Genomic DNA, 211,274 nt, shown 5'->3' with positions numbered 1-211,274 from the left:
CAAAAGCCCCTCTGCTCTCGGTGGACCTCATGCCCGCGAGAGTGGGCCTCATTTCCCGTGAAGGTGGACTTCTTTCCCCGTGCAGATGGACTTGTGGCTACGAAATTTACATCAAACCAGAAAGTGTGTTTTGGATGGTCGGGCGGCAGCGGTGCGTGCTTCAGATACGGGTCGGGATTGGAGAAGAAATATCCCTCCGGCTCGTCATGCTCCTGCTGCTCCCATTCCTCGATCTCTGCCAAAAGCTCCGGGGCGATTTCATGCTCAAATGGTTTCTTTTTGCTCATAAGTGCCTCCTAAAAATGTGTAAAGATTAGTGTTCGATTTCCTGCTTTTTCTGCCGTGTAACGGTGTTCTGTCGTTCCTGCTCATGGATGACCTGCTCCACCTTGTATTTGATCTGCCAGAGCTTTTTCACCTCCGCATGGATGGGAGAAAGCTCCGCTTGCCCGGTCTTGTATTCCTGTTCCAGACGGTCACGATCCCTGCGCCATGCGGAGATGGGCAGTTTGCCCTCCTTGAAATGCGGCTTCAATTTGCGCTCTGCCATGTGATACAGGCGGAGTGCGTTTTCATTTTCAGACATGAGCTGCTCCCGCTTGCCTTTCCATTTGATAGTCGCTAACTTGTCGGCAACGGGCTTGCCATCGGTGTAAAACTGCACCATGCGGAGAAGCTCGTCCAACTCTTTCATGCGGTCAGATTTGCCACGCATGGAGTTTTTCAAAGTGTCGATGCGGTCACTCAGCACAGACACACGCTCCTGCAATTCTTCGGGCGTTGTCAGCTTGTTCTGCATGAGATAATTGACGATCTCATTGAACTCCTTGAGATTGCCGATCTTCGCTTTCTGGCTCCAAGCTCCTGCGTTGCGGTTGGTGTAATACTCGCTGAGAAGCTGCGCCAGATTGGGAGATTGCGGATTGCTCAATTCCTCATGGGCTTCTTTCAGCCAGTCAAGCAGCGCAGAGATTTTCTTTTTCAGATTGCGGATCAGATCGTTGGTCGCCTTGATCCAGCGGTTGAGATCGCCCTTGTTGGTGCGGATGCCCTTTGATTCCATTGTCCGGACAGTCACGCCCTCATGGACGGTGGGGAGTTGGTCGATGCCCTGTCGCTCATAGCTGCGGTGGTCGATCCGGCATTCCAATTCCTTTTCCGCAAACTTCTGATTGCAAAGGTCAGCCCACGCTTGCCGCCAATGCTCCAAGGTGTCGGGACTGCCCCAGTCGGTGGTCGGCACAGCGTTAAACACATAGTTTCCTGCTTCGTCCCGGATGCGCTCACCATGCTCGTCCAACAGATATTCCCGCCGCTGCTTGTTGCCCCATCTGCCGTGTTCATCCAGAGGACGGATAGGACACATGACATGGAAGTGGGGATTGGAAATGCCGCCGTCCTCCTTGTCGGGAGAGTGAACGGCGAAGTCCACCACCATGCCCCGGCTCACAAACTGCTCCAATAAAAATTGCCTTGCAAGCTCGATGTTCTCCTGCACGGAAAACTCGTTCTGCAAAGCAATGTCGAAGCTGTACGCAAGCTGCGCTTTCTTTCCCCGTTCCGCTTTCTCCACCTCGTTCCAGAGCGTTTCCCGGTCAGAGAAAGAGTGTGGGGCATTAGGCGGCAGCAGAATTTCCGAACAGATCACGCCGCCCTTTTTGGTGTAGTCGCTGTCCTCGCCGTAGTATTCGCTGTGCAGCTTTTCGCCGGAGCGATAGGCGGCAGATGCAATAGCGGATTGTCCTGCGCTGCGTTTGATTTGTGTCACATGGAAATGATATAGTGCGATACTCAACACCTCCCTTTCTGTTTAGCCCGGTTGTGTTCGTTGACTGCTTCCATAAGCAAGCCCTTGACCTCCGGGATGACAAGCGCTTTTTCCGCAAAGGTGTAAAACTCGGTTTCGGTCAAAACTTTTGTCAGCGGTGCGACGCTTTCAATGGCTGCGCCACGGGTGATAAGGTGGTGCGCCCGCTTGCGCCGATCTCCTTTTTCGTAGTAGGTGATACGGTTTTCAAGCTGCTGCTTTTTGTGTTGGAGCTGCGAGAGTTTGCGTTCATTTTCCGCTTTCTCTGCTTCCAGTTCGGGGATGGTTTTCTGTTTTGCCATAGTGCATGACCTCCTTTTGATGGGATGGATAGGATAGAAAAAGACCGCCTACCGAAAATCGGTAAACGGTCATGGGTACATATTCAAAACTTTGTGAGTGGTGCTGTTTGCGTCAGCAAATTGCGCCAATCGCAAAGTCCGCAGGGATAGCCGCAAAGCGGCGCAAGGGGTGCAGCCCCTTGTACGGAACGGAGTGACGCAAAACAGCCCGGACTTTCAAGTGCCCGGGCTGTCTGCCTCGCAGAGCGCACATACATGGCTTTCCCCTGTATAGAAGTGCGCCCTTTGTTCCAAAGGGATTTTTAGCTTTCTTTATACCAACCGAGCTTATCAAGCAATTGAGTCAATTCTTTGAGATATCTTTTTGCTGTAGCATCATCTAAACTTGGATTTGGCTCGTACTTTTCAATGTCAGATGTACGACATAAATACTCTGGGTGCCAAAATGCCTTACAGAGTTCCTAGATTCTTTCTTCATCTTGATTACTGGTCTTGGTACAAATCAAATGATATTTTTCCTTGTTTTCTTTTGCATATATGCGTCGAAGAACATCGCGAAAAGCAGTGATGGTATCTTTTTGCATACCGATTTTTCATCTACTTCCAATCACTTTCTGCTTTTCATAATCTGATCGTACTCTTCTTGTGTAAGGATGCCATCTCGCAACTGCTCATCATAGATTGAGGTTTGTTTTTCTGCCTGTGCCTGTATTTTTGCCGCCTCGCTATTTGTATCCTTAGTATCAAAAACGCTACCACCACTTGATTTCTGAGAATAAACAAATGCAGCAATTAAAATTGCCAGATTTAGATTTGTTAATGCGCTTGCGCTAAAACCATATTGCATGGAGGTAATAATATTTACGGTTACATAACCAATGTAAACAATGCCAAGACCATTCAGCACCTTGCCACGTTTTTTCTGTCGTAAGGCAAAAACGCCCATGATAGTCAGAACTATGGCAATACCGCACAGAAAAGATGCGGAATAAAGGCAAGCGTGGTAAAATATAGGCATGGATAAGCAAGTAAGTCTGTCTGGCCTGAGGGATGAATTGGCGCAGGTACGGACAAAGAAAAAAGAATTTCTATCGCAGATAGAACGCATCGTCCCGTGGGGAGAGTGGCTCACACTCATCAGGCCGTACTACTACAAGGGGGAACGCGGCAATAAGCCCTACGATCTGGAGCGGATGCTGAGGATCTATCTGCTGCAAAACCTGTATGATCTGGCGGACGAAGCAACAGTGGCTGAGGTCATAGACAGCCGAGCCTTTTCGGAGTTCTGCGGAGTGGACTCCAGCAACCAGGTGCCGGACGGAGATACACTGGGGCGTTTTCGGAATCTGCTGATACGCAATGGGCTGCAGGAGAAGCTGTTCCGCCAGGTAGTGGAGCTTTTGCAGCAAAGAGGACTTATCCTCAAAAAAGGGACCATTGTGGACTCCACGATCATTGCAGCGCCATCCTCCACAAAAAATCAGGGAAAGCAGCGGGACCCGGACGCGCATCAGGTGAAGAAGGGAAACACATGGCACTTCGGCTACAAGGCGCACGTTGGAGTGGACAAGGATACCGGTCTGGTCCACACCGTTGAGGTGACTGGGGCCAATACCCATGATGTCGTTATGACCTCCAAGCTGCTGACCGGTGACGAAGAAAGTGTCTATGGAGACAGCGGGTATCTTGGTGCGGACAAACGGGAGGATAGCATCCGAAGGAATCGCCAGGGAAGGCGCATCCGCTACAGGATTAACCGCCGCCCTTCTCAAATCAGGAAGAAACCAACCAGGGCACAGGGCCAACTCAAGCGCAGAGAGCACGAAAAGTCATCTATTCGCGCTAAAGTGGAACACGTATTTGCGGTCGTCAAGGGTCGGTTCCGATACCGAAAGACACGGTACCGGGGCCTGCGGAAGCAGACCGCTAAATTGAATATGCTGTTCGCTTTGGCGAACCTGATCTTAGCTGACAGGCCCTGCCTGGCAGTCTGAGTTGGTGCGCCCTGCCAGGCGAACTGAGGGGATAATACTGGCTGCCATACAGACGAGCTTACTATGGCTCTCCCTATACGCTATTTGTGCGGTGTTGCCCTATAATTCCGTAAAGGTTCATCACCAAATAAATGGGATTGATGTAAAACAAATAGCCTCCCACGGCCTGAGAAATAATGCTCCAGACTCCATTGAAAGCTCGCCAAAGGAAGATAATTCCTGCTGCAATATTTATTATTTTGTTATTTGCCTTCATGATTATTTCTCCATGGCCCACAGATTTTTAGCAGTAAATTTAGCAGTATAGTTCTTTCCGGGTTTACAGCAGTCAATGCAAATGCCATTCAAAGGAATATCCTGACCTAAGCCATACATCGGAAGAACCAATTGGGCTGTTCCGCACAATTGATCACCATCATAAATTTTTGCAATAATAGTTCCGTCAACAACAGCAGGAACATCATCGAAAATTTTGAATTTGGGATCAAGCGTTGCAGATGTACAGACCATGGCTGCGCCTGTTTCAGAGACCAAAACATCTGTATTGCTAAAAGAAATCTTTTTCATCAGTTCGGCAGCAGGCTCATCAGATACCAGTTTCAGCTTGAAGCTCTCGATTTCTTTCATTATTTCATCCGCATTTCTGCGGTTCCCTTGCGCAGAATTTGTCATAAACATATAACCAGGGAGCGCAGCTTGACGGCGTTTCTCGTTTTCTGCTCTAATCTGTATATTCTGCATTTGAATATCAACCGCCGTTGAAACACCTGCACCAAACCCTGCAATACCATCGGCAATACCGCCCCATGTTGCCCAGTCTCGCTCTTTTTGTTGTCCACTACGCATGAGCATCTCTGCGTATTGGTCTTGGCTTTTAGCTTCTTTTCTCAATTCGGCGGCTCGATCTGTAAGCATTGCAATTCTTTTGGCTTTGCCTGTAAGGTCAGAGTATTTATTGAGGCGCTCGAACTCTTTCCGCTCTTCTGCACGCTTTTCCTCAAGACGATTAAGCACGAACCGTTGGCTGACCACTTTATGTCCATTCAGTCCCTGTTTGTATAATTCTTCAATTCCATTCGGGTATTTCAAGTTGTATTTGTCAGCCAAAAGCTGCGCCCTTTGTTTGTTCTTGGGCTTTGAAAAATCATCTGCTTCCGAAAGCACACATTCAACAAAAAAGCGGTCTAACATGGTAGCTCCAATAACTTCTGCTTGTTTCTGAGCAGCTTCCTTCTTCGTCGCAGCATTCTTTTTGTTGTCAAGCACAAACATCAAAATTACAGCTGCGATACCCAAGAAACCTAAAGCTACCATGCCAGGCGAGCCGTTAGGCATATCACGTGCAGGATTTCCTCCAATTCCAATGCACGCACCGGCCACAATCAGAATTGCGCCCTGTCCCATAAGTTTGCCTTTTACACCGGATTGCCAGCCAACGACGAGCATAAAGCAACCAACAAGTAAGGCACCCATACCAATATACGTCATCATATCAGATACCTCCTCGCTATTATCTGTATTTGGTCAGCATTTCGCTTATCCAAGCGTTTTGTTGTTTTACTCGTTCCTTTTTTGCAGAAGCTGCTTGCATACGATTTTGACAGGCACTTCTTGCTGCACCGGCTAAGGCACCGCCAGTAACAGTAGACATGGCAAACGCTTCAGCACTAATATCTGCCTCTAACTTTTTAATTTCTTCCTGAGCTATTTCGTTTTGCTGACGAAGTTCAGAAAGCAATTGCTCTTTTAAAGTCATTCTCTTTCCCTCCAAATATTTTTCAAATGTGTACTTTTGCAAATTAGAGCATCAAATTATAATTTATATTATTTTACCACAAAATGTATGATTTCTCAAGGTGTTGAGTCGAACATTTTCGACGATAATTGTAATTTTTCTGTGTTTTGCAAACGTACACCTTTACAAATTCAGGGCATGATTTGTTTAAGCCACATTTTCAAATTTTCTTACCTTTCCGTAGAATGTACCAATCGGCATATTGCAGGCTTACGCTGCTTGTTTCAGGGTTATTTTCTTACTGCGCCATGCTTTGTGTACTTCATAGAAATTGTCCAGCAAGGGTAGGGGCGGTCTACCGAATTTAATGCCTTGTGCTTTGGCAACAGCAATTCCCTCGGCTTGGCGCTGTTTGATGTTTGTACGCTCGTTTTTTGCCACAAAGGACAGCACTTGCAGCACAATATCGGAAAGGAATGTTCCCATTAGGTCTTTTCCCCGGCGGGTGTCCAACAGCGGCATATCCAACACCACAATGTCAACGCCTTTTTCTTTCGTGAGAATCCGCCATTGCTGTAAAATTTCCTCATAGTTTCGTCCAAGACGGTCGATGATCTTGATATAGGGCAGATCGTCTTTTTTCAATTTCCGCAACATTTTCTTGTACTGCGGACGGTTGAAATCTTTGCCTGACTGCTTATCTACATAGATGTTTTGTAGATTAACACCAACCTCTTTCAAGGCAATCTGCTGTCGATCCTCTTTCTGATCCTTGCTGCTCACACGGATATATCCATATACACTCAAATTGAAATCCTCCTGTTCGTTAATTCTTCAATAGGCGTTCACCCCTTCATTGTCTTATATTTTACAGCGTTCCAATGCCGTTTTTCTTCGCCCACTCACTCGCCGCCTGTCTCCGTTCCTCGCTATACGGCGCAGTCAGACGGAAGCTCAATCTGCCTTTCTCAATCTCAAAGGTCAGACCGCCTTGTTCGTTATCGTCAATCTGGCGACAACATTGCGGATGTTCTTTTGCAAATGCTGTCAGTCGCTTTTTCAGATCGGTGTTGTGGGTCTGCACCTCGATCATGCTGCCGTACTCGTCAAAATAGATAGCTGTGGTCTTTTCTTTCTTGGTAAGCCCTGTTCTCATAAAACCTCCTGTTTTTCGCAAATTTTTCTCGGCTCTTGAATTGGGAAAGTAATGCGATTTTTTGATAGAAACACTCCAAACGATGCGGAGTATGTTTCGGTTCTCGCTATTGGCTGATTTGCCACTTTCTCGGCTCTTGACCGTGTTTTCATGCTTTTCGATTTGTGTGGCTTTTCAGCCATTCTACAAGCTCATTTTTCATCACCAGCTTGCGTCCGCCAATCCGCAAAGTCGGAAAATCCGGGTCATTCAAAAGGTTGTATGCGCCCGCTTTGGAAATCTGCAACGCCTGTGCAAGCTGCTTTGCATCCATCACATCGGGCATAGTTTCAAACGGCTCTTTGCTCATAAAAATCTCCTTTCCTGCACGAAAAAGCAGCAGTCACCATTTCGGTAACTGCTGCTCATCAATTTATAGCTTAAGAGTAGTGTTTTCTTCTCTGCTCATCACAGTAGGACAGAAACTTTTCTATTTTTTCCTCGTTTCTAACTGTCATGTTACAAAGTTTTGCTAAATGCTTTTTCTTATCAAATTCTTCACGGGTATATACGCCGCAAAGCTCCACACTGGTGTTTTCTGGCCAAATATCATTGATAATCCTGTTCTGAGGAAATCACTCATAATGTGTTGACCTTCAAAACGCTCATCCATGACCACATGAATATCATAGGAACCCATTCGATATATCCCGCCGACTTTGATCCCCCTTTTGACAAGGACGATTAGCTCCTCCTGTTCGTAAGTAATTCCGCCGTTAGCATTTCTTCTGAACTTCTTATTGAACAAATAGGCATTACCGGGAATGAGTTCTTCGCCATCTCGTATGTTACAACGGCGAATCAAATCAAGAATATCATCATTTGTCATTTAATGCCCTCGCTTCCCGGAAAAATTGTCCAAGTATTTCCCATATTCGGCGGTCACATACTCCTCATAATCGTTTGCGATCTTGGCGATCCGCTTATGGACTGCGCTGGCGGTCTTGTAGCCAACCTTGTCTGCGATCTCCTGCTCGGTGTAACCCTCCATTCGCAGCTTCAATATCTCCCGATCTTTCTCCGTGATAGTACTTTCTGCAAAGGAAGCAATCTGCATTTCGGATATGACAGAGTTTTCAAATTCACTGCGAGGATCTGCCACATCGAAAATGTCCCCGTCCTCGCTCTCCATCATTTCGTCCAGAGAGATCGGCTTGCCGGAACGGTTGTGATGCCACTTTCGCATGAAGTCGGTCTTGACGGTGCTGCGTGTAGTTTCGTAGTCCTCTACGGTGCGGTTTTCCCAGATTGCATCAATAACAGGCTGCCATTCCTGTTCTGCAACCACCATATCGGTGACATTGCCGATCAGATTGCTGAACTGCTGATAGGTCAGCCACGGCACTTCCACGCCCTGCGGGATGCTGTAAAGGTTTTGGAAGCCAAGCCCGTTCTGCTCAAACTTCATTCGGATGTAGGGGATAATGCTGTACGACAAACGCCACAAAGGGAAATATCCTGCGTACTGCGTCCAGTTGCCGGGGATGTCACGATAATTGCCCTTGCGGTCTTTCACTTGGAAAAACTGCCATGCGCTCCATGCGTAGCAGTCCCACACAAGCAGCTTGAACATATCGTCACATACGATGTGGTCATACTTGTCCGTCCGTAGCACCTCATAGGGGCAGCGGGGCAGATCGTATGCGGGTTTCCACTTTTCTGCAAGCTCTCTCGGCAAGCTGTAAAACAGGGTCAGCCATGATTTATCGCTGTCCTGCGGTATCTCGATGATCTCACCAGGCAATACCACAATGAAACCTTTCGGGCTTTTCCGCTTTTCCATAAGCGTCACCTCCAATCGTTTTGAAATAGCCCTCTACTATATATGGCATGAGAAAGGCTGAATTGTTCCAATGTTTCCAAAATTTTTTGAGATTTTTTGAAAAAATCTCGGAATGGAAAGGGTAGAAAAGATATGAGTAAATTATACACGAAAAATGTGAATAAATCTATTGCTTCCACGCATAGGCAAAAAAATAACGGGTACTCGGCTTTCACCGAATACCCGTTATCTCGTTTACCAACCCCGTCTGACAGATGCCATAATCGTAATTTCTGGAATTACTTTCTTATGAGCACCCGTGTAAAGCCCCGGGCCGTTTTTCTTCAGATGTCCGGATCAGATCTCAGCCGGATCGGAAGTCTCCTCCATCTCAATGGAGAGGATCTCGTCCTCCGCCGCTCCCATGTCCTCCGCATCGGCCTCCCGGCCCTCCGCATCCTGGCCATGGCTATGATCGTGGTCACAGCAGCAGCATTCATCCTCGATCTTGTCATACTTCCGGTAGGCGGCCAGGCCGGAACCGGCGGGGATGAGCTTGCCGATGATGACGTTCTCCTTCAGTCCCACCAGGTGGTCCACCTTGCCCTTGATGGCGGCCTCGGTCAGGACCTTGGTGGTCTCCTGGAAGGAGGCGGCGGACAGGAAGGACTCGGTAGCCAGGCTGGCCTTGGTAATGCCCATCAGCAGGCGGGTGGCGGTGGGGAGCCGCAGCTCCAGACCGTCGTTGGTCTCGCCGGCGTCGATGCGGGCCTGAACGGCGGCCTTGGCGTCCTCGAACTCGATGAGCTCGATGGTGGAGCCGGTAAGCAGGTTGGAATCGCCGGCGTCCTCCACCCGGACCTTGCGCATCATCTGGCGGCAGATGACCTCGATATGCTTGTCGTTGATGTCAACGCCCTGCTGGCGGTAGGGCTTCTGGACCTCGCGGATCAGATAGTCGTACACCGCGTGCACGCCCCGGATGCGGATGACGTCCTGGGGATAGAGGGCGCCGTCGGTGAGGGCAAAGCCCTTCTCCACCGTGTCGCCGTCCTTGACCCGAATGCCGGCGCTGTAAGGCAGGGAGTAGGTGACGGTCTCGCCGTCGTCGGCGGTGATGGTCACGTTGGCCAGGGCATTGCGCTTGGTCTCCTCAATGGTCACGCGGCCGCCCACCTCGGCCAGCTGGGCCATCTTCTTGGGACGGCGGGACTCGAAGAGCTCCTCAACACGGGGAAGACCCTGGGTGATATCGCCGCCGGCCACGCCGCCGGTGTGGAAGGTACGCATGGTGAGCTGGGTGCCGGGCTCGCCGATGGACTGGGCGGCGATGATGCCCACGGCCTCGCCGGGGCCCACTTCCTCGCCGATGGCCAGGTTGATGCCGTAGCACTTGGAGCACACGCCGCTGCGGGAGCGGCAGGTGAGGACGGAGCGGATCTTGACGGCGTGGATGCCGTGCTCCTCCAGCATCTTGGCGTCGTCGGGCACCATCATGCGGTCCTTGGAGATAAGCACCTCGCCGGTGGCGGGATCGCAGACGTCCTCCACGGGATAGCGGCCCTTCAGGCGCTCGCCGAAGGTCTCGATGACCTGGCCGTTCTCGCTGATCTCGCTGACCATAATACCGTCATCGGTGCCGCAGTCGTGCTCCCGGATGATGACCTCCTGGGACACGTCCACCAGACGGCGGGTCAGGTAGCCCGAGTCGGCGGTACGCAGGGCGGTATCGGCCATGCCCTTACGGGCGCCCCGGCTGGAGATGAAGTACTCCAGGACGGACAGGCCTTCACGGAAGTTGGACTTGATGGGGATCTCGATGGTGCGGCCGGAGGTATCGGCCATCAGGCCGCGCATGCCGGCCAGCTGACGGATCTGGGCGGAGGAGCCGCGGGCGCCGGAGTCGGCCATCATCCAGATGGGGTTGTACCGGTCCAGACCCTCCATCAGGGCGTTGGACACGTCGCCGGTGGTCTTTTCCCAGGCGGACACCACCAAACGGTAGCGCTCGTCGTTGGTCAGGAAGCCCCGGCGGTACTGCCGCTCGATCTTCACGACCTCCTTCTCGGTATCGGCGATCATGCCGTACTTCTTCTCGGGGATGGTCATGTCGTAGATGGAGACGGTGAGGGAGCCGCGGGTAGAGAACTTGTAGCCCTTGGCCTTGATCACGTCCAGCACCCGGGCGGACTCGGTGAAGCCGTGCTTGGTGATGCACTTGTCGATGATCTTGCCCAGCTGCTTCTTGCCGGTGATGAAGTTGATCTCGGGCTCGAACATGGTCTCGGGATCGCTGCGGTCCACGAAGCCCAGGTCCTGAGGGATGCCCTCGTTGAAGATCAGGCGGCCCACGGTGGTGCGCACCAGCTTGTGGCGCATCTCGCCGTTCACCTCGCAGTAGCGGCGGACCATGATGGGCACATGGAGCTCCAGCTCGCCCTCGTCATAGGCCAGGCGGGCCTCGGTATCGCTGCCGTAGGAGGGCAGGCACTCCCGGGGCAGCTCGCCCTCGGGGGTGTGGGCCGCGATATCGGCCATGGTGGGGATATCGTCCAGGCTGCCGGGGTTCTTAACCCACACCAGCTGGTCGGGGGCCACCTCGCCGGCCTCCAGAGCGGCCCTGACGGCGGCACAGTCGTCATAGGTCTCGCCGGGGGTGTGGGCGGGGTAGCGCTCGAAGGTCAGGTAGTAGGAACCCAGCACCATATCCTGGGTGGGCACGGTGACGGGGCCGCCGTCCTGGGGCCGCAGCAGGTTGTTGGCCGAGAGCATGAGCACCCGGGCCTCGGTCTGGGCCTCGGCGGACAGGGGGACGTGGACGGCCATCTGGTCGCCGTCGAAGTCGGCGTTGAAGGCGGTACACACCAGAGGATGGAGCTTGATGGCCCGGCCCTCCACCAGCACCGGCTCAAAGGCCTGGATGCCCAGGCGGTGCAGGGTGGGCGCGCGGTTGAGCATGACGGGGTGCTCCTTGATGACGAACTCCAGGGCGTCCCACACCTCGGCCTTGCCCTTGTCCACCATCTTCTTGGCGGACTTGATGTTGTTGGCGGCGCCGTCCTCCACCAGCTTCTTCATGACGAAGGGACGGAAGAGCTCGATGGCCATCTCCTTAGGCAGGCCGCACTGGTAGATCTTCAGCTCGGGGCCCACCACAATGACGGAGCGGCCGGAGTAGTCCACGCGCTTGCCCAGCAGGTTCTGGCGGAAGCGGCCCTGCTTGCCCTTCAGGAAATCGGACAGGGACTTGAGGGCCCGGTTGTTGGCGCCGGTGACGGCGCGGCCCCGGCGGCCGTTGTCGATAAGGGCGTCCACCGCCTCCTGGAGCATGCGCTTCTCGTTGCACACGATGATGTTGGGCGCGCCCATCTCCTGGAGCTTCTTCAGGCGGTTGTTGCGGTTGATGACCCGGCGGTACAGGTCGTTCAGGTCGGAGGTGGCGAAGCGGCCGCCGTCCAGCTGCACCATGGGGCGCAGCTCGGGGGGCAGCACGGGCAGCACGTCGATGACCATCCACTCAGGCTTGTTGCCCGAGAGGCGGAAAGCGTCCACCACCTCAAGGCGCTTGACGATACGGGCCTTCTTCTGGCCGGAGGCGTCCTTCAGCTCGGCGTGGAGCTGCTCGGACAGGGTATCCAGCCCGTGGAAGGTGTCCAGCTCGGCCTTGACAGACTCCAGCTCAGTGCGCTCACTCTCCTGCAGGGCGCCCCGGCGCTCCTTGCGCTCCAGCTCGTCGCAGCGGTCCATCAGGGCGATCTTGCGGCTGCTGTCCTCAGGGGAGAGGCCCACGGTAGCCAGCAGCTGCTTCACGGCCTCGGCGCCCATGCCGGCCTGGAAGTCGTCCTCGTACTTCTCCCGCATGTCGCGGTACTCCTTGTCGGAGAGGATCTGGTTCTTGGCCAGGGGGGTAAAGCCGGGGTCGGTGACGATATAGCTGGCGAAGTAGAGCACCTTCTCCAGGATACGGGGGCTGATGTCCAGCAGCAGGCCCATCCGGGAGGGGATACCCTTGAAATACCAGATGTGGGACACGGGGGCGGCCAGCTCGATGTGGCCCATGCGCTCCCGGCGGACCTTGGCCCGGGTGACCTCCACGCCGCAGCGGTCGCAGATCTTGCCCTTGTAGCGGATCTTCTTATATTTGCCGCAGTGGCACTCCCAGTCCTTGGTGGGGCCAAAGATACGCTCGCAGTAGAGGCCGTCCTTCTCCGGCTTCAGGGTGCGGTAGTTGATGGTCTCAGGCTTGGTGACCTCGCCATAGGACCACTCGCGGATCTTCTCCGGGGAGGCGATGCCAATCTGGATGGCTTCAAATTCAGCGTAACTCATAGTTTGATCGTTCCTCCCTCTGTCTTAAATGTCCTGGTCGTCCAGGAACGCGTCGTCCTCGTCCTCGGCGGCGTCGTCGGACACGGCCAGATCGTCATCGTCGCTCTCGGCCTTCAGGGTAAAGCCGGCGGCGCTGAAGTCAGACTCGCTGTCGTTGTCGCGGTAGCTGTAAAAATCGTCGTCGTCGCGGATGCGGTCGGGCTGGTAATCGTCCTCGTCGTCCTTGAGCTCGATCTCGTTGCCATCGCCGTCCAGCACCTTCATGTCCAGGCACAGGGACTGGAGCTCCTTGATGAGCACCTTGAAGGACTCGGGCACGCCGGGCTTGGGCACGTTGTGGCCCTTGACGATGGCCTCGTAGGTCTTGACGCGGCCGGTGACGTCGTCAGACTTGACGGTAAGGATCTCCTGCAGGGTGTAGGCCGCGCCGTAGGCCTCCAGGGCCCACACCTCCATCTCGCCGAAGCGCTGGCCGCCGAACTGGGCCTTGCCGCCCAGAGGCTGCTGGGTGACCAGGGAGTAGGGGCCGGTGGAACGGGCGTGGATCTTATCGTCCACCAGGTGGTGGAGCTTGAGGAAGTAGACGTAGCCCACGGTGACACGGTTGTCGAACCGCTCGCCGGTGCGGCCGTCATAGAGCCAGCTCTTGCCGTCGGGGGACAGGCCGGCCAGCTGCAGGGTCTCGGCGATGTCCTTCTCATCGGCGCCGTTGAAGATGGGGGTGGCCACCTTCCAGCCCAGGGTCTTGGCGGCGTAGCCCAGATGGACCTCCAGCACCTGGCCGATGTTCATACGGGAAGGCACGCCCAGGGGGTTCAGTACGATATCCAGGGGGGTGCCGTCGGGCAGGAAGGGCATATCCTCCTGGGGCAGGATGCGGGACACGACGCCCTTGTTGCCGTGGCGGCCGGCCATCTTGTCGCCCACGCTGATCTTGCGCTTCTGGGCGATATAGACCCGGACCACCTCGTTGACGCCGGGAGAGAGCTCGTCGCCGTTCTCCCGGGTAAAGACCTTCACGTCCACGATGATGCCGCTCTCGCCGTGGGGCACCTTCAGGGAGGTGTCACGGACCTCGCGGGCCTTCTCACCGAAAATGGCGCGCAGCAGCCGCTCCTCGGCGGTGAGGTCGGTCTCGCCCTTGGGGGTGACCTTGCCCACCAGGATGTCGCCGGAGCGCACCTCGGCGCCGATGCGGATGATGCCCCGCTCGTCCAGGTCCTTCAGGGCGTCCTCGCCCACGTTGGGGATATCACGGGTGATCTCCTCGGGGCCCAGCTTGGTGTCCCGGGACTCGGTCTCGTACTCCTCGATGTGGATGGAGGTGAACACGTCCTCCTTCACCATGCGCTCGTTGAGGAGGATGGCGTCCTCGTAGTTGTAGCCCTCCCAGGTCATGAAGCCCATGAGGATGTTCTTGCCCAGGGCGATCTCGCCGTTGGCGGTGGAGGGGCCGTCCACGATGACCTCGCCCTTGCTCACCTTCTGGTTGACCGACACGATGGGCCGCTGGTTGATGCAGGTGCCGTGGTTGGAGCGGAGGAACTTGGTCAGCTTATACTCCTTGGTGCCGATGTTGTCGTACCGGACGGTGACGTACTGGGCCGACACCTTGGTCACCACGCCGTCCTCCTCGGCCAGGATGGCCACCTCGGAGTCCACGCAGTTCTTGTGCTCCTGGCCGGTGGCCACGATGGGGGCCTGAGTGGTCAGCAGGGGCACGGCCTGGCGCTGCATGTTGGCGCCCATCAGGGCGCGGTTGGCGTCGTCGTTCTGCAGGAAGGGGATCATGGCGGTGGCGATGGAGACCATCATCTTGGGGGACACGTCGATATAGTCCACCTGATCCCGGGCCACCGACACGATCTCGTTGCGGTGGCGGCAGGTGATGCGCTCGTTGATAAAGCAGCCGTTCTCGTCCACCGGCTCGGTGGCCTGGGCGATGGTGTAATTGTCCTCCACGTCGGCGGTCATATACTCGATCTCATCGGTCACCTGGCCCGTCGCCTTGTCCACCCGGCGGTAGGGCGCCTCGATGAAGCCGAAGCGGTTGACCCGGGCGTAGGAAGCCAGGTAGGAGATCAGGCCGATGTTGGGACCTTCGGGGGTCTCGATGGGGCACAGGCGGCCGTAGTGGGAGTAGTGGATATCGCGCACGTCGAAGGAGGCGCGGTCACGGCTCAGGCCGCCGGGGCCCAGGGCGGACAGGCGGCGCTTGTGGGTCAGCTCGGCCAGAGGGTTGGTCTGGTCCATGAACTGACTCAGGGGGGAGGAGCCGAAGAACTCCTTGATGGCGGCGGTGACGGGCCGGATGTTGATCAGGCTCTGGGGGGTGACGATATCCAGGTCCTGGATGGTCATCCGCTCCCGGATGACCCGCTCCATGCGGGAGAAGCCGATGCGGAACTGGTTCTGCAGCAGCTCGCCCACGCAGCGCAGGCGGCGGTTGCCCAGGTGGTCGATGTCGTCGGCAGTACCCACGCCGAAGGCCAGGGCGTTGAGGTAGTTGATGGAGGCCATAATGTCATCCACGATGATGTGCTTGGGCACCAGGTCGTCCATGCGCTCGGCGATGGCTTCCTTCAGCTCGTCGCCGCTGTACTGGTCCAGCAGCTCCATGAGCACGGTGTAGCGCACCCGCTCATTGACGCCGCACTCCTCGGGGTCGAAGTCCACAAAGTGCTTCATCTCCACCATGTGGTTGCCAAAAACCCGGACCTGGACGCCGTCCGCATCCACCACGGCCTCGTTGACGCCCCGGGCCTCCAGCTCGTAGGCCCGTTCCCGGGTCAGCACCTCGCCGGCCTCGGCGATGATCTCGCCGGTGCGGGGATCGGCCACGGGAAGGGCCAGCTTCTGGCCGCTGAGGCGGGGACCCATGGCCAACTTCTTGTTGAACTTATAGCGGCCCACGGCGGACACGTCGTAGCGCCGGGGATCGAAGAAGAGGGCGTTGAGCAGGCTCTCGGCGGAGTCCACCGTGGGGGGCTCGCCGGGACGCAGCTTGCGGTAGATCTCCAGCAGCGCCTCCTCGTAGGTCTTACAGGTGTCCTTCTCCATGGTGGCCAGGATACGGGGATCCTCGCCGAACATCTCGATGATCTCGGCGTCGGTCCGGGGACCCACGGCACGAATCAGGCAGGTGATGGGAAGCTTGCGGTTCTTGTCGATGCGGACATAGAAAATGTCGGACAGGTCGGTCTCATACTCCAGCCAGGCGCCCCGGTAGGGGATGACGGTGGTGGCGTAGGTAACGTTGCCCGCCTTGTCCTCGGTGCGGCCGTAGTAGATGCCGGGGGAACGGACGATCTGGGAGACGATGACGCGCTCGGCGCCGTTGATGACAAAGGTGCCCGCCTCGGTCATCAGGGGGAAGTCGCCCATGAAGATCTCCTGCTCCTTGATCTCCTCGGTCTCCTTGTTGCGCAGGCGCACCCGGACCTTGATGGGGGCGGCATACGTGGCGTCCCGGGCCTTGCACTCCTCCACGTTGTACTTGGGAGGCTCATCCATGGAGTAATCAATAAAGGAGAGCTCCAGATTGCCGGCGTAGTCAGTGATGCAGGAGACATCCTTGAATACCTCCCGCAGGCCCTTATCCAGGAACCACTGGTAGGACTTCTTCTGGACCTCCAGAAGATTGGGCATCTGCAGGATCTCCTCATGGCGGGCAAAGCTCTTGCGGAGGGTCTTGCCGTAGTAGACGTCTTTGATTCTGTCCGTGACCATGCTGAACGACCATTCCTTTCCCTATGATTTCGTGCCTGGGCCGCGGCGGGCGCGGCTATGGTACGGTAACACGCGCATCCAAATTTTTCTTCCGTTTTTTCACCGCCGCAGGGCGGCGGAGCATGGAAACCCGCGTATTTTTGGTCATCTTGCTTCCTTTTTCCCGTCATTTCTCCCAAACCGGCCGGTTTATCCGGCCTTGATACGCCCGGCCAGGTTGACCGATTGTTCCTCATTTTATCTTGCGGGCTATGGGAAAACATGCTATACTGGCGGTAGCGTGGGGGGGTATGGAAGCTTTTTGCTCTGTCTATGAGAGCGTTTAAGTATACCATATATTTTCTTCCACGTCAAGTTATGCGTCGGTAAAGTTCGGAGAAATTCCGGACTTTTTTCATATCCGGAGGTAGCATCATGCCCGATTCCTTTCCCCCTCTCTCCCGTACCGTGTCCGTGCTCTGCACCGCCGTAGGCTGCGCCCTGCTGGCGGGGGCCTGCGCCTGTGCATTTCTGCTCCGGCTGGGAGGCCTGGCCCAGCATGTTTCAGTGGCCGTCCTGCTCCTGCTGTACGCCGCCCTTGCCCTTTTCCTGCTGGGCCGGGCAAAGCTCCCCGCTTCCTGGCTGGGCGCCGCCCTGCTGCCCATCGGTCTGGCCATTGTGCTGCGGGTGCTGTGTCTGGACCACGTCACTTATGACTACCGGGACTTTCTCTCCCAGTGGGCCGCCTTTTTCCGGGACAACGGGGGCTTTGCCGCTATTAAGCAGCCCATCGGCGATTACAACGTTCCCTACCTCTATTTTATGGCGGCCATCTCCTATCTGCCGGTGCCCGACCTCTACGCCATCAAGCTTTTTTCCATTCTCTTCGACGTAATTCTGGCCTGGGGCGGGCTCCGCCTGACCCAGGCCCTTACGGGCCGTCGGGACGGCCCGGCGGGACCGCTGGTTTTCCTGGCCCTTTTCCTTCTGCCCACCGTGGTGCTCAACGGCTCCTTCTGGGGACAGTGTGATTCCCTGTACGGCGCTCTGGTCCTCCACGCCCTGGCCTGCGTGCCGGACGGACGCCCCAAGACCTCGGTAGCCCTGTTGGCCGTGGCCTTCTCTTTCAAGCTCCAGACCATTTTCCTTATCCCCCTGTGGGGCGCCCTGTGGCTGGCCGGGCGGGTCAAATTCACCCATCTTCTGGTGTTTCCCGCCGCCTATGGCGCCACCATTCTCCCCGCCCTGCTGCTGGGAAAGCCCCTGGGCGATATCCTCAGCGTCTATTTCAACCAGGCCGGGCAGTACACTACCGCGCTGGCCTTCAACGCCCCCTCGGTGTTTGCCTTCCTGCCCTACGGCATGGAGGTGGATCAGGCTTTCTGGTCCCGGGCGGGCATCCTGACCGCCTTTGTCCTTTGCCTGTTTGTACTGGCATGGGCCCGGCGCCGCCGGGATACCCTGGATCGGGACGATATGATGGCGGCCGCCGCCGTGCTTGCACTGGGGGTCCCTTTTTTCCTGCCCTACATGCACGAGCGCTATTTCTTTCTGGCCGACGTCATCACGCTGGTCTGGGCTTTTCGGGACAAGCGGCGCATCCCCATTGCAGCGCTGACAGAGCTCTCCTCCCTCAGCTCCTACTGCGTCTACCTCCGGCTGCGGTACACCCTGCCTCTCCACTTTGCCGGCCATATCTGGACCATGGCTCTGGAGGCCATGTTTATTCTGGCCGCCCTGGTCCTGTCCCTGCGGGTTCTGATCAAGCCCGGCAAAAAACACGCGTGATATGGTGCTCCCCCGCCCAGGGGGAGCGTTTTTTGTCCCGTCGGGGGCAAAAGCAGCAACACTTGCAGCTTTTCGTCCCCGGTACTATAATAATGTCTGCTGAATAAACCGCTTTGCGGTTTATTCGTGCGGCAGCAGCCGCACAATTCGATCAAAAGGGCCATTCTCAGCCCTTTTGATCGAATTCAGACATTGTTACAATGCGTATTTCCGATGAAGCGCCGCAGCGCTTCATCGGAACGCATTATAATGGAGTATATATGCAGCGAAAGGAGATCACCATGCATCCGGAAGTAACGCTTTATATTGTCCGCCATGGCCAGACCATGCTCAATCTGCTCAGCCGGGCCCAGGGATGGGCCGACTCTCCCCTCACCCCCGCCGGCCGGGCCGGGGCCGCCGCCCTGGGCGAGGGACTGAGCCGGGAGGGCGTCCGTTTCGTCCTGGCCGCCTCCAGCGACAGCGGACGGGCTGTGGAGACCGCCCGCATCCTGCTCTCCCACAGCGGCCAACCCGATCTTACCGTCCGTCCCGATCCCCGGCTGCGGGAGTGGTGCCTGGGCCGCATGGAGGGCGGTCCCAACAAAGAGTTCCAAACCGCGATCCGCAATCCTGACGGCACCCCCTTTGCACTGGACGACCTCACCCTCCGTCTGCCCGAGGCCATTGATTATATTCACAACCATTTGGATCCCACGGGCATGAGTCAGTCCTTCCAGGAGATCAGTGACCGGCTCTCCGGCGCCCTTCACGACCTGGCCCAAGAGGCCGCTGCCGCCGGAGGAGGAAATGTTCTGGTGGTCTCCCATGCCCTGTCCATCAAGACCATGGTGTGGCTCCTCTGCCGGGAACGTTTGGAGGAGGTCATAATGATTCACAACACCAGTGTGTGTCGCTTCACTTATCGTGATGAACAATTCCACCCTCTGGAACTCAACGACACCCATTATCTGGACGGCGCCGCCGTCCCTGCCCGGTAGGTCCGTGGTGGCGCTGGTCACCGGGGGCAGCGCCAGCGGTAAGTCAGCCTGGGCCGAGGAGCTGATCTGCACCCTCTGTCCCGGCCCCAAGCTCTATCTGGCCACCATGCCCCCCTCCGGACCCGGGGCGGAGGCGCGCATCGCCCGGCACCGCTCCATGCGGGCCTCCAAAGGGTTTTCCACCCTGGAGTGTCCCGGTCCTCTGCCCATATCCCACATTCCCCCTGGCTCCGCCGTGCTGCTGGAGGACCTGTCCAACCTGCTGGCCAACCTGCGCTTCTCCCCCGCCCCTCCCACCGACTACGTCCAGGTCCTGTGGGAACAGCTCTCCGCCCTGGCCTGCCGCTGCGGCCATCTTGTGGTGGTCAGCAACGAGATCTTCTCCGACGGGGTGATCTACGACCCCGACACTACGGACTACATCGCCCTGTTGGGGAGCCTGAACCGGCTTCTGGCCCAGCGGGCCGACCTGGCGGCCGAGGTAGTCTGCGGCATCCCGCTGGTACTGAAAGGAGCCCTTCCATGCCCGCTTCCCTTGTGATCGCCTTCTCCACCTACTCCCGCATCCCCATGCCCCAGGTGGAGTGGAGCGAGAAAAACATGAAATACGCCATCTGCTTTTTCCCCCTGGTGGGGGCGGCCATCGGCGGAGTATTCCTGGGCTGGGCCCTCCTGTGCCGGGCGCTGGGGCTCAACGCCCTCCTCCGCGCCGCCGGGCTCACCGCCATCCCCCTGCTGCTCTCCGGGGGCATCCATATGGACGGCTTCTGCGACACGGTGGACGCCCTCTCCTCCCACCAGAGCCGGGAACGGAAGCTGGAGATCCTGAAGGACCCCCACGCCGGGGCCTTTGCCGCGGTGTTCTGCGGGGTGTGGCTGCTGCTGTGTTTCGCCGCCCTCACCCAGCCGGAGGACCTCCGCAGCTTTCTGGTGCTGGCCCCGGGCTTCGTGCTCTCCCGGGCCATGAGCGGCCTGGCCCTGGCCAACCTGAGGGGGGCCCGTTCCTCCGGCATGCTCCAGGCTTTCGCGGATTCCGCCCATAAGAGCGCCGTCACCTGGACCATGCTCTTCTACATCGCCCTGTCCGCCCTGGGGATGCTCCTGCTCTCCCCCCTCTCCGGAGGGGCCGCCCTGCTGGCGGCGGTGGCCTGCCTTCTTTACTACCGTGTGATGTCCTACCGCCAGTTCGGCGGCATCACCGGCGACCTGGCCGGGTATTTTCTCCAGCTCTGCGAGCTGGCCATGGCCCTGGCCGTCGCCCTGACCTGGAGGTACGTATGAAGCTGTATATCGGCGGCTGCCATCAGGGCAAGACCGCCTATGTCCTCGCCCAGACCGGTCTGCGGCCCGTCCCCTGCTCGCCGGAAGAGGCCCTCTCCGCCCCGGCAATCAACTCTTTTCACCTGCTCTGCCGCTCCATTCTGGAGCAGGGCGGCGACCTGAACGCCTATGTGGACGCCCTTCTGACGCGCAATCCTGAGGCGGTGGTGGTATCCGATGAAATTGGGCTGGGGGTGGTGCCCCTGGACCCCTTTGAGCGCCGCTGGCGGGAGGAGACCGGCCGGGCCCTGTGCCGCCTGGCCGCCGCCTCGGAGCGGGTGGAGCGCATCGTCTGCGGGATCGGGGTGCGGCTGAAATGACGGAATTTCTCTTCCTCCGCCATGGAAGAACAGCGGGAAACCTCACCGGGAACTACGTGGGCGGCCGTACCAACCAACCCCTGTGTCCCGCGGGTGAGGAGGCTCTCCGGGCCCAGTCCCGGGATCAGAGAGAATTGCTCAAGGCCGACCGGCTCTATGTCAGCCCCATGCTCCGCTGTGTCCAGACCGCCGCCATCCTCTTCCCCACCCTTGTTCCCACCCCGGTGGAGGGCTTCCGGGAGTGCGACTTCGGCGCCTTTGAGAACAGGAATTTTCAGGAGCTGGGCGGCGATCCCCGCTACCAGGCCTGGGTAGACGGCAACTGCGCCGGCCCCATCCCGGACGGGGAACATCCCGACGCCTTTATAGCCCGGTGCCGGGCCGCCTTTGCCCCTCTTCTGGCGCAGGACGGTGGAGGCCGCACCGCCCTGGTGGTCCACGGCGGCACCATCATGGCCATCCTCTCCGGCTTTGCCCGGCCGGAGAAGCCCTACTTCCACTATCAGGTCAAAAACGGCGGCGGCTATCTCTGCCGGGCCGAAAACGGCTTTCTTACTATTCTTTGCTCCTTTTGATCCATTAAAAACAACGAACGCCCGCTGCCATGGCAGCGGGCGTTTTATCTGTTTTGGGGCCTATTGGCAGCGGCCCCTACGGGGCGAGCCGCCGGGCGCTCAGATCCCGTCAGGCCGCGGGCTCCACGGTATAGCCCAGGGCCCGCAGGCCGGAGACGATGCCGCCGGGGTCCGTCATGTGACCGGCGCCCACCGCCATGAAATAGGTCTTGCCGTCGTTCCGGGCCAGGTAGGAGGCCGCGCAGTCGATCATCCCCGGGTCACGGTCGGTGAAGAGGCGGCGGTTGAGCTCGTCCTCGCTCTCCAGGATGGCCTTTTTGTCATAGGCCGCGGCGAAGGCCTCCAGGTCGCCCCGCTTCCAGGCGTCCATCATGGCGGACATGAGCTTCTCCTGCTCCTCCAGCGCCGCCTGGGTCTGCGGGTCGGTCCCGGTCTCCTCTCCGCTCATGGCGGCCTCCAGCAGCCCGAGGCTGCCCTCCAGCATCTGCAGCTGATAGTCCTCCGACAGGGTGTCGAAGATCTGCCCCTGGAAGGCGTAGTTCTCGGCGGCGCCGATGGTCTTCCCGGCGTTGACCGCCCGGGCGTTCACATAGAGATCCATGGCCATGGCGTTGCTGCCGGTGGACTCATCCTGCATGGTCACATTGTTGAGTGAAAGGGCCAGCACCCAGGGCTTCAGCGAGGCCACGGTGGCCTCGTCCATCCCCAGCGCTGCAAAATCCGCCACCGTGCGGGTATAGAGCTCCTCCGGGATATGGTCCTTCAGGGTGGTGCCGTCGGAGTAGACCTGCATGGCGGCGTAGGCCTGCAGGTCCTCCGGGTTGTTGAAATTCACCTCAAAGATCACCTCGGAGGAGGCGTCCACCGCCTCCCGCACCCGGCGGTGCATGGGGTACAGGTTGTCCCGGTCCACATGGACGGTGCCCAGCAGATAGAGGGTGGTATCCCCGTTGACCGCCTTCCACAGCAGGCCCCTGGCCCCGGCGTCATTGGCGTCATAGACCGCCAGGACGAGCCGGTCGGCCAGCACCATGGCCTCCTGATAGGTGCAAAGGCGGTCCAGACGGCTGCCCGTCCCGTCGCCGCAGAGCACGCCCAGTCCGGTCAGGAAGGCCTCGGGTCCCTGCTCCACGCCGTCGATCTCCCAGTCGGCGGCAGCCTGGTAGAGGGCGTTGACCACGCCGCCCCGGGTCCGGTCCACCACCAGTCCTTCCCCGTCCGGGGCGCTCTCCCGCTTCTCCAGTCCCAGCAGGGCCAGCTTGGCGGACACCGTCTCTGTCATGGCGGCAAGCTGCTCCTCCGTGACGGTCTCTTGGATGTAGGAGGGATAGTCATCGTCTATCAGTCCCAGCGCGTAGCTGTCGGCCAGATAGGGATAGGCCCAGGGATCGGGCCCCTGTCCTTCTCCCTCCGTTGCCAGAACGGGCGCGGTCATCAGCGCCGCCGAGAGCGCGCATGCCAGCAGCCGTTTTTTCCATTGCATGATCGTTTCCTCCTTACTGTTTTACTCTCCGAACAGTTCCAGCGCCTTCCGGGCCATCCGCTCTCCGTAGACCCGGAAGGTGGGCTCATACTTCTCCAGCTCGCCGCTGATGGCCACCGGCCCCAGGTGGATGAAGGGACGGCCCTTGCTGCCGCCGCCGGAATAGACCAGCATCCCCCGCACCATGAAGTGGGTCAGGATGCCCTGGATCGCCATATCGCCGCCGCCGTGGACATAGTCCGCCGTGGCGAAAGCCCCGCCCAGCTTGCCCGCCAGGCCGTATTTGCCGCTCTCGCTGTCCAGCCAGGTCTTGACGGCGGCGGCCATGCTGGCCACATAGGCGGGCGTTCCCAGTACGACGCAGCCGCTTTCCTTCACGAAATCGGCGTCGATGCCGTCCAGGGGGAAGGTGCGGACCTCCGTCCCCTCCACCGACGCCATGCCCTCGGCGATGGCCTGCGCCATCCGCGCGGTGTTGCCGGTCTTGGAAAAGTACAAAACAGAGAGTTTCATTTGATATTGCCTCCCGGGTATTTTCTTCTGATCCTGATTATATTCCCGGCCCGGCGGAAACACAAGCCCTTGCGCCAACGGCAAAATCGTTTTATGATAAAGATAAGAAAAATGTAAGAAAATCGCCGGAAAGCGAGGATGTCCTATGTTGATCGCCGATCTGCACATCCACTCCAAATACTCCCGGGCCACCAGCTCGGACTGCGTGCCCGCCGCCCTGGACTTCTGGGCCCGGCGGAAGGGCATCTCCATCGTGGGCACCGGCGACTTCACCCATCCCGCCTGGCGGGCCGAACTGTCTGAGGCCCTGGTCCCGGCGGAGGAGGGACTCTACACCCTGCGTGAGGACGCGGTGCGCCCCGGCGCGCCGGTGGGCGGAGCGGCTCCCCGCTTCGTAGTCAGCGGCGAAATCAGCTCCATCTATAAGAAAAACGGCAAGGTGCGGAAGGTCCACAACCTGATCCTCCTGCCCGACCTGGAGACCGCAGAGGTCCTCTCCCACCGGCTGGAGGCCATCGGCAACATCCACTCCGACGGCCGCCCCATCCTGGGTCTGGACTGCCGGGACCTGCTGGAGATCACGCTGGAGGCCGCACCCAACGCCATCTTCATCCCCGCCCACATCTGGACGCCCCACTTCTCCCTGTTCGGGGCTTTTTCTGGTTTTGACACCATCGAGGAGTGCTTTGAGGACCTGACGCCCCACATCCACGCCCTGGAGACCGGCCTCTCCTCTGATCCTCCCATGAACTGGCGCTGCTCCGCCCTGGACCGGTTCCATCTGGTGTCCAATTCCGACGCCCACTCCCCCGCCAAGCTGGGGAGGGAGGCCAACCTGCTGGACATTTCCCTCTCCTACCCCGCACTGGAAAAGGCCCTGCGCACCGGCCGGGGGCTGAAGGGCACTCTGGAATTCTTCCCCGAGGAGGGCAAGTATCACTACGACGGCCACCGCAACTGCCATCAGTGTCTCTCCCCCGCCGAGGCCGAGGCCGCAGGCGGCAAGTGCCCCGTGTGCGGCAAGCGGCTGACCACCGGCGTGCTCCACCGGGTGGAGCAGCTTGCCGACCGGCCGGAGGGCTACGTCCGCCCCCGCGCCCCGAAATTCGAGCGGCTCGCCCCTCTGCCCGAGATCCTCTCCGCCACTTTGGGCGGCGGACCGGACACTAAACGGAATCAGCGCCGCTATGAGGAGATGCTGTCCAAGCTGGGTCCGGAGTTCTATATCCTGCGCCAGGCCCCCCTGGAGGACATCGCCCGGGTGGCCGGTCCCTGCGTCACCGAGGGCATCCGCCGCCTGCGGGCGGGAAAGGCCCAGTGGGCCCCGGGCTACGACGGGGAATTCGGCGCCATGACGCTTCTGTCTGAGAGCGAGAAGGAGGCCTTCAGCGGCCAGGTCAGCCTGTTCGGCTGCGACGCGCCTCAGGCCGGGAGCCGGAAAAAGGCCGCCCCCGCCTCTCAGGCGGAGCAGGAAGCCCCGCAGGAAGAGGAACTCCCCTCCCCCGCCGGCGGTCTGGACCCGGACCAGAGCGCCGCCGCCCGCTGTCCCCACCGGGCCGTTGCGGTAGTGGCCGGACCGGGGGCCGGCAAGACCCGCACCCTGGTCTCCCGCATTCTCTGGCTGCTGGAGGAGCAGGGGGAGCGGCCCTCGGAGATTGCGGCGGTGACCTTTACCAACAAGGCGGCCGCCGAGCTGCGGGAGCGGCTGGAGGCACGGTTCGGGGACAAGCGGGCCCTGCGGGGCATGACCATCGGTACCTTCCACTCCATCTGCCTGGACCTGCTGGCCAAGGACGGGGACCCGGAGCGGCTGGTGGGGACCTATGAATCTCTGGAGCTGGCCGGCCAGGTCCTGCGGGCACTGGGGGTGAAGGCCGGTCCCGCCCAACTCCTGCAGGCCGTGTCCCGGCAGAAAAACGGCCTTCCGCCGGAGAGCGGCGACCTGGCCGCCGCCTGCGACTTCTACATCCGCCGCCTGCAGGAGCGGGGTCTGATGGATTTTGACGACCTGCTGCTGCGCACCCTGGAACGGTGGGAAGGCAAAAGCCGCTCCGACGCCCGCAAGTTCCGCCACCTGCTGGTGGACGAATTTCAGGACTGCAACGCCGTTCAATACCGGCTGGTCAAGGCGTGGAACCGGCTGGGCCGGAGCCTCTTTGTCATCGGTGACCCGGACCAGTCCATCTACGCCTTCCGCGGGTCCGACCCCGCCTGCTTCTCCCGGCTGGAGGAGGACTTCCCCGGCCTGCGCACCATCCCCCTGCGGTACAACTACCGCTCCACACCTGAGATCCTGGGCTGCGCCCTGGCGGCCATCGGCCCCAACGGCGGAGCTCCCCGGGACCTCCACGCCGTCCGCCGCTCCGGGCGGAAGGTCCGGCTGCTCCGCGCCGAGAGCGAGAAGGGGGAGGCCGTCTTTGCGGCCAGAGAGGTGAGCCGCCTGGTGGGCGGCGTGGACATGCTGCAGGCCCAGGCCCTGCGGGGGGCGGAAAAGCCCCGGAGCTTTTCCGATATCGCGGTGTGCTGCCGTACCCGCCGGCAACTGGAGCTTCTGGAGCAGTGCTTCCGCCGGGAGGGCATCCCCTGCGTGGTGGCCGGCCGGGAGGATTTCCTCAACGACGACATAGTCCGGGGGGCGCTGTGCTTTTTTCAGCTCCTGCTGGATCCGGAGGACGCCCTGGCTCTGGAGACCTGTCTCCGGCTGGTGTGGAGCGTCCCCGCCGACCTGACCCGGGCCGTGGCCGGCACCTGGGCCCGGGCGGAAGGCAGCGCCGCCCAGCGGGTCCGGGCGGTGGACGAGGCCTACGCCCAGGTTTCCATTCTGCGCCCCTGGCTGGACCTGACCGCCTTTTTCGGCCAGCAGGCCGACTGGGAACGGCCCTGGAGGCTGCTGGAACGGTGGGCCGCCCAGGCCGGCTGTACCGGCTCCGAGCCGCTGGAGCGCCTGCGCAACACGGCGGTCTTTTACCGCACCATGCCTGAGCTGCTCCAGGGCCTCACCCTGGGGAGCGAGGGAGACCTGCGCCGCCAGTCGGGCAGCTACGAGTCCGGCGCCGTCACCCTGATGACCCTCCACGCCGCCAAGGGGCTGGAGTTCCCGGTGGTCTTTCTCTGCGGCGTGCGCAAGGGGCTGCTCCCGCTGGAGTCGGAGCGCCGCCCCACCGACCTGGCGGAGGAGCGCCGTCTCTTCTATGTGGGCGTCACCCGGGCGGAAGAGGAGCTCATCCTTCTCACCTCCGGCGAGCCCTCCCCTTTCCTGGCCGGCCTGCCCTCCCTCCTGCTGGAGGAAGGAGAGGCCGCCCCCCGGCACAAAAAGCCGGACGACGGCCAGCTCAGCCTGTTCTGACCTCATATAAAAAACTCCGCCCGTCTGGGCGGAGTTTTTTATATGAGGCTTGTTCTCCTTATGCCGCCCGGACAGCGCTGTGGGTCCGGACGCAGTCCCGCAGGATGCCGGGGAAGGTGCGCAGGAACAGCACCGTGGTCACCGCGGCGGCCACCAGGTCGGCGATGGGTTCGGAGAAGAAGGTGGCCTCCGCAGCAAAGGAGATACCCTGTCCCTCCAGTCGCTCCAAGTGGCCGAAAAGTTCCTCCAGTGCCCAGGGAATACTCAGGACCGCAGACGTTGATTCTCTTTTCACCGAACCGGAGTTCCTCACTCCGGGTACGGTCGGGGCTGGTCTCCCCGGGGAGCAGGCAGTCCAGCCAGACCACGTGGTCCCGCACGGCGTTGAAGGTGACGGTGTAAACCATACTAGGCCTCCTTGATCCGGGTGCAGGAGAGATATTTTTCGCCTGCAGGCAGGTTGTGATAATCCCGGCAGCCTCCAGAGGGAACATGATTGTCCCGGAGACTTTGCAGAATTTGCTCTTGTCGGCCAGCACCCAGACGCGCCGGGCGGTTAGTTTCTTGACGGCGGCCTTCTCCGGATAGGTGGGGCGAAACCCCGGCTGACGGCGATACCATTGGTTCCGAGGAAGGCCAGGGTGAAGTTATACTTCCCCCTGGGGACTCAGGGCCTCCGCACCAATGGTGACAGCGGCGGTGCCGGGCTTGAGCCTGCCCCCCAGCTCGTGGATCTTCAAAATACTCTAAGCCAATTAAAGCAGGACAGACAAAGGGGACTTTTCCCGCTGAGGCAGGCGGCATAAGGGGAGAGTGGGGCGGAGGAGCAGCGCGTGGGGCGAGAAATTTGATTGCCGATCGATAATTGATATATGAGCGCAGATATGCTATACTATTGTATATTTGTCCAAAACAGTGGTTGGAGCGGCTGCTTGCGGGATTCCCGCTGGGGGGCCGGATCCGGCGGCGGGAGGCCGCTTTCCTGCCGCGGCGTACAGGTATATGGCTTGGGGAAGCTTTAATACACGGTATAAAGCCGTCACAATGAGAGGAACCATTGTATGGATAACACAAAGCTGCAGTGTGACCTGGAACGCTACTGTGCGTTGGCCATTTCATTGGGAATGACCGATGCAAAAGTGATTCCGGCCGCAGATATCATTATTGATCCGCGCGTGCGGATGAAGTGCCGGTATCCCCGTTGTGGGTACTACGCGAGCAACGGGAACTGTCCGCCCTATGCCTGCGATCTGGATGAAATGCGAGCGTGTACGGCGCGGTACGAATACGCCGTGTTCGTTATGAAGCGCTTTGCCCCGGAGGAACTGTTGGGGAAGGGCTGTGCAGACGCCGGCAGAGGCCAGGCGGGAGACACCCAGCGCCTGATGTATGAGACGGTGTCCCGGGTGGAGGCGGCGGCTTTCCAGGACGGACATGTGCTCTCCATGGGCTTTGCCAATGGACCGTGCAAGAAGCTTTTCTGCCCTAACGTTAAATGCAGCGCTATTGAGCCGGGAGGCGTATGCCGTTTTCCGCTGAAGAGCCGCAGCTCTATGGAGGGGGCGGGGATGGACGTCTATCGCATGGCGGAGCGCGTGGGCTGGAATGTGATTCCCGCCGGACACAGCACAACGCCGGAAGAGGTCCCGTATCTGACCGGTCTCGGACTGGTGATGGTGGGGTGACACTCCGTGGTTGATGTGACGCCTGCTGTGCTGATGATGCTCACGGTGTGCGCGGGGTCCTTTTTACAGGTGCATATCGGGCTCGGCCTGGGCATTTTGTGCATGACCCTCTTCCCAATACTTTTCCCACTCTCCACCGCCGTCGGACTCAACGTGGCTATCGCCAGCGTATCGGCCCTTTATATCATGTTCTCCCGTTGGAGGGAGATTCAGTGGAGTACTATCCTGCCGGTGACGGTGATTTCGCTCACCGTCAGTACGATGACAACGCTCTGCTCACTGCGGGTGGAGCAGAAAGTACTTAAAATCATCCTAGGCAGCATCCTGATCCTGCTGGCACTCTATTTTGCGTGGTTTGCCGACCGGATTCATATCCGTGCCTCGCGCCGGAACGGAGTGATTATGGGGCTGCTGGCCGGTGTGGGAAACGGTCTGTTCGGCCTAGGCGGGCCGCCCGTGGCGCTTTATTTTATGGCCTCTGTGGATGACACACAGCAGTATGTGGCGTCAATCCAGACGTACTTTTTCTTTTCCAACGTGGTGACCGCTGTTGTCCGTGCGGCCTCCGGCGCTTTTGAGCCGGCGCACATTCCGCTGATTGTGATCGGATGGGTGTGTACTGCGCTGGGGACTTGGGTTGGCCTGCGGACAAGCGGGCTGCTGCCCAAACGCATACTCCGGCGTTTGGCCTATATCTTTATTGCCCTGTCAGGCCTGACGCTGGTGATTAACTCTCTCTGAACGCGAGAACGAAAAACCGGAAACGGATAAAAGGTGAATTATGGATCAAAACGATATGGATCGAGAGATGGATAACGAGGAGGAGCAGCGCGAGAAAACAGAACAGATGGTCAGTCGGGATAATAGCCACCTCAATGTGCGGCGAATCCGCCAGATGAAGGGAATGACTCTGCGCCAGTTGGCCAAGGAGGCAAACATCTCCTTGTCCTATCTCAGCAATTATGAAAACGGCAAAGTGAATATCACCATCAGCTCTCTGCGGAAAATTGCGGAGGCTGTCGGTGTACCGGTGTCTGATCTGCTCACGGACAACCTGGAAAATGACGTGGTGATTGTCCCACGGGAGGAGCGCTATACCCGCATACTCTACGAGGCGGAGAGCGGAAAGGCTTATCAGGAGTACCTGATGTACAGCGGACGGGCGGTGATGCACGCCTCCTTCAACAGTCTGCCGCCTTACTCCGACTCCGGGGAGCCCACCTCACACTACGGGGAGGAGTTCATTCTCTCCACAAAGGGAACGGTGTCTGTCATCCTGGACGGAAAGGTCTACCGGATCCCGGAGGGGACGATGATCTACTACCGCTCCACATTCTTTCACAAGGTGGCTAATGAGACAGACAAGGAGGTCCGGTTTTTCCAGGTGAACACGCCGCCGACATACTAAAACCCATAAAATGGGTAAAATTGAGAAAGCGTTCTCTGATAAATAACAGGCATTCCACTAAAGCGCACGAAATATGACGCAAAGTGCCAGACACCAACCCGTTCCCGGCTTGGTGTCTGGCACTTTTTTATATCCGCTTTGATTCGGAACATCCAGAAAAGCGGTGCGGGCTGGCGTGAATTGTGTCGAAATTAAGTAGCAAATAATTTGTATTATACAATATTACATTTTAGTGAAAACAGCAAAATAGTTCTTTACAAAAAACAAATGTTGCTCTATAATAAAACAAAGCTTCCCCAGCAGAGATAAATGTACGCAAGACAAGTATATGTGAGAGCAGGACGAATGGGGTTGAAACCGAATTCCGGGCAGTCCCAAATATCAAAAAACGGAGGAATGGAACTATGAGCAAGACCGAACAGTGGAAGACCAGAATTCTGACCAAGAACGAGCTCGAGCAGGTGTGTGACATGAAGATGGCCCTCTCCGCCGTGGAGGACGCCCTCCGCTTCATCGGCACCGGCGATCTTGTCCAGACCGTCTGCGATGTGCTCAATCCCTCTGAGGGCAACTACTGCTTCCTGCTGCCCCACCCCGCCTACATCCGCCCCTGGAAGGTGGTCGGCGATAAGTGGCTGGGCTGCTGCGCGGGTAACCTGAACAAGGACCTGCCCTACACCGTGGGTGTAACCACCATCAACGACGCCGACACCATGATGCCCATTGCCTTCATGGACGCCACCTATCTCACCGGTATGCGCACTGCTGCCATGGCCGCTATCGGCACTAAGTATCTGGCCCGTAAGAACTCCGAGACTCTGGCCATCGTCGGCTGCGGCGTGCAGGGCAAGACCCACCTGGAGGCCATGTGCGAACTGGGGACCTTCCCTCTGAAGAAGATTCAGGTCTTCGATCTCAACAAGGGCGCCATGAACAACCTCAAGTCCTATGGCGAGAAGAAGTACGGCGTGGAGATCATTCCCTGCGACAGCGTAGCCGACGCTGTCAGGGGCGCAGACATCATCTGTATGCTGACTACCTGCCGTACTCCTCTTATTACGCTGGACATGATCGCTCCCGGCGCTCACCTTTGTCCTACCTGTCTGTGGGACATCGACATCCCCGGCATTCTGGGCGGCGTGGACAAGTGGATCCTCGGCAACGAGCAGGCCGATGTGTTCAACTTTGTCAACGACTTTGAGAAGAAGTACGGTCTGGGGATGAGTAAGGTATCCACCAACCTCAGTGAGATTGTCTGCGGCCGTGCCGCGGGCCGTACCTCTGACACCGAGCGCACCACCATGACCCACCTGGGCATGGGTGCCAACGATGTCGCCATTGCTTACAAGGCCTACGAGAAGGCGCTGGAAATGAACCTTGGCACCGATGTATGCCTGTTCAAGTAAACGCGCCGGGCCCCTGACACCACGAAAGGAGAGGTAAATCCAGTTATGTTCAGCAAGACGGGAATTCCTCTGTTTGAGGAGATGACCTGGAAAGAAGTGGCAGATGCGCTTCAGCAGACGGATATATGCATCATTCCGGTGGGTGCCATTGAACAGCACGGCTACCACCTCCCACTGGGAACGGACACTTATATCGCCCAGGAGATTGCCTGCCGGGCATGCTCTGTTCTAGACAAGCGTGGGTGTAAGGCCCTGGTGGGTCCCACGATTCCCTATGGCGTACACCCCGAGGCCATGCACTACCCCGGCAGCCTTCAGGTGATGCCTTCCACGCTGGTGCTGCTGCTCAAGGAAATGTGCGTGGGCCTGCAGAAGATGGGCTTCAATCACATTATTCTCCTCATGGGTCACGATGGAAATGTACCCGCCATGCAGGTGGCGGTGCAGGAGCTGGAAATTGAAAATAATCTGGACGTCATGTGCGTCAACTGGCTGCTGCCCCACTTGGGGGACCAGAAGCGCCTGGTGCCGCTGGACTTCGCCGATGGGCATGGCGGCGCGAGAGAGACGTCCCGCGCCCTGTCCTCCTTCCCGGATCTGGTGAAGATGGAGCTGGCCGAGCCCTACATTCCCTCCTTCCCCAAGAAAGATGTCCCCTGTTCGGCCGAACCCGTTCTGGGCGGCGCGGTCTACCGGCCCATCAAGGTCCCCTCCATGGCGTACTACCCGGACAACTGCCCCGGCCAGGACGGCGATGCCTCCTATGCCACGGCGGAAGCTGGTGACGCCCTCTATGACGCGCTGGGCGTCTGGTTGGCGGATCTGATGGTGCAGGAGTATGAACTCAAGTCGAAGGAGGATATGTAGCATGGCAATCGACGCAAAGGACATAAGAATCCTGGTGATTAACGGCAGCCCCAGGAAAAACAGCAACACCGCCCAGCTGGCCGAAAAGGCGGCCGAGGGTGCACGCTCCCTGGGAGCAGAGACTGTGATCTATGACATCGCCGGCAAGTGCTATGAGCACTGCAGGGAGAGCTGCAAGGCCTACCACACACGCACAGGAAACTGCATCCTAGACGATGACCTGCACGATCTCGCCAATGAGTGGATCCGCGCCGACGGCATCATCTACGCCGTGCCCCTATTTCATATGGGCATGCCCAGCGCCATGAACGCCATTATTACCCGGCTGGGCGCCATCGTCTTCGGCCATACCGAGGGCAAAGTGCCACGCCTGCTGAAGGTGGGCGGCTGCATCGTTCAGGGCAACACCCACTATGGCGGGCAGGAGGTTGTAATGGAGTACCTCAATGCCCACCTTCTGCTCATGAACTGCCTCCCCGTGACCTCCGACATGCCAGAAGCCTATATTGGTACCGGTGCGCAGGCGGACAACAACGGAAAAATCGATCGGGAGGACGTCGTCTTTGAGAACTCATTCATGCTGGGCGTGCGGGTGGCTGAGACGGCGAAGATCATCGCCTGCGGCCGCGAGGCCCTGGCCGACAGCCTGCCCGATGAGTACTACTACGACAGAAACCGCATTTTCCAGCCCCCGCGCAAGTAATTCTTACCCTAGCCGAGCGAAGCCCAGCGGATCGTTGGAACAACAATCGGGATCCTATATACCTATATACAACATACTATACGGAGGAGGAAAACCATGAAAAAGCTGATTTCTGCAATACTCGTGTCCGCGATGCTTCTTGCGCTCCTCGCCGGGTGCGGCGGTGGAGGCGACAAAGCGGCGGAAACCCAGGCCCCTGGAGAGGAGAAGGGAGAGACGCTGCAGGTCGCCCTGGTTGTGGCCGACAGCGTGGAGAGCATTTACAACCGCTGCATGTTGCTGGCCCTCCAGCGCCTGCAAGAGAGCGGCGAACCCTTTGAGTTCAAGTATATTGAGAACGTGACCTCTGACAACGCCGAGTCGGTCATGCGCACCTATGCCGAGGCCGGGTATGATGTAATCATCGCCCACGCCGGTGTCTGCCGTGACGCGGCGGGCAAGATCCACGGTGACTATCCCGACGTTGTCTTCCTGGGCGGCGGCAACGACTGGGAGACTCCAGAGCCCAACGTGGGCGCCTATGACCAGGCTATCCACGAGGGTTGTTATGTCCAGGGCGTTATTGCCGGGCTGATGACTAAGAGCAATGTGGTGGGCTACGTCGCCGCCATGCCCACGGCCAACATTACCAGTGAGGCCAATGCCTATACGCGCGGTGTCAAGTCCGTCAACCCCGATTGCCAGGTCCTGGTGTCCTACATGGAGACCTGGTACGACCCTGTCAAGGCCAAGGAGTGCACCAACTCTCAGATTTCCATGGGCGCGGACATCATCTTCGGCGAGCGTGACGGCGTGATTCAGGCCTGTCAGGAGGCCGGGATCTACGCCATGGCCGAGAAGATGGACCAAAGTGACATCGCCCCCGAGACCGTGATCGCCCAGTCGATCGTCCGTTGGGATAACACCCTGAAGGAGGTCTTTGATCTTATCCGTGAGGGCAAGTTTGAAAACCGCTACTATACCAACTATGAGGGCTCGATGGCTGCCGGCGTGTGCGAGGTACTCATCAACGAGGACGTTGTGCCCAAGGAGATTGTGGAGACGGCCCGTCAGGTCGAGGAGCAGATCATCAGCGGCGAACTCGTCGTTCCCTTTGAGCCTTAACCCGGGCAGCGAAAGTACAAACAGTACGCCGGAGGTCCGCTTCCGGGCCTCTGGCGGAATAAATGAGGAGTTTGGGAATGGAACATGAACCGACCAATATGCAGCAGAGCAGCGTACCCATTCTCCGCCTGGAGGGGCTGACTAAGAAGTTTGGTATGCTTACAGCCTGCGACAATGTCTCGTTGTCTATCCAGAAGGGTGAGGTACATGTCTTCTTTGGAGAAAACGGAGCCGGAAAAAGTACGCTTTCAAACATGATTTACGGATATCTCCGGCCGACATCCGGAAATATTTACATCAACGGCAAGTTGACTCGCCTTCGCTCCCCCAAGGATGCCGCGGCGCACAACATCGGCATGGTTCACCAGCACTTCATGCTCGTGCCCACACTCTCCGGTATGAAAAACCTTCTGCTGGGCCTGGACTATGGAAAGGGCCCGCTGCTGGATATGCGCCGGGCCCGGGAGCGTGCTGAGGAGCTGTGCAAGCGCTACGGTGTGGATATCGACCTTGACAAGGAAATCTGGCGCCTGTCTGTGGGTGAGCAGCAGTGGATTGAGATCCTCAAGGCGTTGTTTCTGGGCAGCGACATTCTCATTCTGGATGAACCGACCGCTGTTCTGACGGTGCAGGAAGTAGAAACGCTCATGGGCCACATTCTGGATATGAAGCGGGAGGGCATTACCGTCATCATGGTCTCCCACAAGCTCAAGGAGATTGACCAGGTGGCCGACCGGATTTCGGTACTGCGCCGTGGAAAGCTCATCGGCACGGTAAACGCCGGAGAGGTGACCCATGAACAGCTTATCAAAATGATGATCGGCCGCAGTTATGACATGGGTGTAAAGAAGCCCCCGTTGCGCGCCGGCTCTCCGGTTCTTCAGCTGCGGGATGTCAGCACGACGAGCGCGGAGAAGGCCTGCACTCTGGACGGGGTGACCCTGGATGTGCGGGCGGGAGAGATTTTCGGCATTGCCGGCGTGTCGGGCAACGGCCAGAACCACCTCTACAGGACGGTGACGGCGCTGCAGGCGGCCAGCCAGGGAGAGATCCTGCTCAACGGCAAGCCGATCTCCACGCGGGTCAAGTTTGAGGACTGGTACGGCGAGCGCGTGGCGGAGATCCCGGAGGACCGCATCGAACACGGCAGCATCGGCCAGATGACTCTGGAGGAAAACCTCATCTTCGGTGCGCACCGGGAAAAGGAGTACCACAGACATGGAATGCTCAACTGGGGCGCCGTGAGCAGGATGTCCAAGCGGCGGGTGGAGGAGTTTGACGTGCGCCCGGCGGACATCAAGTACCCCGCCCGCTCCCTCAGCGGCGGAAATCTGCAAAAGCTGGTACTCTCCCGGGAACTCACCAAGGGACCCAGGCTGATTGTGGCGGCGCAGCCTACCCGCGGCCTGGACGTCATCGCTGTGGAGTTTATCTGGAAAAAGCTTCTGGAGGCGCGGGAGCAGGGGGTGGCCTGCCTGCTGATCAGCGAGGATCTGGATGAGCTCGTGGCCCTGTCCGACCGCATCGGCGTACTCTACAAAGGAAAACTCGTCAAAATCTTCGACGGTGAATTCTCTCTCAGTGAGATTGGCGACCGGATGATAAACGGCGGTGATCAGAAATGAGTAAAACAAAGAAATTTCCTTGGCGCATAGAGGAGGAGCAGAGCTGCTCCCTGCTCAAGCGGATGCTGATCCTGCTGGGAATGCTGGCGCTGTGTCTGACGTTGCACTCTCTCATCATGCTGACCATGACCGATGACCCGCTCCAGGCGTACATCACCATCTTCAAAAGCGCCTTTTCATCCAATTACCAGGTCTCGCAGACCCTGCTCAACTCTCTCCCCATTGTATGGATCGGTCTGGGGTTGTCCGTCTGTCTGCGAGCCGGTGTGCTAAACCTGGGCGGAAACGGGTCTCTCCTGGCTGGCGGCCTTGGGGCGGCAATTGTGGGGCTCTATATGCCCGGTCTGCCGCCGGTGCTGGCCATTCTGGTTACCGTTGTGCTGAGCATGCTCTTCGGTGCGCTGTGGAGCGGCCTGGCGGGCATTCTGCGCTCCCGGCTGGGCATCAGCGAGATCTACGTGACGGTTATGCTCAACTACGTCATGCTCTATTTTGCGACTTTTATGCTGGAAGTGGTCTGGCAGGATCCACTCAAGCTCAACTGGACGGAGATTATCTCCGAAAACAGCAAGTGGCCTATTCTCATCAACGGGACCTCCATTCATCTGGGTTTTCTGCTGCTGGGCCTGACTTTGATTGGGATTCTCTATCTCAACCGCACCCCGTTGGGGTATGAGATCCGCTGCTTCGGACTCAACCAGCAGGCGACGCTTTTTAAACTCAAGGCTTGGGACAACGAGAAGATTATCCTCTTTGTCATGCTCTTTTCCGGCGCGATTGCCGGCCTGGCCGGCGCATCTCAGGTGGCGGGGTATCAGTACCGTTTCAGCCTGGCCATCAACAATGACTTCGGCTTTACCGGTATTGTGGCGGCAAAACTGGGCGGCCTCAACCCCTTCGGCATTCTGGCTGCGGGACTGCTGCTGGGTGTGCTGTCTTCGGGCTCGACGGCAATGCAGGTAATGACGGGTGTGCCCAACTCCATTATTGATGTGCTCCAGGGTATGCTTCTGGTTGCGGCCATCTGTGCGGATCGGTTGGCCATGTATAAGATTGTGCGCGTGGAAGGAGGCGGGCAGAAGTGAGCTGTGCGGTTATTATCAGCCTGTTCGCCATGGCTGTGCGCATGACGATACCGTATCTCTATGCCAGCCTGGGTGAGATGTACGCGCAGAAATCGGGCGTTATGAACCTAGGCCTGGAAGGCATGATGACGGTGGGGGCATTTATGGCCTTCATGGTCAATTATTACACTGGTAACTACTGGCTGGGCTTCCTCGCCGCTGTAGGCGGGTGCCTTATGGTCGGGCTTATTTACGGCGCGCTGGTGATCTGGTTCGGCGTGGACCAGGCCATTACGGGTATCGCCTTCAACTTGTTGATTCTGGGCAGTTCCAGCTTTTTCTTCCGGCTGGTATTCGGCATTCCCAAGGTAATGCCCTTGGCCGAGAACACCTTCCCCATTGTCAAAATCCCGCTGCTCTGTGACATTCCCTGGCTGGGTCCCGTCCTCTTCCAGCAGTACGGCCTGACCTATCTGGCACTGCTTCTGGTCGTGTTTTCGGTGTTCTTTTTTCAGCGCACCAAGGCCGGCATCGTGATCATCGCCTGCGGCGAGAGCCCCAAGGCGGCAGAAACCCGCGGTGTTCACGTCAACCGGACGCGGCTTTTGTGCGTGCTGGTCAGCACTCTTTTTGCGGCGGCAGCGGGCACTTACCTCTCCACGGCGGCCTTCAACCAGTATACCGCCGGCATGGTGTCCGGGCGCGGCTATATCGCCTATGCGCTGGTCATTTTTGGAAGATGGAACCCGGCGTACATTCTGCTGGGCGCGTTGCTCTTCGGTTTTTTGGAGGCACTGGCGCTGCTGATGCAGGTAACGAGTCTCATCCCGCACCAGTTCCTGCTTATGGCACCCTATTTGCTGACGGTTCTGGCCCTGGTCGTGACCTCGCTCAAGAGCAGAAGTGCCCGACCGGCCTGCCTGGGTGTACGCTATAAGACGAGCAAGTAAGCATTTTCATATCAGAACGGAGGAATTCACATGCTCAACTTCACATACCATATTCCCACGAAGGCCTTCTTCGGCGAGGGCCAAATCGCGTCCCTAGTGGATGCAGTTAAGGAGTACGGTACTCGGGTGCTTGTTGTGACCTACAAGCGCCGCAGTGACTCCGAGATGAAGATCTGTGAGGAGGCTCTGTCCCGGATGAAGGACGCGGGGATTACCTGCACCCTCTTCAATCAGGTAGATCCCAACCCCGTGATTACTACGGTCGCTGAGGGCGGCAAGCTGTGTCGTAAGGACGGCATTGAGGTGGTGCTGGCCATTGGCGGCGGCAGCGCCATTGATTGTGCCAAGGGCATCGCCGCGGCGGCCCGCTATGACGGCGACCCTTGGGATCTGGTACTACACAACGACTGGGTGAAGAGTGCCCTTCCTGTGGGCTGCATCCTGACTATCGCGGCCGCCGGGTCTGAGATGGATCACACCGCCGTAATCAGCAACCTGGTCACCAAAGAGAAGCTTCACCTCTTCAACGACCTGCTCACTCCCAGCTTTGCCATTCTGGACCCGACCTATACCTACTCTGTGCCCCGCTTCCAGACGGCTGCCGGCTGTGCGGACATCATTAGCCACGCCATGGAGGTCTACTTCGCCAACACCCCGGATACCTATGTGCAGAACCGTATGGCCGAAGGTATGATGAAGACGGTGATCCACTACACCGACACGGTTCTTTCCGACCCGTGCAACTATGAGGCCCGGGCAAACATCATGTGGGCTTCCACCCTGACCATCAACAGCATGCTGGCCCACGGCAAGCTCATCCAGTGGAGCACCCACTACATCGAGCACACCGTCAGTGCTTTCTACAATGTACCCCACGGGGCCGGCATCGCGGTGATTTTGCCCCACTGGATGGAGTACGTACTGGACGAGACGACGGTTGACAACTTCGTCGACTTCGCTGTGAACGTCTGGGGCATTCCCTGCAGCGATGATCCTTTTGCCATGGCCCGAGCTGGCATTACCGCTCTGCGGGAATATCTCTTCAAGAAGCTGGAGCTGCCCTCCACCTTACGTGAACTAGGCGTTGAGGAGGACAAGCTCAACGAACTGGCCGCCAGCGCCGTGGGCGAGGGCCCCATTAAAGGCACGAAGCTCCTGCTGCAGGAGGACGTATATAAAATTCTCCGCAGCGCCTTTTAAAACGCTCCCCTCGGAAAAATCTCTTGTTTCTCTGCATGCGCAGCGCCCCCTCCAGCCTCAAGGCGGAGGGGGCGCTGCCCACTTTTTATTAAGGGAAAACACACTGTGTAAAAAGGCGCAATCCCGTCTGGCAGATGCTTATTTCATGTTATTTGGCTACCACTGTTTTACAAACACCTGCCCCGAGGGGCGGAGTGTTTTGTATGCGACCCGTTCTTCTTACACCGTCCGGCCGGCACTGTGGGTCCGGACGCAGTCCCGCAGGATGCCGGGGAAGGTGCGCAGGAACAGCACCGTGGTCACCGCGGCGGCCACCAGGTCGGCGATGGGTTCGGAGAAGAAGGTGGCCTCCGCCCCAAAGAAGCGGGGCAGGAGCAGCAGGCAGGCCAGAAACACGCTCTTGCGGAACATGGAGCAGAAGAGGGCCTGCCGCACCCGTCCCAGAGCGGTGGTCTCGTCCACCAGGGGGTACTGGACCGCCAGGGGCAATATCATGGCGGTGAAGATCTTGATATAATGGACCGACCGGGCGGCCACGTCAGCATCAGAGGTAAAAAGGCCCACGAAGAGGGGCGAGAGGGTGTGGGTCACCACCATCATGGCGGCGCAGAAGGCCAGGCACAGGCCCACGATGGCCCTCATGGCCTCTCTGATACGCCCAGGCTGCCCGGCACCGTAGTTGAAGCTGACCACCGGCTGGGTGCCCAGGGTCATGCCTCCCATGGGCATGGTGATGAGGAGCAGGTAGCTCTGCACGATGGTGGCGCAGGTCACCAGGGTATCCCCCAGTCCCGGCCCGCCGTACCGCTGGAGCACAGTGTTTAAGACGATGAGGAGCACGCTGTCGGTGGCGATGATCAGGAAGGGGGACAGCCCGAAGGAGAGCACCCGCCGCACCACCCGCAGGTCAAAGCCGCCCCACCCCAGGGGCACCGGCATGCTCCGCCGCAGCAGGGCCCACAGCACAAAGGCACAGGAAGCCGCCTGGGAGAGCACGGTGGCCACGGCGGCCCCCGCCACTCCCATGTCCAGCGCAAAGATAAACACCGGGTCCAGGGCGATATTGAGCCCCGCCCCCAGCACCACCGTAGCCATTCCCATTCCCGAGAAGCCCTGGCAGATGAGAAAGCTGTTCATGCCCGCGGCCATCAGCGCGAAGAAGGTCCCCGCCGTGTAGATGGTCAGATAGGGATCGGCATAGGCGAATGTGGCCTCACTGGCGCCGAACCACATGAGGAGTTTGTCCTTCACCAGCAGAAAGGAGACGGTCAGCGCTGCCGAGAGGACCAGGAGCATGAGGAAGCAGTTGTTCAGGACACGCCGCGCCTCCTCCTTCCGCCCCTCCCCCATCCGCATGGCCATGATGGGGCTGCCCCCCAGGCCCACCAGGCTGGCAAAGGAGGAGAGCAGGGTCACGATGGGGCCGCACACCCCCACCCCGGCCAGGGCCAGTCCGCCCGCCGCCGGGATATTGCCGATATAGATGCGGTCCACGATGCTGTAGAGCACGCTGACCAGCTGGGCCAGCATGGTGGGCACCGCCAGATGCAGCACCAGCGGAAAGACCGGGTCGTTTCCCAGGTCGTTGGTCCGTCTCATGGGTGATAAGCGCCTCTCTTTCTCTCCATCTCCGCGCCCGGCAGGCGCGCGCAGGCCCCAGTATAGCGCAAGTTTTACTTCCCGTAAAGGGTATCTTCGCTTTCCGCTCGTTTTAGCACTCGTATTGCAAGAGTGCTAATGTTTACAATTCAGACATATTCTTTTGTATATTTGTTCATAATCCGGCCCTATACTGGAGACAACAAAGAGAGATGAGGGCGGCAAGTCAAGGCGCTGTTCCTCCTCTGAATGAGGACGAAAGGATGAATATTTCCCTATGAATAGCACACTTCGCGTCAGACTGCTAACCCCGTCCCAATCATCATCCGCAATGGATAAAGGAGAGATCACTATGTTTGGTATGCTTCCGTTCGAGCGCGGCAACGACAATTTCTTTGACACCTTTGATAACTTCCAGCGTAAATTCTTTGGCGAGAACAACACCAGTCTCCCCGCCTTCCGCACCGATATCCGGGACGCCGGCGACCAGTATGTGCTGGAGGCCGAGCTCCCCGGCTTTGAGAAGGAGGACATCCGCCTGGACCTGAAGGAGGGCATCCTCACCATCTCCGCCGAGCACCGCGAGACCAGCGAGGAGAAGGACTCCAAGGGCCAGTATATCCGCCGGGAGCGCCGGTACGGCTCCTTCTCCCGCAGCTTCGACGTCTCCGGTATTGATGAGAGCGGCATCACCGCCGCCTACAAAAACGGCATTCTGGAGCTGACTCTTCCCAAGGTCAAGCCCGCGGTGCCCGAGGCCAAGCGGATCGCCATCGACTGACGGTCAGCAGGAGCCGGCCAGCTCTCGCTGGCCGGCTCCTCTTTCGTTTGCGCCCCCTTGCTTTTACGCCCCGCCGGGGGTATTCTTTTCTGGGGCGGAGCTTCGGCCCACCCCTGCATTCCCCATTTGAAAGGATGTGAACGCGTCTATGAACGCTCAGAAATATACCCAGAAATCCCTGGAGGCCATCCAGGCCTCCCAGTCCATCGCCACAGAGTACGGCAACCAGCAGATCGAGCAGGTCCATATCCTGCTGGCCCTGCTGCAGGCCGAGAACGGCCTGGTGCCCCAGCTGCTGGGGAACATGGGCATCACCGTCCCCTCCTTTGCCGCCGCCGTCAAGGCCGAGGTGGAGAAGCTGCCCCGGGTCTCCGGCTCCGGCCGGGAGCAGGGCAAGGTGTACGTGGCCCAGGATGTGGATCAGGCCCTCAATGCCGCCGAGTCCATCGCCGCGGGCATGAAGGACGAGTATGTGTCGGTGGAGCATCTGCTCCTGGCCCTGGTGGATACCGCGGGCCGGTCCCTGAAGGAGCTCTTCCGCACCTATAACATCACCCATGAGGGCATCCTCCTGGCGCTCTCCGGCGTCCGGGGCAACCAGCGGGTGACCAGCGACAACCCGGAGGAGACCTATGACGCCCTGAAAAAGTACGGCTCCGACCTGGTGGAGCGGGCCCGGCAGAACAAGCTGGACCCGGTCATCGGCCGGGATGACGAGATTCGCAACGTCATCCGCATCCTGAGCCGCAAGGCCAAGAATAACCCGGTTTTGATCGGCGAGCCCGGCGTGGGCAAAACCGCCATCGCCGAGGGGCTGGCCCAGCGCATCGTGAAGGGGGATGTGCCCGCCTCTCTGAAGGACAAGACCATCTTCGCCCTGGACATGGGCAGCCTGATCGCCGGCGCCAAGTACCGGGGCGAGTTTGAGGAACGGCTGAAGGCCGTCCTCAACGAGGTCAAAAAGTCCGAGGGCCGCATCATCCTCTTCATCGACGAGCTGCACACCATCGTGGGCGCCGGCAAAACCGAGGGCGCCATGGACGCGGGCAACCTCTTAAAGCCCATGCTGGCCCGGGGCGAGCTCCACTGCATCGGCGCCACCACCCTCAACGAGTACCGGCAGTATATTGAGAAGGACGCCGCTCTGGAGCGCCGCTTCCAGCCCGTCACTGTCAATGAGCCCACGGTGGAGGACACCATCGCCATCCTCCGCGGCCTGAAGGAGCGGTACGAGGTCTTTCACGGCGTCAAGATCCAGGACGGCGCCATCATCGCCGCCGCCACCCTCTCCAACCGCTATATCACCGACCGTTTCCTCCCTGACAAGGCCATCGACCTCATCGACGAGGCCTGCGCCATGATCCGTACCGAGATCGACTCCATGCCCACCGAGCTGGACGTGATCCAGCGCAAGATCATCCAGCACGAGATCGAGGAGGCTGCCCTCAAGAAGGAGGACGACGCCCTCTCCAGGGAGCACCTGGCCGAAATCCAGAAGGAGCTGGCCGAGATGCGGGACGAGTTCAACGCCAAGAAGGCCCAGTGGGAGAACGAGAAGAACGCCATCGGCAAGGTCCAGCAGCTCCGTGCCGAGCTGGAGGAGGCCAACGCCGCTCTGGAAAAGGCCCAGCGGGAGTATGACCTGAACCGCGCGGCCGAGCTCCAGTACGGCAGGATCCCCGAGCTGAAAAAGCAGCTTGAGATCGAGGAGGGCTACGCCCAGCAGGGCAAGGAGTCCTCCCTGCTGCGGGACAAGGTCACCGAGGAGGAGATCGCCCGCATCATTGAGCGGTGGACCGGCATCCCCGTGTCCAAGCTGATGGAGGGCGAGCGGGAAAAGCTCCTCCACCTGGAGGACATCCTCCACCAGCGGGTAGTGGGCCAGGACGAGGCGGTGCGCCTTGTCTCCGAGTCCATCCTCCGCAGCCGGGCCGGCATCGCCAGCCCCGACCGGCCCATCGGCTCCTTCCTCTTCCTGGGCCCCACCGGCGTGGGCAAGACGGAGCTTGCCAAGGCCCTGGCCGAGGCCCTGTTCGACTCCGAGAAGAATCTGGTGCGCATCGACATGAGCGAGTATATGGAGAAGTTCAGCGTCTCCCGGCTCATCGGCGCCCCTCCCGGATATGTGGGCTACGAGGAGGGCGGCCAGCTCACCGAGGCGGTGCGGCGCAAGCCCTACTCCGTCATCCTCTTCGATGAGGTGGAAAAGGCCCATCCCGACGTGTTTAATGTATTACTTCAGGTATTGGATGACGGCCGTATTACGGATAGTCAAGGCCGCACCGTGGATTTCAAGAACACCATCATCATCCTGACCTCCAATCTGGGCTCCCAGTTCCTGCTGGACGGCATCGGAGCCGACGGCGAGATCGCGGAAGAGGCCAGGGATCAGGTCAACGAGCTGCTCAAGCGCTCCTTCCGGCCTGAGTTCCTGAACCGTCTGGACGAGATCGTGTTCTATAAGCCCCTGACCCGGGACAACATCACCCACATCATCGACCTGATGGTGGGCGAGATCAACCAGCGCCTGGGCGACAAGCAGCTCTCCTGCGCCCTCACCCCGGCGGCCAAGCAGTTCATCATCGACGCCGCCTACGACCCCATCTACGGCGCCCGTCCCCTGCGCCGCTACCTGCAGCACACGGTGGAGACCCTCATCAGCCGGCGCATCATCGCCGACCAGGTCCAGCCCGGCGACACCATCACGGTGGACGTCCGGGACGGCCAGCTCACCGTGGACAGCAGGACCGTCCTCACCGGCGAGATCGTCTCCTGACAGGTCTTGGCCCCGGCGGGGCGAGGGCGCCCTGCCCTACGCCCCCACAGGGCGCCGCATCTCACCCCGTTTAAAAACTTCAGGCCCCCGCGGACTTTGTCCGCGGGGGCCTGTTTGCTGTTTTTCAGATGCCGTCCCAGCGGCGGATGGTGTCGTCGTGGAGGCCCATCTGGTCCAGTACACGGGCGGCAAAGAAATCGGCCAGCTCCTCCAGCGAGGCGGGCTTGTTGTAGAAAGAGGGGCATGCGGGCATGATGACCGCGCCGCACTGGGAGAGGGTGAGCATGTTTTGCAGATGGATGGTGTTGAAGGGAGTTTCCCGTGCCACCAGCACCAGCCTTCCCCGCTCCTTGAGCACCACGTCGGCCGCCCGCTCCAGCAGATTGTGGGAGGCGCCGTTGGCGATGGCGGACAAGGTGCCCATGGAGCAGGGCACCACCACCATGCCGTCGGTGCGGAAGGAACCGCTGGCGATACGGGCGCCGATGGCGTGAAGGTCATAGTATCGCAGGGCGGTGCTGCCATAGTACTCCTGAAGGGCAGCCTCGATCTCCGCCGGAGCGGCCCCGTCCTCCCAGGCCCAGTCCAGCTCGCTGCGGGCCACCAGCTGTCCGGCCGAGGTGATGCACAGGTGGACCTCATGGCCCATGTTCAGCAGCTTCCGGATGACCCGGTCGGCATAGAGGGAACCGGTGGCGCCGGTGATGCCCACGATGTATTTTCCCATGTTCTCCTCCTCCGGAGCTGGGCCGTCCGCCTGGCTCCGCTCTGTTTACTGGTAGTCCTTCAGGTTGACCTTGGGGTAGCGCACCCGCTCCAGGCAGCGGCTCTCGTCGCTGAGGGTGGCGTCGATGATCATCTTGGTCTGCACGCCCCGCTCGTCGGAGCAGGGATCCAGCTCATGACCCTGGGCGTTGTGGATGAAGGAGATGTCCTTCTCGGGCACCACCCGGTTGGACAGGGCCCACATCACGTCGGAGGGCTCGTAGATATCCACGTCCTCGTCCACCACGATGACGTTCTTGATGTTCACGTAGGACATCAGGGCGGCCAGAGCCACGTTCTTGGGCTCGCCGGGGTTCTTCTTCTTCAGCCGGACCAGGGCCAGGAAGCCGGAGCCGTAGGGTGGGATATGCACGTTGATGACGCCCTTGCTCACATAGGTGGTAAAGTTCTTGATCAGCGGCTCACGGGGCAGCACGTTGCCCAGGTTGATATGCTCGAAGGAGGCGCCGTTGATGGTCTGATAGATGGCGTTGTTCCGGTGAGTGATGGCGGTGACGTGGATGATGGGGGAGTTCCAGGGGGCGGAGTAGTGGCCGGTGAACTCGCCCAGGGGGCCCTCCAGCTCACGCTGGTTGGGCAGGATCTCGCCCTCGATGATGAACTGGGCCTCAGCGGGCACATAGATGTCGTTGGTGATACACTTCACCACGTCCATGGGGCGGCCGCGGATGGCGCCGGCGATCTCCATCTCGTCTCCGTCATAGCGCAGTCCGGCGCCCACGTAGACCACCGGGTCGGCGCCGATGGCCACGGCGATGGGCAGGGCCTTGCCCTGGGCCTCAGCCTCGTCGTAGAACTCCTTCAGGTGCCGCCACTCGTTGATCATAATGCTGATCTTGTCCTTGCCCTTGACATGCATCCGCTGGAAGGACAGGTTCTGGCGGGTGCCGTTGAGCTCCTTGGAGACGATGACGCCGCCGGTAATGATGGGGCCGCCGTCCTTGGGGGCGTGGATGGGCACAGGCAGGCGGTTCATGTCGATGGCGTCACCGGTGAGCACGTTCTCCTGGCAGGGGGCCTTGTCCACCACACGGGGCTTGATGGGATGCTCCAGCTTATCGGCCAGGAAGTCGGTAATCTCCTCCTTGGCGCAGCCCAGGGCCACGGCGATGGAGTCCATGGACCCCAGCATGTTGCCGCAGATGCCAAACTCCTTGTCCTTGACCTGGGGGAAGTAGGCCGCCCGGCCGCTGGGCTCCAGGGTGGCGATGACCGAACCCACCTCGTGGTTCCAGTCCACTTCCTTCCTGGCGGTGAAGAGCAGGTTGTGCTCCTCCAGCGCCTTCATATAGCTGTTCAGATCGTAAATCTCATTCATCGGTCACAAAGCTCCTTTTTACGCATTGAAAATCATATCAGGAAATGCAGCGGGCCAGATCCTCCGCCATATCCCGGGCCCGGGCCAGAATACCCGCCTCGTCGGCCTGGGTAAAGACACCGCCGGAGAGAAGGGTACGGCCGTTGACCACCACCGTGTCCACCCCCTGGCAGTCGCCGGAGTAGACCAGGGTGGCGGTGATATCGCCGCACACCGGGCAGGACTTGACGCTGCGCATGGGATCGTACAGGAAGAAGTCGGCCCGCTTTCCCACCTCGATGGAGCCCACCAGGTGGTCAATGCGCAGGCTGCGGGCGGCCTCGATGGTGGCCATGCGCAGTGCCTCGGGGGCAGTCAGGCTCCGGGGATCCCGGGAGAAGGCCTTCTGCAGCAGGGCGCCCGACTTCATGGCCTCGATCATGTCGTTGCTGTTGTTGGAACCGGCGCCGTCGGTACCCAGGCCCACGGTGAGCCCCATGTCCAGCAGACGCCGGATGGGGGCCACGCCGGAGGCAAGGTACATATTGGACACCGGGTTGTAGGATACCATGATACCATATTCCCGGTATTTGGCAAGCTCTTCCTCGCCCAGGGCCACCGAGTGGACGGCCAGCAGGTCGCTGCCCAGCAGTCCGGCCTCCTCAAACCACTCAATGGCGGGCTTGCCGAAGCGCTCCCGGCTGCCCGCATCGTCGCTGCCGGTCTCGAAGAGGTGCATCATGATGGGCATATGGTTGGCGTCGGCATACTGCCGGGTAGCCCGCATGAGGCCGTCACTCAGGCCCCAGCTGGCCGCGGGGGCCAGCCAGACCGTGATCATACCGTCGCCGGACTCATAGCGGCCGCGCAGGTCATCCACGTCGGCAAAGATCTTCTCCGGCGTCTCGATGACCTCAGGCCGGCCGATGTCCCGGTAGCCCCGGCCGTAGACCATGCGCACGCCCAGCTTCTGGGCTGCATCCAGCTCCACGATGCCCAGGCCGGGGATGGGCTGGTGCTGCATGTAGTCGGCCACCGTGGTGGTGCCGCTGCGGACAGCCTCCAGCAGGCCCAGCTCCACGCCGGCCTCCATATGCCGCTCCCGCAGAGCGGCGCCCACCGGGGCCATGGCCTTGGGGAACCAGTCCTCCAGGCTCAGGTCGCTGCCCCGGCCCTTGGTCAGCTCCTGGTAGAGGTGGGTGTGGGTGTTGATGAGGCCGGGGAAGAGGTATTTGCCCGCCCCATCTCTGATCTCAGCGCCCTGCTCCAGGGCCAGGCGCTCGATCTCAGCACTCTCCCCTACGGCGCGGATGACACCGTCCTCATAGAGGATACCGCCGTCGGGAAAGACCCGGTCCTCCCGGTCCACCGTGACGATATGTACATGGACCCATGCCTGCTTCATGCCCATCATCCCTTTTCCGCCGCAAGGGCTTCCTTGCCCTTGGCGTAGATGACGCACACCTCGGCCAGCTTCTTGGCCAGGTCGGTGGCGGTCTTCATGCCGATGGTGTCGGCGGCAGCGCCCTCGGCACCCTGATCCTGGGACCAGACCTTACCGCCGGTGTAGCCGCCGGACTCGTTGGTCACGATGTTGATGGCACGGGTGCCGAAGAGCTGGATGATGTCGTTGATGGTGGTCTCCTGTCCGCCGTTGCGGGTGCCGCCCACAGCCACCGCCGCGGCGAATTTGTTGCGCAGCATGCCGGGATAGCAGTGCATGGCGGGGCGCATCCGGGAACAGATGGCGTGGAGCTGGGGGGTGGCGGTCATCACGTAGACCGGAGACACCACCAGGATGCCGTCTGCCTCGATGATCTTCTCAAAGAGCGGCTGCATGTCGTCCTTGATGCAGCACCAGGTCTTTTCCCGCTTGCAGTAGCCGCAGTCGGTGCAGGCGGCGATCTTCTTGCCCCGGACCGAGACCAGCTCGGTCTCCACGTCGGGGAAGGCCTCCCGGATGGCGGCCAGGCACTGCTCGGTCACATATTCACTCGCGCTCTTCCGGGGGCTGGCGCAGAGTCCAACGATCTTAACCATAGATCCACTTTCCTTTCTCTCTTGGATGAGCGGGGCGCGTCACATGTTGTCGTAGAGGAGCTTCTGCCGGGTATAGAGGAACCCCTTATGCCAGCCCACGCTGAGCAGGGCCGCGTGGGGATGGCTGGCCACGGTCTGTCCCGCCCAGGTGCCCAGAGCGGTATTCCCGCCGGCCATGACGCCGGAGTAGTTGAGCATGTACTCATCCAGGAACCCCTCCCGGATGAGCTGCCAGATGTAGCCCGGCGCCTCCACTGACACGTAGTTCACGCCGCACGCCCGCAGCAGCTTCAGAAGGGCCGCCGTGTCGGGCTGGTCCTCTCCCGCCGCCAGCACCTGGATGACGCTCTGGTCGGCGGTCAGGTCCCGGGGGCTGTCCACCAGGCGCACCGGCTGGGGCATGTGCTCCTCCAGATAGCGCCAGCCGGGCAGGGAGGTCATGATAAGGGGCTTTTCCTCCAGGGAGAAGGTGGCGTGCTCCATGGGCACGTCACGCCCGTCGATGGAGGCCACGATGTTCAGGGGCTGGCCGGTGCGCTTGCCCAGGCCGGGCCGGGCCTCCACCAGGTCGGGATCGGAGACCTCGGCATACCACACCTTGTGCATCCGGGCCTTCAGGGTGCCGGTACCCAGGATCACCGCGTCGGCGTAGGCCCGGCAGACGTTCATGATCCAGAAGTCGGTCTTGCCGCCCACGGGGTCAAACCGGTTTTCCTTGGAAATGAGCGTGCCCTCGGGATCGTCGGGAAAGCCCATCTTTCCGTCAAAGGAGAGCACCATGCAGCCGTACAGATAGGGCCGCTCCTCCGGGGGCTGGGGGAACACCAGCTCACCCATCACCCGGCGCACTTTGTCCGGAGTCCGGAGAGAGCTCCCCGCCGTCAGGGCGGCGAGGAGCTCCGGATTCGGGCAGACGGTGGGAAATTTCATATCGTCTGCGGAAAAGGCCATATCAGCGCTCTCCCTTCACGAAGGGCTTGCCCATGGCCTTGGGGCCGACGGTCTTGCCCACCACACCGGCCAGCACGATCATGGTCAGCAGGTAGGGCAGCATCTGGGTGAACTGGTGGGGGATCTCGATGCCGATGGCCTGCAGGCGCAGCTGCACCGCCTCGGCGCCGCCGAAGAGCAGGGACGCGCCCATGATGCCGAAGGGGTTCCACTTGCCCACGGTAACGGCGGACCAGGCCACGTAGCCACGGCCGGAGGTCATGTTCTCCATGAACACGGAGACCTGGCCAAGGGAAAGGGCCGCGCCGCCCAGGCCGCCCAGCAGGCCGGAAATCACGATGGCGATATAGCGCATTCTGTCCACGTTGATGCCCAGGGAGTCAGCGGCGTGGGGCTGCTCGCCCACGGAGCGCAGGCACAGGCCGAAGGTGGTCCGGTTGAGGATGTACCACAGCACAGGCACCATCAGATAGGCCAGATAGGTCAGCAGGTTCTGGCGAAAAATGCCGCCGATGCCGGGAATGGCGGAGAGCACGGGGATCTCCAGGGAGGGGAAGCCGGTGACGGAGGAGGGCTGGCCGTTGGGATACATGACGGTGAAGAGGTAGCTGGTCAGGCCCAGGAAGAGCACATTGATGCCGGTGCCCGCCACCACCTGGTCCACCTTGACCGAGATGCTCATGACGCCCAGGACCATTGCCGCGGCCAGACCGCCCAGCATGCCGAGCACGGCGCCCACCCAGGGGTTGCCCGTCATATAGGAGCCATACACGCCGAAGAAGGCGCCCATGATCATGATGCCTTCCATGGCGAAGTTGATGATGCCGCTGCGGGCGGTAAAGACCGCGCCCAGGCTGGCCAGCATAATGGGGCAGGCCATACGGACCATGGCCTCCAGGAATCCGCTGAGAATATCCATCTGCTTATGCCTCCTTCACTTTGCTCTTGCCGCGGGTGAAGATCTTCAGGGTGAAGTTGCGCAGGATCGCCTGCATCAGCACGAAGAGGATCACCAGGCCCTGGATGATGTTGACCAGAGAGACCGGCACCTGCAGGGTACGCTGCATGGTGTTGGCGCCGGTGCGCAGCGCGCCGAAGAAGAGGGCCGCCACGGTGACGCCGGCGGGATGCAGGCCGCCCAGCAGAGCCACGGCCATGGCGTCAAAGCCATAGCTGGAGCTAAAGCCGTTCATCAGGCGGTGATGGATGCCGGTGATCTCGATGGCGCCGGCCAGACCGGCGAACACGCCGGAGAGCACCATGGCCATGACCATGTTCTTGGCCACCTTGATGCCGTTGGTGCGGGCAGCGATGGGGTTGTTGCCCACGGCCCGCATCTGGTAGCCCAGAGGCAGCTTCCACAGCAGGAAATAGACCACCACGGCGCCCACCAGGGCCACAACGATACCGATATTCAGCCGGGTGCCCTGGAGAATGCTGGGCAGCCAGGCGTTCTGGCTCAGCAGGTCGGACTGGGGATAGAAGCCGGTCTCCTCCTGCAGGGGACCGTCGATGAGGTAGCCCACCAGGTAGGTGGCGACGTAGTTGAGCATGATGGTGTTGATGATCTCGCTGACTCCCAGCCTGGCCTTGAGGACGCCGGCGATGGCGGCCCACAGTCCGCCGCCGATCATGCCGGCGATGAAGCACAGGGGGATGAGCACGGGGCTGGGCAGGCCGCCCATATATACGCCCACGATGGTGGCCATCAGGCCGCCCATGATGATCTGGCCCTCAGACCCCAGGGAGGTCAGGCCGGTGCGGTAGCAGATGGTCAGGCCCAGACCGGCCAGCAGCAGGGGAACGGTCTTGATGAGGGTCTCAGCCACGCTGTTTTTGGTGCCGAAGGCGCCCTTGATCATGCACTGGAACGCGGCCAGCGGGGACTTGCCCGACGTGGCGATGATAATGGAAGTGACCGCCAGCACCAGCAGCAGCGCCAGACCCAGGCCCAGAAGCTGCTGCAGGAAGGGGCTGTCCGCAGCCTTTTTCCGCTGGATGTGCACTTCCTTGTTTCCTACATTGAAGCTCATGCGGGATCTCCCTCCTTCTTGGTTTCCAGCCTGGTACCGCCCATCATCAGTCCGATCTCGCCGTAGCTGATGGTGCCGGGGACGAACTCGCCCATGATCTCGCCCTCGTTGATGACCAGCACCCGGTCGGACACGGCCAGTACCTCATCCAGGTCGGCCGAGATGACCAGCACACCGGCGCCCTTCTCCTTGCTCTCCAGCAGCTTGGTGTGCACGAACTGGCTGGCGCCGATGTCCAGGCCGCGGGTAGGCTGGACGGCCACCACCAGCTTGGGGTTCTGGGAGATCTCCCGGGCGATAATGATCTTCTGCTGGTTGCCGCCCGAGAAGGAGCGGGCCAGCGCCTCGGGATTGCGGGGACGCACGTCGTACTCTTCCACCAGCTTTTTGCCGTTTTCCTTCACGGCCCTGCTGTCGAAGATATGGTTTTTGGTAAAGGGCGGGCGGTCATAGCAGTTGATGACCATGTTCTCGCTGGCCGAGAAGTTCATCACCAGGCCCTGGGTCATGCGCTCCTCGGGGATATGGGCAAAGCCCTTCTCGATGCGGTGGCGCGTGGGCATATGGGTGATCTCTTCGCCATCGAAGAATACCTGGCCGGACTGCACGTTCCGCAGGCCCATAACGGTCTCGGACAGCTCCAGCTGGCCGTTGCCGTCCACGCCGGCGATGCCCACGATCTCGCCCTTGTGGATGCACATGGATATGTTTTTCAGCGAGGACGCCCGGTGTCCGGTGTCCACACTGACATTCTTCATCTCAAAAATCAGTTCCTGGGACTTGACGGGAGTCTTGTCATACTCCAGAGTCACCTTGCGGCCCACCATCATGTCGGCCAGGTCGGACTCTTCCACGTCCGCGGTGTTTACAGTGGCCACCGCCGCGCCGCTGCGCAGAACGGTGACACGGTTGGAGATGCGCTTGACCTCCCACAGCTTGTGGGAGATGATGATGATGGATTTGCCCTGGGCCACGAACTGGCTCAGGCTGTCAAAGAGGCCTTCCACCTCGTTGGGGGTCAGCACGGCGGTGGGTTCGTCCAGGATCAGGATGTCGGCGCCCCGGTAGAGGGCCTTCACCAGCTCCACGCGCTGCTGCGCGCCCACCGACAGGTCGGCCACCTTGCTGTCCAGCTCCAGCTGGAAGTTGTACTTGCGGCACAGCTCCTCCACGTCCTTCCGGGCCTGGTCCAGCTTCATGGGTGTGATCTTGCACTCCTGGCCCAGAACGATGTTCTGCAGCACGGTCAGAGGCGGGACCAGCATGAAGTGCTGGTGCACCATGCCGATGTTGTGGGCGATGGCGTCCCTGGGTCCGCTGAGATGGAGGGGCTGACCGTTCAGCAGGATCTCGCCCTCCTCCTGGCTGTAGATGCCGTACAGGCAGTTCATCAGAGTGGTCTTGCCCGCGCCGTTCTCACCCAGCAGAGCGTGTACCTCTCCCTTTTCCAGGTCGAAATTGACCTTGTTATTGGCGACGAGGGTCCCAAAACGCTTGGTGACGTTTCTCATCTCCAGAATCTTTTCTCCCATGGTTTCTCATTCCTCCTGATCGTTTGCGGTTTGAGGACAATGTCCGCGGACGGGCTGCTCCGGCGGGTGCTGTGGGTAACAGGGGGGCGTACGGCCCGAGAAAACGCTCTCAGACCGTACGCCCGGCATTTGTCTTAAAAAGGCAATGGGTCTGCCGCCTGGGTTCAGATCAGTTCCTTTCCTTACTTCTCGAAGGAGGACTTGGGTACCACGCCGGCGGACTTCAGGGAGCCGTCCTTGATGCCGTTGATGATCTCATCCAGCTTGGCCAGCTGGTCGGCAGTCAGCTTGGAGTCATTGCCGTGGAAGTCGCTCAGATACAGGGCGCCCTCCTTCATGCCGAACAGGTTCAGCTTGGGCTCGAAGGTGCCGTTCACGCCGGCCTCAACGATGGAGCGGATCATGAAGGGGTTGCTCTGGATCAGGGAGACCATGACGGTCTCGGGGGCCACGTCGTACTGGTCGCTGATGTAGCCGATGTGCTTGATGCCCTTCTCCTTGGCAGCGTCGATGACGCCCAGGGAGGCGGAGTTGGCGTTGGCGCACAGGACGTCGGCGCCCTGCTCAATGAAGGCCATGCCCATCTCCTTGCCCTTGGCGATATCGGTCATGGTCTCGGTGTAGCCGATGAGGACATTGATGTCGGGGTTGATGTACTTGGCGCCCACGCCGAAGGCCTCGGCAGCGTCCTTAATGTGGGGGGAGGTGGAGCCGGCCACCACGCCCACGGTGCCGCTCTCAGAGTACATGGCGGCCAGAGCGCCGGCCACGAAGCCGGACTCGGGGGTGTTGAAGCGGTAGGCGCCCACGTTGGGCTCAGCGGCGCTGTTGCCGTTCATGACGGCGAACTTCACGTCGGGGAAGGAGGGGGCCACGGCCAGAGCGGCATCGGAGAACTCGTTGCCCACGCAGATGACCATGTCATAGCCCTGATCGGCGTAGTCGCGCATCACAGCCTCGAAATCGGGCTGGGGAATGGCCTCGGTGTAGGCAGGCTCGATGCCGAATTCCTCCTCAGCCAGCTTCAGTCCCTCATAGGCGGACTGGCACCAGCCGGCGTCGTTGATGTAGCCGGTCAGCAGCATGGCGACCTTGTAGGCCTCGCCGGAGGGAGCCTGGGACTCCGCGGTGGGAGCCTGAGAGGCGTCGGGCGCCTTGGAGGGGGTGGGGGTGGAAGAGGATCCGCCGCCGCAGGCGGCCAGCATGGTGATGAGCATGGCGCTGGTAAGCAGGCCGGTGACCAGTTTCTTGAATTTCATGTGTTTGTTCCTCCTTAATAATCGTTGTCTTCGGTTTTGATTGCCCTTTTCGGTCTGATACGCTCAGCCAAACAGTTTGGCCAACTCCTGCACATTCCTCCTTTTTTATATAAAGCAAAGGCGCCTGCCGCGGTATGACCACAGCAAGTGCCTTCGCTCACTATGGCATAGTCTGCTGTACGGTTTCTAAACTGTCAAGCATGAACTGCCTTAGCTCTGCTCCTCCTCAGGGTCGTAGACCTCGATGCGGAAAATGGTGGGCTTCCCCGGATCGGGGCAGGCCACCCGGGTCACGCCGGGCGTGGCGTCCCAGGGATGCCGGCCACCCAGCTCCAGCACCCGGAGCTGGGGCCAGAGATTGTGGAAGGCCGCCGCGCAGAAGTTGGCCGGGCATCGCTCAAAATCGAACTCAAACACCTGGCCCTCTGTGTGGCAGTGGCAGGGCTTTCCCGTCTCGTCCACCGGACAATGCTCCACAACGATCCGTGCTTTCTTGGGCGTATTATAGCGTTTTCTTGTCATATCCATAAAAAATCTCACCCTTCACGTTCCACCCATCCGGGCTTCTAATTTAAAGAATGGATAGCGAATTTGATGTTATTAATTATAACGTCCTTGTTTATAAAGTCAATCATTCTGTTGCTTTCATGTTCTATTTTGGAGGCTTCGTCAGTTTTATTGTAAAAATCCGCCGCAAAAACTGCGTTTCTTTGAATTAAAGAAAATTTAAAGAGATATCGGCAGCTTTTGTGCGCAAATGCTCTTGCCAAAAACGGAAAGCAGCGCTAAAATAAGGAAAAGCGCGTCCGAGTGAATTATCAGGAAGGAATGTATGCTCGTGGAGCCGTATAGAATCGCTGTCATCGCCACCAATCTGATCCAGTCAAATATTGAAAACGCCTTTTCTAAATTTTCTTTAAATTGCACTCCTTCTTTTTATGCCTATGATCCGCTCAAGGGTATGGAGTCGGTATACCGCCAGCTGGGCAGCAACGTGGACGGTATCCTGGTCTCCGGCATCCGCTTCGCCGACGCGCTCAAGGACCTGGCCGCCCGGGATCAGCGTCCGGTGGTGCCCATCCTGATGGATGACGCCGCCGTTCACCGCCTGCTGTGGCGGCTCCATCTGGAGCGGGGCGTGCAGGATTTTTCCCGTGTCTACTGTGACTTTCTGGATCACCTGCATCTGAAAATTGAAGATTTTCTCACTGCGGATCAGGGTATTTCCATTTCCGACTATATGGCCCAGCCCCCCACTCAGCAGGGACTTGACAACTTTCAGTATGCTGAGGACCTCCACTATCAACGTCTCCTCTCCATCTGGAAGACCGGCAATTTTGACTGTATCATCACCAGGTACAGCGGGCTCATCCCGCTGCTGCGGAAGGAGGGGGTCCAGGTCTACTACCCCTACCACAGCCACGCCGCCGTCCGGGACGCCTGTGAAAGTCTGCTGCGCGAGATCGAGATCCGCCGGCTCCAGGAGAACCAGCCCGCCGAGATCCATTTTAATCTGGAGCCTTCCGTCATCTCGAGTAATGACCTGTTCGAGCAGCGCTGTGTCCTGCTGGAGAATACCCTGCGGGAATTCTTCTCCGACTCGGCTCTGAACGTCATGCCCCGGCGCAGCCATTTCGGCGTATGCCTCCTTACCGACCGGAAGTCGGTGGACTGGTGCACCCAGAACTATACCAAATGCATCATCAGCGACTATCTGTCCAAGCGGCTGGACTTCAAGGTATCCATCGGCTACGGCATTGGAGACAACATCTACCACGCCAAGCTCAACGCCCTCAATGCCGTCCGGGAGGGAGAACTGCTGGGGGGCAGCTATCTGGTCAATGAAAAACAGGAACTGATCGGGCCCCTGGGCCACAGCTCCATGCTCACCGTCCCCACCTCCTCGAGCATGTTGTCGGATAACTACAACGACTCCGGCCTCTCCTCCCTCACAGTGATGAAGGTGCTCTCCGCCATTCAGAATATGCCGGAGGGACGGATCACCGCCCGGGAGTTGGCCGATAAGCTGTCAGTCACTCACCGCAGCGCCAACCATTTCCTCAGCGCCATGGAAAAGGCCGGCATCCTGGCCGTGGTGGCCACCCGGCGTCTCACCACCCGGGGCCGTCCGGAGCGTGTCTATGGCCAGGTCAAGCGGAGCGCTGCCTCATGACCGCCCATTTCTGACCTTTGGAGGGATTCCCATGCACACTGAAGACCAGCTGATCCTGGTGGACCTGGATGACGTTCCCATTGGCTCCGCCGGCAAGGCCGAGGTCCACCGCCGCGGCCTGCTCCACCGGGCGTTCTCCGTCTTTCTCACCGACGGAGAGCGGATGCTGCTCCAGCGCCGCAGCCGGGGGAAATACCATTCCGGCGGCCTGTGGGCAAACGCCTGCTGCTCCCATCCCAGGGCGGGGGAATCTCTGGAACAGGCCGTCCCACGGCGGCTGAAGGAGGAACTGGGTATCTCCTGCCCGGTGGAGGAACTGTTTTCCTTTCACTACTTCAGTCAGTATGGCCCCCAGCTCTTTGAATACGAATTGGATCACGTGTTTCTGGGCCGATGGTCCGGTCCGGTCTGTCCCGACCCGGAGGAGATCGAGGAGACCCGCTGGGTCCCCTTCTCCCAGCTCCGGCAGGAGCTGGTGGAATGTCCTGCCCGGTTTTCCACCTGGTTTCTCATCGCCGCTCCCAGGGTGCTGGAACACTTAGCAGCCACGCACAATTGATCGCCAGATGCGTACATTTTCTTTCTGTATCTGTCCATTCGGTGCTCGCTTCTTCTGAAAAATACCCTCTTCTCCGCTTGACACCTGCATTCGATGGTGATATAGTGTTTTCGTAAAAGAGGCAATGAAGGGGATCCTGTCCGTCTTCGCCGCACAGAGAGGCCGCGTCACTGGCTGAAAACGCGGCTGCACCGCGAAACGGATGTTTAACCACCCCTGAGCCGCCCGCTGAACGAAGTAGGCCGGGCCGGGTCCTCCCGTTACAGAGGTCACGAGCGACGGCATATGCCGTAAGCAGGGTGGAACCGTGGAGCTGACCGCTTCACCCCTGAACACACATCAGGGGTGAAGCGTTTTTTGTTTTGCCCCGTTATCCGTGCAGAAAGGATGGATCGCACATGTCTGACGAGAACAAGTACACCTTTGAAAACCCCGAATACCGCAAGACCTACTGGCACACCTGCTCCCACATCCTGGCCCAGGCGGTCAAGCGCCTGTACCCCGAGGTGAAGCTGGCCATCGGCCCCTCCATTGACGAGGGCTTCTATTACGATCTGGACTCCCCCTTCCCCTTCACCCCCGAGATCCTGGAGAGCATCGAGGCCGAGATGCGCAAGATCTGCAAGGAGAAGCTGCCTCTGGAGCGCTTCGAGCTGCCCCGGGAGGAGGCCATCAAGTTCATGGAGGAGAAGGACGAACCCTTCAAGGTGGAGCTCATCAACGACCTGCCTGAGGACGCCCACATCTCCTTCTACAAGCAGGGCGAGTTCACCGACCTGTGCGCCGGCCCCCACGTGGACTCCACCGGCCGCATCAAGGGCAACGCCATCAAGCTCACCGCCTGCAACGCCGCCTACTGGAGGGGCGACTCCAGCCGCAAGCAGCTTCAGCGCATTTATGGCATCGCCTTCCCCAAGAAGGACGAGCTGGACGCCTACCTGAAAGAGCGGGAGGAAGCGCTCAAGCGGGATCACAACAAGCTGGGCCGGGAGCTGGAGTATTTCACCACCGTAGACTGCATCGGTCAGGGCCTGCCCATCCTGCTGCCCAAGGGCGCCCGGGTGATCCAGACCCTTCAGCGCTGGGTGGAGGACGAGGAGCAGAAGCGGGGCTACCTGCTGACCAAGACCCCTTACATGGCCAAGCGGGAGCTGTATAAGATCTCCGGCCACTGGGATCACTATCTGGACGGCATGTTCGTGCTGGGCGACCCCGACGACTACTCCAAGGAGTGCTTCGCCCTGCGTCCCATGACCTGCCCCTTCCAGTACCAGGTGTTTTTGAACCGGGGCCGCAGCTACCGTGACCTGCCCATGCGCCTGGGCGAGACCAGCACCCTGTTCCGCAATGAGGATTCCGGCGAGATGCACGGCCTCATCCGCGTCCGCCAGTTCACCATCTCCGAGGGCCATCTGATCCTGCGCCCCGAGCAGCTGGAGGAGGAGTTCAAGGGCTGCCTGGATCTGGCCAAGTACTGCCTGGGCACCGTGGGACTGCTGGACAAGTGTACCTTCCGCTTCTCCCAGTGGGACCCCACCAACCCCAACAACAAGTACGAGGGCACTCCGGAGCAGTGGGATGAGGCCCAGCGGGTCATGGGCCAGATCCTGGACGACCTGGGTGTCAAGTACACCATCGGCATCGACGAGGCCGCCTTCTACGGCCCCAAGCTGGACATCCAGTACAAGAACGTGTTCGGTAAGGAGGACACCCTGGTCACCATCCAAATCGACATGCTGCTGGCCAAGCAGTTCGGCATGGAGTATGTGGACGTGGACGGTCAGAAAAAGACCCCCTATATCATCCACCGCACTTCTCTGGGCTGCTATGAGCGGACCCTGGCCTATCTCATCGAGGAGTACGCCGGCGCCCTGCCCACCTGGATGGCCCCCGAGCAGGTCCGTTTCCTCCCCGTTACCGACCGTGCCGCCGACTACTGCGCGGAGAAGGCCAAAGCGCTGGAGGCTCTGGGCTACCGCGTGACCGTGGACTACCGCAACGAGAAGATCGGCAAGAAGATCCGCGAGGCTCAGATAGAAAAGGTCCCCTATATGCTGGTGGTGGGCGACCGCGACATGGAGAACGGCACCGTCTCTCCCCGCCACCGTGCCGACGGCGACCTGGGCGCCATGAGTATGGAAGCGTTCACCGCCCTGCTCAAGGACGTGGTAGATTCCAAGGCCAAAAAGTAAGCGCTTGGGGCTGGAATTCATACAAACAAATGAACTGGTGCGTCTGAAAATTTGCGATTTCTGCCCATTGCCGCCTGCTTCCGTCCATGATATACTATGCTGACCAAAACGAATCTGAAAAGGAGCGAGTATTGATGAAGCTGACTAATGTCAAGGACGTCCAGAAGTTTATCGAGGTCGTCAATTCCTGCACCAACGGCGTTTTCCTCAAGTCTCTGGAGGGCGATGTGTTCAATCTGAAGTCCTCCATGTCCCAGTATATTGCCATCGGCCGCCTGCTGGAGGAGTCCGGCGATTCTCTGGAGCTCTTTGCCGAGAGCAAGGAGGATGAGTCCCGCCTGCTCCAGTTCCTGCATGAGCTCAACAGCAAGAACTGATCTCATTTATAAGAAAGCGCCGCACCGGAAAACCCGGTGCGGCGCTTTTTCTTCCGTATCAAATGCGGCCTGCCCCATGGGAGACGGACACATGTGAACCCATCCTCAGCCCCCGGCCAGCACGATCACTCCCACCGCGATCACGATCACGAAAAAGATAAGGACCACATAGGGATTGGCGTTGGAGATCCCGGCCAGGAAGCCCTTGGGCTTTTCGATCTGCTCCTTGGGCACCTTGCGGTACAGCAGCGAGGCGTATCCCGACACGGCGGCGCCCACCGCGCCCCCCAGCGTCAGGAACACTCCGATATACTGCTCCAGGTAACCGCCCAGCAGGACGCCCGCGATACACAGCAGTCCCACCACATAATTCATGGCGTTGGCAGCCCGGTCATAACGGGCCCTGATTTCGCTCTTTTCTTTCATACAGAACCTTCCTTCATCCTCTGCGTCCGGACAGGGCCGGTATTTGTTACTATAATGCGTATTGAACAAAGCCGGAAAGCGGTTTATTCAGCAGACATTATCATACAACATTTTTCGCCCTATTTCAAGGCACACGCCGCCTTGACGGTGCCGGGCCCTTCCGCTAAAATGGAGGCATCTCACTCAGGAGGGACGGCCATGAATTACCGACTCACCCTTCAATACGACGGCACCCGCTACGACGGCTGGCAGCGCCAGGGCAACACGGACAACACCATCCAGGGCAGGCTGGAGGCAGCGCTTTCCGCCCTGGCGGGGCAGCCGGTGGAAGTCCACGGCGCGGGCCGGACCGACGCGGGCGTCCACGCTCTGGGCCAGACGGCCAGCGTCCGCCTGCCGGTGTCTCTCCCGCCTCAGGAACTGCGCCGCCGCCTCAACGCCGCCCTCCCCGGCGACATTGCCGTTCTCTCGGCGGAGCCCGCCGGCGAGCGCTTCCACGCCCGGCTCAACGCCGTGGGCAAGACCTACCGCTATTCCATCCGCCTGGGGGACGTGCCCGACGTGTTCCGCCGCCGGTACCAGTACCAGCTGGAGGGGCCTCTGGACCTCTCCGCCATGGAGCGCGCCGCTGCCCTCCTTACCGGCACCCACGACTACCGCTCCTTCTGCTCCAACCGGAAGATGAAAAAATCCACCGTGCGCACAGTGGATTCCATCCGGATCTCCCTCCGGGGCGCCGACCTGGACCTCACCTTCCACGGGGACGGCTTTCTCTACCACATGGTGCGCATCCTCACCGGTACGCTGCTGGAGGTGGGCCAGGGAAAGCGGGCTCCGGAAGAGATGCCTGCCGTCCTCGCGGCCCTGGACCGCTCCGCCGCCGGCTTCACCGCTCCGCCCCAGGGGCTGACCCTGGTATCGGTGGATTACCACTGAGCCGGAACGATCCCCATGGTCTCCGCCCTGACGCCGGTCAGCTTTTGTATTTCTTTCGCCTGCGTCAAAGCCCCCTGCCGGCGGCAGGGGGCTTTTTATCATCCGGCTCAGTCGCCGTTCTTTCCCTCTTCCGGCAGTACCACCACCCGGATCTCCATGACCCGCCGGTGGTCCACCTTGGTGACGGTGACGTCCAGATCGTCAGCCTGGAAGCGGTCGCCCTCCTCCGGCACCCGGCCCACCTGCTCCATGACCCAGCCGGACACGGTATTGGCGTCGCACTCGCCCCGTATGGAAAAGAGGTCGAACAGGTCGGAGAGGTCGGCGTTGCAGGAGATCAGGTAGCTGCCGTCCTCCTGCTTGCGGAACTCCTCGATGACCTCGTCGTGCTCATCCCAGATCTCGCCCACCAGCTCCTCCACAATGTCCTCCAGGGTCACCAGACCCTCGGTGCCGCCGTACTCATCCACCACGATGACCATGTGGGCCTTCTCCTTCTGGAGGATGCGCAGCAGGTCGGAGATCTTGGTGTTTCCGGTGGTGTAAAGCACCGTGCTGATGATGGCGGACACGTCGGTCTGCCCGTGGTAGCGGGCGGCGTGGAAGTCCTTCTCGTGGATGACGCCCACGATATCGTCGATGTCCTCATGGTACACCGGCAGCCGGGAATAGCCGTTTTCGGCAAAAGCCCTGGCAATGTCGTCCATGGAGTCGGTGTCCTCCACCGCCACGATATCCACCCGGGGAGTAAGGATCTCCTCCACCTCCAGATCGTTGAACTCGATGGCCGCCCGGATGAGTTCGCTCTCGTGCTGGTCCAGCCCGCCCTCGGTCTCGGCCTGGTCCACCATAGTCACCAGCTCCTCCTCAGTGATGCTGTCGTCGCCCTTGCTGCGGACGATGTGGGAGAGCAGCCGCTTCCACTGGGTAAAGAGGAAATTCAGCGGCGTTAAAATCAGCAGGAAAAAGCGCAGTAGCGGGGTGGCCAGCATGGCAAAGCGCTCGGGGGATTCCTTGGCCAGGCTCTTGGGGGAGATCTCGCCAAAGATCAGGATGACCACGGTGAGCACCACGGTGGAGGCCGCGGGGCCCTGCTCGCCGCCCAGCAGCTTCACAAAGAGCAGAGTGGAGATAGTGGTGGCCGTAATGTTGACGATATTGTTGCCGATCAGAATGGTGGAGAGGAGCCTGTCATAGTCCTCCGCCAGAGCCAGGGTGCGGGCGGCCCGCTGGTCGCCGTTCTCCGCCCGGCTCTTGAGCCGGATCCGGTTCAGGGAGGTAAAGGCGGTCTCGGTGGCTGAGAAATAGGCCGACATGATCACCAGAATAATAAGCGCGGCTAACATTCCAATACTGTCACTGCCCATAGGAGTAACGATCAACTCCATCTTTCTTAAAATTGGGGTCCCGGCTGTTTTATGTATGAAAGGGCAGCCCTATCCCCTGTTGAGGTAAGGCTGCCCTGTGCATATTACTCTGTTTATCGTACAAGGGAGGTTCGTCCACCAGGGCTCACCCGCTCCTTCTGCTCAAAAATAGCCGGGACAGTGGTCCGCAGTTGACAGAAGTATAGCATACTGTTTCCCGGATTGCAAGCACCTGTTGGGACCCCCTCCCCTACCCGGCGATCTCCATCTCGGGGTGGACCTGCCGGATGAGGGCGGCCAGTTCTCCCTTCTCCTCTGCCGTGGGGTCCCGCTGCTTTTCAAAGAAATAGACGGTGATGCCGTCGCTCTCCAGGGAGAAGCTCTCCTCCAGCCGCCGGTAGGCCCCGGCGATGTTTTCCCCCTCCAGCAGGCTGTGGGCCGGGGCCCATACCACCTGCTGGTTCTCCTCCCCCAGGTGGAGCTGGATGGGGTCGGCCACCGCCAGGATATCGCAGGCGTAGATGGCCCCGCCAAAGCCGTCCCGCTGGTCCACGGCGGGCAGATCCACCAGATAGCTCCGGTCCACATCGGACACCCGCTTCAGGCTCAGGGAGTCCTCGGCGTTGCGCAGGGCGCTGGTATTGAGCACGAAGGAGGAGGACAGAAGCCCCACCCGCTTGCCCTCCGCCCCAAACTCATCCAGCCGCCGTACCAGAGCCACGATCTCGTCTGCGTCGGCCCTCCGGGGCGGGGCGTAGGAGAAATTGGGCAGGGGGATGAAGAGGGGGTAGTCCTGAATGATGCCCGACTGGACCCGGGGAAGGGCCGGACTCACGGCGGTGGGCACCACCGCCAGGGCCACCAGCAGATATCCCAGCCGCCCCCGCTCCCCCAGGCGGGCAAAGCCCAGCAGCAGCAGGCAGGCCAGGGCCGGGGCGTAGAGCAGCAGGTGCTGCTGCCCGTGGGACTGCACCCGGGTGAAGAGGAAAAAGCACACCAGCGGCTGGAGCAGCAGGAACACGCCCCGCTGCCGGTCCTCCCGCCGGAGGATCAGCCACACCGCCAGGGCCAGCGCCACGGCCAGCAGGAAGATGCCGTAGTACCGGAACATAAGCCGCAGATCCACCCCCAGCCCCAGGTCATAGGCGGCATACATGCTGGCGTAATCGGCCAGCAGCCGTTTGGACACGAAGGTCTGGAGGAAGAAGAGCAGCGGGAAGGCAAACCCGCACAGATATCCCAGCGCAGACGCCGGGGAGCGGCGGAACAGTGCGCAGTCGGCCAGCAGGCAGAGCAGGAAGGACAGGGCGTAAAAGGCGTACCACCGCCGCAGCACCACCGCCAGCGCCGCCAGCATGCCGATGAGCAGGAAACGGGAGAACCGTCTCTTTCCCTTTTCGCCCATCCACAGCAGAAGGGCGGCCAGGGCCACTGCGGCCCCCGCGATATCCACATATCCGGTGACCGATGTGTAAAACAGGGAGGGCAGCGCCAGAATGCCCGCCGCCGCCAGCCAGCCGCCCCGGCCCCTCAGGCTCCGGGCATAGCCCCACATCAGCAGCAGCATGGGAAAGAGGCAGAAGAGCCCGATGGACAAAAGATACACCGTCCGGGAGGGCCCGAACAGCAGGGCCAGGGGGACGCAGAGCAGGCCGATGGTATAGTTGTAGTCGCTGGCAAAAATGGAGTCATACACCGACCGCAGCGCCGCGGCCACCCCCTGGCTCCGGAAGGTCTCCGCCAGGGCGTAGGTGCTGCGCCAGTAGATGGCGCTGTCCCAGCTGTAGATGGTGCGGCTGCCCCGGGCATAGGCGTACACCGCCAGCGCCGTCAGGCACCACAGCAGCCCGATGGCGATAAAGTCCCTCCGGCGCAGCCCCCGCAGCCACGCCCCCGCGCCGGGAAGGCATTCCCACAGCGCCCAGGCCGCATGGAGCAGGAAAAGGGCCAGCAGTACGCCGCCTCCGGCCAGGGCACAGCGGCTCACCGCAGGGGACAGGGTCAGCCCTCCCCCTTCAATGGCCCAATCCAGGGTCAGGCCGCGAAATTTCATGCACAGCAGAATACACAGGGCATACGCCGCCCAGGCCCCCGGCCGTCCGCCAAAGGCATACCGCCGCAGGTGCTCCCTGACCCAGGGGGCCAGCAGCGCCCCCGCCAGGGCCAGGGCCGGGGCGAGGGTCACCAGCGCGGCCAGCGGCAGACGGATCTCCCGGGCCTGGACCAGAAAGGCCCCCAGCCGTACCGCCAGGAACACTCCTGTCAGCCCGCCGCCCAGGGCATAGCACACCCGTGCCGCAGTCAACACCCTTCTTTGCTCCGCCCACTCCATGCTCCCTCACCTCTCCCGTTGCCAAAAGCGCCGCGGGAAAATCCCGCGGCGCTCCGTGACGCTTCTGTTATTTTGCCGCAGGCGCCTTGGGCTTGTTGGGCTCCACCGTGTCAAACACGCTCTTGGCGCTGGCGCACAGGCCGGCCAGGCCCTGGATCTCGCTGGGGATGATGATCTTGGTGGCCTTTCCGTCGGCCGCGGCCTGGAAGGCCTCCAGCGCCTTGATCTTGATGACCCCCTCGCCGGGCTGGGCATCGTTGATGAGCCGGATGGCATCGGCGGTGGCCTGCTGCACCTTCAGGATGGCCTCGGCCTCGGCCTCCGCCTGGAGGATCTTGGCCTGCTTGGCGCCCTCGGCCTGGAGGATGGCGGCCTGCTTGGCCGCATCGGCCCGCAGGATGGCGGACTGCTTCTCGCCCTCGGCCACCAGGATCTGGGACTGCTTCTGGCCCTCGGCCTGGAGGATGGACTCCCGGCGCTCGCGCTCGGCCTTCATCTGCTTCTCCATGGCGTCCTGGATCTCACGGGGCGGGATGATGTTCTTCAGCTCCACCCGGTTGACCTTGATGCCCCAGGGATCGGTGGCCTCATCCAGCAGGGTGCGCATCTTGCTGTTGATGATGTCGCGGCTGGTCAGGGTCTGGTCCAGCTCCAGCTCGCCGATGATGTTGCGCAGGGTGGTGGCCGTCAGGTTCTCGATGGCACTCATGGGGTGCTCCACGCCGTAGGTGTAAAGCTTGGGATCGGTGATCTGGAAATAGATCACCGTGTCAATCTGCATGGTGACGTTATCCTTGGTGATGACGGGCTGGGGTGCGAAATCCACTACCTGCTCCTTCAGAGAGACCGCCTTGGCCACCCGCTCGATCAGGGGCACCTTAACGTGGATGCCCACCCCCCAGACGGCGTGGAAGGCGCCCAGGCGCTCGATCACATAGGCTTTGGACTGCTGCACGACCTTGATGTTGACCGCCACGATGACCAGCAGCAGCACCAGCAGAACGATGATTATGATGGGTCCCATAGAATCTCCTCCTTACAGTTCTCCGACAGCTTCTTTCTCACCCGCAGCGGCGCTGTCCGCCGGACGGACGAATACCTTTACGCCCTCGATGCGCAAAATAGTTACCCTGGTGTCTTTGGGGATGACGGTCCCGTCCGCGCTGCGGGCGGTCCAGCGGGCACCGTTCACCGTCACCATGCCCCTGCCCTCCAGGTTGTCGATCTCCTCGGTCACCACGGCCCGGGCGCCAATGACCCGGTCGGCGTTGGTGGCCGTATGGTCTCTGGACCCAAAGTACTTCCGGGTCAGGGGCCGCAGGGCACACAGCGCCGCGGCAGACACCGCCAGGAACACAGCCATTTGCACCCAGAAGTTATCCACCGCCAGAGAGGTCAGCAGGGCGCACAGCGCACCGGCGGCAAACCAGATAGAGACCAGACCCACAGTTACAGCCTCTGCCACCAGAAATACCACAAACGCGATCAGCCAGATGATGCTCAGCGGCCACACAGTGATCCCTCCTTCTTCAGCCGCATACTGCCGCGCGGCCCGCGGCGTATCGTATGCTGGTGGTGATATCATACCATATGGGCTGAGAAAAATCCAGCAGCTTTCCCCGGCAAGGACAGGCGCCGCGCCTCTCTGTCTGCCTTTTTCTCCTCCGTTCCCCGCGGCACGCCCTGTTTTGCCGGTTTTTCGCCCCGCACCGCGCTCTTTCTACGGTAAGCAGGGAAAAAGCATTGCCTATTTCTTCGGAATCGGATATACTTGATTTGACATTTTTCTGCCGCGCCGGCCAGGCCGGGCGGCCCGATTGGAGTACGATCAAAGCCATGTCTGCCCTTCAACTTGCCATCCCCACCCTCTTCGGTCTGGAGGGCCTGGCCGCCGACGAGCTGCGCCGCCTCTCCCTGAGTGACGTCCGCGCCGAGAACGGGCGGGTCCTCTGCGCCGCCTCCCCCGCCGATATTGCCCGGGTAAACCTGAACCTGCGCACCGGCGAGCGGGTCCTGCTGGTACTGGGCCGGTTTTATGCCGCCGATTTTGACGCCCTGTTCGAGGGGGTCCGCGCCCTTCCCTGGGAGGATTTTATCCCCAAAAACGGCGCTCTCCCGGTAAAAGGCCACTCTCTCAACTCCGCCCTCCACTCGGTCCCGGCCTGCCAGTCCATTATCAAAAAGGCGGTGGCCGCCCGGCTGGGGAGCAAATACCACCTGGAGTCCCTGCCCGAGACCGGCGCCCTCCACCAGATCCAGTTCTCCATTATGAAGGACGAGGTCACCGTTATGCTGGACACCAGCGGCGCCGGGCTCCACAAGCGGGGTTACCGGGCCGTGGGCGTGGCCGCTCCCCTGCGGGAGACTCTGGCCGCCGCCATGGTGCTCCTCTCCCGCTACCGGGGGAAGGACCCCTTCTGCGACCCCTTCTGCGGCTCAGGCACCATCGCCATTGAGGCCGCCCTCATTGCTAAAAACCGGGCTCCCGGCCTGAACCGCTCCTTTTCTGCTCAAAAGTGGGGCTGGCTCCCCTCCTCTGTCTGGATGGAGGCCGCCGGTGAGGCCATGGACAAGGAATTTGACGGCAACTACGACATCTGGGGCGGCGACATCGATCCCGCCGCCGTGGAGATTGCCCGCTCCAATGCCGTCAAGGCCGATGTGGAGGATCTGGTCCGTTTCGAGGTAGCCGACGCCACCTGCTTCCACCGCAGCAGCGACTACGGCCGCATCGTCACCAACCCGCCCTACGGCGAGCGGATCATGGAGAAAAAGGAGGCCGAGACTCTCTACCGGGCCTTCGGCCAGGCCGTCCGCTCCCTCCCCCCCGGGTGGAAGGTGTCGGTGCTCTCCTCCCATACCGAGTTTGAGCGCACCTTCGGCCGTACCGCCGACAAACGCCGCAAGCTCTACAACGGCATGATCAAATGCGACCTGTTTCAGTATACGAGCAGTAGATAATAAGATATTTTAGACAGAAAGGAATTGCTATGACCGTTCTCCGGATGCCCCTGCGCCGCATATTTTCCGCGGCTGTGCTCCTCTGCCTCTGCCTGACGCCCTCCGCTCTGGCCGCTCCGCCGGGCACCATCATCTGGGGCTATCAGGAGGGGCTAGCCAAGGCCCAGAGCCCGGACGGCGCCTTTGGCTACGCCAATGTCCGAGGTGAGGTGGTGATCCCCATGCAGTACACCTCGGTGCTGGACTTCTCCCTGGGCCTGGGCCAGGTCCGGCTGGGGAACAAGCTGGGGGTTATCCGCCAGGACGGCAAGTACCTGCTCCAGCCGGAGTATGACTCCCTGCTCCACATCAACGCCGGACTGTATATCGCCCAGAAGGGGATCAAGTGGGGCGTGGTCAGCCTGCTCCCCTTCCCCGACGGCAGCGGCGGCGCCACCCAGATCCTCTACGACTTTGTGTATGACACGGCCGAGCTGACGCAGATCGGCGGCGTGGACACCCTGATCCTCACCGAAAACGGCGTGCGCACCGCCCTCCCCCTGTACCAGATCACCCAGCTCATGCTGGACAGGCAGATCCCCTCGGCCCGGTTCCCCCTGCGCCGGGGCCTCCTGCCCGACTTTTCCGACGTGGGCCCCCGGGACTGGTATGACCTGTGGGTGGACCTGGCCTTTAACCTGGGGCTGATGGAGGGCGTTGGCTCCGGCCGCTTTGCCCCCAACGACACTCTGACGGTGGCCGAGGCCCTTCGCCTGGCCGCCTGCATGGAGAGCCGCCAGACCGGCGACAACTTCCACACCCAGCCCATCACCGGGCCGGTGTGGTACCGTTCGTCAGTGAATTACTGCGTGGCCAGCGGCATCATCCGCCCGGGCGAGTTCTCTTCCTACACCCGGCCGGTGACCCGGGCAGAGATGGCCCGGATCTTCGCCGCTACCAGCCTGGGCCGCTCCATCCCGGTCATCAACGACCTGAGCCGGGTCAAGGCCGCCGTCCCCGACGTCCGCTCCGGCGACTATGCCGCCGACGCCATCTGGTCCCTCTACGCCAAGGGTATCCTGGCGGGTACCGACGGCCGCTATACCTTCCGCCCCAATACCACTATTACCCGTGCCGAGGCTGCGGCCATCGTCTCCCGCATGGCCCGGACCGAACAGCGCCTGAATCTGTTTTGACTGCCCAATTTCAGAAGACTGGACTGATCGTAAATGAAGCATCTCTTCCTTGTCAACCCCACCGCCGGTCCCTACGACCGCAGCCACGAGCTCACCGTCAAGCTCTCCGACCAGCTGGACGGTCTGGGGCTGGACTGGGAGGTCCAGGTCACCCAGTATCCCGGCCACGGCGCCGCCCTGGCCCGGGCCGCCGCCGAGACCGGGCAGGAGGTGCGCATTTACGCCTGCGGTGGGGATGGTACCCTTAATGAAGCCGCCAACGGTGCGGCAGGCTATGCAAACGCCGCCGTCACCCAGTACCCCTGCGGCTCGGGCAACGATTTTCTCCGTATGTTCGGCCCCGACGCTCCCCGCTTCTACGAGCTGCGGGAGCTGCTGGACGCCGAGGTGGCTCCAATGGACCTGATCGACTGCAACGGCAGGCTCTCTCTGAATATCTGTTCAGTGGGCTTTGACGCCCGCATTGGACTGGGTATGGCCGACTTCAAACGTTTTCCCATGGTCAGCGGTCCCATGGCCTATCAGCTTTCCCTGGTGAAGAACCTGGCTGCCGGCATCAAGCGGCCCTATGAGATCCAGATCGGCGAGGAGCAGTTCAAAGGAGATTTTTCTCTGGTCTGCATCTGCAACGGACGGTACTACGGCGGCGGCTTCAATCCCTCCCCCACCGCTGTCCCGGACGATGGGGAGCTGGAGTTCCTGCTGGTCAAGGGGGTCTCCCGGCTCACTGTGGCCCGGCTGGTAAAGCTCTACGCCGCCGGACGCTCCTGCGATATGCCCAATCTGGTCACCATCCGCCGGGGCGCTTCCATACATATCCGGTGCGACCGTGTCTCCATGGTCAATCTGGACGGCGAGCGTCTGGATGCTTCTGAGCTCTCCATCTCCCTCTCTGCTAAAAAGCTGAACTTCTTTTTCCCACGGGGTGCCTCCTGGCGGCCCGGTTTTCGGACCTAAGCGCTTAAAAAACATGTAATTTAAAGAAAAACCGCGTCCGGGCTTTATTTCAGCCGATTGAGCGAGCTAAACAAAAATTGGCCTTTGAAATTCACAAAAATTTTAAAAATTAGGGCTTGCGTAATTGTACAACTGAGTTTATTATAATAAGCGTGTTAGCACTCCAGTAAAATGAGTGCTAACACGCTTGTCAAGTTTTTAAGAATTATCACATATAAGGAGGAACTCATTATGAAACTCAAACCCCTGAGCGACAGAGTCGTACTGAAGAGCCTGGAAGCTGAAGAGACCACCAAGGGCGGCATCATCCTGACCGCTTCCGCGCAGGAGAAGCCCTCCATGGCCGAGGTGGTCGAGGTCGGCCCCGGCGGCGTGGTGGACGGCAAGGAAGTCGTCATGACTGTCAAGAAGGGCGACAAGGTCATCACCGGCAAGTATTCCGGCACCGAGGTCAAGGTGGACGGCGTGGAGTACACCATCGTCCGCCAGGGCGACATTCTGGCTGTTGTCGAGTAAGATCCGTTCCGCACCGTATTCTGTCAAAACAAATTTCTTTCCGCTCTGTCGGAACCTTTTTAGGAGGTAATTCATCATGTCCAAGATCATCTGCTATGGCGAGGATGCCCGTCACGCTCTGGAGCGCGGCGTGAACCAGCTCGCCGATACCGTTAAGATCACCCTGGGCCCCAAGGGCCGCAACGTCGTTCTGGCCAAGAAGTTCGGCGCTCCCCTTATCACCAACGACGGCGTGACCATCGCCAAGGAGATCGAGCTGGACGATCCCTTTGAGAACATGGGCGCCCAGCTGGTGAAGGAAGTCTCCACCAAGACCAACGACGTGGCCGGCGACGGCACCACCACCGCCACCCTGCTGGCCCAGGCCATCATCCGTGAGGGCCTGAAGAACCTGGCCGCCGGCGCCAATCCCATGGTCATGAAGAAGGGCATCGCCAAGGCCACCGCCACCGCCATCGAGGCCATCAAGGCCAACTCCAAGCCCGTCAACGGCTCTGACGACATCGCCCGCGTGGGCGCCGTCTCTTCCGGCGACGAGACCATCGGCAAGCTGATCGCCGAGGCCATGGAGAAGGTCTCTCATGACGGCGTTATCACCGTGGAGGAGTCCAAGACCGCTGAGACCTACAGCGAGGTCGTGGAGGGCATGCAGTTTGACCGCGGCTATATCACTCCCTACATGGTCACCGATACCGAGAAGATGGAGGCCGTCCTGGACGACGCTTTCATCCTCATCACCGATAAGAAGATCTCCAACATCCAGGATCTGCTGCCCGTGCTGGAGCAGGTGGTCAAAACCAGCAAGCCGCTGCTGATCGTGGCCGACGACGTGGAGGGCGAGGCCCTGTCCACCCTGATCGTCAACCGGCTGCGCGGCACCCTGAACGTGACCTGCGTCAAGGCCCCCGGCTTCGGCGACCGCCGCAAGGAGATGCTGAAGGATATCGCCATCCTCACCGGCGGCACCCTGATCTCCACCGATCTGGGCTATGAGCTGAAGGACGCCACCCTGGATCTGCTGGGCCGCGCCCGTCAGGTCAAGGTTCAGAAGGAGAACACCATCATCGTTGACGGCGCCGGCGCCCCCGAGGACATCAAGGCCCGTGTGGCCCTGATCCGCAACGAGCTGGCCATCAGCACCTCCGACTACGACAAGGAGAAGCTGCAGGAGCGTCTGGCCAAGCTGGCCGGCGGCGTGGCCATCATCCGTGTTGGCGCTGCCACCGAGGTGGAGATGAAGGAAAAGAAGCTCCGCATCGAGGACGCTCTCAACGCCACCCGCGCCGCTGTGGAAGAGGGCATCGTGGCCGGCGGCGGCACTGCCTATGTCAATGCCGTCTCCGCTGTGGAGGGCCTGATCTCCTCCGTCGAGGGTGATGAGAAGACCGGCGTGCGCATCATTGCCAAGGCTCTGACCGAGCCCGTCAAGCAGATCGCCGCCAACGCCGGCATCGACGGCTCCGTGGTCCTGGAGAAGATCAAGGAGTCCGGCAAGGTGGGCTACGGCTTCAATGCTTACAACGAGACCTACGTGGACATGATCTCCGCCGGCATCGTGGATCCCACCAAGGTGACCCGCTCCGCCCTGGAGAACGCCGCTTCCATCGCCGCCACCCTGCTGACCACCGAGTCCCTGGTGGCCGACAAGAAGGAGCCCGCTCCCGCTCCTGCTCCCGCCGATCCCAGCATGGGCGGCATGTACTAAGCGATAGCCGCTAACCCTTGAAATTGCTGGATTTTCTGTAAGTGGTGTGGCTGATCCACACCAGATTTACGCTGATTCAGCGCTGGATAGGCAAAATTGGTCTGAAAAACAGCCTTGATGAAAACTGATGGGTCTTCTTCCGGAGGCCCATCAGTTTTTTGCACCGATCCTGTACAGCTCACCGGCAGGATATCTTACCGTTTCAACTGCCAGAACAGGCGTATTCTTCTCAGGTTCTTCCAATACAGCGTGAAATGCCCCCGGTCCTGCATTTTCTGTGGGACCGGGGGCATCTATGTATTTCATGCACAGTTTCTCAACCGGGCAGCATCCAGCTAAACACGATACCCAAGAACGGTATTACGAACTTCCAAATCAGCAGAGCACTGATGACAACGCCAGCGATGCAGACGAGAGTCAGCAAAAATTTCTTCATAGTCATTCTTCTTTCCTGCAGAATTCGTCCCGGCTGGGATCCTGTTCCCTGGCGGCCTGCTCGTCATTTTTCTCCAGGAAGGCGTCTATGAAGGCATTTTCCACCCTTTTATAGCCGCTCACCACCGTGTCCTCAACGGCCTTATAGGCACTAACGGCAGCATCGCCGGCCTTGCCGGTCTTCAGACCGGCGATGCCCTTGCCGTCCCCGGATTTTTCAAGAAAGGCATCGACGAAAGTATCCTCCACCTTCTTGTAGGCGCCGGCCACAGCGTCACCAATCTTACCAGTTTTCAGCTTGTACCCGCTCACGATTTCCATTTGATGCTCCATCCTTTCTATCTAAATTCAGCCCCTCAGACTGAACAAGGGCTCTCAGAGATTTGTACGGCATCCGCTCCGGTGTCTCATCACAGGCACTCGGTGGCCCGAACCAGCAGAGCATCCAAAGCAGCGGTCTGGGCTTTATCCATTATCGTACTCACGGAGAACTTTCCTTCTTTTCATCGTAAAGTTTTGTCACGTTATATCTGAGAAAAGCGGCGCATGGATCAGCCGCCATGCGCCGCCGGAGGTCACTTGTTCTTCTTGGCGACAGCAGCAATCACAATGACGGCAGCAATGATGATGGCAACGACGATAATCTTGCCCATAGCTTTCACTTCCTTTCGACTGAATTTGAAATGGGTGTATGAAAAAGCAGATCACTTTTTCTTTTTCGCGATGGCAACAACAGCCACAGTACCGGCTGCAACGGCTGCCACAGCGGCAGCTGCAATTTTACCGCTCATATTGGTCCCCTCCTTTCCTCAAGCATTTATTTGGAAAATACCTCCGCATCATGGCATCTCCCTGTTTATTCGCCTTTGACACGGCACATGAGGAATGGATCTGTGTCACTCAGGATGGTTGAATCTTACATGGCATTTGTTTGCGTAATGCTTAAATTATGTTTTTAAAATATTAAAATGTCGAAATGAGCCGCTTTTTCAAGTGAAATCTGGAGTGAAGATGGATTAACCGAACACAATCAAACAAATTGTCGGTTGTCTGAGCCAACTCCTGTTGGCATAATAGAGTCAGCAAAAAGGAAAGGATGTTTCACAATGAAAGCTGCAATATATTACGGGCAGGAAGATGTGCGCATAGAGGAATTGGAAAAGCCGGAAGCCGGCGGCAACGACATTGTCATAAAAAATCTATATGCCAGCATTTGCGGGACAGATGTAGCTGTTTACACCCACGGCCCCAACACAGGACACCGTATTACCGTAGGAAGTGAATTCGGTCATGAAATGGTCTCCGAGGTGGTGCAGGTCGGAAAAAACGTCAAACGAATCAAAGTCGGTGACATCGTTTACCCCTATCCACGTCTGGCAAAAGGCGACCCCAGACGTGCAGGAACAGCAGGCGGCTTTTCAGAATATGTCCTGATCCCCAATGCGGAGTTGGACAAGCAGGTATATGAGATTCCCGCCCAGATCCCGCCGAAAACTGCCTGCCTGATCGAGCCGTTCACGGTTGGCTTCCGGGCCGCAAGACGTTCCTCACCCCAAAAGGGTGAAAACGCCATCGTATTCGGCGCAGGGACCATTGGCATTGCCTCTGCCATCGGCCTGAAATACTTTGGCTGTGATCAGGTCATGATCTGCGACCATTCCGATTTCCGGTTGGAAAAGGCAAGAGCGTTGGGATTTACGGTATGCAACAATGGCCGTGAGGATCTGAAAGGAAAAGCCATGGAGTGCTTCGGCACCGCGCCTTCCCGTTTTGGCCCCACTGCTGATGCGGGGATCTATATTGATGCCGCGGGTGCAGAACCGATCCTGGAGCTGTACCAGTCCATAGGCAAGATCGAGAGCCGAATGGTCGTGGTGGCTGTACGTGCGGGAAGGCGGCCGGTGGATGTGCTGGCAATGACCTATTCCCAACACGCATTGATCGGATCAGGCGGCTATTTCCCCGAAGATGTTAAAGATGTGATAGCAGTCATGGCCAGCGGGAAATGGGATATCGGCTCCATCATTACGGACGAATATCCCCTCTGGCAGCTTCCCCAGGCCATCGAACGCGCCGCTCAGGTGGACGAGGCTCTGAATGTGGTCATCAATTACAGTTTGTCGTAACACAAAAAATCAGCGGCAAAGCGAAGTTTGCTCTGCCGCTGATTCCGTATTGCTGAAAAAGGGACTGCCCCGGACGGACAGCCCCTTTTTTATCACGGATGAACTTAATCGTGGATGCCCTTGGTCAGAGGGATCAGCATCAGCAGGACCACGATACCGATCAGGCCGATGACAATGCCCATGACCATCTTGCTGAACACCATGACCATGCACATGCCGACGCCCAGCAGCAGCGCACCCAGCACACCAACGACAACAGAACCCAGGGTCTTGGCGTTGAGCTTGATGGGAGCCTTGCCCTCCATCCTGCGCCAGATCAGCAGGGTAATGAGCAGGACCACCAGGCCGATGACGCCGCAGACGATGCCCTGCCGGAACATACCCCACTCGGGGAGCATGCACATGCACATACCCAGTGCGAAAAACACGATGCCGATGGTACCCAGGATCAATGCAACGAAATTGCTCTTTTTCATGGTTTACCTCTCCTTATGTATTTGTTATATGATTTTGTTGGTATCCCCTATCAACAGGGTATACTCTACATCGCAATTGTTGGTCCTTTGTTTCTGTTTTGTTTGAGAATTATTAAAATGGATCATTTCCGGCAGGTCAGCTTCCCGGTCACGATCACAGCGGCCGCTGCCATCGCGCCTATCATGATGCTCATGCCGTTCCCTCCTGCCTGTTGTCTTCCCCGATGTTATGATAGCAGCCATTGGCGGGCTGACAAAACATACAGAAGATGTTCTGTAGCTGCATGGCAACAAAGGATGCTATTGAATTGCTTGACTCATGTTTGAAAAATATGAAAAAGGACAACGGCTTGCAAAAGCTGCTGTCCTTTCATGAAATCGGTCAGTGGGGGAGAAGCTGGTGACCACGCTCACACAGGTGGTAAGCCTCCTCCAGCTTTTCCTCAATGAGCGGGTCGATCTGGCGGATCTTCTGATGCAGGCGCCTTTGATAAATAAAGATTGGGGCCACCCATCCGGCAATTCCCGGGGCACCAAACAGGATGCAGGCGGCGATATGCGGCGGCTGAGCCGTAACTGCAAAAACGGAAAGAGCCATAAACACGGTTCCGATCAAGCCTACCGTCAGGGCCAAAATCAGAGGACCAGAGGTCTTGGACCGCTCCAGCGCCTCGATCTCCTGCACGCAGGCGTCGAAGTTGCGCTGGAGCCTGGTCAGCTCCGCCTTGTTGACGATGCGGCGGTCCCGCTTGACCGTGACGGTAATCAGCCCGTGCTCCTGACGCTGCGGAGCATTCGGGTCAACGCTCCAGCCAAAATTCTCATAGCTGTCCAGATACAGGGAGAATTTGTCCTCCGGTGCGGTCAGGTCCTTATATTCATACCCCACAAAGTCGCGGGAGTTTTTTGTGATCTCGTTCATGCTTCCTTCTTCCCTTCCACCGGCAGCCGCACTGTAAAGGCAGACCCCTCATTCAGCGTGCTGGCTACCGTGATCGTTCCCCCGGAGATCTGCAGGATACGCAGCGCCAGAGAAAGCCCCAATCCGTTTCCAACGGTGGAGTGAGAGGTATCACCCTGATAGAATTTTTCAAAGATATGGGACATGGTCTCCGGCGTCATGCCGCAGCCGGTGTCGGACACTGTGACGGTGACGGAATCGGCGTCCGAAGTCTGCTTCAGCCGGACAGTCCCGCCTTCCGGTGTAAATTTAATGGCGTTGGAAAGCAGATTGTTCCACACCAGTTCCATCATTTCACGATCTGCACAGATGGTGGCCCGGTCCTCCGTTTCAAATTCCAGATCAATGTTTTTCTTTTCCCAGGCATCTTCAAACAGCAGGGCGCATCCGCTGAGCTGGGCACACAGATCATAGGGCTGCACCACCGGCTTGATGACCTGATTTTCTATTTTATTCAGCTTCAGAATGTTCATCACCAGGTCAGCCAGACGGCGGACATTCAGCACGATGGCGTCCAGGTACTCTTCCTGTTCTTCCTGCGTGAGGTGATCGCCTTTCAGCATTTGGGCATAGTTGGAGATCACGGCCAGCGGTGTCTTGATCTCATGGGATACATTGGCAATGAAATCGGTTTTCATGGTCTCAATGCTGCCCAGCTCCGCTACCATCTTATTGAAATCCTGAAACATGATGTCCAGATAGTCCAGCTTTTCCGCCGTATGCTGGGCAGGGAGATAGACGGAAAAATCTCCCCGGGCCACCTTTTTCGTGGCTTCCGCCAGCCGCTTCATAGGCTCGTCATAGGTCTTGACCATCTGGTACCGGGTAAAAGCGGTGATGAGAAAGGCCATGGCCATCCAGTACAGCAGGGGGATGACAGTCTGCACAACACTCCCCCTCTGCATTTTGTTGACCAGCACCACCAGTCCCACATGAACGCCGGACATCAGCAGCAGGGAGACCCACAGCACAAAGAACAGGGATACCGGAAACAGGGATTTCTTTGAACAGCCTGGTTTTGTCATTTCAGCACCGCCTTATAGCCCAGCCCCCGGACCGTCCTGATGGTAAAGCCGTCGCAGGCAGAGAACTTGTCCCGCAGCTTGGTGATGTAGACATCCACGGCCCGCAGACTGGTCTCGCTCTCCACGCCCCAAAATTCATCCATCAGCTGAGAGCGGGAGAAGGTGTGGTTGGGATAGGAGAGCAGCTTGTAAAGGATGTTGAATTCCCTTGTAGTCACCGGCACGTCTTCTCCGTTCAGCGCCGCGGTCATAGCGTCGGCATTCAGCGTCAGGTTTCCTACCGTCAGCTTCCGGCTGGACTCGATGTTTGCCCGCCGCAGCAGTGCCCGCACCCGCATCAGCAATTCGCTGAAATCAATGGGCTTGATCATATAATCATCGATCCCGAGATCAAAGCCCTTCTGTTTGGCAGGCAGATCGTCTCTGGCGCTCATGAACAGGATGGGTACCGTCTTGTTGAGCCCACGGACCGTCTTGGCGAACTCAAACCCGTCGATCCCCGGCATCATAATGTCCGAGATAATGAGGTCAAACAGATTCCCATACATGGCGTCATAGGCGCAGGCGCTGTCAGCACTGAGGCAGCCTTTTGCCTCATATCCGCTGTCATTCAGATAAGTACAGACGCTCTGGTTCAGACGTGCGTCATCATCTACCACAAGGATCCGGATCATTTGTGTGTCCTCCTGTTTTTGTCAGCATTGTTTGACGATGAGGTGGTCCTTTGTTCCATCCAGCCGATCCTCCGGAGCATATAGACGCCCAGCAGGGCGGCACAGGCTCCCATCAGCAAACCCAGCAGAGCGTTAACGGCGGGGTCGTGGTTCCCATCATCGGCAAAGGCCAGAATCGCAGATTGGGTCAAAACCAGAGAGATGAGGGATGCCGCCAGATTGATGGTTTTGACAGCGTGGAGCAGCGGTGTCTTATTTTTTCGATTGATGATGACTCCGCGGATATTCAGTCCGATCTCTGTGAAGGTAAATGTGGCGATGGCAAGGGCGATGTATTCGTGATAGACCACCTGTTTCAGATGGTAATAGGCCCAGCCGGAATAGGACATATACAGCAGGCTGGCTCCGATCAGAATGATCCCGGACCAGCGGCAAAAGCGGTACTGGCTCTTTTCATCCTTTCCCCGTATTACGCCTGCCAGAGCGCAGTACCGGGCCAGCACCATGCCCAGCGTGTAGCAGCCGTTGACACAGGCAAAGGCAGACATGGAAAGTACGCCGGATATGATCTTGCCCAGTCCCAGAAAAATATTTCCCACCCCGGAGACCCCGGTCAGATGCAGCGACCGGCTGGCTGCTGTGCTGTATTGAGCCTGTATTTCGCTGCTGCTGGCTTTCAGATATTGAACACCTTTCTTCAGAGGATTTTCTTTCATATTTCACACCCCTGTGACCGTGCTGGTATGTGGACCGGCTTGTACCATAACACACGATTGTTTGAGTTTTGTTAAAATATGAGGGATTCAAAAAATTTTTCAGAGAATTTCCGTTCGAGGCAGGCAGTCCAGCAGGGTCGGACATAGTTCCTCAGGAGATTCGGGGCAGCCATCCTCCACCCACTTCCGGAGGAGCGATGTGAAACCAGCCTGATAAAAGGTGAGATAATACAGCATAGCCCGTTCATCCGTGACTCCGCGCTGCCGGCAATGGGGTTTTACAACGTCTTCCCATAACTGTTCAAATCCCTCTTCCAGTGGGAATTTGACCCGGTGGCGCAGACAGATACGGTAAAAGTTTTGATACTTCTCAATATGGCGAAGAAAATAAATCAGATAATCATGGTGGAATATATTCTGCATCCCGATGCCGCGGGTTTGAAATTCCCCGAAAAGTTCCTGGCGAATCAGGCGCTCTACTTTTGACATCAAATCGTAGATGTCCTCATAATGGGCGTAGAAGGTCGTTCGGTTGATGTGAGCTTCTTTGCAGATATCCATCACCGTGACATCCTTCAGTTCCTGATTTTTCATGAGCTTCATCAGAGCATCCTGCATCCTTTTTTCAGAATCTTTGTACCGCTGGTTGTTTTTTGTGTTCATCGCTCTCTCCTATCAGTACATTAACTCAACAAGGCCAAAAATATTGGCGGTTCATTATCTTATTATATGTTGAGATAATAATGTATACAATAGCACAGATGTCTTTTTCAAAGATCATCCTGCCCGGTATCGATCACAAAAAGGGCGCAGCGCTTATCTTTCCCTGTACGGCAGCGGAGACAAATCTGTTGTTCCCTCTGACTCCATACAGATGAGCCGAGGCATACCGCAGGACGGATGGCAACAGGGAACTCTGCGGGGTGTACTTTTTGTTTGAAGGTGGTACGTACAGCAGCTATTGTGAATGTCCTCTGGCAGATGATCCTGATAAGGCCTGCTGCGATATTGTCGCCAGAAAGAAGTACGGTGACATATGGAGGACTCCCGCAGCGGAAGGACAAACGGAACAGGCAGCGTATGAGCACCTGCTGAATAATAAAAGAACCGGAAATCAAGTCACTGAACTTGATTTCCGGCTTTATTTTTGTTGTAGCCGCAGGCTGTAACCACAACCGGCGGCTAAAGATTTTTATCTTTTTCTAAAAATGAAAGTCAGAATACCGGCAGCCGCTTCAGGACACAGCCGGAAATCCCCGCTAAAAGTTTTATGACGCAGGACATGAGGCTGGCAGTTGAGGCGGTCTCCAAATAGTCCTCCTGTTTTTAGCGGTTGCTTCCCCAATAGATCAGCGCCAGCATACCAGGGCCGGTATGAGAGCCAATAATGGGACCAATGTCTGCAACAGCAATTTCTGCATCGTGGAATTCAGCCAAAACAGTTTTTTTCAGCTGCTGCGCCCCGTCAGGGCAGTCGCCGTGACCGATTATCACCTGCTTGCTGGTGTCCGGTGTCCATCCTGCTTTCATCCGGGCAAGCTGTGCGGCGATGGCCCGTTTTCGACCACGAGGTTTCTCTGTGACAACCAGTTTGCCCGCCTCATCTACGTGCAGCAAAGGCTTTACGCTCAACATCGTCCCCACCACAGCGGCAACAGCTGAAACGCGGCCGCCGTGATGCAGATGGTCGAACGCATCTACCGTGAACCAGTGGCAAACCTGAAGACGGTGTTCCATCACCCAATCCGCCAACTCATGCAAAGAAAATCCTTCTGCCTGTTTCCTGGCGGCCTCGCAGACCAGAAGTCCCTCGCCGACAGAGGCGTCGAGGGTGTCAATACAGATGATCGTTCTGTCGGGATACTCTTTTCGGAGCTCTTCAACACAGATCTGCGCTGACTGATATGTTCCCGACATACCGGAGGAAAAGCACAGATACAGAATGTCTTTCCCTTCTTTCAAGCAGGGCTCAAAGCATTCAAAATATACAGCCAGATTGATCTGCGAAGTTTCTGCAAAGTTTCCCGCCTTTTGCAAAGCATAAAACTCCTCCGCAGAGATCGTCCCATGGGGGCCGTAAGTGTACTCACGGCCCCCGATTTCCACCTGCATGGGAATGACTTCCACCGGAGGCAATCCAGTCATCATAGAACTGCTATGGTCTGCTGTGGCATCCGTGAAGATCTGATAGCTCATTTTATTTGCACTTTCCGCATTTGGCGCATCGCTCGGCCCAAAGTTCATCGGCCTTGGGCTTCCAGGCCTCAGCATAAGGCGTAGTCTTATCGCTCAGATGATCCACGCCCTCCTGATTCATGTAGTCGGTATTGACAGCGCCGGTCTCCTTGACCATCTTGCGGATTCGCTCCGGGTTTTCCAGCATAGGACAGGGCCGGAACATATTCTCGTTGAAGGGCTGATTGTCATGGTAAGCCATGAACAGAGGGCTCTTCAGCGCGTCCAGCAGGCTGACGTCATGGATATTGCAGTTGGAATAGTGAATGAACACACAGGGCTCCACATCGCCCTTGGCATTGATGTGCAGATAACGGCGGCCGCCGGCAATACAGCCGCCGACAAACTCGGCGTCATTCTGGAAATCCATGGAGAAGATGGCTTTGGTGCTGCGGTACTCCCGAATGCGGCGGTACACGGTCTCACGCTGTTCGGGGGTAGGCAGTAGTTCGGCAGCGGCGTCGTTGCCCACCGGCATATAGTGGAAGAACCACACGAACAGAGCACCGGAGTCGATCATGTAATCGAAAAATTCCTCGCTGGAAATGTCGGCATAATTCCGGCTGGTGTAGCAGGCAGAGATACCGAAGGGCAGATTATGCTTCTTCAGCAGCTGCATAGCGTCAGCCACCTTCTGATAAATGCCATCGCCGCGGCGGGAATCATTGGCTTCTTCAAAGCCCTCCAGCGAAATGGCGGGGACAAAGTTCTTCACCCGCAGCATCTCCCGGCAGAATTCCTCATCGATCAAAGTGCCGTTGGTGAAGGACAGGAACTCGCAGTCCGGGTGCATCTCACAGATTTTGATCACATCTTTCTTGCGAACCAGGGGCTCACCGCCGGTGTAGATATACATATATGTGCCCAGCTCTTTGCCCTGGCGGATGATAGAGTCAATGTCCTCCAGACTCAAATTCAGCTGATGGCCGTATTCGGCAGCCCAGCATCCGGTACAATGCAGGTTGCAGGCAGAGGTAGGGTCAAGCAGGATGGCCCAGGGAACATTGCAGCCTTCCTTCCTTGACCATTCCTCCTGGGTGGCGCTGCCTTTCAGGCTGGCATTGAGCAGGAAGTTCTGGAGAAAGGCTTTGCGTACACCGGGGTCCAGCTCGTACAGCTTGAGGATCAGCTGATACCAATTGCCCTTTTCGTCGATGACCGTTCGGATTGCATCGCGTTGGCTCCCGTACCAGCCGTCGGGAGAGCATTTGTCCACCAGAGCCATCAGTTTGGGGATGTTCTCCTCGGGGTTGCCTTCGATGTATTTGAGAGCCTGGTTGACTGCAAAATTCTGCATGGTGTCTTTGATGCTGCTCATAGAGATCTTCCTTTCTGATATGTCTATGTCATGATATTTTTCAGAAAATCAACTTGAGCAAATTATAGGAGCGCACCGCAGAAAAATCACGGGACAGGTGAATATTGCTGTCCCAAAATGCGACAAAAAGGAAAACTGTTACCTTTTGGGACACAATGGGCCGTTTGTCCCTTGAGGAATGCTGTCAACACAGATATCCTTTTATTCGTATATTTATCCAATCGGCATTTGGAACAAAGATGGCAATTATTACGAAAGAAGGAACCTCTATGGAAAATGCCACTTCACGGGCAATTATTGAAACAGTAGTTCGCAAAGCCATCCGGGATATCAGCGATTCGCCAAGACGAAGCACACGGAATCTGGTTGATATGGCACTGAATTTTGCCGAAGGAAGGTTCCAGAAATATTTTTTCCGGTCTGCGCAAAAGATGCTGAAGAACGAAAACAGCCGCTATTACGATCTGGTCTATGATGCTGTAACACACATCGATACGGACCGCATCGTCACATTTGGCATAAATCTTGGGTACAACAGCTGCACGTCAGGAGCAAAAACGATCCGCAAGATCGAGGAAGAGCAGGGATATCATGTGCCCTGGTCGGTCACATTCATGATGGACCCGCAACAATATTTGGCGCATCAGGAAGCATATCAATCTGCAGTCACACAGGGCAAGCAGATGGGAATATACACATGGCAGATGTGCGCCGGAGAAAAGCCCGAGATCCTTCTTCCCTTGGTGAAAGCACATGCGGATTGCGCCTTCATTCTTCTCTGCGATCCCCGGGACATTACACAGACGTTTTTAGACGAAATAAGCCCGCTGAACAATGTTATGCTGACCCTGCGCTTGGACTACGATACAGCCGGTGTATGTCAAATGCTGCGGGAAAGAAAGCTTCTGTATTCCGTGTATTTTGCTTACACCGCAGAAGATGAAGCGCAGATCTCCAGTGGGGACCTGTTCTATAGCGCCGAACAAATGCACCCTTTCTTTACTGCGCTCACAGCGGCGAGAGGCTGCCCCGTTGAAACGCGCGAACAGGTCTATGCCGACGTCTGTGCTCTGCGCGCTGAACAGGCAGTCCAGACCGTTCCATGGGAGCTCACTTACGATTCCAGTATGATCGACGGCGTGATCTCTACCGAGCCTTGCACCGTAGCCTTCAATTCCGACGGATATCTTCACAACTGGCATACAAGAGAGGAAGCAACTGCGTACAATTTGTTCAGCAGCGACTTGAAGACTCTGTTCAAAAAAGCACTGCCCAAACACAGCCAAAACTGTTGATGGAACACAGCCGCTTCAGCAAGTCGAGCAGACAATCGAATTGGTGGGGATCTCATTTAAAAGAGCGGGATCCGCGCTTTACATATAGTAAGTATTATGGTAATTCAGAATTAAGATAGGAAAAAGGTGAAGGGTACCGTTTAAACGGGCCTTCACCTTTTGCGTCATATCACATTTTCTTCTTTCAGCTGATTGAGGCGATCCAGGAAAAGCTGCATACAGAGTCTGACCTGTTCCACAAACTCCCCGACGGGCATCGGTTCTTTGTCCTGCAGCCATCGCTGCACCGCCATGACCAGTGCATCGGAAAAGAAGTTGGCTTGCAACTCTCTGGCCTTATCAGAGAAAAACACACCCTCCATGCGGTAGGCGATCGCAGGTCTCACGACCTCACTGAAATGGTCATAAAAAGAATTCTGCCCCGATACATTCAGTACCTTGCGATAGAAATTGTGGTTGGTATAAAAATACTGACAAATACCGGCGACCCTATCCCAGTAGTTGTCATAATCTTTTTTCACGGCCACCGCAATGAACTCTGTATCAAAGATCCAATTGACCAGATCATATTTATCCTTGAAATGGTAATAAAAACTCTTGCGGTTCATATCGCACTTCTCACAGATATCCGCAACGCTGATTTTGGAAAATGGTTCGGTCACTACCAGTTCCTTCAGGGCATTCGCCAATGCCCGTTTTGTGATACCGGAGTCAGGCAATTTTGTCACCCCGCTTTCGTCATAAGCATCCAAGATGCTCCAGCAAGATCTTCACACCCATGAGAATCAAAATAATGCCGCCTGCCAATTCTGCTTTTGAACGATACCTTTCTCCAAACTGATTTCCGATCTTAACGCCCACAGCAGACAGGAGAAATGTGATCACGCCGATCACAGCGATGGCCGGAATGATCCCGACTTCCAGAAACGCAAACGTCACCCCGGCGGCAAGCGCATCGATGCTGTCCGCAATCGCCAGGGGGAACATCACTTTCGCGGAAAATGAGGCGTCCAGCGGTTTTGACTGTTCTCCGGACTCCCTGATCATCCCGAGGCCAATCAGTCCTAACAGAATGAATGCGACCCAGTGATCGATTTGCTCGATAAGCGACTGGAATCCGGTCCCCAATGCATAACCCAACAGCGGCATGAGGGCCTGCGCTCCACCGAACCAAAGGCCTGTACATAAAAGGTGCTTCATCTCCAACCTGCCCACGGACAGACCTTTGCAAATTGCGATCGCAAACGCATCCATAGACAGTCCTACTGCAATCATCAGCAATTCTCCTAATCCCATACATCATGACTTCTTTGACGGTTTTCGACAACGGAGGATATAAAAATGCGAGACCCACCCGCTGCCGCAGATAAATCTCGCCATTTAAGATGAGGCCAGGATACACTCCAGTCTGTTGACTTCATCACACAAAGCTGTGCTGACTACTCCCTTATTTCTTTTTAATATAGCAAAAGGAGCACTAAAAATCAACGCCGCCGGGGAAAACTCTTTGGGACAATTTTGTCTTTTTGTCCCAAAATGTAATAGTTTGGACTCAGTGAGTAAAAGTTGGGCAGCAGGAAAAACTGTCCCACGAAAAGCGTTTGCGCCCGGAATATACTGCTTTATAAATTGACGCTGAGGCTGCCTGCACCATTATTTTCGCAGCCTGCTCCCATGCGGTCAGCCAACGTAAATGATCTTCTCCAAATCAGGCTGATGGGGTGCTTTTGCTGCCGCGGCGTTGCCAAAACGGATTTAAACTCTGAATGCCCAGTGAAAAAACTGCTCAATATCTTTTCGGGCAAGTGGCATATCCGCATTATTTTTGAATTAACAAAAGTGGATACGATACGTTTTGGTGCATTAAAAAAGCGCATCGGCGATATCACCAACACCATGCTCGCAAACACATTAAAAGAGTTGGAGCAGGAGGGGATCGTTTTAAGGGCGCAATTCAATGAAATCCCTCCCCACGTGGAATATTCTCTCTCTGACAGCGGAAAAGAGTTGTATCCCATTTTTTATGAAATGGCTTTGTGGGGAAGCAAATATTTATAAATCGACATGAGGCGAATGGAATGGGGTATCATGACCATCAGTTCCACAGCAGTATACGGAAAAAGAGCGCACATCGACGCTGACGAAGCGTAAAGTACCTTCCGGGTCCCGGCTGTTTATGACGGCGGCCTGGTCCCATCTCCGCGTTTACCGATTCTGTGACCGGCATCTGTTGCGGCTTCCTGTTCCATCAGGGACAGCCGGATGGCCATGTCCCCATGGCGGCTACGGTCATCCTGGGCATTGGATGTTTGCAGGTGTCTATCATAATGCGTACTGAACAAAGCTGTAAGCCTTGAAAGCCAAGGCTTACAGCTTTGTTCGGGTGCAAGGTTTTTGGGCAAAACTGCCCGAAAAATAAAAATGTGCGCCGGTCCCCGTTAAGGCGGAAACCGGCGCACGTTTTTTGATGTATGGGAGCGTTTACTCCGCCGCGGGGGCGGACAGATTGGCCTTAAGGGCGGTCACCTGCTCAGCGGTCATACCGTGGGCGGTGAGGTAGCTCTCGGCAGCCTTCTGCAGGTCCACCTGGCCCAGATCGGCGGACTTATCCACACCGGCGATGGCCCGGAGCATGCCCATGATGTTGTTATTGACGATGAGATCATACTTCTCGCCGTCACCGGCCTTGGTGACGCCGTAATAGTTCTCATAGGACACCATGTAGTCGGCCACCACTTCCTCCAGGGAGGCGCCCATCAGGCACTCCAGCAGGGCGGAGGTGAAGCCGGCCCGGTCCTTGCCCTCGGTGCAGTGGACCAGATAGGGGCCCTTCAGTTCGGAGAGGCGGGCCAGGCCGCCCGCCAGCGTGTCACCAAAACTGTCGGAGGAGTAGTCCACCGGCATGCCCAGGGCAATGACCTTGCCGTCCTCATAGAGGCTCTTGTAGTACCCGGAGGCAAAGCCCTCCCCGGCGATGTAGCCCTGGATCTCCTCGTCGGTATCGGCCAGGTTGAGGACAGCGGCTACGCCGGCCTTCTCAATGAGGGCGTCGGCATAGGCGGCGCGGCCGTGCTCGTTGCTCACGGGGCTGGCGGAGCGGACCAGGGCGCCCTCGCCCAGATCGCCCACCGAGACCACCCGGAAGTTGGCAAAGATCTCGTCGCTGGCGTAGTCGCCGCGCTCATCGGTATAGACCAGGGAGTTGAGCTCCTGGGCGGCCTTCTCGCCGCCCTTGACCGCCATGGAGACGGCGGCCACGCTGCCGGGAGCCACATTGGCCACCACATTCAGCTTGCCGTAGTTGATGCACACAGCGATGTTGGTGTGGCCGGGATAGGCGCGCAGCATGGGCTCGCCCTTGGCTACATAATAGCCGTCAAAGAAGGGGATCCCTTTGAGCTCATAGCCGTTGTCGAAGGTCACGTTGACCGTGTCGCCCAGCTCGAAACCGGCCTTCTCAAAGTCCTCGATGGTGATGTCCAGCACAGCGTGGCCGTACTTCTCGATCTCTTTCACAGCGCCCATCCGGGGAGCGCGGCTCATGTCATAGGTGGAGTCAAAGACCGCGCCGTTGACCACCCACACGTCGGAGAAGTCGGGCTTGCCGTCCTTGTTGCTGCACACCAGATAGTCGCCGGAGCCGTGGGGCACGCCGGTGCGGTTGGCGTAGAGCACGTCGCCCCAGGCAGTGTCCACCTGTACCGCGGTGCCGGCAGGCACATAGCAGGCGAAGTTGGCGTCGGGATTGGCCTTGGTCTTCAGGTCGATGTAGGTATCCTTGCTGTCAGTGAAATCCTCGGCGGTGAGGGCGGAGCCATCGGCCTTGGTATAGGTCTTGAGAACCTTCTCCAGCTTGGTCACCCACTCCTCGCCCACGGTGCCCTTGAGGATCACGCTGACGCCATCGTCGGTAACGGTGTAGTCCACATCCTCCAGCTCATTGTGGATGTGGGTCTCGGCAGATACTATCTTGCCCTGGATGGTGTACTCGGTCTTGCCGGTGAGGAAGAACTGGTCCTCATGCTCCTTCAGGTAGTCGGCCATGGACACGATCTCCATGCCGGTGAACTGCTTGAGCATCTGGGCCAGCTCGGCGCGCCGGGCAGTACCGGCGGGGTTCAGGCTGCCCTTGCTGTCGCCGCTGAGGACGCCGGTGTTGACGCACCATTCCATGCCCTCCATGGCCCACTCGGGGATAGCGGCATAGTCAGGGGCGCTCTCGGTCTTGCCGTGGTCGGCGCCGGCGGGCAGATGGGCCGTCTCGGCATACCGGGCCAGGATAGCGGCGATCTCCATGCGGGTGATGGCCCGGTCGCCGGCAAAGGTCTTGTCCGCGGGGACGGCGGCCAGGCCCTGGGCCTCGGCCCAGGCGGCGGCAGCGGCGTACCACTTGCCCTCCACGTCCACGAAGCTGGTCTCACCGGCCTCGGGCTTGCCGGCCAGGTTGTACAGGGTCTGGAACACAGTGCCCCGGGTCACAGTGCCGTCGGGGGAGAATTTGTCCGCGCCGGTACCGGCCATCAGGCCCTTCTCCGCCGCGTAGGCCACGGCAGGGGCATACCAGGCGTCCTCCGCCACATCGGCAAAGCCCTTGCCCTCGGCAGCCAGGGCGGGAGCGGCCATGGAGAGCATCATCGTGCCCGCCAGGGTCAGGGACAGGATCTGCTTCTTCATACTTTACGCACCTCATTCCTTAAATAAATCAGTATAACTCAGCTGGGACCGGCGCGGGCCGGTCCCAGCTGATGTTATGGAGTCAAATTAATGCCGGATAGGGGTTCCGATCAGGCGGCGGCGTCAGCACTCACTCCGCCCAGGACCTCCTGGAAGAAGGCGATACCGGCGCCCACAGCCTCGCCCAGGGCGCTGAAGTCGCCGCTGAACACGTTGAAGGTATGGTCGCAGTCCTCGATAAAGTAGGTCATGGAAGCGTCATTGGTGGAAGCAGCCACGATCTGATCCGCGTTATCGGGGGTCACGGTCGTGTCGGAAAGACCGTTAATGGCCAGGATGGGCCCCTTGATCTTGGCCACCTCGGCGGCCTTATCGGTGTTCAGGCACTCCTCGAACCAGCGGGGACCGATGTGCAGTGGCTCGCGCCAATCAAAGGTCAGCTCCACGTAGCCGTCCTTCTTGGCGGTCTCATAGGCAGCGTTGTAGTCCTCGAAGAAATCCGCTCCGTTGAGCCGCATGGCCCCGGCCCAGGTGACCACAGCCTTGAAGGTATCGGGGTAGGCCGCGGCGGCCAGCAGGGCGTTGGTGCCGCCCTGGCTCCAGCCCATGACGCCCAGGGCGTCGCCGTCCACCACGTCCAGCTTGGCCAGATAGTCGGCAGCGGCCTTGGCGTCAATGTTGGCGGAGGTAAAGCAGTAATCGGTGTAGCTGGCGGTGGAGTCACCGTTGCCCATGAAGTCGATGCGCAGGGTGGCGATGCCGTAAGCTGCCATGACGGGCGCGGCGATGGCGTAGCCGCCGCCGGCCTCATCCCGGTTGGAGCCGGTGCCGTGCAGCATGACCACGCCGGGGACCTGGGCGTCCTTGGACGCGGAGGTGGGCAGGGTCAGGGTGCCGGGCACGGTGTGGGCGGGGATGCCGTCCTGAGCGGGGACCTCAATGGAAACCACGGTTTCCACATAGGTGGGCTCCAGGGCGTCGTAGTTCTTCAGGATCTGGGCCAGCTCGGTGCGGACAGCGGTGCCGGTGGGGTTGAGCTTGTCCTTGTTGCCCTTGATGATGCCCAGGGCCACGGCGCTCTCCACGCCGTCCTTGGCCCAGGCGGCCACCTGGTCGGCGTCGCTGTAGGCAGACAGATCGCCCTCCCCGGTGGACAGGATGCAGTTCATGGCCGCATAGTCGGAGAAGACCTTGGCCAGCTCCTGGCGGGTCATGGCCTTGTCGCCGGAGAACTCGCCCTTGCCGGTGCCGGTGGTGAGGCCCTCGTCCTCGGCCCAGGCGGCAGCATCGGCATACCACTTGCCGGCCACGTCGGTGAAGGTGGCGGGCTCAGCCACGGCGGGCTTGCCGGCCATGTTGTACAGGGTCTGGTACACGGTGCCGCGGGTCACGGTGCCGTTGGGGGCGAAGTTGCCCTTGCCGGTGCCGGCCATATAGCCCTCGGTGAGCACGTAGCGCGCCGCGCCGGCATACCAGGCGCCGGACTCCAGGTCGGTGTAGTCGGACAGGATGTCCTTGACGATGGTGATGCGGCCGGCGGCCTCGCCGTACTTCTCAGCGGTGATGACGCCGCCCAGGACCTCGCGGGTGTAGTTGACCAGGGCGTCCTCCAGGGACACGGTGGTGTTGTAGCCGTTGGCGGCCTGGGTCAGCACATAGTAGGCGTCGCCGCCGGCGGCGGTAAAGTCGTTGGTGGCCAGGGTGTAGGTCTTGTCCAGGTCCAGGGGCTCGCCGCCCACCTTCACGTCCTTCACGCGGGCGCCGGGCTCGGCGGGAGCGTAGAAGGTAGTGTCGCCGTACTTCTCACCGTTGACATAGGGGACGGTGGTGTCGATGGTGAAGCTCAGGCCGGACACCTGGGGGAAGCCGCCGTTGGCGGTGGGGGTGGTGTTGGTGTTGGCCTCCAGCATCTCCAGGATCTGCGCGCCGGTCAGGTCCAGGGTGTAGACGGCGTTGCCGAAGGGGAACACGGTCTTCATGGTCTTCATGGTCACGTCGCCGGCAGCAATGGAGTCGCGGATGCCGCCGCCGTTGGTGAAGGCGGCGTCCACCTTGTCATCGCCGCCCAGGTACTCACGAGCCTGCCACAGGATGGCGTCGGCGGCGAAGTCACCCAGGTTGGTCTCCTGAGTACGGACGCCGGGGGCGCGGTTGCCGTCCAGCAGGACCTCGCTCTTGGCAAAGACCGCGGAGAGCTCACTGTCCACAGCGGCGCTGCGCTCGTCGATCAGCTTGGCTACATCGGGGTCGCTGCCGGTGTACTCGCCGGCGCTGACATAGCCGTACTCAGGCTCCTCGCCGCAGATATACACGCCCACGTTGGCCAGCTTGGTGCCGGTAGAAACGATGAGGGCGCCGTTGACTACATTGCTCCCGCCGGCGGCGGCGGCAATGGTCTCATTGTCGGAATGGCTGTGGCCGTCAACAAACAGGTCGATGCCGTTGACGTGGGAAGCCACGTCGATGGAACGGTTGGGCTCGCTGCCCTCGTCCACGCCCAGGTGGCCCAGGCAGACGATGAAGTCGCACCCGGCGGCCTTCAGCTCGTCCACCTGCTTCTGGGCGCACGCATAGAGCTTCTCGCCCTGCAGGAACTCCAGGCCCTCCACATACTTGGGGTTGGCCTTGGAAGCGGTCTCGGGGGTGGCCAGGCCGAACACGCCGATCTTCTTGCCGCCCTCCAGTTCAAAGACCTTATTGGCCTCGAAGATGGGCTTGCCGGTGCTCTTGTTCACCAGGTTGGCGCACAGGATGGGGAACTCAGCCTTGCCGGCCAGCTCCTCCAGGTTGTCCCGGCCGTAGTCGAACTCATGGTTGCCGGGGCACATGGCGTCATAGCCCGCGGCGTTCATGAACTCGATGGCAGAAGCGCCCTTGTCCAGGTTGACCAGAGGGTCGCCCTGGATGGCGTCGCCGGCGGAGAGGAGCAGGACCGTGGCGCCGGCCGCCTCGAAGTCCTTCTTCAGCTGGGCCACGCCGGCGGTACCGATGCTCTTCTCACCGGCTGCGTCGCCGCCGTGGGTGTCGTTGGTATGCAGGATGACTACCTTGCCCGCCATGCTGTCGCCAGCCTCGGGCACCTCCACTGCCATGGCGGGAGTGACCAGGCCGATGGCCATGGTCAGCGCCAGGAACAGGGAAAGGAGCTTGCTTGTGCGTTTCATTCAAACATTCCACCTTTCGTCTCGTCGTATCCGGGGTAGCTTCCCCAAACTTGGACACTCTAATAGTAACAAAACGGTTACGGGAATACAAGCCCCGCCCGTGCAATTTTCCAATATTTTTACGTTATGTCACCTGTCTCCTGCCCAGAAGCAGACAAAGGGGATCCGTATCCAGGCAGGCCGCTTCTTTTCAGAGCGCTGAATGTGTTTTTCCGGTGTGGAAGCGGGCTCATTGCTGTCCGCCGGTCTCATAAGGCACTGTTTCTCCATTATCACCTCCGGAGGCTTCCGGCACGGCCCAACCCTGGACGGAACCCAAAACCTTTTCAAAATAACAGCGCCCCCGGTACAGGCTTACGCCTGCGCCGGGGGCGCTGTCTTACCTTTATAATATATATAATATATATAATATATATAATATATCAGATCACTTGGCGGCCCAGTTGCCGGTGGCGCTGGCCTTCAGGTAGGCGTTGATGAAACCGTCCAGGTCGCCGTCCATCACGGCGTTGATGTTGCTGGTCTCATAGCCGGTGCGGTTGTCCTTCACCAGCTGGTAGGGCATGAACACATAGGAGCGAATCTGGCTGCCCCACTCGATCTTGAGCTGGACGCCCTTGATGTCGGAGATCTTCTCCAGATGGGCCTCCATCTTGAGCTGTACCAGGCGGGAGCGGAGCATGCGCATACAGTTGTCCCGGTTCTGGAACTGGCTGCGCTCGGTCTGGCAGGAAACCACCACGCCGGTGGGCTTATGGATCAGGCGCACGGCGGAGGAGGTCTTGTTGACGTGCTGGCCGCCCGCGCCGGAGGAACGGTAGACCTGCATCTCAATGTCCTCGGGGCGGATATCCACCTCCACATCATCGGGCAGTTCGGGCATGACCTCCACCGCGGAGAAAGAGGTCTGGCGGCGGGCCTGGGCATCGAAGGGGGAGACGCGGACCAGACGGTGGACACCGTGCTCGCTCTTCAGGTGACCGTAGGCGTTCTCACCCGAGATGGTGATGGTGGCACTCTTGATGCCGCCCTCCTCGCAGTCCTGGTAGTCCATGGTCTTGCAGGCATACCCGTGGCGCTCGGCCCAGCGGGTGTACATGCGGTAGAGCATCTGGGCCCAGTCCTGGGCCTCGGTGCCGCCGGCGCCGGCGTGGATGGTGAGGATGGCGTTGGAATTATCATACTCTCCGGTGAGCAGAGAAGACAGGCGTGCCTCCTCGATCTCCCGCTCCAGCCGGGCAAAGCCCTCCTCCAGTTCGGGCAGGAGGGAAATATCCTCTTCCTCGTTGCCCATCTCGCACAGCGTCATCAGGTCAGACCACTCGCCCCGGCGGCGCTCCTGCCCCTCCAGCTTTCCCTTGAGCTGGGAGATGCGCTGCTGGACCTTCTGCGCCTTTTCGAGATTGTTCCAGAATCCGTCTGAGGCGCTCTCCGACTCCAGCATCTCCACTTCCCGGGCAGCGGCAGCCAGCCCCAGGGCCTGATCCAGGTCGTCCAGATCCGGCGTGATGTTGTTCAGTTTTACTTTATACTCGTCAAATTGAAGCATATTATACACTCTCACTTTGATTGATTAGCTTTTTTATTATATACAAAGGCGGCACGAATGTAAAGTAAAACCGTACCAAAACCAACGTTTTGACCCTACCGCTCGCTGGCCAGCCACCCTGGCTCCGTGCGGAAAATCAGGTCGTCTACATCTTCTCTCGGCGTGGTGCTGGGAGCAGTCTGTTTCTCCTCCTGTTCAGGCATCGATCTTCCCTCCCTCCGGATCCAAACTGTGTTGGCGCTGCAAACCAGTATATGCCGTCCGTCCCGGTTCATGCGTGTCCAGTTTCAATCCTCTTTGGTCCTCTCCGAAACCGAAAATTAATGCTTGACATTCTCTGTGCTATGTGATATTCTGATTAGGCACTCAGGAAGAGTGCGAGACTGGAAGATGCCGGAGTGGCGGAATTGGCAGACGCCCGGGACTTAAAATCCTGTGGGACTCAACTCCCGTGCCGGTTCGACCCCGGTCTCCGGCACCATATCGCGGGATAGAGCAGTTTGGTAGCTCGTCGGGCTCATAACCCGGAGGTCGTAGGTTCAAATCCTACTCCCGCAACCACATTGTGCGACCAAAAAAGATATCGCACCGAAAAAGCCCGAAACCATGCGGTTTCCGGGCTTTTTTCGTGCCCAGTTTTGACTGCACAAAAAAAAGATATCTTCCCGCCCTTCACTCGTGTGGTGAGGACTTGAACTAAATCTAACCGGTTTTGAGCCTCTTTTTTGGCCCGAAACGATGATAAATATTGACCTACTCAAAAAATAAATTGTTAAATTTTTGTGAACAAAGTGGTTTATACCAAAATGTAGTACAAACCACTGATTTTCTTTTTGGAGCATAGTGGCCGTCACCCATCACTGGGTGGCGGCCTTTTTTTATTTGCAAAATATATATTCAATCGACTGGAGGTCTTTAGGATGGATCAGCAAATGAAGCCATTGAGCCCATATTTTTCGGAGCTTTCGCTTCGCCTTAGCAAAGAAGGCTACACGGTCCACATAGGCGAAACCGACTATCTGTCAGCGGACTGGCAAGGTCTCCCTCTCTGCCGGATCACCGCGGACGGAGGCGTTCGCTACTGGCAGGAGGATGTAGCGACGCCGGAACGGCAACGGGCCTGTGAGCGAGCCACCGATCTGGCTTGCACCGTGCGGGAGTACATGACGCTGCTGGAACAGGCTCCGCCCCTGCAAGCCCAAAGCCTGACCGGTGACTACCGCCTGCTGGCTGACTTCAATGGAGCCGTGCTGGCCGCCCATCCCACCCGGCTTGGCGTCCAATTCGTCACATGGGACTGGAGCTTCGACCGCACAGGTCTCAACCAAGGCAATTACTTTCAGGAAAACTATGCAGGTGCCAAGCAGGACTTCGCCATCCGCGCCGGCCTCATTTCCAAACAGCAAATCTTCAATCAGGAGCAGCTTATCGAAATCTACCGGTGCTGCTCTGACACCTTGGACGCTGGTTTTGACTTAACTGCCAAGCAGGAAAAGTGCATCCGGGGCGTTCAGGAGCAGATTGCCATCGCAGCTCCCGATGCCCTGGAGCGTATAAGAGAGCAGGAGCAGCACCCCATGGAATCCTACAACCAAGAACCGATCATGTAATATTCAGGCGCCGGAGTTTTAGAAATAAGACTCCGGCGCTTTTTTATTGCCTCAAACCAGACAGGAGGATTGAAGATTGGATCAAAAGAACGAACAAAAAGCGCCGCTGCGCATCAAAAATCTGGCTGAGTTGAAACGCTGTATCCGCCCCGGGACAGAGTTGGTGGCAACCAGCCATAGCAAGCACCCTGCCCTGGTCGGGCTTGTGCGGGTGGTGACTGAGGTTCAGACCAACGCTTACTATTCCGTGGTCAAGGATCAGCCGACTCATCAGTATTCGACCTGTAATTACGGGAAGGGATTCCGCTCTGATTTCGAAAAGGCATCCAACTATTTATTTGGGGGCACGACCATCAAAGTCCTTGACCGCAGAAGCGGTGATGGCAGCGTGCTTTACGAAATGGAGCTTTATCCGGGCGAATGCCTTATTCCCGGCCAGAAAAGCGATATGGAGGAGAATGAGGAAATCAGAGAAGACGGTTGCGAAATCAAGCAGGAAGGGATGAGTATGACCTTATGACACGCTACTTCATGCGGGATACACCGCTGTGCCAGATGGAACAGCAGATGATGACCCCGCCCTATTTCAAGCTCAGGGGCCATGGCCGATACTCTCCCGGTTTCCAATATAGCAGAGATGACATGGAGTGCACATACTGCATGAACTTCAGACGCAATCATCCCTGCCCTTTGGAGCAGTGCGTCTGTCTGGATGAACGGATCGTGGCCGGTGCGATTGATCTCAACGAGTTTGTCAGGGATTGCTTCTTCCCTGAAGCGGGAGTGCAGCTTCAGGCCCGCTTAGAGAGGAGTTTCAATGGCTGCTCCATTGGATTTTTCCTGAGCGACAGTCATCGGGAGCGTTGGCAGCACTGGCATGCGCGCTGCTATCGAATGTCAGGCCGTGATCTGGCCGCGCTGTTTCTCCTCACGGCGTATGAGGATATCTGGCGCAGGATGATCTGGAAATTTGACGCCTGCGGATTTGACTTCCAGTCCGTCCAGCTTTCCGGCATCCAGACGGAACTGTACAGTGTTTACCAGGCGGCCAAAGCCATCTCCACCGGCAGCCGCAATATCACTCTCGCCGATCTCGCATCCCCCGAATTGGTCACAGATGAGGCGTTCCACCTGATTGTCTGCGCTCTGCTTCTGGCCAAGTACGGAGATGCGATTTTGAATTTTGAAAGAAAGCAAGGTGATGCAATGTGATGATGGAAGCAGTTCTGAGCAACGCCGACCACCCGGAATACGGTGTTGCGACGATCCCTCTTCCCATTCCCAGAAATCAATACGACCACTGCGTTGCGCTGTTGGAGGCACTGGAGATCGGCGATGCCTCTGAAGCCGACTGCCGCTTGGACTCGCTCGACAGTGCCTGGCCTGTGCTGAATCGGTTGGTATGCACCAAAGTCAACCTTGATGAGTTGGACTATCTGGCAAAGCGGTTGGACAGCTTTACTGTGGGCGAGTTTTCGCAATTTCAGGCGATGGCTGAAAAGCTGAATCTCGCCAGCATGAAGGATCTCATCAACCTGACCTTTTGTTGTCAGCAGGCAACGGTGATTACGGACTTCACAAATTTACGGGAGATTGGCCGTGACCACTACATGAACATCCACGGCGGCTGCGCAAGCATGGAAGAATTGGAGCAGTTGGACGGAGAGGAAACCGCCATTCTGCTGATTGAGGACAATGAGGGAACCGTCACCCGCTATGGCGTGGTCTATGACAACGGTATGCAGCTTTCACAGCTCTATGATGGAAAGCACCTGCCCTGCTATCACTATGAGGCCGATATGACTGCTGTCGGAATAACCTCCCGACAGGAACCGGAGAATAGCAAGAATGTCACCTGGGTCTACCTCCCCGCATCCAAAGGACAAATTGAGCGTGCCATGCAGCGTTCCGGCATTACCGATCCAAAGGATATGTGTCTCTGGATAGCCGACAGCTCATTTCCGGAGGAAGTGGATGTAGCACTGGACTTCCGGTGCGATAACATCCACGAACTCAATGAGCTGGCGCTGGCTGTGGAGAAGTTTTCGATTCATGACCGCAAGAAGCTGGGGGCAGCAGTAAGCATGGCCAAGCCGGAAAACGCCAGCCAGATCCGCCGTCTGGCGGAAAACATGGATCTGTTTGAATTCGCCCCCGGTGCGCACACCCCCGCGGAGTACGGGAAATACATGATCCAGAAATCCGGCCATTTTGAGTATGACCCCAATCTGGACGAGTTTTATGACTACGAGCGGTATGGCCTGCAGCACATGGACTATCAGTCGGGCGTGTTTACCGACCGCGGCTATATCGCCTATGTCGGCACAGTAGATCTGGAGGAACTGATGACGGAAGGCCCGGTGGATCAGTGCCAGCGGGAACAGGAGGTTCAGATGGGAGGAATGGCATGATCCAACTCTTCATGAAGCGAAGTGGGAGTTCTGTCATTGTCCCGCTCCGGTTTCCCGCATCTCAGAGCGCCATCACTGAAGCCTCCTGCCAGCTCGATGAGGCCAGCAGAGAAGGAAAAACAGAGATCGTCGAGATCAAAAGCGTGATTGCCAATCTGCCGTCGTACCTCGGCGGACTCGACCCTGATTCCAGAACGCAGCTTGCACAGCTGAATCAGCTTTCGAGCATCATTGCCAAAATGGACTCCCGCGAACGAAATATCTATGCCGGCGCCTTGGATGGCAACAGCATCAATGATCTGAACGATATGATTCGTGTGGCGGAACAGGTGTCGGACTACATCCTCATTCCCAATGTCAATTCAGATGTGACACTTGGCCGCTATGTCGCTGTTGCCGGTCAGATTCAGGGTGACCCCAGATTCCCCGAAGCAGCCTGGCCCTATCTGGACTTCGCAAAAATCGGCGCAGAATACTATGCCGAGCATGGCGGCGCCTATACCTATGCAGGCTATGTGCTCCGCAAGCAGGATGATGAGCTTGTCAGAGAGAAAAAATCAAAGATCCAGCTTGACCTCTCCTCTTCCCAAGCGCAAGTGAGTATCTGCCTTCCTGCAACGAAGGAAGAATTGGAGCGAGTAAAAAGAACACTGGGAATCGATTGTTTTGCAGAGGCAGCAGTAACCAAGGTGTCGTTTTCCGTTCCCTATATGGACGAGCACATTCCCACTACAGGGGTCTGCGTGGAAGATGCAAACGAATTGGCTTGGGCCATTGAGGGGATGCAGTGTGAAGACGGTGAACTGCTGAAATATCTGTCGGTTCTTTCTGTGGAGCAGCCGGGGACTATGCAGGATGCTCTTCGATATGCCATGAATCTGGACGACTATGAGCGTATCACGGAGGACACCTATGAATATGGCCAAACCGTCCTTCGGCGCATCGGTGCTGATGACGAGCTGATCGATACCATCGACGGGTATATGGATTTTGAGAAGCTGGGTGAGGACACTATGGCGGAGGAAGGAGTCCGGCGAACCGAGTTCGGCCTGATCCGCCGATGCAGCAGCCCCTTCGCTGAGGAAACCCAAGCGATGGAGATGGGAGGCCTTTCCTGATGCCCCGCGAAACCGATCTGCTCCGCGTAAAGCTGGTGGCGCACACCCTCCTCGATGTACAGATCCAGAAAACGGCCCTCTCCCCGGTGATCGTCAGCCACCCCTTCACATCCTCTGGAATTTCCGCACTTCGGAATGAGGATGGGAGCCTCTCCATGGTCGACCTGATCAACAATTCGGATGACTGCACAAGGTGGCGCAGAAAGGTTGGCGAGCAGATCGACAGCGCCGAAAATGTCCATCAGATCTTCGTACTGCTCAACCCGCCCTATTATCTGACTTTTATCAAGTTTGCCGCCTCCGCTCTCTCGGAGAAGGATCTGGGGAAGCTCTTATCCACCGCCTGGCCCCAGGAGGAATGCCCCAATCAGGACTGCAATGTGAGCAAACGAGAACTGGTGGCCTTGTTCCGATCTGTCTCTCCGGAGTCCCTGATGGATGAGGAGGAGCGCACCGCACACCAGGCGCTGGAGGATACGGTGACGGTCTATCGGGGCGTTACCCCCTACAACGCCAAAAATATCAGGGCGCTGTCCTGGACACTGGATCGGAAAACGGCGGACTGGTTTGCCCACCGCTTCGGTGAGGAGGGAACGGTGTATGAGGCGCAGATTCGGAAGGAACACATCCTGGCCCTGTTCACCGGCAGGAACGAAAGCGAGGTCATCGTAGCCCCGCGGCACCTGGAACAGATCATGGAGTCCCCGGAGCCGGGGTTTGATATGCAGATGACCTGAGCAACACGATCCAATGATTGGGAGGAATGTAAATGAAGAAGAAAATCATGATCACAGTAGCATCTCTGGCAGCACTGGGAGCTGCTGTCGCCGGCTATCTCCACTTCTCCGGCAGGACGCCTTTTGGTCATAGCTATTTCCGCTGAGCTGTGGTATTGTTCCGCATGAGGAGGTGAAGCAAATGGCCATTTCTTTATCGGAACAGTTGGAGAGTGACATCAAAGCATATCTTCACAAGACTTTTGGGACATATTTCTCCAGCCTTGATGAAAGATTTGCCGCAGATATCAAGGAAGATGTCATCAGCGCATCGGATTTCCATCATGGATATTACAACGATGATGACATCTCCATCGCATTCCAGCGAGTAACTCTGGGTAGGATGGGACATCCTGACTGGCAAATTTACCATCCCTGTACGGATACGGAGGCTAATACCATGAAGCAGAATGTAAAAGTAAATACACCGATTCGCATCAGGCCCGCTTCTCCCGAGGAAGCGGGCCTCTTCTATTCGGAACTCGATGAGACCGCCGACGAGAGGCTGGGCACGGTCGGCCATGTCCGGATGGACTTTGGATCTTCCGGAAAAGGATTCTACCACACCTGGTGGCCCCACAACGATGACCAGTTCAACACCGAGGAATTCAAGGGTGAGCTTCAGGAAGTCGTGGATGTGCTTCGGGCTGATGGGCCGCTCAAGGATCTGGCCTCGATGAGAAGCTACTGCTACCGGAATGGAGGTGAGATCACCGAAGACGGCCGGTGCTATGGCTATGTCGTGGACACCGAGCATTACCGCTATTGCCTCCGCTGCACCCCTTCCCCTGGCGACTACCAGGGGTATCTCTACTGCTACGACCTGCGCCAGCAGCAGATGGCCCAGCAGGCAAAGCCTGTGGGCCGGGTCACCTTCGCCGATGGCAGCCGGATGGACTACACCGACGCACAGGAATATCTCCGGTGCATCCAGAAGGAACTGCCTCAGCATTCGGTCACGGGCTTCCGCTATGAGACGCTGACGGATGACCCGGTTGTTCGCAAGCAGGTGGACGATATCCTTTTCGACCTGTATGGCGAAGAAAATCCGCAATCCCTGACGGACTATGAAAATAGCTCTGGCCAGGGTATGAAGATGGGAGGAATGTAAATGTCTGTACCCAAAGAATGGTTGAGCTTTCTCCGAGAGCAGTTTCCCGCAGGCTCAAGGATCAAGCTCAGAGAGATGAAAGACCCCTATGCCCCGCTGGAGCCGGGCAGTACGGGGACTCTGGACCACATCGACGACGCCGGGCAGTTCCACATGAAGTGGGACAATGGCAGAACCCTGGCGCTGACCATCGGAGAGGACAGCTTCTCTGTCCTGCCGCCCGAGCCCACCACGCTGAAGTTGTATATGCCTCTGACGGCGGACCTCTACACCCGCAACGAGTATGGGGAGATGGAGGATGACAGTACTCTGCTGGACGGAAGGATGCTGCGGTGCTATGAGGGTGAGATCCTCAGAGCTCTGATCAACAACCGAATGCCGGAAGAATCCGAGAGCGGCATCATGCACTGGTATGGCGAGGATGACAGCGTCAACCAGAAGGTCAAATCCGCCGTGTTCACCGTTGAAGATCGGAACGGCCAGCTCTGGGGTGTTGCCGAGTGCCGCGTGGTTGGCACCCTCACCCCGGAGGAACTGACCACCCTGAAAGAGTATATCTCCGGACAGGCGTCGGATGGCTGGGGCGAGGGCTTCGAACAGCGGGAGATCTGCGCCGGCGACGATGAGCTGTATGTCCATCTGTGGAGCGTGGAGGATGATTGGGACATCCAGACCGAGGCAGAACGCTTCGCGCCCAGAGTGGCGGAGGGGCTGCCGGAGATGTGCTTCTCCACTCTCAAGTCCACCGGTGACCTCATCTGTATCCGCCGGGGCGAGTCCGGCTACTACCCCTCCGATTGGGACACCGGCGACAAGGAGCAAAATGTGGAGCTGGCGGATAAGATGAATGAAAAACTGGGAGTCAGCCCCATCCAGCGCCAGGCTATGGAAGTGGGCAGTATGTGTGGCTGGGATGTCCCCGGTGCCGATCCCGCCAAATATGAGGAGGACTACAGGCCCCAAATGGGAGGGATGACTCTTGAATGAAGTGTTCCGTGTGGAGCTGTTTGGCGGAAAAACAGATCGGTGGTGCGATCTGGAGCTTCCGGCTACCTACTATGGCCTTTTGGACGCACTGGACAAGCTTCAAATGACGCTGGGCGACAAGCCGAGATGGGAATTCCTTGAACACCATGGTTTTCAGTTCCTCCATGTCCATCTGACCCATGAATGCGATCTGTATCAGCTCAATGCGCTGGCGACCTGCCTGAGACAGATGAACGGCAGAGAAAGAACTGCCTTCGAAGGGCTGTTCAACATGGAGGTGGCAAAAAAATACGGTCCCATCAGCGTTGCCACCATGATCGACCTGGCCTACAGCGCAGACTGCTGTCATGTGGTCAACGCCACGACGGACGAGCAGCTCGGCAGGTTCTATGCGGAGAACGACTTCATCCCTGCTCTGGAAAAAGTCCCGGATTCCATCTTCGAGTATCTTGACTTTGAGATGCTCGGAAGAAAAGCCAGGTTTGAGGAGGGCGGCGTTTTCGTAAGCGGCGGTTATGTCACGCAGCACACCGAGCTGAAGCAGGTATATGACAGCCTGGCCTTGATTCCCGAAGCGCCGGAATACGGTATCCGCCTGATGGTCGGCAGGTATCCCTTCCACTCCAATGAGCAGCCGGATAACATGATGTACCTGGATCTGCCCGCCACACAGGAACGGCTGGATGCCGTGCTGGAGGCTTGCGGAGGCGCCTCCTGGTCGGAAATGGTCTTCCGGGTGGAGGACAGCGCGATGCCTGCGCTTCTGGAAAACACGGACTTCGACGATATCCATGGACTGAACGAGTTGGCCAAATGCTTCAAGGAGCTGAGCGCACAAGGAGAACTTTCCAAATTCAAGGCAGTTATCCTTGCGGCGGATTGTCACGATATCGCTGCCGCTGTTCAGATTGAGGAAAATCTGGATGACTACCTGCTCGAGCCTGATCAGCGAAACCCCGAGGAGGTGGCCATAGAGGAGCTTCGCTTCATTGTGGACGAGCATTCCCGGTCCATTCTGCAGAAGCACGTCGCCCTCTACAACTACGGTCAGGATGTCATGGCAGCACACAACGCTCTGCTGACCCCCTATGGGCTGGTCCAGCGCAGAGATGGCGAGCCGATCCACAGCGAAGAAACGCAGGCAGAGAATGCCGGAATGGAGATGATGTGATGGCGAGTCGGCAAACCAAGCAACTTCTGGATCTCCTGGACGGCTTTGAAATGACCAAATCCCAACACGACTGGCTGGAACGGCGATTCGAGAACATGACGGTAAAAGAAAGCCTTCTGTTCCGTGGAGCAATGCAGATCGAGCAGCCGAGGATGACCTGCGATGTGATGCTGATTGCAAGTCAATTGGATCACTATGATCTGTTCTATGGGGCCGGGGATGATGTTCAGCTGGGCAAATTCATCATGGAACAGATCCAGCGTCCCTCTGATCAAGCGCGGGAGTTTCTTGACCCGGAAAAAGTGGGCGCGGCTTACCGCCAAAAGGGCGGAAACACTTTCTGCGACGGGCACTTTATCAAGGTCACCTCTTTAATCAATCCGTTTCTGGACAGTGACCCTTCGATGAATCCCGACAAAGGCGATTTTGCGATCCGAGTCAAGCTGGCCAGCCGAACCAACATGGACGGCGTGTGGGTGGGCTTCCCGGACACCGGCGAGTACATGGACGCCGCCCATCCGGACGAACTGCTTCTGGCGCTGGATGAGCTGGAAGCGGAGTCCCTGACCGAGTGCATCGCCATGGAGGTGGACTGCTGCCTGCCCCAACTGGAAAACATCCCCTCCCAGTATGAATCCGCCGCCCAGCTCATCCGCCATGCCATCGACTTTGGTTACATCTGGAGCGAGCAGGGACAAGGAGAACCCAGATGGTTGGATAAATTTATGGCGGTTATGGAGCTGGAGGATTGCCACCGCCTGGATTACGCCCTGGATTTAGCCCAAAATCTCCGCTGCTATCACTTCATGCCCCGTGATATGGATCTTGCCGATTACGGAAAAGAGTTGGCAATGCGGGATGGCATCTATCCCAAGGACGAACTGCTCGCCGCCTGTTTTGACGCTGAAGGATATGCCTGTTATAAAATGAAGCGCATGGGGTTGTCCGCTGCTGAACATGGGTTTGTATCCTGGAATGGCACGGAACTCAACTTTGAGTATAGCCAGCCGGATACCGGTCAGACCATGCAGATGTAGAATACCTTCCCCCGCTGGATGGAGGTGAACAGAGCAGCACACCAAATTTCATAACGCCACAGGGGCCGTTACCCGAAAGGGACTGACGGCCCCTGCTTTTTTTGCGCTCTTTCCGGGTAACTGTCCCGGAAAGGAGTCTTCATGATGACGGACAACCCTATCGCCAAGCACCTGAAGGAGTATCACCGCGGAGAGCTGAGAGTCGTCCCCAGCCGTGAGCTGGAGGCCGCTTTTCAGATTCGCGGGCCTGACCTTCGCCGCACAATCAACTGCCTGCGCGGGGATGGCATCCCCATTTGCAGCTCTGATTCCGGCTATTATTACGCCGACACCGAGGAGGAACTGCGGAGGACGATCCGGCAGCTCCGAAGCAGGATCAAGAAGATCTCCCATGCGGAGCGCGGCCTCACCAAAGCGTTGGAGCAATTTACCGACAGCGGCCAGATATCCCTCCCCCTGGAGGGAGGTGATACCGCTTGAAAAGCTTCATCCCCTGGGTGGGAGGCAAAAGCAAGCTGCTCTGGCTGATCCATAAGCTGTCCCCCTCGCGCTATTCCCGGTTTATCGATGTGTTCGGCGGCAGCGGGACAGTGACATTGAGCCGCCCGATCCAGCAGGGATGCATGGAGGTTTATAACGATTTCAACGGCGACCTGACCAATCTGTTCTGCTGTGTCAAAAACAGAACTATGGCGCTCCTTCTGGAGCTTGGCTTTCTGCCGCTGAACACCCGTGATGACTTCAATGTGCTGTATAAGTTCTTCTCCCGCGAGGAATTCACCGATGACTATCTGGACGAGGAGATGGAGCTGACTCAGCGATATCTGGAACCGCCGGATGCCAAAACCATCCGAAGGATGATGCTGGAACGGGCGCCTCGCGGAGATGTGCGGCGAGCCGCCGACTATTTCAAGCTCATCCGGTACAGCTTCAGCGGCGGCGCAAAATCCTTCGCCGGAAAATCCTGCGACATCCGCCGCTTTTTCCATCTGGTCTGGGAGTGCTCCCGCAGACTGGCGGAGGTGGTCATCGAGAACAAGGACTGCGTCGACCTCATCCGCCAATATGACCGGGAAGACGCATTCTTCTACTGTGACCCGCCTTACTACGATGCGGAGGACTGCTATGCGGTGGGCTTTCCCAAGGAAGACCACCAGCGCCTCCACGATGCGCTTCTGGAGTGCCAGGGGTTTGTGATGGTTTCCTACAACTACTGCCCCTTCATCGTAGATCTGTACAAGGAATTTTACATCTTCTACACCACACGCCCTAACAGTATGTCCCAGAAGGCCGGAAGCGAATACGAGGAGATCGTCATCACCAACTATGATCCCCGCCTCTATAACTCCGCAAGGCATTGGCAGCTCAGCATTTTCAATCTGTCAGCCGCGGAGGAAGACGACGGGCGCTACACGCTGATCCACGAACCGAAAACAAAATCTGATAAAACGGAGGAATGAAGATGACCTTTATCAAGTACACCAACGACGGCAAGGCTGTCATTCAGCCTGCGGCCCTCACCCTGAGTGGTCTGGAGCAGGAGGAAACGCTGGAGATGCATACCCTGGAAAACGCCATTGTCCTGCTTAAGCAGGAGATGGAGCCGGTGGAGAAAGCCGCCGCTATGATGGCGCTGATTCGGCTGACCAACAGCCTGTGGGCGGATATGATGGCCGTATGGGAGGATCAGGAGGGCGATGCGGACCCGTGCGACGGTTGTTTTGGCTGCGGCGAGGATATGCTGCCCATTCCTGCAGAGGCCTTTGCGGATGCCGGCATCCTGCACGACAACCTCTGTGTGGTCAGCGTGGACGGCGCTGTTCTGGTGGTGTCCGATGACCGCAAGACCAAGTGGGCGGCCGAGCTGGACAAGAGTCTGGAACAGCTCGGCATCGACAGAGCCGGTTTCGAGAAGCTGGTCAAGGCAGTCATGGAGCCGGATGAGGACGAGGGCGATGACTAAGGATCACGCTTATCTCTATCTCGGCTCTGTTTCCGAGGCCAGGCGGCAGAACGAACTGGCCCTCTGGCGTGCGAGCCATCTGGAGAACATCGCCTGTAAGCAGGCCATCGAGGAGGCCATCCGCAGGGGCTTTGACGGGATGCACCTGAGCCACGACTGCGCCAGGGGCGTCATCGAGGACTTTGGCTTCAAGCGTGTGGGATGGGTGCTGGCCGCCACCATTCAGTTGAAGCCGGAGGATGGACGCTTCAGCCGCCGGAACAAGGAATGGGCCGCCGCAACCTTCATCCCCCACATCGACCGGAACCATGAGTTTATGGTAGAAAGTCACGCCGGTGTTTTGGACATCTTCGTAAATGAGTTTCGGGAAGCCCAGGATGCGCTTGGGCTGTTTACGCGCTCCCACTGTGACGATATGACCGGGCAGGAGCTGGAAGGCAAGGTGTTGGACATGAGTCCCATGACTTTGAGGGAGTCCTATTGGGCTCCCGAAAACCAGCTCTGGCTGGCGACCGGCGGGTTTGGCTGCGCCCCCAACGCCGCGGGCAGGGCGGTATACGCCACCTGCCTCGGCGACGGGGAGCAGACCCGGTGGAACCGCAGCGACTTCATCGGCATTCTCCGGGAGGAGCATCTGCCCGACTGGGCCAGAGAGAGCCTGAAGCAGATCCGGCAGGAAGATCCCGCCGAATCTCCCGATATGACCACCCCAACCATGTGAGTGAAAGGAGCTTGATTACCATGGCAACAACCAAGAAGAAACAGCAGGAAGCCACCACGCCCCAGGTAGAGGCGCGGATCGACCGTCTGATGGACGGAGATTTCAAGACCAAAGCCTTTGCCAGCGCCACCATCGGCGGCGCCTTTGCCGTCCACGGCATCCGGGTCATCGAGTCGGACAAGGGCCGTTTCATCTCCATGCCCCAGGACTCCTACAAGAAAAACGGTGAGACCAAGTACAACGACACCTTCCACGCCATCACCGCCGAGGCCCGGAACGCTCTGGTGGACGCCGTCAACGACGCCTACGAGCAGAAGCTCCAGGAGCAGCAGGAGCAGAAAGGCGACGCTCCCGACCAGGCCATGAGCCAGCAGATGTGAGCCGCTCGCCCTGAAGGGAGGTGATGTGATTTTGGTCCGCTTCACAATAGACAATCGAAACCGCCTGATCTTCTATGGCAACATGGTGGGCTATGTGAAGGATGACGCCGCTGTTGTGGACGAGATGTTCCAGACGGATGAGCTGTCCCACTACCTGGCCCGGCTGAATCTGACGCCTCAGTGGAAGGAAGGCGTATTTGACCGCCTTGCAGCCGGAGAGGCGCCCGGCGAGGAGCTGGGGCAGCCGCAAAAAGGCTGCCGCATCTGGCAGCTCCGGAAAGGCGTGGATGTCACCATGCGCTTTATCGGATATGAAGATCTGATCCAGCGGTTCGGAGAACCGGACGCAGACAATTATACGCAGGTCTTTGACGGCAATCTTGGCACCAATGATCTGGAACAGATTTACGCCATCTGCCGGGACAGCCCGCCTCCCGGATATCAGGGCTACCGGATGGCTCTGTCCGATGTGGTGGAGCTGTACGATGATTCCGGCAGCGAGTTCTTCTACTGCGACCGCGTTGGATTCCGTCCCATCCAGTTCGACCAGCGTCAGGAGCAGAACGAATGCCACGAAATGACTATGTAGTCTGGGAGGATAGCCGCCCGGATTTTCCTTTGCCCAGCCGAGGCCGGGGGCCTCCCCAAACGCATCCCATGATCTCTTTCCAGCCAACACACTACCAAAAATCATTTTTACTTACAGGAGGAATGTACCTTATGAAGAAGCTGTTCAAGAATATCGCCAAGTCCGCCAAGTCCGCCGCCATCTACTGCCAGACCTCCATCGCCGCCTTCCACCGCCGCGCCGTCTGCGGCAACGCCGGCGAGGGCTATATCGATACCGCCGTCAAGGTGCTGATCGCCGTCGTTCTGGGCGCCCTGGTGCTGGCCGGCCTGTACGCTGTGCTGAACGACACGGTCATGCCCACCGTGACTCAGCGCATCCAGGAGATGTTCGACTACGCCGGCTGATGCACTGGGCGCAGGCGCTGGTCTTCTGCGGCTGCCTGATAGGTGCTTCCATCTATGATGTCCGGCACCGCCTGGTGGATGACCGGGTCTGTGTGGCGCTCGTGCTGGCGGGGCTGATCACCATCAGCCCCGCCTCCTTTTTTGGGGCGCTTGCGGGAGGGCTGCCCTTCTATCTGGGGGCGGGTTTTGGGAAAAACGGGGCCGGGGATACGGTGCTTGCGGCGTCAGCAGGGTTTGTGCTGGGCCTTTCCCGCACTCTCGCGGGGCTTACGCTGTTCACCTTTTGCTACGCCCTGTTTGTGCTGGGAAAAAGTCTTGTCCTGAAGCTCTCCCACCGCCCCACCCGGTTCACCTGCCCACTGGTCCCGTTCATTGCCGCAGGATTCATTCCCGCATATTTCTTATAAGGAGGCTTATATGAAGATTTTCCGTAACCGCACCGTGATCGGTGTGCTGTGTATCCTCCTGGCGCTCGTCATCTGCTTCGGGGTGACGCCTCTGTTCAGCCGCAGCGCCAGCGAGAAGGCTGAGATCGTCCGCGTCACCGCCGACATCAAGGAGGGCGACGAGATTACCGCCGAGATGGTACAGACCGTGGAGGTGGGCGCCTATAACCTGCCGTCCGGCATCATGACAGAAAAAGACGAGGTCATCGGCAAGTATGCCACCGCCGACCTGAAGGTGGGCGATTACATTCTGGCCAGCAAGCTCTCCAACGAACCCGCCGCCGAAAATGCCTATCTGTACAATCTGGACGGCACCAAACAGGCTATCTCAGTCACCATCAAGAGCTTCGCCACCGGCCTTTCCGGCAAGCTGGAGAGCGGCGACATCGTTTCCGTCCTCGTGGCCGACTATCAGGGCATGGGCGAAACCGTAATCCCGCCCGAGCTGCAGTATGTTGAGGTCATTTCCGTTACCGCTTCCTCTGGCTATGACGCCAACACCGGCGAGGCGATTGAGGATGAGAAAGAGCTGCCCTCCACCGTCACCCTGCTGGTGACCACCGAGCAGGCCAAAGTTTTGGCCGGGCTGGAGCAGGAAAGCGAGCTGCATCTGGCGCTGGTTTATCGTGGGACCGCCGAGAACGCTTCCGCATTCATCGAGGCGCAGGACGCTCTGATCGAGGAGCTGTACGCCGAGCCGGAAGCCGAGGAGACTGCCGAGGCGACTGAGAATACCGAAACCGGGGAAAGCGAGGGCGCCGATCCTGCCGCAGAGAGCGAGGCGGCTGCGGAATGAACTTCATGAAAGGAAGCCTCTTTCACCGCAGCACCGAGCCGGAGGAGGTGGAAATCACCCAGGAATCCGGCGGTGGAGTCCTGGCCGTCTGGGGAAGCCCCGGCTGCGGCAAAACTGTGACTGCGGTAAAGATCGCAAAGCATCTGGCCTCCCAGAAGAAAAATGTGGCGCTTCTGCTCTGCGATATGACCGCCCCTATGATGCCCTGCATCTGCCCGCCCTCTGAACTGGAGTGCGACAAATCCCTGGGCAGCATCTTCGCCGCCCAGCGGATCTCCGTGAATCTCATCAAGCACAACCTGACCACCCACAAGAAGCTGTCCTACCTGACCATGCTGGGGCTGCGCAAGGGGGAAAACGAGTACACCTATGCGGCCTGCACCAAGCAGCAGGCAGAGGAGCTCATCCGCGGCCTGCGTGAGATCGCCCCCTATGTGGTCATCGACTGCTCCAGCTATATCGCCAATGACATCCTCTCCGCCGTGGCGCTCATGGAGGCCGACAGCGTCCTCCGGCTGGCCAACTGCGACCTGAAATCCATCGGCTACCTGTCCAGCCAGCTCCCGCTCCTTCGGGAACTGCACTGGGATGAGGATAAGCAGTACAAGGCAGCGTCCAATATCAAGCCCCTCCAGGCGGCGGACCGCATCGGTCAGGTACTTGGGAGCGTCGCTTTCCAGCTTCCGCACTCCCAGGAGCTGGAGGAGCAGTATCTGGAGGGTACGCTCCTGAATGATCTTTCCATGAAAGACAGCAAGGCGTTCCGCCGGGAGATCGAGAAAATCTGCAAGGAGGTGTTCTGATGCTTGGCGACAGAAGAAGCAATTCGTTGTTCGCCACGGCCCCGTCCGCCGCCCCGGCGGAGGTCAGGCAGGAGCAGGCCGGGGTGCATGACATCTCCTTTGAGGAAAATACCGGAAGGGCTATTTTTGCGGAAACCAAGGTCGCGCCCAAAGCGAGCGATGTCTTTTTCGCTCCCCAGAATAAGGGGATGCCCTTTGCGGAGGTTCTCAGCCAGGTGCAGTCCTACCTCTCCGGCACCTATGCCACCCTGATCACGGAGGGCGGCGACGAGGCCAAGGAGCAGATGAAGCGCCGGATCGCCCGCTATTTGCAGGATAACCGCATGGCCGTGGACGGCATGACTCAGAGCGAACTGGTGGACGCCCTGTATACGGAGATGGCCGAATATGGGTTTCTGACCAAGTACATCTTCGCCGATGGCATCGAGGAGATCGACATCAATTCCTGGCGCGACATCGAGATCCAGTATTCCGACGGCCGCACCGTCAAGCTGGAGGAACACTTCGACTCCCCGGACCATGCGGCCAATGTCATCCGCCGTATGCTCCAGAACTCCGGCAAGGTGCTGGACAACGCCAGTCCCATCATCACCTCCCGTCTGGCCAAGAACATCCGTGTTTCGGTCATCAAGACCCCGGTGTTGGACGAGGACGCAGGCGTCGCGGCCTCCATCCGAATCGTCAACCCCAAGAATCTGACCAAGGAGGACTTTGTGGGCAGCGGCACCGCTACGGAGGAAATGCTGGATTTCCTGTCCGCCTGCCTGCGCTACGGCGTCTCCATCTGTGTGGCAGGCGCGACCAGCTCCGGCAAGACCACGGTGGCAGGCTGGCTCCTGTCCACCATTCCCGACCGCAAGCGGATCTTCACCATCGAGGACGGCTCCCGTGAGCTTCAGCTCATCCGGGAGCAGAACGGCAGGGTGGTCAACTCCGTCGTCCACACCCAGACCCGCGACAGTGAGAACGAGCGGCAGCGCATCGACCAGATCGCGCTGCTGGACATCGCCCTTCGCTTCAATCCCGACATCATCGCCGTGGGTGAGATGCGCGGCCCGGAGGCCAATGCCGCCCAGGAGGCCGCCCGCGTGGGCGTGGCCGTTCTCACTACCATCCACTCCAGCTCCAGCGAGGGCACCTATCGCCGCATGGTATCCCTGTGCAAGCGGGCCGTGGACACCCCCGACGATACGCTCATGGGCTATGTCACTGAGGCATATCCCATTGTGGTCTACTGCCGCCAGCTGGAGAACAAGGAGCGCCGCATCACCAACATCTCCGAATGTGAGATCCTGCCGGATGGGAGCCGCCGGCTCCACAAGCTCTACGAGTACAATATCACCGAAAACCGTCTGGAGGGCGACCGGTTCATCATTGAGGGACACCACCGGAAGTGCGAGGAGATGTCCGAGAGCCTGCAGCGCCGCTTTATCGAAAACGGTATGCCCCGCGGTGAGCTGGAGCAGTTTATCCAGAGGAAGGAGGAAACTGCATGACAATGATCCAACTGATCGCCTGCATCGGCATGATCGCTGGGCTTTTTATGGTGCTGCGGATCTCACCCGCAGAAATGAGCGACAGCATCTTTTCCCGGCTGACTGCCGCCCCCGGCAGCATCCGGGCGGATATCAACGAGACGACCAAGCGAAAAAAGGCCGGCTTCTTCCGCCGGGAGATCACAGAGGCGCAGGCGGTGCTGGCCGCATCCGGGCGTGAGGGGAAGTTCCCCATGGTGTGCATGGCGTCCCTGGTACTGTTTGCCCTTGGCGCCTGCATTGCCATTTTTGCCGGGAATGCTTTTCTTGTCCCTGTGCTGGCCGTCGGCTTTATGCTGGCGCCGTTCTGGTATGTCAAGCTGACAGCCGGCAGCTTCAAAAAGGATGTGGCCGCCGAGCTGGAAACGGCGCTGTCAGTCATCACCACCGCCTACCTGAGAACAGAGAACTTCCAGCAGGCCGTAGAGGAGAATATCCGCTACCTGCACCACCCCGTGCAGGATGTGTTCCAGCGGTTCCTCACCCGCATCAAGCACATTGACCCGGACATGGACGCCGCACTTCATGACCTGAAATATGCCATCGACAATGAGGTATGGCAGGAGTGGTGCGAAGCGGTGATGGCGTGTCAGACAGACCGCAGCCTGAAAAGCACCCTGACTCCCATCGTCAGCAAGCTGTCGGACATGAGAGTGGTCAACGGAGAGCTGGAAAATCTGGTTTTCGGCCCCCGCAAGGAATTCGTCACCATGGCGATTCTGGTGCTGATCAATATTCCGCTGGTGCGGTTCATCAACACCGATTGGTACCACACCCTGGTAGACACCGTTCCCGGCCAGATGGTCATCGCCGTCTGCATCGCAGCCGTATTCGTGTCCTTTGCCTTCGTGGTGAAGCTGACGCAGCCCATTGAGTATCGGAGGTGAGGAAATGGGCGCACTTTTATTTCTGTTCGGGACCGTGCTGGCCGCCGGACTGTATTTCGTCCTCGCCGACCTTCTGAAGATTCCCAGACTGGCCACGGAACGGGCGCTCATTTCCGCCGGACGGCGGGAGCGGAGCCTGGTCAAAGCTCTGGAGATGCTGATCCTCGGCTGGGCGCTGAAGCTGGCCCCGCTGATTCGAATGGACGAATACAAATACCGCCGGCTGGAGAGCAAGCTCACGGCGGCGGGGCTGGATATGACGCCCCAGGTCTACACGGCCTACGCCATTTTGAAGCCCTGCCTCATCCTGCTCGGCATCATCCCGTGCCTGCTGATCCTGCCCATTCTGAGTCCCCTCATCGTGGTGCTGGCCGTTCTGACCTGGTTCAAAGAGAGCCGCCGGGCGGATGAGCTGGTCAAGGCCAGAATGGAGCTGATCGAGGGCGAGCTGCCCCGGTTCGTCGCCACCATCCATCAGGAGCTGGCAGCCAGCCGGGATGTCCTGCGGATTCTGGAAAACTACAAGAAACACGCCGGATCTGATTTCGGTCGGGAGCTGGATGTGCTGACTGCGGATATGCGTTCCTCCTCCTATGAAGCGGCGCTCATCCGCTTTGAGGCCAGAATGGGTTCCGCCATCATTTCGGACATCGTCCGCGGCCTCATCGGCATACTGCGGGGTGACGACGGGCGAATGTACTTCCAGATGCTGTCCCACGATCTGAAGGCATTGGAACTGCAGCGCCTCAAGGCCAAGGCCGCCAAGATCCCGCCCAAGATCCGGGTGTTCAGCTTCATCATGCTCATGTGCTTCATGATGACCTACATCGTCATCATCGTATACCAGATCGTCAATTCTCTGGGAAACCTGTTCTAAAGGAGGTCGCCATGAAAAAAATACTGAAACGGCGCTCCGGCGAAGGCTATATCGATGTATGCGTTCTGGTGGTGTGCGCCATGCTGGTGCTGGCGCTGGTGGTTCGTGTGCTTCCGGTCTACATTACCAAACAGCAGTTAGACACCTATGCGGTGGAGCTTGTGCGCGAGGCGGAGATCGCCGGCCGGGTTGGCACGGAGACCACCCGCCGGGCGGCGGCGCTTACCGATAGCACCGGGCTTGACCCCGACATCCGGTGGTCCACCACCGGACGCATCCAGCTCAACGACGAGGTCACCGTGACCCTGACGCTGGAAACGGATATCGGCCTGTTCGGTGGATTTGGCTCGTTCCCGATCACGCTGACGGCTTCCGCCACAGGCAAGTCGGAGGTGTATTGGAAGTGAGAAAACCGATTTTTCGCCGCCGCTCCGGCGAGGGCACCCCCATGATCCTTGCCATTGTGCTGGTATTGCTGATGCTGTTCTGCGCCATTGCCGAGTTCAGTCGGCTGTGGATCATTGCCCAAGGCGTAAAGGAGGCCGCGCAGCAGGCGGTCATCTCCACCGTCAATGACAACTATGACGATGTGTACCACGCCGTCCGTGAGGGATACGCCGCGGGCTGGTATCCGGACGGTACAGGCCGCTGGGATGAGAGCATCGACACCGGCGATGTGTACGGCCAGCTCTCTGAAACGCTCGGTCTGGAAAATACAGCGGGCGGGTATCAGAAAATCTCGGACGGCGAGGTGGAATATACCATCTCCGACCTGTCCGTGGTTCTGGAAAATAACAGCCTCGGTTCCGGCCAGAGTGAGGGCTATACCGCACTGGTGGAGATCCATCTGGAGGTGCCCGTCCGGTTTCTGGGGAATCTTTTGCCCGCTGCCAGCATGACTTTGCACACGGAGGCCAAATATGTGCCTCTCTTCTGAGCCATCCGGTCTTTTCAATAGACTTCCACAGAAAACTGTGGTATTGTCCCATTAACAAGAATAATATCAAGGAGGCATACACCATGACAGACAAGACAAAGAGGATCGTCCTCATCGCCGTCTGCTGCCTGCTCTGCGTTGCGGCGGCCGTTGGGATCGCCGTCCGGTTCGGCGGTAGTGCCGACATTTCTTCCGGTGTGGTTTCCGATGATCCCACCCAGAGCGGTGATCCCAATGTGGATATCGACAATAACGGCCAGACTGATCTGGATGTCCAGGTGGAAACGCCGGACGCATCCGAAACCGATCCCGCCCAGGGCGCGGACTCCAGCGGCCTGGAGCAGACCATCCAGGCAGATCCCGTAAAGCCGGAATCCCCTGAGAAACCAGAAGCCCCCGCCGGCACCACCACGCTGCCGGATGACCACGACGGAACGGATGTGCCGGAGGAGGAGCGCAAGACCGAGGATGAGGCGCCGCCCACCTATGAGGAGACTCCCACAGTGACTCCCACTGAAACGGAGCCTGCCGCGGGAAGCACCAACAGCTCCGGTCAGGTCTATGTACCCGGCTTCGGCTATGTGGAAAACAGCGGTGAGAATCAGGGCGGCACTCTGGATGATATGTATGAAAACGGGAATAAGATTGGGATTATGGGTGGCGAGTAAGCTCCCCACATCCCCATGGCGCAGTCGGAAGCGGCTGCGCCCTTTTTTTGCCGAAAGGAGTCCTGCATGAGAAAAATTCTCGCACTCTTTTTATCCCTCGCTCTTCTTCTGGGAACGACCATGCCTGCGTTTGCCGCCACCGGCGAGGGAAATATCGATGGTGGTGGCGGCAACATGGGCAGCGGTAATTCTTCAAGCTATTGGAATCCCGGTATGGACGGTGTGAGAGTTACAGTGATAAACGCTGAAAGCCATGCTGTTGTGACAACGCCGGTTGATCTCACCAACAAAACGCCCTCTACAGGTATCATCCACTTTGGGAAGGTCTGCAAACTCACATATAACGGAGGCGCGTCGCTATCGCCGGTTGTGGGCGGTTATTCCTATCGAAATCCCTCCCAGAGTTTACCCAGAATCATTTCCTCGGGGTCATCTTCGGCCAGTATTGAGGCCATCCGAAGCTACTTCACGGATGAACAGGTCATTCGTTCTCTGGCAGGTTATGTCGGCATGGACTTCGATACATTGATCAATGGCGACTACAAGATTATCATCGAGCCGATTGCATACCTGAATTATGACGGACAGCAGTTTGCAATGACAGCCACCGAAGCTGCTTTGTACGACCAGGTGGTCAGCGGTGACCTGCGCTATTGGATGGGATCGCTGACCCATCAGAATCTCCCGCTCGCTATCTTCCTGGAGGAAGCCGACCTCGGGTATCCCGCGTGGTCAGGCAGCACTACCAGCAAGGTCAGCAATGAGCAGATCATCTCCTCGCTGGGGATCGGCATCGTCCGCTTCAACGATGAGGTGGAGGAACCGGAGGTGGATGAGTTTGACTACGAATACCGGGTGGACACCGATGTTATCACCTCGGTGGAGGTGTCCGGCGGGCAGTCAGACCCGGACAACCCGGTCACCGTGCAGTTTGTGATCGAAGGCAGCACCTATACCGTCAGCAATGTCTACTATCCGGACGGCGACAGCCAGCTGGTCTGGGTGAGGTGGCACACCCCCGATGAACCCTGTGTCTGCACCATTCAGGTCAGGGTGCTGGGCGGAGGCACAGCACAAAGCACCATCACCGCCAACATTGTGGATCTGGACGGCAACGACCCGCCCAATCCCGTAGCCGATGACCGAAACGATACCTTCTCCCTCGTAAGCATCCCAGAGAAAGAAGAAGTGACCTCCGCCTCCTGGGGCATCTGGTCTCCCTGGTGGCAGGAGAATTGGGTGTGGGTTGAAAACTGGGAGAAGTGCTGGCACACGGATCGGTGGACGGACAGCGAGGGCAAATCCCACACGGACCGCTGGTACCACTGGGTGGACAACGGCTGGTGGGAGGATCAGGGCTGGTGGGAATTTGACTATAACGCCTACACAGCCAGCCTGACGGCAACCATGGTCATCACGCCTGACAGCCTGTCGCCCACGGCATCTTCCTCTACGCTCAAGAGCGGATACGGCATCCAGCAGAGCGTTACAGCCAGCGTCAGCACCACACAGAGCGCCGCAGTTACTGCGGCTCAGAATGCGGTGACCTATTTCCCGGAGTTCAACTACGAGGGCTTTTGGAGGCTCCTGGACCGAAGCATCAGCGGCAAACGCTCCACCTTCACTTTCAAGGACAATCCATACAGCACCTATAATCGTCCGACCCATTTCACACCGATATGGTATCCCGATGGGAGCTATACGCCATACACCTGGCTGCTGGACTGCTGGACACCGGCGGGAATGCTGTCGCTAAACCTCACGGACTCCATCCGGATTTCCGGAGATCTTTGGGAGGACTGGCATATCGCCCCCACAAATTAACAACATACAACGGAGGGAATTTATGCGTAAATTCAACTATAAGCGCCTGATCGTTATGCTGGTCGTGGTCTTGGCAATGACCTGCCTGATGGCGACCACAGCTTTTGCCGCAGGTACCGGGGATGTGGCCGGCGCCGTCGAGAGCACCTGGTCCACCGCATCCACCCAGATCAAGTCGGTGGTCGACAATGTGGTGTTTCCCGCCATCGACCTGATTCTGGCCGTCTTCTTCTTTGCCAAGCTGGGAACCGCCTATTTCGAGTATCGCAAGAGCGGCCAGTTCGAGTGGGCGGCTCCCGCCATCCTGTTTGCCTGCCTCGTGTTTACCCTCACTGCGCCCATGTATCTCTGGAGCATCATTGGCATCTAAGGAGGGTATATGAACTTTTTCGAGCAAGAACTTCACAAGATCGTTGCCCCAAAGTATCCGGACGCCACCTATGTAGGCCGGGCCTGCTATGTGCGTCTCGATGAGTTGAATCGGGCAAAGATCCAGTTCGTCACGGGGATCGTCGCAAATCAATACCATGCCCTTCGCGTTTCCATTCTGAATCGGAACGAAGGCCAGGTGGATGTGCTGCTTCTGAATCTTTCCGACATTCTCGGGAAAAAGCAAACCGGCAACCCGAACTTCCGCAATGGGATCAATCCCTACATCTGGGATGACTACGGGAAAGCGGATTGGTATGTCTACCATCCCAACAGTCAGGACTACCAGCAGCTCACGGATGCGGTATCGGATTATCTGGAGGTGTTTCAGGAGCAAGCCCAAACCGCTGACCCCCAGTGGCAGCAGACCATGTAAAGAACTGACCCAGGGGCCGTACCAGCTGTACGGCCCCTGGCCTTTTATCCCAAGCAGTTGGTGCGGCCTCACCCCGAAAAGAGGTGAACGAACCATTGTTTATTTGGGATTTTGTTGCCGACACCATCCTCGGTCAGATCGTGGATTGGATCTACGGACAGGTCATGGGCTTTCTTGGAAACTTTTTCGCCGAGATGGGCAACATGGGCGTCGAGCTGTTCGAACTGAGCTGGGTGCAGAGCATTGTACTGTTTTTCTCTTATCTGGCCTGGGCGCTCTATGTGACCGGCCTTGTGGTGGCCTGTTTTGAGTGCGGCATCGAGTATTCCTCCGGCAGAGGGAATCTCAAAGAAACTGCTCTGTGTGCCATCAAGGGCTTTATGGCGGTGAGCCTGTTTACGGTTGTGCCGATTCGGCTCTATGAGCTTTCCGTCACATTGCAGGCAAGCCTCACCGCGGGGATCACAGGGTATGGCACTTCCATCGGCGAGGCGGCGACCGAAATCGTCGATTCGCTCAGCGGCATCGATTCGCTGACCGGTATGACCACCGGCTCATACTTCGGCTTCGCATCCATCACCAGCCCGATCATGCTTTTATTCTGCATCATTCTGATGGCCTACGCCGTGATAAAGGTCTTCTTTGCAAACCTGAAGCGCGGCGGCATTCTGCTCATTCAAATCGCAGTGGGCAGTCTCTATATGTTCAGTGTCCCACGCGGTTATACGGATGGTTTCATCCAATGGTGCAAGCAGATCATCGGATTGTGCCTGACCGCTTTCCTGCAATCCACCATTCTCATCGCCGGGCTCATGGTATTCAAGGATCATGCCCTCCTTGGCCTCGGCCTGATGCTGTCCGCCGGCGAGATCCCCCGTATTGCCGGTGCCTTTGGCCTGGATACCACCACAAGAGCCAATATCATGTCTGCAGTCTATACCGCCCAGGCTGCGGTCAATACCACAAGGACCGTTGTTCAGGCGGTAGCCAAATGAAGACGCTGACAATGGGCAGCCTGTTTGACGGGATTGGCGGTTTTCCCTTGGCTGCGGTTCACAACGGCATCGTTCCTGTGTGGGCCAGCGAGATCGAAGCCTTCCCCATTGAGGTGACCCGGCTTCGATTTCCCGATATGGTTCATGTGGGCGACATTACAAAGCTTGACGGAGCAAAGCTGCCGCCGGTGGATATCATCTGCGGCGGCTCTCCCTGTCAGGATCTGTCCGTGGCCGGAGCGAGAGCCGGAATCTTCGGAGAACGCTCCGGCCTTTTTATGGAACAGGTGCGAATCGTAAAGGAGATGAGAGATGCAGATAGACAACGAGGCCGAGCAGCTCTCGATATACGACCTCGATTTATGGTGTGGGAGAATGTGCCCGGAGCCTTCTCCAGCGGAACACCCAAAGGAGAGAATTTCCGGATCGTCCTCGAGGAGATCGTCCGAATTAAAGTCAGTGGTGTTTCAATCCCTCGACCTGACACCGGGCGCTGGGAACCTGCTGGGCGAATTCTATTGGGAGCTGATTTCTCCCTGGCGTGGAGATGCCTTGACGCTCAATACTGGGGTGTCCCCCAGAGAAGAAAAAGGATCTTCCTTGTCGCAGATTTTGCAGGACGATCCGCCAGACAAATACTATTTGACCAGGAAAGCCTGCCTGGGCATCCTGCGCAGAGCCTTTGAACGCGGGAAAGAGTTGCCCCGAAAGCTCAATCGGGCACTGGAGATTCAGGCGGGAGCAGCTCCACCGGACGGCAGATCCACCCAACTGGAGGCGTACCACATCAACCAGCGTGATGAGGGCATCGATCTGCACGGCGTTTCCGGTGCCCTGATGGCAACCAATAATATGCAGATGCAGACCTTGGAACGATTTACGCCGACACTGAGCTTCCCTCCAGAGCGAAGGCGGTCTATATGTACCTGCGGGATCGCTCCGATGCCGAGGGAAAGTGCTGGCCGGGCATTAAGACCATTGCCTCGGACATGAAGCTGTCCCGCTCCACGGTCAAGCGGGCGCTGCACGATCTGGAGCAGTGCGGCTATCTCCAAAAGGATTCCCGGCACAGGCCGAATGGGAGCAGCACCTCCAATCTCTATACCGTGAAATAAAAGAGAGAGTGGTTTGTACCAAAATGTAGTACAAACCACTCTCTGAATCTTCCGCCAAGGGAGAACTGCGCCCGTTCGCTGGACCCAGGGGCGGTTCATCGTGAACCACCCAGAAGGACTCACTCTAACTGAGATTTAGGACAGAGAAAAGACATCTTCGGTAATAGCAGCAGGGATTTGTCGAGAATATGCTCTCGGCAAATCACTGTTTTCTTTTGAATAAAATATTATGCGTTCGCATGAATTTTCTCGCCTTTCACAATGAAGTGTGCTATAATGGACCTATAATTTTGCAACCATGTAGTTTTGAAGAAGAGGTGCAAAAAATGGCAGTGTCCTACAAGAAGCTATTTAAGCTTCTCATTGACCGAGATATGAAGAAAAAAGAGTTTCGAGATTATGTCGGTATCAGCTATTCTACTATGAGCAAGCTGGAAAAAGGCGAGAACACAACTGTCGAGGTTCTGGAGAAAATCTGCCTCAAACTCGGCTGCGGAATTAATGATATTATGGAAATCCTGCCAGACAGTCCCGATAATGGGACAGGAAAAGGTGTAGAGTAATATGGGGAGGAACAAACAGCAGGATGGAGCGAAAAGAATATAGCGCGGGTGCAGTGAAGATGTCCTTCTGGTTTGTTGAGTTCCGCAAGATGGTTCAGCTTCTTCACGACGGGAAAAACATGGACGAGGTGAAAGCACTCGCGCAAAGAGAGAATATCTTTGCAGCACCAACAGCACTGCGATCCAATCAAATATTTAATACTGTGGCTGGGAGAATAAAAAGTTTGAAGCAAAGCTTCATTCCTGTCTTTCTGTCCAGCGATCTCGCGACACAGAAACTCTTTGCGTTGATTGCAGCAATGGCGTATGACACGCTCTTCTTTGATTTTGTTTATGAGGTCATTCGGGAGAAGATGATCGTTGGCAACAACGAACTGAGAGACAGTGATGTGCGCATCTTTTTCAAAGACAAGCAGCAACAAAATGAAAAGGTGGCCGGATGGACAGACGCAACTTTAGTTCGCTTGGGTCGTTGCTACAAAACAATGCTCTACGAAGCAGGTGTGATTGATAAGGCGAAAACGGCAAGAAGAATATTGAAACCGATCTTCGACCCTGAGCTGTCCCGCTGGTTGGAGCAGAATAATATGGCAATCTATGAGAAGGCACTGACGGGGGTGAGGTAATGGATTTAACCGCGAGACTGGATGCAATGGAGGCGGCAATCAAAAAACCTTCTTTCCGGCAGAGCAGCGGAAAGGCTAATGAGGTCAACTACTGGATTTTTGATTATCCGCCAGAAAAGGAACTGGAAGTACGTGAGCGAATCGAGTATATGAAGAACAAGAACCAGAAAGGTACAGACGAGTACCGACTGGTTGTCTTCGATCTCTATGACATCATTATAGACTTTTTGGAGCGCAAGGGGTTCGTTGACAAGTGCTGTGAATTCGAAAAAAAACACGGCATCCAGCGTATTGTGAAGGCGGTCAGCAACTCCATGAAAGTGAGCGAAAGTGACAGCTTGATAGTTCGGCATATTCAGGAAAACACGCCGGAAAACGCCATTGTCTTTTTGACAGGAGTAGGTAAAAGCTACCCTCTCCTGCGTTCCCATAACGTGTTGAATAATCTTCATCAGTCCTATCTCCGCGCACCAGTGGTCATGTTCTTCCCAGGCACATACAACGAGCAAGAGCTGATACTCTTCAATGAGATAAAAGACGATAATTATTACAGAGCTTTCCGGCTTGTGAAGTGATGGAGGAAGTGCCATGCAGATCAAAGAAATGTTTGCCAAGAAGATCGATAGAGAGATTCAAGGCGTAATCATTGTTGGACAGGGCGAGGATGCCAATGTCTCGCAAGAGCTCGAAGAATATGTTGTGACACGTGAACTGCAAAAGCATTTCGCCGATTTCTACTCTTCCTATAAGAAAGGCATCGTGGGAACTACCCCGAAGATGGGCGTTTGGATTTCTGGCTTCTTTGGAAGCGGTAAATCTCACTTCCTGAAAATCCTCTCCTACCTTTTGGAGAATCGCGAGGTGGGCGGCAAGAAGGCTCTTGATTACTTCATCGACGATAAAAAGATCATCAATCCGATGGTACTTGCCGATATGAAGTTAGCTGCTGAGACCTCTACCGATGTCATTCTGTTTAACATTGATTCTAAGAGCGAGTCCACAGGAAAACAAAACAAGGACGCCATCGTAAATGTTTTCCTCAAGGTCTTCAACCAGATGCAGGGCTTCAGCGGCGGGTTGCTGCCTACTGCCGGGTATCCACCGACAGCGAGGAGCAGCTCACATCCTATACCAACCAGAAAAAGGTATATACCGAGATGATTGCCGCTAAGCCCGAATGGGAGTTTGCCGGACTCTACGCAGATGAGGGCATCTCCGGGACACGTGCAGATAAGCGCCCCCAATTCCAGAAGATGATCAACGACTGCTTGTCGGGGAAAATCGACTATATCATCACCAAGTCGGTCTCCAGATTCGCCCGAAATACTGTTGACTGCTTGGATCATGTACGAATGCTCAAGGCAAGGGGGATCGGCATCTACTTCGAGGAGCAGAATATCGACACCCTGCAGATCGACAGCGAGCTCTATCTGGTCATCTATGCAGGCTTCGCACAATCCGAATCGGAAAGTATCAGCAAAAATGTCACCTGGACCTTCCGAAAGCGATTTCAGGATGGCAAGCCCATATTCCACTACAAGTGCCTGCTGGGGTATCGAAAGGGTGAGGACGGGGGTCCGGAGATCGTCCCCGAGGAGGCTGCCATTGTGGAGCGGATCTTCAATATGTATCTGGCGGGGGAAACCGTAAATCGGATATCAGCCAAACTCAGAGAAGAAAATATCCAAGTGCCAGGGAAACGCTTCTCCTTCAGCGCCAGCATGATCAAGGGCATCCTCCGAAACGAACGCTACTGCGGGGACAGCATCCTGCAAAAAACGGTCACGGTCGACTGCATTGGAAAGGTACGCCGCAAGAACAACGGGGAGGCTCCCATGTACTATGTGCAAAACAGCCATCCTGCCATCATCAGCCGGGAACTCTTCCACAAAACCCAGGAAGAACTTGCCCGGCGGATGAGCCGGGCGCCGAACTCCACCAAAACGGCCACAACGGCCACCGGGAAATACTCCCGGTATGCACTATCCAATGTGATTATCTGCGCAGAATGCGGGAGTAGATACAAGCGCGTGACCTGGACATCCCGCGGGAGAAAGCGGGTTGTCTGGCGCTGTATCAACCGCTTGGACTACGGAAAGCGATACTGCAAATCTTCCCTTACAGTAGACGAGGAGGCACTCCATGCAGCTATCGTCCGGGCTGTCAACCGCTTTAACGAGGAAGACGAAGCCACCTATCTTGCACTGATGCGGGCGACCATCGGGGAGGCCATCGGTCTGAATGGAGGCAGCGACGAAATCGACCTGCTCCGCCGAAAAATCGATGGCCTGAACCGTAAAATGGTGTCCCTCATCAATGAGAGCGTAGAGAGCGGCGATGGCATCGAAAGCCATGAAGCGGAATTCAAGGAACTATCCGATACCATCGAGCTCCTGCAAGGGCGAATCAAGAAGCTGGAAGAAGCCCTTCTCTCCGATAAGGGGAATGATGACCGCATCCTTCAACTGCAACAAATCATAGCAGACCGTGCGGCGAGAAAGATGGAGTACGACGATACCATTGTCCATCAGATGATCGAATGTGTGAAGGTGTATCCCGACGGTAGGCTGGACATTATCTTCGGAGGAGGGTATCTCATCGAAGAACACTTAGAGAAAGAAAATTCATAACTTCAAATATAATTGACATAATCGCCGAAATAATATAGTATAATATATGTTAGGAGGCGATTGTGCATGGCGAAAAAAGCGGCGGTCATCATGCCGCAGACAAGGGAGATCCTGGAGCAGATGGGAGAGCAGATCCGCTTGGCCCGCCTGCGCCGGAAGCTGAGTCTGGAACTGGTGGCGGAGCGAGCCGGGATCAGCCGGGCCACCCTGATCTCCATCGAGAAGGGTGCGCCTACGGTATCCATCGGTTCCTATGCCGCCGTGTTACACGCACTGAACAATATGGACAGTGACCTGCTGCTCATCGCCAAGGACGATGAGTTTGGCAGGAAGCTGCAAGACCTGGCGCTGCCCACCAGAAGACGGGCGCCCAAGAAAGGAGAGTAGCCTATGGCTCAGGAGGAACGAACCATCTATGTGTACGAAAATTGGCGGGGAGAACTCCCCAGTCTCCTGGGAAGGCTCCGCTGCGGCTTTGTCCGGGGACAGGAGACCTTCTCCTTTGAGTACGACCCCGTCTGGCTGGCCTCCGCCGACAGCTCCTTTTCCCTGGACCCAGACCTGGCCCTCTACCGGGGGCGGCAGTATGTGCCGCTGGACAAGCGGCTTTTCGGGCTGTTTGCCGACTCCTGCCCGGACCGCTGGGGACGCCTGCTGATGAGGCGCAAGGAGGCCATCGACGCCCGCAAAGAGGACCGCAAGCCCCGTAAGCTCACCGAGAGCGACTTCCTGTTGGGGGTCTACGATGAATCCCGCATGGGGGCGCTGCGGTTTGCTCTGGAGGAGGGCGGGGAATTTCTCTCCCATGACAAGGCTTTCGCCACTCCGCCTTGGGTGCATCTCAGGACGCTGGAGAATGCCTCTCTCGCCTTCGAGCATGACGAGAGCGGCCTGAACGAAACATGGCTTCGGGAACTGCTGGCTCCCGGCTCCTCTCTGGGCGGGGCAAGACCCAAGGCCACAGTGCAGGCGGCGGACGGGGCTCTGTGGATCGCCAAGTTTCCTTCCAAACATGATGAGACCAACACAGGGGCTTGGGAGAAGGTGGTTCATGATCTGGCCCGACTCTGCGGGCTGGATGTGCCGGAGTCCAAGCTGGAGACCTTCTCCAAGACCGGCAGCACCTTTCTGGTCAAGCGCTTCGACCGGGATGGCAGCCGCCGCATCCACTTCGCCTCCGCCATGACCCTGCTGGGCAAAACCGATGGGGCCTCGGCAGCGGATGGAAGCAGCTATCTGGATCTGGCGGCGTTCATCCGGGCCCACGGGGCGTCACCCCGGCAGGATCTGGCCGAGCTGTGGAAGCGGATCGTGTTCAGCATGGCGGTGTCCAATACTGACGACCACCTGCGCAACCACGGTTTCCTCCTGACCCCCACCGGCTGGCGGCTGGCACCCCTCTACGATGTGAATCCTGACCCAGCGGGAAACCGCCTTTCCCTCAATGTAAGCGAGTATGACAACACCATTGACTTGGCCCTGGCGTTGGAGGTGGCTGATTACTTCGGCCTGTCCCCCCAGGAGGCGGAGCAGGCGGCAGAGGAGATCTGCAAGACCGTATCCAGCCGCTGGGAGCGGCTGGCGCAGCAGTACGGCCTCAGCCGCGGCGCTATGGAGTATATGCACACCGCCTTTTCCCTTCAAATATAAGCAAGGAAACGGACGATTCCCTGTGGAGTCGTCCGTTCCTTTATTCCTCGGGGGTATCCCCCAAGGTGTCCTCACCCTCTTCCTCATCCAGATCCGTATCAATATCCAATCCTTCATTGTTACCCACATTCTTCTCATAGAGCTTGGTCCACTTGAGCGGGTATTTGCACTTGCGGTTATAAGCCAGAAGCATTGCCTCGGCATAACCCATAGAGCCGGGCCGCCGTTCCTTGGCTGTCCTCGAGAGCAGCTTGACCGACATTTCCCCCACCTTTTCCTTAAAGGTTTCATCTTTCATTGCGTCGCCAAAGGTGTAGACCAATCTGGCGATTCCGTTGAGCATATTGGCGGAAAGGGAATTCATATCGCCCTCCCAAGTGCCCACACACAGGCGCAGCGTTCGGTCAAGAACATGGTATCCAAATTTGTCAAAAATGTTTTCCAGAGTGGATACCGCACAAACCACGCCATAATTCCGAACCTGCCCAATAGACAGCGAGTAGGACTCTACCAGATCACGGATGATAAGCTGTTTCTGGTTTCCAGCTTCGATATTTGCCATGAACACCTCGTAGGGTTTTAGAGGTTTTACAAACTTCATCTGATTGGCAAAGATATCTGCCTCATGTTCGTAGTTCAGATCGTCGTAAATCATACACCAGACTGGAGTATCACGGGAGCCGGAAGCCAGCGCAACAATTTCCACCGTGTGCTGTCCGTTGAATACATAGTTCACCCCGTTTCTTCGGCTCACTTTGACGGGATTGATCTGATACAGGTCGAAATGAGTTGCCGCATTTAGTACGTGCTGTTCGGAGATGCTTCTCTGGTACTCCTGGTTGGACACAAGATTTTTAATAGGGATCTGCTCAAAATGTACATTGGGCACGAACATACTGAAATCGGCCATCAGGAATCCTCCTTGATTGCGGTAAGCATCTCCTGCACTTTCTCTTCCAGTGCCGTCAGCGCTACACACAGATTTTCCTTGGCTGTAGATGAGATTGACTCCAGATGTGCCATGGACTTTGTTCGGTCGATAGAGCTCATCCAGGAAGGAATGGTGAGAGTGAGCCCCGCAACCTCTGCATCCGGGTCATAGGCGGGCATAGTCTTGATGCCAGGCTGTTCCACCGCCTGCATAGAAGTTTTGGATGGCAAATCTGGGGAGAGGCTGCGCCTCGACTCACTGTATCGGGCAAACGCATAGGGATTATTTCCAATTTTTTTGCTGAGCGCCTTTAGTTCCTCGGGTTCCATCTCAGCCAAGACTACAATGTTCTCAAATGAGATCTTGTATGTCCCTGATAGAATATGTGGAACTAATTCCGGCGCATTTTTTGCGATAGCATCTAATGCCGTGCTATATTTAGCGTATTTTTGAACGGTTGCGCCAGACACATGATACTCCTTTCCCAGACGTGCGGCGGTTCGCCGACCGCTCTCTTCATCGATAGGACGGCCCCTTCCTGTTGCCGTGCGGGGATTTAGACGATACTGATTGTAGCCTTGCTCGTTCCGCTGAACTTTCTTTTCCGCCTCATATTGCCTGCCGATCAGATACTTCTTTGTCTCCTCTGAAATGTTGCGGCGGCCAAGCTGATTGGAGCAGATCCAGACGATGGCGGCAGCTCGGTTGGAAAAAGCCTGCTCCCTTACCCCATACGGGATTTGCAATTTGTTGCAGATCTCGTAGCGATTGTGGCCATCAACGATGGTGTCGTTCCAAACAATGATGTCTTCACGGCAACCCTCCATCACCAGATTGAGCTCCAGCTGTCGATATTCCTCACGGCGGAGAGGAGGAATCAAATTTTTGAATTCCGGATCGATTCTGAGCTGCCTAAACCCCTTCTCTGCCATGCTGCCTCCTGCGTTCCTGCTGTCTTACTGTTTTGAGGGAGAAATATGCGACCCGGTTGATCTGGTCGATCTCCCCAGTTAGATGGTAGTTGAACCGCAGGTCAAAGCCGCCCACCATTTCAGAAAAGTTGTTCAGTAGAATTGAGCTATAGAATTCCACAGACTGCTGGGTCGTATCTGATAACCGAACCTTGTTTGCGGTTCCGCCTAAAATTGGTTTGTCAGAACCGAGAACAGCGATGTACAGTTCCTCTGGATTTACCAGAAATTGAACATACGCAGGATTTCCCAGGAGACGAATCGTCTGCCTGTGGATGCGAATTCTGTTGCGTAAAGGATCAAGCGTCAATAACGCTTGGGATTGATTATCACGATTCATATCCTTATCCTCCCTAAACGGACTTACTTGTCTTCATTACCAGAGACAGGCCCGTCTGCACATTTTACTGCATTAGCAGAAATGTTGTCGCGCAGCCCGTATACGGCGTATCCCTCAAAAATATCTACCTGCATGGATTTCTGGTGTTCACGGAATGGAAGGCCAAATTGCGTTTTCCAACCTTCCGGGAATACAGGCGTCCGAGACGATTTTGGCTTTTCCCCGTCCTTCAGCACGCGCTGATAGACCTCAGTAGCGGTCAGATCGAATGCGATGAGCCACTCGTCCTTGGCATGGATTACTCGTCCAAGGAGCTTATACCGATAGTCCAGGTTCCACCCCATCAGAGAGAATACCTTGGCGAAGAAGATCTTGCAGGTGATCTGCTTGGGCTTACGCCTGCCGGAACCGGTGGTACACCAGGCGCAGGCATCCCGGTCCTCTGCCCGACAGGGGCGGATCGCCAGAATCTTACTCTCCTGGTTGACCAGCACCTGTACCTGATTCACTTGGGGAAAACGGTTCAGGCAGGCAGCGTTTACATAGAACTTGTAGTTGTTGAAGGTCACAGAGGGCTCATTGATATGGGCAAAGAACTCCCGGCGCACTACCTGATAGCCGTCGTAATTGAATTCTCGATGCAGCTCCAGAACTTCATCCCCGCCGGCGCTATCAGACGGGACGGTCTCCGCTTCCATCTCCAATACGACAGGCGGGTCATTGCCCGTCTGTTCTCCATCCAAAGTACGGAGCATTCCGGCGATTACGCCTTCCGGCTTTCCCAGATTTTCATCGTTCAATTATGGTTCCTCCTTCCCGCACTGGCTAAATTCCTGGCGGATATAGGTTCTCAGCTCTTCAAATCCAGTCACATGGAGTTTCTGTCCGGTTTCATAGAGCTGTCCTTCCATGCGGATCTTCCAGTCTTCTTCACTTTGGTTACGAATTAGTTGGATGGAATGCTGATGGAGATAATACTGCTTTCCAAAAGAGCCAATCCACTCTTCTGGAACAGCCCGTACACGTTTACCCGAGATGGAAAGCGGCTGTACGGCCTCCGATGCACTCTGCTCCCCCTTCTGACCCGCAAGCAGGTACGATTTAATAAATGCCTCCGCGTCGTTGATGTCGAAAATATACGCTGATTCATGTTCGGTCTGGTACAAGGCCCCGGCAATACGGTATTTCAAATCCGTGCTCCAGCCAAATAGCTGATAAAGCGTTTCCATATAAGCCGCGCTTGCAATCTCTCTGGGGTAATACTTCCCGTTTACCAGTTTTGAGAAGGCAACAGCGTTGCGGTTGCTTTTTGCCGCTGTACGAACGGCAAATCGCATCTCCACCGGATGAACCAACATCTCTACATAATTGTTCTTCCCGAAGCTCCGCACGCAATCGGTGCTGAATTTGATCTTTTTATCTTGGAACAACACATAAGGACGGTGATAGCTATCAAAGAATTCACTACGGGCAATCTCAAAGCCTCTCATGTCAAAGTCGCCCGGCCCCAGGGTAATGCTTGTGGGTGCGGACAGTTCTTCCTGCTGTTCGTCGGATGGGCAGATACTGATGGAAGCCTGGTAGTAATCTGCCGGCTTAAATCCAGCCCACCGGGGATTGATGGTCACAAACCCTTTGAGCAGGCCGCTGTTAATTACCCGCAGCTCCGGGAGGATGGAGCGATTGCCATACTTGGAGTTGTTCAGAAGATGCTGAACCGCAATAAAATCATCTCTGGAAACAATGCCCTCGTGGTGATTTCGGTAAAGGCTCTGGGGCCGGTCGCCTCGATTCTTTCTGGACTTATGGTTCAGATAGTTTGGGGTGAAGGTCTTCCGGGTCAGCACATCCCCGCAATGACGCTCATTGCGAAGGACCTGGACAATGGAATTGGATGTCCACTTGATATTCCCCAGATAAGTCTTTCGGCCCAGCTCGGTAAGCGCCGCCGCAATATCGCTGGTGGAGTATCCGTACAGGTACATATAGAAGATGAGCTTCACCGTTGGTGCTTCATCCGGGTTCACAACCAAATTCCCTTCCGCATCGTGAGAATACCCCAGCAGCTTGGGGGTCAGGGGCAAGCCGCCGTCCAGCCGCATCCGCAGGGAGGTCTCCATGCTCCGGCTTCGGATGTGGGACTCTTCCTGAGCCATGGTGGCCTGAAAAGAAAGCGCCATCTGGGAATCGTCTTTGAGCGAGAAGATGCATTCGCTCTCGAAGAACACTCCTACAGGACTGGGCAGCTCCGCAAGCATTCGAACCATGCTGATGCAGTCCACCACATTTCGGGCAAAGCGCGACACGCTTTTGGTGATGATCATATCGATTTTACCGCTGCGGCAATCGGCGATCATGCTGTTGAATTCATCCCGATGAGCCAAAGAAGTCCCGCTGATACCTTCATCGGCGTAGATCTTGACCAATGTCCAGTTTGGGTGATGGACAACAAAATCTTCATAGTATTTCTTTTGCAGCTCATAGGAGGAAGTCTGCTGGACATTGTCTGTGGAGACACGGGCATACACGGCGACCCGTTGCTCAATATCGTTGTCGTAGTAATCAATGGGCTTTTTGGCCGGGATAAATTCATAGTTCTCCGGGTCAACTTTCGTGTTGATGCGCCGGCGAACCCGTTCTTTCCGCTCCGCAAGCTGTTTTCTCGTGGACTTGTCAATCATGAAGCATTTCCCTCCGGGGTTCGTCATCGGGGAGTATCTTCCAACCGGGATCTGGCAAAAAGTACGGGTCGTGTAGATCCTCCTGATAGTAGGAAGCCAGAGTATAGATATCTTCTGAAACAAAGTAGATGCCCACCGGCTTGGGCAGCGCCGCCAGGAGCCGGGCACAGAAGGAAAGCTCCGATAGCTTCTTGGAGATATTGCTCGCCTTCTGGGTAATGACCAGATCGACCTTGCCTTCGTAACAGTCTTGCAGAAGTCTTGCCCATTCCGGCGCGCTTTCCATATTGGGGGCGGAACTGCCCTCATCTACATAGAAGCCGGTAAACTCCCAGTTCGGGCAGAGAGCCAGCGTATCCAAAAACTGCTTCTTGTGAGCGGAGAGATAATCTTCATACCGGGTTTGATTAAAATAGCGGATATACACCGCCACCCTGTGATGATTTTTCGGAAGCGGACGCTCGCGCCTGATACCCTTTAACCAAGCGTGGTGTTCCGCCAAAAGCGCATTCTTTTCCGACTCTCCTTCCAGCAGAAAATCAAAAGACGGCATGATTTCCTGCTCCGACGCTTCGTTCTGAACAGCCAACTCTGACATACATGCTCCCCCCGCAAATTATCTTCCAAATCATTATATAATCTGCAGGCTATGAACAAAATCGACCAGAAGTCAACACCTTGACTTCTGGTCGATAAACGAGAAAAAAAGAAGCGAGCCGGACTGTCCAGCTCGCAATTTGTTAGATATTATCCTCTCGTTTTGACATGGTGGATTTCAATTCCCGAACGATTCTCAAGATGGAATCCAGCTCTTTGGGAGAGCAATCAGCGAGCAGCTCGTCAAACTCACTCTGATAGAGACTTCTCACTTCCGGAATATCTGGCCGAAGCATGGAATCTGCCGACACCTGCAAAGCTTCGATGATGCGAATGAAGGACTCCAGCTTCATGCTCGTCTTGCCTTTTTCGATGTTGCTGATATGTGGCAAAGAAATGTTGGCCTTCACAGCAAGGTCGGCTTGGCTCATGTGCCGGTTGATCCGTGCTTCACGAATGCGGGAGCCGATTAGCTGGCTCTCGGTTAAATCATGTTCCGCCATCGGCTCCCCCCCTTTAGATATATTCTCCAGATTATCTATTTCTAAGAGTATATCAACTTGAGGTGAAATTGATATAATGCGAAGTTGATGATATAATCTAAACACTATAATAAGACTACAAATTTTTTTGGAGGTCTTATTATGAGCCTGAACTACAAATCCATTGGTAAGCACATCCGTGAAATCCGTCAGCGCAACAACCTTTCTCAAGCAATGCTCTCTGAACTGGTAGATAAAACGCCTTCTTACATCAGCTACATAGAGAGCGGTATCAAGAGCATGAGTCTGGACACCTTTGTTCTCATTGCGAATGCGCTGGAGGTTTCTCCCGACCGGTTGCTGATGGAACAGCTCACCTGCTCGGAACGGTGTGCCAGCGAGGAGATCACCCTGCTTCTTTCAGATTGCACCACCTATGAGATGCTTATTCTCATGGATGTTCTAAAATCCTTGAAAACTTCCTTGAAAGAGCATCAAGGCAGATACGGCAAACCAGATAACTTTGATTTTACAGCCCGAACCTGAGAAAGCAATCGACTGGAAGTCACGGGAACTGACCGCCGGTCGAATCGTGCACATAAATGTGAATATGTTTTTCGGAACCGTGAATATGTTTTCAGAAAGTCCGAGATATGGGCCTCCAAAGTTGGTATAATGGAGGGCGAAAGGTGGTATAGCCAATGATCTACTACACGGGCGATATCCACGGGGACCCCCGTGAGATCGTACAGTTCTGCGACCGGCAGAAATTGACCGAGCAGGACACCCTCGTCCTTCTGGGGGATGTGGGGGCCAACTATTTCCTAAACAGAAAGGACACCGAGATGAAGCGGCTCCTGACCAGAGTGAAACCCACCCTTCTGTGCATTCATGGGAATCACGAAGTGCGTCCGGCCAACATACCAACCTACCAAACGAAAGAATGGAATGGCGGGACGGTCTGGGTGGAGGAAGCCTTCCCCCGCCTGCTGTTTGCTATGGATGGCGAGATCTTTGATCTGGAGGGCCTCCGTCACTTAGTCATCGGCGGGGCCTACAGTGTGGACAAGTTCTACCGGCTGGCCAGAGGATACGGCTGGTGGCCAGACGAGCAGCCTTCCAAGGAGATCAAGGACAACGTCATCCAGACACTGGACGCCTGCGGCTGGCAGGTGGACACCGTCCTCTCCCACACCTGTCCCTATCAGTATGAACCGCGGGAAGCCTTTCTTCCTATGATCGACCAGAGCACTGTGGATGCCTCCACAGAGCAGTGGCTGGAGGAGATCGAGAGAAAGCTGCGATACGATCACTGGTTCTGTGGACACTGGCATATCGAAAAGCACATCGACCGGATACACTTCCTCTTCCACCGTGTGGAGGCGGCCCCGCAGCTCTTGACGGGAGGGGACACATTATGACAGAGGAAGAAAGACCGGAGGCCAAGGAGCAGGAGGCGTGCTTTGCCGCAATCCGTGAGATCGTCCAGGAAATCTCACGCCTAATGGACGCCGCATATCGGCAATACAGCCGTTTGGTAGAACAGGTGTTGAACGGAAGAATTACCGAGGAACGAGAGATCGAGAGGATCATGGACGGACTTGTGGACTTTGGAGATGATCCAAGACTCTTTGAACTGTACAAAATCCTCTGCCGCCATATCTATTACAAACACCCTGCTCTTGTGAGAGAGCACGCTGCCATCTTCCGGCTCCAGTTTGAGGAGGCGGAGGACAGGGAACATCACTGATACGGAGGAGGTGAACACCATGAAAGCGCCGGAGATCAAGCACTATATCAACTGGCTGGGTCGGGTGGAGTACCGAAATATCAACTGTTCGTTCACCTATGACGAGGTATCCTACGAGGCCATCGACCGCATCTTCCGCCTTCTCCACCGGCTGGAGCCTGCCCCAGAGAACAATAGCTGGGAGCTTTGGCTTCGTGCAGAGCGGGGTGACATCGAGGACTTTGGCAGCTTTGAGGAGTTACGGGAGGAAGGGCAGGTGGAGAGCTTTGAGGAGTTTGAAACCTGGTGGCGTTCCGAGTTCCCAGAGGAGGTAGAGTGGTTCCACTTTGCCGCTGGCGAGGATCAGGAGATCGGATACCGGGCGGTATTCCTGGGCCATCGCCATGTGCTGGAGATGGACAGCCGCAAAGAGCGCGCCTTCCCCTATGACATCGCCCCATTCACCGCCTGGCTGGAGGGTGCGGTACGAGACGCCGTTCAGATGGTGGAGACCGGCTCTTATCAGGAACTGGTGGAGCGGGAGCTGCCCATCTGGCATCGAACCGGAACTGTCCTGCGCCGGGATCTGTGGAGGGTATTCCCTCAGTGGGAGGAGGAGTTCTTCCAGAACATCTCCCAGCAGGAGGTGGAGGAGTTTCTCACCTCGGCGGAGGGGTATCCTTTGGGAAAAAACAAGCGGCTCCCATCCGTGACTGCAAACGAATTCTATCACTTCTGTGCCCTTGGCTATCGGGCTATGGGATACACCGGAACGGAGAAATCGGAAAAAGAGCAGTACGCCCTCCACGCCGATGGGCGGGATGAGGGACTGTCCGAGCTGGACGGAGATTCCCCCGAAGCCTTTGCCCGGTGGTTGAAGGAGCGTCCCCGCACCGGCCACCCTTGGGAGGTATGCCGGGGCGGCAACAGCACCCACATCGACTGCTTCGTACAGCAGGATGAGCATGGCTACTATCTGGTAGTGGCCGGTCTTGCAGAGACCCGGACGATTGAGACGATCCACTTCTTCCTGGCGCTTCATCGGGCAGGCGTTCCCGTATGTATCCGAAACGCAGAGGAACTGAAGGCCCGCCTGACCGGAGCAGAGGCCATCGGCATCGTGCCGGAGGGAGTCTTTCCCGCCTACTGTCACGACCGGTTTCCGGGAGAAAGCATCGTCGACTTCATGAATCTGCCTCGGGAGCACCGGGAAGAGCTTGTAAAATACTGCCGATGGCAGCCGGTCCCGGTTCCCCGGCTGAAGAAGGAAGATGAAAGCCCATGATTTTCTTTACCTCCGACCTGCATCTCGGCCACGAAAACTGCATCCGCCTTTGCAACCGCCCCTTTTCCAGTATCGAGGAGATGGACGAAACCCTCATCGAAAACTGGAACCGCAAGGTCACAGGAAAGGATACCGTCTATATCCTCGGCGACCTTATCTACCGCAACCAAAAGCCGCCGGAGGAATACCTGCGGCGGCTGCGGGGAAAGAAACATCTCATCCTTGGGAATCATGACAGGGGATGGATCAGGAGTTGTCAGACGGAACAGTTCTTTGAAAGCGTCAATAACCTGCTGTATGTCGCAGACGGGAAGCGGCAGTACACCCTCTGCCACTACCCCATGATGTCCTGGCCACACATCATGCGCTGCTACATGGTCTTTGGCCACATCCACGGCAATACCGATGCGGATTACTGGCCGCTCATCCAGGCAAACGAGAGGATGCTGAATGCCGGAGTGGATGTCAATCACTTCGAGCCAGTCACCTTTGAGGAGATGGAGGCCAACAATCTTCTGTATAAAGGTCAGGCGAAACCCGAGCTTGAGGTGCAGCCGTGAGACCTCAAAAGGGCTTTTATGAGGCGGCTCCTGTGGCCAGTTCCATCGCACGGCAGGACTGGACGCACATGATGGAGCGAGCCGAGCGGAGCGGTCTCTCTCTCCAGTCCCAAAAAGGAAGCGCCGGGGTGCTGTTCTCCGTGAGAATCCTCGCTCCCATTTTAGATGGAGGGCTGCGGCATATCGTTCTGGCGGCGATCCAGTACAGTCTGGGGCGGCACACCTATATGCCCGGCATAGCTGCAGAATTTACCTGCCGGAACCTGAGCCGTCTGGATGCGGCTGCCCGTTCCGCCGCCGCAGCAAAGATCAGCGAACATTTGAGCCGATATGGAGAGCAGGAGCCATACCCGCAAGTGTGGCACGGCTTAAGCCGAGTGCTTACATCTGGCAAAATCAAAGAAGACGATAGGAGGAAAGAAAGGATGCCGATTCTGCAACCTCTGGAAAACATGGAACGCATCTCACGCCAGGCACTGGCAGATGACCTGGATGCCGTGCTGGAACGGATAAGCCGTGAGGATATCGGGCTGGTGATCACCGACGAAGGCAAAGACGACCTGGTCCTTTGCCCTGCCTCCTGGTTCAATCTTGACTATGTGGATGATTTTTCCTGTGTCATCAACAGCGCCCTCCGTTATGCCATGCGTACCGAAGATGAGGAGAGTGCGGCGGTCGTCCAGTACGCCCGCCGCCACTACCAGCTGTTCGATGACAAGACGCTGTCGGTGGCCGTCGCCGATCTGGAGCGGGAACTGAACCAGCCGATGGCGCCCCTCAAACAACCGCAGGTCTGGAAGGAGCTCCAGGAGCTGTTCCGACAGCGACTGGACGAGCTGCTGAAGGAATCTCCGGAAGACGAGGAAACGCACCATGGATGAAAAGCGATATGAGCTCGTGGAGATCCAGGTGGACGCAGAGCTTCTGGAACAACTGGAAAAGATAATCACTCCTATGGGGCTGACGCCAGAAATGCTGATTGTGAAGTTCTTTGAGTTCTGCGCAGATCCCGCGACCCAGGAACTGGCCATCTCCTTGCTTCTGAAATGGAAAGCCGAACAGGAAGCGGAGAGGGGAAAACCGGGAGGGGGACTTTGATGCTATCCAGGGAAACCTTCTGCGAAGCCCTGAGAAAGATCCAAGCGCAAAAGGATCGAGACGAACAGTTCAGTAAGGCACTCGCCCTGATGGGAGATGGACATTTCGTCTTTGAGGGCGGAGCGCTGCTTCTTGCCGCCTTGCTGGATGTGCTGAAGGAAGCGATCAACGACCAGTACGACTATATCAGCTGGTGGCTTTACGATGCCGCCCCGGACTATGAAGTCTGGACCGATGATGAAAAAACTAAGTGGTGCCTGAAGGAACCGGAAGCCCTGTATGATTTCATCCGGGATGAATGTCAGGGCTGAGCGGTAGCTTCTTCCTAAATTCGTTCAAGGAGGTCAAAGCAGATGCAGAAGTGCTGTCTCTACTGCCGGGTGGACGGGCCGCCCATCGAAAGCAACCACATCGCAATGGAACATCAGCGCACCGAGCTTCGCCGCCTTGCCGACCAGCTTGGTTTTGATGTTTCGACCGAAATGCTCCAGTATGAGAGCGGGTTGGATGCAAACCGACAGAGCATCAAGACGCTGATCCGTGATGCACGGCACGGAGTCTATAACCGGGTGCTGGTCATGAACAGCGGTCGCCTGACTCGTGACCCCGAAGGGCTGGCGATGATTGGAGAAAAGCTGACCGCCGCAGGGGTTCGGGTCTATTGCCCGGATGGCGAGATCGATCTGGCTCCTGCCTATTCTCATGGCTATTGCCGGGTGGCAACGATGGAGCAGACCATGTGATTGGGGAAAGTTCCCGCCTCGCCTCTCTACTATGGCCAGAGTGAATGCGGTATAATAAAGATACCACATACGCCAGACCAGGAAAGTCGGTCATTCCGACAGAAAGGAGATGTTGCCATGAGTTCATTCGAGGAAAAGAAAACAGAGCTTGAGAGGGTCCTCGGGGTATTCCAGAACTACATTGAAGGCTCTGAACTGCTCGATGTGGTCTATTCGAAGAAGTTCGGGTATGTTCTGCTTGGCCTGCCTGCGGCAGATTCCATTGATGACTCCGATGTAACACGACTGGAAGATCCCGAAACATTGGTGAAAGAGATTTATCAGAATCTCGCATACGACTTTATGGAGCGGGAAGGGCACAGCGAGGATTACACGGAAGCCACCAATCTGGAAAAACGAGCCATGCGGGAATGGATGAAAGAGTACACGGATCAGCTGCCGGAATACAACTACCTGCTGGACGAACTCCTTGGATGATGTGTCCGATGAAGCAGGAGCTTCCCTCAGTCGATCTTTCGTCCGGCAAAAGACGATATCTTTTTTGGTCGAACACTAAAATGGCCCTCGGGTGGAAAATCCGCAGCCATCTCAGCGAAAACGGCAAAGAGAATAATGGGTGAAGACCCGCAAAGCCTTGAAAATAAAGGGTTTTCGCAAATATCTCAATTGGTCTTACACTCCACGTCGGAGCAAGCTCTATATCGCTTGCTCCGACTTATTTTATAAGTCAGAGCGCGCTCATGCCGCTGCTCCTCCTTTCCAAATCGAACCCGCTGCGCTGGGCCTCGATTTGGTTTTTTCTTTCTTTGGACATATAAGTTCTATATCGCCACTCGTACCATAAAAGCACCGTATTCCATGGGAATACGGTGCTTTTATATCTTTTGGACCGTTTCAGATCAGCATCGCCAGTGTCCCGGCCACGACCATTACAAGGCCGGCGCCGGATCTCCGTGTCAGCTTCTCATGAAACACAAAACAGGAGAATACCACAGTCACCAAAATACTCAGCTTGTCGATGGGGACGACTACACTGGCAGGCCCGTCCTGCAATGCCCGGTAATAGCACAGCCAGGAGCCGCCTGTGGCAAGGCCCGACAGGCAGATAAAGCTCAATTCTTTCCCGGGGATCTCCCGGAGCGTGTGCTGCTTTCCTGTGACAAACACCATAGTCCAGGCCATCACCAGCACCACACCAGTGCGGATGGCCGTACCCAGGTTGGACTCCACGCCGGAGATGCCCACCTTGCCCAGGATCGAAGTCAGGCTTGCGAAAACGGCAGAACCCACCGCATAGAACAGCCAGCCCCTCCCTTTGGCCTGCCCGGGGTGGGCATCCTTCTTTTCGATCATCAGAAAGGTACCGGCGGCGATCAGCACGAGGCCAATGGCTTTGGGCAGGCTGATCCCCTCATTCAGGAAAACAAATGCCAGAAGAATGGTCAGAACGGTGCTGGATTTGTCGATGGGCACTACCTTATTGATATCGCCCAGCTGCAGCGCCTTAAAATAGCAAAGCCAGGATGCCCCGGTGGCAAGTCCGGACAGGACGAGAAACAAAAGGGTCCTGCCGCCGATCTCACCGATCTGATCCTGTGAACCTGCCACCAGCACCATCAGCCAGGAAAAGGCCAGTACGACAATGGTGCGGATGGCGGTAGCTACGGTGGAGTCTGTTTTCCGAATACCGCACTTTGCCAAAACAGATGTAATACCCGCGAAAAGAGCGGAGCCAAACGCAAACAGGATCCACATAGTCCTTCCCCCCTGAAGCCATAGACTGCGCCCCGGGCCGCCGCGGTTTTCTTGCCCGGGCCGCAAACCGCAGCTACATTATAGCACGGTTCCACTGGCCGGAGAAACAAAAAATTCGCCACGGATGAATCCCGGCAGGCTTTGCACAGCCGGCTGCCATCTCCGGCCGCCCGGCCGGGTCTCAGCGATCTCCATATTCTTTCGCTCTCAGATCCCCGGCGGCACCAGTTCACGGTAACAGGCGTCAAAGATCCGCAGGAATGCTTCGATCTCTTCCCGGGTAGTGAGATGGCTGATACTGATCCGCCAGGACAACAGGGCATTTCTCCGATCCCGGCTGACAGCGAACACTGCTTTCGAGGGCATTCCCGCCGTAGAGCAGGCGGATCTGACCGACACGCACACGCCGTACCGGCTCAGTGCCTGCTGGAACACCGTGCCCTTCACGCCCCGGACGCTGAGGTTCAGGATGTGCGGCACTGCGCCCTCCGGGCTGTTGAACCGCACCGCCGGATACCCGGAAAGAGCTTCCCGCAGCCGGACGTTCAGCTCCCGCACGCGGCTGACCCGCTCTTCCCGGTTGTCCAGAGCCAGCTGAAGTGCCTTTTCCGCAGAGACGGCCAGTGCCAAAGCCGGCGTTCCGCTGCGGTATGGGGTCGTACTGGCGCCGCCGTGGATCTGGGGCTCGAGGGTGAGGTCCCTCTTTTTCAGAAGGAGCCCGCTTCCGTTGAGGCCATAGAACTTGTGAGGCGCGATGCTCATGGTATCCACGCCCTCCATTGTCAGTCCGGTCTTTCCCACCGCCTGGGTGGCGTCCACATGGAGGCGGCAGTTGGGAAACTCCTTCAGGAGTTCCGCGATCCGGCGGACAGGCTGCACCGTCCCCAATTCGCTGTCCACCGCGCAGACCGAGACCAGGACCGTATCCTGCCGCAGCAGCTCCCTCAGACGCCCCAGGTCAATCATACCGTCCCGGCCGGTCTCCGCCAGGTCGATCTCCCAGCCCTGCTGCCGGAGAAATCCCAGCGTCCCGTCCACGGAGGAATGCTCCAGCTCCGTGGAGATGATATGCCTGCCCAGGCGCCGGGACGCCTGGGCGATACCCTTGATGGCCAGATTGTTGGATTCGCTGGCACCCGACGTATAAATGACTCCGGCGGGATCCGCTCCCAGCAGCTCCGCGATGTGGTCGGTCACACGGGCCATCTCCGCCCGGGCGGCCTGCCCCGCGCAGTGGGCGGAATTGGGATTTCCGATATAGGTCTGTTCCGCTTTATAAAACGCCTCCAGCACGGCGGGGTCTGCCGGGGTATAGGCGGAATAGTCCAGATAGATCATGTCATACCTCCGCATCCGTACCGGTCTTTACCGCTTTGAATCTAAACCAATCAACATACTATTCTTATTGGCAAGAATAGCACAGCCATATCCGTCTGTCAACCGGCCATCCAGGTGCTGCCACCCGGATTTTTGTTCAAAACTGCCTTTGACTTTTCCGCAAAAAAACGGTATGTTATCTATAACAGCGTGTAGCGTAACTGCGTAAATCCGGTTGCTTGCTACGCGCTGTTTTTTTGCTGCGCTGCCCGCACAGCGGACAGCCGCATGAGCAGTCATTTTTCTGCAAGGAGGAGGTTCCAATGGAACACAAGTCGAATTCATTTCTTGAGACTGAGCCCATCGGAAGGCTGATGAAAAAATATGCGGTCCCCTGCGTCATCTCCCTGCTGGTAGCGGCGCTGTACAACATCGTGGATCAGATCTTCATTGCCAACGCCAGCTATCTGGGCTCTTACGGCAACGCCGCCAACACGGTGGTATTCCCGCTGACTGTGGTGGCGCTGGCCATCGCCGTCATGATCGGCGACGGCTGCTGCGCCTTTGTCAGTATCAGTCTGGGCGCCGGCAAAAAGGACGAAGCCCACAGGGGCATCGGCAGCGCGGTGCTGCTGTGTGTGCTCAGCAGTCTGGTGCTGACCGCCGTCTATCTCATTTTTCAGGATCAGATCCTCACCGCCTTCGGCGGCCGGGTCAACGATGAGACTTTCCGCCACGCCAAGGAGTATTTCTTCTGGATCACCGTAGGCGTTCCCTTTTATATGTTCGGCCAGGCCATGAATCCCATCATCCGCTCGGATGGCAGCCCCAGGTTTGCCATGGCCGCCACCCTGGCCGGCGCGGCGGTCAACATGGTTCTGGACCCCGTTTTCATCTTCCTCTTCCGCTGGGGCATGATGGGCGCGGCGGTGGCCACCATCCTGGGCCAGATCCTCACCGCCCTTCTCTCCGTCCGGTACCTCTGCCGCATGAAGGCAGTCCGGCTGGAGGCGACCAGCTTCCGCATTCACCGGAAGCTGGCGTGCAAGTACCTGCCTCTGGGCCTGTGCAGCTTCCTGTCCCAGATCTCCCTGGTGGCCGCCATGGCTGCCATCCAGAATATGACTCTGAGATACGGCGCTCTCGACCCCATTTTCGGCCAGGCCCAATACGCCCAGATCCCCATGGCCGTGCTGGGCATCGTAATGAAGTTTTTCCAGATCGTCATCTCCATTGCCGTCGGCATGGCCGCCGGGTGCATTCCCATCGTGGGCTACAATGTGGGTGCGGGACGGAAGGACCGGGCCAAAAGCCTCTTTACACGTCTGCTGAAGGCCGAGGCCATTCTGGGCGCCGCGGCGCTGCTCATCGTGGAGCTCTTTCCCCGGCAGCTCATCGGCATCTTCGGCGCCGCCAACGAGAGCGTCTATTACACCCGGTTTGCCATAAAATGCTTCCGGGTGTACCTGTGCATGATGATCCTGGCCACCGTGAACAAGGGGACCTTTATCTATCTGCAATCCCTGGGCAAGGCATTTGCTTCCACCATGATCTCCCTGATCCGGGAGGTGGTGTTCGGCGTGGGTTTCGCCCTGGTGCTGCCGCTCTTCTTCGGGCTGGACGGCGTGCTGCTCTCCATGCCTGTATCCGATATCCTGACCTTCCTCATCGCGGCGGCCGTCATCCGGCGCACCTATGGGGAGCTCAGCGGGGACGGTGCTCCGGCCCCTGTGTCTGCCGTATCCGGCCCCCGGCCGCAAGCAGCCAAATAACCTGCCCTTTCAGCCAAAAAGCGGACGCCTCCGGGGAGGCATCCGCTTTTTTGCTTTTTCAATCAGTTTTGAACGCTCAGACTCAGTTCCCGGACCGCGGTCAGGGCGCCGTCGATATCCTTCTCCGTGTTGAGGGGGCCCATGCTCATGCGCACGCCGCCTTCGGGCGCCGTTCCCACCGTCTGGTGGGCCAGAGGCGCGCAGTGCAGGCCGGAACGCACGCACACATCATGCTCCCGGTCCAGCCGGAGAGCCGCCTCCGATGGGTCCATCCCCCGGATATTGAAGAGCACCACCGCCGCCCGGTCCGACGCCTTCTCCGGGCCGTACACCGACACGCCGGGAAGCTCTGCCAGCCCGGCCAGCAGCCGGGCGCAGAGGGCTTCCTCATGGCGGCGCACCGTCTCCAGCCCCCGGGCGTTCAGCCAGTCCAGCCCCGCCCCCAGAGCGGCGATGCCCACGGTGTTCAGCGTGCCGCTCTCATAGCGGTCGGGGAGCAGCGCAGGCTGCTCCAGATGGGCGGAAAGGCTGCCGGTCCCCCCCTGCTTCAGCGGGGTCGGGTCCACTCCCGGCCCCAGACAGAGCAGTCCGGTGCCCGGCAAACCCAGCAGCCCCTTGTGGCCGGGGCAGGCCAGCAGGTCTATGTGCATCTCCCCCATATGGATGGGGTATGCTCCGGCGGACTGGGATGCGTCCAGCAGGAAGGGAACCCCCCGCCGCCGGCACATGGCCCCGATCTCCGCCGCAGGCATAAATGTCCCGGTGGTGTTGGCGGCATGGGTGCACACCACCAGGCAGGTCTCCGGCCGGAGGACCGCCTCCATCTGCTCCGCCGTCACCGCGCCGGTATGGGGATCGCCCCACACCACCGTGTGGGAGACGCCCAGCCTCTCCAGCGCCTTCACCGGGCGGAGCACGGAGTTGTGCTCCATGGAGGTAAGCACGATGTGTCCCCCCGGCTTTGCCATCCCCTGGATGGCCAGATTGAGGGAGTCGGTGGCGTTGGAGGTGAAGATCACCCGCTCGGTTTCCTCCACGCCGAAAAAGGCCGCGGCCTTCTCCCGGGTCTCGTAGACCGCCCGCCCCGCATCCAGTGAGGGCCGGTGGCCGCCCCGGCCCGGATTGGCGCAGAGGGTACGCACGGCCTCATTGACCCGTTCGTAGACCGAAGGCGGCTTTTGATAGCTGGTGGCGGCGGCGTCCAGATAGATCACGGGTGCTCCCCCCTGTCCGCCAGCCGCTCCGGCCCCTCCTCATCCAGGCGGAAGAGGGTGCAGGGCACGGTCATGGCCGCGAAAAAGTCCCGTCCCTCCTGCTCCGGGTCGGGCCCGTCAAAGCGCAGGGAGAGGGAGCAGCTCCCCGCCACGCCCCGGGGCGTGGGGATCATGGTCACCGCCACACCCCGCTTTTTGGCCTCGGCTTCCCCCTTCATGCTGTGGGTGGTGGTGTAAAAGGACAGGAAGATCATGGCTTCCTCCCTTTCCCACCCCGGGCGATGAGGGCCGCGCCCAGCGCCCCGGCGTACCGGCCCATGGGGTCGGTACAAACGTTGGTCCCCAAACGCTGGGACAGCCGCTTGACCAGATAGGCGCAGTCGCACAGTCCGCCGGTGAGCAGCACGTCCCCCTTCAGGCCATGCCGGGCGCACAGGCCGGCCACCTTGCTCACCACCGAGTCCACCACGCCGGCGGCGATGTCCTCCCGGCGCTCTCCCGCGCCGATGTGGCTGATGACCTCGCTCTCGGCGAATACCGTACACATGGAGCTGATGGCCAGGGGCTCCCCCCGCTCGGCCAGAGCGAAAAGTTCCCCCAGGTCCACCCCCAGCCGGTTGGCCATGATCTCCAGGAACTTGCCGGTTCCCGCGGAGCACTTGTCGTTCATCAGGAAGCTGGAGGGCAGTCCATCCTCCACGGTGATGACCTTAGTGTCCTGGCCGCCGATGTCCACGATGGTGCAGCTGCGCCCCAGCAGGGCATAGCCGCCCCGGCCATGGCAGGTGATCTCGGTCACCGTCCTGGCGGCGTACTCCACCGAGACACGGCCGTAGCCGGTGGCCACCACCTTCATGTCCCCGTCCACCGGCCGGCCGCTCTCACTGAGCCGATCGGCGATGGCGGCGGCGGTCTCCTTGCTGCTCCAGCCGGTGGGAAGCACAAAGCGGTCCACCACGCCGCTCTCGTCCAGCACCACTACCTTGGAGGCGGTGGAGCCGATGTCGATTCCGGTAAAATAGCTCATTTTTCGATGGTCTCCAGGAAGGCGGCCAGGCGGGTGTTGATCTGCCCCTTGTCCGCCTGGGAATAGTCGGTCTCGATGTTCAGATAGGGGATGCCCTTCTCCTGGGTGACGAAGCGCTTGATGAAATGGGCCTCCACATCGTATGTATGGCAGGACTGGAGCACGATCTCGATGACGCCGTCCACCTGATAGCTGTCGATCATCGCTCCGATGTACTCGCGGCGGCTTTCGTTGGGGCTCATCACCGAGCAGTTGATGTTCAGGTACTTCCGGGCCAGGGCATTGTAGACGTCGGGATCGCTCTCGTCCACCTTCTCCACCTTCTCCCGGATGCCGTTGCAGGTGTCGAAGGCCACCACGTCGGCCCCCATCTCCTCCACCGCGCGGATAATCTTCTCCCGCACGCCGGCATTGGGACAGCCGGTGACCAGCAGGCGGGGCCGGTCGGTGGGCTTCCCCTTATAATTGGCCTCCCAGTCGGCCAGGACTTCGGCGGTGCGCTTTTCCACCTCGCTGCAGCGCTGCTCCAGGTCGAAGGAGAAGCTGCCCGCGTCCACCCGGGTGCCCATCTCATAGCCGCTCATGGCCACAGGGTTGAGCTGGCCCAGCTCCAGGTAGCGGCGCATCACGTCCCGCTCCCGGTTCTTCAGCCGGATGGCGGCGCGGATATCCTCCTCGGTGATGGTGATACCGTAGAACTCCTCCAGCTTCTTCTGGAACGCGATGATCTGCTCCCGCCAGAAGGCCAGAGCCTGGGCGTCCCGGCTGTGGGGAAGCTGCATGACATAGGTGTCCTTGATCTCGTTCATCAGCTCGAACATCTTCTTTTTTCCATCACAGGTAGTCTCGCCCACCACAAAGTCGGAAAAATAGAAGTAGGGGCAGGTATCGGTCAGGGCAAAGCCGTAGCTGGCCTTGATGAGAGGACACAGGTTCCGGGGCAGATCAGCCTCGGCGGCTGGGATGGGCTCCTCGGTAAAGGCGCACAGGCCCACCGGCAGGGCCCCGGCGGCATAGATCAGTTCCACCGGCACAAAGGAGCAGAACATGCCTACCACCCGGGCCCCCTGCTCCTTCAGCTCCTTCATACGCAGAAATCCCTTCTGCCGCGCCTCATTATAGCTCTCAAAGCTGACCGGCAGCTTTACCTTTTCCATGTCATACAACTCCTTTTATGTTTCTGTACCAATTTCATTCATCGCCCGGCTCCATGCCGCAAAACGGAGCGTATCCGCTCCCTGCGGGCAAGGCCATTTTAACGTTCCGTTTTTTCAGTGTCAACCAAGCCCATCTATTATTTGTATTTAAAATATTTACATATATCTTTATTTGATTTTGCAATATAGTGAACTATCTATTCCCGGTTATATATTGTTATTTTTTATATTATCTCTCTATTTTATTGCCATTTTGTATGAATATTGACTTTTTTTATATTCCTGCTATCCTAGTGTACAATGTAGCTGAACGATGGACATACCCGGTGTGTGGGAAGAGGAAAAATTTTGAAAAACTACATATTCAAAAAGATCTTGACCGGTTGTCTCTCGGTCGTTATTTCTTTTGTCGTTACTTTTTTTTTGGTAAAATCCGCTCCCGGAAATCCGGTCCGGCTGCTGTGCGGGATGGAAAATCCCAACCCCGAGCTGGTGGCGCATCTGACCGAAAAGTACGGGCTGGATCAACCACTGCTGACTCAATTCGGACTTTATGTCAATAATATCCTGCACGGTGACTTGGGTTATTCCTATGTCAGTGACAAGCCCGTCTGGGACATCATACGTGCCCGTATCCTCCCGACGCTGCTGCTTTCCACCGGAGCCGTCCTTCTGTCCATGCTCATTGGCGTTGCTCTCGCGACCTATTCGGTCAGCCGCCGCGGACGGTGGCAGACCCATGTATTGGACACGGTGTCCTATGTGCTTGACTCCATTCCGGCCTTTTGGCTTGGCCTGATCCTGATGCTGGTCTTTGCCTCCTGGCTGAAGATTCTTCCCACCTCCGGGATGTATGATGTACGGATGCAGTACACCGGTGTACGCTATATTCTTGACGTTGCCCGGCATATGATCCTGCCCCTTCTGACCCTTGTTATGATCCAGGCCCCCTCCTACTATAAGATCTTCCGTACGGCCGCATTGAAGAACCTGTCGGAAGATTTTGTGTTCTCTATGAGGGCCACGGGTATCTCTGAACGAAAACTGTTTACGCAATTCGTCCTCAAAAACTCCATTCTGCCCGTCATTACCATCGCGGGAACCTCCATTGCCTTCTCAATCAGCGGTGTTGCCCTGACTGAGATCGTTTTTTCCTGGCAGGGTATGGGCCGGCTGATCATGGATGCCATCGCACGGCGGGATTACCCTGTTCTGCTGGGCTCGTATCTGATCATCTCGATCTGTGTCTGTGTCTTTACGATCCTGACAGATATTCTGTACGCGCTGGCGGACCCGCAGATCAAATTTCGCTGATTAACTGATGAACAGGTGCGGATAATGAATCGATTTCTTTCATTCAGGCCGGCCTTCAGAAACAGAAAGCTGCTGTCTGGAATCATATTGCTGCTTTTTCTGCTCTTTGTCGCCTTGGCCGGCCCTTCTCTGTGCGGCAATCCTCCAGACTATTTGCATGACGATATGCTTCACGCGCCATCGCCGCAATATCCCTTTGGAACAGATGGCGTGGGATATGACGTCTTTACCATGGTGGTCTACGGCACCCGCACTTCCCTGAAGGTAGGCGTCGTTGTCGCACTGCTCTCCTCCGTCATTGGCGTGGCGGTGGGGGGGATCTCCGGATATCTGGGCGGCGCAGTTGATAAGATCATCTGTGAGTTTCTGAACGTATCCATGATGATCCCCACCTTTTTTCTCATCGTATTGGCTATTTCCATCTACGGCAGCAGCATCGATCACATGATCCTGATCATGGCGCTCACCAACTGGCCGGGCTCCGCCCGGCTCATGCGCGGACAGGCCATCGCGATCCGCGAAAAATCCTACATCAAAAATGCAGAGGTACTGGGTGAGAGCAAGGCGAAGATCATCCTTACTCATATCATCCCCAACTGCATTTTCACTGTCATCGTCAACCTCACCATGACGGTTTCCGCCGCCATTCTGTCGGAAGCCGGACTGTCTTTTCTGGGATTGGGCGACCCGAATGTGGTGAGCTGGGGCAAGATCATTTCCTCCGGCCGGAGGTATCTGCCCAATTGCTGGTGGATCTGCGCATTCCCTGGTTTTGCCATCATCCTCACCTCTCTGTCCTTTCATCTGATCGGCGACGGGATCAATATGGCGATCAACGCAAAGGCGGGAGAGCTTTGACAGGTGCTTGCTTATGTCATTTTTTGAAATCGACGGGCTGAATGTCTCCTATAAAAACGCGGGGCATCCCATCGCGGCAGTCCGGGACTGCAGCTTTGCCATCGAGCAGGGCGATTCTCTCGGCATCGTGGGGGAGTCCGGCTCCGGAAAATCCACGCTGGCTCTGGCGCTTCTCCGTCTCCTGTCGCCCGGCGTGGCTGAGGTTTCCGGACGCATCGTATTTAACGGCAGCGAGCTTCTGGGCATGCCCGAACCGGAATTCAATTCCCGCCGCTGGGTCGATCTCTCCATGGTTTTTCAAAAATCCATGACCTCGCTGAGTCCTGTACATAAGATCGGCAAACAGCTCCGCAATATCTACCGTGTCCACTGCCCCCATGAAAAGGCCGATGTGATTGAGCGCGCTATGCTGGAGATTTTTCAGGTCTGCAATCTGGATCCAAAGGTATATCATATGTATCCCTTTGAACTCTCCGGCGGAATGCTCCAGCGCGTCAGCATCGCCATGGCCCTTATGCACAAGCCGAAGCTCCTGATCCTGGATGAGGCGACCACTGCTCTGGACGTTATCACACAGCAGCAGATCATGGCGGAGCTAAAGGAGATCCAGAACCGCTACCGTCTGACCCTGCTGGTGATTTCACATGATCTCTCCGTCATCACCAAACTGTGCAGCAAAGTTGCTGTTATGTATTCCGGCAGTATCCTGGAATTCGGAAACCGGGATACCTTTATTTGGTCCCCCAGGCATCCATATACCAAAGCTTTGATAGCTTCCTATCCCAAGTTTGACCTTCCCAAAGGGGCGCTTCACGGGATCCCCGGTAATCTGCCGGACATGGGCGCCCCGCCCCAGGGCTGTATTTTTGCCAGCCGCTGTCCCTGCTGTCAATCCATTTGCCGGACGGACGAGCCCCGGGAGGAACAATTGGATGACATGCACAGGATCCGCTGTCATCGCTGGAGAGAACTCTGATCATGAGCCGTGATATTTTAGTCGTGGAGCACCTCCATAAGACCTACAAAAATAAGGTCACCACCATTGACGCCGTGAACGACCTCTCCTTTACCCTTCGCCCGGGCCAGGTTCTCGGGATCATCGGAGAATCCGGATCCGGAAAATCGACCCTGGCCAAAATGATCGTGGGTCTGGAGCGCATTACATCAGGCTCCATTCTCTTTGATGGTCATGATATCAGAGAACTGCTGAAGCGGCGGAAGTCCCGCTTCCGGAAAGATTGCCAGATCATCTTTCAAAACCCCTTTGAAAGCTTTGATCCCCTCCAGACCATTGAGACGGCGCTTGTCAGCGTTGTGAAGATCCATCACCGGGACTGGAGCCGGGCACAGCAGACTGAGTATTGTCTGCACCTTCTGGCCCAATATGGCTTCGATCCCCCGGAGGCTTTTCTTCACCGCTATCCTCACGAGCTGTCCGGCGGACAGCTGCAGCGGGTCGCCATCATGCGCGCCATGATCTCCGAGCCGCGGCTGCTCATCGCAGATGAGGCAGTCTCCATGCTGGACGTTTCAGTCCGGGCGGATATCATCGATCTCTTCGACCAGATCGTAAAAACCTCTCATACGAGTCTGATCTTCATCAGCCACGACCTCCTGACCACAGCTTATCTTTCCGATTCCATCTGCGTCATGTACCTGGGCAGGATCGTGGAATACGGATCTGCCCGTGAGCTCACGCGCGCTCCCACACACCCGTATACCAGGGCGCTCCTCTCATGCTGCGGAGATCTGAGCGGCCGAATCAATACCGACTACGTCTCTGCCGCTCCCATCTCCCATGCTCCCGGGGCCCATGCCTGCCCCTATTACGGAAAATGCCCCGCGCCAAAGGACCGGTGCGCCGCGGAGCGCCCTGAAATGGCGCAGGCCGGTCCAGAGCACTATGTGCGGTGCTTTTTGTGATCGTTTGTATTTAACTTTAAATACAATAAGTACAGGAAGGAGAATAACCCCATGCTTCATGCAAAGAAAAGAATTTTATCCCTTCTGCTGGCGGCCTCGATGCTCTTCGCTCTGTCCGCCTGCGGCAAAGAACCCGCGGCCGAGACTCCGGCACCCTCCGCCCCCGCTGCCTCTGCTCCTGCCGCCACCCCTGCTTCTCAGGAAAACACGGTCAAGGAGGGCGGCACCTTTGTTGTCTCCATCGTCAAGGCCCCCGAGACCTTTAACCCCGACGCCAAGGTCAATGATCTGGCCAAGCCCGTCCTGCACAATGTGTTCAACCAGCTGGTAAAGATCAACGGCAACGATCAGGTGGTGCCTGACATCGCCAAGTCCTGGGATTTCTCCGAGGATGGCAAGGCCATCACCTTCCACCTCCAGGAGAATGTAAAGTGGCATGACGGCGCCGACTTTTCCTCCTCCGACGTCAAGTGGACCTTTGACGAGATCATGGACAAGGAAGGTCTGGCCTCCGATACTCTGGCCAATGTGACCGAGATCACCTGCCCCGACAAGGACACCGTTGTGTTCCAGATGGCCGAGCCCGATGTGACCATCGTCAGCGCTCTGGCCTGGAACGGCACCTTCATCATGCCCGAGCACATCTATAAGGACACCGACTGGCTGACCAACCCCGCCAACGACGCTCCCATCGGCACCGGTCCTTTCAAGTTCGTGGAGTACAAGGACAATCAGACCATCACCCTGGTGCGCAATGACGACTACTGGGGCGAAAAGGCTCATCTGGACAAGGTCATCTTCACTGTCAACGAGGACGACAACACCGCCTACCAGGCCTGGCTCAACGGCGAGATCGACGATATGGACAACAGCGTCCCCTCCAACGAGCTGGAAAAGCTGATGAACGACAGCAATTACAATGTCTATACCAAGATGTGGCCCAACCGCCAGTACATCTGCTTCAACACCAAGGAAGGCCCCTTCTCCGACGTCAAGGTCCGTCAGGCCATCGTCCGCGGCCTGGACCGGGACGCTATCTTTGAAAAGGGCTTCAAGGGCATCGGCATGAAGGCCGAGTATTTCATCTCCCCCCTGTATGACTGGGCTCTGGACACCAGCGTGACCATCCCCGAGTACGACCTGGAGCTGGCCAACCAGATGCTCGATGAGGCCGGCTTCCCCAAGGACAGCAACGGTATCCGCTTTGAGACCACCATCGACACCTTCGGCGGCTATGACGAGCCTCTGGCCATCATCCAGAGCAACTTCAAGGACATGGGCATTGATCTGAAGATCAACACCATGGACGATCCCGCTTACGACGAGAAGGTGTGGTTCGGTCACAACTTCGACCTGACCATTCTGGGCGGCTATCAGGGTCCCGACATCTCCGCCATGTTCCAGCGGTTTATGACGGGCGCCGGCATCAATTTGGGTGAGTACAGCAATCCCGAGCTTGACGCCCTGTTTGAGAAGGGCGCCGTTACCAGCGACATGACTGAGAGAGCCGAAATCTACAAGGAGGTCCAGAAGATCCTCTCCGAGGATATGCCCTGTGCCTTCCTGGCCGAAAAGGGCGCCCTCATCCCTGTGAAATCCTACGTGATGGGCCACCCCAGAAGCCCCGAGTTCGTCGATACCTGCGCCGGCTACGACTACTCTCACGTCTGGCTGAACAAGTAAGACATCCATAAACACAGGAATCGGCCGTCCCCTGCCGGAGGCGCCCCGCGGACAGCGGAACAGCTTCCGTACCGGCCCGCGGCGATCCCCCCTCCGGCCATGGCCGGAGGGGGGATCTTCGTTTGGCTGCATCAGGCCGGACCCTCCCCGCAGGATCGGTCCTTTATCTCAACAAACAGGAGGCCCTGCACAATGGCTGAACAAATTCAGTATATTGACCGTGCCGGAAGCGGCTGCAACAAGTGGGATCACCAGACCGCCATGTTTGGTGAGGAAGGCCTGCTCCCGCTGTGGATCGCGGATATGGATTTTCGCGCGGCGGAGTGTATCCGCCAGGCCGTGCATGCCTATGTTGACTTTGGCGTGTTCGGATACAATTCTCCCACCGACGGCTACTATCAGGCTTTTATCGACTGGGAAAAGCGCCGCCACGGTTATGAGGTACAGCGCGGCTGGCTGCGCTTCTCTCCCGGTGTGGTGCCGGCGTTCAACTGGCTGATCCAGGCGCTTTCCCAGCCCGGTGACCGCGTGATCGTCCTGACCCCGGTATACTACCCCTTCCTCCACGCGGTGGAAAATAACGACCGCGTTCTGGTCACCAGCGAACTGAAAAACGACCACGGCTATTACACGGTGGACTTTGACGATTTCGAACGGAAGATCCAGACTCAGGGCGTAAAGCTCTTTATTCTCTGCTCACCCCACAATCCCGTGGGCCGGGTGTGGTCCCAGGATGAGCTGCGGCGCATGATGGACATCTGCCGTAAGCACCATGTCTGCGTCATCTCCGATGAGATCCACCACGATCTCACCTTTGAAGGGCATCCCCACATCCCCACGGCGCTGACCGGGGACTATGATGACATTCTGATTACCCTCACCGCGCCCAGCAAGACGTTTAATCTGGCCGGGCTGCAGAACTCGCTGGTGATCCTCCCCGACCCGGCCCTTCGCGCGAAATATGACCAGTTTACCAAACGTATCCGCATCCACGGTGGAAATGCCGTTGGCTATGTGGCCGCAGAGGCCGCCTATCGCGGCGGTGAGGAGTGGCTGGAGCAGGTAAAGGCCATCATCCTGGGCAATTACCGCTATGCCAGGGACACGCTGGCTGGGGCGCTCCCGCATCTGGTCATCTCCCCGCTGGAGGGAACATATCTGATGTGGATCGACTTTGGCGCTTATCTCGCACCGGAGGAGATGGAAGGATTTTTCCAGGGAAAGTGCCGTCTCGCGGTAGACTATGGCACACTGTTCGGTGGAAACGCCCCCTGCTGCATACGGCTGAACCTGGCCACCTCCCGGGAGAACGTTGCTGAAGCTGTCCGCCGTATTACAGGCGAGATGGAGCGGCGCCGCCCCGCAGGCGTGTGATCGCTGTTCCTCCCACCCTGCCGCGGCATACCGGGGCGGGGGAGAGTACCGCGTTAGCCCTGAAAAACCGGGCAGCCCATGGTATCACCTCTCCGCAAACAGAATTCCCCCTCCGCCTGCGCAATGCAGGCGGCGGGGGAATTTTCATGCTCCCGCTCCGGGAATCATCCCGGTATACCGTCTCCGGGGCAGGGCACAGAGCGTTTTTACTCCATCCCCACTACCATATGGGGGATAAGACTCTCCATGGAATCCAGGCTGTTCCATACCATGACCTTGGCGGTATACCGGCCCTTGTCCGGGATGGTCAGCGTACCGGACAGATATTCCGCGGCCTTGGGCGCCAGCTTCCGCTCGGTCGCCACGCAGTCCACCATCCGCATCTGCTCATCGTAAAGGCACACGATCAGCGCAGCGCCGTTGGCCTGATCCCCGAGATTCGCCGCCCGGATCCGTGCCGTAAACGTGGCGCCGTTTCTGAGGGCCGTGCTGTCCGTCAGGTTCTCTACCTGAATCAGCTGTCCCGCAGTACCCGGCATTCCCACACTGACCTCAACGCAGTTGGTGTCAATCACCCGCTTTTCCCGGTCCACTGCCTGTACGATCACCGTATAGAGTCCCATGGGCAGCAGTTTATCCAGCGTATAAGACGGTCCTTCCGCTGTTCCGACCAGGTTGCTCAGCGTGTTGAGATAAATACGGTATTCCGCCACATTGCTCGTATCCGCGCCGTTTGTCCAGGAGCAGCTGAGTCCGATGGCCTCTCCCACGGCATACTGTCTCTTATCGGCCCGGACCATCAGACTGGACGCACTGGTATCCACCACCTGGGTCCTTGCCGCGCTTATATTGTTGGCATAGTCGGTCACACCGATGTCCACGGTATGGATTGCCCGGCTGCTTTCCTCGGGCAGCCTGAGGTTCATGATGTATTCCCCTGTCGAACTCTTTCTCAGGGTAAACACAGATTTTCCATCGGCATCGGCATATTTTTGCCCGTCTACCAGGAACACAAAGCTCTTGATCCCCGAGCTGACCACACCGGCGTCCTCCGCGTTGATCCGAAGCTGACAGGTAGCCGCTTCAGTGAATGCCGTCTCCGCCGCCACTGTCGGCGCGGTCTTGTCAATTTTGACAGGCATCGTCAGGATCTGTTCTTCGGCGCCGTCGTAGTCTGCTCTGGCTCTGATGTTGATGTAATACTGGCCTTCGTCCACCGACTGACGCTTTCCGGTAAATTTGTCATAATAGGTCCCGGTCCACATCCAGTCAAAATTAACCTTTCCCAGGACCGATTGCTCAATGGCCACTTCCTTGCGCACATAGTCCATCTGGTCGATGACCTTGATGACCTCTCCCTTTTCATTGGTCACATCAATGGTGACATCCCGCGCGTTCCGCAGGAAAGACACCTCCGGTATGACATTGCAGTACGAATCAGGGTCGGACGGATTGATGGCGAACTGATTGGGATACCGTCCGTCTCCCAGAGGGAGCATCTGCATGAGATAGCCGTAGCTGACCCCGGTGTAAAGGCTTGTGACTCCATAGACACAGGTTTCCTCATACATGGGGTCATCCAGGATCTGCAGGCCCGCCCAGTCGCCATAAAAGCCCATGAACGGCAGACCCACCGACACGGCATCCGACGTCCACATATCGGGAGTAAAGCGGATAAAGCCCTCAATAAAGTTGTTGTACTCCTGATTTCTGTCGATTCTGATGGTAACAGACACGGTCTCTGTACTGCCGGGAGCGACGGTAACCTCAGACCGGTCAAATTTGACGCTGTCGCTGTTCGGACCCATGGCGCCGGTGGTATAGGTCACGCTCTCGTCTCCCCGGTTATACAGCTCGACCTGTACCGTCCGGTCACCGTCGATGGCCTTGAGTTCGATGAACGGATCGCCGTTGCACGTGACTGTCGTCTCATTTTTGAGTGCATCCGCCGCTGATACCACGCCCGCGCCCTGCTTTCTGGGCGAATATGCCTCGCCCCACGAGGTCGTCAGAACGTGAGCTGTATTCATCAGCGCGTTCTTCACATAGTCAGTCTTATCTCCGGGATCGTCAAAGGTCATGCCGGTCTCCTGCATATGCTGGACCATCAGGGCCGCGATACCCGCTACATTGGGGCAGGACATGGAGGTGCCGGAGGCGCTCTTGTAGCCGTTGTTGCTGACGGTACACCAGACGTTTCCGCCCACGCCCGTTACATCCGGCTTAAAGGACAGGTCGGAAACCGGGCCCCACGAGCTGAAATACGACATACCGGCCCCCCAGGACGGCATCTCCAGCAGGCCGTCCTCAAAGGAGACCTTCAGCCCGGACGAGCAATACTTTCTCAGCAGTTCACCGTCAGAATTCCGCATAAACACAGTGGGGATGGCCACGGCGTCATCGGTGGAAATATTGTCCAGCAGATCTTCCTGGCCCTTGCTGTTGTAGATGATGGCGGCAACAGCGCCGTACTCCTGGACATTGAGCTTCTTCTCCCGGAATTCGATCTCGCCGCGCTTGACCAGGGCGATTTTTCCTCTCAGGTCCTTTCCTGACAGATCCTGCAGGCGTCCCAGCCCGCAGTATTCCACCGGATACTGTTCGGTCAGGCCCTTCGTATCAAAATCCGACAGCACATACGGCATGGTCTCCCGCTTCGTCCCACCTACCCAGGCGGAGAGTTGGTAGGTGATACGCTGGTCATTGTCCATAGAGGCAACCTGGATGGTATCCTCCGTCAGGCCGGGCTCTGCTACCGTCTCAGTATCGATCAGGGTATGATAGTTATCCGTATCCTCCTCGGTGTCCTTAATGTAGTTCGAATTCGCGCCGTTGCCGGCAGCCGCCACCACGATGACGCCGGCTTCCCGCGCGGCTTTGATGGCTTTCTGCTGTCCGTCCTCCGGATTATGGAAACCAGAGCTGAGACCAATACTCAGATTGATCACATCGGCGCCCAGCGCCACCGCATCCTCGATGGCAGCAATGATAGCCGCTTCGCTGGCGCCTCCCACCGAGTTGTTGGAGAAGATCTTCAACATGAGGATCTGGCACTCCGGCGCCATGCCCCGGGCTCCCTCATGCCTCTCGATCTCCTCTTCGCTCTGGCAATTGGCTCCGATAATACCGGAGACGATCATTCCGTGATCATACGCGGGATCATCCACCGCCCGGTCGATGATATCGTTGTTCTGGTCAGCATAGTTATAGCCATAAGGGACTTTCTCGGTAAAATACCGGCCGTGGGGCTGGTCAAACTCGCTGATCATCTCATCCACATCGCTTTTTTCCAGCCGGACCGGCACGCCGTCGGAGATCACCATGTCCTTGTGGTTGTAGTCGATACCGGAATCCACCACCGCCACGACTACCTCGCGTCCGTCATAGCCGTAATCCTCGACCACCTGGTTCACGCCGGTGATCTCCCGGGAATTGGCCATGCTTCTGCTGTAGGTATTTGCCTGGACCACTGAAGTCACGCCGGGCAGCTTTTCGATCTTCTCCTTATCCCCGTAGCGGGTCTTGACACAAAAACCGTTAAAGAGCAGGCCATAGCGCCGGGAGATCTCTGCCTGGGGGTTGATCTTTTTGATCTCCGAGATACACGACTCCTGAGAGACATGCACACGGTCCATCAGACGGGCATCCTTCGCCGTGTCCTCCGCCTTTCTGTCTCCGGCCAGTTCCACGCCGGAAGCACTCTCAAGCTCCACGATCAGCTCGACGATCTCGTCCGCTGCCGGGAGCTCCTGCTCGGCCTGTGTCTCTGGCTTCTGCTCCTCGCGGATCGTCTCGCGCATCAGCTCCAGCGCCCGGTCATCCGTCTCCGCAGTCTCAGCCGCACCGGCCGGGACTGCCAGGGAAAACGCCACCGCAAGGGCCAGAATCATACTTATGATACGTTTCATATTGTTGCTCATCCTTTTCTCCGGCCGTACGCACTTACACGTAGAAGTCCTTGCCGATCAGCTTTTCATAAATCTCCCGCAGCGGCGAAAAATCGGTAACCGGGTTGCCCGCCAGATACAGGTTCTTCAGCTGCGTCAACTTCTTCAGCGGCTTCACGTCGGCGATACGGTTGTACTGCAGGTAGAGGCTGGTGATGCTCTTCATATTACCCAGAGGCGTCACATCCGTGATGTTGTTGTTCTTCAGCGTAGCCATCTCCAATGCTGTACAGCTCTCCAAAGCCGAGACGTTGGATATCTGATTATAGCCCGCGTCCAGGAACTTCAGCTTGCTCTTTCCCTCCAGGCAGGAGATATCGGAGATCTGATTGCCGCTGACTACCACCCAGTACAGGTTTTCCGCGTCTCGCAGCGCCGAAATATCAGTGATCGCTCCGGCGTTCTTGCTGTTCCCGATCTTGACACGGGTCAGTTTAGTCTTACCGGCCAGCATCGAAATGTCACGGATGGGACATTCGTCCGCCCAGAGCTCCTCCAGGTCCTGCAGCTCCCGGAGGGGTTCCAGCGAGCTGACGGGGGTCCTTCCTATAAAAAGATTCTTCAGGCCGGGAATATTTCGGACCTCGGAGATGGAAGTCAGGCCATAGTTCTCCTCCAGCATCAAAGTGTCCAGATCCTCCTGACCCAAGAACGCACCCGGCTCGATGCGGGTGATCTTATTTTCATCCGCACAGATCTCGATGAGGTTGCTCATGTTATTGAAGATCCCCGCAGGCAGCACAGTAAAGCTGTTCATGGCCACATCCAGGTATTCCAGCTTGGTCAGATGCTTGATATACTTCCACTGGCTGTCATCCAGGTAATTGGCCGCCACACCCAGATAGGTCAGGTTATGCATGTGCTGCAGATCTTCCAGCGAATGGATGCCCAGGGCAAAGCAGTCCAGCTCCCGCAGATACTTGACGTCGGAATAATAGACGGTGCCCTTGGGTTTGTCGATGGCCTTGCGGACACCCTTTTCCAGCGCCTCGTCATGCCACACGATGGGGTAGTCCTCTTTGTCTGTGACCGTACAATACACGGTAACCGGCGTACCGGCGCCCAGCACACGGCCGGTAACAGCCAGTTCGCCCTCCTCCTGAGGCGGGATCTCCCGCTGGTCCCATTCCATCCGGGCATAGCTGCCGTCCCAGAGCTTGATGCAGAAAGGCATTCGGTAAGTCTGACCGCAGGAAAGCGAGAGCGCGGCGTTGCCGTCGCGGTCCGCCTCCAGCATCGTGAGCGTGAAGTCCCGCTCCGTCAGCGCGTCATAATAGGGAGCCACGGGGGAGAAATCCGTCACAGCTGTTTCCTTCAGTTTCAGGGAACGAAGGCTGCGCAGCTCAAACAGGGGTGCAATGTCCTCCAGCGTCTCGTTTCCGTAGAGATCCAGCTTTTCCAGCCCGGTGAGGGCAGACAGCGGGGACAGGTCCTCCACGCCGCTCATCCACAGCGTCAGGCGCTTCAGCCCGGTAAACTGCCGCAGGTCGGTCAGATCGGGATCACTGAGATAGGAGGCGTCCAGTTCTGTAATGGAGGCCAGCTGCCGCCGGGTAATAGTCCCGGGCTCGCAGCCCAATTCATAGGCAGTGACCTCTTCCAGATCCGCGTTTTGGAAGGAATAGACCGCGTCAGGGGAGGCGCCCGTCACGGTCAGAGTCAGACGGACCGGCTCCGCCCAGCCAATGGCCGTTCCGGTAAAGGAAAAGGTGCCGGGCTGGGCGGTGCTTGCCGTTCCCTCCCAGCTCACGGGGACAAACGCGGTCTGTCCGCTGTACATCCGCGCCCGTACTGTCATGGGCAGGCTGTAGGGCGTGCCCTGATCTACAGTGACTGTGACCGGTTCGATCCCCACGATCTTATCCGCCGCCAGCACCGTCACGGTCATGGCGACCTTCTGGCTGCTGTAGCCGTCCACATGGCCCGTCAGCGTATAGACGCCCGCCCGGGTCAGATCAGGCGCATTGTCCCACACCACGGGGACATACTCCACCTCGCCGGTGTACATGGTGGCTTCCAGCATTTCCGGCATGGTGAAGGCGGACCACTGGGGCACGCTGACCCGCAGCGTCCTGATGCTGGCGATATCCTTTATTGAGAAGCCGCCCTTGATGGGCACCCGGATCACATTGGACACCACGCTGCCGCCCAGGCTCTCGGCAAAGATCCGGACCTCATAGGCCTTGGGCAGGATCTTGACGTGCTCTGTGGCGGCCGCCGTTCCCTCCGCTCCCAGCGTCAGCTGAGAAACTGAGCGGCTGATCATGCCGCCCTTGTAGTCCACCAGGGCCGTCACCAGACGGATCTCCCGGCTCTTTTGCTCGGTGTTCCGGGCCTGGACGTCCAGGTCCTGGATGTGCCGGGTCTCGATCCGCTCCACCGGCCGGACCAGCGAAACCTCCACCGGCTGCTCCACATCCGCGGCCAGAGCAGGGCTGGCCACCGAAAAGAGCAGCGCGAAGAGCACAAGCAGGGAAAGGGGTCTCTTAAGGTGTCTCTTCATGAAGCGTTCACCTTCTTTTCTTCATTCTCTGGATGATAGACCGCTGCCGCGCGGGAGCCAGTGCTCCCGCGCGGCCGGCTTTTACTTAAGGTTTAACCTGGGTAATTATTCGATGGTCAGGTACACCTGGAATTCCACCGCCTGGCCGTTCTCCATCAGAGGTTCAGAACCCTCCGCGTCCCCAAACAGCTTAATGGTAACGACATATTTCCCGTTCTGCTGGACCGTAGTCTGGATGTACTCCACCATACCCTCAGAAGGCTCCGCAAGTCCGGCATCGTACAAGGGGCCAGGATAGTTCCCATACACATACAGCCCATACTCCTCATCGATCACGCTGGCATACTCGCCAGCCACCACCTGGAAATAGGCGTCCGGATACTCTCCGGGATCTCCGCTGATGATAAATGCAGAGGCATTGGTTGCATCATATACGAGTCCGATGTCCTTGATATCGCCCGCGGGGGGATCGACCTCGCCGCCGTTCAGGGCGGCTACGGCGTCGCTGAGCTTCGTGGCCGCGGCGGTGATGGCCGCCTGGCCGGCAGCGGGATCGCGGTAGACAGTCCGGGCCTCGGTCAGGGCGGTCTGGATGGCAGCCCACTTCTCCGCGTCGCTCTTCAGGGCCTTGGCGGCCTCCACCGCGCTGTGGAGGCTGGCGCGGTCCTTGCCGTCGTTCACGGGCAGGTAGGTGACATAGCGGGAGACCACATTGGTCCCGGCAATCTCGGTGTAGGTCTCAAAGACCAGCATCTCGTCCTGCGCCAGCAGCGCAGCCTCGATCTCCGCCTTGGTCAGCTTGATGTCACCAAAGAACATCGCATACTCCTCGGCAAGCGGTCCCACGTCGGTGCCGTGGCCGCCCAGCAGGGCCCGGAAGTGAGTCGCGCCCTCGCTCCCCGCTTTCATCTCGGTCTCCCAGGCAGAAGAATCATAATCACTGTCGCTGATGTAGTTTGCGCTGTACACCAGATCGGGCGCGGTCTGGAAGGTCTTGAACACCACATCGTCCTTCCACATCAGCCCGTTCATGGCCGCCACCAGAGTATCATAGGCCTGATTCACAGCGGGAATGGTTGCCGTATCATCCTTAAACGTGGCCTGGGCGGCGGTCAGGGCAGTCTGGAAAGCGGTCCAACTGGTCTCAGTATAGGCCGCCGCCACCCGCTTCTCCGCATCCAGCAACTTCTTGCTGAAGACCGTTGTGGTCACACGGCCCGCCAGCTTGTCCATGGCGCTCTGCAGGTTAATCAGGGCCGTGGACACATCGTCCGCCGTGGCCGCGCTGTTGTCCAGCACCGTCTGAGCGGCAGTTTTGGCGGTGGTCAGGTTCTTCCAGGTGGAAGCGCTGTAGTCCTTCTCGTTCAGCGCCTCCGCCTTGGCCACCAGCGCGGTCAGCTCGCTCTTGTCCACAGGCTCAGCCTCGGCCAGCTCATCTTTCGCTTTGGTCAGCGCAGCCAGAGCGTTGGCCACATCGTCCGCCGTGGCCGCGTCGTTATCCACAACAGCCTGAGCGGCGGTCTTAGCGGCGGTCAGCTTCTCCCAGCTCGCCGGCGTATAATCCGCCTCATTCAGTGCGTCTACCGCAGCGATAAGCGCGGTCAGCTCGCTCTTGTCCACGGGGACAACCTCGGGCTCAGTGGTAATGGTAAAGCTCTTCTCAATGACGGTGCCGTCGATCAGAGTGACCTTTCCGGTGATCTGGCTGGTGCCTTCGGCCTTGACTCTGCACCAGAATCTCCAGCGGTACACGTAGGGATTACTGTCAGATGTTCCTTCTGTAGAGGTTCCCTTGGTAATATAGTTTTCGTCAAAAAGGACCTCCACCGACTGGATCTGGCCCTTCTGCAGGCCCGTCACCGTCAGCCAGTAGCTGCCGGAAGCGGGCAGGCTGCTGCCGAGGCTGGTACGTACCGTCTCAGGGACCTCGTCCGTGCTGCTGATCGTGCCCTGATACCAGGTGACCTTCAGATCAGTCTTGTCGATGGGCAGCGCCTCCAGGCTCGCCATCGCAGTGTTCAGCGCGGCCAGGGCGTCGTCCAGTTCTTTCTGAGTGACAGTGGCGCTGGTGCTCTGCTTATATACGGCGTCAGCAGCGGTCAAAGCCTCGGCAAAAGGTGCCCAGGTCTCGGTCGTGTACTGGTCGGAAACCAGCTTCTTGCCCGCATCCACTGCCGCCTTCAGGGCCTTGTTGTCCACCTGCGGCACAGTGGTGCACTTCAGCACCGCCGTGGAGAAGGTGCCGTCATTGAACTTGACCGTGGCTTTCAGCTCAAAGGTACCCAGGTTCGTGACCCGCAGACTGATATTCTTGTGCGCCTGGTCGCTCGTCCATGCGTCCTGAACATTGAATCCGCCGGCAGGATCGCCCTCAAACACGAACTCCTTGATATCGGAGCCGCTGGTGCCGGTATGGAGAGTCATATTCTTCTGGTAATCCTGATAGAGGGTAAACTCCGTCAGGCGCTCGCTCTTGTTGGCCTCGGTGAACCAGACCTCGATGTCGCTCTGATTCTTGTTGACCAGAGCGTCCTTCTTCTCCTTCAGACCGGCCAGAGCGGCGGCCAGGTCGTCCTCAGAGGCGGCCAGGTCGTTCAGCCTGCCCTCCGCGGCGTTCAGCGCGGCGGCGAAAGCGGTCCAGCCCTCAGCCTTGTAATCCTCGCTGTTGAGGGTCTTACCCTCCGCAACGGCCTTGGTCAGGCTCTCCACTGTGGCGGCGTTGACCACCACTACCGTCATTTCAGCGCTCTTGGAGGTTCCGTCCCACTCGGTCCTGAAGGTCAGGACCGTTGTTCCGGTCTTGGCAAGCGTGCCGGTCACGGCGAAGTTCTTCAAATCGGTCTGGTCCTGCGTCACCGCCAGTACGGTGGGATCGGAGGAGACGACCGTCACGGCGGGATCGCCCGCGGCGCTGCCCTCGGTGACCCAGAGCAGGGAATCGCCGTTGTTGGGGAAGGTCTTGCCCTCGGCCAGCAGCGCGCGATAGCGCTCGGGGGCGGCGGCGCCGTTCAGCTTGAGAGCGGCGTCCACGGAACCCTTTTCCTCCAGGGCGGCAATGGCGTCCCTCAGATCCTTGGCGGCCTTGTCCGCGATCGTCTTGGAGGCGTCGCCGTTCTCCATCACCTCTTCGGCATAGGACAGGGCTTCCTTGACTCTGTCGAAGGAGCCCGCCGTATACGCGGACTCATCCAGCTTCCTGGCCTCCTCGATGGCGGCGGCCAGGGCGGTCTTATCCGCTTTTTTGGTCAGGCCGGTAATGGCGGCGGTCAGGCTGTCCTTCGCGCCGTTGACTACAGCCTGAGTGGCTTCGCCGTCAGCATAGGTGCTCTCAGCCTCCGTCAGTGCGGTCTCAAACGCGCTCCAGGTGGAACTGGTATACTCAGACGCATGCTCCAGAAGCGCCTTTGCCCGGTCGATCTCGGCTTTGAGGGCGCTCCGGTCCACCTGGACCAGGCCGGTCACCGTAAAGCTGAGCTCTTTATCCAGCTGGGCAGGCTTGCCTGCATGCAGCTTGAGGAGATATTCGCCGGCCTGAGAGCCCTCAGGCATGGCAAAGGTAAAGGTAAACGTTCCATCCTCGCCGGTAAACACCTGGTCAGCGGCGGCACGCTTGTTCTCCTCCACCGCGGTAATGGTGTAGGTCAGCGGCACATTGGCGGCGGCCTTGCCGTCCGCGGTCACACCGCCTGTGACCACAATGCTCTCATTAATATCATAGCTGGTCTTGTTCAGGCTGGCGGTCATCTCATACTTGACCGCGGGCTCGGTGCTGCCGCCGCCACCGCCGCCGCCGGAACTGCCGGAGCCGCCGGAAGAGGCGTTCAGATCGGTGGTCGTGCCGGGCTTCACGGGCTTGCCGGCTACGGTGGTCTGCTCGTTGGCCTTGATCTCGTCCGCCTTGCCCGCACCGTGGATCTTGGCACCCTCGGCATCTACGGTAATGCTGTCAACATGACCGCCCTTCTGCACCTCAATATCCACCGCGCCGCTCACGGTGACGGCATCCACCTGGGTGCCGTCCTTCACGACGATCTTGGTGTTGACCGCATCGGCCTTCACATCGATGCTGTGGATGGTACAATCGGCCAGCTCCACAGTCCGCTCGCTGCCGCCGGTAACGATGATGCGGCCCTTCACGGTCACATTGTCCAGCGTAAGCGTTCCGGCACAACCCTCAGTGACATACAGGTTGCCTTCGATCACCATATCCCGCAGGGTCACATCCTCGGCGCCAACCACCACGGAACCACGGGTATTCTCGCTGTAAACGCCCGTTTTAATGTAAATGCCGGGGACCGCCCGGGACAGCATCATCACGGTCTCAGCCCGGGAGATATTCCGCTCCGGCCGGAAGGAACCGTCCGGATAGCCGGCGATCACGCCCAGTTCACCGGCCGCCTCGATGGAATCCCGCGCCCAGGCGCCGGCCTGCGCGCTGTCGGTAAACAGGGAGCTGCTGCCCTTGCGGGCTTCGTCCAGGACCGTCATCACGATCCTGGCAGCCTCCTGCCGTGTGATATGGTCGGTGGGGCGGGCCGTTCCATCCGGATAACCGGCCATATAGCCCACCCGTGCCGCGGCAGCCACATCCGCGCTGAACCAGTCGGAATCCTTTACATCGGAGAAGTTCGCTTTCCCTGTCCGCAGGAAGCCGAATACTCCGTTTACGATGCGGACGAATTCCGCCCGGGTGATGAGCTCATCCGGCCGGAGATCGCCGCTACTGTCCCCGGTAATGATGCCCTGCTCCGCGAAGGCTTCCATCTCCGCCTGGCACCAGTGGCCCTCCGGCATGCCAGCCGCCAGTGCGCCTCCGAAGGTCTGCACCAGCATCAGCATCGCCAGAAGAAGGCCTGTAACTCTTCTCCATTTCGATACTTTCATTATGTTCTCCTTTTCTATGTTATTTTGGAACTGTTGCTGTGCTCACAACGTGGACATGTCCGCCTTGCAGTCCGCCGATCCCTCCATTTCGCTGCACAGCCCGCGGAACGATATTTCGAAATTCGAACATTCCGCGAGCCGTTTTAAATAGGTAAAATAAATACAACATAGCCGATTGTATTGAGCTAAGTATAGCATAGCTTTGAAACCTTTAACAATTGTTTAAGCCTATACGGCTCCCTCATTATATTTGTAATATCTATATATATATCTTCCAGCCCTTATCGCACAAAAAAACGCCCTGCACAGCAGAGCGTTTTCAAGGAAAATACACCTGTTTTTTGTGGAAGGGGGATAGAATTGTCCCCAATAGAAGAACATCTCCTTCCTGCACTGAGGAGGGATGCCAAATGGCACAGTACACAGAACATTTTGGGCTGCATCAGTGGGAGAGCGCCGATCCGTTTCTCCGCACCGATTTCAACACTGATTTTTCCAGATTGGACACAGTGCTTGACCGTCTGCGCGGGAATGGGGAGGCGAATGCCTATGATATTTACAACCTGATGCTGCAAAATCATTACGAGGGCAAGTACACCGGCTACAAAAAAGGGCTTCTCTTCAGCGCCTTCCGTGAGGATGAGGCGGCGGGCGCCCTTCGCGCGCCGCAGGTCTTTCTCACCGGCGGGCGGCTGGCACTGTACGGCGCAGAGCAGGGCGATATCGACCTGGGGTATTACGATGATGTAGGCGAGAAATCGGAGCGGACCAGCCCGGAGCGCTCCCCCGACCACGGCGGGCTCTGGACCGGCTTCACCTGCCAGGTATTCAACTATAACGATGCCATCATGGCCCACACAGTCACCGCCCGGGCCATGGTCAACGGCGCGGAGCGGTCTGTAACCACCGCCGTGACCCCAGAGCTTAATTACCGCAACTCAGCGGAGCTGCTGCTGGAGTGGCCTGAACCCCTGCAGATCGGCGCCCGGGACGTCTGCTCGGTCCGTCTCACCGTTGAGACCAGCCATGGTTACCTCTATCCCGCCGCTGGTGACCGTGTTGGGGCGGGCGGCGTGTTCCACTTCACCCCCGTTACCGGGGCCACGGGCTGGTTCCGGGCCGTCTATGCCGGCGTCCCGGCGGCGGACAGCGTGCTGGCCTGGGTGCGGCACACCGGAGGTAAGATGGCCCTGGCCATTACCGACGGGGGCGGATACCGTCAGGTCCTCACCCCCACGGAGACCCGCTCCACGGTCGGACTGGACGGCACGCCCTGCACCGAGAGCGCCTTCCTGCTCCGTTCCGGCTTTGCCGCCGGGGACTGGACGGTGGAGCTCATCCTGCGGCGGCTGGAGGCGGAGACCATGGAGGTCCTGGACTACGGCCTGGTAATCGCATAGCGCGATTTTGGGACAAAAACACCCCCGGGCCGTTTGGCCCGGGGGTGAAACACGTTATGGGTGTTTTTGTGCCCCCGTCAGATCAGCGATTACTCGATGATGTAGACGTAAGCAGCCAGGTTGGCGTTGTCCTTGTCGGCCACGACGATGACCTCGCTGCGGTCGCCGGACTCCTCGGTGGCGTCCTTCACGGTGACGATGGTGCCGTCGGAAGCCTCGGTCAGGTCGGTGCCGTCCACAGTGATGAACTTGGTAGCATCATTGTAGGAGTAGGTCTTGCCCTTGGTCAGGGTCAGCACGCCGTCAGCAGCCTCGTCCACGGTAGCCGCGGTAGCAATCTGCTTGTCGCTGGTGACCTCGGTGCCGTTCATCTCGACCTCATACAGGCCCTTGCCCTCGGCGAAAGCGGTGCTCTTGCCGGTGACAGTGATGACAGCGCCGTCCTTCACGACATCCCAGCTGTAGACCTTGTCGCCGTTGTCGTCCATGGTCACAGTCATATCACCGGTGACATAGACCTTGTCGGTGCTGTCGGCAGCAGCAGTGCTGTCGGAGACGTACACGAACTCGGCGGTGCCGGTGGTAACATCAGCCAGAACGATAGCCTTGGCATCAACGGTGGTGTTGGGCACGTTGGCCACGCCGGTGTAGACCTTGTAGCTGTCGCCGTTGCCGATGACGAACACGGTGGAGCTGTTGGCCTTCAGGGTTACAGCACCGTCCTTATCCTTGGCGAGGGCCACGCGGCCCTTGACCAGCTTGCTGTCGGCCAGCTCGATGTCGCCGCCCTTGACAGCCTTCAGGTTGTAGTTGCCGTCCTTGTCGGTGGAGTAGGTGTACAGGGTGTTCTCCTTGGGATTCTGGACATAGTCCTCATCGTCCAGGTTCACGGTGACGGTAGCCTTGGTGCCGTCAGCCAGAACGACCTTGGCATCCTTAGTGTCGCCGAAGCCGGTGGCAGCGGCGAGCTTGGTCACGACCAGGTAGTTGCTCTCGGAGTCAACGTCGTCCACCATGACCACGTAGCCGCACTCATCCAGGTACAGCTTGACCTCGTCCTTCAGGCTGTCAGCCAGAGCGGCGGTCAGGCTGTTGGTGCCGTCAACGTTCTTGACCAGGCCGGACTGCTCGTAAGCAGTGCCGTCCACAGTGACCTTGGAGCCCTTGATGGACTGCACGGTGCCGGTAACGGACTTGGCCTTCTCAACGATCATGGTGTCGTTGATCTTGGTCACAAAGACATAGTCGTCCTTCTTCACATCGGCGAAGCCCTCAACGTCGTCAGCGGCGTTGGTGCTGGAGAAGGTGCCCGCAAAGCCGGTGTTGTCGCTCTTGCTAATGGTGACGGTGATGTTGCCGTCGGACTTGGTGCTGTAAGCAGTGACCTTACCGAAGGCCTTCATGGTCTGGATCTGGAAGTCCACCTTGCCGTCATCGTCGTTGTCGATGAGGGTCAGGGTGGCGCCCTTCAGGTTCTTGCCGTCCTTGTCCAGGGTCAGCGCCTCAGCAGCGGCGTAGTTCACGAAGATCTTGCCGCCCAGCTTCAGATCGTTGTCGCTGGCCAGAGCGCTGGGCTTCTTGGAGCCGGTAGCGGTGGCGACCACGTTGTCCTCGCTGACGATCACGTTGCCCAGCACAGTGGCCTTGGCAGCGGAGTCATTGGAGCCCTTCTTGGCGTACAGGATAACGGACTTGCCCAGCATATCCAGGCCGGTGTCGACCTTGAAGGAACCGGAGTTCAGGCTGTCCTCGGAGTTGGTGACCTTAACATAGGTCTTGCCGTCGCTCTGAACGCCCACAGCGTCTTTGCCGGAGTCAACAGAGGCGATGTCGTTGGCCAGAACGATACCCTCGACCTTAACGGCGCCGAACTTGTCCTCGAGCATGGTCTTGGCGGCCTTGTTCTGGACAGCGATGGTGCTGCCGTTGGCGTTCAGGGTCCAGGAGTAGGACACCACATTGGCGTTCAGAGTGTTGTAGATCATCTGAGCGGCCTGATCGCGGGTCAGAGGAGCGGAGGTGTTCATGCCGTCCAGATCATCGTACAGACCGGCCTGGTTGGCCAGAACGTCGGTGGTGACCTGCCAGGTGGCGCCGCCGATGCCCTCGTACACGGGGTTGTAGCCCAGAGCCACCAGCAGCATCTTGGCAGCCTCGGAACCGGTCACGTTGGCGGAGGGAGCGAAGGTGTTGTTGCCCTTGCCGGCGATGATGGAGCGGTCCACACAGTAGGCGATGTACTTCTCAGCCCAGTTGCCCTGGGTGTCGGTGAAGGTGGTCTTCAGGTTGCCCAGCATGGGCTCCTTGCCGCCGTTCAGGGTCACGCAGACCAGGCGGGCGAAGGAAGCGCGGTCGATGTTCATGGCGGGGCCATAGCTGCCGTCGGTCAGGCCGGCGATGACGCCCAGCTCGGTGACCATGGAGACGGCCTCCTTGTGCTGGATTTCAGCCTTGTCGGTGAAATCCTCGTAGCTCGCGGCGGAGGCGCCGACGACCATCAGGCCCAGGACCATGACGGAAGCCAGAGCAGCGCTGAGAGCTCTCTTGAGGTTTCTCATTTGGATTTCCTCCTTACAAATTTTCCCTTTGAAAGGTAACATCCTCTCATCAGGTCGTATTTACTATACATGAAGATTTTTCAGGGGTCAAGGGGCTGGAGGTAACTGTAACAAAAGCGTAATCTTCGTGACTTCATTATGTAACCATCCTGTTTTTCCGCCCCGCTCTCCCGGTCCCGCACCTGTTTCCAGACAAATCCATCCCAATTTCCGCATATCCTGCCGTTTCCTGAGGATACTAACCCATGTCACCAAACGCCATGGGAGGAATCGAGATATGAAAGCAACCGGAATCGTGCGCCGGATCGACGACCTCGGCCGGGTGGTCATTCCAAAGGAGATTCGCCGTACCATGCGCATCCGTGAGGGCGACCCGCTGGAGATCTACACCAACAGCGAGGGCGGGGTCATCTTTAAAAAATACTCCCTGATGGGAGGGCTTGGGGATTTTGCCGGGCAGATGTGCGAGACCCTCAACAAGACCACCGGCCGCATCGCGGTCATCACTGACCGGGACGCCTGCCTTGCTGTGGCGGGCAGCGCAAAGCGGGAACTGACCGACAAGCGCATCTCCTCCGCGCTGGAGCAGATCATGGAGGGCCGCGGCATCTATCAGTACCAGAGCGGCGCCCAGCCTTTGCCCGTCAGCGATGACAACAGCCAGTTCTTCATCGCCTGCGCCGCCCCCATTTTGTCCGAGGGAGACGTGCTGGGCTGCGTCCTTTTCGCCGGCGGCGGCGGGGAACTGTCCACCAGCGAGACCGAATACAAGCTGGCCCAGACCATTTCCGGCTTTTTGGGCCGTCATATGGAGAGCTGACCCCTTGCATGCCATGTCCCCCTTTGATATACTATATGTATACAAAGGGGGATTTTTATGCGTCTCTTCATCGCCGTTGGCCTGCCTTCACTCTGGAAAGACCGGATGGACATGGCCACCTACTATCTCCGCAATCACACGGAACACTGCATCCCAACGCCGCGCGGGAACTTCCACATCACGCTGGCCTTTCTGGGGGAGACGGACGACGATCGCGTCCCTGCCGTGGTCGCCGCCATGGACCGGGTCAGAAGCGCTCCCTTTCTTCTGGTCAGCACCGGGATCGGTCAGTTCCACCTGAAGGAGGGCGACCTCTGGTGGATGGGCGTGGAGCCCAGCCCCGCCCTGATGGAGTTTCAGTCCAGACTGGCCGCCGCTCTGCGGGAGGAGGGATTCCCCGTCAGCGACAAGCCCTATCAGCCTCACGCCAGCCTGGCCCGCCAGGTCCGGCTTGCGGCTGACTTTGATATGGCGGAGCTGGAGCGCCTGCTCCCTCCCATGACCTTTGATATGAGCTACATGACCCTTTTCCGCTCGGAGTGGGACCGTGGCCGGCTGGTCTATACCCCTCTCCACCGCACGATGCTGGACCTCTCCTGACCGGAGGCGTCCCGCTCCCGTCCGGAAGGCCGTTCAGCGGTCTTCCGGACCTGTCTTTTCCGCTGCGCTCCCAGGCATGCACCGGGCCCCATCCTCCGGGGAGGATGGGGCCCTCTGTTCTCTGATGCGCAGGCTTTTTTCCGGGACGGGCGCAGCCCGGCGCGCCCTCAGGAGCAGAAGCGGTGTTTGCCGATGACCTTGATGAGGGGGCGGCTCCAGATCCAGGCGCTGGTGGCGGTGTTGGGATTGAAGTAGTAGATGGCGCCGCCGCTGGGATCCGCGCCGTTGATGGCGTCCCGGGCCGCCCGGACCGAGGATTCGGCCACCGGCTTGTCAAACTGCCCGTCCATCATGCAGGTAAACGCCCCCGGCTGGTAGACCACACCGGCGATGGAATTGGGAAAGGAGGGATGGTCCACCCGGTTGAGGATCACCGCTCCCACCGCCACCTGGCCGCTGTAGGGCTCTCCCCGGGCCTCGGCTGAGATGACCCGTGCCAGCAGCTCCACATCTGCCGACTGGGCGTTGGAGGCTGTGCTCCCGCCGGTAGACGGCATACCCAGGGCTTTTAGAGTGGCTGGTCCCACCACGCCGTCAGCGGTGAGGCCGTTCTTCCGCTGAAAATACTTCACCGCGGCGGTAGTACCGCTGCCGTAAATGCCGTCCACCGCTCCGTCATAGTACCCCCACCGCTTGAGTTTGGTCTGAATGGTACGCACCGGCGCGCCGGTAGACCCCTGCCGGTAAGTGGCTGCCTCCGCCGCCGTCTGCAGCAGAGAAATGACCAGGATATTCACCGCAAACAGCAGGGCCAGCGCCCGGGTGAGGTGTTTTTTGTCCTGACGCAATTGGTTCCATCCTCCTTGTCCCCGGGGCGGCGCCCCCGGGCCTGATTGGACTGTTGGAATATGCATTAGTTTACGGTGTTCCGGCGCCCGGTATGCAGTCAAGTACGAAACAAATTCTTCTTTTCATGTATGCTTCTTCCTCTCACAGGTCATACTGGTAAAAACACCGGAAAGGAAGTGCTCCCATGGTAAAGGGTGTATCCCGGCGGGTCATCGTGGTCAAATCTCCCGATCCCCGCCTGTTTGAGGAAGCGATCTTTATTGTAAAGGAAGAGGCCTTCAGCCGGGGCGGCGTATCCGCCGAACAGATCCTGCAGGAGGCCCGTCAGGTGGCACAGGGCTATGTCCGCCGCAACACGCCTCTGATGCGCCTGCTGCGGCGCATCCCCGCCCCCGCCTATGCGGCCATGGGCGCCCTGGCCTCCACCATCTGCTGGGCCGTTGCCCTGTACGGATGACCAGGTCTATTTTCCCCCGCCGCCGCCTATACTGTGTTATTCTAAAAATGTAAGGAGGCGGCACTATGGAAAGTCCCCCTGAAAAGCAGGAGACCGCTGCGCGCCTGGTCATCTGCGTGGCCGCCGCGCTCATCCTCTATTATGGCGCCCCGCCTATCTGTGACGCGCTGAAGCTCTCCCTCTGGGAGGAGCACCGTCCCTGGCTGGAGAAAAACCGGGTCATGGTCATTGCCGGGGCCGCGGCCGTCCTTTTCGCCCTCTCTCTGGTCCTCTTTCCCCCGGAGAAGGAATCCCTCTCCGCCCCGGAGGGCTTTGTCCCCTGTGGGGAGGGGGAGCCCGCTTCCGCGTCCTGCTAAGGAAAATGCCCGCCGTCTGATTCCATTTCGGAGCAGACGGCGGGCATTTTACGTTTCGTTATCGGTTTTAGCGGAATTTGGGCAGCATGGCCGCGCCGATGATGCCGGCGTCGTTGCCCAGCTGGGCCCGCATCAGGCGGGTGCGGTGGGCGTTGTTCCGGGCGTAATCCTCCCGGTTGAGGATGTAGCGTACCGGGGCCATCAGGGTCTCGCCCTGGTTGGACAGGCCGCCGCCAATGCAGAACACCTCGGGCTGGAGGATATTGACCAGGCTGGCCACGCCGGAGCCTAGGTACTCCACATACTCGTCCACCACTTTGCCTGCCACCGCATCCCCCAGGGCGGCGGCGTCAAAGGGGAGCCTGCCGTTGACTTTGGCCAGGTCGCCCTCGGCCAGCTGCCACAGCAGGGACTTGGGGTTCTTCTCCATCAGCTCCCGGGTGCGTTTGATGAGGGCGGTGGCGGAGCAGTAAGCCTCGAAGCAGCCCCGGCGGCCGCAGGTGCACAGCCGTCCCCCCTGCTCCAGCACGAAGTGGCCCACCTCCATGCCGGCGTAGTTGAAGCCGGTGTAGAGCTTTCCGTTCAATACCGCGCCGCCTCCCACTCCGGTGCCCAGGGTGATGGCCACCATGGACTGGCTTCCCTTGCCCGCGCCGGCGGCGTACTCGCCCAGGGCGGCGGCGTTGGCGTCGTTCTCCATATAGATAGGGACGTCCATGGGCAGCCGCTCCTGCAGCAAAGCAGCCAGTGGAACGTTCTGGAAGTCCAGATTGCTCCAGTAGAGGATGGTGCCGCTCTCCGGGTCAATGGTGCCCGGGGAGCCGATGCCGACGGAGCCCACCTCCTCCAGCCGGAGGCCCGCGTCCTCCGCGGCGGCCCGGGAGGCCTCCGCCATGGTCCCGGCCACCCCGGCGGGAACGTCCCCTCCCCGGGGAGTGGGGATGCTGGCCCGGCCCAGAATGGCGCCCGCTTCATCCGTCACGGCGGCGGCAATATTGGTGCCGCCTAGATCGATACCCAGATAATACATAGATACATCCACTCCTCCGGTGCGGGCGCGTTCGCTCGCCAAGTGAAGCTATTGCGCCACAGGCACAAGTTTCACTAGGCTCCCCGCCGCTGGCGCGGCAGCTCGCCAAGTGAAGCTATTGTACCACAGTTTGGGGCGCTTTGCACCTGGAAACCGTGTGCTTCCGGAGATTCTGCTTTTCTCTGCCTGCGTCAACCCGCTTCGCGCTGCCTCTCAGGTGGACCGCCAGAGTGACGCAGCCGCTGATGAGCAGGAAGGCGTAAAAGCTGATGCCCCGGCTCACCAGCATGGCGGGGGTGACCAGCCCGGCGCCGAAGAGGGGCGTGAAGGCCCGGACAAAGCCGCTCTCGGCGGGGCCCACCGCCCCCGGCAGGGGGAGGGAGGAGACCGCCAGTGTCACCAGGGCCTGGGTACCCAGAAAGATGGGCAGTCCCTCCCCCCGCAGTCCAAACGCCAGATAGACCACATAAGGCACCGCGAAGAGGGCCGTCAGCTGTGCCGCGGTAAGAAGCAGCAGCATGGGCAGCAGCTCCGGGTGTCCCCGCAGGCACCGGGCCCCGGCGGCATAGGCCGCCAGCTGCTTTTTCCGCTTCTCCTCGGCTGCCTCCCGGTCCCGGACCGCCCCCACCGCCGCCAGCAGGGCCAGCACACCCCTGGTCAGGGCGGTGGCCGGGCCGGGCAGGAACATCATCACCAGCATCCCGGCCGTAAGGAAGAGCATCACCCCGCCGCCGTACAGCAGCAGCCACTCCAGGCCGCCGCCCAGGGCGGTGCGGAGCTCCGGCAGGGCCAGCCAGGCTGTCAGGGCATATCCTAGCACCGTTACCTGATAGCACACGGCGATGAGCATCATATTGAGGGCCCCGTGGGCGGCAGGTATCCCGTCCCGGGACATATAGTAGATCTGGGCCGGCTGTCCCCCAGTCGCCGAGGGTGTGATGGAACTGACGTAAAACCCCGCAAAGGAATACCCCAGGCATTGCCGCCAAGTCACCCGGCAGCCCAGCCGCCTCAGGGCCAGGCGGCTGCACATGGCCTCACAGCCCACAAACAGGAACATCAGCCCCAGGCCCAGCAGCAGATATCCGGTGTCTGTATGCCCCAGCACCAGGAGCAGAGCGGAGAGAGGCTGGTCCCGCAGCAGCAGCCAAGCGGTGGCCGCCATCAGGGCCAGCAGCAGAATACCGCCCAGCAGATGTTTTCTTCCCCACACGGTCATTGCCTCCGTTTTCTTCCGCGGCAAAGGCCGGACAATACCCGGCAGACCGCCCCGCAGGCGGCCACAAGTCCGGCCGCGGCAAGCGCACGCCGAAGAATCACGCCTTTTTTTCCGCTCATCACGCGTACACCTCCCTCTTGCGCACCATGGCGTCCAGCACCCGGTCCAGCGCCTGAGACTCCAGTGCTTCCTTTCTTCCGCGCATCCGCTCCGCCATCTGTTCCAGCGCATGGTCGTCATAGATCAGTGTCCGGATGGCCTCCAGGCATTCCTCCGGCTCCTTGGCCGCCGACCGGGCCAGGCCCGCCCGGAGCAGGAAGCGGGCATTGTTCTTCTCCTGCTGCAAAAATGGCTCCCACAGCAGCAGGGGCAGTTCGGAAAAGATGGCCTCAAACACGGTGATACCGCCGGGCTTAGTGAGCATCAGGTCGGCCTGTGCCATATAGTCCCACACCCGGTGGGTAAAGCCCACCACCTCGATGTGCTCATACCGCCCATGGAGCCGGTGGTACAGCTTCCGGTTGTTCCCGGCAATCATGGTGGTCTCTACCCCGGGCAGGCCGTTCAGGGCCTCGTAGAACCGGTCCTTCCGGGGCAGCAGTCCCAGTCCGCCGCCCATGATGAGAAGGCGGCGCTTCTCCCCGCCCCGGCGGTGGCCGGGAAGCCGGAATTCCTCCTTCACCGGGATACCGGTGACCAGGATACGCTCCTCCTCCACTCCCTTGGCGGCCAGCCGGTCCCGGATCTCGGGGCTGCCCACCAGATAGCAATCGGTCCCCCGGTGGAGCCACTCATTGTGGGTGGACAGATCGGTGACGCAGGTGATGAGGGGCAGATCCTCCCCGGTCTCCTCCTTGAAGCGGGACACCAGTCCCGCGCAGATGGGGTGGGTGGCCACCACGGCGTCGGGCCGCTCCTCCAGCAGCAGCTCCTCCAGGCGCTCCAGCATGGGCCTGTCCAGCGGGGAGCCGGTGTCGGCGGGCAGATGGTCGGCGAGGCGGTAATAGGTGTTGAACAGGCCGTATCCGTAGGTGACCAGCAGATGGAAGGCCCGGTAGAGCGCCTCGGAGGCGCCCGGCATGGCGTAGGCAAACAGGTCCACCACCCGGACCTCCGCCCGGGGAAAGGCCCGCGTGAGCTGCTGGCACAGCGACTGGGAGGCGGACCAGTGTCCCATACCGAATTTTCCCGTCAGGATCAGGATCTTCATAGAGCTCCCTCCTTTGTTCTGCCCTTATCATACAGGAAGAATTTTTAGAAAGCCCCTGCTTAATCCTTAAAATCCCTTTAAGGAAACATAAAAAATATTCTTTTTTATTGTTCTCATCCTCCACAGGCGATCAGAACATAAAAACGCGGGCGCGTTCTCTCTTGGAAACGCGCCCGCGTGCAGCTTCTTTCAAGTCCGGATGCCTCTGCAGACGGTGGGCAGCAGGGCGGTAAAGCAGGTGCCCGTCTCGGCAGAACTGGTCACCGACAGGCGGCCGCCGTGGCTGTCCACGATGGTCTGCGCGATGGCCAACCCCAGCCCGTAGCCGCCCCGCTCCCTGCTGCGGGAGCTGTCCACCCGGTAGAACCGCTCAAAAAGATGGGGCAGATGCTCCGGCGGAATGGGCTCGCCGGTGTTGCGGACCCACAGCTTCAGCCGGTCTCCCTGCCGGGAGAGGGTCAGCTTCACGTTCCCGCCCTCACCGGCGTATTTGACGGCATTGTCCAGCAGGATCATCACCAGCCGCCGGAGCTGGGCCTCATCCCCCCGGAGGGAGAGCCCCGGTTCGATCCGGCTCTCCAACGTCACTCCCGCCTCAAAGGCCACCGATTCGAAGGGCAGCAGACAGCCCATGGTCAGCTCGCTCATAGAGAGCTCCACAGGGTGGAGGGGCGCCCGGGCCGCGTCGTTTTTCGCCAGGAAGAGCATGTCCTCCACCAGGCCCCGCATATGGGTCCCCTCCTCCTGGATATAGCTCAGCCATTTTTGCTGCTCCTTCACCCGGTCCTCCGGGTGGGCCAGAACGATGCCCACATTGGCCAGAATGACAGTGAGCGGGGTCTTGAGTTCATGGGAGGCGTCGGCCACGAACTGCCGCTGCTGCTTCCATGCCTTTTCCACCGGACGCAGCGCCCATGTGGACAAAAACAGGCTCACCAGGAAAAATCCCATCAGGCCCACCGTCCCCACCAGAAGGGAGTTACGGACCAGATCAGCCAGGTTTTCCTGCTCCCACCGGAGGTCGGCAAAGGCGATGTGCAGATTCCCCGCCCCGTCCTCCTCCGCCAGAAAGCGCAGGTGGAGCCCGGAGATGGTCCCCTCCCGCTCCCCGGTGTCCCACACCTGGGCCACTGCCTGCTCCAGGGTCTCTTCAGACACCTGAATGTTCCCGCCCAGGGTGGAGGAGACCATATTTCCCTCTTCATCCAGCACTACAGTAAAGACCGGGATCATGGCCGTCTGCCGCTCACCGTGCCCACGGTCCTCCCGTCCCTCCGGCTCCCGCTCCATGGGCGGCAGTCCGATCTCCACCCTGGGCGGCGGACCGCCCTCCGGCCACTTCAGCGCCACGCGCATGGCGGCCACGCTCTGGCCCCGAAGGCGCTGGGAGGTGGAACCCATCAGTGCGCCGAAGACGATGAGCAGCACCAGGCTCACCAGCAGCATATTGATCAGGATAAAGGTCCGTCTCAGCCGTTTCAGCATACTGTTCTCCTCAGTTCCCCGGGAAGTCCAGATGGTATCCCACTTTACGCACCGTGGCGATGCTCACCCCGGAGCCCAGAAAAGCCAGCTTTTTCCGCAGAAAGGAGATATAGACCTCCACATTGTTGTCCTCCGCGTCGGACTCGATGCCCCAGACCTTGGAGATAATGTCCTCCTTGGGCACCACCGCCCGGGGCGCGGCCATAAGCAGGCGGAGCACATCAAACTCCTTGAACCCCAGGCGCACCGATCTTCCTGCGCAGCCAAGGCAGCGGGTGGACAGATTGAGCGTCAGATCAAAGACCGTAAGGGTCTCCGAGAGCACCTCTCCCTGCCGCCGGGTCAGGGCCCGTACCCGGGCCAGCAGCTCCCCGGTATCAAAGGGCTTGGTCATATAGTCATCAGCGCCGCAGTCCAGCCCGGCGATCTTGTCACTGACCTCATCCCGGGCAGTGAGCATCAGGATGGGGGTGGAGATGTGGGCGGAGCGCAGCCGCTGGGCTACTTCAAAACCGCTGAGCCGGGGCAGCATCACGTCCAGCAGGATCAGGTCATACTGGCCGGAGAGGGCGTAATCCAGTCCGTCGGTCCCGTCATGGACCGTGTCAGTCTGATAGTGCTGCTCTTTGAGGATCTGGCTCAGCGTCTCGGCCAGACGGTGTTCGTCCTCGACGATCAGGACTCGCATGGCGATCCCTCCTTGCTTCGATATCAAGTCGTTTTTGTCATTCTACCGCTTGAATCTGAATATAGTCTGAAAAAAGGATACCAAAAGAGCCTTCTCCTGTAAATCCTCCCGGCACGAAAAAATCCCCGCCGCCCAATGGGCGACGGGGATTTCGGAGCTGATTTGGAAAATCAGTCGAAGATGGTCTGGTCATCCACGGGAGTCTGTAAAGCCTTGAGGGCCTTCTCGACCAGCTTGTAGCGCAGCTCAAACTCCTCCTCGTGAGTGAGGGCGGGGTTGCCCAGGGGGTGAGGAATCGCGATCGTGGGGACAATACGGTTGGCGCCAACCGTCATGGAGATGGGGGTGACGGTGCACATATGCACCACGGTCACGCCAGCACGCTCGATCTCTTTAACCATCGTTGCACCGCAACGAGTGCAGGTGCCTCACGTAGAGGTCAGGATGGCGGCCTTAATGCCGGCATCCCGAAGCTCCTTGCCGATGGCCTCGCCGTACTTCTTGGCGCTGGCAACAGCGGTGCCGTTGCCGACGGTGGTGAAGAAGTAGGGATAGATGCCGCCGATCTTGCCTTCCTTCTCCATCTTGCGCAGCACGTCCACAGGCAGAACGCGGTCGGCGTCCTCGTTGGCGTAGACCGGATCGTAGCCGCCGTGAGCGGTCTCATGGTCGGCAGCGGTCAGATCCTCGAAGCCGCTGATGTCATAGCGGCCGAACTTGGAGGCGGAGGAGGACTCGATGTGATCGGGGTTGCCCTTGGGCACGATGCCGCCGGAGGTGACCAGAGCGATGGTGGTGTGAGCCAGATCGGTGATGGCCGGACCGGGGGCGACGCGGTCGAAGGAGGGCATGGGGAACTCGGTGGTGTAGGGCTTGCCGGCGAGCTTGTTGAGCAGCATCTTCACGGCACGGGTGGAACCGCGCTCAGCCTCAAAGAAGTTGACGCGCAGGCCGTTGGGCATGTAGCCCTCCTCGGCGGAGGCGCCGACCTTCTCGCCCTTGGCCAGCTTCAGGGCCAGAGCGGCCATCTTGGGAGCGGCCTGGCGCATGCCGGCGGCGTTGTTCTTGGTGGCGATGATATAGACCTTGTTCTTGAACATGTCGGCGCCGGGGTTCTCCTCGTACATACCGGTGACGACGGGCAGGCCCAGCTCATCCTTCACGGCGGCAGCCACGGTGCCGCAGGCCACGCCGTAACGGCCGGCGTTGAAGGCAGGACCGCAGATGACCACGTCGGGCTTGGCGTCGGAAATCATCTTCAGCACGGTGGCCTTGGCGGACTCCAGGTTCTCGTTGAAGTAGGAGTCGCCGCAGATGACAGTACCGACAATCTCAGCCTCGCCCTTGAACGCGGCGTTCAGCGCCAGGCCGGGGCCCACAGCACCCTCGCGGTACTCGGGCGCGTAATCAGCCTTCTCCTCGCCGCCGATCTGGGCGAAGAACTGGTTGATATAATGAACAACTCTAAAACTCATTACAGTTCCCCTCCTTATCTGGCGCTGAGCTTGTTGAAGCCCATCTCGTTGGTGGCGCCAGTAATGACCTGCAGCTCAGCGGTGATGGAACCGTCGGGCTCCAGAGCGCCGTCAAAGCCGCCGGCGATGATGTTGGCAGCCTCGGGGTGGCCGATGACCTTGTCCATCTTGGGCAGGTGGATGACCATGTTGGCGTTGCCGCCGGTGACCACCGCGTCGGCAGCGGGATCGGCGTCGGCCAGGGACTGGGAAGCGCCGTCACGGCCGGCGTACTCGTCGGTGATGATGACGGTCTTGATGCCGGCAGCCTCCAGCTTCTTGCAGTTCATGATCAGGTCGGTATCGGGGTTGCCGAAGCCCTCCTGAGAGACCAGGGCGCCGTCCAGCTCCAGGAACTGAGCCAGCTTGGTGGACCAGTCGGAAGAGCGCTCCTTGTCCATCAGGTACACGTTCTCGTTGGTGATGATAACGCCAACGAAGTTCAGGGTCTTGCCGTGCTGCTCCAGCAGGTCGGCAATGACGGGGTTGTTCAGGTGATGATAGGTGGTGTTCTTGTCGCAGGCGGACACGCAGTTGCCGCTCAGGATGGCGCCGTCCATGGTCTCAGTGGGGTTGAGAATGGTGGGCATGGAGCGCTTCATGTCAACGCCGTAGACATAGGTGTCATGCAGCAGGCCCTGGCTCTGGAGCATCAGGACGTAGCCCACGCGGGGCAGGTCGGGATACTTCTCCTTGCCGCTCATGACGCCGGAGGTCTCATAGACCTTGGTCTCGTCAGGAGTCAGGGTACGGGCCAGCTCGCCCAGGTAGGTGGCAGCCTTCAGGCCGGCCATCCGGATGGCGTGCTCGTGCTGATGCTGCTTGATGCCCTCCTTGGGCTCACAGATCATGACCAGGTTGTGGAGCTTGGAGAAGGGGGTGTAGTCGGCGCCGGGGCCGCTCATGTCGATGATACCCTCCTGGAAGCCCACCACCTTGCCGGTGGTGACCACGGCGCAGCCCTTGAGAACATGGGTCTTGCCGCTGCCCACGGTGCCGACCTTGGAGATGACGCCGGGGAACACGCCGCCGTTGCCCTCCACCTTGACGCGGGGCTCGATGACGTCCTTGACGGGCAGGACGCGCACGGACTCGCCGGGATGGACCACCTCGAAGTCAACCGAGGCCAGGTCCTCGTCCTCCAGCAGCAGAGCGCGGAGCTCCTCCACGTTGACGTAGAGGGTGCCGTTCTCCACCTTGGAGCAGTCGCCGAGCTTAATGTCGCTGATGTGAATTTCGCCTAATTCCAGCCGCATAGTCTCACTCTCCTTTTTGTAGATGCGGGGCTATCGCCCCATGGATCAGCCGAAAATCGATTTCCGCAAAGTCCTCACGCATGTCGGCAGGCGCGTCGTCTCCCCGGTGGAACCGGGGCTTAAACTGACGGCACACGCCGAGAGCGGCCTCGATGAGGTCCAGAGATTCCAGATCCAGAGGGCCCGCCTCCTCGGTGAGGGCCACCGAGCGGAAGGGGGTCTCATTGGGCTTGACACTGCCGGCCAGCGGATGGGTCAGCAGCTTATGCCCGCTGTGGACCAGGTCTCTCACATGTGTCAGGACATCCACATGGCCGCCGTCCACAAACTGAAGCGTACACAGCGAACCATATTGATCCCGGACTTTCTCGTTGTTTGTCACCAGAAGCAAGGCACTCTCTCCTTTGCAGAAAAAACAGGATACAGAACACAACGTATTACTACATCTGCCCTGCACCCTGTGTTTAAAACCTGAGAGTTTCCCCCGCTTTCGAAGCCATCGGAGTTGCCCCTTCGGTGCCATGTACGAGAATCATGGTCTTTTCAGAGTCCTGTCCGACCGCGGTTCTGAAACCTGAGAAATTGGCGGGACCACTCGGCAGATGAATCCCACTTATACCTTCGGTGCCGTCCCTGAGGGAGGGACGAACTCTCCCGCAGCCATCATCCAGCTATATTTGTTTTTTCGATGGCTATATTATAACATATCGGCATTTCAAATACAACAAGAGATTCTATATATTCATTATTAAAAATTCGTGATTACTTAATATCCCGCTACTTTTCTATACTAATCGGTACAATAATCGAAAATATCAGTTTCTGTTTTTATGTCTTTTTGGGGGACCCGATCCCACCGGAAATGAGGGATCAGTTCCCTGGCCTGCACCGGCTCCGGCCGGTCAGTCTGTCCCGCCAGGAAGGCCAGCGTGCCGATGACCTCTTCCGGTGAGCTGTTGGCGCGCAGCGCTTCCATGTCCAGATCCCGGTCCCGCTTGGAGAGTCTCCGCCCATCGGGCGCCACCAGCAGGGGCACATGGAAAAACGCGGGAACAGGCAGTCCCAGCAGCCGGTAGAGGTAGATCTGCCTGGGAGTGGAGTCCAGCAGATCCATGCCCCGGACCACCTGGCTGATCTTCATGGCCCCGTCGTCCGCCGCTACCGCCAGCTGATAGGCATAGACCCCGTCGGACCGGCGCACGATAAAATCCCCGCAGTCGGTCAGCAGGTTCTCTTCGTACCGGCCCATATGTCCGTCTGTAAAAGACACCTGCTCATCCGGGACCACGACCCGCCAGGCCGGGTCCCGCTCCCCCGCCCGCTGGGCCCGCTGGGCGGAGGACAAACTCCGGCAGCGGCCGGTATAGATATTCCGCCCATCAGACCGGTGGGGCGCCGAGGCGGCCAGCCGCTCCGCCCTGGTGCAGAAGCAGGGGTATACCAATCCTTCTGCCTCCAGGTGTTCAAAACACTCCTTATAATAGAAAGTGCGCTCGCTCTGGAGATAGGGTCCGTGGGGGCCGCCCTTCTGGTAGCCCTCATCCCAGTCCAGCCCCAGCCAGCGCAGGTCGTCGGCCAACACCTCGGCGTACTCTGCCCGGCAGCGGTCCGGGTCCAGGTCCTCCATCCGCAGCACCATGGTCCCCCCTGACGCCCGCACCGAGAGCCAGGCCAGCAGGGCGGTGAACACATTTCCCAAGTGCATCCGTCCGCTGGGGCTGGGTGCAAACCGGCCCCTTACCGTCTCCTCCATTTCTCTGTTCCTCCTTTATTATCACCTGATCGCCGTACCAGTATACCACGACACTCCGGCGAAATGGTATACACAACATTTTTGTCTGTGCTGCTTTTCCGCCCTTGCAACCGGAAGAACTCTATAGTATAATGAAAAAAATCATTTTGATGTACCTGCTCCGAGCAAAAGCGGCTAAGGGCTCTGCCTATGCTGCTGCGCCGCGGGTCCGGATGGAAACGTCCCGGCCTTCCTTCTTTGAAAAGGGGCTGCTCCGATCACTGCCGCCCAAGCGGCGGTGGATATTCGTGTATCGTCAGGGGAGCGCCGCTTTTCACGCGGCGCTCCCTTTTTCCGTTCCCCATTCTGATAAGGAGGATCTCCAATGAAACTCATTGATACAAAAGAGGCTGTGGGCCATGTGCTCTGCCACGACCTGACTCAGATCATCCCGGGCGTGACCAAGGACGCCCGCTTCCGCAAAGGCCATGTAGTGGCCGAGGAGGATATCCCCGTGCTCCTCTCCATGGGCAAGGACCACCTCTATGTCTGGGAAAAAACCGAGGGCATGCTCCATGAGGACGAGGCCGCCCAGCGGCTGTGCGCCATCTCCCGAAATGAGAACATGACTGCTACCGAGGTCAAGGAGGGCAAGATCGAGCTGAAAGCCGCCGTTCACGGCCTGTTCCGGGTGGATGTGGAGCGGCTCTTCGCCGTCAACTCCCTGGACGAGATCATGATCGCCACCCGCCACACCAACACCGTGGTCCGCCCCGGGGACAAAGTGGCCGGCATGCGGGTCATCCCCCTGGTGGTGGCTGAGGACAAGGTAAAGGCCGCCGAGGAAGCCGCCGGCGGTACTCCCCTGCTGGAGCTGCTCCCCTTCGTGCGCAAAAAGGCCGCCGTCATCACCACCGGAAGCGAGGTCTTTTACGGCCGCATCGAGGACAAATTTACCCCCGTCATCATGGCCAAGCTGGAACAGTTCGGCGTGGAGGTGGTCTCCCACGTGAAGGTCCCCGACGACCGGGAGGGTATCGTCTCCGCCATCCGCGCCGCTCACGACGCCGGGGCCGAGCTCATTCTCTGCACCGGCGGTATGAGCGTGGACCCCGATGACCAGACCCCCGGCGCCATCAAGGCCGCCGGCGTGGACGTGGTGGCCTACGGCGCCCCCGTGCTCCCCGGCGCCATGTTCCTGCTGGGCCATTTCCCCGACGGCACCCCCGTCATGGGCCTGCCCGGCTGCGTCATGTACGCCAAGGCCACCATTTTTGACCTCATCCTGCCCCGGGTGCTGTGCAACGTCCCCGTCACCCGCGCCGATCTGGCCCGCCTGGGCCACGGCGGCTTGTGCCTGGGCTGCGAGAAGTGCCACTACCCCATCTGCCCCTTCGGAAAAGAAGCGTAAGGAGGGTCCGCCATGAAGACCCGCATCGAGCTGGAGGAAGCCGTGTCCATCCTTGAGGAAAGCCTCTCTCCCCTGGGCCCTCAGGTGGTGGGACTGGCCGCCTGCCTGGGCCGCACCCTGACGGCGGATGTAAAGGCCCCGCTGGACCAGCCTCCCTTTGACCGTTCCCCCCTGGACGGGTACGCCCTCCGCTCCGCCGATATCGCCGGAGCCAGCCGGGAACGCCCGGTCACTCTGACGGTCACTGAAACGGTCTATGCCGGCGGCGTCCCCGCCGCCCCCCTGCTGCCCGGCTGCGCCATACGTATCATGACCGGCGCCATGCTGCCCCAGGGCTGCGACTGCGTGCTCCAACATGAGCGCACCGACAACGGCCGGGACCGGGTGGAGATCTATGCCGCCCTGCCCCCTCACGCCAACTACTGCGACCGGGGCGAGGATTACCGCTGCGGGGACCTGCTGCTCCCCGCAGGCACCCGGCTGGACGCCGCCGCTGTGGGTGTGCTGGCCAGCGCCGGTGTCACTGAAGTATCCGTGCTCCGCCGTCCCTCGGTGATGGTCTTTTCCACCGGAGACGAGATCGTGGAGCCCGGCGTCCGTCCCCTTCCCCCCGGGAAGATCTACGGCTCCAACGCTGCCCTCATCACCGCCCGGCTGAAGGAGCTGGGCGTCGCCGGCGCTGCCGGTGAGCAGCTCCCTGACCAGCCCGAGGATGTGGCCGGCGCCATCCGCCGGGCGGCGGAGCGGTACGACCTCATCATCACCACCGGCGGCGTCTCCGCCGGGGACAAGGACATTTTCCACCAGGTCCTCCCCATGCTGGGGGCCGACCGCCGGTTCTGGAAGGTCAACCTGAAACCCGGCACCCCCGCCATGTACTCCCTGTGCGGCGGCACGCCGGTACTCTCCCTGTCGGGCAATCCCTTTGCGGCCGCCGCCACCTTTGAGCTGCTGGCCCGTCCCCTCCTGGCCGCCCTCACCGGCGAGGACCGCTTCCGCGCCCAACCGGCCCAGGCCGTGGTCTCCGGCTCCTTCCCCAAGGCCAGCCCGGGCCGGCGCTTCCTCCGGGGGGTGTACCGCCATGGCACGGTCTCCCTCACCGGCAAGAACGACTCGGGCATGCTCTCCTCCCTGGTGGGCTGCAACTGCCTGGTGGACATCCCCGCCGGCTCCGGCCCCGTGGAGGACGGGCAGACCGTCCACGTCCTGCTGCTGTAACATTTTCCTGTCTCTCCCCGCATTGATCCCTGAACCGATTTTATTTTGGAGGTCCCTATGGAACCAAAATTCAACCATTTTGACGACGAGGGCAACGCCGTCATGGTGGACGTATCCGCCAAGAATCCCACCCGCCGCCTGGCGGTAGCCCAGGGCAAGATCAAGATCTCCCGCCCGGTGATGGACGCCATCACCGGCCACACTGCCGCCAAGGGCGATGTGCTGGGGGTGGCCCGGGTAGCGGGCATCATGGCCACCAAGCGCACCTCGGAACTCATCCCTCTGTGCCATCCGCTGGCCCTGTCCCACTGCACCGTGGACTTCACCGTGCTCCATGAGGAGTGCGCCATCCTGGCCGAGTGCACCGCCAAGCTGGACGCCAAGACCGGCGTGGAGATGGAGGCCCTTACCGGCGTGTCGGTGGCCCTGCTCACCATCTACGACATGTGCAAGGCCATCGACAAGAGCATGGAGATCTCGGATATCCATCTGGTGTACAAGGAGGGCGGCAAGTCGGGCACCTTCACCAATCCCGGCCACCGGGAGCCCGCCGTGGTGGCGGTCAGCGGTGTGAAGAACTCGGGCAAGACCACCCTTATCACCGCCATGCTCCCCCACCTCAATGCCGCCGGGCTGAAGGTTGCCACCGTCAAGCATGACGGCCACCTCTTCACCTCCGATCCCGAGGGCACCGACACCGGAAAGCACATGGCCGCCGGGGCCTGGGGCACCGCTATTTTTGACCGGGAGAAATACAAGATCGTCCGGCAGGACCCGGTGGATGAAAAGGAGCTTATCGCCCGCTTTTCCGACGCCGATCTGGTGCTGCTGGAGGGCTTCAAGCACTCCCCCTGGCCCAAGCTGGAGCTGGTGCGGAAGGGCAATTCCGACGCGCCGGTGTGCGACAGCGGCACCCTGCTGGCCCTGGTCACCGACCTGGATCTGGCCCTTCCCGGCGTGCCCTCGGTGCCCTTTGACGGTGCCGCCGCCGCCCAGGTCGTTCTGGACTACCTGAAACAGGAGGGACGGCTATGATCGACGGATACGGCCGCACCATCGACTATCTGCGCATCTCGGTCACCGACCGGTGCAACCTGCGCTGCGTCTACTGCATGCCCCCGGAGGGGGTGGAGTGGATGGAGCACACCGAGATGCTCACCTATGAGGAGATCATCCGGCTCTGCCGGCTTTTCGCCGCGGCGGGCATCCGCAAGGTCCGCCTCACCGGCGGCGAGCCTCTGGCCCGCAAGGGTCTCCACCACCTGGTCCGGGGCATCCGGGCCATCGACGGTATCGACGGCGTCTCCCTCACCACCAACGGCGTTCTGCTGGCGGAGCAGCTCCCCGACCTGATGGACGCCGGGCTCACCGCCGTGAACCTGAGCCTGGACACTCTGGACCGGGAACAGTACGCCGCCATCACCCGCCGGGACGCGCTGGAGGACGCGCTGGCCGGCCTCCGGGCCGCCCTGGCCGCCCCGGGCCTTCATGTCAAGCTCAACTGCGTACCCATGGGGGACAACGACAGCCAACTGGTCCCCCTGGCCGCCCTGGCCCGGGACAACGACCTGGCGGTGCGCTTCATCGAGCTCATGCCCATCGGTCTGGGGGGCGCCCTGCCCCGCCGCACCGAGGAGCAGGTCCGCGCCATGCTGGAGGAGGCTTTTGGCCCCCTCTCCCCCTGCCCGGCGTCCTTCGGCGCCGGCCCGGGCCACTATGTCACCGCCGGCGGCTTCCAGGGCAAAATCGGTTTTATCAGCGCCATGACCCATCAGTTCTGTGACCAGTGCAACCGGGTGCGGCTCACCGCCACCGGCTTTCTCAAGACCTGCCTGCAGTACGAGACCGGCTCCGACCTGCGCTCCCTGCTGCGGGACGGCTCGGATGATCAGGTCATCCTCTCCGCCATCCGGGACGCCATCTCCCACAAGCCCGCCCGGCACCACTTCAACGACGCCGCCGGCCAGAGCGCCGACGAGACCCACAATATGAATCAGATCGGAGGGTAATATCCTCTTCCGATATTACGAGGTGTTTACTATGCACAAGGTAATCGCAGTCTGTACCAGCCCCGCCAAGGGCACCCAGAAAAAAGCCGTGCCCTCCGTCCATCTCATCGAGGACTGGGGTATCGAGAACGACGCCCACGCCGGCAAGTGGCACCGGCAGGTTTCTCTTCTCTCTCACGACAAGATCGAGGCCTTCCGGGCCCGGGGAGCCGAGGTGGCCGACGGCGCCTTCGGCGAGAATATCATCGTGGAGGGCATCGACTTCGCCGCCCTCCCCATCGGCACCAGGTTCTACTGCAACGACGTGGTGCTGGAGCTGACCCAGATCGGCAAGGAGTGCCACAGCGGCTGTGAGATTTTCAAGAAGATGGGCGAGTGCATCATGCCCAAGCAGGGCGTGTTCACCCGGGTGCTCCACGGCGGCGACATCAAGGCCGGAGACGAGTTCCGGGTGGAGCTGCCCTTCCGCGCGGCGGTGATCACCGTCAGCGACTCGGGCGCCGCCGGCAAGCGGGCCGATCTCAGCGGCCCCGTGATCTGTGACATTCTGGCGCAAAACGGCTACCCGGTGGTCCACACCGTCCTCCTGCCCGACGAGCGGGACCAGATCGCCGCCGAGATGGCCCGCCTGGCCGATGAGGATGCGGCAGACCTGATCCTCACCACCGGCGGCACCGGCTTCTCCCCCCGGGACTGGACCCCCGAGGCCACCAGGGATGTCTCCGACCGGGACGTGCCCGGCATCCCCGAGGCCATGCGCGCCCTGTCCCTGTCCATCACCCCCCGCGCCATGCTCTCCCGCGCTGCGGCCGGCATCCGCAAGGGGACCCTGATCGTCAACCTGCCCGGCAGCCCCAAGGCTGTGAAAGAGTGCCTGGAGTACATCCTCCCCGCCCTCTCCCACGGGCTGGCTATTCTCAAGGGCACCGCCGGGAACTGCGCCCGGTAAGCCTGTAAAAAAGGAGGATCGAAGCAAACACGCAGCCACACAAAAACTTCGAGCCCGCGGCGCCTAAGGCACCGCTACGGACCGCGGGACGACGCGTGCGAATCTATCCCGCGCGCAGCAGGGTCGCCGCCGGAAACGGGACGGCCTACCGTATTGTAAAGGAGTTAAATTCAAATGAAAAAAGTAATTTCCCTGTTTCTTGCTCTGACCATGCTCCTGGCCCTGGGCGCCTGCTCCGGCGGCCAGTCTGCGCAGCCCTCCGCCGCCCCCTCGGCCCCCGCCGCCTCTGAGCCGGTTGCCGCTCCCTCCCCCGAGCCCGCCGCCGAGCCCGTGGAGCTCACCGTGTTTGCCGCCGCCTCCATGACCGAGACCATGAACCAGATCGCTGAGATGTACAAGGAAGTGGCTCCCAATGTGACCCTGGTCTATAACTTCGATTCCTCCGGCACCCTCAAGACCCAGATCCAGGAGGGCGCTGTCTGCGACCTCTTCATCTCCGCCGCTCAGAAGCAGATGAACCAGCTGGACGCCTCCAAGGACGCCGAGGGCGGCAATGTGGACGGCCTGGACTTTGTGCTCCAGGGCAGCCGCATCAATCTGGTGGAGAACAAGGTGGTCCTGGTGGTCCCCGAGGGGAACCCCGCCGGCGTCACCTCCTATGAGGATGTGGCCACCGACAAGGTGAAGCTCATCGCTCTGGGCAACTCCGACGTGCCTGTGGGCCAGTACTCTGAGGAGATCTTCACCAGCATGGGCGTGTGGGACCAGCTCAACGCCGACCAGAAGATCACCTTCGGCACCAACGTGAAGGAGGTCACTTCTCAGGTGGCCGCCGGCGCGGTTGACTGCGGTGTGATCTATGCCACCGACGCCGCCTCCGCCATTGCCGCAGGCGACAAGATGGAAGTGGTGGCAGAGGCCCCTGCCGGTTCCCACAAGCAGGTCATTTACCCCGCCGCCGTGCTCAATATCTCCCAGCACCAGGAGGAGGCCCAGGCCTTCCTGGACTATCTCCAGACCGACGCGTGCACCCAGGTCTTTGAGTCCGTGGGCTTCTCCATTCCCCAGTAAAATTCGGTAACCGGTTCGGCGGGACGGCTCAGCTGCCGCCCCGCCGTTTTCCTCCATCCCGGAAAGAAGGTGTCACATGGACTGGTTCCCTCTCCTCAACTCCCTGCGCATCGCCCTCATCGCCACCGTCTTTACGTTTTTCCTGGGTATTTTCGCCGCCTGGTATGTGGCCAAGCTGCCCAGGCTCGTCAAGGGCACGCTGGACGTGATCCTCACCCTGCCTCTGGTCCTTCCTCCCACGGTGGTAGGCTTTTTCCTTCTCAAGCTCCTGGGGCCCTACGGCCCCGTGGGCAGCCTGGTGATGAAGCTCTGGTCCGCCCGGATCACCATGACCTGGTATGCCTCCATCTTCGCTGTGATCATCGTCACCTTCCCCCTGATGTACCGCACGGTCCGGGGCGCCTTCGAGGCCTTTGACCAGGACCTCATCTATGCCGGGCAGACCCTGGGCCGCTCCAACACCTGGATCTTCTGGCGGGTGCTGCTGCCCGGCTGCAAGCAGGGCCTGATGGCGGGCACCGTGCTGGCCTTCGCCCGGGGCCTGGGAGAGTACGGCGCCACCAGCATGGTCTCGGGCTATACCCCCGGCCGGACGGCCACCATCTCCACCACGGTCTACCAGCTCTGGCGGGAGAATAACGACGCCCTGGCCTACCGCTGGGTGGCGGTGAACGTGGCCATCTCCTTTGCCGTACTGCTGGCCATCAATCTGCTGGAAAAGCGGGAGCGGCAGAGCGCCCCCCGCGCCCCGGAGGAGGTGGAGACATGTCCCTGATGGTAGATATCCACAAGGACCTGGGCCGGTTCCGGCTGGACGTGTCCTTTGAGACCGGCGGCGGCGTCATGGGCCTGCTGGGGGCCTCGGGCTGCGGCAAGTCCATGACCCTCAAGTGCATTGCGGGCATCGTGACCCCCGACCGGGGCCGCATCGTTCTGGACGGGCGCACCCTGTTCGACTCGGAACGGCACATTGACCTGCCCCCCCAGCAGCGGCGGGTGGGCTATCTCTTCCAGCACTATGCCCTCTTCCCCCACATGACGGTGGCGGACAACATCGCCGCCGGCTTCCGCACCCGGGACCGGGCGGAGCGGCAGCGCCGCGGCGGGGAGCTCATCCGCTCCCTCTATCTGGAGGGGCTGGAGGACAAGTATCCCCGCCAGCTCTCCGGCGGCCAACAGCAGCGGGCGGCCCTGGCCCGCATCCTGGCCAGCGACCCGGAGGTCCTGCTGCTGGACGAGCCTTTTTCCGCCCTGGACAGCTACCTGAAGTGGCAGGTGGAGCTGGAGCTGATGGAGCTGCTGGACCGTTTCTCCGGTCCCACCCTCTTCGTCACCCACAGCCGGGACGAGGTCTATCACTTCTGCTCCAGCGTGTGCGTGCTGGAGGGAGGTGTCTCCCAGCCCCGGGAGCCGGTGGACGTGCTCTTCCGGGCCCCCGCCACCCTGTCGGCCTGCCTTCTCTCTGGCTGCAAGAACGTCTCCCGGGCCCGCCCCGCCGGCGGCACTGCTGTGGAGGCCCTGGACTGGGGCGTCACGCTGGACACCGGCAGGCCGGTCCCCGGCGATCTGACCCACATCGGCATCCGGGCCCACTTCCTGCGTCCCGCGGCAGAGGACGGGCCCAACACGATCCGCTGCTCGGTCCTGCGGGTCATCGACAACGTGTTCTCCACGGTGGTCATGCTCTCCACGCCCGGCGGGGACCGGGGCTTCTCCCGCCTCCGGCTGGAGCTGGACAAGGAGGACTGGGCCGCCCTGGGTTCTCCCGCCGCTCTCGCGCTCCGGGTCGAACCGGAGGATATCCTTCTTTTGACCGAGCCCAAATCGTGACATAGTTCCGTATATCCGTATGCACAAAATATCCGCCCGGAGCCGATGGCTCCGGGCGGATATTTTTCATATTTACTTTTCCCCGTCCAGATAGGCCAGCAGATCGGCGGCATTGGTATCGGGCTTCACCTTGGGCATGACCTTCTCGATCACGCCCTTCCCGTCGATGAGGTAGGTGGAGCGCACCACGCCCATGCTCACCTTGCCGTAGAGCTTCTTCTCCTGCCATACGCCATAGGCCTGAATAGCGGTGAGCTCCGGGTCGGAAAGCAGGGTGAAGGGCAGGGCGTGCTTGTCCGCAAACTTCCGGTGAGAGGCGGCGGAGTCCCGGCTGATGCCGATGACCGCCACATCCCGCCGTCTGAACTCCTCATGGGCGGCGGCAAAGGCGCAGGCCTGCCGGGTGCAGCCCGGCGTGTTGTCCCTGGGATAAAAGTACAGCACCACTTTTTTCCCCGCGAAGTCCGACAGGGACACCGGGTTCCCGTCCTGATCCGGCAGGGTGAACTCCGGCGCTTTCATTCCCACTTCCAGCATGTTAAGCTCCTCCTTTGATGAATACCAGATGATCCTGATCCGAATGACCGGGGGAAAAGCGGTAGCCCAGCTCCGCGAAGGCCCGCAGGTCGCCGGGCCGCTCTACCCGCTGCTCCGCCAGCCAGCGCACCATCTGGCCCCGGGCCATCTTGCACATGGTGCCCTTCTCCACGATCTTTCCCTCTCGCAGCTCCCCGAAGGTGCAGGTGATGAAACGGACGGAGTCGGGCAGCCAGGGCTCCACCGCCCGGCTGTACTCCCGGGAGGCCAGGTTGAGCACCGTATCCGTCTCCTCTGCCAGAGCGCCGGCCAGCTGATCGCCCCAGAAGGCGTACAGGTCCCGGCAGCCGTCCACGGCCAGCCTGGCCTGCATCTCCAGCCGGTATGGGGTCACCCCGTCGAAGGGGCCCAGCAGTCCGTAAAACCCCGACAGGATACGCAGGTGCTCCCCAATGTAGGCCAGCGGCTCCCGCTCCAGAACGCCGGGGGCCAGATAGCGGTACTGGATGCCCTCATAGGCCAGGACAGCCGGGGTCAGCCCCCGGCGCAGATCCATGGTCTTCAGGCGCTCCACGTTCTCCGCGGCGATGGCGTCGTTGCACTTCCACAGCTTCTGCAGCTCCCCGGGGGTCATACCCTCCAGGGCGGCCTTGAGCCGCTCCGTCCGGTCCAGGAAGCGGGGCAGCCCCTCCGGGGCCAGGCTGTCGGTATCCACAATCATTTTCTTGGCCGGTGAGATGATGATGCGCATTCCGGTCTCCGCCCCTTTCTCCGCCGCCCTCACAGGCCAACCCGGTACAGGGGGATGACCTGGATGACCGGCTCCTCATAGGGGTGGACCCGCCTGACGGCCTCCACCGTCTCATCCACCCGCCCGGTACGGCAGGTGACCTCCACCTTCAGCTCCGGCTCGGTGCTGATCTCTCCCGCCCGGCCCAGATAGGGATGCGTCCCCTCCAGAGGCCGCCAGCAGCTGGTGACTCTGCTGTAGGACAGGCAGCAGTCATATTTTCCGATATGCCCGGCGTCCACCGCCCGCAGCGCCTCCTGAAGTACCGGAAGATGGCTCTCCGGGATGAAGATTTCCAGCTTGCAGCAGGCAAACTCAGGCATAGGGGCCTCCCATCTCGTCCAGAAGGTCCCGCAGCTCGTCGGCCAGATCCTCCAGCTCCTCGTGCCGGTCGCCCCAGGCCTCGTACGCCTCGCTCTCCATGTCCGCCGGCTCCTCCTCGTCCAGCGCCCGAAGCCGCGCCTCCACCGCGTCCAGATACTCCCGTAGCTCCTCTCCGCTCATCCCTTCCGGGTCAGGATCCCCCGCATACCGGTCAAAAGCAAGGATGTCCGCCATAAGATCGCCTCCCGCAAAAAACAGTTTGTCCTTTACTCCGCCCTGTGGAAGGCGAAAAACCGCTGCCCGAAGTAATTCAGGACGGTGTAGAGCCCCATGCCGCCCAGCTTGGCCAGCCGCTCCTGCCACAGCGCCGGGATACCGGTGCGGCCCAGCAGCCAGCCGGCCACGGGCTGGGCCAGACTGTAGGCCAGAACGTAGCACACCGCCACGTTGAGGGCGAACTTCACCGCTGATCGGCCCATGGTCTCCTGGCTGCGGAAGGTAAAGTACCGGTTGAGGAAAAAGCTCATCACCGCCCCCGCCGCGTAGGCAATGGCGGTGGAGGGCCAGTAGCCCAGTCCCTCCAGCAGGAACATGAGCACCATGGACAGCAGGGTGTTGCCCACCCCCACCAGCAGGAACTTCCACACTGAGGCGTCCAGCAGCTTAGTCTTTTTCATGGCTGTCCAGCACCTCCCGGATCAGGAAGCGGGGCCGCTCCTTGGTCTCCAGATAGATCTTTCCGATATACTCCCCGATGACTCCCAGGGAGAGGAGGATGAGCCCGCCGATGGCCCACACCGAGCAGATCACGCTGGCCCAGCCCAGCACGGTGGCCCCGCCCGCCCAGCGGACCACAGAATAGATCAGCATCAGTATGCTGACCAGAAAGACCAGGAAGCCCAGCAGGGTGATATACCGGATGGGCTTGGTGGACAGGCTGGTGATGCCCTCCATGGCAAAGGCGAGCATCTTCTTCAGGGGGTACTTGCTCTCGCCGGCGAAGCGCTCTCCCCGCTCGTACTCCACCGTCCCGGTGGTGTAGCCGATCATGGGCACGATGCCCCGAAGGAAGAGGTTGACCTCCTTGAACTGGGAGAGCCCCTCCAGCGCCCGGCGGGACATGAGGCGGTAGTCTGCGTGGTTGAACACGGTCTCGGCCCCCAGGAAGTTCATCACGCGGTAAAAGCCCTCGGCGGTGAAGCGCTTGAAGAAGGTGTCCTTCTCCCGGCTGGAGCGCACGCCGTAAACGATGTCGCACCCGGCATAGTATTTTTCCACCATGGCGTCCACCGCGTCCACATCGTCCTGCAGATCGGCGTCCATGGAGATGACCATGTCAGCCCGGTCCCTGGCCGTCATCAGTCCCGCCAGCAGGGCGTTCTGGTGGCCCCGGTTGCGGGTCAGGTTCACGCCGGAAAAGCGGCGGTCCTTTTCATGCAGCTCGGCGATCATGGACCAGGTCCGGTCTTTGGAGCCGTCGTTGACGAAGAGGACCCGGCTCTCATCCGAGATAGTCCCGGCGGCGATCATGCCCTCCAGCTTGTCCTTCAGACGGCGTGAGGTCTCGGGCAGGACCTCCTCCTCGTTATAGCACGGGACCACGATATACAGAATATCTCCCATCACGCACCTCGCATCGTTTCCCCCGCCGCGCCGCTCTCTTTTCTTCCGGGTCCGGAGCCGCGGCCGCCGGGCATTTTGTTTATTTTATCGCTGTTTGGACGAAAAGACAACCCGCTTTGTTCCCTTCCTTTTCCATTTCTTTGTTTGGGCAGCCATTTCTTCTGTTTTTCTTTTTTTAGTATAAATCACGAAAATGTCATTTTGCCCAAATTTCCTCTTGCATATCCCCTTCAAATATGCCATACTCATCAGTAGAAAAACGTTTTTCTCAAGTTCATACGCCTTCGGAGGCATACGCGGCGCTGAGCGCCGCGCGGAAACGCAGCCGTGACACTGGTATGATACGATACCTCTGTCAGCGGCTGATTTTATTTTTTCAGGAGGTCTTTGGTATGGTCACTCACTATCATATGCCGGTAGATGTACGCTTTGGCATCGGCTGTCTCAGGGAACTGGCCGGGTTTCTGTCCCCGGAGGACCGGGTGCTGCTGGTCACCGACCCCGGGCTGGAGGCCGTGGGCCTGGTGGACCGGGTGCGGAACGTGATCTCCCCCACCGGCGCCGACTGCCGCCTCTATGACAAGGTGGAGCCCAACCCCACCGCCGCCCTGGTGGAGTCGGCCATGGAGGAGGTGCGGGACTACTGCCCCACCAAGCTGGTGGCCCTGGGAGGCGGCTCCTCGGTGGACACCGCCAAGGTCCTGGCCGCGCTTGCCACAAACGACGGCCCCCTGGTGGATTATCAGTGGAACGGCAAGCCCTTTGTGAATCCGCCCCTTCCCCTCATCGCCATCCCCACCACCGCCGGCACCGGCAGCGAAGTGACCATGTGCGCCGTCATCGTGGACCGCAACTGCAAGAAGGGCATCAACGGCCCGGCCATGTTCCCCATGGCCGCCCTGGTGGACGCCGAGCTGATGGCCAGCCTGCCTCTCTACCTCACCGCCACCACCGGCATGGACGCCCTCTCCCACGCCATCGAGGCCTATGTGGGCCTGGGGGCCAACCCCATCACCGACGCCTGTGCCCGGGAGGCCATCCGCCTCATCGGCGGCGCCCTGTGGCGCGCCTGCGCCAACGGCGGCGACCTGAAGGCCCGGCAGGACATGGCGCTGGGCAGCGTGCTGGCCGGCGTGGCCATGGATCAGGCCGGCCTGGGTCTGGTCCACGCCCTGTCCAGCCCCCTGTGCTCCTTCTTCCACATGGCCCATGGCGAGGCCAACGCCGTGCTCCTCAAGTACTGCATGGAGTTCAACCTCATGGCCTGCCCGGAGAGATTTGCCGATATCGCCGCCCTGCTGGGGGTGAATACCGCCGGGATGAGCACCTTCCAGGCCGCCCAGGCCTCGGTAAAGGCGGTGGAGACTCTCTTTGACCAGACCGGCGTCCGGGTACCCTTCACCTCCTTCGGCATGAAGGAGAGCGACGCGGAGCTGGTGGCCTCCAACCTGGCTTCCTTCCTTCAGGCCAACAACCCCCGCCGCATCAGCCAGAAGCAGTGTGAGCAGCTCTATCTGCACATCCTGGCCGACCAGAGCCGCTGAATACGGGAGGGATATCATATGACCGAAAATAACGTTTTGGAATACCGCAACCTGATCGGCGGCGTTTGGCAGGGCGCGGAGAACGGGCGGACCATCGACCTCTTCTGCCCCTGCGACGGCTCGCCGGTCTCCCGCGTCCCCGACTCGGGGACCGGGGATGTGGACCGGGCGGTGGCCGCCGCCCGCGACGCCTTTGAGCACGCAGACTGGGCCTTCAACCCCCGGCTGCGCTCCCGCTGCCTGGGCGCCTGGGCCGCCGCCATGCGGGCCAACCACGAGGCGCTGGCCGTCCGCCTGGCGCTGGAGACCGGCAAGCCCATCGGCGAGGCCCGGTTCGAGCTCAACAGTTCCATCGGCTACGTGGAATACTACGCCGCTGCCGCCCGCACCCTCTACGGCACCAGCACCGCCGTGGAGGCGGGTCTCCTCTCGGTCCTGGCCCGGGAGCCCGTGGGCGTGGTGGCCGCCATTACCCCCTGGAACTACCCGGTGACCCTGCTCATGCGGGACATGGCCCCCGCCCTGGCCGCCGGCTGCACCTGCGTCCTCAAGCCCGCCACCCAGACCACCGGCTGCACTCTGGCCGTGCTGGAGCTGCTGGACGGTATCCCCGAGTTCCCCAAGGGCGTGGTCAACGCCGTCTCCGGCCGGGGCAGCGTGGTGGGCGACGCCCTGACCCGCCACCCCGATGTGGATATGATCTCCCTCACCGGCGGTCTGGAGACCGGACGCGAGGTCATGAAAACCGCCGCCGACAGCATGAAAAAGGTCTCTCTGGAGCTGGGCGGCAAGTCCCCCAACGTGATCTTCGCCGACGCCGACCTGGACAAGGCCCTCCCCTTCGCGCTGAAGGCCATCTTCATGAACGCCGGACAGCTGTGCACCGTGGGCTCCCGGCTGGTGCTGGAGGAATCCCTGGTGGATACCTTCCTCCCCCGGCTGAAGGAGGAGGTGGAAAAGCTCCGACCCGGCTACTGCCTGGATGAGAACACCAATCTGGGCCCCGTCATCTCCCGGGAGCAGATGGACAAGATCATGGGCTACATCGAGATCGGCAAGCAGTGCTCCACCCTGGTGACCGGCGGCCGCCGCCTCACCGAAAACGGGCTGGACAAGGGCTTTTACATTGCCCCCACCATCTTCCTGAATCCACCCATGGACTCCCCCATCGTGCAGGAGGAGATCTTCGGGCCCGTGCTGGTGGTGCAGACCTTCCGCACCCGGGAAGAGGCCCTGGCCATCGCCAACGGCACCGCCTACGGTCTGGCCTCCGCCGTCTGGAGCCGGGACATCGACAAGGCCATGTGGGTGGCCCGCCGCCTGCGGGCGGGCTCGGCCTGGGTCAACTGCTACAACAAGCTGCTCCCCGAGTGCGAGACCGGCGGCTACAAGCAGAGCGGCATGGACCGGGCCGGCGGCGCCGAGGGCATGCTCAAATACACCGAGGTCAAGCACCTCTGCGTGGATTTTAAATAATGTCTGCTGAATAAACCACAAAGCGGTTTATTCGTGCGGCAGGCCCTCCGCTTGCCGGGGATGTTCCCCAGGTCGCGGAGGGCCTGTTCAACATATTCCATCGGAAAAGCACAACACAGACAGTCCCAGCAAAAGATACAGAGGAGGCATAAAAATGACCACGAAAACCCTGGAGACCACCTTGGAGCGGGATGGATTTATCGGGCGGTTTTACTATGCCGCGCAGCCGTCGGACACGACCATGCTGGTCCTGATCGGCAGCCACGGAGGGATCGCGCTGGCGGAGGAGATCGGCGAGAAGCTTCTCCCCGCCGGATGCAATGTCATGGCGGTGGGATACTGGAAGCTCCCCGGCCTGAGCGATACGCTGACGAACATTGAGCTTACGTATTTTGACCGGGTCTTTGACTGGCTTCGGGCGCGCCTGCCGGCGGAGACCCGGAAGCTCGGGCTCTACGGCTGGTCCATGGGCGGCCAGCTTGCGCTGCTTCTGGCGTCGCGGGACCCGTCCATCAGCCTGACGGTGGCCGCCGCCCCCAGCTTTTGCCTGTACAACGGTCTGGACGGGAACCACGGGCCCCTGGACGAGGCGACATGGGTGGATCACGGGATCCCGCTTCCCTATTTTTCCACCTATGGATATAACCGCGGAGAGACCTACCGCAGGTTGGTGGAAAAGGATGGGGAAGAAATGATCGTTCACCGGTATCTGGCGGCCCTGGAGCATCCGGTCCCGGAGGAGGCGGTGATCCCCGTGGAGCGGATTCAGGGCGCGGTACTGCTGCTGTCCTCCCAGAGCGATGAGATCTGGCCCGCCACCGACGCCTGCGAGCGGATCATGAAGCGGCTGGATGCACATCACTTTCCCTATCCCCACAAGCATTTTACCGGAGATCGGTGCAGCCATTTCGTGGTTCCGCTGACGCCGGCCGACAGCCGTTCCACGCTTGAAAAAGAGCATCCGGAGGAATGTGAACAGTTCCGTCAGGCGGCGCTCCAGGAAACGCTGGCATGGATGCGCGCCTGGCGGGAAGGCCGGAACTGATCCGGGTCGGCTGACACTCCCGGTCCCGACACCGGCACACAGCCGCCCGGCGGGGCGCGCCTGCGGGCGCGCCCCGCTTTTGTCTACCGCTCCTCCAGCAGCTCCCGCAGCCGGCCCACCGCCCGGCGCTCGATGCGGGAGATCTGCACCTGGGAGACTCCCAGAGCCTGGGCAGTCCGGTCCTGAGTAAAGCCCCGGAAATAGCGCAGCAGCACCACCTGCCGCTCCCGGTCGGGCAGGGCGGCGATGGCCCCCCGCAGGGTCTCCCGCTCCACCACATCCTCCTCAAATCCCCCGCCGCCCAGCAGGGTCTCCAGAGTCAGTCCGTCCCCCGTCTCCATCTGGAGGGAGGTCACGGGCTGATTGGCCTCCTCGGCGGCGGCAATGTCCTCCGGGGACAATCCGGTCTCAAAGGACAGCTCGGACAGGGTGGGCTCCCGCCCCAGCTCGGCGGACAGCCGCTCCCGGGCTGCCCGGACAGTCCCGCCCCGCTCCTTCAGCCCCCGGCTCACCTTGACGGCCCCGTCGTCCCGCAGGAAGCGGCGGATCTCCCCGGCGATCTTGGGCACGGCATAGGTGGAGAACTGGCACCCGAAGGCCGGGTCAAATCCCCGCACCGCCTTGAGAAAGCCCAGGCAGCCCAGCTGATACAGGTCCTCCGGGTCCACCCCCCGGCCGTAATACCGGCGGACGATGCCCCAGATCAGGCCGGCATTGTCCTCCAGGATGCGCTCACAGGCTTCGTTGTTCCCTCTGCGGGCCTCCTCCAGCAGGGCGGGGGTATCCGCGATGCTCATACCGCCCCGCCCAGCCGGCGGGAGATATGTTTGACCATGGTCACGGTGGTCCCCTTCCCCGGCGCGGAGCGTACCTTTACTCCGTCCATGAAGCTCTCCATGATGGTAAAGCCCATGCCGGAGCGCTCCTCGTTTCCGGTGGTATACAGCGGCTCCCTGGCCCGGGACACGTCCTCGATGCCCACGCCGGCATCCTTCACCGTGATCTCCACCGTGTGATCGGGGTAGATGCGCAGGCGCATGGTGATCTTCCCCAGCGCCTGGGGATAGGCATGGACGATGCAGTTGGTCACCGCCTCGCTGACGGCGGTCTTGATGTCGTTGACCTCGTCCAGCGTGGGGTCCAGCTGGGCCGCGAAGCAGGCCGCCGCCGTCCGGGCAAAGCCCTCGTTGGCCGACCGGCTGAGAAAGGTCATGGTTGCCTCGTTCACCGGAATCTGTTTCATATGTATCCCTCCCGGGGCGGGCAGACCCGCCCCCCTGTCGTCATTCGAATCGCATCAGCCGTTCCAGCCCGGCGGCTCTGAGCACCTTCCCGGCCTGGGGTGGTACGTGGATCACCCGGAGAGCCGCGCCCAGCTCCCCCGCCTGGCGGTAGGCCCGCAGCAGTACCGCGATGCCCGAGCTGTCCATAAACGTCACCCCGCCCAGATCCAGCGTCAGCTCCCGGGGCAGCGCAGTCTCCACCGCCTGCTCCAGCTCCCTTATGATCTCCTTGGCCCGGTGGTGGTCCACCTCGCCGCGGATCTCCGCGGTGAGTGTGCGGCCCTCTCCCGTACAGGTCACCGGCATAGCCTGTCCCTCCCAACTGTGTTTTTCGGGGTATCCCAAAATCTGGTTTTTCCTGATTATACCCTTTTCCCCCTCCGCAATTCGTCGAACACACGGACCCACTCCATTTTTCACTCTGTCCGGGCACAAAAAACGCCATGCACGGCATAGTAAACCGCGCATGGCGCTTTTTTCTGTGCTAGTTTGCTTCCCGGTACTCCAACAGGTCGCCCACACCGCACTGCAGCACAAAACACATCCGGGCCAGGATATCCGCGTCGATCTTCTCCACCTGGTTCTTATACCACTTGTCCACCACCTCGTAGCGTGTGTTCAGCAGCCGCGCCATCCGGTTGCGGGAGATGCCCCGCCGGTCCATGACCTCCCGGAGACGCAGTTCCACCTTCCCGTAGTCCTGGATGAGATAGACCCCCTGCTCCTTCATCGTATCACCTCAGGACAATACTACATTCAACGTTACATATGTATAATACCCATATAAATAGTTACTATACATATAGTAACTATTGTGATATAATAAACTGGTACCTATACTCATCATCAGGCCGCGGCTTCCATGGGAGGTGAATGGATGCGTCCTGAACTCCTCAATACCGTGCTAATCCTGGCTCTGACTGCCGCCGTCATCCTCTCCGGTATCCTCCTCCGCGCGGTCCGGAGATTGCGGGTCCTGGCCGATACCGACCCGCTCACCGGCCTGGCCAACCGGCGGGCCTTTCAGGAACGGCTGAGCGCGCTGGAGTACTCCGGGCAGACCGTCACCATCGCCTCACTGGATCTCAACGACCTCAAGGAGGTCAACGACGCCCGGGGGCATCCCGCCGGCGATGCCCTGCTCCGCCGGACAGCCGATATCCTCCGCGCCGCCTGTGTCCCGCAGTATCGGGTCTACCGGGTGGGCGGGGACGAGTTCGTGCTGCTGGGATGGCAGCAGACACCGGAGCAGGCCGACCGGTTCCTCTCCCGTCTGCGGGAACGGCTATACAGCGAGGGAGTGGATGCGGCCCTTGGCTGGTCCACCGCCCCTGCCGCGGGTCCGCTCTCGTCCCTTTTGACCGAGAGCGACCGGAACATGTATCTGGACAAGCGGCGGCGCAAATGCTGAATCCCGCCCGTCCGCATCCGGGCAAAAAAGAGGGAGGCTCCCATGTGGGGAGCCTCCCTCTTTTTGTATTTTGCGATGGGCTTACATACCGGCCAGCTGGCCCTCCAGCTTTTCGATGAGGGCGGCCAGCTTCACTGCCCGCTCCCGCTCGGCCTCCACCACATTGGCGGGAGCCTTGTTCACAAAGCCGGGGTTGCCCAGCTTGTTGTTCAGGCCGTCCAGAGCCTTGCGGTTCTTGTCCAGCTCCTTCTGGATACGGGCCTTCTCCTTCTCCAGGTCCACCAGTTCGGCCAGGGGCATGGATACCCGGGCGGCGTGGGTGATGACGGTGACGCTGCCCTTGGCGTTCTCCCCGGCGTCGGAGTCCATGTCGGCCACGCCCACCACCGTCACGTCGCTGGCGTAGGCCAGGCGCTTGAGGAAGGGGATGCCGGCGGTGAACACCTCCCGCTCCAGGGTGGAGACGGTGAGATGGGCCTTCTTGCTGGGGGGCACGTTCATCTCGGCCCTGCGGGTGCGCACGGCGCGGATGGCGTCCATGATGAGCTCCATGGCCTTCTCCTCCTCGGGGAAGTCCAGGGTCACATGGTGCTCGGGCCACTGCTGGAGCATCAGGTAGTCGCCCTTGTGGGGCAGGGCCTGCCAGATCTCCTCGGTGATGAAGGGCATGAAGGGGTGGAGGAGCTTCAGCGTCTCGGTAAGGACATAGCAGAGCACCTTCTGGGCGTTGACCTTGGCCTCCTCGTCGTCGCCCTGGAGGCGGGCCTTGGTCAGCTCGATATACCAGTCGCAGTAGTCGTCCCAGATGAAGTCGTACACCTTCTGGGCGGCCACGCCCAGCTCATAGTGCTCCATGTTCTCGGTGACGGCGGGGATGACGCTGTTGAGCTTGGAGAGGATCCACTTGTCCTCCAGCTCCAGGTGCTCGGGCAGCTCGCATTCCTCAATGGTCAGGTTCATCATCAGGAAGCGGCTGGCGTTCCAGATCTTGTTGGCGAAGTTGCGCATGGCCTCGCACCGCTCGGTGTAGAAGCGCATGTCGTTTCCGGGGGAGTTGCCGGTGACCAGGTTGAAGCGCAGAGCGTCGGCGCCGTACTGGTTGGCCATCTCCAGGGGGTCGATGCCGTTGCCCAGGGACTTGGACATCTTGCGCCCCTTGTCGTCCCGGACCAGGCCGTGGATAAACACGGTGTGGAAGGGGGGCTTGCCGGTGTGCTCGCAGGCGGAGAAGATCATCCGGGCCACCCAGAAGAAGATGATGTCGTAGCCGGTGACCAGTACGTCGGTGGGATAGAAATACTTGAAGTCCTCGCTGTTCTCGTCGGGCCAGCCCAGGGTGGAGAAAGGCCACAGGGCGGAGGAGAACCAGGTGTCCAGCACGTCCTCCTCCTGCTTGATGTTGTGGGAGTGGCAGTGCTCGCACTCGGTGGGGTCCTCCTCGGACACGGTGATGTGCCCGCAGTCGGCGCAGGTCCAGGCGGGGATCTGGTGGCCCCACCAGAGCTGGCGGGAGATGCACCAGTCATGGACGTTCTCCATCCAGTTCACATAGGTCTTGGAGAAGCGGTCGGGGACGAATTTGACCTCGCCCTCCTTCACCACACGCAGGGCCTCCCTGGCCAGGGGCTCCATCTTCACGAACCACTGGGCGGAGATCAGGGGCTCCACGTCGTTATGGCAGCGGTAGCAGGTGCCCACGTTGTGGGAGTAGGGCTCGATCTTCTCCATCAGGCCCAGGGCCTCCAGGTCGGCCACCACGGCCTTGCGGCACTCGTAGCGGTCCATGCCCTCGTACTTGCCGCCGTTGGCGTTGACCCTGCCGTTGTCGTCCAGCACCCGGATGGTCTCCAGGTTGTGGCGCAGGCCCACCTCGAAGTCGTTGGGGTCGTGGGCGGGAGTCATCTTCACGCAGCCGGTGCCGAAATCCATCTCCACGTAGTCGTCGGCCACGATGGGGATCTCACGGTTCATCAGGGGCAGGATACAGGTCTTGCCCACCAGGTGCTTGTAGCGCTCGTCATTGGGGTTGACGGCCACGCCGGTGTCGCCCATCATGGTCTCGGGCCGGGTGGTGGCCACCACCAGATAGCCCGAGCCGTCGCTGAGGGGATAGCGCATGTGCCACAGGTGGCCGGGCTTGTCCTGATACTCCACCTCGGCGTCGGAGAGGGCGGTGACACAGTGGGGGCACCAGTTGATGATGCGGGAACCCTTGTAGATCAGGCCCTTCTTATAGAGGGAGACGAACACATGGCGCACGGCCTTGGAGAGGCCCTCGTCCATAGTGAAGCGGGCCCGGCTCCAGTCGCAGGAGGCGCCCAGCTTCTTCTGCTGCTCCACGATGCGGCCCCCATACTTGGCCTTCCAGTCCCACACCCGCTCCAGGAACTTGTCCCGGCCCAGGTCGTAGCGGCTCAGGCCCTCGGTCTTGCGCAGTTCCTCCTCCACCTTGATCTGGGTGGCGATGCCGGCGTGATCGGTGCCGGGGACCCACAGGGCGGCGTAGCCCTGCATCCGCTTGAAGCGGATGAGGATGTCCTGCAGGGTGGAGTCCATGGCGTGGCCCATGTGGAGCTGGCCGGTGACGTTGGGAGGGGGCATGACGATGGTGAAGGGCTTTTTGTCCGGGTCACGGTGGCCCTCGAAGCAGCCGTTCTTCTCCCACATCTCGTAGATACGGCCCTCCACCTCCTGGGGCTCGTAGACCTTGGGTAATTCTTTTTTCATTCTGTTACACTCCTATTCAATCAGCGGAGCACCCGAACGGGCTTTCCGCATTTTTCTTCCAGAAAGGCGTCCACTCCGGCGGGATCGCCAACCGTCATTCTTTCATCAGGCAGGATATAGGCGTGGCGCTTGTCCACAAAGAGAAAGAGCCGGCCCCGATAGCGGATCACCGAGAGAAAGGCGCTGTAGGGGTGAGAGGCCGTACCAAGCGAGGTCTGCTCGGTGAACTCCGTATCGCTCAGGACCACTGTGCCCTCCCCGGCGGTTTTGACCATCAGCCGGCGGCTCTGCAGGGCGTTGATGCGGTGGTAGAATATCCCTCCTGACGAAAAACGCCCCGAGCCTTTTGGCTCGGGGCGAACAGACTGTCCGTGGTACCACCCGAATTCGGACGCGCTGCGTCCACACTCGCTGCCCGTAACGGGGGCCTCCGGCGGCGCTTACTTCATCCTTCCGCGCCGCGGCTCCGGGACGACCTTCCCCGCTCCCCTCGAAAGCCTTGCACCGGCCGGCTCCTCTCTGCACCAGGGATACGGGTACTCCTTCCCATCCTCGCTTTTCCGCATAACATGGTTTAGTATATGCAATTGGTCCGAAAATGTCAAGCCGGGTGTGAAAATTGTCTCTTTTTTCGCTCCCCTGCTCCTCTCTTGCAGCGGAGGGCCTGGTATTATATAATGAGAATGTGACCATTTCACATGAAGTGCGCAATAACAGGAGGTCTGGCAAATGAAGAAGCATACTGTGTTGGCCATGTCCCTGCTCTGTCTTCTCACACTGGCGGGATGCGGCGCTCCTCCCGTTTCTCCCACGCCTTCCCCTTCCCCCGTTTCCTCTGCTTCTCCCGCGCCCTCTGCTTCTCCCGCGCCCTCTGCTTCTCCCACCACTGGCGCGAGCAAGCGCGGCTCCATTCCCTTCCACGGTGATGAGCTCTATGCCCTGGTCTACCTGGGGTACCAGGAAATGGAAGACCCTTCCTTTTATGTGGAACAGTATCTGGATGAGGAATCCCTGCCCATCCACTATCTTTCAAAGGGAGATTACTACCTGATCATACCGAGATACCCGGATACGGCCGTCCGCCTGTACCGGAACGACATCGAAACGATGGATATGTCCCTGCTCTATGAGGACCCGGCGGGCCGTCCCTTTATCATCCAGTGCAATGTGAGCGACATTTTCCCGGATGCCACCATCTCTCTGACCCATGAAACGGAGACGGTGGAATTTTCGCCGTTCATCTCTCTGGAAAACGGGAGCGTCGTGCCGGGAGACCGGGGACTTGATCTTACCAAATAGTCCCCCGGGGAATACAGGGCTTCAACAGAAACGCTCCGCAGGCATCTGCCTGCGGAGCGTTTGTTTGCGGCCTGCGGGCCGTCTGCTGTTGGTGCAGCGGGAAGCCGGAAAGGAATACGAGGATCAGGAGAGGAGGATCCGGTCATCCTCCAGCTTTTTGCCGGCGCCGGCCTTGAACTTCTCCAGCAGGTCGTCCACGGTGAGGTCCCGGCGCTCCTCCCCCTTCAGGTCCAGCACGATGCTGCCCGAATCCATCATCAGGGTGCGGTTGCCCAGGTCCAGGGCCTGCTGCATGCTGTGGGTGATCATCATGGTAGTGATACGGTCTTTCTCCACGATCTCCCGGGTGATGGCCAGCACCTTTTCGGCGGTGGCCGGGTCCAGGGCGGCGGTGTGCTCATCCAGCATCAGCAGCTTGGGCGGATTCATAGTGGCCATCAGCAGGGTAAGGGCCTGGCGCTGCCCGCCGGAGAGCAGGCCCACCGGCTGGCGCATCCGGTCCTCCAGCCCCATGTCCAGCAGGGCCAGCCGGTCACGGAAGCGCTCCTTGTCCTTCCGGGTGGTGTGGGAGAACCAGCCGCCGCTGCCTGCGGCCAGGGCCAGGTTCTCCTCGATGGTCATGCCGGGGGCGCTGCCCCGCATGGGGTCCTGGAACAGCCGGCCGATCTGCCGGGCCCGCCGGAACTCAGGCTGGAAGGTGATATCCTCCCCGTCCAGCAAAATGGAGCCCGCGTCGGTGAGGAAGCTGCCCGCGACGGCGTTGAAGAGGGTGGATTTGCCCGCGCCGTTGGAGCCGATGATGGTGACGAAATCCCCCTTTTCCAGGTGGAGGGACAGGTCGGTGATGGCCTTTTTCTCGTTGACAGTGCCGGGGTTGAAGGTCTTGGAGATATGAGAGATGGTCAGCATGGCTCAGCGTCCTCCTTTCTGGGCCCGGCTGTAGGCCAGGCGGCGGCGGATCATGGGCCACTGCCGCTTCAGGTACGGCCCGGAGATGGCCAGGATCACGATGACCGAGGACACCAGCTTGAGCATGAAGGCCGGCATATGGAAGCGCAGGGCCACCGTGTACACCAGCCGGAACACGAAGGAGCCCAGCACCACGCCCACGGCCCGGGTCAGGATGCTCCCCCGGCCCAGGATGGTGCGGCCGATGAGCAGGGAGGCCAGGGCGATGGTGACCATGCCGGTGCCGATGTTGATCTCCGCCGACTTCTGGGACTGGGCCAGCAGGCAGCCGGACAGTCCGGTGAAGGCGTTGGCCACGCACAGGCCCACCGTGGTGGTGAACACCGTATTGATGGAGGAGGCCCGCACCATGTCCGGGTTATTGCCCGTGGCCCGGATAGAGAGGCCCAGCCGGGTATTGAGGAAGGCGGTGAGCACCGCCACCACGGCGGCCACGGCGATCAGGGCCACCACCAGCTTATACTGCCCGGCCAGGGGAGTGCCCTCCAGCAGGTCCTTCATCAGGGAAAAGACCGTATCGGTCTTGTTCATATTGAGCAGGGACGAGCCCCCCATCACCGCGATGTTGATGGAGTAGAGGGCGGTGTTGACGATGATGCCCGAGAGCAGGCTGTCCACGCCCATCCGGGTCTGGAGCAGAGCGGTGACGAAGCCGGAGCACACCCCGGCCAGCATGGCGGCAGGCAGGGCCAGGAGGGGATGCCCCACGATGGCCACCACCGCGCCCACCGTGGCGCCCAGGGTGAAGCACCCGTCGGTGGACAGGTCGCAGACGTTGAGCATGGAATAGCTCAGGAACAGCGCCAGCACGGTGAGGGAGCAGATCAGTCCCAGCTCCAGCGCAGTCTGTCCCAGGGACAGGACAGTGGTAATATCCATATCAGGTCCTCCTCGCAGGTTTGGGGACAGAGGGCCTGCGCCCTCTGTCCCCGTAATTCCGGATGATCTCTGTTCTGCCGGGAACGGCCGTTAGCCGTTTGGCAGGTCGCCGAAGCTCTCGGCGGTGGTGATGCTCTGCACCTTGGTGCACAGGGGAGCGAAGGCCGCCTCGATCTCGTCGTAGTTCAGGCCCAGCGCCTGGCAGGTCTCGGTGTTGACGGTGGCGGTGCCGTTGTCGAAGGTCATCACCGCGGTGGAGGCGGGATCATTCCCGTCCAGCAGGATGCCGGCCACCATGTTGGCGGTCTCCACGCCCAGGTTGGCGTAGTCCACGCCGTAGCCCAGGAAGGCTCCGTTGAGGGCGAAGGAGTCGGCGCCGGTGTAGTGGGGGATGCCCGCGTCGATAAAGGTCTCATAGATGGAGAGTTCGGCGGTCATGATGGTGTTGTCGGTGGGAGTGAATACCGCGTCCACCCCGTCGGCCACCAGGGCCTGGGCGGCCAGCATGACCTCGTCGGTGGTGGTGCCGGTGCGCTCCACATAGTCGATGTGGTTGGCCTCCAGATATTCCCTGGCGTGGGCGATGGGGGTGGTGGAGGAGTCCTGGCCCTGGTCATAGAGCAGGCCGATCTTGGCGGTGTCGGGATTGGCGGCCAGGATCAGGTTCATGATGGAGTTGGTGTCCAGGTAGTCGGAGGTGCCGGTCAGGTTGGCGCCGGGGGCCTCCAGAGATTCCACCAGGCCCGCGCCCACCGGGTCGGACACAGCGGAGAACACCACGGGGATCTGATTGTCCTCAGTGGCGGTCTGCATGGCCACGGCCACGGGGGTGGCCACGCCCACCATCAGGTCCACATCGTCAGCGATGAAGTTGGCGATGATCTGATTGAGCACGTTGGTGTCGGCGTTGCAGTTGTCGTAGGACACCTCAAAGGTAACGCCCTTCTCCGCTCCGATGGCGTCCAGTTGGGCGCGGATGTTCTCCACGATCTGGTTGAGGGAGGCGTCGTCCACATAGTTGCAGATGCCCACTTTGTATACGCTTCCCTCCGCCGGGGCGCCGGAACCGGCGGGGGCCGGGGTGCCGGAGCTTCCACTGCCGCCGGAGCAGGCGGTCAGGGACAGGGTCAGGACGGCGGCGGCGGTCAGGGACAGGACGGACTTGAGATTCAGCTTTTTCATGATGTTTTCCTCCAAAAAATAAAATGTGTTCGGGTGGGAGATGGAGGGGCCGGTGCCGACGGCCTTGTTTTTCAGCAACAAAAAAACGCTCTCGTCCCACACATGGGACAAAAGCGTTCAGCTTCTGCGATACCACCCAAATTGACGCCTCGCGGCGTCCGCTCGCTTCGCGTACCATCATACGCGCCCGATGGATAACGGGTGGGGACCCGTCGGCATCTACTTGGTTTCCCGTTCAAGCCGCCCTCTGAAGCCCATTCACAGACCGCCTCAGGCCCCGATCCCACCGCCCGGAGCTCTCTTTGCATCAGCCGCATCTGCTACTTCTCTTCATCACTGGTTTAAAGTGTTTGGTTGTTGTAATGCAGTATACGCTGAAAAGGGCCGTTTGTCAACCCCCCGTTTTTCTCAATTTTCAGACAGAGCGGGCGGGGCGGCATCTGCCGCCCCGCCGTGTTTCTGTATCCATGTTACCCCAGCTTCTCCCACATGCGCACCGCCATCAGCAGCGCGGACTCCCGGGTCAGGGCGCTCCGGGGCAGGAAGCGTCCTGCGTTGTCCCCCTGGACCAGCCCCCGCCCGGCCAGAAAGGCCACCGCCTCCAGCGCCCAGGGCGAGATCTCCCCCTTGTCGGGGAAGGAGGGGCTGCCGCCCTCCACTGTGCCGCCCAGGGCCCGGTAGGTCTGGGCCAGCATGACGGCGGCCTGCTCACGGGTCAGCGGTCCCTCCGGGTCGAACCGTCCGCCGCCCACGCCGCTGACGATGCCCAGGGACCAGGCCCGGAGCACCGCCGGGTCGCCGGTGTCGGAAAAGGGATTCTCTGCGGTCCCGGTCTCCACGCCGCCCATGGCGTCATAGAGGGCCACCGCCGTGGCCGCAAACTCCGCCCGGGTCATCCCGGCGGTAAAGTCGGTGCCGGTCAGGCGCGGCGGGATGATGCCGCCCTCCGCCGCCCGGACCAGCTCCTCCCTGGCCCACGGGCTGCATTTGCTCCAGGGCGCCCGGAGGACCGTGAGCGTGCCGGTCAGGTCCTTCTGCCGGCTGTCAGTATAGACCACCCGCACACTCTGGGTGCCGGCGGCTGTCTCGTCGTAGTCATAGCACATCCCGGGGCTCAGGGGCAAAATGCAGTCCCCGTGGACCGCGCAATGCAGGGTCACCGTCACATCCAGGCCGGCCAGGGTCCCGCCGGCCTCCAGCACCATGGAGGCAGGCTCCACCGACAGGCTGGAATAGGTACAGTCCTTGTCCAGGAACATCTGCTCCCAAACGGTGCCGTAGCCCTGGTGATCCTCGGTTCCATAGCCTACGCCCACATGGCGGTAATCACTGCCGAGAATGTTGGCCCGGTGGCCGGGGCTGTTCATCCATGCCACCATCACGCTTTCGGGCGAGGTGTAGCCGGCGGCGATGTTCTCGCCGAAATGGTAGTAGTACAGCCCCAGCGGGGGCAGCACCGAGTCGCACCGCTCCCCATTGGGCCGGGTGTGGTCCCCCCGGTACTCCACCGCCAGATCGTCGGTGCGGATATGGGCCGCCTTTTGCAGGGTGGAAAAGGCGGTAAGGGGCACCAGCCCCTGGCCCATCCGCTCCTTGTTGATGAGGGCCAGCACCTGCCACTCAAAGTCGCTGATCCCCTCGGACTGCCGGTCGGCCGCCCCGGCAGGGACGGCCAGACAGCCCACCGTCAGACAGACCGCCGTGCCCAGGGCCAGCAGACGCCGCGCTTTCTCTCTCATACCCATCTTCCTCTCTTTCGGACAGACCTGTCACAGCTCCGAAGACAGGGCCGTCTTCTCCTTTTTCCGGCGCAGAAACTGAAATTTGGTCTCGGAGCACACCACCGCCACGAAGATCAGGGCAAAGCCCGCCAGCAGCCGCCCGGTGACCGGGTCGCCGTAGAAGATCACCGAGCAGAGCACACCGAACACCGACTCCAGGGACAAGATCACCGACGCCGAGGCCGGATCGGACCACACCTGGCCCACGTTCTGGAACAGCAGGGCCACCGTGGTGGCCATCACCGTCAGATAGGCCAGCTGGACAATCACGTCGGGCCGGAACACCGACAGCGGCGGAAACTGCTGGAACAGCAGCCCGCAGATCCAGGCGTACACCGCCGCCCAGGCGAACTGGAACACGGTGAGCAGGTAGATGTCCTTGCCGGGGGAGACTTTGGCCACCGCCACGATGTGGGCCGCGTAGAAGAAGGCACACACCAGGGTCAGGGCGTCTCCCCAGGTCACGGTCAGCGCGTCGGTAAGGGAGACCAGCCCCACACCGCTGACGCACAGCACCGCCGCCAGGATGTTGTACCGGTCCGGCCTCCGGTGCATCACCGCCCAGTAGAGGAAGGGGACCAGCACGCAGTACACCGCTGTGAGGAAGGCGTTCTTGGAGGGCGTGGTCCCCATCAGGCCGAAGGTCTGGATGGAATAGGCCAGGAAGAGGAACCCGCCGATGACGGCCCCCCGCCATAAGTAGTCCCGGGTCAGCTCCCTCCATTTCTTCCAGCACACCAGCGACAGCAGCAGCGCGCCGCCGGTGAAACGGATGGCCAGCAGGTAAAAGGTGGGGATCACGTCCACAGCGCCCTTCATGATGAAGAAGGACGAGCCCCAGATGAACGCGGCGGCAAAGAGCATGGGCTTTGCCAGCCGCCGCATAACGGTCTCGTTCATGGATTGTTTTCACTCCTATGGCATGGTATCATATAAACAACATCACTCTGTTTGAAACAAGAGGAGAATCTATGCTTTTATTTGATCTGGACGGCACGCTCATCGACTCCAACGGCGTTTGGGTGAAGGTGGACGACCAATTTCTCTCCCGGCGGGGGCTGACGGCCACCCCCGAGTACTGCCACATGGTGGGCCACTCCATCTTTCCGGTGGCGGCCCAATTCACAAAGGACTACTACCATCTGCCGGAGCGCCCGGAGGACATCATGGCCGAGTGGATGAATCTGGCTGGGGACGCTTACGCCAACCACGTCCCCCTCAAGCCCGGCGCGGCGGAATTTCTCGCCCGCTGCGCCGCCGCCGGGGAGCGCATGGTCCTGGTGACGGCCTGCGTACCCCAGCTCTGCCGGGCGGCCCTCGCCCGCCACGGCCTGTCCAACGCCTTCTCCCCCATCATCTTCGCCCAGGAGCTGGGGATAGAGAAGCGGGACCCCCGGTTCTTTCAAACCGTGCTGGAGCGGCTGGGGGCAGCACCGGAGGACTGCACCCTCTTTGAGGACTCCCCCGGCGCCTGCAAGACTGCCCGGGAGGCCGGTATCCGGGTGGTGGGGGTGTACGACGCCTTTTACGATGCCTGGCAGGACGACCTGAAAGCCAACTGCCACCGGTATATCCGCGGCTTTGATGAGCTGCTGGACTGATCTTCCCCGCGGGGCGCTTGCGCGCCCCGCTTTTTTATTGTCTTTTAGCCCTTGGTCATGTGCTGCGCCGCCGCCTTGAGCATCAGCTTTTTGGTGCCGCTCTTCTCAAAGGCGATCTCCACCAGGGCGTCGCCCCCCATGGGGGTAAGGCCGGTGATGAGCCCCTTGCCGAAGGCCTTATGTACCACCGTGTCCCCCTTCTGGAAGGCGGGCAGGGCGGCCTTGGCCGGTGCGGCGGAAGCGGCCGGGCCGCGGACTGTTCCCGTGGCCGGCGGGGAGGTCCGGCCGGAACCGGACACGCCGGAGAAGCCGCTCCCCACCGAGTAGCCCCGGTCATACACCGGGCGCTGCCGCACCCGCCGCTGGGGCGGCTGCCAGCCGCCCTTCTCCGGCTCGGAGCGGTAATTCCGCCCGCCCTTCTCCACATACTCCTCCGGGATCTCCCCCAGGAAGCGGGAGGGGCGGTTGGCGCTGGTACGGCCGAAGAGCATCCGCTGGGCGGCGCAGGTCATATAGAGCTTTTCCTTGGCCCGGGTCATGGCCACGTAGCACAGGCGGCGCTCCTCCTCCATCTCCTCGGGTTCGCCGATGGCCCGGATGCCGGGGAAGATGCCCTCCTCAACGCCTACCACAAAGACCACCGGGAACTCCAGGCCCTTGGCCGAGTGCATGGTCATCATCACCACGCAGTCCTCGCTGGGGTCGTGGCTGTCCAGGTCGGTATAGAGGGCGATCTCGTCCAGGAAGCCGGCCAAGCTGGGCTGGTCCAGGCAGTTTTCCAGATAGCTCTGGATGGAGGAGGAAAGCTCGTTCACGTTCTCCAGCCGGGTCCGGTCCTCCACGGTGTTCTTCTGCTCCAGCATGACGGCATAGCCGGTGCGCGCCACCAGCTCCTCATAAAAGGCGGGCAGCTCCATCTCCCCGGAGAGCCTGCGCAGCTCCTCCATCATGTCGGTGAATTGGTCCAGCCGGGGGGCGGCCTTCTGCAGCTCCGGGAATTCCCGTGCCTGGCGCACCACCTGCCACAGGGAGCTGCCGGTCTGGGCGGCGATGGCCTGGGCCCGCTCGATGGTGGTGGCCCCGATGCCCCGGGGGGGATTGTTGATGATGCGGGACAGGCGCAGGTCGTCGTTGGGGTTGTTGACCACGCAGAGGTAGGCCAGCATGTCCTTGACCTCGGCCCGGTCGAAGAAGCGGATGCCGCCGATGATGCGGTATGGGATGCCGTTGCGCTTGAAGGCGGCCTCCATCTGGTTGGACTGGGCGTTCATTCGGTAGAGGACGGCGTGGTCCCGCCAGCTCTTCCCGGCGGAGAAGTCCGTAAGGATCTGGGCCGCCACATACTGGGCCTCGTCGTGCTCGTTCATGGCGGTGTAGCACTTCACCCGCTCGCCCCGCTCATGCTCGGTCCACAGTTCCTTGCCCTTGCGGCCCTGGTTGTTGCGGATGACGGCGTTGGAGGCCTCCAGAATGTTCTGGGTGGAGCGGTAGTTCTGCTCCAGCCGGATGACCCGGGCCCCTTTGTACTGCTGCTCGAAGGAGAGGATGTTCTCGATGGTGGCCCCCCGGAAGCGGTAGATGGACTGGTCGTCGTCGCCCACCACACAGATATTCTCGTGTCCTCCCGCCAGCAGCGAGGCCAGCAGATACTGGAGGTTATTGGTATCCTGGTACTCGTCGATAAGTACATACCGGAATTTTTTCTGGTAATATTCCCGTACGTCATCAAAATTCTGGAGCAGCCGGACGGTATGGAGGATGATATCGTCAAAGTCAAGGGCGTTGGCCTCCCGCAGGCGGCGCTCATACTCCCCATAGATTCTGGCGATCTTGATGAGCCGGTAGTCCCCCGCCTTCTCGCACTCCTTCTGATAGTCGGCGGCCAGCTTCACCGCGTCCTTGGCCCGGGAGATATAGCCCAGCACTGACTTGGGCGGGAAGGTCTTGTCGTCCAGATTGAAGTCCTTCAGGATGTCCTTGATCACCCGCTCGGAGTCGGCGGAATCGTAGATGGTGAAGGAGCTGTTGTAGCCCAGCTTCTCGATGTCCCGCCGCAGGATGCGCACGCAGGCCGAGTGGAAGGTGCTGGCCCACACGTCGCCTGCCGACGGGCCCAGCATCTTCTCCAGCCGCTCCTTCAGCTCCCCCGCCGCCTTGTTGGTAAAGGTGATGGCGATGATGGACCAGGGCACCGCCGGATCCATCCGGCACAGCCGCTCCTGCTCCCCCTTCCGGGCGGGATCGGGGTTTTGTATGTAGTCCTCCAGAAACGCCAGGTCGGCGGCGGTGACCCACCGGGGGGCCTCCTCACAGTCGGAGCCCCGGCCGTATTTCATCAGGTTGGCAATGCGGTGGATGAGTACCGTGGTCTTGCCGCTCCCCGCCCCTGCCAGCAGGAGCAGGGGCCCCTCGGTGGCCAGGACGGCCCTGCGCTGCTCCGGGTTGAGCGTGGGATAGTCCAGCGCGATGGCCGCCCGTCTGGCCTTGCAGAAGCGCAGCTCCTGTTCGTGATCCAGCATGCTATCAGATCCCTTTCCATTCACAGTGAGCTTTATTGTATCACAGATGGCGCTTCCCCGCAAATTTCATTTACGCGAACTCCGTCCTCGCTGTAAGCTGTTCTCCTCTTCCCGCTTTAGAAAATAGTCATTTATAGCACTGACTATCTGTTTACTATTTGCTATAATTAGAGTGTCCTTTCCCGTACGCTTACTGGAGGTTGTTTTATGAACTACGAACGTACCATTCTGGAGCTTATGGACCGGGTCCTGTGCCTGGAGGACCGGATTCACTCCCTGGAGCAGCAGCTCGCCGCCACCCCCGCTCCCGCGGAGCGGGCCGCTTTCTCTGCCGAGCCCCCCGGCTTTCTGGAATATCTGATGTCCGTAAAGCACATGCAGCAGGCCAGCGCCCGGGCCCGGGTCTCCAACTGTGCCAGAGTAGCCCAATACGAAGGCGATCTGGCCCGGCACTACGCCGCCGACCACGGTCGGGAGCTGCTCCGCCGCCTGAGCTATTCCCGGGAGGATCAG

General features: G+C 59.2%; 200 protein-coding genes, 2 tRNA genes, 4 pseudogenes, 4 riboswitches and 2 other annotated features (1 of these 212 only partly in view). Of the genes and pseudogenes, 115 read left to right on the top strand and 91 right to left on the bottom strand.

Going from position 1 to position 211,274, the window contains the following annotated elements; translation table 11 throughout:
- The 4 genes from ACTNBZ_RS01575 to ACTNBZ_RS01560 all read right to left on the bottom strand — a co-directional run.
- On the bottom strand, positions 1 to 287 hold a 287-nt coding region (locus ACTNBZ_RS01575), incomplete at its 3' end, for a hypothetical protein (protein ID WP_441207880.1).
- 26 nt (positions 288 to 313) lie between these two features.
- A complete protein-coding gene (gene mobQ / locus ACTNBZ_RS01570) occupies positions 314 to 1,789 on the bottom strand; it encodes a MobQ family relaxase (protein ID WP_441207890.1) in 1,476 nt (491 codons plus the stop codon).
- Positions 1,790 to 1,791: 2 nt separating this feature from the next.
- On the bottom strand, positions 1,792 to 2,109 hold the full coding sequence (locus tag ACTNBZ_RS01565) for a DUF3847 domain-containing protein (RefSeq protein WP_441207879.1): 318 nt from the start codon (positions 2,107 to 2,109) through the stop codon (positions 1,792 to 1,794).
- A gap of 607 nt (positions 2,110 to 2,716) precedes the next feature.
- Complete coding sequence (locus ACTNBZ_RS01560; protein ID WP_441207878.1) at positions 2,717 to 3,055, bottom strand: hypothetical protein; 339 nt, start codon at positions 3,053 to 3,055, stop codon at positions 2,717 to 2,719.
- A gap of 70 nt (positions 3,056 to 3,125) precedes the next feature.
- On the opposite strand from ACTNBZ_RS01560, the gene ACTNBZ_RS01555 reads away from it, so the two are divergent.
- Positions 3,126 to 4,103: an IS5 family transposase gene (locus ACTNBZ_RS01555; RefSeq protein ID WP_441207877.1), complete on the top strand. Its 978-nt coding sequence runs from the start codon at positions 3,126 to 3,128 to the stop codon at positions 4,101 to 4,103.
- Positions 4,104 to 4,361: 258 nt separating this feature from the next.
- Here the strand turns inward: ACTNBZ_RS01555 and ACTNBZ_RS01550 are convergent, their stop codons facing one another.
- From ACTNBZ_RS01550 to rpoB, 9 genes are all read right to left on the bottom strand, one after another.
- Entirely contained in the window at positions 4,362 to 5,594 is a 1,233-nt protein-coding gene (locus tag ACTNBZ_RS01550) for a hypothetical protein (protein ID WP_441207876.1), read from the bottom strand.
- A gap of 19 nt (positions 5,595 to 5,613) precedes the next feature.
- Positions 5,614 to 5,859, bottom strand: coding sequence for a hypothetical protein (locus ACTNBZ_RS01545; protein ID WP_441207875.1), 246 nt, complete (start codon positions 5,857 to 5,859; stop codon positions 5,614 to 5,616).
- Positions 5,860 to 6,108: 249 nt separating this feature from the next.
- Positions 6,109 to 6,645, bottom strand: coding sequence for a recombinase family protein (locus ACTNBZ_RS01540; RefSeq protein WP_441207874.1), 537 nt, complete (start codon positions 6,643 to 6,645; stop codon positions 6,109 to 6,111).
- Positions 6,646 to 6,706: 61 nt separating this feature from the next.
- On the bottom strand, positions 6,707 to 6,994 hold the full coding sequence (locus ACTNBZ_RS01535) for a hypothetical protein (RefSeq protein ID WP_441207873.1): 288 nt from the start codon (positions 6,992 to 6,994) through the stop codon (positions 6,707 to 6,709).
- Positions 6,995 to 7,142: 148 nt separating this feature from the next.
- Entirely contained in the window at positions 7,143 to 7,343 is a 201-nt protein-coding gene (locus ACTNBZ_RS01530; RefSeq protein WP_441207872.1) for a helix-turn-helix domain-containing protein, read from the bottom strand.
- 162 nt (positions 7,344 to 7,505) lie between these two features.
- Positions 7,506 to 7,862 (bottom strand): hypothetical protein, encoded by a 357-nt coding sequence (locus ACTNBZ_RS01525; protein ID WP_441207871.1) that lies wholly within the window; start codon positions 7,860 to 7,862, stop codon positions 7,506 to 7,508.
- Complete coding sequence (locus ACTNBZ_RS01520; protein WP_441207870.1) at positions 7,863 to 8,816, bottom strand: hypothetical protein; 954 nt, start codon at positions 8,814 to 8,816, stop codon at positions 7,863 to 7,865.
- A gap of 336 nt (positions 8,817 to 9,152) precedes the next feature.
- On the bottom strand, positions 9,153 to 13,124 hold the full coding sequence (gene rpoC, locus ACTNBZ_RS01515; protein ID WP_441207869.1) for a DNA-directed RNA polymerase subunit beta': 3,972 nt from the start codon (positions 13,122 to 13,124) through the stop codon (positions 9,153 to 9,155).
- A gap of 24 nt (positions 13,125 to 13,148) precedes the next feature.
- Positions 13,149 to 16,853, bottom strand: coding sequence for a DNA-directed RNA polymerase subunit beta (rpoB, locus tag ACTNBZ_RS01510; protein WP_441207868.1), 3,705 nt, complete (start codon positions 16,851 to 16,853; stop codon positions 13,149 to 13,151).
- Positions 16,854 to 17,267: 414 nt separating this feature from the next.
- Between rpoB and ACTNBZ_RS01505 the strand changes: the two genes are divergently transcribed.
- The 6 genes from ACTNBZ_RS01505 (at position 17,268) to ACTNBZ_RS01480 (ending at position 21,815) form a co-directional block, all read left to right on the top strand.
- The gene (locus tag ACTNBZ_RS01505) at positions 17,268 to 18,620 is read left to right on the top strand and encodes a glycosyltransferase 87 family protein (RefSeq protein ID WP_441207867.1); all 1,353 of its coding nucleotides are present in this window, start codon (positions 17,268 to 17,270) and stop codon (positions 18,618 to 18,620) included.
- A 260-nt stretch (positions 18,621 to 18,880) separates the two neighbouring features.
- Positions 18,881 to 19,600: a histidine phosphatase family protein gene (locus ACTNBZ_RS01500; RefSeq protein WP_441207866.1), complete on the top strand. Its 720-nt coding sequence runs from the start codon at positions 18,881 to 18,883 to the stop codon at positions 19,598 to 19,600.
- Positions 19,601 to 19,607: 7 nt separating this feature from the next.
- Entirely contained in the window at positions 19,608 to 20,141 is a 534-nt protein-coding gene (locus ACTNBZ_RS01495) for a bifunctional adenosylcobinamide kinase/adenosylcobinamide-phosphate guanylyltransferase (RefSeq protein WP_441207865.1), read from the top strand.
- Positions 20,123 to 20,881: an adenosylcobinamide-GDP ribazoletransferase gene (locus ACTNBZ_RS01490; protein WP_441207864.1), complete on the top strand. Its 759-nt coding sequence runs from the start codon at positions 20,123 to 20,125 to the stop codon at positions 20,879 to 20,881. The genes ACTNBZ_RS01495 and ACTNBZ_RS01490 overlap by 19 nt, the downstream gene beginning before the upstream one ends.
- A complete protein-coding gene (locus ACTNBZ_RS01485; protein WP_441207863.1) occupies positions 20,878 to 21,240 on the top strand; it encodes a bifunctional adenosylcobinamide kinase/adenosylcobinamide-phosphate guanylyltransferase in 363 nt (120 codons plus the stop codon). The genes ACTNBZ_RS01490 and ACTNBZ_RS01485 overlap by 4 nt, the downstream gene beginning before the upstream one ends.
- On the top strand, positions 21,237 to 21,815 hold the full coding sequence (locus ACTNBZ_RS01480; protein ID WP_441207862.1) for a histidine phosphatase family protein: 579 nt from the start codon (positions 21,237 to 21,239) through the stop codon (positions 21,813 to 21,815). Before ACTNBZ_RS01485 ends, ACTNBZ_RS01480 begins: the two co-directional genes overlap by 4 nt.
- A 109-nt stretch (positions 21,816 to 21,924) precedes the next feature.
- Here ACTNBZ_RS01480 and ACTNBZ_RS01475 read toward each other — a convergent pair whose 3' ends face one another.
- Positions 21,925 to 23,298, bottom strand: coding sequence for a TraB/GumN family protein (locus ACTNBZ_RS01475; RefSeq protein WP_441207861.1), 1,374 nt, complete (start codon positions 23,296 to 23,298; stop codon positions 21,925 to 21,927).
- A gap of 21 nt (positions 23,299 to 23,319) precedes the next feature.
- Positions 23,320 to 23,811: a flavodoxin family protein gene (locus ACTNBZ_RS01470; protein WP_441207860.1), complete on the bottom strand. Its 492-nt coding sequence runs from the start codon at positions 23,809 to 23,811 to the stop codon at positions 23,320 to 23,322.
- Between the two features lie 145 nt (positions 23,812 to 23,956).
- Here ACTNBZ_RS01470 and ACTNBZ_RS01465 point away from each other — a divergent pair, with 145 nt between their 5' ends.
- A complete protein-coding gene (locus tag ACTNBZ_RS01465) occupies positions 23,957 to 27,157 on the top strand; it encodes a UvrD-helicase domain-containing protein (protein WP_441207859.1) in 3,201 nt (1,066 codons plus the stop codon).
- Between the two features lie 58 nt (positions 27,158 to 27,215).
- Here ACTNBZ_RS01465 and ACTNBZ_RS01460 read toward each other — a convergent pair whose 3' ends face one another.
- Complete coding sequence (locus tag ACTNBZ_RS01460) at positions 27,216 to 27,386, bottom strand: hypothetical protein (RefSeq protein ID WP_441207858.1); 171 nt, start codon at positions 27,384 to 27,386, stop codon at positions 27,216 to 27,218.
- A gap of 832 nt (positions 27,387 to 28,218) precedes the next feature.
- Between ACTNBZ_RS01460 and ACTNBZ_RS01455 the strand changes: the two genes are divergently transcribed.
- From ACTNBZ_RS01455 to ACTNBZ_RS01405, 11 genes are all read left to right on the top strand, one after another.
- Positions 28,219 to 28,842 (top strand): DUF2284 domain-containing protein, encoded by a 624-nt coding sequence (locus ACTNBZ_RS01455; RefSeq protein WP_441207857.1) that lies wholly within the window; start codon positions 28,219 to 28,221, stop codon positions 28,840 to 28,842.
- A gap of 6 nt (positions 28,843 to 28,848) precedes the next feature.
- A complete protein-coding gene (locus ACTNBZ_RS01450; RefSeq protein ID WP_441207856.1) occupies positions 28,849 to 29,583 on the top strand; it encodes a sulfite exporter TauE/SafE family protein in 735 nt (244 codons plus the stop codon).
- A 40-nt stretch (positions 29,584 to 29,623) separates the two neighbouring features.
- A complete protein-coding gene (locus ACTNBZ_RS01445) occupies positions 29,624 to 30,250 on the top strand; it encodes a helix-turn-helix domain-containing protein (protein ID WP_441207855.1) in 627 nt (208 codons plus the stop codon).
- 404 nt (positions 30,251 to 30,654) lie between these two features.
- Positions 30,655 to 31,656 carry an ornithine cyclodeaminase family protein gene (locus ACTNBZ_RS01440; RefSeq protein WP_441207854.1) on the top strand — a complete coding sequence of 334 codons (1,002 nt, stop codon included), beginning with the start codon at positions 30,655 to 30,657 and terminating at the stop codon, positions 31,654 to 31,656.
- A 45-nt stretch (positions 31,657 to 31,701) separates the two neighbouring features.
- Positions 31,702 to 32,523 (top strand): creatininase family protein, encoded by an 822-nt coding sequence (locus tag ACTNBZ_RS01435; RefSeq protein WP_441207853.1) that lies wholly within the window; start codon positions 31,702 to 31,704, stop codon positions 32,521 to 32,523.
- Position 32,524: 1 nt separating this feature from the next.
- Positions 32,525 to 33,226, top strand: coding sequence for a flavodoxin family protein (locus ACTNBZ_RS01430; protein ID WP_441207852.1), 702 nt, complete (start codon positions 32,525 to 32,527; stop codon positions 33,224 to 33,226).
- Between the two features lie 96 nt (positions 33,227 to 33,322).
- Entirely contained in the window at positions 33,323 to 34,330 is a 1,008-nt protein-coding gene (locus tag ACTNBZ_RS01425) for a BMP family protein (protein ID WP_441207851.1), read from the top strand.
- A gap of 77 nt (positions 34,331 to 34,407) precedes the next feature.
- Complete coding sequence (locus ACTNBZ_RS01420) at positions 34,408 to 35,955, top strand: ABC transporter ATP-binding protein (RefSeq protein WP_441207850.1); 1,548 nt, start codon at positions 34,408 to 34,410, stop codon at positions 35,953 to 35,955.
- Positions 35,952 to 37,040, top strand: coding sequence for an ABC transporter permease (locus ACTNBZ_RS01415; RefSeq protein ID WP_441207849.1), 1,089 nt, complete (start codon positions 35,952 to 35,954; stop codon positions 37,038 to 37,040). Before ACTNBZ_RS01420 ends, ACTNBZ_RS01415 begins: the two co-directional genes overlap by 4 nt.
- Positions 37,037 to 37,969, top strand: a complete 933-nt coding sequence (locus ACTNBZ_RS01410; protein ID WP_441207848.1) for an ABC transporter permease — start codon at positions 37,037 to 37,039, stop codon at positions 37,967 to 37,969. The genes ACTNBZ_RS01415 and ACTNBZ_RS01410 overlap by 4 nt, the downstream gene beginning before the upstream one ends.
- A gap of 30 nt (positions 37,970 to 37,999) precedes the next feature.
- Positions 38,000 to 39,169 carry an iron-containing alcohol dehydrogenase gene (locus ACTNBZ_RS01405; protein ID WP_441207847.1) on the top strand — a complete coding sequence of 390 codons (1,170 nt, stop codon included), beginning with the start codon at positions 38,000 to 38,002 and terminating at the stop codon, positions 39,167 to 39,169.
- A gap of 219 nt (positions 39,170 to 39,388) precedes the next feature.
- On the opposite strand, the gene ACTNBZ_RS01400 is transcribed toward ACTNBZ_RS01405, so the two are convergent.
- Positions 39,389 to 40,768, bottom strand: a complete 1,380-nt coding sequence (locus tag ACTNBZ_RS01400) for an MATE family efflux transporter (protein ID WP_441207846.1) — start codon at positions 40,766 to 40,768, stop codon at positions 39,389 to 39,391.
- A 352-nt stretch (positions 40,769 to 41,120) separates the two neighbouring features.
- On the opposite strand from ACTNBZ_RS01400, the gene ACTNBZ_RS01395 reads away from it, so the two are divergent.
- Together ACTNBZ_RS01395 and clpB are read left to right on the top strand one after the other, a co-directional pair.
- A complete protein-coding gene (locus ACTNBZ_RS01395) occupies positions 41,121 to 41,549 on the top strand; it encodes an Hsp20/alpha crystallin family protein (protein ID WP_441207845.1) in 429 nt (142 codons plus the stop codon).
- Positions 41,550 to 41,697: 148 nt separating this feature from the next.
- Positions 41,698 to 44,325 (top strand): ATP-dependent chaperone ClpB, encoded by a 2,628-nt coding sequence (clpB, locus tag ACTNBZ_RS01390; RefSeq protein WP_441207844.1) that lies wholly within the window; start codon positions 41,698 to 41,700, stop codon positions 44,323 to 44,325.
- Between the two features lie 124 nt (positions 44,326 to 44,449).
- Here the strand turns inward: clpB and ACTNBZ_RS01385 are convergent, their stop codons facing one another.
- From ACTNBZ_RS01385 to ACTNBZ_RS01340, 10 genes are all read right to left on the bottom strand, one after another.
- A complete protein-coding gene (locus ACTNBZ_RS01385) occupies positions 44,450 to 45,052 on the bottom strand; it encodes a UbiX family flavin prenyltransferase (RefSeq protein ID WP_441207843.1) in 603 nt (200 codons plus the stop codon).
- Positions 45,053 to 45,097: 45 nt separating this feature from the next.
- Positions 45,098 to 46,429 (bottom strand): UbiD family decarboxylase, encoded by a 1,332-nt coding sequence (locus ACTNBZ_RS01380; protein ID WP_441207842.1) that lies wholly within the window; start codon positions 46,427 to 46,429, stop codon positions 45,098 to 45,100.
- 37 nt (positions 46,430 to 46,466) lie between these two features.
- Positions 46,467 to 47,813, bottom strand: a complete 1,347-nt coding sequence (locus ACTNBZ_RS01375; protein ID WP_441207841.1) for an amidohydrolase family protein — start codon at positions 47,811 to 47,813, stop codon at positions 46,467 to 46,469.
- Positions 47,814 to 47,818: 5 nt separating this feature from the next.
- Entirely contained in the window at positions 47,819 to 48,448 is a 630-nt protein-coding gene (locus ACTNBZ_RS01370; protein ID WP_441207840.1) for a flavodoxin family protein, read from the bottom strand.
- A gap of 39 nt (positions 48,449 to 48,487) precedes the next feature.
- Entirely contained in the window at positions 48,488 to 49,399 is a 912-nt protein-coding gene (locus ACTNBZ_RS01365; RefSeq protein WP_441207839.1) for a RibD family protein, read from the bottom strand.
- Between the two features lies 1 nt (position 49,400).
- Positions 49,401 to 50,318 (bottom strand): ABC transporter permease, encoded by a 918-nt coding sequence (locus ACTNBZ_RS01360; RefSeq protein ID WP_441207838.1) that lies wholly within the window; start codon positions 50,316 to 50,318, stop codon positions 49,401 to 49,403.
- A 4-nt stretch (positions 50,319 to 50,322) separates the two neighbouring features.
- Entirely contained in the window at positions 50,323 to 51,432 is a 1,110-nt protein-coding gene (locus ACTNBZ_RS01355; RefSeq protein ID WP_441207837.1) for an ABC transporter permease, read from the bottom strand.
- Positions 51,429 to 52,964, bottom strand: a complete 1,536-nt coding sequence (locus tag ACTNBZ_RS01350; RefSeq protein WP_441207836.1) for an ABC transporter ATP-binding protein — start codon at positions 52,962 to 52,964, stop codon at positions 51,429 to 51,431. Before ACTNBZ_RS01350 ends, ACTNBZ_RS01355 begins: the two co-directional genes overlap by 4 nt.
- A gap of 182 nt (positions 52,965 to 53,146) precedes the next feature.
- On the bottom strand, positions 53,147 to 54,223 hold the full coding sequence (locus ACTNBZ_RS01345) for a BMP family protein (RefSeq protein WP_441207835.1): 1,077 nt from the start codon (positions 54,221 to 54,223) through the stop codon (positions 53,147 to 53,149).
- A gap of 210 nt (positions 54,224 to 54,433) precedes the next feature.
- On the bottom strand, positions 54,434 to 54,751 hold the full coding sequence (locus ACTNBZ_RS01340; protein WP_441207834.1) for a TIGR04076 family protein: 318 nt from the start codon (positions 54,749 to 54,751) through the stop codon (positions 54,434 to 54,436).
- Between the two features lie 433 nt (positions 54,752 to 55,184).
- Here ACTNBZ_RS01340 and ACTNBZ_RS01335 point away from each other — a divergent pair, with 433 nt between their 5' ends.
- The 4 genes from ACTNBZ_RS01335 (at position 55,185) to ACTNBZ_RS01320 (ending at position 59,524) form a co-directional block, all read left to right on the top strand.
- Positions 55,185 to 56,396, top strand: coding sequence for a winged helix-turn-helix transcriptional regulator (locus ACTNBZ_RS01335; protein ID WP_441207833.1), 1,212 nt, complete (start codon positions 55,185 to 55,187; stop codon positions 56,394 to 56,396).
- A gap of 31 nt (positions 56,397 to 56,427) precedes the next feature.
- Entirely contained in the window at positions 56,428 to 56,955 is a 528-nt protein-coding gene (gene idi, locus ACTNBZ_RS01330) for an isopentenyl-diphosphate Delta-isomerase (RefSeq protein WP_441207832.1), read from the top strand.
- 398 nt (positions 56,956 to 57,353) lie between these two features.
- Positions 57,354 to 59,147, top strand: a complete 1,794-nt coding sequence (gene thrS / locus ACTNBZ_RS01325) for a threonine--tRNA ligase (protein ID WP_441207831.1) — start codon at positions 57,354 to 57,356, stop codon at positions 59,145 to 59,147.
- Positions 59,148 to 59,281: 134 nt separating this feature from the next.
- Positions 59,282 to 59,524: a polya polymerase gene (locus ACTNBZ_RS01320; RefSeq protein WP_441207830.1), complete on the top strand. Its 243-nt coding sequence runs from the start codon at positions 59,282 to 59,284 to the stop codon at positions 59,522 to 59,524.
- A gap of 105 nt (positions 59,525 to 59,629) precedes the next feature.
- On the opposite strand, the gene ACTNBZ_RS01315 is transcribed toward ACTNBZ_RS01320, so the two are convergent.
- Entirely contained in the window at positions 59,630 to 59,950 is a 321-nt protein-coding gene (locus tag ACTNBZ_RS01315; protein WP_441207829.1) for a hypothetical protein, read from the bottom strand.
- A 198-nt stretch (positions 59,951 to 60,148) separates the two neighbouring features.
- Here ACTNBZ_RS01315 and truA point away from each other — a divergent pair, with 198 nt between their 5' ends.
- Complete coding sequence (gene truA, locus ACTNBZ_RS01310) at positions 60,149 to 60,886, top strand: tRNA pseudouridine(38-40) synthase TruA (protein ID WP_441207828.1); 738 nt, start codon at positions 60,149 to 60,151, stop codon at positions 60,884 to 60,886.
- Between the two features lie 107 nt (positions 60,887 to 60,993).
- On the opposite strand, the gene ACTNBZ_RS01305 is transcribed toward truA, so the two are convergent.
- From ACTNBZ_RS01305 to ACTNBZ_RS01290, 4 genes are all read right to left on the bottom strand, one after another.
- Positions 60,994 to 62,253 (bottom strand): HlyC/CorC family transporter, encoded by a 1,260-nt coding sequence (locus ACTNBZ_RS01305; protein ID WP_441207827.1) that lies wholly within the window; start codon positions 62,251 to 62,253, stop codon positions 60,994 to 60,996.
- A gap of 250 nt (positions 62,254 to 62,503) precedes the next feature.
- Positions 62,504 to 64,561: a hypothetical protein gene (locus tag ACTNBZ_RS01300; protein ID WP_441207826.1), complete on the bottom strand. Its 2,058-nt coding sequence runs from the start codon at positions 64,559 to 64,561 to the stop codon at positions 62,504 to 62,506.
- 91 nt (positions 64,562 to 64,652) lie between these two features.
- Complete coding sequence (locus tag ACTNBZ_RS01295; protein WP_441207825.1) at positions 64,653 to 65,609, bottom strand: SPFH domain-containing protein; 957 nt, start codon at positions 65,607 to 65,609, stop codon at positions 64,653 to 64,655.
- Between the two features lie 12 nt (positions 65,610 to 65,621).
- Positions 65,622 to 66,098: an NfeD family protein gene (locus ACTNBZ_RS01290; protein ID WP_441207824.1), complete on the bottom strand. Its 477-nt coding sequence runs from the start codon at positions 66,096 to 66,098 to the stop codon at positions 65,622 to 65,624.
- Positions 66,099 to 66,421: 323 nt separating this feature from the next.
- Here ACTNBZ_RS01290 and ACTNBZ_RS01285 point away from each other — a divergent pair, with 323 nt between their 5' ends.
- From ACTNBZ_RS01285 to groL, 5 genes are all read left to right on the top strand, one after another.
- Positions 66,422 to 67,546, top strand: coding sequence for a THUMP domain-containing class I SAM-dependent RNA methyltransferase (locus ACTNBZ_RS01285; RefSeq protein WP_441207889.1), 1,125 nt, complete (start codon positions 66,422 to 66,424; stop codon positions 67,544 to 67,546).
- A gap of 29 nt (positions 67,547 to 67,575) precedes the next feature.
- Positions 67,576 to 68,721: an S-layer homology domain-containing protein gene (locus ACTNBZ_RS01280; RefSeq protein ID WP_441207823.1), complete on the top strand. Its 1,146-nt coding sequence runs from the start codon at positions 67,576 to 67,578 to the stop codon at positions 68,719 to 68,721.
- Positions 68,722 to 68,754: 33 nt separating this feature from the next.
- On the top strand, positions 68,755 to 69,678 hold the full coding sequence (locus tag ACTNBZ_RS01275; RefSeq protein ID WP_441207822.1) for a diacylglycerol/lipid kinase family protein: 924 nt from the start codon (positions 68,755 to 68,757) through the stop codon (positions 69,676 to 69,678).
- 231 nt (positions 69,679 to 69,909) lie between these two features.
- A complete protein-coding gene (locus ACTNBZ_RS01270; protein ID WP_441207821.1) occupies positions 69,910 to 70,194 on the top strand; it encodes a co-chaperone GroES in 285 nt (94 codons plus the stop codon).
- A 76-nt stretch (positions 70,195 to 70,270) separates the two neighbouring features.
- Positions 70,271 to 71,899, top strand: a complete 1,629-nt coding sequence (groL, locus tag ACTNBZ_RS01265) for a chaperonin GroEL (protein WP_441207820.1) — start codon at positions 70,271 to 70,273, stop codon at positions 71,897 to 71,899.
- Positions 71,900 to 72,337: 438 nt separating this feature from the next.
- Here the strand turns inward: groL and ACTNBZ_RS01260 are convergent, their stop codons facing one another.
- Positions 72,338 to 72,655 carry a hypothetical protein gene (locus ACTNBZ_RS01260; protein ID WP_441207819.1) on the bottom strand — a complete coding sequence of 106 codons (318 nt, stop codon included), beginning with the start codon at positions 72,653 to 72,655 and terminating at the stop codon, positions 72,338 to 72,340.
- A 225-nt stretch (positions 72,656 to 72,880) separates the two neighbouring features.
- Here ACTNBZ_RS01260 and ACTNBZ_RS01255 point away from each other — a divergent pair, with 225 nt between their 5' ends.
- Positions 72,881 to 73,204 carry a hypothetical protein gene (locus ACTNBZ_RS01255; protein WP_441207818.1) on the top strand — a complete coding sequence of 108 codons (324 nt, stop codon included), beginning with the start codon at positions 72,881 to 72,883 and terminating at the stop codon, positions 73,202 to 73,204.
- Between the two features lie 236 nt (positions 73,205 to 73,440).
- Positions 73,441 to 74,460, top strand: coding sequence for a zinc-dependent alcohol dehydrogenase (locus tag ACTNBZ_RS01250; RefSeq protein ID WP_441207817.1), 1,020 nt, complete (start codon positions 73,441 to 73,443; stop codon positions 74,458 to 74,460).
- Between the two features lie 104 nt (positions 74,461 to 74,564).
- Here the strand turns inward: ACTNBZ_RS01250 and ACTNBZ_RS01245 are convergent, their stop codons facing one another.
- From ACTNBZ_RS01245 to ACTNBZ_RS01210, 8 genes are all read right to left on the bottom strand, one after another.
- Positions 74,565 to 74,936, bottom strand: coding sequence for a hypothetical protein (locus tag ACTNBZ_RS01245; protein ID WP_441207816.1), 372 nt, complete (start codon positions 74,934 to 74,936; stop codon positions 74,565 to 74,567).
- A gap of 382 nt (positions 74,937 to 75,318) precedes the next feature.
- Positions 75,319 to 75,858: a hypothetical protein gene (locus ACTNBZ_RS01240; protein ID WP_441207815.1), complete on the bottom strand. Its 540-nt coding sequence runs from the start codon at positions 75,856 to 75,858 to the stop codon at positions 75,319 to 75,321.
- Complete coding sequence (locus ACTNBZ_RS01235) at positions 75,855 to 76,922, bottom strand: HAMP domain-containing sensor histidine kinase (protein WP_441207814.1); 1,068 nt, start codon at positions 76,920 to 76,922, stop codon at positions 75,855 to 75,857. Before ACTNBZ_RS01235 ends, ACTNBZ_RS01240 begins: the two co-directional genes overlap by 4 nt.
- A complete protein-coding gene (locus tag ACTNBZ_RS01230; protein WP_441207813.1) occupies positions 76,919 to 77,596 on the bottom strand; it encodes a response regulator transcription factor in 678 nt (225 codons plus the stop codon). The genes ACTNBZ_RS01235 and ACTNBZ_RS01230 overlap by 4 nt, the downstream gene beginning before the upstream one ends.
- Complete coding sequence (locus tag ACTNBZ_RS01225; RefSeq protein ID WP_441207812.1) at positions 77,593 to 78,312, bottom strand: hypothetical protein; 720 nt, start codon at positions 78,310 to 78,312, stop codon at positions 77,593 to 77,595. Before ACTNBZ_RS01225 ends, ACTNBZ_RS01230 begins: the two co-directional genes overlap by 4 nt.
- A gap of 99 nt (positions 78,313 to 78,411) precedes the next feature.
- On the bottom strand, positions 78,412 to 78,975 hold the full coding sequence (locus ACTNBZ_RS01220) for a TetR/AcrR family transcriptional regulator (RefSeq protein WP_441207811.1): 564 nt from the start codon (positions 78,973 to 78,975) through the stop codon (positions 78,412 to 78,414).
- Positions 78,976 to 79,638: 663 nt separating this feature from the next.
- Positions 79,639 to 80,508, bottom strand: a complete 870-nt coding sequence (locus ACTNBZ_RS01215; protein WP_441207810.1) for a DegV family protein — start codon at positions 80,506 to 80,508, stop codon at positions 79,639 to 79,641.
- Position 80,509: 1 nt separating this feature from the next.
- Positions 80,510 to 81,865 (bottom strand): radical SAM protein, encoded by a 1,356-nt coding sequence (locus ACTNBZ_RS01210; RefSeq protein ID WP_441207809.1) that lies wholly within the window; start codon positions 81,863 to 81,865, stop codon positions 80,510 to 80,512.
- 269 nt (positions 81,866 to 82,134) lie between these two features.
- On the opposite strand from ACTNBZ_RS01210, the gene ACTNBZ_RS01205 reads away from it, so the two are divergent.
- Complete coding sequence (locus tag ACTNBZ_RS01205) at positions 82,135 to 83,160, top strand: hypothetical protein (protein ID WP_441207808.1); 1,026 nt, start codon at positions 82,135 to 82,137, stop codon at positions 83,158 to 83,160.
- Between the two features lie 164 nt (positions 83,161 to 83,324).
- Here the strand turns inward: ACTNBZ_RS01205 and ACTNBZ_RS01200 are convergent, their stop codons facing one another.
- Together ACTNBZ_RS01200 and ACTNBZ_RS01195 are read right to left on the bottom strand one after the other, a co-directional pair.
- Positions 83,325 to 83,912 (bottom strand): TetR/AcrR family transcriptional regulator C-terminal domain-containing protein, encoded by a 588-nt coding sequence (locus tag ACTNBZ_RS01200; protein WP_441207807.1) that lies wholly within the window; start codon positions 83,910 to 83,912, stop codon positions 83,325 to 83,327.
- On the bottom strand, positions 83,899 to 84,456 hold the full coding sequence (locus tag ACTNBZ_RS01195; RefSeq protein WP_441207806.1) for a manganese efflux pump MntP: 558 nt from the start codon (positions 84,454 to 84,456) through the stop codon (positions 83,899 to 83,901). The genes ACTNBZ_RS01200 and ACTNBZ_RS01195 overlap by 14 nt, the downstream gene beginning before the upstream one ends.
- Before the next feature lie 378 nt (positions 84,457 to 84,834).
- Between ACTNBZ_RS01195 and ACTNBZ_RS01190 the strand changes: the two genes are divergently transcribed.
- A complete protein-coding gene (locus tag ACTNBZ_RS01190; protein WP_441207805.1) occupies positions 84,835 to 85,218 on the top strand; it encodes a winged helix-turn-helix transcriptional regulator in 384 nt (127 codons plus the stop codon).
- Between the two features lie 423 nt (positions 85,219 to 85,641).
- Here the strand turns inward: ACTNBZ_RS01190 and ACTNBZ_RS01185 are convergent, their stop codons facing one another.
- From ACTNBZ_RS01185 to prfB, 3 genes are all read right to left on the bottom strand, one after another.
- Positions 85,642 to 87,834 carry an S-layer homology domain-containing protein gene (locus tag ACTNBZ_RS01185; RefSeq protein ID WP_441207804.1) on the bottom strand — a complete coding sequence of 731 codons (2,193 nt, stop codon included), beginning with the start codon at positions 87,832 to 87,834 and terminating at the stop codon, positions 85,642 to 85,644.
- Between the two features lie 110 nt (positions 87,835 to 87,944).
- On the bottom strand, positions 87,945 to 90,998 hold the full coding sequence (locus ACTNBZ_RS01180; protein WP_441207803.1) for an alpha/beta fold hydrolase: 3,054 nt from the start codon (positions 90,996 to 90,998) through the stop codon (positions 87,945 to 87,947).
- A gap of 427 nt (positions 90,999 to 91,425) precedes the next feature.
- Complete coding sequence (gene prfB, locus ACTNBZ_RS01175; RefSeq protein WP_441207802.1) at positions 91,426 to 92,547, bottom strand: peptide chain release factor 2; 1,122 nt, start codon at positions 92,545 to 92,547, stop codon at positions 91,426 to 91,428.
- A gap of 392 nt (positions 92,548 to 92,939) precedes the next feature.
- Here prfB and ACTNBZ_RS01170 point away from each other — a divergent pair.
- From ACTNBZ_RS01170 to ACTNBZ_RS00965, 42 genes and pseudogenes are all read left to right on the top strand, one after another.
- Positions 92,940 to 93,028 (top strand) — tRNA-Leu (locus ACTNBZ_RS01170).
- Between the two features lie 3 nt (positions 93,029 to 93,031).
- Positions 93,032 to 93,108 (top strand) — tRNA-Met (locus ACTNBZ_RS01165).
- A 359-nt stretch (positions 93,109 to 93,467) separates the two neighbouring features.
- A complete protein-coding gene (locus ACTNBZ_RS01160) occupies positions 93,468 to 94,157 on the top strand; it encodes a hypothetical protein (RefSeq protein ID WP_441207801.1) in 690 nt (229 codons plus the stop codon).
- Positions 94,158 to 94,233: 76 nt separating this feature from the next.
- A complete protein-coding gene (locus ACTNBZ_RS01155) occupies positions 94,234 to 94,677 on the top strand; it encodes a hypothetical protein (protein WP_441207800.1) in 444 nt (147 codons plus the stop codon).
- Positions 94,674 to 95,369: a hypothetical protein gene (locus ACTNBZ_RS01150; RefSeq protein WP_441207799.1), complete on the top strand. Its 696-nt coding sequence runs from the start codon at positions 94,674 to 94,676 to the stop codon at positions 95,367 to 95,369. Before ACTNBZ_RS01155 ends, ACTNBZ_RS01150 begins: the two co-directional genes overlap by 4 nt.
- Positions 95,369 to 96,568: an antirestriction protein ArdA gene (locus tag ACTNBZ_RS01145; protein WP_441207798.1), complete on the top strand. Its 1,200-nt coding sequence runs from the start codon at positions 95,369 to 95,371 to the stop codon at positions 96,566 to 96,568. Before ACTNBZ_RS01150 ends, ACTNBZ_RS01145 begins: the two co-directional genes overlap by 1 nt.
- On the top strand, positions 96,565 to 97,686 hold the full coding sequence (locus ACTNBZ_RS01140) for a DUF6329 domain-containing protein (protein ID WP_441207797.1): 1,122 nt from the start codon (positions 96,565 to 96,567) through the stop codon (positions 97,684 to 97,686). Before ACTNBZ_RS01145 ends, ACTNBZ_RS01140 begins: the two co-directional genes overlap by 4 nt.
- Positions 97,686 to 98,423: a hypothetical protein gene (locus ACTNBZ_RS01135; RefSeq protein WP_441207796.1), complete on the top strand. Its 738-nt coding sequence runs from the start codon at positions 97,686 to 97,688 to the stop codon at positions 98,421 to 98,423. The genes ACTNBZ_RS01140 and ACTNBZ_RS01135 overlap by 1 nt, the downstream gene beginning before the upstream one ends.
- Positions 98,424 to 98,862: 439 nt before the next feature.
- Positions 98,863 to 99,573 (top strand): hypothetical protein, encoded by a 711-nt coding sequence (locus ACTNBZ_RS01130; protein ID WP_441207795.1) that lies wholly within the window; start codon positions 98,863 to 98,865, stop codon positions 99,571 to 99,573.
- The gene (locus tag ACTNBZ_RS01125) at positions 99,574 to 100,560 is read left to right on the top strand and encodes a DUF4314 domain-containing protein (RefSeq protein ID WP_441207794.1); all 987 of its coding nucleotides are present in this window, start codon (positions 99,574 to 99,576) and stop codon (positions 100,558 to 100,560) included.
- Position 100,561: 1 nt separating this feature from the next.
- Positions 100,562 to 101,731 carry an antirestriction protein ArdA gene (locus tag ACTNBZ_RS01120; RefSeq protein WP_441207888.1) on the top strand — a complete coding sequence of 390 codons (1,170 nt, stop codon included), beginning with the start codon at positions 100,562 to 100,564 and terminating at the stop codon, positions 101,729 to 101,731.
- Positions 101,731 to 102,768: a hypothetical protein gene (locus ACTNBZ_RS01115; protein ID WP_441207793.1), complete on the top strand. Its 1,038-nt coding sequence runs from the start codon at positions 101,731 to 101,733 to the stop codon at positions 102,766 to 102,768. Before ACTNBZ_RS01120 ends, ACTNBZ_RS01115 begins: the two co-directional genes overlap by 1 nt.
- A gap of 144 nt (positions 102,769 to 102,912) precedes the next feature.
- The gene (locus tag ACTNBZ_RS01110) at positions 102,913 to 103,248 is read left to right on the top strand and encodes a hypothetical protein (protein WP_441207792.1); all 336 of its coding nucleotides are present in this window, start codon (positions 102,913 to 102,915) and stop codon (positions 103,246 to 103,248) included.
- Complete coding sequence (locus tag ACTNBZ_RS01105) at positions 103,245 to 104,228, top strand: DNA adenine methylase (RefSeq protein WP_441207791.1); 984 nt, start codon at positions 103,245 to 103,247, stop codon at positions 104,226 to 104,228. The genes ACTNBZ_RS01110 and ACTNBZ_RS01105 overlap by 4 nt, the downstream gene beginning before the upstream one ends.
- A 2-nt stretch (positions 104,229 to 104,230) precedes the next feature.
- Positions 104,231 to 104,731, top strand: a complete 501-nt coding sequence (locus ACTNBZ_RS01100; RefSeq protein ID WP_441207790.1) for a hypothetical protein — start codon at positions 104,231 to 104,233, stop codon at positions 104,729 to 104,731.
- Positions 104,724 to 105,452 (top strand): DUF3849 domain-containing protein, encoded by a 729-nt coding sequence (locus ACTNBZ_RS01095; RefSeq protein ID WP_441207789.1) that lies wholly within the window; start codon positions 104,724 to 104,726, stop codon positions 105,450 to 105,452. The genes ACTNBZ_RS01100 and ACTNBZ_RS01095 overlap by 8 nt, the downstream gene beginning before the upstream one ends.
- A gap of 20 nt (positions 105,453 to 105,472) precedes the next feature.
- Positions 105,473 to 105,832, top strand: a complete 360-nt coding sequence (locus tag ACTNBZ_RS01090) for a SpoVG family protein (protein ID WP_331904745.1) — start codon at positions 105,473 to 105,475, stop codon at positions 105,830 to 105,832.
- A gap of 31 nt (positions 105,833 to 105,863) precedes the next feature.
- Complete coding sequence (locus ACTNBZ_RS01085) at positions 105,864 to 106,421, top strand: YodL domain-containing protein (RefSeq protein WP_441207788.1); 558 nt, start codon at positions 105,864 to 105,866, stop codon at positions 106,419 to 106,421.
- Positions 106,422 to 106,552: 131 nt separating this feature from the next.
- Entirely contained in the window at positions 106,553 to 106,807 is a 255-nt protein-coding gene (locus ACTNBZ_RS01080) for a DUF6133 family protein (protein WP_441207787.1), read from the top strand.
- On the top strand, positions 106,807 to 107,214 hold the full coding sequence (locus ACTNBZ_RS01075) for a prepilin peptidase (RefSeq protein WP_441207786.1): 408 nt from the start codon (positions 106,807 to 106,809) through the stop codon (positions 107,212 to 107,214). Before ACTNBZ_RS01080 ends, ACTNBZ_RS01075 begins: the two co-directional genes overlap by 1 nt.
- 10 nt (positions 107,215 to 107,224) lie before the next feature.
- On the top strand, positions 107,225 to 108,049 hold the full coding sequence (cpaB, locus tag ACTNBZ_RS01070) for a Flp pilus assembly protein CpaB (protein WP_441207785.1): 825 nt from the start codon (positions 107,225 to 107,227) through the stop codon (positions 108,047 to 108,049).
- A complete protein-coding gene (locus ACTNBZ_RS01065) occupies positions 108,046 to 108,852 on the top strand; it encodes a ParA family protein (RefSeq protein ID WP_441207784.1) in 807 nt (268 codons plus the stop codon). The genes cpaB and ACTNBZ_RS01065 overlap by 4 nt, the downstream gene beginning before the upstream one ends.
- On the top strand, positions 108,852 to 110,348 hold the full coding sequence (locus tag ACTNBZ_RS01060) for a type II/IV secretion system ATPase subunit (protein WP_441207783.1): 1,497 nt from the start codon (positions 108,852 to 108,854) through the stop codon (positions 110,346 to 110,348). Before ACTNBZ_RS01065 ends, ACTNBZ_RS01060 begins: the two co-directional genes overlap by 1 nt.
- The gene (locus tag ACTNBZ_RS01055; RefSeq protein WP_441207782.1) at positions 110,345 to 111,274 is read left to right on the top strand and encodes a type II secretion system F family protein; all 930 of its coding nucleotides are present in this window, start codon (positions 110,345 to 110,347) and stop codon (positions 111,272 to 111,274) included. Before ACTNBZ_RS01060 ends, ACTNBZ_RS01055 begins: the two co-directional genes overlap by 4 nt.
- Before the next feature lie 4 nt (positions 111,275 to 111,278).
- Complete coding sequence (locus ACTNBZ_RS01050; RefSeq protein ID WP_441207781.1) at positions 111,279 to 112,151, top strand: secretion protein F; 873 nt, start codon at positions 111,279 to 111,281, stop codon at positions 112,149 to 112,151.
- 11 nt (positions 112,152 to 112,162) lie between these two features.
- A complete protein-coding gene (locus tag ACTNBZ_RS01045; RefSeq protein WP_087295606.1) occupies positions 112,163 to 112,558 on the top strand; it encodes a DUF4320 family protein in 396 nt (131 codons plus the stop codon).
- A complete protein-coding gene (locus ACTNBZ_RS01040; protein ID WP_330610158.1) occupies positions 112,555 to 113,088 on the top strand; it encodes a TadE family protein in 534 nt (177 codons plus the stop codon). Before ACTNBZ_RS01045 ends, ACTNBZ_RS01040 begins: the two co-directional genes overlap by 4 nt.
- A gap of 83 nt (positions 113,089 to 113,171) precedes the next feature.
- Positions 113,172 to 113,756 carry a DUF6550 family protein gene (locus ACTNBZ_RS01035; protein WP_441207780.1) on the top strand — a complete coding sequence of 195 codons (585 nt, stop codon included), beginning with the start codon at positions 113,172 to 113,174 and terminating at the stop codon, positions 113,754 to 113,756.
- A gap of 510 nt (positions 113,757 to 114,266) precedes the next feature.
- Positions 114,267 to 115,580: a hypothetical protein gene (locus ACTNBZ_RS01030; RefSeq protein ID WP_441207779.1), complete on the top strand. Its 1,314-nt coding sequence runs from the start codon at positions 114,267 to 114,269 to the stop codon at positions 115,578 to 115,580.
- A gap of 22 nt (positions 115,581 to 115,602) precedes the next feature.
- Positions 115,603 to 115,950, top strand: coding sequence for a DUF3852 domain-containing protein (locus ACTNBZ_RS01025; protein ID WP_087295600.1), 348 nt, complete (start codon positions 115,603 to 115,605; stop codon positions 115,948 to 115,950).
- 9 nt (positions 115,951 to 115,959) lie between these two features.
- Positions 115,960 to 116,385 carry a hypothetical protein gene (locus tag ACTNBZ_RS01020; protein WP_087233694.1) on the top strand — a complete coding sequence of 142 codons (426 nt, stop codon included), beginning with the start codon at positions 115,960 to 115,962 and terminating at the stop codon, positions 116,383 to 116,385.
- A gap of 95 nt (positions 116,386 to 116,480) precedes the next feature.
- The gene (locus ACTNBZ_RS01015; RefSeq protein ID WP_087295596.1) at positions 116,481 to 117,380 is read left to right on the top strand and encodes a conjugal transfer protein TrbL family protein; all 900 of its coding nucleotides are present in this window, start codon (positions 116,481 to 116,483) and stop codon (positions 117,378 to 117,380) included.
- Positions 117,377 to 118,055: pseudogene (locus tag ACTNBZ_RS01010) on the top strand (DNA cytosine methyltransferase); the annotation flags it as partial. The gene ACTNBZ_RS01015 and the pseudogene ACTNBZ_RS01010, both read left to right, overlap by 4 nt.
- A 200-nt stretch (positions 118,056 to 118,255) precedes the next feature.
- Positions 118,256 to 118,495 carry a helix-turn-helix domain-containing protein gene (locus ACTNBZ_RS01005; protein ID WP_441207887.1) on the top strand — a complete coding sequence of 80 codons (240 nt, stop codon included), beginning with the start codon at positions 118,256 to 118,258 and terminating at the stop codon, positions 118,493 to 118,495.
- A gap of 326 nt (positions 118,496 to 118,821) precedes the next feature.
- Positions 118,822 to 119,058: a helix-turn-helix domain-containing protein gene (locus ACTNBZ_RS01000; protein ID WP_441207778.1), complete on the top strand. Its 237-nt coding sequence runs from the start codon at positions 118,822 to 118,824 to the stop codon at positions 119,056 to 119,058.
- A 23-nt stretch (positions 119,059 to 119,081) separates the two neighbouring features.
- Positions 119,082 to 119,684, top strand: a complete 603-nt coding sequence (locus ACTNBZ_RS00995) for a DUF1819 family protein (protein ID WP_441207777.1) — start codon at positions 119,082 to 119,084, stop codon at positions 119,682 to 119,684.
- Positions 119,684 to 120,259, top strand: coding sequence for a DUF1788 domain-containing protein (locus ACTNBZ_RS00990; RefSeq protein ID WP_441207776.1), 576 nt, complete (start codon positions 119,684 to 119,686; stop codon positions 120,257 to 120,259). Before ACTNBZ_RS00995 ends, ACTNBZ_RS00990 begins: the two co-directional genes overlap by 1 nt.
- A 13-nt stretch (positions 120,260 to 120,272) precedes the next feature.
- Positions 120,273 to 120,764: pseudogene (locus ACTNBZ_RS00985) on the top strand (BREX system P-loop protein BrxC); the annotation flags it as partial.
- Between the two features lie 56 nt (positions 120,765 to 120,820).
- Positions 120,821 to 121,588 (top strand): annotated as a pseudogene (locus tag ACTNBZ_RS00980) (recombinase family protein); the annotation flags it as partial.
- Between the two features lie 12 nt (positions 121,589 to 121,600).
- Entirely contained in the window at positions 121,601 to 122,314 is a 714-nt protein-coding gene (locus ACTNBZ_RS00975) for a recombinase zinc beta ribbon domain-containing protein (RefSeq protein ID WP_441207886.1), read from the top strand.
- Positions 122,315 to 122,380: 66 nt separating this feature from the next.
- A complete protein-coding gene (locus tag ACTNBZ_RS00970; protein ID WP_441207775.1) occupies positions 122,381 to 122,701 on the top strand; it encodes a helix-turn-helix domain-containing protein in 321 nt (106 codons plus the stop codon).
- Between the two features lie 3 nt (positions 122,702 to 122,704).
- On the top strand, positions 122,705 to 123,964 hold the full coding sequence (locus tag ACTNBZ_RS00965; protein ID WP_441207774.1) for a type II toxin-antitoxin system HipA family toxin: 1,260 nt from the start codon (positions 122,705 to 122,707) through the stop codon (positions 123,962 to 123,964).
- Positions 123,965 to 124,004: 40 nt separating this feature from the next.
- On the opposite strand, the gene ACTNBZ_RS00960 is transcribed toward ACTNBZ_RS00965, so the two are convergent.
- The 7 genes from ACTNBZ_RS00960 to ACTNBZ_RS00930 form a co-directional block, all read right to left on the bottom strand.
- Positions 124,005 to 124,874, bottom strand: coding sequence for a DUF6551 family protein (locus tag ACTNBZ_RS00960; protein WP_441207773.1), 870 nt, complete (start codon positions 124,872 to 124,874; stop codon positions 124,005 to 124,007).
- Positions 124,874 to 125,827, bottom strand: coding sequence for a hypothetical protein (locus ACTNBZ_RS00955; RefSeq protein ID WP_441207772.1), 954 nt, complete (start codon positions 125,825 to 125,827; stop codon positions 124,874 to 124,876). The genes ACTNBZ_RS00960 and ACTNBZ_RS00955 overlap by 1 nt, the downstream gene beginning before the upstream one ends.
- Positions 125,808 to 126,206, bottom strand: coding sequence for a hypothetical protein (locus ACTNBZ_RS00950; RefSeq protein WP_441207771.1), 399 nt, complete (start codon positions 126,204 to 126,206; stop codon positions 125,808 to 125,810). Before ACTNBZ_RS00950 ends, ACTNBZ_RS00955 begins: the two co-directional genes overlap by 20 nt.
- A gap of 23 nt (positions 126,207 to 126,229) precedes the next feature.
- A complete protein-coding gene (locus ACTNBZ_RS00945; protein WP_441207770.1) occupies positions 126,230 to 127,006 on the bottom strand; it encodes a hypothetical protein in 777 nt (258 codons plus the stop codon).
- Positions 127,007 to 128,887, bottom strand: a complete 1,881-nt coding sequence (locus tag ACTNBZ_RS00940; RefSeq protein ID WP_441207769.1) for a recombinase family protein — start codon at positions 128,885 to 128,887, stop codon at positions 127,007 to 127,009.
- Positions 128,880 to 129,485 carry a recombinase family protein gene (locus ACTNBZ_RS00935; RefSeq protein WP_441207768.1) on the bottom strand — a complete coding sequence of 202 codons (606 nt, stop codon included), beginning with the start codon at positions 129,483 to 129,485 and terminating at the stop codon, positions 128,880 to 128,882. Before ACTNBZ_RS00935 ends, ACTNBZ_RS00940 begins: the two co-directional genes overlap by 8 nt.
- A 142-nt stretch (positions 129,486 to 129,627) precedes the next feature.
- On the bottom strand, positions 129,628 to 129,987 hold the full coding sequence (locus ACTNBZ_RS00930) for a helix-turn-helix domain-containing protein (protein ID WP_441207767.1): 360 nt from the start codon (positions 129,985 to 129,987) through the stop codon (positions 129,628 to 129,630).
- Positions 129,988 to 130,128: 141 nt separating this feature from the next.
- Here ACTNBZ_RS00930 and ACTNBZ_RS00925 point away from each other — a divergent pair, with 141 nt between their 5' ends.
- The 10 genes from ACTNBZ_RS00925 (at position 130,129) to ACTNBZ_RS00880 (ending at position 135,858) form a co-directional block, all read left to right on the top strand.
- A complete protein-coding gene (locus ACTNBZ_RS00925) occupies positions 130,129 to 130,512 on the top strand; it encodes a helix-turn-helix domain-containing protein (RefSeq protein WP_441207766.1) in 384 nt (127 codons plus the stop codon).
- 155 nt (positions 130,513 to 130,667) lie between these two features.
- Positions 130,668 to 131,387, top strand: a complete 720-nt coding sequence (locus ACTNBZ_RS00920; protein ID WP_441207765.1) for a metallophosphoesterase — start codon at positions 130,668 to 130,670, stop codon at positions 131,385 to 131,387.
- A complete protein-coding gene (locus ACTNBZ_RS00915; RefSeq protein WP_441207764.1) occupies positions 131,384 to 131,716 on the top strand; it encodes a hypothetical protein in 333 nt (110 codons plus the stop codon). The genes ACTNBZ_RS00920 and ACTNBZ_RS00915 overlap by 4 nt, the downstream gene beginning before the upstream one ends.
- Before the next feature lie 19 nt (positions 131,717 to 131,735).
- On the top strand, positions 131,736 to 132,980 hold the full coding sequence (locus ACTNBZ_RS00910; protein ID WP_441207763.1) for a hypothetical protein: 1,245 nt from the start codon (positions 131,736 to 131,738) through the stop codon (positions 132,978 to 132,980).
- Complete coding sequence (locus tag ACTNBZ_RS00905) at positions 132,977 to 133,540, top strand: metallophosphoesterase (RefSeq protein WP_441207762.1); 564 nt, start codon at positions 132,977 to 132,979, stop codon at positions 133,538 to 133,540. The genes ACTNBZ_RS00910 and ACTNBZ_RS00905 overlap by 4 nt, the downstream gene beginning before the upstream one ends.
- 32 nt (positions 133,541 to 133,572) lie before the next feature.
- Positions 133,573 to 134,421, top strand: a complete 849-nt coding sequence (locus ACTNBZ_RS00900; RefSeq protein WP_441207761.1) for a hypothetical protein — start codon at positions 133,573 to 133,575, stop codon at positions 134,419 to 134,421.
- Positions 134,414 to 134,638 carry a hypothetical protein gene (locus tag ACTNBZ_RS00895; protein WP_441207760.1) on the top strand — a complete coding sequence of 75 codons (225 nt, stop codon included), beginning with the start codon at positions 134,414 to 134,416 and terminating at the stop codon, positions 134,636 to 134,638. The genes ACTNBZ_RS00900 and ACTNBZ_RS00895 overlap by 8 nt, the downstream gene beginning before the upstream one ends.
- Positions 134,638 to 134,949 (top strand): hypothetical protein, encoded by a 312-nt coding sequence (locus tag ACTNBZ_RS00890; RefSeq protein WP_441207759.1) that lies wholly within the window; start codon positions 134,638 to 134,640, stop codon positions 134,947 to 134,949. The genes ACTNBZ_RS00895 and ACTNBZ_RS00890 overlap by 1 nt, the downstream gene beginning before the upstream one ends.
- A 42-nt stretch (positions 134,950 to 134,991) precedes the next feature.
- Positions 134,992 to 135,381 (top strand): recombinase family protein, encoded by a 390-nt coding sequence (locus ACTNBZ_RS00885; protein ID WP_441207758.1) that lies wholly within the window; start codon positions 134,992 to 134,994, stop codon positions 135,379 to 135,381.
- Positions 135,382 to 135,498: 117 nt separating this feature from the next.
- A complete protein-coding gene (locus ACTNBZ_RS00880) occupies positions 135,499 to 135,858 on the top strand; it encodes a hypothetical protein (protein WP_441207757.1) in 360 nt (119 codons plus the stop codon).
- Positions 135,859 to 136,275: 417 nt separating this feature from the next.
- Here ACTNBZ_RS00880 and ACTNBZ_RS00875 read toward each other — a convergent pair whose 3' ends face one another.
- Positions 136,276 to 137,136: an EamA family transporter gene (locus tag ACTNBZ_RS00875; protein ID WP_441207756.1), complete on the bottom strand. Its 861-nt coding sequence runs from the start codon at positions 137,134 to 137,136 to the stop codon at positions 136,276 to 136,278.
- A 207-nt stretch (positions 137,137 to 137,343) separates the two neighbouring features.
- A complete protein-coding gene (locus tag ACTNBZ_RS00870) occupies positions 137,344 to 138,474 on the bottom strand; it encodes a cysteine desulfurase family protein (protein ID WP_441207755.1) in 1,131 nt (376 codons plus the stop codon).
- Between the two features lie 302 nt (positions 138,475 to 138,776).
- On the opposite strand from ACTNBZ_RS00870, the gene ACTNBZ_RS00865 reads away from it, so the two are divergent.
- Entirely contained in the window at positions 138,777 to 140,225 is a 1,449-nt protein-coding gene (locus ACTNBZ_RS00865; protein WP_441207754.1) for an MATE family efflux transporter, read from the top strand.
- Between the two features lie 62 nt (positions 140,226 to 140,287).
- On the opposite strand, the gene ACTNBZ_RS00860 is transcribed toward ACTNBZ_RS00865, so the two are convergent.
- From ACTNBZ_RS00860 to ACTNBZ_RS00845, 4 genes are read right to left on the bottom strand one after another with little or no spacing between them, the layout of a single operon-like run.
- A complete protein-coding gene (locus tag ACTNBZ_RS00860) occupies positions 140,288 to 141,439 on the bottom strand; it encodes an aminotransferase class V-fold PLP-dependent enzyme (protein WP_441207753.1) in 1,152 nt (383 codons plus the stop codon).
- Complete coding sequence (locus ACTNBZ_RS00855; RefSeq protein ID WP_441207752.1) at positions 141,436 to 141,693, bottom strand: DUF3343 domain-containing protein; 258 nt, start codon at positions 141,691 to 141,693, stop codon at positions 141,436 to 141,438. Before ACTNBZ_RS00855 ends, ACTNBZ_RS00860 begins: the two co-directional genes overlap by 4 nt.
- Positions 141,690 to 142,466: an acyl-CoA dehydratase activase gene (locus ACTNBZ_RS00850; RefSeq protein WP_441207751.1), complete on the bottom strand. Its 777-nt coding sequence runs from the start codon at positions 142,464 to 142,466 to the stop codon at positions 141,690 to 141,692. The genes ACTNBZ_RS00855 and ACTNBZ_RS00850 overlap by 4 nt, the downstream gene beginning before the upstream one ends.
- Positions 142,463 to 143,623, bottom strand: coding sequence for a double-cubane-cluster-containing anaerobic reductase (locus ACTNBZ_RS00845; RefSeq protein ID WP_441207750.1), 1,161 nt, complete (start codon positions 143,621 to 143,623; stop codon positions 142,463 to 142,465). The genes ACTNBZ_RS00850 and ACTNBZ_RS00845 overlap by 4 nt, the downstream gene beginning before the upstream one ends.
- A 348-nt stretch (positions 143,624 to 143,971) precedes the next feature.
- Here ACTNBZ_RS00845 and ACTNBZ_RS00840 point away from each other — a divergent pair, with 348 nt between their 5' ends.
- The 6 genes from ACTNBZ_RS00840 (at position 143,972) to ACTNBZ_RS00815 (ending at position 150,775) form a co-directional block, all read left to right on the top strand.
- Positions 143,972 to 144,937, top strand: a complete 966-nt coding sequence (locus ACTNBZ_RS00840; protein WP_441207749.1) for an ABC transporter permease — start codon at positions 143,972 to 143,974, stop codon at positions 144,935 to 144,937.
- Positions 144,938 to 145,147: 210 nt separating this feature from the next.
- Entirely contained in the window at positions 145,148 to 145,795 is a 648-nt protein-coding gene (locus tag ACTNBZ_RS00835; RefSeq protein WP_441207748.1) for an ABC transporter permease, read from the top strand.
- A gap of 13 nt (positions 145,796 to 145,808) precedes the next feature.
- Positions 145,809 to 146,771, top strand: coding sequence for an ABC transporter ATP-binding protein (locus tag ACTNBZ_RS00830; protein WP_441207747.1), 963 nt, complete (start codon positions 145,809 to 145,811; stop codon positions 146,769 to 146,771).
- Positions 146,772 to 146,773: 2 nt separating this feature from the next.
- A complete protein-coding gene (locus ACTNBZ_RS00825; protein WP_441207746.1) occupies positions 146,774 to 147,718 on the top strand; it encodes an ABC transporter ATP-binding protein in 945 nt (314 codons plus the stop codon).
- 51 nt (positions 147,719 to 147,769) lie between these two features.
- A complete protein-coding gene (locus ACTNBZ_RS00820) occupies positions 147,770 to 149,401 on the top strand; it encodes an ABC transporter substrate-binding protein (protein WP_441207745.1) in 1,632 nt (543 codons plus the stop codon).
- A gap of 192 nt (positions 149,402 to 149,593) precedes the next feature.
- Positions 149,594 to 150,775, top strand: coding sequence for a MalY/PatB family protein (locus ACTNBZ_RS00815; protein WP_441207744.1), 1,182 nt, complete (start codon positions 149,594 to 149,596; stop codon positions 150,773 to 150,775).
- Positions 150,776 to 150,981: 206 nt separating this feature from the next.
- Here the strand turns inward: ACTNBZ_RS00815 and ACTNBZ_RS00810 are convergent, their stop codons facing one another.
- The 3 genes from ACTNBZ_RS00810 to ACTNBZ_RS00800 form a co-directional block, all read right to left on the bottom strand.
- A complete protein-coding gene (locus tag ACTNBZ_RS00810; RefSeq protein ID WP_441207743.1) occupies positions 150,982 to 154,683 on the bottom strand; it encodes a S8 family serine peptidase in 3,702 nt (1,233 codons plus the stop codon).
- A 34-nt stretch (positions 154,684 to 154,717) separates the two neighbouring features.
- A complete protein-coding gene (locus ACTNBZ_RS00805) occupies positions 154,718 to 157,225 on the bottom strand; it encodes a leucine-rich repeat domain-containing protein (protein ID WP_441207742.1) in 2,508 nt (835 codons plus the stop codon).
- A 105-nt stretch (positions 157,226 to 157,330) separates the two neighbouring features.
- Complete coding sequence (locus ACTNBZ_RS00800; RefSeq protein ID WP_441207741.1) at positions 157,331 to 162,109, bottom strand: S-layer homology domain-containing protein; 4,779 nt, start codon at positions 162,107 to 162,109, stop codon at positions 157,331 to 157,333.
- Positions 162,110 to 162,519: 410 nt separating this feature from the next.
- Here ACTNBZ_RS00800 and ACTNBZ_RS00795 point away from each other — a divergent pair, with 410 nt between their 5' ends.
- On the top strand, positions 162,520 to 163,509 hold the full coding sequence (locus tag ACTNBZ_RS00795) for a hypothetical protein (RefSeq protein ID WP_441207740.1): 990 nt from the start codon (positions 162,520 to 162,522) through the stop codon (positions 163,507 to 163,509).
- Between the two features lie 89 nt (positions 163,510 to 163,598).
- Here ACTNBZ_RS00795 and ACTNBZ_RS00790 read toward each other — a convergent pair whose 3' ends face one another.
- The gene (locus ACTNBZ_RS00790) at positions 163,599 to 166,067 is read right to left on the bottom strand and encodes an S-layer homology domain-containing protein (protein ID WP_441207739.1); all 2,469 of its coding nucleotides are present in this window, start codon (positions 166,065 to 166,067) and stop codon (positions 163,599 to 163,601) included.
- Positions 166,068 to 166,344: 277 nt separating this feature from the next.
- Between ACTNBZ_RS00790 and ACTNBZ_RS00785 the strand changes: the two genes are divergently transcribed.
- Both ACTNBZ_RS00785 and thpR read left to right on the top strand, forming a co-directional pair.
- On the top strand, positions 166,345 to 166,887 hold the full coding sequence (locus ACTNBZ_RS00785; protein WP_441207738.1) for a stage V sporulation T C-terminal domain-containing protein: 543 nt from the start codon (positions 166,345 to 166,347) through the stop codon (positions 166,885 to 166,887).
- A gap of 57 nt (positions 166,888 to 166,944) precedes the next feature.
- Entirely contained in the window at positions 166,945 to 167,487 is a 543-nt protein-coding gene (gene thpR / locus ACTNBZ_RS00780; RefSeq protein WP_441207737.1) for an RNA 2',3'-cyclic phosphodiesterase, read from the top strand.
- 167 nt (positions 167,488 to 167,654) lie between these two features.
- Here the strand turns inward: thpR and sleB are convergent, their stop codons facing one another.
- The gene (sleB, locus tag ACTNBZ_RS00775) at positions 167,655 to 168,335 is read right to left on the bottom strand and encodes a spore cortex-lytic enzyme (protein ID WP_441207736.1); all 681 of its coding nucleotides are present in this window, start codon (positions 168,333 to 168,335) and stop codon (positions 167,655 to 167,657) included.
- A 185-nt stretch (positions 168,336 to 168,520) separates the two neighbouring features.
- On the opposite strand from sleB, the gene ACTNBZ_RS00770 reads away from it, so the two are divergent.
- Positions 168,521 to 168,793: a translation initiation factor 2 gene (locus tag ACTNBZ_RS00770; protein ID WP_441207735.1), complete on the top strand. Its 273-nt coding sequence runs from the start codon at positions 168,521 to 168,523 to the stop codon at positions 168,791 to 168,793.
- A gap of 65 nt (positions 168,794 to 168,858) precedes the next feature.
- Positions 168,859 to 169,149, top strand: a complete 291-nt coding sequence (locus tag ACTNBZ_RS00765; protein WP_441207734.1) for a hypothetical protein — start codon at positions 168,859 to 168,861, stop codon at positions 169,147 to 169,149.
- A 67-nt stretch (positions 169,150 to 169,216) separates the two neighbouring features.
- On the opposite strand, the gene ACTNBZ_RS00760 is transcribed toward ACTNBZ_RS00765, so the two are convergent.
- From ACTNBZ_RS00760 to gluQRS, 9 genes are all read right to left on the bottom strand, one after another.
- Complete coding sequence (locus ACTNBZ_RS00760) at positions 169,217 to 170,179, bottom strand: ROK family protein (RefSeq protein ID WP_441207733.1); 963 nt, start codon at positions 170,177 to 170,179, stop codon at positions 169,217 to 169,219.
- A gap of 115 nt (positions 170,180 to 170,294) precedes the next feature.
- On the bottom strand, positions 170,295 to 171,392 hold the full coding sequence (locus ACTNBZ_RS00755; protein WP_441207732.1) for a lysylphosphatidylglycerol synthase transmembrane domain-containing protein: 1,098 nt from the start codon (positions 171,390 to 171,392) through the stop codon (positions 170,295 to 170,297).
- Positions 171,393 to 171,516: 124 nt separating this feature from the next.
- Positions 171,517 to 172,608 carry an MGDG synthase family glycosyltransferase gene (locus ACTNBZ_RS00750; RefSeq protein ID WP_441207731.1) on the bottom strand — a complete coding sequence of 364 codons (1,092 nt, stop codon included), beginning with the start codon at positions 172,606 to 172,608 and terminating at the stop codon, positions 171,517 to 171,519.
- Positions 172,609 to 172,797: 189 nt separating this feature from the next.
- Positions 172,798 to 174,093, bottom strand: coding sequence for a sensor histidine kinase (locus ACTNBZ_RS00745; RefSeq protein WP_441207730.1), 1,296 nt, complete (start codon positions 174,091 to 174,093; stop codon positions 172,798 to 172,800).
- 10 nt (positions 174,094 to 174,103) lie between these two features.
- The gene (locus tag ACTNBZ_RS00740) at positions 174,104 to 174,781 is read right to left on the bottom strand and encodes a response regulator transcription factor (protein ID WP_441207729.1); all 678 of its coding nucleotides are present in this window, start codon (positions 174,779 to 174,781) and stop codon (positions 174,104 to 174,106) included.
- A gap of 170 nt (positions 174,782 to 174,951) precedes the next feature.
- Positions 174,952 to 176,256 (bottom strand): glycine reductase complex selenoprotein B, encoded by a 1,305-nt coding sequence (gene grdB, locus ACTNBZ_RS00735; RefSeq protein WP_441207728.1) that lies wholly within the window; start codon positions 176,254 to 176,256, stop codon positions 174,952 to 174,954.
- Positions 176,257 to 176,270: 14 nt separating this feature from the next.
- A complete protein-coding gene (locus tag ACTNBZ_RS00730; RefSeq protein ID WP_441207727.1) occupies positions 176,271 to 177,551 on the bottom strand; it encodes a glycine/sarcosine/betaine reductase component B subunit in 1,281 nt (426 codons plus the stop codon).
- A 4-nt stretch (positions 177,552 to 177,555) separates the two neighbouring features.
- Positions 177,556 to 177,933, bottom strand: a complete 378-nt coding sequence (locus tag ACTNBZ_RS00725; protein WP_441207885.1) for a GrdX family protein — start codon at positions 177,931 to 177,933, stop codon at positions 177,556 to 177,558.
- Positions 177,934 to 178,006: 73 nt separating this feature from the next.
- Positions 178,007 to 178,101, bottom strand: a riboswitch (glycine riboswitch).
- 2 nt (positions 178,102 to 178,103) lie between these two features.
- Positions 178,104 to 178,218: riboswitch (glycine riboswitch) on the bottom strand.
- 123 nt (positions 178,219 to 178,341) lie between these two features.
- Positions 178,342 to 179,304, bottom strand: coding sequence for a tRNA glutamyl-Q(34) synthetase GluQRS (gluQRS, locus tag ACTNBZ_RS00720; RefSeq protein WP_441207726.1), 963 nt, complete (start codon positions 179,302 to 179,304; stop codon positions 178,342 to 178,344).
- Positions 179,305 to 179,450: 146 nt separating this feature from the next.
- Positions 179,451 to 179,568: riboswitch (molybdenum cofactor riboswitch) on the top strand.
- 100 nt (positions 179,569 to 179,668) lie between these two features.
- Between gluQRS and ACTNBZ_RS00715 the strand changes: the two genes are divergently transcribed.
- The 9 genes and pseudogenes from ACTNBZ_RS00715 (at position 179,669) to ACTNBZ_RS00675 (ending at position 187,771) form a co-directional block, all read left to right on the top strand.
- A complete protein-coding gene (locus ACTNBZ_RS00715; RefSeq protein WP_441207725.1) occupies positions 179,669 to 180,694 on the top strand; it encodes a molybdopterin-binding protein in 1,026 nt (341 codons plus the stop codon).
- A gap of 12 nt (positions 180,695 to 180,706) precedes the next feature.
- Positions 180,707 to 181,912: a molybdopterin molybdotransferase MoeA gene (locus ACTNBZ_RS00710; protein WP_441207724.1), complete on the top strand. Its 1,206-nt coding sequence runs from the start codon at positions 180,707 to 180,709 to the stop codon at positions 181,910 to 181,912.
- A 57-nt stretch (positions 181,913 to 181,969) separates the two neighbouring features.
- Positions 181,970 to 182,443: pseudogene (gene moaC / locus ACTNBZ_RS00705) on the top strand (cyclic pyranopterin monophosphate synthase MoaC); the annotation flags it as partial.
- A 21-nt stretch (positions 182,444 to 182,464) separates the two neighbouring features.
- Positions 182,465 to 182,947 carry a molybdopterin-guanine dinucleotide biosynthesis protein B gene (mobB, locus tag ACTNBZ_RS00700; protein ID WP_441207884.1) on the top strand — a complete coding sequence of 161 codons (483 nt, stop codon included), beginning with the start codon at positions 182,465 to 182,467 and terminating at the stop codon, positions 182,945 to 182,947.
- Complete coding sequence (gene moaA, locus ACTNBZ_RS00695) at positions 182,944 to 183,921, top strand: GTP 3',8-cyclase MoaA (protein ID WP_441207723.1); 978 nt, start codon at positions 182,944 to 182,946, stop codon at positions 183,919 to 183,921. Before mobB ends, moaA begins: the two co-directional genes overlap by 4 nt.
- Before the next feature lie 31 nt (positions 183,922 to 183,952).
- On the top strand, positions 183,953 to 184,870 hold the full coding sequence (locus ACTNBZ_RS00690) for a molybdopterin-binding protein (RefSeq protein ID WP_441207722.1): 918 nt from the start codon (positions 183,953 to 183,955) through the stop codon (positions 184,868 to 184,870).
- 34 nt (positions 184,871 to 184,904) lie between these two features.
- Positions 184,905 to 185,050: riboswitch (molybdenum cofactor riboswitch) on the top strand.
- A complete protein-coding gene (gene modA, locus ACTNBZ_RS00685; RefSeq protein WP_441207721.1) occupies positions 185,045 to 185,941 on the top strand; it encodes a molybdate ABC transporter substrate-binding protein in 897 nt (298 codons plus the stop codon). (Overlaps the previous riboswitch by 6 nt.)
- A 76-nt stretch (positions 185,942 to 186,017) precedes the next feature.
- Positions 186,018 to 186,716 carry a molybdate ABC transporter permease subunit gene (gene modB, locus ACTNBZ_RS00680; RefSeq protein WP_441207720.1) on the top strand — a complete coding sequence of 233 codons (699 nt, stop codon included), beginning with the start codon at positions 186,018 to 186,020 and terminating at the stop codon, positions 186,714 to 186,716.
- A complete protein-coding gene (locus ACTNBZ_RS00675; protein ID WP_441207719.1) occupies positions 186,707 to 187,771 on the top strand; it encodes a sulfate/molybdate ABC transporter ATP-binding protein in 1,065 nt (354 codons plus the stop codon). The genes modB and ACTNBZ_RS00675 overlap by 10 nt, the downstream gene beginning before the upstream one ends.
- A gap of 72 nt (positions 187,772 to 187,843) precedes the next feature.
- On the opposite strand, the gene bcp is transcribed toward ACTNBZ_RS00675, so the two are convergent.
- From bcp to ACTNBZ_RS00645, 6 genes are read right to left on the bottom strand one after another with little or no spacing between them, the layout of a single operon-like run.
- A complete protein-coding gene (bcp, locus tag ACTNBZ_RS00670) occupies positions 187,844 to 188,308 on the bottom strand; it encodes a thioredoxin-dependent thiol peroxidase (RefSeq protein WP_441207718.1) in 465 nt (154 codons plus the stop codon).
- 1 nt (position 188,309) lies between these two features.
- On the bottom strand, positions 188,310 to 189,059 hold the full coding sequence (yaaA, locus tag ACTNBZ_RS00665) for a peroxide stress protein YaaA (RefSeq protein ID WP_441207717.1): 750 nt from the start codon (positions 189,057 to 189,059) through the stop codon (positions 188,310 to 188,312).
- A 29-nt stretch (positions 189,060 to 189,088) separates the two neighbouring features.
- Positions 189,089 to 189,421: a divalent cation tolerance protein CutA gene (gene cutA, locus ACTNBZ_RS00660; RefSeq protein WP_441207716.1), complete on the bottom strand. Its 333-nt coding sequence runs from the start codon at positions 189,419 to 189,421 to the stop codon at positions 189,089 to 189,091.
- On the bottom strand, positions 189,414 to 189,656 hold the full coding sequence (locus tag ACTNBZ_RS00655; RefSeq protein WP_441207715.1) for a hypothetical protein: 243 nt from the start codon (positions 189,654 to 189,656) through the stop codon (positions 189,414 to 189,416). Before ACTNBZ_RS00655 ends, cutA begins: the two co-directional genes overlap by 8 nt.
- A 32-nt stretch (positions 189,657 to 189,688) precedes the next feature.
- On the bottom strand, positions 189,689 to 190,099 hold the full coding sequence (locus ACTNBZ_RS00650; RefSeq protein WP_441207714.1) for a GtrA family protein: 411 nt from the start codon (positions 190,097 to 190,099) through the stop codon (positions 189,689 to 189,691).
- Positions 190,086 to 191,045, bottom strand: coding sequence for a glycosyltransferase family 2 protein (locus ACTNBZ_RS00645; protein WP_441207713.1), 960 nt, complete (start codon positions 191,043 to 191,045; stop codon positions 190,086 to 190,088). Before ACTNBZ_RS00645 ends, ACTNBZ_RS00650 begins: the two co-directional genes overlap by 14 nt.
- A gap of 392 nt (positions 191,046 to 191,437) precedes the next feature.
- Between ACTNBZ_RS00645 and ACTNBZ_RS00640 the strand changes: the two genes are divergently transcribed.
- The 3 genes from ACTNBZ_RS00640 (at position 191,438) to ACTNBZ_RS00630 (ending at position 195,110) form a co-directional block, all read left to right on the top strand.
- Positions 191,438 to 192,589 carry an iron-containing alcohol dehydrogenase gene (locus ACTNBZ_RS00640; RefSeq protein WP_441207712.1) on the top strand — a complete coding sequence of 384 codons (1,152 nt, stop codon included), beginning with the start codon at positions 191,438 to 191,440 and terminating at the stop codon, positions 192,587 to 192,589.
- A gap of 18 nt (positions 192,590 to 192,607) precedes the next feature.
- On the top strand, positions 192,608 to 194,065 hold the full coding sequence (locus tag ACTNBZ_RS00635) for an aldehyde dehydrogenase family protein (protein WP_441207711.1): 1,458 nt from the start codon (positions 192,608 to 192,610) through the stop codon (positions 194,063 to 194,065).
- A gap of 154 nt (positions 194,066 to 194,219) precedes the next feature.
- Positions 194,220 to 195,110, top strand: a complete 891-nt coding sequence (locus tag ACTNBZ_RS00630; RefSeq protein WP_441207710.1) for an alpha/beta fold hydrolase — start codon at positions 194,220 to 194,222, stop codon at positions 195,108 to 195,110.
- 83 nt (positions 195,111 to 195,193) lie between these two features.
- Here ACTNBZ_RS00630 and ACTNBZ_RS00625 read toward each other — a convergent pair whose 3' ends face one another.
- From ACTNBZ_RS00625 to ACTNBZ_RS00610, 4 genes are all read right to left on the bottom strand, one after another.
- On the bottom strand, positions 195,194 to 195,907 hold the full coding sequence (locus tag ACTNBZ_RS00625) for a sigma-70 family RNA polymerase sigma factor (RefSeq protein WP_441207709.1): 714 nt from the start codon (positions 195,905 to 195,907) through the stop codon (positions 195,194 to 195,196).
- On the bottom strand, positions 195,904 to 196,353 hold the full coding sequence (spoIIAB, locus tag ACTNBZ_RS00620; protein WP_441207708.1) for an anti-sigma F factor: 450 nt from the start codon (positions 196,351 to 196,353) through the stop codon (positions 195,904 to 195,906). The genes ACTNBZ_RS00625 and spoIIAB overlap by 4 nt, the downstream gene beginning before the upstream one ends.
- 40 nt (positions 196,354 to 196,393) lie before the next feature.
- Complete coding sequence (locus ACTNBZ_RS00615) at positions 196,394 to 196,699, bottom strand: anti-sigma factor antagonist (RefSeq protein ID WP_441207707.1); 306 nt, start codon at positions 196,697 to 196,699, stop codon at positions 196,394 to 196,396.
- 178 nt (positions 196,700 to 196,877) lie between these two features.
- Positions 196,878 to 197,123 carry a helix-turn-helix domain-containing protein gene (locus ACTNBZ_RS00610; protein ID WP_441207706.1) on the bottom strand — a complete coding sequence of 82 codons (246 nt, stop codon included), beginning with the start codon at positions 197,121 to 197,123 and terminating at the stop codon, positions 196,878 to 196,880.
- Between the two features lie 147 nt (positions 197,124 to 197,270).
- On the opposite strand from ACTNBZ_RS00610, the gene ACTNBZ_RS00605 reads away from it, so the two are divergent.
- A complete protein-coding gene (locus ACTNBZ_RS00605; RefSeq protein WP_441207705.1) occupies positions 197,271 to 197,804 on the top strand; it encodes a GGDEF domain-containing protein in 534 nt (177 codons plus the stop codon).
- A gap of 81 nt (positions 197,805 to 197,885) precedes the next feature.
- Here ACTNBZ_RS00605 and ACTNBZ_RS00600 read toward each other — a convergent pair whose 3' ends face one another.
- Together ACTNBZ_RS00600 and ACTNBZ_RS00595 are read right to left on the bottom strand one after the other, a co-directional pair.
- On the bottom strand, positions 197,886 to 200,531 hold the full coding sequence (locus tag ACTNBZ_RS00600; protein ID WP_441207704.1) for a valine--tRNA ligase: 2,646 nt from the start codon (positions 200,529 to 200,531) through the stop codon (positions 197,886 to 197,888).
- 20 nt (positions 200,532 to 200,551) lie between these two features.
- On the bottom strand, positions 200,552 to 200,806 hold the full coding sequence (locus ACTNBZ_RS00595; protein ID WP_441207703.1) for a YcxB family protein: 255 nt from the start codon (positions 200,804 to 200,806) through the stop codon (positions 200,552 to 200,554).
- Positions 200,807 to 200,880: 74 nt separating this feature from the next.
- Positions 200,881 to 201,093: a binding site (T-box leader), on the bottom strand.
- A gap of 167 nt (positions 201,094 to 201,260) precedes the next feature.
- Between ACTNBZ_RS00595 and ACTNBZ_RS00590 the strand changes: the two genes are divergently transcribed.
- Positions 201,261 to 201,830 carry a hypothetical protein gene (locus ACTNBZ_RS00590; RefSeq protein ID WP_441207702.1) on the top strand — a complete coding sequence of 190 codons (570 nt, stop codon included), beginning with the start codon at positions 201,261 to 201,263 and terminating at the stop codon, positions 201,828 to 201,830.
- Positions 201,831 to 201,953: 123 nt separating this feature from the next.
- Here the strand turns inward: ACTNBZ_RS00590 and ACTNBZ_RS00585 are convergent, their stop codons facing one another.
- From ACTNBZ_RS00585 to ACTNBZ_RS00565, 5 genes are all read right to left on the bottom strand, one after another.
- On the bottom strand, positions 201,954 to 202,739 hold the full coding sequence (locus tag ACTNBZ_RS00585; RefSeq protein WP_441207701.1) for an ABC transporter ATP-binding protein: 786 nt from the start codon (positions 202,737 to 202,739) through the stop codon (positions 201,954 to 201,956).
- A gap of 3 nt (positions 202,740 to 202,742) precedes the next feature.
- Positions 202,743 to 203,678: an ABC transporter permease gene (locus ACTNBZ_RS00580; protein WP_441207700.1), complete on the bottom strand. Its 936-nt coding sequence runs from the start codon at positions 203,676 to 203,678 to the stop codon at positions 202,743 to 202,745.
- 90 nt (positions 203,679 to 203,768) lie between these two features.
- Entirely contained in the window at positions 203,769 to 204,860 is a 1,092-nt protein-coding gene (locus ACTNBZ_RS00575) for an ABC transporter substrate-binding protein (RefSeq protein WP_441207699.1), read from the bottom strand.
- Positions 204,861 to 204,960: 100 nt separating this feature from the next.
- Positions 204,961 to 205,206 (bottom strand) — a binding site (T-box leader).
- Between the two features lie 124 nt (positions 205,207 to 205,330).
- On the bottom strand, positions 205,331 to 206,599 hold the full coding sequence (locus ACTNBZ_RS00570; protein WP_441207698.1) for an S-layer homology domain-containing protein: 1,269 nt from the start codon (positions 206,597 to 206,599) through the stop codon (positions 205,331 to 205,333).
- A gap of 30 nt (positions 206,600 to 206,629) precedes the next feature.
- The gene (locus tag ACTNBZ_RS00565; RefSeq protein WP_441207697.1) at positions 206,630 to 207,541 is read right to left on the bottom strand and encodes a DMT family transporter; all 912 of its coding nucleotides are present in this window, start codon (positions 207,539 to 207,541) and stop codon (positions 206,630 to 206,632) included.
- Positions 207,542 to 207,612: 71 nt separating this feature from the next.
- Between ACTNBZ_RS00565 and ACTNBZ_RS00560 the strand changes: the two genes are divergently transcribed.
- Positions 207,613 to 208,242 carry an HAD family hydrolase gene (locus ACTNBZ_RS00560; RefSeq protein ID WP_441207696.1) on the top strand — a complete coding sequence of 210 codons (630 nt, stop codon included), beginning with the start codon at positions 207,613 to 207,615 and terminating at the stop codon, positions 208,240 to 208,242.
- A gap of 44 nt (positions 208,243 to 208,286) precedes the next feature.
- Here the strand turns inward: ACTNBZ_RS00560 and ACTNBZ_RS00555 are convergent, their stop codons facing one another.
- Positions 208,287 to 210,761, bottom strand: a complete 2,475-nt coding sequence (locus ACTNBZ_RS00555; RefSeq protein WP_441207695.1) for an ATP-dependent helicase — start codon at positions 210,759 to 210,761, stop codon at positions 208,287 to 208,289.
- Between the two features lie 207 nt (positions 210,762 to 210,968).
- Between ACTNBZ_RS00555 and ACTNBZ_RS00550 the strand changes: the two genes are divergently transcribed.
- Positions 210,969 to 211,274, top strand: the 5' portion of a protein-coding gene (locus ACTNBZ_RS00550; protein WP_441207694.1) for a hypothetical protein. It continues 129 nt past the right edge of the window; only the first 306 of its 435 coding nucleotides appear in the window; the start codon lies at positions 210,969 to 210,971; its stop codon lies off the right edge, out of view.

It is taken from the genome of Pseudoflavonifractor sp. HCP28S3_F10, assembly GCF_052065415.1.
Lineage (GTDB): Bacteria > Bacillota > Clostridia > Oscillospirales > Oscillospiraceae > Pseudoflavonifractor_A.
This window is presented reverse-complemented; position numbering and strand designations above follow the sequence as displayed.

What these genes read in the sequence shown, in the direction of transcription:
- ACTNBZ_RS01560 (WP_441207878.1), bottom strand. Translation starts at nt 3,055, where the DNA reads ATGGGCGTTTTTGCCTTACGACAGAAAAAACGTGGCAAGGTGCTGAAT.
- ACTNBZ_RS01425 (WP_441207851.1), top strand. Translation starts at nt 33,323, where the DNA reads ATGAAAAAGCTGATTTCTGCAATACTCGTGTCCGCGATGCTTCTTGCG.
- ACTNBZ_RS01260 (WP_441207819.1), bottom strand. Translation starts at nt 72,655, where the DNA reads ATGGAAATCGTGAGCGGGTACAAGCTGAAAACTGGTAAGATTGGTGAC.
- ACTNBZ_RS00970 (WP_441207775.1), top strand. Translation starts at nt 122,381, where the DNA reads ATGGCGAAAAAAGCGGCGGTCATCATGCCGCAGACAAGGGAGATCCTG.
- ACTNBZ_RS01420 (WP_441207850.1), top strand. Translation starts at nt 34,408, where the DNA reads ATGGAACATGAACCGACCAATATGCAGCAGAGCAGCGTACCCATTCTC.
- ACTNBZ_RS00880 (WP_441207757.1), top strand. Translation starts at nt 135,499, where the DNA reads ATGAGTTCATTCGAGGAAAAGAAAACAGAGCTTGAGAGGGTCCTCGGG.
- ACTNBZ_RS01080 (WP_441207787.1), top strand. Translation starts at nt 106,553, where the DNA reads ATGAAGAAGCTGTTCAAGAATATCGCCAAGTCCGCCAAGTCCGCCGCC.
- ACTNBZ_RS01565 (WP_441207879.1), bottom strand. Translation starts at nt 2,109, where the DNA reads ATGGCAAAACAGAAAACCATCCCCGAACTGGAAGCAGAGAAAGCGGAA.
- ACTNBZ_RS01195 (WP_441207806.1), bottom strand. Translation starts at nt 84,456, where the DNA reads ATGGGATTAGGAGAATTGCTGATGATTGCAGTAGGACTGTCTATGGAT.
- ACTNBZ_RS00870 (WP_441207755.1), bottom strand. Translation starts at nt 138,474, where the DNA reads ATGATCTATCTGGACTATTCCGCCTATACCCCGGCAGACCCCGCCGTG.
- ACTNBZ_RS01445 (WP_441207855.1), top strand. Translation starts at nt 29,624, where the DNA reads ATGGATCAAAACGATATGGATCGAGAGATGGATAACGAGGAGGAGCAG.
- ACTNBZ_RS01480 (WP_441207862.1), top strand. Translation starts at nt 21,237, where the DNA reads ATGACGGAATTTCTCTTCCTCCGCCATGGAAGAACAGCGGGAAACCTC.
- ACTNBZ_RS01535 (WP_441207873.1), bottom strand. Translation starts at nt 6,994, where the DNA reads ATGAGAACAGGGCTTACCAAGAAAGAAAAGACCACAGCTATCTATTTT.
- ACTNBZ_RS00920 (WP_441207765.1), top strand. Translation starts at nt 130,668, where the DNA reads ATGATCTACTACACGGGCGATATCCACGGGGACCCCCGTGAGATCGTA.
- ACTNBZ_RS01365 (WP_441207839.1), bottom strand. Translation starts at nt 49,399, where the DNA reads ATGGCCTTTTCCGCAGACGATATGAAATTTCCCACCGTCTGCCCGAAT.
- ACTNBZ_RS01350 (WP_441207836.1), bottom strand. Translation starts at nt 52,964, where the DNA reads ATGGGAGAAAAGATTCTGGAGATGAGAAACGTCACCAAGCGTTTTGGG.
- ACTNBZ_RS00565 (WP_441207697.1), bottom strand. Translation starts at nt 207,541, where the DNA reads ATGAACGAGACCGTTATGCGGCGGCTGGCAAAGCCCATGCTCTTTGCC.
- ACTNBZ_RS01395 (WP_441207845.1), top strand. Translation starts at nt 41,121, where the DNA reads ATGTTTGGTATGCTTCCGTTCGAGCGCGGCAACGACAATTTCTTTGAC.
- ACTNBZ_RS01385 (WP_441207843.1), bottom strand. Translation starts at nt 45,052, where the DNA reads ATGGGAAAATACATCGTGGGCATCACCGGCGCCACCGGTTCCCTCTAT.
- ACTNBZ_RS01305 (WP_441207827.1), bottom strand. Translation starts at nt 62,253, where the DNA reads ATGGGCAGTGACAGTATTGGAATGTTAGCCGCGCTTATTATTCTGGTG.
- ACTNBZ_RS01550 (WP_441207876.1), bottom strand. Translation starts at nt 5,594, where the DNA reads ATGATGACGTATATTGGTATGGGTGCCTTACTTGTTGGTTGCTTTATG.
- ACTNBZ_RS00785 (WP_441207738.1), top strand. Translation starts at nt 166,345, where the DNA reads ATGAAAGCAACCGGAATCGTGCGCCGGATCGACGACCTCGGCCGGGTG.
- ACTNBZ_RS01210 (WP_441207809.1), bottom strand. Translation starts at nt 81,865, where the DNA reads ATGAGCAGCATCAAAGACACCATGCAGAATTTTGCAGTCAACCAGGCT.
- ACTNBZ_RS01245 (WP_441207816.1), bottom strand. Translation starts at nt 74,936, where the DNA reads ATGAAAAAGAGCAATTTCGTTGCATTGATCCTGGGTACCATCGGCATC.
- ACTNBZ_RS01335 (WP_441207833.1), top strand. Translation starts at nt 55,185, where the DNA reads ATGGAGTCGGTATACCGCCAGCTGGGCAGCAACGTGGACGGTATCCTG.
- ACTNBZ_RS00715 (WP_441207725.1), top strand. Translation starts at nt 179,669, where the DNA reads ATGAAACTCATTGATACAAAAGAGGCTGTGGGCCATGTGCTCTGCCAC.
- ACTNBZ_RS00925 (WP_441207766.1), top strand. Translation starts at nt 130,129, where the DNA reads ATGAGCCTGAACTACAAATCCATTGGTAAGCACATCCGTGAAATCCGT.
- ACTNBZ_RS00805 (WP_441207742.1), bottom strand. Translation starts at nt 157,225, where the DNA reads ATGAAGAGACACCTTAAGAGACCCCTTTCCCTGCTTGTGCTCTTCGCG.
- ACTNBZ_RS01415 (WP_441207849.1), top strand. Translation starts at nt 35,952, where the DNA reads ATGAGTAAAACAAAGAAATTTCCTTGGCGCATAGAGGAGGAGCAGAGC.
- ACTNBZ_RS01400 (WP_441207846.1), bottom strand. Translation starts at nt 40,768, where the DNA reads ATGAGACGGACCAACGACCTGGGAAACGACCCGGTCTTTCCGCTGGTG.
- ACTNBZ_RS00760 (WP_441207733.1), bottom strand. Translation starts at nt 170,179, where the DNA reads ATGTATTATCTGGGTATCGATCTAGGCGGCACCAATATTGCCGCCGCC.
- ACTNBZ_RS01065 (WP_441207784.1), top strand. Translation starts at nt 108,046, where the DNA reads ATGAACTTCATGAAAGGAAGCCTCTTTCACCGCAGCACCGAGCCGGAG.
- ACTNBZ_RS00655 (WP_441207715.1), bottom strand. Translation starts at nt 189,656, where the DNA reads ATGGCGGACATCCTTGCTTTTGACCGGTATGCGGGGGATCCTGACCCG.
- ACTNBZ_RS01150 (WP_441207799.1), top strand. Translation starts at nt 94,674, where the DNA reads ATGACACGCTACTTCATGCGGGATACACCGCTGTGCCAGATGGAACAG.
- ACTNBZ_RS00675 (WP_441207719.1), top strand. Translation starts at nt 186,707, where the DNA reads ATGTCCCTGATGGTAGATATCCACAAGGACCTGGGCCGGTTCCGGCTG.
- ACTNBZ_RS01520 (WP_441207870.1), bottom strand. Translation starts at nt 8,816, where the DNA reads ATGGAAAAGCGGAAAAGCCCGAAAGGTTTCATTGTGGTATTGCCTGGT.
- ACTNBZ_RS01235 (WP_441207814.1), bottom strand. Translation starts at nt 76,922, where the DNA reads ATGACAAAACCAGGCTGTTCAAAGAAATCCCTGTTTCCGGTATCCCTG.
- ACTNBZ_RS01115 (WP_441207793.1), top strand. Translation starts at nt 101,731, where the DNA reads ATGGCGAGTCGGCAAACCAAGCAACTTCTGGATCTCCTGGACGGCTTT.
- ACTNBZ_RS01025 (WP_087295600.1), top strand. Translation starts at nt 115,603, where the DNA reads ATGCGTAAATTCAACTATAAGCGCCTGATCGTTATGCTGGTCGTGGTC.
- yaaA (WP_441207717.1), bottom strand. Translation starts at nt 189,059, where the DNA reads ATGCGCATCATCATCTCACCGGCCAAGAAAATGATTGTGGATACCGAC.
- ACTNBZ_RS01100 (WP_441207790.1), top strand. Translation starts at nt 104,231, where the DNA reads ATGACCTTTATCAAGTACACCAACGACGGCAAGGCTGTCATTCAGCCT.
- ACTNBZ_RS01355 (WP_441207837.1), bottom strand. Translation starts at nt 51,432, where the DNA reads ATGAGCTTCAATGTAGGAAACAAGGAAGTGCACATCCAGCGGAAAAAG.
- ACTNBZ_RS01375 (WP_441207841.1), bottom strand. Translation starts at nt 47,813, where the DNA reads ATGAAGCAGGCATGGGTCCATGTACATATCGTCACGGTGGACCGGGAG.
- idi (WP_441207832.1), top strand. Translation starts at nt 56,428, where the DNA reads ATGCACACTGAAGACCAGCTGATCCTGGTGGACCTGGATGACGTTCCC.
- ACTNBZ_RS01090 (WP_331904745.1), top strand. Translation starts at nt 105,473, where the DNA reads ATGGCAACAACCAAGAAGAAACAGCAGGAAGCCACCACGCCCCAGGTA.
- ACTNBZ_RS01255 (WP_441207818.1), top strand. Translation starts at nt 72,881, where the DNA reads ATGGATCAGCCGCCATGCGCCGCCGGAGGTCACTTGTTCTTCTTGGCG.
- ACTNBZ_RS01060 (WP_441207783.1), top strand. Translation starts at nt 108,852, where the DNA reads ATGCTTGGCGACAGAAGAAGCAATTCGTTGTTCGCCACGGCCCCGTCC.
- ACTNBZ_RS00940 (WP_441207769.1), bottom strand. Translation starts at nt 128,887, where the DNA reads ATGATTGACAAGTCCACGAGAAAACAGCTTGCGGAGCGGAAAGAACGG.
- ACTNBZ_RS00625 (WP_441207709.1), bottom strand. Translation starts at nt 195,907, where the DNA reads ATGAGCATCGCGGATACCCCCGCCCTGCTGGAGGAGGCCCGCAGAGGG.
- ACTNBZ_RS00825 (WP_441207746.1), top strand. Translation starts at nt 146,774, where the DNA reads ATGAGCCGTGATATTTTAGTCGTGGAGCACCTCCATAAGACCTACAAA.
- ACTNBZ_RS00640 (WP_441207712.1), top strand. Translation starts at nt 191,438, where the DNA reads ATGGTCACTCACTATCATATGCCGGTAGATGTACGCTTTGGCATCGGC.
- ACTNBZ_RS01145 (WP_441207798.1), top strand. Translation starts at nt 95,369, where the DNA reads ATGATGGAAGCAGTTCTGAGCAACGCCGACCACCCGGAATACGGTGTT.
- ACTNBZ_RS00810 (WP_441207743.1), bottom strand. Translation starts at nt 154,683, where the DNA reads ATGAAACGTATCATAAGTATGATTCTGGCCCTTGCGGTGGCGTTTTCC.
- ACTNBZ_RS01430 (WP_441207852.1), top strand. Translation starts at nt 32,525, where the DNA reads ATGGCAATCGACGCAAAGGACATAAGAATCCTGGTGATTAACGGCAGC.
- ACTNBZ_RS00745 (WP_441207730.1), bottom strand. Translation starts at nt 174,093, where the DNA reads ATGCTGAAACGGCTGAGACGGACCTTTATCCTGATCAATATGCTGCTG.
- ACTNBZ_RS00800 (WP_441207741.1), bottom strand. Translation starts at nt 162,109, where the DNA reads ATGAAAGTATCGAAATGGAGAAGAGTTACAGGCCTTCTTCTGGCGATG.
- ACTNBZ_RS00905 (WP_441207762.1), top strand. Translation starts at nt 132,977, where the DNA reads ATGATTTTCTTTACCTCCGACCTGCATCTCGGCCACGAAAACTGCATC.
- ACTNBZ_RS00585 (WP_441207701.1), bottom strand. Translation starts at nt 202,739, where the DNA reads ATGCTGACCATCTCTCATATCTCCAAGACCTTCAACCCCGGCACTGTC.
- ACTNBZ_RS01315 (WP_441207829.1), bottom strand. Translation starts at nt 59,950, where the DNA reads ATGAAAGAAAAGAGCGAAATCAGGGCCCGTTATGACCGGGCTGCCAAC.
- ACTNBZ_RS00935 (WP_441207768.1), bottom strand. Translation starts at nt 129,485, where the DNA reads ATGTCAGAGTTGGCTGTTCAGAACGAAGCGTCGGAGCAGGAAATCATG.
- truA (WP_441207828.1), top strand. Translation starts at nt 60,149, where the DNA reads ATGAATTACCGACTCACCCTTCAATACGACGGCACCCGCTACGACGGC.
- ACTNBZ_RS01045 (WP_087295606.1), top strand. Translation starts at nt 112,163, where the DNA reads ATGAAAAAAATACTGAAACGGCGCTCCGGCGAAGGCTATATCGATGTA.
- ACTNBZ_RS00875 (WP_441207756.1), bottom strand. Translation starts at nt 137,136, where the DNA reads ATGTGGATCCTGTTTGCGTTTGGCTCCGCTCTTTTCGCGGGTATTACA.
- cutA (WP_441207716.1), bottom strand. Translation starts at nt 189,421, where the DNA reads ATGCCTGAGTTTGCCTGCTGCAAGCTGGAAATCTTCATCCCGGAGAGC.
- ACTNBZ_RS00630 (WP_441207710.1), top strand. Translation starts at nt 194,220, where the DNA reads ATGACCACGAAAACCCTGGAGACCACCTTGGAGCGGGATGGATTTATC.
- modA (WP_441207721.1), top strand. Translation starts at nt 185,045, where the DNA reads ATGAAAAAAGTAATTTCCCTGTTTCTTGCTCTGACCATGCTCCTGGCC.
- ACTNBZ_RS01075 (WP_441207786.1), top strand. Translation starts at nt 106,807, where the DNA reads ATGCACTGGGCGCAGGCGCTGGTCTTCTGCGGCTGCCTGATAGGTGCT.
- ACTNBZ_RS01130 (WP_441207795.1), top strand. Translation starts at nt 98,863, where the DNA reads ATGAAGCAGAATGTAAAAGTAAATACACCGATTCGCATCAGGCCCGCT.
- prfB (WP_441207802.1), bottom strand. Translation starts at nt 92,547, where the DNA reads ATGCTTCAATTTGACGAGTATAAAGTAAAACTGAACAACATCACGCCG.
- ACTNBZ_RS00710 (WP_441207724.1), top strand. Translation starts at nt 180,707, where the DNA reads ATGAAGACCCGCATCGAGCTGGAGGAAGCCGTGTCCATCCTTGAGGAA.
- ACTNBZ_RS00990 (WP_441207776.1), top strand. Translation starts at nt 119,684, where the DNA reads ATGGATTTAACCGCGAGACTGGATGCAATGGAGGCGGCAATCAAAAAA.
- rpoB (WP_441207868.1), bottom strand. Translation starts at nt 16,853, where the DNA reads ATGGTCACGGACAGAATCAAAGACGTCTACTACGGCAAGACCCTCCGC.
- ACTNBZ_RS00965 (WP_441207774.1), top strand. Translation starts at nt 122,705, where the DNA reads ATGGCTCAGGAGGAACGAACCATCTATGTGTACGAAAATTGGCGGGGA.
- ACTNBZ_RS01340 (WP_441207834.1), bottom strand. Translation starts at nt 54,751, where the DNA reads ATGGATATGACAAGAAAACGCTATAATACGCCCAAGAAAGCACGGATC.
- ACTNBZ_RS01555 (WP_441207877.1), top strand. Translation starts at nt 3,126, where the DNA reads ATGGATAAGCAAGTAAGTCTGTCTGGCCTGAGGGATGAATTGGCGCAG.
- ACTNBZ_RS00750 (WP_441207731.1), bottom strand. Translation starts at nt 172,608, where the DNA reads ATGAAGATCCTGATCCTGACGGGAAAATTCGGTATGGGACACTGGTCC.
- ACTNBZ_RS01470 (WP_441207860.1), bottom strand. Translation starts at nt 23,811, where the DNA reads ATGAAACTCTCTGTTTTGTACTTTTCCAAGACCGGCAACACCGCGCGG.
- ACTNBZ_RS00600 (WP_441207704.1), bottom strand. Translation starts at nt 200,531, where the DNA reads ATGAAAAAAGAATTACCCAAGGTCTACGAGCCCCAGGAGGTGGAGGGC.
- ACTNBZ_RS00930 (WP_441207767.1), bottom strand. Translation starts at nt 129,987, where the DNA reads ATGGCGGAACATGATTTAACCGAGAGCCAGCTAATCGGCTCCCGCATT.
- ACTNBZ_RS01140 (WP_441207797.1), top strand. Translation starts at nt 96,565, where the DNA reads ATGATCCAACTCTTCATGAAGCGAAGTGGGAGTTCTGTCATTGTCCCG.
- ACTNBZ_RS01275 (WP_441207822.1), top strand. Translation starts at nt 68,755, where the DNA reads ATGAAGCATCTCTTCCTTGTCAACCCCACCGCCGGTCCCTACGACCGC.
- ACTNBZ_RS00605 (WP_441207705.1), top strand. Translation starts at nt 197,271, where the DNA reads ATGCGTCCTGAACTCCTCAATACCGTGCTAATCCTGGCTCTGACTGCC.
- ACTNBZ_RS00890 (WP_441207759.1), top strand. Translation starts at nt 134,638, where the DNA reads ATGCTATCCAGGGAAACCTTCTGCGAAGCCCTGAGAAAGATCCAAGCG.
- ACTNBZ_RS00730 (WP_441207727.1), bottom strand. Translation starts at nt 177,551, where the DNA reads ATGCGGCTGGAATTAGGCGAAATTCACATCAGCGACATTAAGCTCGGC.
- ACTNBZ_RS00740 (WP_441207729.1), bottom strand. Translation starts at nt 174,781, where the DNA reads ATGCGAGTCCTGATCGTCGAGGACGAACACCGTCTGGCCGAGACGCTG.
- ACTNBZ_RS00820 (WP_441207745.1), top strand. Translation starts at nt 147,770, where the DNA reads ATGCTTCATGCAAAGAAAAGAATTTTATCCCTTCTGCTGGCGGCCTCG.
- ACTNBZ_RS00975 (WP_441207886.1), top strand. Translation starts at nt 121,601, where the DNA reads ATGAGCCGGGCGCCGAACTCCACCAAAACGGCCACAACGGCCACCGGG.
- ACTNBZ_RS01030 (WP_441207779.1), top strand. Translation starts at nt 114,267, where the DNA reads ATGGACTTCGATACATTGATCAATGGCGACTACAAGATTATCATCGAG.
- ACTNBZ_RS01205 (WP_441207808.1), top strand. Translation starts at nt 82,135, where the DNA reads ATGGAAAATGCCACTTCACGGGCAATTATTGAAACAGTAGTTCGCAAA.
- ACTNBZ_RS01295 (WP_441207825.1), bottom strand. Translation starts at nt 65,609, where the DNA reads ATGGGACCCATCATAATCATCGTTCTGCTGGTGCTGCTGCTGGTCATC.
- ACTNBZ_RS01110 (WP_441207792.1), top strand. Translation starts at nt 102,913, where the DNA reads ATGACGGACAACCCTATCGCCAAGCACCTGAAGGAGTATCACCGCGGA.
- modB (WP_441207720.1), top strand. Translation starts at nt 186,018, where the DNA reads ATGGACTGGTTCCCTCTCCTCAACTCCCTGCGCATCGCCCTCATCGCC.
- ACTNBZ_RS00955 (WP_441207772.1), bottom strand. Translation starts at nt 125,827, where the DNA reads ATGGCAGAGAAGGGGTTTAGGCAGCTCAGAATCGATCCGGAATTCAAA.
- ACTNBZ_RS01050 (WP_441207781.1), top strand. Translation starts at nt 111,279, where the DNA reads ATGGGCGCACTTTTATTTCTGTTCGGGACCGTGCTGGCCGCCGGACTG.
- ACTNBZ_RS01240 (WP_441207815.1), bottom strand. Translation starts at nt 75,858, where the DNA reads ATGAACGAGATCACAAAAAACTCCCGCGACTTTGTGGGGTATGAATAT.
- ACTNBZ_RS01285 (WP_441207889.1), top strand. Translation starts at nt 66,422, where the DNA reads ATGTCTGCCCTTCAACTTGCCATCCCCACCCTCTTCGGTCTGGAGGGC.
- ACTNBZ_RS00575 (WP_441207699.1), bottom strand. Translation starts at nt 204,860, where the DNA reads ATGAAAAAGCTGAATCTCAAGTCCGTCCTGTCCCTGACCGCCGCCGCC.
- ACTNBZ_RS01345 (WP_441207835.1), bottom strand. Translation starts at nt 54,223, where the DNA reads ATGAAATTCAAGAAACTGGTCACCGGCCTGCTTACCAGCGCCATGCTC.
- ACTNBZ_RS01475 (WP_441207861.1), bottom strand. Translation starts at nt 23,298, where the DNA reads ATGCAATGGAAAAAACGGCTGCTGGCATGCGCGCTCTCGGCGGCGCTG.
- ACTNBZ_RS01380 (WP_441207842.1), bottom strand. Translation starts at nt 46,429, where the DNA reads ATGAATGAGATTTACGATCTGAACAGCTATATGAAGGCGCTGGAGGAG.
- ACTNBZ_RS01020 (WP_087233694.1), top strand. Translation starts at nt 115,960, where the DNA reads ATGAACTTTTTCGAGCAAGAACTTCACAAGATCGTTGCCCCAAAGTAT.
- ACTNBZ_RS01135 (WP_441207796.1), top strand. Translation starts at nt 97,686, where the DNA reads ATGCCCCGCGAAACCGATCTGCTCCGCGTAAAGCTGGTGGCGCACACC.
- ACTNBZ_RS01230 (WP_441207813.1), bottom strand. Translation starts at nt 77,596, where the DNA reads ATGATCCGGATCCTTGTGGTAGATGATGACGCACGTCTGAACCAGAGC.
- ACTNBZ_RS01490 (WP_441207864.1), top strand. Translation starts at nt 20,123, where the DNA reads ATGCCCGCTTCCCTTGTGATCGCCTTCTCCACCTACTCCCGCATCCCC.
- moaA (WP_441207723.1), top strand. Translation starts at nt 182,944, where the DNA reads ATGATCGACGGATACGGCCGCACCATCGACTATCTGCGCATCTCGGTC.
- ACTNBZ_RS01220 (WP_441207811.1), bottom strand. Translation starts at nt 78,975, where the DNA reads ATGAACACAAAAAACAACCAGCGGTACAAAGATTCTGAAAAAAGGATG.
- ACTNBZ_RS00815 (WP_441207744.1), top strand. Translation starts at nt 149,594, where the DNA reads ATGGCTGAACAAATTCAGTATATTGACCGTGCCGGAAGCGGCTGCAAC.
- ACTNBZ_RS01225 (WP_441207812.1), bottom strand. Translation starts at nt 78,312, where the DNA reads ATGAAAGAAAATCCTCTGAAGAAAGGTGTTCAATATCTGAAAGCCAGC.
- ACTNBZ_RS01125 (WP_441207794.1), top strand. Translation starts at nt 99,574, where the DNA reads ATGTCTGTACCCAAAGAATGGTTGAGCTTTCTCCGAGAGCAGTTTCCC.
- ACTNBZ_RS01320 (WP_441207830.1), top strand. Translation starts at nt 59,282, where the DNA reads ATGAAGCTGACTAATGTCAAGGACGTCCAGAAGTTTATCGAGGTCGTC.
- ACTNBZ_RS00570 (WP_441207698.1), bottom strand. Translation starts at nt 206,599, where the DNA reads ATGAGAGAGAAAGCGCGGCGTCTGCTGGCCCTGGGCACGGCGGTCTGT.
- spoIIAB (WP_441207708.1), bottom strand. Translation starts at nt 196,353, where the DNA reads ATGAAACAGATTCCGGTGAACGAGGCAACCATGACCTTTCTCAGCCGG.
- ACTNBZ_RS01405 (WP_441207847.1), top strand. Translation starts at nt 38,000, where the DNA reads ATGCTCAACTTCACATACCATATTCCCACGAAGGCCTTCTTCGGCGAG.
- ACTNBZ_RS00865 (WP_441207754.1), top strand. Translation starts at nt 138,777, where the DNA reads ATGGAACACAAGTCGAATTCATTTCTTGAGACTGAGCCCATCGGAAGG.
- ACTNBZ_RS00950 (WP_441207771.1), bottom strand. Translation starts at nt 126,206, where the DNA reads ATGAATCGTGATAATCAATCCCAAGCGTTATTGACGCTTGATCCTTTA.
- ACTNBZ_RS00580 (WP_441207700.1), bottom strand. Translation starts at nt 203,678, where the DNA reads ATGGATATTACCACTGTCCTGTCCCTGGGACAGACTGCGCTGGAGCTG.
- ACTNBZ_RS00915 (WP_441207764.1), top strand. Translation starts at nt 131,384, where the DNA reads ATGACAGAGGAAGAAAGACCGGAGGCCAAGGAGCAGGAGGCGTGCTTT.
- ACTNBZ_RS00845 (WP_441207750.1), bottom strand. Translation starts at nt 143,623, where the DNA reads ATGGAAAAGGTAAAGCTGCCGGTCAGCTTTGAGAGCTATAATGAGGCG.
- ACTNBZ_RS00590 (WP_441207702.1), top strand. Translation starts at nt 201,261, where the DNA reads ATGAAGAAGCATACTGTGTTGGCCATGTCCCTGCTCTGTCTTCTCACA.
- ACTNBZ_RS01215 (WP_441207810.1), bottom strand. Translation starts at nt 80,508, where the DNA reads ATGAGCTATCAGATCTTCACGGATGCCACAGCAGACCATAGCAGTTCT.
- groL (WP_441207820.1), top strand. Translation starts at nt 70,271, where the DNA reads ATGTCCAAGATCATCTGCTATGGCGAGGATGCCCGTCACGCTCTGGAG.
- ACTNBZ_RS00960 (WP_441207773.1), bottom strand. Translation starts at nt 124,874, where the DNA reads ATGGCCGATTTCAGTATGTTCGTGCCCAATGTACATTTTGAGCAGATC.
- ACTNBZ_RS00855 (WP_441207752.1), bottom strand. Translation starts at nt 141,693, where the DNA reads ATGATCTTCCTGTCCTTTTACACCACCACCCACAGCATGAAGGGGGAA.
- ACTNBZ_RS00635 (WP_441207711.1), top strand. Translation starts at nt 192,608, where the DNA reads ATGACCGAAAATAACGTTTTGGAATACCGCAACCTGATCGGCGGCGTT.
- ACTNBZ_RS00560 (WP_441207696.1), top strand. Translation starts at nt 207,613, where the DNA reads ATGCTTTTATTTGATCTGGACGGCACGCTCATCGACTCCAACGGCGTT.
- ACTNBZ_RS00790 (WP_441207739.1), bottom strand. Translation starts at nt 166,067, where the DNA reads ATGAGAAACCTCAAGAGAGCTCTCAGCGCTGCTCTGGCTTCCGTCATG.
- ACTNBZ_RS01505 (WP_441207867.1), top strand. Translation starts at nt 17,268, where the DNA reads ATGCCCGATTCCTTTCCCCCTCTCTCCCGTACCGTGTCCGTGCTCTGC.
- ACTNBZ_RS01035 (WP_441207780.1), top strand. Translation starts at nt 113,172, where the DNA reads ATGACAGACAAGACAAAGAGGATCGTCCTCATCGCCGTCTGCTGCCTG.
- ACTNBZ_RS01525 (WP_441207871.1), bottom strand. Translation starts at nt 7,862, where the DNA reads ATGACAAATGATGATATTCTTGATTTGATTCGCCGTTGTAACATACGA.
- ACTNBZ_RS01190 (WP_441207805.1), top strand. Translation starts at nt 84,835, where the DNA reads ATGCGGTCAGCCAACGTAAATGATCTTCTCCAAATCAGGCTGATGGGG.
- ACTNBZ_RS00650 (WP_441207714.1), bottom strand. Translation starts at nt 190,099, where the DNA reads ATGAAAAAGACTAAGCTGCTGGACGCCTCAGTGTGGAAGTTCCTGCTG.
- ACTNBZ_RS01185 (WP_441207804.1), bottom strand. Translation starts at nt 87,834, where the DNA reads ATGAAGAAGCAGATCCTGTCCCTGACCCTGGCGGGCACGATGATGCTC.
- ACTNBZ_RS01435 (WP_441207853.1), top strand. Translation starts at nt 31,702, where the DNA reads ATGTTCAGCAAGACGGGAATTCCTCTGTTTGAGGAGATGACCTGGAAA.
- thrS (WP_441207831.1), top strand. Translation starts at nt 57,354, where the DNA reads ATGTCTGACGAGAACAAGTACACCTTTGAAAACCCCGAATACCGCAAG.
- ACTNBZ_RS00555 (WP_441207695.1), bottom strand. Translation starts at nt 210,761, where the DNA reads ATGCTGGATCACGAACAGGAGCTGCGCTTCTGCAAGGCCAGACGGGCG.
- ACTNBZ_RS00595 (WP_441207703.1), bottom strand. Translation starts at nt 200,806, where the DNA reads ATGGTCAAAACCGCCGGGGAGGGCACAGTGGTCCTGAGCGATACGGAG.
- ACTNBZ_RS00610 (WP_441207706.1), bottom strand. Translation starts at nt 197,123, where the DNA reads ATGAAGGAGCAGGGGGTCTATCTCATCCAGGACTACGGGAAGGTGGAA.
- ACTNBZ_RS00770 (WP_441207735.1), top strand. Translation starts at nt 168,521, where the DNA reads ATGGTAAAGGGTGTATCCCGGCGGGTCATCGTGGTCAAATCTCCCGAT.
- ACTNBZ_RS00895 (WP_441207760.1), top strand. Translation starts at nt 134,414, where the DNA reads ATGGATGAAAAGCGATATGAGCTCGTGGAGATCCAGGTGGACGCAGAG.
- ACTNBZ_RS01180 (WP_441207803.1), bottom strand. Translation starts at nt 90,998, where the DNA reads ATGAAACGCACAAGCAAGCTCCTTTCCCTGTTCCTGGCGCTGACCATG.
- ACTNBZ_RS00645 (WP_441207713.1), bottom strand. Translation starts at nt 191,045, where the DNA reads ATGGGAGATATTCTGTATATCGTGGTCCCGTGCTATAACGAGGAGGAG.
- cpaB (WP_441207785.1), top strand. Translation starts at nt 107,225, where the DNA reads ATGAAGATTTTCCGTAACCGCACCGTGATCGGTGTGCTGTGTATCCTC.
- ACTNBZ_RS01360 (WP_441207838.1), bottom strand. Translation starts at nt 50,318, where the DNA reads ATGGATATTCTCAGCGGATTCCTGGAGGCCATGGTCCGTATGGCCTGC.
- ACTNBZ_RS01270 (WP_441207821.1), top strand. Translation starts at nt 69,910, where the DNA reads ATGAAACTCAAACCCCTGAGCGACAGAGTCGTACTGAAGAGCCTGGAA.
- ACTNBZ_RS01000 (WP_441207778.1), top strand. Translation starts at nt 118,822, where the DNA reads ATGGCAGTGTCCTACAAGAAGCTATTTAAGCTTCTCATTGACCGAGAT.
- ACTNBZ_RS01530 (WP_441207872.1), bottom strand. Translation starts at nt 7,343, where the DNA reads ATGAGCAAAGAGCCGTTTGAAACTATGCCCGATGTGATGGATGCAAAG.
- rpoC (WP_441207869.1), bottom strand. Translation starts at nt 13,124, where the DNA reads ATGAGTTACGCTGAATTTGAAGCCATCCAGATTGGCATCGCCTCCCCG.
- ACTNBZ_RS00830 (WP_441207747.1), top strand. Translation starts at nt 145,809, where the DNA reads ATGTCATTTTTTGAAATCGACGGGCTGAATGTCTCCTATAAAAACGCG.
- ACTNBZ_RS01545 (WP_441207875.1), bottom strand. Translation starts at nt 5,859, where the DNA reads ATGACTTTAAAAGAGCAATTGCTTTCTGAACTTCGTCAGCAAAACGAA.
- ACTNBZ_RS00615 (WP_441207707.1), bottom strand. Translation starts at nt 196,699, where the DNA reads ATGCCGGTGACCTGTACGGGAGAGGGCCGCACACTCACCGCGGAGATC.
- ACTNBZ_RS00765 (WP_441207734.1), top strand. Translation starts at nt 168,859, where the DNA reads ATGGAAAGTCCCCCTGAAAAGCAGGAGACCGCTGCGCGCCTGGTCATC.
- ACTNBZ_RS01455 (WP_441207857.1), top strand. Translation starts at nt 28,219, where the DNA reads ATGGATAACACAAAGCTGCAGTGTGACCTGGAACGCTACTGTGCGTTG.
- ACTNBZ_RS01440 (WP_441207854.1), top strand. Translation starts at nt 30,655, where the DNA reads ATGAGCAAGACCGAACAGTGGAAGACCAGAATTCTGACCAAGAACGAG.
- ACTNBZ_RS01250 (WP_441207817.1), top strand. Translation starts at nt 73,441, where the DNA reads ATGAAAGCTGCAATATATTACGGGCAGGAAGATGTGCGCATAGAGGAA.
- ACTNBZ_RS00850 (WP_441207751.1), bottom strand. Translation starts at nt 142,466, where the DNA reads ATGAGCTATTTTACCGGAATCGACATCGGCTCCACCGCCTCCAAGGTA.
- ACTNBZ_RS01500 (WP_441207866.1), top strand. Translation starts at nt 18,881, where the DNA reads ATGCAGCGAAAGGAGATCACCATGCATCCGGAAGTAACGCTTTATATT.
- ACTNBZ_RS01370 (WP_441207840.1), bottom strand. Translation starts at nt 48,448, where the DNA reads ATGGTTAAGATCGTTGGACTCTGCGCCAGCCCCCGGAAGAGCGCGAGT.
- ACTNBZ_RS01485 (WP_441207863.1), top strand. Translation starts at nt 20,878, where the DNA reads ATGAAGCTGTATATCGGCGGCTGCCATCAGGGCAAGACCGCCTATGTC.
- ACTNBZ_RS00690 (WP_441207722.1), top strand. Translation starts at nt 183,953, where the DNA reads ATGCACAAGGTAATCGCAGTCTGTACCAGCCCCGCCAAGGGCACCCAG.
- ACTNBZ_RS01055 (WP_441207782.1), top strand. Translation starts at nt 110,345, where the DNA reads ATGACAATGATCCAACTGATCGCCTGCATCGGCATGATCGCTGGGCTT.
- ACTNBZ_RS00910 (WP_441207763.1), top strand. Translation starts at nt 131,736, where the DNA reads ATGAAAGCGCCGGAGATCAAGCACTATATCAACTGGCTGGGTCGGGTG.
- ACTNBZ_RS01465 (WP_441207859.1), top strand. Translation starts at nt 23,957, where the DNA reads ATGTTGATCGCCGATCTGCACATCCACTCCAAATACTCCCGGGCCACC.
- ACTNBZ_RS00885 (WP_441207758.1), top strand. Translation starts at nt 134,992, where the DNA reads ATGCAGAAGTGCTGTCTCTACTGCCGGGTGGACGGGCCGCCCATCGAA.
- ACTNBZ_RS00795 (WP_441207740.1), top strand. Translation starts at nt 162,520, where the DNA reads ATGGCACAGTACACAGAACATTTTGGGCTGCATCAGTGGGAGAGCGCC.
- ACTNBZ_RS01160 (WP_441207801.1), top strand. Translation starts at nt 93,468, where the DNA reads ATGGATCAGCAAATGAAGCCATTGAGCCCATATTTTTCGGAGCTTTCG.
- gluQRS (WP_441207726.1), bottom strand. Translation starts at nt 179,304, where the DNA reads ATGGAGGAGACGGTAAGGGGCCGGTTTGCACCCAGCCCCAGCGGACGG.
- clpB (WP_441207844.1), top strand. Translation starts at nt 41,698, where the DNA reads ATGAACGCTCAGAAATATACCCAGAAATCCCTGGAGGCCATCCAGGCC.
- thpR (WP_441207737.1), top strand. Translation starts at nt 166,945, where the DNA reads ATGCGTCTCTTCATCGCCGTTGGCCTGCCTTCACTCTGGAAAGACCGG.
- ACTNBZ_RS01095 (WP_441207789.1), top strand. Translation starts at nt 104,724, where the DNA reads ATGACTAAGGATCACGCTTATCTCTATCTCGGCTCTGTTTCCGAGGCC.
- ACTNBZ_RS00995 (WP_441207777.1), top strand. Translation starts at nt 119,082, where the DNA reads ATGGAGCGAAAAGAATATAGCGCGGGTGCAGTGAAGATGTCCTTCTGG.
- bcp (WP_441207718.1), bottom strand. Translation starts at nt 188,308, where the DNA reads ATGCTGGAAGTGGGAATGAAAGCGCCGGAGTTCACCCTGCCGGATCAG.
- ACTNBZ_RS01280 (WP_441207823.1), top strand. Translation starts at nt 67,576, where the DNA reads ATGACCGTTCTCCGGATGCCCCTGCGCCGCATATTTTCCGCGGCTGTG.